Source organism: Azospirillum brasilense (assembly GCF_007827815.1).
In the GTDB taxonomy this organism is placed as follows: Bacteria; Pseudomonadota; Alphaproteobacteria; order Azospirillales; family Azospirillaceae; genus Azospirillum; species Azospirillum brasilense_C.
In genome coordinates this window covers 168242-390473 of the sequence record NZ_VITH01000005.1, presented here as the reverse complement: position 1 = coordinate 390473, position 222232 = coordinate 168242, and the positions used below count along the sequence as shown (strand labels likewise).

212 protein-coding genes and 1 pseudogene (2 of these 213 cut by a window edge) are annotated in these 222232 nt (G+C 69.6%); 95 read left to right on the top strand and 118 right to left on the bottom strand.

Annotated features, from left to right (window positions below):
* The 5 genes from FBZ83_RS13020 to FBZ83_RS13000 all read right to left on the bottom strand — a co-directional run.
* A protein-coding gene (locus FBZ83_RS13020; RefSeq protein ID WP_014238702.1) for an argininosuccinate synthase crosses the window boundary here: on the bottom strand, window positions 1–455 show its 5' end (the start). Its footprint begins 781 nt before the window's first position; 455 of the gene's 1236 nt are visible here — the first part of the coding sequence; the start codon lies at window positions 453–455; its stop codon lies beyond the left edge, outside the window.
* A gap of 278 nt (window positions 456–733) precedes the next feature.
* Window positions 734–1045 carry a hypothetical protein gene (locus tag FBZ83_RS13015; RefSeq protein ID WP_145683349.1) on the bottom strand — a complete coding sequence of 104 codons (312 nt, stop codon included), beginning with the start codon at window positions 1043–1045 and terminating at the stop codon, window positions 734–736.
* Complete coding sequence (locus tag FBZ83_RS13010) at window positions 1045–1281, bottom strand: hypothetical protein (protein ID WP_035669769.1); 237 nt, start codon at window positions 1279–1281, stop codon at window positions 1045–1047. Before FBZ83_RS13010 ends, FBZ83_RS13015 begins: the two co-directional genes overlap by 1 nt.
* A 27-nt stretch (window positions 1282–1308) precedes the next feature.
* Entirely contained in the window at window positions 1309–2478 is a 1170-nt protein-coding gene (gene rlmN, locus FBZ83_RS13005) for a 23S rRNA (adenine(2503)-C(2))-methyltransferase RlmN (RefSeq protein ID WP_145683340.1), read from the bottom strand.
* 78 nt (window positions 2479–2556) lie between these two features.
* Complete coding sequence (locus FBZ83_RS13000; protein ID WP_145683333.1) at window positions 2557–3105, bottom strand: invasion associated locus B family protein; 549 nt, start codon at window positions 3103–3105, stop codon at window positions 2557–2559.
* 416 nt (window positions 3106–3521) lie between these two features.
* Between FBZ83_RS13000 and FBZ83_RS12995 the strand changes: the two genes are divergently transcribed.
* Complete coding sequence (locus FBZ83_RS12995) at window positions 3522–4097, top strand: sigma-70 family RNA polymerase sigma factor (RefSeq protein ID WP_145675768.1); 576 nt, start codon at window positions 3522–3524, stop codon at window positions 4095–4097.
* Complete coding sequence (locus FBZ83_RS12990) at window positions 4094–4780, top strand: ChrR family anti-sigma-E factor (RefSeq protein WP_145683326.1); 687 nt, start codon at window positions 4094–4096, stop codon at window positions 4778–4780. Before FBZ83_RS12995 ends, FBZ83_RS12990 begins: the two co-directional genes overlap by 4 nt.
* 57 nt (window positions 4781–4837) lie before the next feature.
* On the opposite strand, the gene FBZ83_RS12985 is transcribed toward FBZ83_RS12990, so the two are convergent.
* Together FBZ83_RS12985 and FBZ83_RS12980 are read right to left on the bottom strand one after the other, a co-directional pair.
* The gene (locus FBZ83_RS12985; RefSeq protein ID WP_145683319.1) at window positions 4838–5623 is read right to left on the bottom strand and encodes a class I SAM-dependent methyltransferase; all 786 of its coding nucleotides are present in this window, start codon (window positions 5621–5623) and stop codon (window positions 4838–4840) included.
* A gap of 52 nt (window positions 5624–5675) precedes the next feature.
* Window positions 5676–6260, bottom strand: a complete 585-nt coding sequence (locus FBZ83_RS12980; RefSeq protein ID WP_145683311.1) for an RNA methyltransferase — start codon at window positions 6258–6260, stop codon at window positions 5676–5678.
* A 128-nt stretch (window positions 6261–6388) separates the two neighbouring features.
* Between FBZ83_RS12980 and FBZ83_RS12975 the strand changes: the two genes are divergently transcribed.
* From FBZ83_RS12975 to FBZ83_RS12965, 3 genes are all read left to right on the top strand, one after another.
* Complete coding sequence (locus FBZ83_RS12975) at window positions 6389–7489, top strand: asparaginase (RefSeq protein WP_145683303.1); 1101 nt, start codon at window positions 6389–6391, stop codon at window positions 7487–7489.
* Between the two features lie 56 nt (window positions 7490–7545).
* Window positions 7546–8397: an AraC family transcriptional regulator gene (locus tag FBZ83_RS12970; protein ID WP_145683296.1), complete on the top strand. Its 852-nt coding sequence runs from the start codon at window positions 7546–7548 to the stop codon at window positions 8395–8397.
* 100 nt (window positions 8398–8497) lie between these two features.
* On the top strand, window positions 8498–9736 hold the full coding sequence (locus FBZ83_RS12965; RefSeq protein ID WP_145683289.1) for a class I SAM-dependent methyltransferase: 1239 nt from the start codon (window positions 8498–8500) through the stop codon (window positions 9734–9736).
* A 105-nt stretch (window positions 9737–9841) separates the two neighbouring features.
* Here FBZ83_RS12965 and FBZ83_RS12960 read toward each other — a convergent pair whose 3' ends face one another.
* Window positions 9842–11158: an ammonium transporter gene (locus FBZ83_RS12960; RefSeq protein ID WP_145683282.1), complete on the bottom strand. Its 1317-nt coding sequence runs from the start codon at window positions 11156–11158 to the stop codon at window positions 9842–9844.
* A 547-nt stretch (window positions 11159–11705) separates the two neighbouring features.
* Between FBZ83_RS12960 and glgC the strand changes: the two genes are divergently transcribed.
* The 4 genes from glgC to FBZ83_RS12945 all read left to right on the top strand — a co-directional run bounded on the left by glgC (window position 11706) and on the right by FBZ83_RS12945 (window position 16892).
* Window positions 11706–12977, top strand: a complete 1272-nt coding sequence (gene glgC, locus FBZ83_RS12955; protein WP_145675784.1) for a glucose-1-phosphate adenylyltransferase — start codon at window positions 11706–11708, stop codon at window positions 12975–12977.
* An 80-nt stretch (window positions 12978–13057) separates the two neighbouring features.
* Window positions 13058–14551 (top strand): glycogen synthase GlgA, encoded by a 1494-nt coding sequence (glgA, locus tag FBZ83_RS12950; RefSeq protein ID WP_145683275.1) that lies wholly within the window; start codon window positions 13058–13060, stop codon window positions 14549–14551.
* A gap of 329 nt (window positions 14552–14880) precedes the next feature.
* Window positions 14881–15645 (top strand): glycosyltransferase family 2 protein, encoded by a 765-nt coding sequence (locus FBZ83_RS31425; protein WP_186466057.1) that lies wholly within the window; start codon window positions 14881–14883, stop codon window positions 15643–15645.
* The gene (locus FBZ83_RS12945; RefSeq protein ID WP_186466056.1) at window positions 15642–16892 is read left to right on the top strand and encodes a nucleotide sugar dehydrogenase; all 1251 of its coding nucleotides are present in this window, start codon (window positions 15642–15644) and stop codon (window positions 16890–16892) included. The genes FBZ83_RS31425 and FBZ83_RS12945 overlap by 4 nt, the downstream gene beginning before the upstream one ends.
* 15 nt (window positions 16893–16907) lie before the next feature.
* Here the strand turns inward: FBZ83_RS12945 and FBZ83_RS12940 are convergent, their stop codons facing one another.
* The gene (locus tag FBZ83_RS12940; RefSeq protein ID WP_145683259.1) at window positions 16908–18224 is read right to left on the bottom strand and encodes an FkbM family methyltransferase; all 1317 of its coding nucleotides are present in this window, start codon (window positions 18222–18224) and stop codon (window positions 16908–16910) included.
* A 277-nt stretch (window positions 18225–18501) separates the two neighbouring features.
* Here FBZ83_RS12940 and lepA point away from each other — a divergent pair, with 277 nt between their 5' ends.
* Window positions 18502–20304 (top strand): translation elongation factor 4, encoded by a 1803-nt coding sequence (lepA, locus tag FBZ83_RS12935; RefSeq protein WP_145683251.1) that lies wholly within the window; start codon window positions 18502–18504, stop codon window positions 20302–20304.
* 149 nt (window positions 20305–20453) lie between these two features.
* Entirely contained in the window at window positions 20454–21218 is a 765-nt protein-coding gene (locus FBZ83_RS12930) for a hypothetical protein (protein WP_247888281.1), read from the top strand.
* Between the two features lie 8 nt (window positions 21219–21226).
* On the opposite strand, the gene FBZ83_RS31420 is transcribed toward FBZ83_RS12930, so the two are convergent.
* Window positions 21227–21385, bottom strand: coding sequence for a hypothetical protein (locus FBZ83_RS31420; RefSeq protein ID WP_186466055.1), 159 nt, complete (start codon window positions 21383–21385; stop codon window positions 21227–21229).
* Window positions 21386–21530: 145 nt separating this feature from the next.
* Between FBZ83_RS31420 and FBZ83_RS12925 the strand changes: the two genes are divergently transcribed.
* The 3 genes from FBZ83_RS12925 to FBZ83_RS12915 all read left to right on the top strand — a co-directional run bounded on the left by FBZ83_RS12925 (window position 21531) and on the right by FBZ83_RS12915 (window position 25248).
* On the top strand, window positions 21531–22439 hold the full coding sequence (locus FBZ83_RS12925) for a LysR substrate-binding domain-containing protein (RefSeq protein WP_145683243.1): 909 nt from the start codon (window positions 21531–21533) through the stop codon (window positions 22437–22439).
* A 105-nt stretch (window positions 22440–22544) separates the two neighbouring features.
* Window positions 22545–23504, top strand: a complete 960-nt coding sequence (locus FBZ83_RS12920; RefSeq protein WP_145683235.1) for an SH3 domain-containing protein — start codon at window positions 22545–22547, stop codon at window positions 23502–23504.
* A gap of 157 nt (window positions 23505–23661) precedes the next feature.
* Entirely contained in the window at window positions 23662–25248 is a 1587-nt protein-coding gene (locus tag FBZ83_RS12915; RefSeq protein ID WP_145683226.1) for a DUF3369 domain-containing protein, read from the top strand.
* 39 nt (window positions 25249–25287) lie between these two features.
* Here the strand turns inward: FBZ83_RS12915 and FBZ83_RS12910 are convergent, their stop codons facing one another.
* The 7 genes from FBZ83_RS12910 to FBZ83_RS12880 form a co-directional block, all read right to left on the bottom strand.
* Complete coding sequence (locus FBZ83_RS12910) at window positions 25288–25797, bottom strand: response regulator (protein ID WP_247888280.1); 510 nt, start codon at window positions 25795–25797, stop codon at window positions 25288–25290.
* Between the two features lie 511 nt (window positions 25798–26308).
* Window positions 26309–28705, bottom strand: coding sequence for a phenylalanine--tRNA ligase subunit beta (gene pheT / locus FBZ83_RS12905; protein ID WP_145683213.1), 2397 nt, complete (start codon window positions 28703–28705; stop codon window positions 26309–26311).
* 13 nt (window positions 28706–28718) lie between these two features.
* On the bottom strand, window positions 28719–29786 hold the full coding sequence (pheS, locus tag FBZ83_RS12900; protein WP_014238728.1) for a phenylalanine--tRNA ligase subunit alpha: 1068 nt from the start codon (window positions 29784–29786) through the stop codon (window positions 28719–28721).
* Window positions 29787–29908: 122 nt separating this feature from the next.
* The gene (gene rplT / locus FBZ83_RS12895; RefSeq protein WP_014238729.1) at window positions 29909–30280 is read right to left on the bottom strand and encodes a 50S ribosomal protein L20; all 372 of its coding nucleotides are present in this window, start codon (window positions 30278–30280) and stop codon (window positions 29909–29911) included.
* A gap of 21 nt (window positions 30281–30301) precedes the next feature.
* Window positions 30302–30502, bottom strand: coding sequence for a 50S ribosomal protein L35 (gene rpmI / locus FBZ83_RS12890; protein WP_014238730.1), 201 nt, complete (start codon window positions 30500–30502; stop codon window positions 30302–30304).
* A gap of 178 nt (window positions 30503–30680) precedes the next feature.
* Window positions 30681–31631: a prolyl aminopeptidase gene (gene pip / locus FBZ83_RS12885; RefSeq protein ID WP_145683206.1), complete on the bottom strand. Its 951-nt coding sequence runs from the start codon at window positions 31629–31631 to the stop codon at window positions 30681–30683.
* A gap of 69 nt (window positions 31632–31700) precedes the next feature.
* Window positions 31701–32558, bottom strand: a complete 858-nt coding sequence (locus FBZ83_RS12880; RefSeq protein WP_247888279.1) for a thermonuclease family protein — start codon at window positions 32556–32558, stop codon at window positions 31701–31703.
* A gap of 198 nt (window positions 32559–32756) precedes the next feature.
* Between FBZ83_RS12880 and FBZ83_RS12875 the strand changes: the two genes are divergently transcribed.
* Together FBZ83_RS12875 and FBZ83_RS12870 are read left to right on the top strand one after the other, a co-directional pair.
* Window positions 32757–34271, top strand: a complete 1515-nt coding sequence (locus FBZ83_RS12875; RefSeq protein WP_145683199.1) for a M48 family metalloprotease — start codon at window positions 32757–32759, stop codon at window positions 34269–34271.
* A 173-nt stretch (window positions 34272–34444) separates the two neighbouring features.
* On the top strand, window positions 34445–36358 hold the full coding sequence (locus tag FBZ83_RS12870) for an adenylate/guanylate cyclase domain-containing protein (protein ID WP_247888278.1): 1914 nt from the start codon (window positions 34445–34447) through the stop codon (window positions 36356–36358).
* Between the two features lie 121 nt (window positions 36359–36479).
* Here the strand turns inward: FBZ83_RS12870 and FBZ83_RS12865 are convergent, their stop codons facing one another.
* The 5 genes from FBZ83_RS12865 to FBZ83_RS12845 all read right to left on the bottom strand — a co-directional run bounded on the left by FBZ83_RS12865 (window position 36480) and on the right by FBZ83_RS12845 (window position 40891).
* A complete protein-coding gene (locus tag FBZ83_RS12865; protein WP_145683183.1) occupies window positions 36480–37382 on the bottom strand; it encodes an RNA polymerase factor sigma-32 in 903 nt (300 codons plus the stop codon).
* 273 nt (window positions 37383–37655) lie between these two features.
* Window positions 37656–38471: a hypothetical protein gene (locus FBZ83_RS12860; protein WP_145683176.1), complete on the bottom strand. Its 816-nt coding sequence runs from the start codon at window positions 38469–38471 to the stop codon at window positions 37656–37658.
* Between the two features lie 199 nt (window positions 38472–38670).
* On the bottom strand, window positions 38671–39171 hold the full coding sequence (locus FBZ83_RS12855) for a CarD family transcriptional regulator (RefSeq protein ID WP_014238739.1): 501 nt from the start codon (window positions 39169–39171) through the stop codon (window positions 38671–38673).
* A 319-nt stretch (window positions 39172–39490) separates the two neighbouring features.
* Complete coding sequence (fdxA, locus tag FBZ83_RS12850) at window positions 39491–39823, bottom strand: ferredoxin FdxA (RefSeq protein WP_014238741.1); 333 nt, start codon at window positions 39821–39823, stop codon at window positions 39491–39493.
* A gap of 144 nt (window positions 39824–39967) precedes the next feature.
* The gene (locus tag FBZ83_RS12845) at window positions 39968–40891 is read right to left on the bottom strand and encodes a LysR family transcriptional regulator (protein WP_145683168.1); all 924 of its coding nucleotides are present in this window, start codon (window positions 40889–40891) and stop codon (window positions 39968–39970) included.
* Window positions 40892–41019: 128 nt separating this feature from the next.
* Here FBZ83_RS12845 and FBZ83_RS12840 point away from each other — a divergent pair, with 128 nt between their 5' ends.
* From FBZ83_RS12840 to FBZ83_RS12830, 3 genes are all read left to right on the top strand, one after another.
* A complete protein-coding gene (locus tag FBZ83_RS12840; RefSeq protein WP_145683162.1) occupies window positions 41020–42207 on the top strand; it encodes a YbfB/YjiJ family MFS transporter in 1188 nt (395 codons plus the stop codon).
* Between the two features lie 9 nt (window positions 42208–42216).
* Window positions 42217–42831 carry a DUF938 domain-containing protein gene (locus tag FBZ83_RS12835; protein WP_145683151.1) on the top strand — a complete coding sequence of 205 codons (615 nt, stop codon included), beginning with the start codon at window positions 42217–42219 and terminating at the stop codon, window positions 42829–42831.
* Window positions 42832–42965: 134 nt separating this feature from the next.
* A complete protein-coding gene (locus FBZ83_RS12830; protein WP_145683141.1) occupies window positions 42966–43394 on the top strand; it encodes a CBS domain-containing protein in 429 nt (142 codons plus the stop codon).
* A gap of 72 nt (window positions 43395–43466) precedes the next feature.
* Here the strand turns inward: FBZ83_RS12830 and FBZ83_RS12825 are convergent, their stop codons facing one another.
* The 3 genes from FBZ83_RS12825 to FBZ83_RS12815 all read right to left on the bottom strand — a co-directional run bounded on the left by FBZ83_RS12825 (window position 43467) and on the right by FBZ83_RS12815 (window position 47405).
* The gene (locus FBZ83_RS12825; RefSeq protein ID WP_145683128.1) at window positions 43467–44198 is read right to left on the bottom strand and encodes a TerC family protein; all 732 of its coding nucleotides are present in this window, start codon (window positions 44196–44198) and stop codon (window positions 43467–43469) included.
* Between the two features lie 122 nt (window positions 44199–44320).
* Window positions 44321–44758, bottom strand: a complete 438-nt coding sequence (locus FBZ83_RS12820; RefSeq protein WP_145683116.1) for an RNA-binding S4 domain-containing protein — start codon at window positions 44756–44758, stop codon at window positions 44321–44323.
* 133 nt (window positions 44759–44891) lie between these two features.
* A complete protein-coding gene (locus FBZ83_RS12815; protein WP_186466054.1) occupies window positions 44892–47405 on the bottom strand; it encodes a helicase-related protein in 2514 nt (837 codons plus the stop codon).
* 172 nt (window positions 47406–47577) lie between these two features.
* Here FBZ83_RS12815 and FBZ83_RS12810 point away from each other — a divergent pair, with 172 nt between their 5' ends.
* A complete protein-coding gene (locus tag FBZ83_RS12810; RefSeq protein WP_145683109.1) occupies window positions 47578–49224 on the top strand; it encodes a DUF945 domain-containing protein in 1647 nt (548 codons plus the stop codon).
* A gap of 292 nt (window positions 49225–49516) precedes the next feature.
* A complete protein-coding gene (gene htpG, locus FBZ83_RS12805) occupies window positions 49517–51406 on the top strand; it encodes a molecular chaperone HtpG (RefSeq protein ID WP_145683106.1) in 1890 nt (629 codons plus the stop codon).
* A gap of 102 nt (window positions 51407–51508) precedes the next feature.
* On the opposite strand, the gene FBZ83_RS12800 is transcribed toward htpG, so the two are convergent.
* Both FBZ83_RS12800 and FBZ83_RS12795 read right to left on the bottom strand, forming a co-directional pair.
* Window positions 51509–52702 (bottom strand): sensor histidine kinase, encoded by a 1194-nt coding sequence (locus FBZ83_RS12800; RefSeq protein WP_145683104.1) that lies wholly within the window; start codon window positions 52700–52702, stop codon window positions 51509–51511.
* A gap of 103 nt (window positions 52703–52805) precedes the next feature.
* Window positions 52806–53747 (bottom strand): transglutaminase family protein, encoded by a 942-nt coding sequence (locus FBZ83_RS12795; protein WP_145683101.1) that lies wholly within the window; start codon window positions 53745–53747, stop codon window positions 52806–52808.
* 177 nt (window positions 53748–53924) lie between these two features.
* Here FBZ83_RS12795 and FBZ83_RS12790 point away from each other — a divergent pair, with 177 nt between their 5' ends.
* The 4 genes from FBZ83_RS12790 to FBZ83_RS12775 all read left to right on the top strand — a co-directional run bounded on the left by FBZ83_RS12790 (window position 53925) and on the right by FBZ83_RS12775 (window position 56053).
* Window positions 53925–54359, top strand: coding sequence for a Fur family transcriptional regulator (locus tag FBZ83_RS12790; RefSeq protein ID WP_038525613.1), 435 nt, complete (start codon window positions 53925–53927; stop codon window positions 54357–54359).
* A 162-nt stretch (window positions 54360–54521) separates the two neighbouring features.
* Window positions 54522–54764 carry a hypothetical protein gene (locus FBZ83_RS12785; protein ID WP_145675830.1) on the top strand — a complete coding sequence of 81 codons (243 nt, stop codon included), beginning with the start codon at window positions 54522–54524 and terminating at the stop codon, window positions 54762–54764.
* Window positions 54765–54844: 80 nt separating this feature from the next.
* On the top strand, window positions 54845–55543 hold the full coding sequence (locus FBZ83_RS12780) for an HAD family hydrolase (RefSeq protein ID WP_145683096.1): 699 nt from the start codon (window positions 54845–54847) through the stop codon (window positions 55541–55543).
* Between the two features lie 111 nt (window positions 55544–55654).
* A complete protein-coding gene (locus tag FBZ83_RS12775; RefSeq protein WP_145683092.1) occupies window positions 55655–56053 on the top strand; it encodes a response regulator in 399 nt (132 codons plus the stop codon).
* Here the strand turns inward: FBZ83_RS12775 and FBZ83_RS12770 are convergent.
* Window positions 56048–56776: an SAM hydrolase/SAM-dependent halogenase family protein gene (locus FBZ83_RS12770; protein ID WP_145683090.1), complete on the bottom strand. Its 729-nt coding sequence runs from the start codon at window positions 56774–56776 to the stop codon at window positions 56048–56050. The two genes, FBZ83_RS12775 and FBZ83_RS12770, sit on opposite strands and share 6 nt — an antisense overlap.
* 243 nt (window positions 56777–57019) lie before the next feature.
* On the opposite strand from FBZ83_RS12770, the gene FBZ83_RS12765 reads away from it, so the two are divergent.
* The 5 genes from FBZ83_RS12765 to FBZ83_RS12745 are packed head-to-tail and all read left to right on the top strand — an operon-like array spanning window position 57020 to window position 64411.
* Window positions 57020–57970 carry a metal ABC transporter solute-binding protein, Zn/Mn family gene (locus tag FBZ83_RS12765; RefSeq protein WP_247888277.1) on the top strand — a complete coding sequence of 317 codons (951 nt, stop codon included), beginning with the start codon at window positions 57020–57022 and terminating at the stop codon, window positions 57968–57970.
* A 22-nt stretch (window positions 57971–57992) separates the two neighbouring features.
* Window positions 57993–58811 carry a metal ABC transporter ATP-binding protein gene (locus tag FBZ83_RS12760; RefSeq protein WP_145683087.1) on the top strand — a complete coding sequence of 273 codons (819 nt, stop codon included), beginning with the start codon at window positions 57993–57995 and terminating at the stop codon, window positions 58809–58811.
* The gene (locus FBZ83_RS12755) at window positions 58808–60028 is read left to right on the top strand and encodes a metal ABC transporter permease (RefSeq protein ID WP_145683084.1); all 1221 of its coding nucleotides are present in this window, start codon (window positions 58808–58810) and stop codon (window positions 60026–60028) included. Before FBZ83_RS12760 ends, FBZ83_RS12755 begins: the two co-directional genes overlap by 4 nt.
* Entirely contained in the window at window positions 60025–61011 is a 987-nt protein-coding gene (locus FBZ83_RS12750; RefSeq protein ID WP_145683080.1) for a metal ABC transporter permease, read from the top strand. The genes FBZ83_RS12755 and FBZ83_RS12750 overlap by 4 nt, the downstream gene beginning before the upstream one ends.
* Window positions 61012–61042: 31 nt before the next feature.
* Window positions 61043–64411, top strand: coding sequence for a PAS-domain containing protein (locus FBZ83_RS12745; RefSeq protein WP_145683077.1), 3369 nt, complete (start codon window positions 61043–61045; stop codon window positions 64409–64411).
* A gap of 7 nt (window positions 64412–64418) precedes the next feature.
* On the opposite strand, the gene FBZ83_RS12740 is transcribed toward FBZ83_RS12745, so the two are convergent.
* Together FBZ83_RS12740 and FBZ83_RS12735 are read right to left on the bottom strand one after the other, a co-directional pair.
* Entirely contained in the window at window positions 64419–64628 is a 210-nt protein-coding gene (locus FBZ83_RS12740) for a cold-shock protein (protein WP_014238764.1), read from the bottom strand.
* A 384-nt stretch (window positions 64629–65012) separates the two neighbouring features.
* Window positions 65013–66440, bottom strand: a complete 1428-nt coding sequence (locus tag FBZ83_RS12735; protein WP_145683075.1) for a sigma-54-dependent transcriptional regulator — start codon at window positions 66438–66440, stop codon at window positions 65013–65015.
* 281 nt (window positions 66441–66721) lie between these two features.
* On the opposite strand from FBZ83_RS12735, the gene coaBC reads away from it, so the two are divergent.
* The 8 genes from coaBC to FBZ83_RS12695 all read left to right on the top strand — a co-directional run bounded on the left by coaBC (window position 66722) and on the right by FBZ83_RS12695 (window position 72685).
* Window positions 66722–67984, top strand: a complete 1263-nt coding sequence (gene coaBC / locus FBZ83_RS12730) for a bifunctional phosphopantothenoylcysteine decarboxylase/phosphopantothenate--cysteine ligase CoaBC (protein WP_145683072.1) — start codon at window positions 66722–66724, stop codon at window positions 67982–67984.
* The gene (gene dut, locus FBZ83_RS12725) at window positions 67981–68475 is read left to right on the top strand and encodes a dUTP diphosphatase (RefSeq protein WP_145683069.1); all 495 of its coding nucleotides are present in this window, start codon (window positions 67981–67983) and stop codon (window positions 68473–68475) included. The genes coaBC and dut overlap by 4 nt, the downstream gene beginning before the upstream one ends.
* The gene (locus FBZ83_RS12720; RefSeq protein WP_014238770.1) at window positions 68475–68930 is read left to right on the top strand and encodes an RrF2 family transcriptional regulator; all 456 of its coding nucleotides are present in this window, start codon (window positions 68475–68477) and stop codon (window positions 68928–68930) included. The genes dut and FBZ83_RS12720 overlap by 1 nt, the downstream gene beginning before the upstream one ends.
* Before the next feature lie 75 nt (window positions 68931–69005).
* Window positions 69006–69965 carry a cysteine synthase A gene (cysK, locus tag FBZ83_RS12715; protein ID WP_145683066.1) on the top strand — a complete coding sequence of 320 codons (960 nt, stop codon included), beginning with the start codon at window positions 69006–69008 and terminating at the stop codon, window positions 69963–69965.
* A gap of 308 nt (window positions 69966–70273) precedes the next feature.
* Window positions 70274–71083 (top strand): hypothetical protein, encoded by an 810-nt coding sequence (locus FBZ83_RS12710; protein ID WP_145683064.1) that lies wholly within the window; start codon window positions 70274–70276, stop codon window positions 71081–71083.
* 74 nt (window positions 71084–71157) lie between these two features.
* A complete protein-coding gene (locus FBZ83_RS12705) occupies window positions 71158–71946 on the top strand; it encodes a HesA/MoeB/ThiF family protein (RefSeq protein ID WP_145683061.1) in 789 nt (262 codons plus the stop codon).
* Window positions 71947–71969: 23 nt separating this feature from the next.
* Window positions 71970–72407, top strand: a complete 438-nt coding sequence (locus FBZ83_RS12700; RefSeq protein ID WP_145683058.1) for a DsrE family protein — start codon at window positions 71970–71972, stop codon at window positions 72405–72407.
* 5 nt (window positions 72408–72412) lie between these two features.
* Window positions 72413–72685 (top strand): hypothetical protein, encoded by a 273-nt coding sequence (locus tag FBZ83_RS12695; RefSeq protein WP_145683055.1) that lies wholly within the window; start codon window positions 72413–72415, stop codon window positions 72683–72685.
* Window positions 72686–72813: 128 nt separating this feature from the next.
* On the opposite strand, the gene phoB is transcribed toward FBZ83_RS12695, so the two are convergent.
* The 17 genes from phoB to ccoN all read right to left on the bottom strand — a co-directional run bounded on the left by phoB (window position 72814) and on the right by ccoN (window position 92613).
* Window positions 72814–73518, bottom strand: coding sequence for a phosphate regulon transcriptional regulator PhoB (phoB, locus tag FBZ83_RS12690; RefSeq protein ID WP_014238776.1), 705 nt, complete (start codon window positions 73516–73518; stop codon window positions 72814–72816).
* A gap of 31 nt (window positions 73519–73549) precedes the next feature.
* On the bottom strand, window positions 73550–74338 hold the full coding sequence (phoU, locus tag FBZ83_RS12685; protein ID WP_145683052.1) for a phosphate signaling complex protein PhoU: 789 nt from the start codon (window positions 74336–74338) through the stop codon (window positions 73550–73552).
* Between the two features lie 72 nt (window positions 74339–74410).
* Window positions 74411–75196 carry a phosphate ABC transporter ATP-binding protein PstB gene (gene pstB / locus FBZ83_RS12680; RefSeq protein ID WP_186466067.1) on the bottom strand — a complete coding sequence of 262 codons (786 nt, stop codon included), beginning with the start codon at window positions 75194–75196 and terminating at the stop codon, window positions 74411–74413.
* A 37-nt stretch (window positions 75197–75233) separates the two neighbouring features.
* Window positions 75234–76532, bottom strand: a complete 1299-nt coding sequence (gene pstA, locus FBZ83_RS12675) for a phosphate ABC transporter permease PstA (protein ID WP_211101651.1) — start codon at window positions 76530–76532, stop codon at window positions 75234–75236.
* Complete coding sequence (pstC, locus tag FBZ83_RS12670; protein ID WP_114861507.1) at window positions 76525–77907, bottom strand: phosphate ABC transporter permease subunit PstC; 1383 nt, start codon at window positions 77905–77907, stop codon at window positions 76525–76527. Before pstC ends, pstA begins: the two co-directional genes overlap by 8 nt.
* A gap of 92 nt (window positions 77908–77999) precedes the next feature.
* The gene (locus FBZ83_RS12665; RefSeq protein ID WP_114861506.1) at window positions 78000–79043 is read right to left on the bottom strand and encodes a PstS family phosphate ABC transporter substrate-binding protein; all 1044 of its coding nucleotides are present in this window, start codon (window positions 79041–79043) and stop codon (window positions 78000–78002) included.
* 191 nt (window positions 79044–79234) lie between these two features.
* Entirely contained in the window at window positions 79235–80740 is a 1506-nt protein-coding gene (locus FBZ83_RS12660; protein WP_145683046.1) for an ATP-binding protein, read from the bottom strand.
* A 153-nt stretch (window positions 80741–80893) separates the two neighbouring features.
* On the bottom strand, window positions 80894–83164 hold the full coding sequence (locus FBZ83_RS12655; protein WP_145683043.1) for an NADP-dependent malic enzyme: 2271 nt from the start codon (window positions 83162–83164) through the stop codon (window positions 80894–80896).
* Between the two features lie 219 nt (window positions 83165–83383).
* On the bottom strand, window positions 83384–84046 hold the full coding sequence (locus FBZ83_RS12650; RefSeq protein ID WP_247873943.1) for a Crp/Fnr family transcriptional regulator: 663 nt from the start codon (window positions 84044–84046) through the stop codon (window positions 83384–83386).
* Between the two features lie 195 nt (window positions 84047–84241).
* A complete protein-coding gene (gene ccoS, locus FBZ83_RS31930; RefSeq protein ID WP_247873944.1) occupies window positions 84242–84379 on the bottom strand; it encodes a cbb3-type cytochrome oxidase assembly protein CcoS in 138 nt (45 codons plus the stop codon).
* Entirely contained in the window at window positions 84333–86801 is a 2469-nt protein-coding gene (locus FBZ83_RS12640) for a heavy metal translocating P-type ATPase (RefSeq protein ID WP_145683041.1), read from the bottom strand. The genes ccoS and FBZ83_RS12640 overlap by 47 nt, the downstream gene beginning before the upstream one ends.
* A gap of 78 nt (window positions 86802–86879) precedes the next feature.
* A complete protein-coding gene (locus FBZ83_RS12635) occupies window positions 86880–87404 on the bottom strand; it encodes a FixH family protein (protein ID WP_145683038.1) in 525 nt (174 codons plus the stop codon).
* 46 nt (window positions 87405–87450) lie between these two features.
* Window positions 87451–88986 carry a cytochrome c oxidase accessory protein CcoG gene (gene ccoG / locus FBZ83_RS12630; protein WP_145683035.1) on the bottom strand — a complete coding sequence of 512 codons (1536 nt, stop codon included), beginning with the start codon at window positions 88984–88986 and terminating at the stop codon, window positions 87451–87453.
* 304 nt (window positions 88987–89290) lie between these two features.
* Window positions 89291–90178, bottom strand: a complete 888-nt coding sequence (ccoP, locus tag FBZ83_RS12625; RefSeq protein ID WP_035672924.1) for a cytochrome-c oxidase, cbb3-type subunit III — start codon at window positions 90176–90178, stop codon at window positions 89291–89293.
* 3 nt (window positions 90179–90181) lie between these two features.
* A complete protein-coding gene (locus FBZ83_RS12620; RefSeq protein WP_014238792.1) occupies window positions 90182–90343 on the bottom strand; it encodes a cbb3-type cytochrome c oxidase subunit 3 in 162 nt (53 codons plus the stop codon).
* Window positions 90344–90356: 13 nt separating this feature from the next.
* Window positions 90357–91097: a cytochrome-c oxidase, cbb3-type subunit II gene (gene ccoO / locus FBZ83_RS12615; protein WP_145675884.1), complete on the bottom strand. Its 741-nt coding sequence runs from the start codon at window positions 91095–91097 to the stop codon at window positions 90357–90359.
* 19 nt (window positions 91098–91116) lie between these two features.
* On the bottom strand, window positions 91117–92613 hold the full coding sequence (ccoN, locus tag FBZ83_RS12610) for a cytochrome-c oxidase, cbb3-type subunit I (protein WP_014238794.1): 1497 nt from the start codon (window positions 92611–92613) through the stop codon (window positions 91117–91119).
* A gap of 246 nt (window positions 92614–92859) precedes the next feature.
* On the opposite strand from ccoN, the gene FBZ83_RS12605 reads away from it, so the two are divergent.
* Window positions 92860–93390, top strand: coding sequence for a hypothetical protein (locus FBZ83_RS12605; protein WP_145683032.1), 531 nt, complete (start codon window positions 92860–92862; stop codon window positions 93388–93390).
* A 132-nt stretch (window positions 93391–93522) separates the two neighbouring features.
* Window positions 93523–94731, top strand: a complete 1209-nt coding sequence (locus FBZ83_RS12600; protein WP_145683029.1) for a class I SAM-dependent rRNA methyltransferase — start codon at window positions 93523–93525, stop codon at window positions 94729–94731.
* A 75-nt stretch (window positions 94732–94806) separates the two neighbouring features.
* Here the strand turns inward: FBZ83_RS12600 and FBZ83_RS12595 are convergent, their stop codons facing one another.
* The 3 genes and pseudogenes from FBZ83_RS12595 to FBZ83_RS12585 form a co-directional block, all read right to left on the bottom strand.
* Window positions 94807–96132: a class I SAM-dependent RNA methyltransferase gene (locus FBZ83_RS12595; RefSeq protein ID WP_145683026.1), complete on the bottom strand. Its 1326-nt coding sequence runs from the start codon at window positions 96130–96132 to the stop codon at window positions 94807–94809.
* Window positions 96129–97459, bottom strand: a pseudogene (locus FBZ83_RS31925) (multicopper oxidase family protein). The gene FBZ83_RS12595 and the pseudogene FBZ83_RS31925 overlap by 4 nt, the downstream one beginning before the upstream one ends.
* A gap of 100 nt (window positions 97460–97559) precedes the next feature.
* Window positions 97560–97976, bottom strand: coding sequence for an acyl-CoA thioesterase (locus FBZ83_RS12585; RefSeq protein ID WP_145683023.1), 417 nt, complete (start codon window positions 97974–97976; stop codon window positions 97560–97562).
* Window positions 97977–98139: 163 nt separating this feature from the next.
* Between FBZ83_RS12585 and FBZ83_RS12580 the strand changes: the two genes are divergently transcribed.
* A complete protein-coding gene (locus tag FBZ83_RS12580) occupies window positions 98140–98382 on the top strand; it encodes a hypothetical protein (protein ID WP_035670021.1) in 243 nt (80 codons plus the stop codon).
* A 12-nt stretch (window positions 98383–98394) separates the two neighbouring features.
* On the opposite strand, the gene FBZ83_RS12575 is transcribed toward FBZ83_RS12580, so the two are convergent.
* Window positions 98395–99204: an ABC transporter permease gene (locus tag FBZ83_RS12575; protein ID WP_145683017.1), complete on the bottom strand. Its 810-nt coding sequence runs from the start codon at window positions 99202–99204 to the stop codon at window positions 98395–98397.
* 13 nt (window positions 99205–99217) lie between these two features.
* Complete coding sequence (locus FBZ83_RS12570; RefSeq protein WP_145683014.1) at window positions 99218–100102, bottom strand: ABC transporter permease; 885 nt, start codon at window positions 100100–100102, stop codon at window positions 99218–99220.
* A 170-nt stretch (window positions 100103–100272) separates the two neighbouring features.
* Here FBZ83_RS12570 and FBZ83_RS12565 point away from each other — a divergent pair, with 170 nt between their 5' ends.
* The 3 genes from FBZ83_RS12565 to FBZ83_RS12555 all read left to right on the top strand — a co-directional run bounded on the left by FBZ83_RS12565 (window position 100273) and on the right by FBZ83_RS12555 (window position 103139).
* The gene (locus tag FBZ83_RS12565) at window positions 100273–100671 is read left to right on the top strand and encodes a DUF2946 family protein (protein ID WP_186466053.1); all 399 of its coding nucleotides are present in this window, start codon (window positions 100273–100275) and stop codon (window positions 100669–100671) included.
* Window positions 100672–100967: 296 nt separating this feature from the next.
* Window positions 100968–101507 (top strand): YcnI family copper-binding membrane protein, encoded by a 540-nt coding sequence (locus FBZ83_RS12560; RefSeq protein ID WP_145683008.1) that lies wholly within the window; start codon window positions 100968–100970, stop codon window positions 101505–101507.
* A gap of 15 nt (window positions 101508–101522) precedes the next feature.
* Complete coding sequence (locus FBZ83_RS12555) at window positions 101523–103139, top strand: FixH family protein (protein ID WP_145683006.1); 1617 nt, start codon at window positions 101523–101525, stop codon at window positions 103137–103139.
* Window positions 103140–103145: 6 nt separating this feature from the next.
* Here FBZ83_RS12555 and FBZ83_RS12550 read toward each other — a convergent pair whose 3' ends face one another.
* From FBZ83_RS12550 to FBZ83_RS12510, 9 genes are all read right to left on the bottom strand, one after another.
* On the bottom strand, window positions 103146–104207 hold the full coding sequence (locus FBZ83_RS12550) for an ABC transporter ATP-binding protein (RefSeq protein ID WP_145683005.1): 1062 nt from the start codon (window positions 104205–104207) through the stop codon (window positions 103146–103148).
* A 196-nt stretch (window positions 104208–104403) separates the two neighbouring features.
* Window positions 104404–105588 carry an extracellular solute-binding protein gene (locus FBZ83_RS12545; RefSeq protein WP_186466052.1) on the bottom strand — a complete coding sequence of 395 codons (1185 nt, stop codon included), beginning with the start codon at window positions 105586–105588 and terminating at the stop codon, window positions 104404–104406.
* Window positions 105589–105769: 181 nt separating this feature from the next.
* Window positions 105770–107311, bottom strand: coding sequence for a chromosomal replication initiator protein DnaA (dnaA, locus tag FBZ83_RS12540; RefSeq protein WP_145683003.1), 1542 nt, complete (start codon window positions 107309–107311; stop codon window positions 105770–105772).
* A 633-nt stretch (window positions 107312–107944) separates the two neighbouring features.
* Window positions 107945–108205 (bottom strand): 30S ribosomal protein S20, encoded by a 261-nt coding sequence (rpsT, locus tag FBZ83_RS12535; protein ID WP_014238814.1) that lies wholly within the window; start codon window positions 108203–108205, stop codon window positions 107945–107947.
* A 173-nt stretch (window positions 108206–108378) separates the two neighbouring features.
* Window positions 108379–109155, bottom strand: coding sequence for an enoyl-CoA hydratase (locus tag FBZ83_RS12530; protein ID WP_014238815.1), 777 nt, complete (start codon window positions 109153–109155; stop codon window positions 108379–108381).
* Window positions 109156–109235: 80 nt separating this feature from the next.
* A complete protein-coding gene (locus FBZ83_RS12525; protein WP_145683001.1) occupies window positions 109236–109718 on the bottom strand; it encodes a hypothetical protein in 483 nt (160 codons plus the stop codon).
* A gap of 14 nt (window positions 109719–109732) precedes the next feature.
* Window positions 109733–110575, bottom strand: a complete 843-nt coding sequence (gene mutM / locus FBZ83_RS12520) for a bifunctional DNA-formamidopyrimidine glycosylase/DNA-(apurinic or apyrimidinic site) lyase (protein WP_145683535.1) — start codon at window positions 110573–110575, stop codon at window positions 109733–109735.
* Between the two features lie 48 nt (window positions 110576–110623).
* The gene (locus tag FBZ83_RS12515) at window positions 110624–112684 is read right to left on the bottom strand and encodes a tetratricopeptide repeat protein (protein ID WP_145682999.1); all 2061 of its coding nucleotides are present in this window, start codon (window positions 112682–112684) and stop codon (window positions 110624–110626) included.
* A 51-nt stretch (window positions 112685–112735) separates the two neighbouring features.
* Window positions 112736–114628, bottom strand: a complete 1893-nt coding sequence (locus FBZ83_RS12510) for a tetratricopeptide repeat protein (protein WP_145682997.1) — start codon at window positions 114626–114628, stop codon at window positions 112736–112738.
* Between the two features lie 161 nt (window positions 114629–114789).
* Here FBZ83_RS12510 and FBZ83_RS12505 point away from each other — a divergent pair, with 161 nt between their 5' ends.
* From FBZ83_RS12505 to FBZ83_RS12495, 3 genes are all read left to right on the top strand, one after another.
* A complete protein-coding gene (locus FBZ83_RS12505; RefSeq protein ID WP_247883174.1) occupies window positions 114790–115599 on the top strand; it encodes a class I SAM-dependent methyltransferase in 810 nt (269 codons plus the stop codon).
* A 4-nt stretch (window positions 115600–115603) separates the two neighbouring features.
* Window positions 115604–117145 carry a 2-polyprenylphenol 6-hydroxylase gene (ubiB, locus tag FBZ83_RS12500; protein WP_247888276.1) on the top strand — a complete coding sequence of 514 codons (1542 nt, stop codon included), beginning with the start codon at window positions 115604–115606 and terminating at the stop codon, window positions 117143–117145.
* Window positions 117146–117265: 120 nt separating this feature from the next.
* Window positions 117266–117997: an AAA family ATPase gene (locus tag FBZ83_RS12495; protein WP_145682995.1), complete on the top strand. Its 732-nt coding sequence runs from the start codon at window positions 117266–117268 to the stop codon at window positions 117995–117997.
* On the opposite strand, the gene FBZ83_RS12490 is transcribed toward FBZ83_RS12495, so the two are convergent.
* Window positions 117952–119775, bottom strand: coding sequence for an extracellular solute-binding protein (locus tag FBZ83_RS12490; protein WP_145682992.1), 1824 nt, complete (start codon window positions 119773–119775; stop codon window positions 117952–117954). The two genes, FBZ83_RS12495 and FBZ83_RS12490, sit on opposite strands and share 46 nt — an antisense overlap.
* Window positions 119776–119923: 148 nt before the next feature.
* On the opposite strand from FBZ83_RS12490, the gene ppa reads away from it, so the two are divergent.
* A complete protein-coding gene (ppa, locus tag FBZ83_RS12485) occupies window positions 119924–120481 on the top strand; it encodes an inorganic diphosphatase (RefSeq protein WP_035670072.1) in 558 nt (185 codons plus the stop codon).
* 91 nt (window positions 120482–120572) lie between these two features.
* On the opposite strand, the gene FBZ83_RS12480 is transcribed toward ppa, so the two are convergent.
* Complete coding sequence (locus FBZ83_RS12480; RefSeq protein WP_145682990.1) at window positions 120573–121514, bottom strand: L-lactate dehydrogenase; 942 nt, start codon at window positions 121512–121514, stop codon at window positions 120573–120575.
* Window positions 121515–121813: 299 nt separating this feature from the next.
* Between FBZ83_RS12480 and FBZ83_RS12475 the strand changes: the two genes are divergently transcribed.
* Together FBZ83_RS12475 and FBZ83_RS12470 are read left to right on the top strand one after the other, a co-directional pair.
* On the top strand, window positions 121814–124498 hold the full coding sequence (locus FBZ83_RS12475) for a bifunctional acetate--CoA ligase family protein/GNAT family N-acetyltransferase (protein ID WP_145682989.1): 2685 nt from the start codon (window positions 121814–121816) through the stop codon (window positions 124496–124498).
* Between the two features lie 58 nt (window positions 124499–124556).
* The gene (locus tag FBZ83_RS12470) at window positions 124557–125111 is read left to right on the top strand and encodes a Uma2 family endonuclease (RefSeq protein ID WP_145682987.1); all 555 of its coding nucleotides are present in this window, start codon (window positions 124557–124559) and stop codon (window positions 125109–125111) included.
* A gap of 22 nt (window positions 125112–125133) precedes the next feature.
* On the opposite strand, the gene FBZ83_RS12465 is transcribed toward FBZ83_RS12470, so the two are convergent.
* The gene (locus FBZ83_RS12465; protein ID WP_145682982.1) at window positions 125134–126123 is read right to left on the bottom strand and encodes a 2-hydroxyacid dehydrogenase; all 990 of its coding nucleotides are present in this window, start codon (window positions 126121–126123) and stop codon (window positions 125134–125136) included.
* Between the two features lie 230 nt (window positions 126124–126353).
* Here FBZ83_RS12465 and FBZ83_RS12460 point away from each other — a divergent pair, with 230 nt between their 5' ends.
* On the top strand, window positions 126354–126908 hold the full coding sequence (locus FBZ83_RS12460) for an SH3 domain-containing protein (RefSeq protein ID WP_137103725.1): 555 nt from the start codon (window positions 126354–126356) through the stop codon (window positions 126906–126908).
* A 132-nt stretch (window positions 126909–127040) separates the two neighbouring features.
* Here the strand turns inward: FBZ83_RS12460 and FBZ83_RS12455 are convergent, their stop codons facing one another.
* The 5 genes from FBZ83_RS12455 to FBZ83_RS12435 all read right to left on the bottom strand — a co-directional run bounded on the left by FBZ83_RS12455 (window position 127041) and on the right by FBZ83_RS12435 (window position 131177).
* Window positions 127041–127634 (bottom strand): DUF3501 family protein, encoded by a 594-nt coding sequence (locus tag FBZ83_RS12455; RefSeq protein ID WP_145682975.1) that lies wholly within the window; start codon window positions 127632–127634, stop codon window positions 127041–127043.
* Entirely contained in the window at window positions 127631–128050 is a 420-nt protein-coding gene (locus tag FBZ83_RS12450) for a rubrerythrin family protein (protein ID WP_145682973.1), read from the bottom strand. The genes FBZ83_RS12455 and FBZ83_RS12450 overlap by 4 nt, the downstream gene beginning before the upstream one ends.
* Window positions 128051–128233: 183 nt before the next feature.
* A complete protein-coding gene (irrA, locus tag FBZ83_RS12445) occupies window positions 128234–128665 on the bottom strand; it encodes an iron response transcriptional regulator IrrA (RefSeq protein ID WP_014238832.1) in 432 nt (143 codons plus the stop codon).
* A gap of 136 nt (window positions 128666–128801) precedes the next feature.
* A complete protein-coding gene (locus FBZ83_RS12440) occupies window positions 128802–130199 on the bottom strand; it encodes an NAD(P)H-dependent flavin oxidoreductase (RefSeq protein ID WP_247888275.1) in 1398 nt (465 codons plus the stop codon).
* A gap of 228 nt (window positions 130200–130427) precedes the next feature.
* Complete coding sequence (locus tag FBZ83_RS12435) at window positions 130428–131177, bottom strand: glycerophosphoryl diester phosphodiesterase (RefSeq protein WP_145682968.1); 750 nt, start codon at window positions 131175–131177, stop codon at window positions 130428–130430.
* Window positions 131178–131242: 65 nt separating this feature from the next.
* On the opposite strand from FBZ83_RS12435, the gene FBZ83_RS12430 reads away from it, so the two are divergent.
* Complete coding sequence (locus FBZ83_RS12430) at window positions 131243–132277, top strand: lysine-2,3-aminomutase-like protein (protein ID WP_145682966.1); 1035 nt, start codon at window positions 131243–131245, stop codon at window positions 132275–132277.
* Here FBZ83_RS12430 and FBZ83_RS12425 read toward each other — a convergent pair whose 3' ends face one another.
* Complete coding sequence (locus FBZ83_RS12425) at window positions 132278–132832, bottom strand: TspO/MBR family protein (RefSeq protein WP_145682964.1); 555 nt, start codon at window positions 132830–132832, stop codon at window positions 132278–132280.
* A gap of 125 nt (window positions 132833–132957) precedes the next feature.
* On the opposite strand from FBZ83_RS12425, the gene ypfJ reads away from it, so the two are divergent.
* Entirely contained in the window at window positions 132958–133851 is an 894-nt protein-coding gene (gene ypfJ / locus FBZ83_RS12420) for a KPN_02809 family neutral zinc metallopeptidase (protein ID WP_145682963.1), read from the top strand.
* 14 nt (window positions 133852–133865) lie between these two features.
* Here ypfJ and FBZ83_RS12415 read toward each other — a convergent pair whose 3' ends face one another.
* The 9 genes from FBZ83_RS12415 to rimP all read right to left on the bottom strand — a co-directional run bounded on the left by FBZ83_RS12415 (window position 133866) and on the right by rimP (window position 144488).
* Window positions 133866–134375 (bottom strand): hypothetical protein, encoded by a 510-nt coding sequence (locus FBZ83_RS12415; RefSeq protein WP_145682961.1) that lies wholly within the window; start codon window positions 134373–134375, stop codon window positions 133866–133868.
* A 197-nt stretch (window positions 134376–134572) separates the two neighbouring features.
* Window positions 134573–136693 (bottom strand): polyribonucleotide nucleotidyltransferase, encoded by a 2121-nt coding sequence (pnp, locus tag FBZ83_RS12410; RefSeq protein ID WP_145682959.1) that lies wholly within the window; start codon window positions 136691–136693, stop codon window positions 134573–134575.
* A gap of 295 nt (window positions 136694–136988) precedes the next feature.
* Window positions 136989–137258, bottom strand: a complete 270-nt coding sequence (gene rpsO, locus FBZ83_RS12405) for a 30S ribosomal protein S15 (protein WP_035670129.1) — start codon at window positions 137256–137258, stop codon at window positions 136989–136991.
* Between the two features lie 15 nt (window positions 137259–137273).
* The gene (truB, locus tag FBZ83_RS12400) at window positions 137274–138212 is read right to left on the bottom strand and encodes a tRNA pseudouridine(55) synthase TruB (RefSeq protein ID WP_145682957.1); all 939 of its coding nucleotides are present in this window, start codon (window positions 138210–138212) and stop codon (window positions 137274–137276) included.
* On the bottom strand, window positions 138202–138786 hold the full coding sequence (gene rbfA / locus FBZ83_RS12395; protein ID WP_145682954.1) for a 30S ribosome-binding factor RbfA: 585 nt from the start codon (window positions 138784–138786) through the stop codon (window positions 138202–138204). The genes truB and rbfA overlap by 11 nt, the downstream gene beginning before the upstream one ends.
* Window positions 138787–138915: 129 nt before the next feature.
* Window positions 138916–141648: a translation initiation factor IF-2 gene (infB, locus tag FBZ83_RS12390; protein ID WP_145682952.1), complete on the bottom strand. Its 2733-nt coding sequence runs from the start codon at window positions 141646–141648 to the stop codon at window positions 138916–138918.
* Between the two features lie 14 nt (window positions 141649–141662).
* Complete coding sequence (locus FBZ83_RS12385; protein WP_145682950.1) at window positions 141663–142382, bottom strand: RNA-binding protein; 720 nt, start codon at window positions 142380–142382, stop codon at window positions 141663–141665.
* A 30-nt stretch (window positions 142383–142412) separates the two neighbouring features.
* Complete coding sequence (gene nusA / locus FBZ83_RS12380; RefSeq protein ID WP_145682948.1) at window positions 142413–143948, bottom strand: transcription termination factor NusA; 1536 nt, start codon at window positions 143946–143948, stop codon at window positions 142413–142415.
* A gap of 54 nt (window positions 143949–144002) precedes the next feature.
* The gene (gene rimP / locus FBZ83_RS12375) at window positions 144003–144488 is read right to left on the bottom strand and encodes a ribosome maturation factor RimP (protein WP_014238849.1); all 486 of its coding nucleotides are present in this window, start codon (window positions 144486–144488) and stop codon (window positions 144003–144005) included.
* 305 nt (window positions 144489–144793) lie between these two features.
* On the opposite strand from rimP, the gene FBZ83_RS12370 reads away from it, so the two are divergent.
* Window positions 144794–145108, top strand: coding sequence for an antibiotic biosynthesis monooxygenase family protein (locus FBZ83_RS12370; protein ID WP_145682946.1), 315 nt, complete (start codon window positions 144794–144796; stop codon window positions 145106–145108).
* Here the strand turns inward: FBZ83_RS12370 and trmB are convergent.
* The 11 genes from trmB to FBZ83_RS12315 form a co-directional block, all read right to left on the bottom strand.
* Window positions 145086–145796, bottom strand: a complete 711-nt coding sequence (gene trmB, locus FBZ83_RS12365) for a tRNA (guanine(46)-N(7))-methyltransferase TrmB (RefSeq protein WP_145682944.1) — start codon at window positions 145794–145796, stop codon at window positions 145086–145088. The genes FBZ83_RS12370 and trmB overlap by 23 nt on opposite strands.
* Before the next feature lie 87 nt (window positions 145797–145883).
* The gene (gene metK / locus FBZ83_RS12360) at window positions 145884–147053 is read right to left on the bottom strand and encodes a methionine adenosyltransferase (RefSeq protein ID WP_145682942.1); all 1170 of its coding nucleotides are present in this window, start codon (window positions 147051–147053) and stop codon (window positions 145884–145886) included.
* 255 nt (window positions 147054–147308) lie between these two features.
* Window positions 147309–147797, bottom strand: a complete 489-nt coding sequence (locus tag FBZ83_RS12355) for a helix-turn-helix domain-containing protein (protein ID WP_145682940.1) — start codon at window positions 147795–147797, stop codon at window positions 147309–147311.
* Window positions 147798–147910: 113 nt separating this feature from the next.
* A complete protein-coding gene (gene lnt / locus FBZ83_RS12350) occupies window positions 147911–149527 on the bottom strand; it encodes an apolipoprotein N-acyltransferase (protein WP_145682938.1) in 1617 nt (538 codons plus the stop codon).
* A gap of 189 nt (window positions 149528–149716) precedes the next feature.
* On the bottom strand, window positions 149717–150634 hold the full coding sequence (locus FBZ83_RS12345; protein WP_186466051.1) for a hemolysin family protein: 918 nt from the start codon (window positions 150632–150634) through the stop codon (window positions 149717–149719).
* Window positions 150631–151161 carry an rRNA maturation RNase YbeY gene (gene ybeY / locus FBZ83_RS12340; RefSeq protein ID WP_145676368.1) on the bottom strand — a complete coding sequence of 177 codons (531 nt, stop codon included), beginning with the start codon at window positions 151159–151161 and terminating at the stop codon, window positions 150631–150633. Before ybeY ends, FBZ83_RS12345 begins: the two co-directional genes overlap by 4 nt.
* The gene (locus FBZ83_RS12335; RefSeq protein ID WP_247888286.1) at window positions 151161–152177 is read right to left on the bottom strand and encodes a PhoH family protein; all 1017 of its coding nucleotides are present in this window, start codon (window positions 152175–152177) and stop codon (window positions 151161–151163) included. The genes ybeY and FBZ83_RS12335 overlap by 1 nt, the downstream gene beginning before the upstream one ends.
* A 92-nt stretch (window positions 152178–152269) precedes the next feature.
* Entirely contained in the window at window positions 152270–153619 is a 1350-nt protein-coding gene (miaB, locus tag FBZ83_RS12330) for a tRNA (N6-isopentenyl adenosine(37)-C2)-methylthiotransferase MiaB (protein ID WP_247888285.1), read from the bottom strand.
* Window positions 153620–153873: 254 nt separating this feature from the next.
* Window positions 153874–154707 (bottom strand): lysophospholipid acyltransferase family protein, encoded by an 834-nt coding sequence (locus FBZ83_RS12325; protein WP_145682931.1) that lies wholly within the window; start codon window positions 154705–154707, stop codon window positions 153874–153876.
* Window positions 154708–154751: 44 nt separating this feature from the next.
* Window positions 154752–155576 (bottom strand): GNAT family N-acetyltransferase, encoded by an 825-nt coding sequence (locus FBZ83_RS12320; protein ID WP_145682927.1) that lies wholly within the window; start codon window positions 155574–155576, stop codon window positions 154752–154754.
* A 321-nt stretch (window positions 155577–155897) separates the two neighbouring features.
* Window positions 155898–156314 (bottom strand): MucR family transcriptional regulator, encoded by a 417-nt coding sequence (locus FBZ83_RS12315; protein WP_014238866.1) that lies wholly within the window; start codon window positions 156312–156314, stop codon window positions 155898–155900.
* A 55-nt stretch (window positions 156315–156369) separates the two neighbouring features.
* Between FBZ83_RS12315 and FBZ83_RS12310 the strand changes: the two genes are divergently transcribed.
* Complete coding sequence (locus FBZ83_RS12310; RefSeq protein WP_014238868.1) at window positions 156370–156660, top strand: sulfurtransferase TusA family protein; 291 nt, start codon at window positions 156370–156372, stop codon at window positions 156658–156660.
* 3 nt (window positions 156661–156663) lie between these two features.
* On the opposite strand, the gene FBZ83_RS12305 is transcribed toward FBZ83_RS12310, so the two are convergent.
* Window positions 156664–157176: a GNAT family N-acetyltransferase gene (locus tag FBZ83_RS12305; protein WP_145682925.1), complete on the bottom strand. Its 513-nt coding sequence runs from the start codon at window positions 157174–157176 to the stop codon at window positions 156664–156666.
* Complete coding sequence (tsaB, locus tag FBZ83_RS12300; protein WP_145682923.1) at window positions 157173–157859, bottom strand: tRNA (adenosine(37)-N6)-threonylcarbamoyltransferase complex dimerization subunit type 1 TsaB; 687 nt, start codon at window positions 157857–157859, stop codon at window positions 157173–157175. Before tsaB ends, FBZ83_RS12305 begins: the two co-directional genes overlap by 4 nt.
* 101 nt (window positions 157860–157960) lie before the next feature.
* On the opposite strand from tsaB, the gene ddpX reads away from it, so the two are divergent.
* Window positions 157961–158512 (top strand): D-alanyl-D-alanine dipeptidase, encoded by a 552-nt coding sequence (gene ddpX / locus FBZ83_RS12295; RefSeq protein WP_145682921.1) that lies wholly within the window; start codon window positions 157961–157963, stop codon window positions 158510–158512.
* A 217-nt stretch (window positions 158513–158729) separates the two neighbouring features.
* Window positions 158730–159785, top strand: a complete 1056-nt coding sequence (locus tag FBZ83_RS12290; RefSeq protein WP_145682919.1) for a polysaccharide deacetylase family protein — start codon at window positions 158730–158732, stop codon at window positions 159783–159785.
* 62 nt (window positions 159786–159847) lie between these two features.
* Here FBZ83_RS12290 and FBZ83_RS12285 read toward each other — a convergent pair whose 3' ends face one another.
* Window positions 159848–160402 (bottom strand): NifU family protein, encoded by a 555-nt coding sequence (locus FBZ83_RS12285; protein WP_114859380.1) that lies wholly within the window; start codon window positions 160400–160402, stop codon window positions 159848–159850.
* Window positions 160403–160510: 108 nt separating this feature from the next.
* Between FBZ83_RS12285 and FBZ83_RS12280 the strand changes: the two genes are divergently transcribed.
* Both FBZ83_RS12280 and FBZ83_RS12275 read left to right on the top strand, forming a co-directional pair.
* Window positions 160511–161779 carry an adenylate/guanylate cyclase domain-containing protein gene (locus tag FBZ83_RS12280; RefSeq protein WP_145682917.1) on the top strand — a complete coding sequence of 423 codons (1269 nt, stop codon included), beginning with the start codon at window positions 160511–160513 and terminating at the stop codon, window positions 161777–161779.
* 30 nt (window positions 161780–161809) lie between these two features.
* Window positions 161810–163276: a fused MFS/spermidine synthase gene (locus FBZ83_RS12275; RefSeq protein ID WP_145682914.1), complete on the top strand. Its 1467-nt coding sequence runs from the start codon at window positions 161810–161812 to the stop codon at window positions 163274–163276.
* Window positions 163277–163280: 4 nt separating this feature from the next.
* Here the strand turns inward: FBZ83_RS12275 and FBZ83_RS12270 are convergent, their stop codons facing one another.
* The 4 genes from FBZ83_RS12270 to FBZ83_RS12255 all read right to left on the bottom strand — a co-directional run bounded on the left by FBZ83_RS12270 (window position 163281) and on the right by FBZ83_RS12255 (window position 166570).
* The gene (locus FBZ83_RS12270; protein ID WP_145682911.1) at window positions 163281–163811 is read right to left on the bottom strand and encodes a universal stress protein; all 531 of its coding nucleotides are present in this window, start codon (window positions 163809–163811) and stop codon (window positions 163281–163283) included.
* A gap of 3 nt (window positions 163812–163814) precedes the next feature.
* Window positions 163815–164594, bottom strand: coding sequence for a TIGR02186 family protein (locus tag FBZ83_RS12265; RefSeq protein WP_145682909.1), 780 nt, complete (start codon window positions 164592–164594; stop codon window positions 163815–163817).
* The gene (locus FBZ83_RS12260) at window positions 164591–165508 is read right to left on the bottom strand and encodes a sulfite exporter TauE/SafE family protein (RefSeq protein ID WP_145675987.1); all 918 of its coding nucleotides are present in this window, start codon (window positions 165506–165508) and stop codon (window positions 164591–164593) included. The genes FBZ83_RS12265 and FBZ83_RS12260 overlap by 4 nt, the downstream gene beginning before the upstream one ends.
* A gap of 63 nt (window positions 165509–165571) precedes the next feature.
* The gene (locus FBZ83_RS12255) at window positions 165572–166570 is read right to left on the bottom strand and encodes an adenosine kinase (RefSeq protein ID WP_119510636.1); all 999 of its coding nucleotides are present in this window, start codon (window positions 166568–166570) and stop codon (window positions 165572–165574) included.
* Between the two features lie 187 nt (window positions 166571–166757).
* Between FBZ83_RS12255 and FBZ83_RS12250 the strand changes: the two genes are divergently transcribed.
* Both FBZ83_RS12250 and FBZ83_RS12245 read left to right on the top strand, forming a co-directional pair.
* Window positions 166758–167450: an EI24 domain-containing protein gene (locus FBZ83_RS12250; protein ID WP_145682906.1), complete on the top strand. Its 693-nt coding sequence runs from the start codon at window positions 166758–166760 to the stop codon at window positions 167448–167450.
* A 193-nt stretch (window positions 167451–167643) separates the two neighbouring features.
* Entirely contained in the window at window positions 167644–168468 is an 825-nt protein-coding gene (locus FBZ83_RS12245) for a bactofilin family protein (protein WP_145682903.1), read from the top strand.
* Window positions 168469–168579: 111 nt separating this feature from the next.
* On the opposite strand, the gene nth is transcribed toward FBZ83_RS12245, so the two are convergent.
* Complete coding sequence (nth, locus tag FBZ83_RS12240; protein WP_200479181.1) at window positions 168580–169239, bottom strand: endonuclease III; 660 nt, start codon at window positions 169237–169239, stop codon at window positions 168580–168582.
* Window positions 169240–169315: 76 nt separating this feature from the next.
* On the opposite strand from nth, the gene FBZ83_RS12235 reads away from it, so the two are divergent.
* Window positions 169316–169828, top strand: a complete 513-nt coding sequence (locus tag FBZ83_RS12235; protein WP_247888274.1) for a DUF2244 domain-containing protein — start codon at window positions 169316–169318, stop codon at window positions 169826–169828.
* Between the two features lie 88 nt (window positions 169829–169916).
* The gene (locus FBZ83_RS12230) at window positions 169917–170804 is read left to right on the top strand and encodes a methylated-DNA--[protein]-cysteine S-methyltransferase (RefSeq protein ID WP_145682898.1); all 888 of its coding nucleotides are present in this window, start codon (window positions 169917–169919) and stop codon (window positions 170802–170804) included.
* A 16-nt stretch (window positions 170805–170820) separates the two neighbouring features.
* On the opposite strand, the gene dapB is transcribed toward FBZ83_RS12230, so the two are convergent.
* Window positions 170821–171618 carry a 4-hydroxy-tetrahydrodipicolinate reductase gene (gene dapB / locus FBZ83_RS12225; RefSeq protein WP_114859369.1) on the bottom strand — a complete coding sequence of 266 codons (798 nt, stop codon included), beginning with the start codon at window positions 171616–171618 and terminating at the stop codon, window positions 170821–170823.
* A gap of 71 nt (window positions 171619–171689) precedes the next feature.
* Window positions 171690–172667 (bottom strand): zinc ABC transporter substrate-binding protein ZnuA, encoded by a 978-nt coding sequence (gene znuA / locus FBZ83_RS12220; protein WP_145682895.1) that lies wholly within the window; start codon window positions 172665–172667, stop codon window positions 171690–171692.
* Between the two features lie 89 nt (window positions 172668–172756).
* Between znuA and znuC the strand changes: the two genes are divergently transcribed.
* On the top strand, window positions 172757–173587 hold the full coding sequence (gene znuC, locus FBZ83_RS12215; protein ID WP_198824881.1) for a zinc ABC transporter ATP-binding protein ZnuC: 831 nt from the start codon (window positions 172757–172759) through the stop codon (window positions 173585–173587).
* Window positions 173580–174368, top strand: coding sequence for a zinc ABC transporter permease subunit ZnuB (znuB, locus tag FBZ83_RS12210; RefSeq protein WP_114859367.1), 789 nt, complete (start codon window positions 173580–173582; stop codon window positions 174366–174368). The genes znuC and znuB overlap by 8 nt, the downstream gene beginning before the upstream one ends.
* A gap of 3 nt (window positions 174369–174371) precedes the next feature.
* Here znuB and FBZ83_RS12205 read toward each other — a convergent pair whose 3' ends face one another.
* Entirely contained in the window at window positions 174372–175256 is an 885-nt protein-coding gene (locus FBZ83_RS12205) for a LysR family transcriptional regulator ArgP (RefSeq protein ID WP_145682893.1), read from the bottom strand.
* 97 nt (window positions 175257–175353) lie between these two features.
* On the opposite strand from FBZ83_RS12205, the gene FBZ83_RS12200 reads away from it, so the two are divergent.
* Window positions 175354–175953 carry a LysE/ArgO family amino acid transporter gene (locus FBZ83_RS12200; RefSeq protein WP_145682891.1) on the top strand — a complete coding sequence of 200 codons (600 nt, stop codon included), beginning with the start codon at window positions 175354–175356 and terminating at the stop codon, window positions 175951–175953.
* A 50-nt stretch (window positions 175954–176003) separates the two neighbouring features.
* On the opposite strand, the gene FBZ83_RS32325 is transcribed toward FBZ83_RS12200, so the two are convergent.
* Window positions 176004–177317 carry a methyl-accepting chemotaxis protein gene (locus tag FBZ83_RS32325; protein ID WP_145682889.1) on the bottom strand — a complete coding sequence of 438 codons (1314 nt, stop codon included), beginning with the start codon at window positions 177315–177317 and terminating at the stop codon, window positions 176004–176006.
* Window positions 177318–177658: 341 nt separating this feature from the next.
* Between FBZ83_RS32325 and FBZ83_RS12190 the strand changes: the two genes are divergently transcribed.
* The 6 genes from FBZ83_RS12190 to FBZ83_RS12165 all read left to right on the top strand — a co-directional run bounded on the left by FBZ83_RS12190 (window position 177659) and on the right by FBZ83_RS12165 (window position 183407).
* On the top strand, window positions 177659–178444 hold the full coding sequence (locus tag FBZ83_RS12190; protein WP_145682887.1) for a (Fe-S)-binding protein: 786 nt from the start codon (window positions 177659–177661) through the stop codon (window positions 178442–178444).
* Between the two features lie 4 nt (window positions 178445–178448).
* Window positions 178449–179885, top strand: coding sequence for a LutB/LldF family L-lactate oxidation iron-sulfur protein (locus tag FBZ83_RS12185; protein ID WP_145682885.1), 1437 nt, complete (start codon window positions 178449–178451; stop codon window positions 179883–179885).
* Window positions 179886–179887: 2 nt separating this feature from the next.
* Window positions 179888–180574 carry a LutC/YkgG family protein gene (locus tag FBZ83_RS12180; RefSeq protein WP_145682883.1) on the top strand — a complete coding sequence of 229 codons (687 nt, stop codon included), beginning with the start codon at window positions 179888–179890 and terminating at the stop codon, window positions 180572–180574.
* Between the two features lie 122 nt (window positions 180575–180696).
* Window positions 180697–181269 (top strand): Smr/MutS family protein, encoded by a 573-nt coding sequence (locus FBZ83_RS12175; protein ID WP_145682881.1) that lies wholly within the window; start codon window positions 180697–180699, stop codon window positions 181267–181269.
* Between the two features lie 12 nt (window positions 181270–181281).
* Window positions 181282–181686, top strand: a complete 405-nt coding sequence (locus FBZ83_RS12170) for a helix-turn-helix domain-containing protein (protein WP_145682879.1) — start codon at window positions 181282–181284, stop codon at window positions 181684–181686.
* A gap of 179 nt (window positions 181687–181865) precedes the next feature.
* Window positions 181866–183407: a PAS domain S-box protein gene (locus FBZ83_RS12165; RefSeq protein ID WP_145682877.1), complete on the top strand. Its 1542-nt coding sequence runs from the start codon at window positions 181866–181868 to the stop codon at window positions 183405–183407.
* On the opposite strand, the gene FBZ83_RS12160 is transcribed toward FBZ83_RS12165, so the two are convergent.
* The 4 genes from FBZ83_RS12160 to FBZ83_RS12145 form a co-directional block, all read right to left on the bottom strand.
* The gene (locus FBZ83_RS12160; protein WP_145682874.1) at window positions 183367–184995 is read right to left on the bottom strand and encodes an ABC-F family ATP-binding cassette domain-containing protein; all 1629 of its coding nucleotides are present in this window, start codon (window positions 184993–184995) and stop codon (window positions 183367–183369) included. The genes FBZ83_RS12165 and FBZ83_RS12160 overlap by 41 nt on opposite strands.
* Window positions 184996–185297: 302 nt before the next feature.
* On the bottom strand, window positions 185298–186635 hold the full coding sequence (gene hslU, locus FBZ83_RS12155) for an ATP-dependent protease ATPase subunit HslU (protein WP_145682872.1): 1338 nt from the start codon (window positions 186633–186635) through the stop codon (window positions 185298–185300).
* 22 nt (window positions 186636–186657) lie between these two features.
* Window positions 186658–187206 (bottom strand): ATP-dependent protease subunit HslV, encoded by a 549-nt coding sequence (gene hslV / locus FBZ83_RS12150; protein ID WP_014238902.1) that lies wholly within the window; start codon window positions 187204–187206, stop codon window positions 186658–186660.
* 84 nt (window positions 187207–187290) lie between these two features.
* Window positions 187291–188847 carry a serine protease gene (locus FBZ83_RS12145; RefSeq protein ID WP_145682870.1) on the bottom strand — a complete coding sequence of 519 codons (1557 nt, stop codon included), beginning with the start codon at window positions 188845–188847 and terminating at the stop codon, window positions 187291–187293.
* A 148-nt stretch (window positions 188848–188995) separates the two neighbouring features.
* Here FBZ83_RS12145 and hisB point away from each other — a divergent pair, with 148 nt between their 5' ends.
* From hisB to FBZ83_RS12110, 7 genes are read left to right on the top strand one after another with little or no spacing between them, the layout of a single operon-like run.
* On the top strand, window positions 188996–189619 hold the full coding sequence (gene hisB / locus FBZ83_RS12140; protein WP_145682868.1) for an imidazoleglycerol-phosphate dehydratase HisB: 624 nt from the start codon (window positions 188996–188998) through the stop codon (window positions 189617–189619).
* A 53-nt stretch (window positions 189620–189672) separates the two neighbouring features.
* Window positions 189673–190317: an imidazole glycerol phosphate synthase subunit HisH gene (hisH, locus tag FBZ83_RS12135; protein WP_145682866.1), complete on the top strand. Its 645-nt coding sequence runs from the start codon at window positions 189673–189675 to the stop codon at window positions 190315–190317.
* Window positions 190318–190319: 2 nt separating this feature from the next.
* Complete coding sequence (locus FBZ83_RS12130) at window positions 190320–190862, top strand: GNAT family N-acetyltransferase (protein ID WP_145682864.1); 543 nt, start codon at window positions 190320–190322, stop codon at window positions 190860–190862.
* Window positions 190863–190876: 14 nt separating this feature from the next.
* A complete protein-coding gene (hisA, locus tag FBZ83_RS12125; RefSeq protein ID WP_145682862.1) occupies window positions 190877–191626 on the top strand; it encodes a 1-(5-phosphoribosyl)-5-[(5-phosphoribosylamino)methylideneamino]imidazole-4-carboxamide isomerase in 750 nt (249 codons plus the stop codon).
* Window positions 191626–192411 carry an imidazole glycerol phosphate synthase subunit HisF gene (hisF, locus tag FBZ83_RS12120; protein WP_145682860.1) on the top strand — a complete coding sequence of 262 codons (786 nt, stop codon included), beginning with the start codon at window positions 191626–191628 and terminating at the stop codon, window positions 192409–192411. Before hisA ends, hisF begins: the two co-directional genes overlap by 1 nt.
* A complete protein-coding gene (locus FBZ83_RS12115; protein WP_145682858.1) occupies window positions 192404–192739 on the top strand; it encodes a phosphoribosyl-ATP diphosphatase in 336 nt (111 codons plus the stop codon). The genes hisF and FBZ83_RS12115 overlap by 8 nt, the downstream gene beginning before the upstream one ends.
* 44 nt (window positions 192740–192783) lie before the next feature.
* Complete coding sequence (locus tag FBZ83_RS12110; protein WP_109069963.1) at window positions 192784–193152, top strand: histidine triad nucleotide-binding protein; 369 nt, start codon at window positions 192784–192786, stop codon at window positions 193150–193152.
* 101 nt (window positions 193153–193253) lie between these two features.
* Here the strand turns inward: FBZ83_RS12110 and FBZ83_RS12105 are convergent, their stop codons facing one another.
* The 3 genes from FBZ83_RS12105 to FBZ83_RS12095 all read right to left on the bottom strand — a co-directional run bounded on the left by FBZ83_RS12105 (window position 193254) and on the right by FBZ83_RS12095 (window position 196110).
* Window positions 193254–194096: a DUF1206 domain-containing protein gene (locus FBZ83_RS12105; protein ID WP_145682856.1), complete on the bottom strand. Its 843-nt coding sequence runs from the start codon at window positions 194094–194096 to the stop codon at window positions 193254–193256.
* A 120-nt stretch (window positions 194097–194216) separates the two neighbouring features.
* Window positions 194217–195422 carry a murein transglycosylase A gene (gene mltA, locus FBZ83_RS12100; RefSeq protein ID WP_145682854.1) on the bottom strand — a complete coding sequence of 402 codons (1206 nt, stop codon included), beginning with the start codon at window positions 195420–195422 and terminating at the stop codon, window positions 194217–194219.
* A 13-nt stretch (window positions 195423–195435) separates the two neighbouring features.
* Window positions 195436–196110, bottom strand: coding sequence for a Tim44/TimA family putative adaptor protein (locus FBZ83_RS12095; RefSeq protein WP_038531572.1), 675 nt, complete (start codon window positions 196108–196110; stop codon window positions 195436–195438).
* 243 nt (window positions 196111–196353) lie between these two features.
* On the opposite strand from FBZ83_RS12095, the gene FBZ83_RS12090 reads away from it, so the two are divergent.
* Both FBZ83_RS12090 and secB read left to right on the top strand, forming a co-directional pair.
* Window positions 196354–196962: an FxsA family protein gene (locus FBZ83_RS12090; RefSeq protein WP_145682852.1), complete on the top strand. Its 609-nt coding sequence runs from the start codon at window positions 196354–196356 to the stop codon at window positions 196960–196962.
* A 100-nt stretch (window positions 196963–197062) separates the two neighbouring features.
* Window positions 197063–197560: a protein-export chaperone SecB gene (gene secB, locus FBZ83_RS12085; protein WP_145676057.1), complete on the top strand. Its 498-nt coding sequence runs from the start codon at window positions 197063–197065 to the stop codon at window positions 197558–197560.
* A gap of 137 nt (window positions 197561–197697) precedes the next feature.
* Here secB and rho read toward each other — a convergent pair whose 3' ends face one another.
* The gene (rho, locus tag FBZ83_RS12080) at window positions 197698–198954 is read right to left on the bottom strand and encodes a transcription termination factor Rho (protein WP_014238917.1); all 1257 of its coding nucleotides are present in this window, start codon (window positions 198952–198954) and stop codon (window positions 197698–197700) included.
* A 374-nt stretch (window positions 198955–199328) separates the two neighbouring features.
* Between rho and FBZ83_RS12075 the strand changes: the two genes are divergently transcribed.
* Entirely contained in the window at window positions 199329–202064 is a 2736-nt protein-coding gene (locus FBZ83_RS12075; RefSeq protein WP_145682849.1) for a cation-transporting P-type ATPase, read from the top strand.
* Between the two features lie 16 nt (window positions 202065–202080).
* Here the strand turns inward: FBZ83_RS12075 and hemJ are convergent, their stop codons facing one another.
* Together hemJ and hemE are read right to left on the bottom strand one after the other, a co-directional pair.
* Window positions 202081–202509 (bottom strand): protoporphyrinogen oxidase HemJ, encoded by a 429-nt coding sequence (gene hemJ / locus FBZ83_RS12070; protein WP_038530217.1) that lies wholly within the window; start codon window positions 202507–202509, stop codon window positions 202081–202083.
* Window positions 202510–202558: 49 nt separating this feature from the next.
* Window positions 202559–203584: a uroporphyrinogen decarboxylase gene (hemE, locus tag FBZ83_RS12065; RefSeq protein ID WP_145683529.1), complete on the bottom strand. Its 1026-nt coding sequence runs from the start codon at window positions 203582–203584 to the stop codon at window positions 202559–202561.
* 448 nt (window positions 203585–204032) lie between these two features.
* Here hemE and FBZ83_RS12060 point away from each other — a divergent pair, with 448 nt between their 5' ends.
* From FBZ83_RS12060 to dnaQ, 5 genes are read left to right on the top strand one after another with little or no spacing between them, the layout of a single operon-like run.
* Entirely contained in the window at window positions 204033–204881 is an 849-nt protein-coding gene (locus FBZ83_RS12060) for a pyruvate, water dikinase regulatory protein (protein WP_035670316.1), read from the top strand.
* Entirely contained in the window at window positions 204878–205486 is a 609-nt protein-coding gene (locus FBZ83_RS12055) for a Maf family protein (protein ID WP_145682847.1), read from the top strand. The genes FBZ83_RS12060 and FBZ83_RS12055 overlap by 4 nt, the downstream gene beginning before the upstream one ends.
* Window positions 205486–206322, top strand: a complete 837-nt coding sequence (locus FBZ83_RS12050; RefSeq protein ID WP_186466066.1) for a shikimate dehydrogenase — start codon at window positions 205486–205488, stop codon at window positions 206320–206322. Before FBZ83_RS12055 ends, FBZ83_RS12050 begins: the two co-directional genes overlap by 1 nt.
* 9 nt (window positions 206323–206331) lie before the next feature.
* Window positions 206332–206976, top strand: coding sequence for a dephospho-CoA kinase (coaE, locus tag FBZ83_RS12045; protein WP_145682843.1), 645 nt, complete (start codon window positions 206332–206334; stop codon window positions 206974–206976).
* On the top strand, window positions 206969–207646 hold the full coding sequence (dnaQ, locus tag FBZ83_RS12040) for a DNA polymerase III subunit epsilon (RefSeq protein ID WP_145682841.1): 678 nt from the start codon (window positions 206969–206971) through the stop codon (window positions 207644–207646). Before coaE ends, dnaQ begins: the two co-directional genes overlap by 8 nt.
* A gap of 152 nt (window positions 207647–207798) precedes the next feature.
* Here the strand turns inward: dnaQ and FBZ83_RS12035 are convergent, their stop codons facing one another.
* The 3 genes from FBZ83_RS12035 to FBZ83_RS12025 are packed head-to-tail and all read right to left on the bottom strand — an operon-like array spanning window position 207799 to window position 211339.
* Entirely contained in the window at window positions 207799–208773 is a 975-nt protein-coding gene (locus tag FBZ83_RS12035) for a quinone oxidoreductase family protein (RefSeq protein WP_145682839.1), read from the bottom strand.
* Between the two features lie 21 nt (window positions 208774–208794).
* The gene (locus FBZ83_RS12030; protein WP_145682838.1) at window positions 208795–209316 is read right to left on the bottom strand and encodes a methylated-DNA--[protein]-cysteine S-methyltransferase; all 522 of its coding nucleotides are present in this window, start codon (window positions 209314–209316) and stop codon (window positions 208795–208797) included.
* 4 nt (window positions 209317–209320) lie between these two features.
* On the bottom strand, window positions 209321–211339 hold the full coding sequence (locus tag FBZ83_RS12025) for a thioredoxin domain-containing protein (protein WP_145682835.1): 2019 nt from the start codon (window positions 211337–211339) through the stop codon (window positions 209321–209323).
* Between the two features lie 154 nt (window positions 211340–211493).
* On the opposite strand from FBZ83_RS12025, the gene FBZ83_RS12020 reads away from it, so the two are divergent.
* The 8 genes from FBZ83_RS12020 (at window position 211494) to FBZ83_RS11985 (ending at window position 219311) form a co-directional block, all read left to right on the top strand.
* A complete protein-coding gene (locus FBZ83_RS12020) occupies window positions 211494–211745 on the top strand; it encodes a DUF6489 family protein (protein ID WP_014238933.1) in 252 nt (83 codons plus the stop codon).
* Complete coding sequence (locus FBZ83_RS12015) at window positions 211742–212101, top strand: (2Fe-2S) ferredoxin domain-containing protein (protein ID WP_038530197.1); 360 nt, start codon at window positions 211742–211744, stop codon at window positions 212099–212101. Before FBZ83_RS12020 ends, FBZ83_RS12015 begins: the two co-directional genes overlap by 4 nt.
* Before the next feature lie 34 nt (window positions 212102–212135).
* Entirely contained in the window at window positions 212136–213467 is a 1332-nt protein-coding gene (gene mnmE / locus FBZ83_RS12010; protein ID WP_145683527.1) for a tRNA uridine-5-carboxymethylaminomethyl(34) synthesis GTPase MnmE, read from the top strand.
* Window positions 213468–213576: 109 nt separating this feature from the next.
* Window positions 213577–215445 (top strand): tRNA uridine-5-carboxymethylaminomethyl(34) synthesis enzyme MnmG, encoded by a 1869-nt coding sequence (gene mnmG / locus FBZ83_RS12005; RefSeq protein WP_145682833.1) that lies wholly within the window; start codon window positions 213577–213579, stop codon window positions 215443–215445.
* Window positions 215445–216059: a 16S rRNA (guanine(527)-N(7))-methyltransferase RsmG gene (gene rsmG, locus FBZ83_RS12000; protein ID WP_145682831.1), complete on the top strand. Its 615-nt coding sequence runs from the start codon at window positions 215445–215447 to the stop codon at window positions 216057–216059. Before mnmG ends, rsmG begins: the two co-directional genes overlap by 1 nt.
* Before the next feature lie 49 nt (window positions 216060–216108).
* Complete coding sequence (locus tag FBZ83_RS11995; RefSeq protein ID WP_014238938.1) at window positions 216109–216903, top strand: ParA family protein; 795 nt, start codon at window positions 216109–216111, stop codon at window positions 216901–216903.
* The gene (locus tag FBZ83_RS11990; protein WP_186466050.1) at window positions 216903–217817 is read left to right on the top strand and encodes a ParB/RepB/Spo0J family partition protein; all 915 of its coding nucleotides are present in this window, start codon (window positions 216903–216905) and stop codon (window positions 217815–217817) included. The genes FBZ83_RS11995 and FBZ83_RS11990 overlap by 1 nt, the downstream gene beginning before the upstream one ends.
* A 114-nt stretch (window positions 217818–217931) precedes the next feature.
* Window positions 217932–219311 carry an esterase-like activity of phytase family protein gene (locus FBZ83_RS11985; RefSeq protein ID WP_145682824.1) on the top strand — a complete coding sequence of 460 codons (1380 nt, stop codon included), beginning with the start codon at window positions 217932–217934 and terminating at the stop codon, window positions 219309–219311.
* A 24-nt stretch (window positions 219312–219335) separates the two neighbouring features.
* Here the strand turns inward: FBZ83_RS11985 and holA are convergent, their stop codons facing one another.
* The 3 genes in view from holA to leuS are tightly spaced (at most 48 nt apart) and all read right to left on the bottom strand, a layout consistent with a single transcriptional unit that may run on beyond the window.
* Window positions 219336–220358 (bottom strand): DNA polymerase III subunit delta, encoded by a 1023-nt coding sequence (gene holA / locus FBZ83_RS11980; RefSeq protein WP_145682821.1) that lies wholly within the window; start codon window positions 220356–220358, stop codon window positions 219336–219338.
* Between the two features lie 48 nt (window positions 220359–220406).
* Window positions 220407–220970 (bottom strand): LPS assembly lipoprotein LptE, encoded by a 564-nt coding sequence (lptE, locus tag FBZ83_RS11975; RefSeq protein ID WP_145682818.1) that lies wholly within the window; start codon window positions 220968–220970, stop codon window positions 220407–220409.
* Window positions 220957–222232, bottom strand: partial view of a leucine--tRNA ligase gene (gene leuS / locus FBZ83_RS11970; RefSeq protein ID WP_145682816.1) — the final stretch only. 1295 nt of this gene lie beyond the right edge of the window; the window shows 1276 of its 2571 coding nt (coding positions 1296–2571); its start codon lies beyond the right edge, outside the window; its stop codon occupies window positions 220957–220959. The genes lptE and leuS overlap by 14 nt, the downstream gene beginning before the upstream one ends.

Genomic DNA, 222232 nt, shown 5'->3' with positions numbered 1-222232 from the left:
GGGGCGATGATCTTGATGTCCGGGCGGAGCGCGTAATAGCCCAGCTCGAAGCGGACCTGGTCGTTGCCCTTGCCGGTGGCGCCGTGGGCCACGGCGTCGGCGCCGACCTGGTTGGCGATCTCGATCTGGCGCTTGGCGATCAGCGGCCGGGCGATCGAGGTGCCGAGCAGGTAGGTGCCCTCATAGAGGGTATTGGCGCGGAACATCGGGAACACGAAGTCCCGCACGAACTCTTCGCGCAGGTCGTCGATGAAGATGTTTTCCGGCTTGATGCCCAGAAGCTCGGCCTTCTTGCGTGCCGGCTCCAGCTCCTCGCCCTGGCCGAGGTCGGCGGTGAAGGTCACCACCTCGCATTGATAGGTTTCCTGAAGCCATTTCAGGATCACCGAGGTGTCGAGGCCGCCCGAATAGGCGAGCACCACTTTCTTGATCTGTTTGCCGGACGCACCGCTCATGGGACTACTCACGCGGGTGGGGAAAAATATCGGTGCCGGACAGTAGCCCTACGACCGATGCGAATCAATCGGTCCCGCTCATAAGTCCCCTCTCCCCTCTGGGAAAGGGTTAGGGTGAGGGGGTTGCGCTTCTGCCGAACGTACCGAAACGCACATCCCCCTCACCGGCTCTCGGCGGATGCCAGAGGCATCCGCCTGCCGCCGTCAGCGCTGGCTTTCAGCCAGCGCGAGAGGCCCTTCGGGCCACCCTCTCCCCAGAGGGGAGAGGGCTGGGGCACTCAATCCGTCCCGGCGTCGGCCGCAACGGTGCTCTCCGCGGCGGGGCGGGCGGGCGCCCGGTCCACGAAGGGCCAGCGGATGTAGGCGTAGAGCCACATCGCCAGAATGTCCGCCCCGTTGATCAGCAGGACCAGCGCCCACAGCGGGCTGCGCCCGCCCTTGGCCAGCACCCAGCCGCCGAAGATCAGCTTCAGCATCAGCAGGATCGCCATGACGAGGTTCGCCGTCCACGGGTCGGTGGACATGATGGCCGCCCAGGGCTGCCAGTAGACGGCGTTGAGCAGGGCGACGAGGGAATCGAGCATCTCCATCACGCGGCCCTCCGCGCCTTGCGCGTCCGCGCCGGCCCGTCGACCAGGACCCGCGCCGGCCAGCGCCGCACCGTCAGCAGCCCCAGCACGCCGACCAGCCCGATCACCGGCACGAAGATCACCAGCGCCCACCAGGGCGAGAAGCCCGCCCGGCGGAAGATGCGCATCAGCGGCCAGACCGCCGCGGCGTTGAACAGGAACAGGATCAGGCCGGGATCGACGGCGAACTCAGGCACGGAGCACTCCCAGGGATGGTTCCGGCCTTATCCGGCCAGCGCCGCGTCCTTCTCGGCCAGCACCTTCTCGATGGCGGCGCGGTCGGCGGCGGACAGGCGGACGGACGCGCTCTTCAACTGGCCGCAGGCGGCCATGATGTCCTCGCCGCGGGTGGTGCGGACGGGGCTGGCGTAGCCGGCGTTGTTGACGATGTCGCCGAAGACCTGGATCGCCCGGTCGGTCGAACGCTCGTAGGGGGCGCCCGGCCAGGGGTTGAAGGGGATCAGGTTGATCTTCGACGGGATGCCCTCCAGCAACTTGACCAGGGCGCGGGCGTCCGCCGGGCTGTCGTTGACGCCCTTCAGCATCACGTATTCGAAGGTGATGCGCCGCGCGTTGTTCAGGCCAGGGTAATTGCGGCAGGCGTCCATCAGCTCCTTCAACGGGTATTTCCGGTTGATGGGCATGATGATGTCGCGCAGCTCGTCCGTCACGGCGTGCAGGCTGACGGCGAGGTTGACGTTCAGCTCCTCGCCGCAGCGCTTCATGGCCGGGACGACGCCGGAGGTGGAGAGCGTGATGCGGCGCTTCGAGATCGAGATCCCGTCGCCGTCCATGACGATCTTCAGCGCCTTGGCGACGTTCTCGTAGTTAAAGAGCGGTTCCCCCATCCCCATCATGACGATGTTGGAGATCATCCGCCCGTCCGGCGGCGCCGGCCATTCGCCGAGCGCGTCGCGGGCCAGCATGACCTGCGCCACGATCTCCGAGGCGTCGAGGTTGCGCACCAGACGCTGCGTGCCGGTGTGGCAGAAGCGGCAGGTCAGCGTGCAGCCGACCTGCGAGGAGACGCAGAGCGTGCCGCGGTCCTCCTCGGGGATGTGGACGCTTTCCACCTCCTGCCCGTCGGGCATGCGCAGCAGCCACTTGCGCGTGCCGTCCACCGACTTCAGGTCGCGCACGACCGTCGGGCGGGCCACGGCGTAGCTCTCCGCCAGCTTCTCGCGCACCGGCTTGGCGAGCGTGGTCATCACCGCGAAGTCGGTCGCTCCGCGGTGGTAGATCCAGTGCCAGAGCTGGCGGGCCCGGAATTTCTCCAGGCCGACGGACAGCATTTCGGCTTCCAGCTCGTCGCGGGACAGGCCGACAAGGTTCTTGCGCCCGTCAGCGTCGGTCGCCGGCAGGGCAAAGGCAGCAGCATGGTTGGAGGCGCTCATGGCCCCCTAAATAGGGCCACGAGCGTCCGGAGTCAAAAGACGAAACGAGGAGCGACCAAGTGAAAAGAGCAGCGCTGCTCAGCGCTTCACGCCGCAGGCCTGGTTGATCGCGTCGTAAGCCTGGGCGAAGCCGTCGGTGCCGTAGGTGTCGGTGGTCTTCGTGCCGCGGGCCGAAACCCCCTTCACCACCATGGACTTGCCCTTGGCGTCGCGCATCGCGGCGGTGACGGCCTTGTCGGTGTCGGCGTCGCGCGCCCAGGCGGTCTCCCCGTCGGTGAACAGCTTGAAGGACTTGCCGCCCACGTCCACCGTGGACTCGCTGTCCTTCTTCAGGGGATAGCCGACGACGACGCTGACGACGTCCAGCGCCTTCTCCGCCGGGCGGTGGGTCACCAGCACGTAGATGTCCCCGCGCTTGGCCGCGGCGGGTTCCTTCTTCTTGGGCTGGCTGGACATGTAGCAGACCTTGTGCCCGCCTTCGTCGAAGGCGAAGGCGTTCCAGTCCTTGAAGGACCCCAGCAGGCGCGGATCGGCGGCGCTGGCCGTGGCAACGGTTGCGGCGAGGATCGGACCGGCCAGAAGCAGAGCGGCGCCGGCGGTGCGACGGATGGTGCGAATGGGCAACATCGGTTGGCGAAGGCTCGAATGGTTTCGCGGACGGGTTCGGGAGTGGGGCGGACCCTACCCCAATTCGGTGAGGCTTTCCAGGGCCGCCACCCCCTCCCGGCGGCGAAGTCACGGGTTGTCCCAAAGCCCGGTCCTGCAATCGATCGCTCGATTTCGTATCGAAAGCCGGTGATCCGATGGCCGGCGGGGTGCGTAGAAGGCCCATCGAACGCCCGACGGAACGCCGCAGCCCACCCATGACTCCCTTGGCCGCCCGACCACACGACGGTGCACAGAACGCGGAGGAGCGCCAAACACGCTTTGCAGCGGGGCGCCCCGCGCACCATGTGTTGCGGGGCCTGCCTTCGTGCGCACAGCCCCTGAGCGCACAGACGGCGTGCCCGACGACGTGCCAGAAGACGTGCCCGAAGACGTGGATGCAGGATCTCGGTTCCCCAGCCGCCGGCGCCGACCGGACGTTCGAAGAGCTGCTGACCGCGGTCGGGCGGGACCGCGACCGCACGGCCTTCGCGGCCCTGTTCGGCCATTTTGCCCCGCGGCTGAAGGCCTATCTGCGCCGCCAGGGCTGTGACGCGGGTGGTGCGGAGGAGTTGGTGCAGGACGTGATGCTGTTGGTGTGGCGCCGCGCGGAGACCTACGACCCGAGCCAGGCGTCCGCCGCCACCTGGATGTTCACCATCGCCCGCAACCGGCGGATCGACGCGCTGCGGCGGGAGCAGCGGCCCGAGATCGACCCCGCCGACCCCACCCTGGTGCCCGACCCGGTGGAAAGCGCCGACGACGGGGTGGCGGCGCGCGAGACCGCCGGACGCCTGCGGGCCGCGCTGAGGACCCTGCCGCCGGAACAGGCCGACCTGCTGCGTCTGGCCTATTTCGAGGACAAGCCGCACAGCCTGATCTCCGCCGAACAGGGCATACCGCTGGGCACCGTCAAGTCGCGCCTGCGGCTGGCCATGGAACGGCTGCGCAAGGCCATGAGGGACTCCCAATGACCGTGCCCACCCACCATCCCGGCGACACCCTGCTGATCGACTACGCCGGCGGCGCTCTGGGCGAGGCGGCGTCGCTGATCGTGGCGACCCATCTGGCGTTGTGCCCCTGCTGCCGCCTGAACGTCGCCGAGATGGAGGCGGTCGGCGGCGCCCTGCTGGAGAGCATCGAGCCGGAGGAGGTCGATCCCGCCTGCCTGGAAACGGTGCTGGCCCGGCTGGACGACCTGCCGCCCCTGCCCCGCGTGCCCCGCCCGAAGCTGGTCTGCCAGCCGGCCGAGGTGCCGCTGCTGCCCGAACCGCTGCGCCGCTACATCGGCGGCGACCTGTCGCGCCTGCCCTGGAAGCGGCTGATGCGCGGCATGGACTGCTACGACATCCCGCTGGGCTCCGGCTCCGGCTACGACTCCGAACGCCGCGGCAAGGCCCGGTTGATGCGGCTGGCCAGCGGCGTCGGGCCGCCCCACCACACCCACCGCGGGATCGAGCTGACGCTGGTGCTGGACGGCGGCTTCACCGACGATCTCGGCCAGTTCGCCCGCGGCGACCTGTCCGTCGCCGACGACTCCGTGCGCCACCGCCCGGTGGCCGACGAGGAGGGCTGCCTGTGCTTGGCGGTGACCGACGCGCCGCTTCGTTTCACCGGCGCGCTGGGGCTGATCCTCAACCCCTTCGTGACGTTCTGAGGCTCGGGGCAGGGCTCGCGGCTGAAGGGCGACGGGAGCGACCATCGTCCAACCGCGTCACTCGATGCGCACGATGTTGACCGACCCGTCCACTCCCTTGTCGAAGCGGTAGCTGCCGCCCTGCGCGGCCATCTGGTTGAAGACGTCCACCACCCGCCGCGACCGGGCCGCCTGATGGGCGTGGAGGGCCAGCAGTTCCGGATGGACCAGCCCCATGCAGGACAGCGGCAGCCCTTTCCCCCGCATGGCGGCCAGAGCCGGGTTGGCGGCGATGCCGTCCGGACTGGCGAAGATCACCGTGTTCTGGCGGTACCAGAACTCGACGGACGGATCGGCCCACAGGATTGGCCGCAGGATGTCGAAGGCCTCGTAGCCGCGCGACAGGAACTTTCCAGCCCAATGGCTCTGCCACTGCTCGTTGATGTGGCCCTTGCCCCCCTGGCCGGGGATGGCGGCCCCGAACAGCACGACATCGCCATGGCGGCAAAGATCGTCGACGAAGCCTTCCGCCCGCTCTTCCGGCAGATGCTCGGCCACCTCCAGCGACAGGACGAGGCCGAACCGCCGCCCCAGCTCGAAGTGCTGCGACAGGTCCTGGGCGCGGAAGCGGGACGGATCGATGCGCAGACGGTCGCGGCGCACATAGTCCCCGTCCACCCCCTGGATGTCCGCGATCCCCGCCTCCGCGAAGGCCCGCAGGAAGGTGCCGACCCCGCACCCGACGTCGAGGACCGAGTCCGCCCCCACCCAGCCCAGCACCAGCGGCGCGATGACCCGCGCGGAGCGGAGCGACCCCTCCTCCTGGATGTCGTAGAAGCGGTCGTCGTAGAGCGGGTCGGACATCGAACGTCTCCTTCGCGGCGTGGCGGTTCCTGGACCGTGGAGGCTTTCCGGATCACTCGTCGTCGCGGACGACCACCGGCTTCTGGATGCCGCGCATGCGGCGGCGGCGCTCCGGGTTGCGCATGATCTGGCGACCGTGCTGATGATCGCGCAGCGGCTCCGTCGGGCCGCCGACGCGCACCGGCCGTTCGGCGAAGCGGCCCAGGCTGATCATCCGGTCGTACATCACCAGCGCGCCGGCCACCCCGACGTTGATGCAGAACTTCATGGGGATCTTCACCGTGAAGTCGCAGCGCTCCAGCAGCGGTTCGGACAGGCTGCCGCGCTCCGGCCCCAGCACATAGGCGGCGCGCGTCGGGTGGCGGAAGCTGGGCAGCTCCACCGCGTCCTCGGTCAGTTCCACGCCCACGAGCTGGCAGTCCTTGGGCAAGGCCAGATCGGCCACCCGGTCGTAGACGTAGAGCGGCAGATGCTCCGCGGCGCCCGAGGTGTCGACGATGTGCGCCTCGTGCAGGTCGGGTTCCGGGTCGATGGCGAAGAAGAAGGAGGCGCCGAAGGCGTGGGCGGAGCGCATCAGGTTGCCGACATTGCCCGGCTTGCTGATCCGCTCCACCCCGATGGCGAAATATCCACGCATGGCTTGCACAATCACTCGTAGTTTCGGCCCGCGCATGGCGCGGATCGGCGGCGAATCAGCCATGATCCGGCGGGTCCGATGGTGCGACACCTTGCCTCGCGACCCGGAGAGAGGCAAGCTCTCCACCCATGAGCCACGACCATTCCTCCTGCTGCGGCGGCCACGGTGACCACCACGGCCACGCCGACCATCACCACCCCGCCGAGGGGCACGCCGACCTGTCCGGACCGCCGGAGGCGCCGATCCTCGTCGAGGTGACGCGCGGCGGCATGGTGGAATCCGTCCATCGCGGGCGCGCCTGCATCGTCGATTCCGACGGGCGCGTGCTGGCCCAGTGGGGCGACATCCAGGCGCCGGTCTACCCGCGCTCCGCCATCAAGTCGATCCAGGCGATCCCGCTGGTCGAGACCGGCGCGCTGGACGCCTACGAGCTGGGCGACCAGGAGCTCGCTCTGGCCTGCTCCTCCCACCATGGCGAGATCCGCCACACCCGCATCGCCGAGGCCTGGATCAAGCGCATCGGCCTGACCGTGGACGACTACGAGTGCGGGGCGCATCTGCCGACCGACACCGACACCGCCCACGAGATGATCCGCAACGGCGAGACGCCGACCGCCTTCCACAACAACTGTTCCGGCAAGCACGCCGGCTTCCTGACCACCGCCCTGCACAAGGGCGAGCCGACCAAGGGCTATGTCCGCTTCGACCACCCGGTGCAGCAGCGCATCCTGGGCGTGATGGAGCAGATGACCGGCCAGGACCTGTCGCAGGCCCCCTGGGGCGTCGACGGCTGCGCCATCCCGACCATCGGCATCCCGCTGGGCGCCATCGCCTACGCCATGGCCCGCATCGGCGACCCCAAGGACCTGCCCGATTCCCGCGCCGAGGCGGTGGCCCGCATCCGCCGCGCCTGGCGCTCGCACCCGCACCTGATCGCCGGCAAGGACAGCTTCGACACCGGCATGATGCAGGCGGCGGGCGGTCTGGTGCTGGTCAAGGGCGGGGCCGAGGGCGTGGGCTGCGCCGTTCTGCCCAAGCAGGGGCTGGGCATCGCCCTGAAGATCGACGACGGCACCCCGCGCGCCCGCGAGGTCGCCCTGGCCGCCCTGATCCGCGCCACCAAGGTGCTGTCGGACGAACAGTGGGCGCGGGCCGACCAGCTCATCCACCAGCCGGTGACCAACCGCAACGGCCTGGAGGTCGGCGTGGTCCGCCCGGCGGAAGGCTGAAGGTCCGCAAGCGCGATCAAGCGGCCCTCGGCTAGGGTGCCGGGCATGGAGGACCCATGACCAAGCCCGACACCCTGCTGGACTACGGCCGCCGCATCGCGCGTGTCATCGACCACATCGCCGCCCATCTGGACGAGACTCTGGAGTTGGAACGGCTGGCCGCCGTCGCCTGCTTCTCGCCCTATCATTTCCACCGCATCTACCGCGCCATGACGGGGGAGACGGTGGCGGACACGCTGCGGCGGCTGCGCCTGCACCGGGCCGCAGGCGACCTCGTGAAGGGCGGAGACGGCATGGCGCAGGTCGCACGGCGCGCCGGCTACGGCAGCGTGGAGGCGTTCACCCGCGCCTTCGGGCAGGTCTACGGCCTGAGCCCCGGCGCCTACCGGCGGCAAGGCCGCCTGGTTCCTCCATCCGACCAACCACCGGACGAGGAGCGAAGCATGCACGACGTCATCATCCGCGACCTGCCGCCGCTGCGCCTTGCAGCCATGGCCCACAGCGGCCCCTACATGGACATCGGCACGGCCTTTGAACGGCTCTACGCCTGGGCCGCCGCCCGCGGGCTGATGGGACCGCGGGTGCGCGCCTTTGCGGTCTATTACGACGACCCGGAATCCGTCCCCGCCGACCAGCTCCGCTCCGAAGCGGCCTTGCTGCTCGACGGGCCGATCCCCGAGGACGGCGCCGTCCATCCCCTGGAGGTCGCCGGAGGCCGCCACGCGGTGCTGGTTCACAAGGGGCCCTATGCGGAGCTGGAGCGCCCTTACCGCTGGCTCTACCGCGACTGGCTGCCATCGAGCGGCCACGCGCCGGCCGACCGCCCCTGCGTCGAGGAATATCTGAACAATCCCCGCACTCTTCCCCCCGAGGAGTGGCTGACGGAGATCCGGTTGCCCTTGGCGTGAGAGGAGGCGGAGGGGAGGCGTTCCTCTCCTCCCCATCCCCCAAGCCCGTTCCATTGATGCTATGGTCCGGCACCCGTCCACCTGACCGGTTGCCCGATCCATGAGCATCGACACCCTGCGCGCCCAGTACGAAGCCTTCCCCTATCCCGCGCGCAACCCTGCCGACGAGAAAAAGCGCCTGATCACCGGATCGCCCAGCCATCTGGACGAGGTGAACCACAACGTCTTCGGCGGGCGCCTCGACCACGCCGTGCCCCTCCGGGTTCTGGTGGCCGGCGGCGGGACCGGCGACGGGACGATCATGATCGCCCAGCAACTGGCCGACGCCGGCAATCCGGGCCGCGTCACCTATCTCGACCTCTCCGACGCCGCGCGGGACATCGCCGAGGCGCGGGCCACGGCGCGCGGGCTGACCAACATCGACTTCCGCCGCGGCTCGCTGCTCGACCTCGGCGGGCTGTTGGAGGAGGGGGGGCCGTTCGACTACATCGACTGCTGCGGCGTTCTGCACCATCTGGACGAGCCGGCGGCGGGCGTCCGCTCGCTGGCCGGGGCGCTGAAGCCGGGCGGCGGGATCGGGCTGATGGTCTACGCGCCGTACGGGCGCACCGGCGTCTATCCCATGCAGGCGGCGCTGCGCACCATCGCGGCGGACCTGCCGCCGAAGGAACAGGTGGCGCTGGCCCGCCGGCTGATCGAACGCCTGCCGACGTCCAACTGGCTGCTGCGCAACCCCTTCATCAACGACCACAAACAGGCCGACGCCGACCTTTACGACCTGCTGCTGCACTCCTGCGACCGGCCCTTCACCGTGCCGGAGCTGGCCGAGCTGGCCGCGGCGGGCGGTCTCGCCATCGCCGCCCTGGTGGACCCGTACCGCTACGACCCCGCCGTCTGGGTGAAGGACCCCCGCCTGCTGAAGCGGCTCGACGGGCTGTCCCGGCTGGAGCGCGCCGCCTGGGCCGAGCAGGTCACCGGCAGCATGACCAAGCACATCGCCTATCTCGTCCGTCCCGAGGACGCCGAGGGTGCGGTCGCCCGCCCGGACGGGCCGGAGGTGGTGCCGGTGCTGCGCGACCTCGACGGTACCGCGGTGGCCAAGGGCCTGCCTCCCGGCGGCGTGCTGGAGGCGGAGCTGATGGGCGCCGTCGTCCCCCTGCCCCTGCCCCGTCTGGCCGGGCCGATCCTGGCGCGGGTGGACGGGCGGACCAGCCTGGGCGCCATGCACCAAGCGGTGGCGGAGAGGGCCGGGCCGCTGGCCTGGGACGCCTTCCTGGCGCAGTTCATTCAGCTTTTCACGGCGCTGAACGGCGTCGGCAAGATGTATCTGCGCCGCTGAGCGCGTCACGGCCCCTGACGTCGGGGCCCCGACATGAAAAATCCGCCGCCGGGAGGCCCCGGCGGCGGAAGTTCATGGAGGAAACAACCAGGCTGCAAAGAGTGCTTAGTGGATGGTCTCGCCGTGCAGGGCGAGGTCCAGGCCGTCGCGCTCGACGTCCTCGTCGACGCGCAGGCCCATCACCACGTCGATGACCTTCAGGATGATGAAAGAGCCGACCGCCGAGTAGGCGACGGTGGCGAGGATGCCGTAGACCTGCGTCCAGATCTGGCCGACGTTGCCTTCCAGGGCGCCGGCGGTGCCGCCGATGGCTTCCTGGGCGAAGACGCCGGTCAGGATGGCGCCGACGATGCCGCCCACGCCGTGCACGCCGAAGGCGTCCAGCGAGTCGTCATAGCCGAGGGCGCGCTTGAGGCCGGTGGCGCCCCAGTAGCAGACCACGCCGGCGACCAGACCGATGACCAGGGCGCCGGTCGGACCGACGAAGCCCGAGGCCGGGGTGATGGCGACCAGACCGGCGACGGCGCCGGAGATGATGCCGAGGACCGAGGGCTTGCCCTTGGTGGCCCACTCGACCAGCAGCCAGGACATGGCGGCGGTGGCGGCGGCGATCTGCGTGACCAGCATGGCCATGCCCGCACGGCCGTCGGCGGCCACGGCGGAGCCCGCGTTGAAGCCGAACCAGCCGACCCACAGCATCGAGGCGCCGATCAGGCTGAGCACGAGGTTGTGCGGGGCGAAGTTCTCGTTCGGGTAGCCCTTGCGCTTGCCCAGCACGATGGCGGCGACGAGACCGGCCACGCCCGCGTTGATGTGCACTACGGTGCCGCCGGCGTAGTCGAGCACGCCGTCACCCGCCAGATAGCCGCCCGGACCCCAGACCCAGTGGGTGATCGGCGCGTAGACGATCAGCGACCACAGGCCCGTGAAGACCAGCATGGAGGAGAACTTCATGCGGTCGGCGAAGGCGCCGGTGATCAGGGCCGGGGTGATGATGGCGAAGGTCATCTGGAAGACGATGAAGACCGTCTCCGGAATGACGCCCGACAGGCCGTCCTTGGTGATGCCGGCCAGCATGAACTTCGACAGGCCGCCGAAATAGGGGGTGCCTTCGGTGAAGGCGATGCTGTAACCGGCGAAGAACCACAGGATGCTGACCAGGCAGCAGATCGCGAAGCTCTGCATCACGATGGCCAGCACGTTCATCTTGCGGACCATGCCGCCGTAGAACAGCGCCAGACCCGGGATGGTCATGAACAGGACCAGCGCCGTGGCGACCAGCATCCAAGCCGTGTCGCCGCTGCTCAGGGTGGGCTCGGCCGCGGCGGCGGCCGCTTCCTGGGCGAGGGCGGCGGCAGGCAGACCGGCCAAGCCCAGAATCGCCGCCATCGTCGGCGCGGCGAGGGTGAAGAGACGGCTCATCGAGGCTCCTCTTTATTCGAATGCTTCTGGCCCGTTTCGCCCCGTCCCCGGTACAGACGGGGCGGCGGGAGGGGGCCGTGTACGCCGATTTGTCTTCAAGAAGCGTGCCAACCCAAAAGGGCTAGGAATCGCGGGGGTTGCGGCCTTTCGGATGACCGCAAAGCAGCATAGGACCCGAGTCGCGCGCCTGCGCTGCCCAGAAATTGGGCAGAAAATCGAACCACCCAAAGCCTTGCGTTGCCGGGTGATTCGCCCGTGGATTGTGGGCCGGTTGCTTCCCATCAAGGCGCCGCACGCCCGTTTCACGCGCGCTTGCCTGTTTATTGTGCACAACACTGCGCCTCAATTCCGCACAACCGTTGGGCAACCCCTTCTATTTCCGGCCTGTTCCCCTCGGCCTATTGGCCCGCCCCCGGGAAATGTGGCACGGTCAGCTCTTGACCGGCGGAGCCGGACGGGACCGGGGACAAGCGGTCCCCGCCCACACGGGTCTGCCGGACGCTTCCGGATGGCCGACAGCAAAAAAGAGAACCGAAAGGGGAGACACATGCTCGACAAACGGGATCTGCGGCTGGCGCCGCGCCGCGCCGTGGCCCTCGTCCTGGCCGGTGGCCGGGGCAGCCGGCTGAAGCAGCTGACCGACCGTCGCGCCAAGCCGGCCACCTATTTCGGCGGCAAGTTCCGGATCATCGACTTCGCGCTGTCGAACTGCATCAATTCGGGCTTCCGCCGCATCGGCGTGCTGACGCAGTACAAGTCGCACAGCCTGCTGCGCCATCTGCAGCGCGGCTGGAACTTCTTCCGCGGCGAGATGAACGAGTTCTGCGACCTGCTGCCCGCGCAGCAACGCATCAGCGAGACCGCCTGGTACCAGGGCACCGCCGACGCGGTGTACCAGAACCTGGACATCCTGCGCGACCATGAGCCGGAATACATCCTGATCCTGGCCGGCGACCACATCTACAAGATGGATTACGGCGCGCTGCTGCTCGACCACATCGCTAAGAAGGCCGATGTGACGATCCCCTGCATCCAGGTGCCGCGCGCCCAGGCGACCGGCTTCGGCGTGATGCATGTGGACGAGACCCAGCGCGTCATCGACTTCGTCGAGAAGCCCGCCGACCCGCCGCCGATGCCGGGCAATCCGGACAAGTCGCTGGCCAGCATGGGCATCTACGTCTTCAACGCGCAGTTCCTCTATGACCAGTTGGAGCGCGACTTCAACGACCCCGCCTCGTCCCGCGACTTCGGCAAGGACATCATCCCGCATCTGGTGACCAGCGGGGCGCGGGTGATGGCCCACGACTTCGCCGATTCCGCCATCCTGAACGGCCACGAGTCCGAACCCTACTGGCGCGACGTCGGCACCATCGACGCCTATTGGGAGGCCAACCTCGACCTCTGCCACGTCACGCCGCAGCTCAACATGTACGACCGCGAGTGGCCGATCTTCACCTACCAGGAGCAGCTTCCCCCGGCGAAGTTCGTCTTCGACGACGAGAACCGGCGCGGCATGGCGGTGGACAGCCTGGTGTCGGGCGGCTGCATCATCTCCGGTTCGCTGGTGAAGAACTCGCTGCTGTTCAGCGAGGTGCGCGTCAACTCCTTCAGCGAGCTGCACCAGGCGGTGGTCTTGCCGGACGTCGACATCGGCCGTCACTGCCGCCTGACCAAGGTGGTGATCGACCGCGGCGTGGTGATCCCCGAGGGGCTGGTCGTCGGCGAGGACCCGGAGCTGGACGCCAAGCGCTTCCACCGCAGCGAGGGCGGCGTCTGCCTGATCACCCAGGACATGATCGACCGCCTGCCCAAGGACTGACCCCTCCCATCCCCCTTCGCCCCCCTGGGGGCGAGGGGGCGGTGAGCAAGACCAAGAAGAAACCGAAAGACCCCGCCTCCATGCGCGTCCTGTACATAACGCCGGAATGCTACCCCCTGGTGAAGACCGGCGGGCTGGCCGATGTCTCCGCCGCCCTGCCCCCCGCCCTGAACCGCGCCGGAGCCGAGGTCCGCCTGCTGCTGCCCGGCTATCCGGCGGTGCTGAACGGGCTGACCGACCTGCAGCCGGTCGGCAAGCCCCTGACCGATCTGCCCGGCACCGACCGGCCCGGGGGCGCCCCGGCGACCTTGCGGATCGGACGGACGCCGGCCGGGGTTCTGGCCTACGCGCTGGACGCGCCGGCGCTCTACGACCGGCCCGGCAACCCCTATCTGGGGCCGGACGGCAAGGACTGGCCCGACAACGCCGAACGCTTCGCCGCCCTGTCCTGGTGCGCGGCGGGCTTCGCGGCGGAGGACGGCCTCGACCCCTGGTGGCGTCCCGACGTGCTGCACGGGCACGACTGGCAGACCGGCCTGATCCCGGCCTATCTGGAACTGCGCCCCGACCGCTTCGCCGGGCCGTTCCGGCCGGGCACGGTGACGACGATCCACAACATCGCCTACCAGGGCCTGTTCGGCGCCTGGATGATGAGCGACCTCGGCCTGCCGTCGGCCGCCTTCCGGATCGACGGGGTGGAGTATTACGGCGGCGTCGGCTTCCTCAAGGCCGGCTGCTTCTATTCCGACCGCCTGACCACGGTCAGCCCGACCTACGCCCACGAGATCCAGACGGCCGAGCACGGCTCCGGCCTGGAGGGGCTGCTCGCCACGCGGGCCGAGGCGCTGACGGGCATCCTCAACGGCGTGGACTACGCGATCTGGGACCCGGCCGCCGACCCGCACATCGCCGCCCGCTACGGCGCCGCCGACCTCGGCGGCAAGGACCTGTGCAAGGCCGACCTCCAGGCGACCTTCGGGCTGGACCGCCGACCCGACGCCCCGCTGGCCGCGGTGGTCAGCCGCCTGACCGGCCACAAGGGGCTGGATCTGGTGCTGGAGGCGGCGTCGCAATGGATCGCCTGGGGCGGCCAGCTCGCCGTTCTCGGCAACGGCGAACCGGCGCTGGAGGCCGGCTTCCGCCATCTCGCCACTTGGTACCCGAAGTCGGTCGGCGTGCGCATCGGCTATGACGAGGCGCTGTCCCACCGCATCCAGGCCGGCGCCGACCTGTTCCTGGTGCCCTCGCGGTCGGAGCCCTGCGGCCTGACCCAGATGTACGCTTTGAAGTACGGCACCCTGCCGCTGGTCCGCCGCACCGGCGGCCTCGCCGACACCATCGTGGACGCCAACCCGGCGGCGGTGAACGACGGCAGCGCGACGGGCTTCCAGTTCGTCAACGCCAACGTCCAGGAGCTGACCTGGGCGCTGCGCCGCGCCGCCACCCTCTACCGCAAGCCCGAGCGCTGGCACGTCCTGCAGCAGCACGCGATGACCCGCGACTTCGGCTGGCACGGTCCGGCGGAGGAGTACATGGAGCTGTACCGCGCGGTGGCGCCGGTTCTGGTGGGGTGACGGAGGGGGCGAGGCAGGGGACAGCGCAGCGGCGAGCTGTCCCGGACGATTGCGGATCGGTACCGACGAAGCGGCGGAGCGCGTGACATCGCGAGAATGGCATGACGCCCGCCACGCTTTCCCTTCCCGGTTGGGACATCCCTGGTCTATTGTGCGCCCGATGGAATTTGCGTTGGATCGCACCCTAAGGTCGTCGGGCCACTCGCACCCTTGTTCAATCTTCGGGCGAGCACTCCCTTCCCTCCAAACGTCGGTCCTTGCGTGAAACCGTAGAACGTCGCCGGAAACCACACCATGACCCCGGTGACAGCGACATCTGGGACGGCCCTATGCGGACTCTGAATTATTCCCTCCTTTGTCCCACCCGCGGGCGGCCGGATGGGCTGCAGCGGCTGATCGAAAGCGTCGCCGCTACCGCGGGGGCGGTGGAACGGGTCGAAGTCCTGGCCTATGTCGACTCCGACGACCCCGCTTTGCCCGACTACAAACGGATGTTCGAGGCGTTGGCCGAGGTCGGGGTCCAGTTGCGCCGCTTCACGGCGCTGGTCGGCCCCCCGAAAAGCGTCTCCCTCTCCTGGAACGACCTCGCCGCCTCCTGCACCGGCGATGTCCTGATGATGGCCAACGACGACCAGGTCTATGTCCAGTCGGGATGGGACCATCGCCTGGACCAGGAAATCGCCAAGTTCCCCGACGACGTTTACTGCATGTGGTTCGAAGACGGCATCAATGGCGAGAAGCATTGTGCCTTTCCGGTCGTCAGCCGCCGCTGGTACGAGACACTGGGCTACTTCACCCCCGGCGTCTTCGAGTTCATCGCCAACGACACCTGGATCATGGACGTGGCCAAGCGGGTCGAGCGACTGCATTTCATCGGCGATGTGACGGTGGAGCACCGCCACTTCTCGGTCGGCAAATCGGAACTCGACGAAACCTACCTGCGCCATCGGTCGGGGGAAAACCGCGAGAGGATCGCCCGCGACATGCTGATACTGGATCGCACGTGGCCGGTGCGGCAGCGCGACGCCGACCGGCTCGCGGCCATCATCCGTTCCAGCGGCGACCGTCCGGTCGAAACGGGAGACGCCCAATGAGGATCGGCGTGATCGGCCTGGGCAAGCTGGGCCTGCCCTGCGCGGTGGCGATGGCGCTGAAGGGCCATGACGTGATGGGCTTCGACGTCCGCCCCGATGTGATGAACAAGGGGCGGCGCTCCTACACCGAAACCGGTCCGGACGGCTGCGAACCGTTCGATCCCTATCTGGAAGCGAGCAGCCTGCGGTTCGGAACGCTGGAGGAGGTCGTCGACCACGCCGACCTTCTTTTCATCGCGGTCCAGACCCCCCACGACCCCCTGTACGAGGGGATCACGCGCCTTCCCGACAGCCGGACCGATTTCCATTACGAGCATCTGGTGGCCGCCTGCCGCGACGTGGCGCGTGTGGCGTCGCGCGACACGGTGGTCGTCATCATCTCCACCGTCCTGCCGGGGACCATCCGCCGCCACGTCCTGCCCGTCCTGACGCCCCGCATCAAGCTCTGCTACAACCCGTTCTTCATCGCCATGGGCACGACCATGCGCGACTTCCTCCAACCGGAGTTCGTTCTCTTCGGCCGACACGATCGGGAAGCCGCCGCGCTCGCCGAAGCGTTCTACCGCACCATCACGGACGCTCCGTTCTACGCCACCGCCCTCGAGAACGCCGAACTGATCAAGGTGGCCTACAACACCTTCATCGGCATGAAGATCGCCTTCGCCAACACGATGATGGAGGTGTGCCACAAGCTGCCGGGAACCGACGTGGACGCGGTGACGGACTGTCTGGCGCTGGCGTCCCGGCGGCTGATCAGCCCAAGCTACATGAAGGGCGGCATGGGCGACGGCGGCGGCTGCCACCCCCGCGACAACATCGCCATGTCCTGGCTGGCGCGCGAACTGGATCTCAGCTTCGACACCTTCGACGCCGTCATGAGGTCGCGCGAGAAGCAGACCGAATGGCTTGCCGACCTGATGTGCGCCCACGAGCCGCCCAAGGTGATCCTGGGCTGGGCGTTCAAGGCCGATTGCGACATGGCCACGGGCAGCCCGGCCCTGCTGTTGCGCGCGATCCTGGAGGAGCGGGGCGTCCCGGTCACCCTGATCGACCCCCACATGGACTCCACCCCTCTCGTTGAGGGCGAGCTGCCCGTCGCCACCTACCTGATCGGGGCGAAGCACAGCGTCTTTGCCGGTCTGCGCTTTCCGGCGGGCTCGGTTGTCCTCGACCCCTGGCGCTACATTCCGACCGATCAGGACGGCGTCCGCGTCATTCCGGTGGGGGTCGGGCCGGGCATCCCGTAACCCCGTCCGGCAGCCTCACACCGGCACGGCCACGCAGTTCGAGGCGTCGGCGCACGGGAATTCCTTGGCGATTCGGTAACCGTTCCGTCCGGCCCAGTCGAAGAAGGCGTCCCTGTTGGCGCTCCCGACCTCGATGAACAGGATGGGCCTGTGGAGGGCGATCGTGTTCCGGGCGCCGGACAGCGCGTCCATCTCCATGCCCGCGACGTCGATCTTGATGAAGTCGACGCGCTCCCGGACGAGATCGTCGATGGGGTGGACGGCGACGCGCCCGCCCTCCGCCGGGACGAGGCGCGCCGCCCCCAGGTCGGCCTCGTCGGCGACGCACAGGTCGAAGGAACCGGCACGGTCCCCGACGCCGCACTCCAGGACGGTGACCGTCGCCGGGTCGAGCCGGTTGATCTCCACGTTCTTCTTCAGGAAGTGCAGGGCCGCCGGGTTGGGCTCGACCGCGATGATGCGGCGCGGCGCCATGAACAGGCCGTAGTAGACGACGTGGTTCCCGACGTTGGCGCCGATCTCCAGGATCGACGACCCGGCGGGAACGAGACCCCGCAGACAGTCCAGCTCCTCCTGTTCGAAGAAGACGCGGCGCAGGTAATGGCGGTGGATCCTGTCGAACGGGTTGGCGATGGCGAAGCCGACCTTCACGCCGGACACCACGAAGTTGATCACGATGGGGTGGGTGCGGAAGAAGTCGCCGAACACCCGCGTCACGGCCTGGCGCCACCCGCCGCCGTCGGCCGAGCGCGGGCCGGTGGAGTGGGCGCCGCGCCGGTTGATGAAGAGCGGCTGCCCGATCTTGCAGCATCGGTGCGTCCGCCAGAGCTCCAGGTAGTATTTGAAGTCCTCGCCGGTATCCATGGCCTCGTCGAACGGGATGGATCGCGCGACGCGCGCGCGGACGAAATGCCCCATTTGCAGCGTCAGATACGGGTCGTTCAGGAGGATGTCGCTCAGAAGCGTGGTCGCCCCCACCTGCTTGTCCCGCAGACTCACCGCGTCCGACCCGACCCACTGCTCGGCAATCATCCCGAAGACGGCGTCGACGTCCGCCACATGGGTGCGGACCGCCGCGAAGCCGTTTGGATCCATCAGGTCGTCTGCGTCCAGGAAGAAGACCCATTCCGCACCGTGTTGGATGGCGTGTTCGACGCCGAAGTTCCGGCACCGCGAGCGGCCGATCGCGCCGTCCGGGTCGGGAATGCGCAGGATCATCACGTCCGAAAAGGGTCCCTGGCCAGTGCGGAACGCCGCCTCGACGGAGGCGGCCGCCTCTTCGGACAAGCCATCGTGCCCCGGCCCGACCGGGATGATCACCGCGCATTTCATGAATGATCCCCCAAGGGCACGCTTCGCGCCGCCATAGTCCATGGCTGGCGCGGGACGGTAAAGGGAAAAGGCCGGACGCCGCACCGTGCCATGGGCGGCCCCGCCCCTGGCCGGCGCGCGGCATGGTTGTCGCGCGGCGGACCATGGGAGAGGGTGTTGGGGAAGCCGCCCCGTGCACCGCGGCCGACGCCGGTCGAAGCCGGGCCGTCACCCTTCTCCATTGCGCGCATCGTCCGTCCGCCCTATGTTCCGGCCCAAACCAGGGCTCCGGGCACCGATGACTGACCTTTCGCACATCCGCAATTTCTCGATCATCGCGCACATCGACCACGGCAAGTCGACCCTTGCCGACCGGCTGATCCAGCAGTGCGGCGGCCTCGATTCGCGCGAGATGCGCGAACAGGTGCTCGACAGCATGGACATCGAGCGCGAGCGCGGCATCACCATCAAAGCGCAGACCGTCCGCCTGCTCTACAAGGCCAAGGACGGGCAGCAGTACACGCTGAACCTGATGGACACGCCGGGCCACGTCGACTTCGCCTACGAGGTCAGCCGCAGCCTCGCCGCCTGCGAGGGCTCGATCCTGGTGGTGGACGCGAGCCAAGGTGTGGAGGCGCAGACGCTCGCCAACGTCTATCAGGCGATCGACAACAACCACGAGATCATCCCGGTCCTCAACAAGATCGACCTGCCGGCGGCGGAGCCCGACCGCGTCAAGCAGCAGATCGAGGACGTGATCGGCCTGGACGCCACCGACGCCGTGGAGATCTCGGCCAAGACCGGCCTGAACATCGACGCCGTGCTGGAAGCCGTGGTGCAGCGCCTGCCCGCGCCCAAGGGCAACGCCGACGGCGAGCTGAAGGCCCTGCTGGTCGATTCCTGGTACGACCCGTATCTCGGCGTGGTCATCCTGGTGCGCGTGGTGGATGGGCGGCTGAAGGTGAACCAGAAGGTCCGCTTCATGTCCACCGGCAGCGCGCACGAGGTGGACCGCGTCGGCGTCTTCACCCCGAAGGCCCTGCTGACCGGCGAGCTGGGGCCGGGCGAGATGGGCTTCATCACCGCCGCCATCAAGGACATCACGCTGACCAAGGTCGGCGACACCATCACCGAGGACCGCCGCCCGGCGGCCGAGCCGCTGGCCGGCTTCAAGCCGTCCATCCCCGTGGTGTGGTGCGGCCTGTTCCCGGTCGACGCCGCCGACTTCGAGCGGCTGCGCGATTCCTTGGGCAAGCTGAAGCTGAACGATGCCAGCTTCCATTACGAGGCCGAGACGTCGGCGGCGCTGGGCTTCGGCTTCCGCTGCGGCTTCCTCGGCCTGCTGCATCTGGAGATCATCCAGGAGCGGCTGGAGCGCGAGTTCAACCTGGACCTGATCACCACGGCGCCGTCGGTGGTCTACAAGCTCCACATGACCGACGGCACGGTGATGGATTTGCACAACCCGGCCGACATGCCGGACGTGATGAAGATCGACCGCATCGACGAGCCGTGGATCAAGGCCACCATCATGCTCCCCGATGAGTATCTGGGCGGCATCCTCCAGCTCTGCACCGAGCGGCGCGGCCAGCAGATCGAGCTGACCTACGCCGGCGCCCGCGCCATGCTGGTCTACCGCCTGCCGCTGAACGAGGTGGTCTTCGACTTCTACGACCGCCTGAAGTCGATCAGCCGCGGCTACGCCAGCTTCGACTACCAGATGGACAGCTACGAGGAAGGCGACCTCGTGAAGATGTCGATCCTGGTGAACGCCGAGCCGGTGGACGCCCTGTCGATGATCGTCCACCGCTCCCAGTCGGAGCGCCGCGGCCGCCAGCTCTGCGAGCGGCTGAAGGAGCTGATCCCGCGCCAGCTCTTCAAGATCGCCGTCCAGGCGGCCATCGGCGGCAAGATCATCGCCCGCGAGAGCATCGGCGCGCTGCGCAAGGACGTGACGGCCAAGTGCTACGGCGGCGACATCAGCCGCAAGCGCAAGCTGCTGGACAAGCAGAAGGAAGGCAAGAAGCGCATGCGGCAGTTCGGCCAGGTCGAAATCCCGCAGAGCGCCTTCATCGCCGCCCTCAAGATGGGCGACGAGTGAACGCCGGCTTCGCGGTGATGTGACGGAAAGCGGGTCCGGCAAGGCCCGCTTTCTTTTTGTCCACGCATCCCGGAGCCCACAAAAAGTCGAATGACTCGCCGCGCGGAATCGCCTATCACCCGGTCAGGCTTCCAAACGGATGATGTCCCGTGACGCGCACTGTCATGTTTGGCCTGCCCGCCGCGGCCCTGGTCGCCGGCATTCTCGCAGGCTGCACCCCGAACTACTCCCCGAACACCTACGCCGCCACCGCGACCCAGCAGGCGAACAAGGTGGAGCGGGCGGTCGTCATCGGGTTCCGTCAGGTCAAGATCAGCACCAGCGGCACCGTCGGCGCGGTCACCGGCGGGGCCGCCGGCGGCGTGCTCGGCTCGCAGTCCGGCACCTTCGGCATCAATTCGGCGCTGGGCGCGGTCGGCGGCACGGCCATCGGCGGGCTGCTCGGCACCTCGATCGAGCATGTGACCGGCGACACTACGGGCTGGGAATACATCGTCCGCAAGCCGGACGGCGAACTGCTGTCGGTCACGCAGCGGGAAGAGAAGCCGATCGAGATCGGACAGAAGGTTCTGGTCATCGCCGGCAGCCAGGCCCGCATCGTCGCCGACTATTCGACCGACCCGACTCCGGCCCCCGAGATCAAAGACGCTGCCAAGGACGCGGCGAAGGACACCCCGAAGGACACGCTTAAGGAAGCGGCCAAGGACGAGGCCAAGCCCGCCGCGGCGATCGAGGCGGAGGAGCTTCCCGCCCCAGCCCCGGCGGAAACTCCTGCGGAAGCCCCGGCTTCGGCCGCCTCGCCTCCGGACAGCGCCCCCTTGCGCATCACTCCGCCCGCAGCCCCCGTGGTGGCGCCCGCCCCCGAGCCGGCACCCGCCGCCGCGATGCCCGCCGACGGCACGCCCACCCTCTGACCCCGCACTCACACCACCAGGATCGCCAGCAGCAGCACCGGCAAGGCCGGCATCCGCGGCAGACGCAAGCGCCGCGGCGGCGGCACCCTGCCGATCCGGCGCTCCTCCCGGCGGTCCAGCCGTCCGGCCTCCAGCACCACCGTCGTCATCGCCTCGAACACGCCCATCGCTCAGCCCTCCCAAAGATCGGAGGGCACCCTGCGCCCGCGCGAAAAATCTTGGAAACGAATAGGCTTTATGAGGATCATCACAGATCGTGATGGTCCTTTCGCGCGTTGAACCCGCGCGCCCCCTCTGCTTGAATGCGTGACCATGCCGGCCAACCTCGACACCGACCTTCTGCGCGCCTTCGTCGCCGTCGCCGACGCGCGCAGCTTCACCCGTGCCGGCGACACGCTGGGCCGCACCCAGGCCGCCGTCAGCCAGCAGGTCCGCCGGCTGGAGGAGGTGGTGGGCACCCGCGTCTTCCAACGCGACACCAAGAGCGTCCACCTGACCCAGGAGGGTGAGCTTCTGCTGACCTACGCCCGGCGGATGCTCACCCTGAACGACGAGGTTCTGACGCTGATGCGCCGGCCCGCCACGGTGGCCAGCGTGCGCATCGGCACGCCGGACGATTACGCCACCATGCTGCTGCCCGGCGTGCTGGCCCGCTTCGCCGCCGCCTACCCCGACGTGCCGGTGGAGGTGATCTGCGACAACAGCCCCGATCTGGTGGCGGAGATCGACAAGGGCCGCTACGACCTCGCGCTCGTCACCCGCCACCCCGACAGCCGCAGCGGCGAACTGGTGAGGCGGGAGCCGGTGGCCTGGGTCGCCCCGCCACGCTCCACCGTCGTCGATTCCACCCCGATCGAGCGCGAGGACCCGCTGCCGCTGGCCCTGTTCCCCAAGGGCTGCGTGGTGCGCGACCTCGCCGTCGCGGCGCTGGAGGGGATCGGGCGCGGCTGGCGCGTCGCTTTCATCAGCAAGAGCGTGGTGGCGGTCCATGGCGCCGTGCTGGGCGGGCTCGGCGTCACCGCCATGGAGGAGTGCACCATCCCGCCCAGCCTGCGCCGGCTGACCGTGGCGGACGGCTTTCCCGACCTGCCGGACATCGACATCGCGCTGCACCGCGCCCCCGGCATGGCCGCCAAGCCGGTCCGCCTGCTGGCCGAAGCCATCCACGATCTGGTGGGCGGGAGCCAGGGAGGAAGCCATGGCGGGGATCGCGCCGCCTGAGCGACCGTGCCGTTCCGTGACATCCGCCCCGGGGCGCACGCGCCGGGTTGCCCCGGCGGGCCGGACCGAGGCAAAATGGCCCCTCCTCCATGGGGGTCCACCGCCGTGCGCACGCGTTCCACCACCGCCCTCCGCGTTCTGGCGCTGCGGCTGATCCTGGCCGCGGCGACGATGTGGTTCGCCCCGGACGGCGCTCTGGCGCAGAGCCCCGTCGCCATCGGCGCGCCGCTGACCGGCGAGGTTGTCCTCAACCGCGACATCGAGGTGCGCATCGGCCCCAACGCCGACGCCCGGATCATCCAGACCCTGCCGCGCGGCAAGGCGCTGAACGCTCTGGGCACGCCCCGCGGAACCAGCTGGACCGAGGTCGCCATCGGCGGCCAGCCGATCGGCTACGTGCCCTCCGACTCGCTCGACCCGGCGCTGATGGTGTCGCGCTCGATCACCGCCGCCATGGGGGCCACCGCCGCCGGGGCCAACGCCGGCGGATCGCCTCCCTCAACCGGCAAGCCGCCGGTCATCCACCGCGGCGCCGCCGTGGTGCCGCGCAGCGCCTGGGAGATCGCCGCCCAGGTGCCGGCCCAGGGTTACGTCGTCGCGGCGGACGCCATCAAGGCGACGGAGATCCTCGACAACAAGAAGCGGCGCGGCTTCACCCTGCGCAAGGGCGACGTGGTCAGCCTGATCGATTCCGCGAACGGGCGGGTGACGCTGGGCATGCCCGGCCGGACGCGGGCGGTCGCCACGGCGGAGGGGCTGATCGGGGTGGTCGCCCCCTACCCGCTGCCCGGCATGCCGCCGATCGAGCCGGGGCCGCTGTTCGCCGCGCGGCTTGGCGAGTATGTCAGCCACGCCGAGGGGCTGCGGGCGTGGCAGGAATTCACCTATGGCCCGGGAACGGCCTACCGCGACCTGCCGCCGATGGTCTGGCCGGTCTTCCGCGGCGCCCGCACCACCTACCAGATGGGCGTCGGCCCCTTCACCCGGACGCAGGTGGACAATGTCTGCGGCGCGCTGGCCCAGCGCTCCATGGACTGCTGGGTGATCGAGTTGGACACCTTCTGATCCCAGCGCCGTTCTCCGCCATGCGGCCGCAACGCACCGCCTCCGTTAAATTACTGAGCTTTTTCGCCGAAAATGCATCGATCGTGGCGGTAGGCGGGCGCAGCCGCGCCGTGTTAATCTTTTGCGCTTCCCGCCCGCTCCGTCCCAGGCCCTGCCAATGACCGACTCCGACGACGAGTTCCTCTTTCTGGACGACCAGGACGGCGACGGCAACGGCGAAACCGGGTCGCCGGCCACCGGCAACCGGTGGAAGATGATGATCGTGGACGACGAGCCGGAGGTGCACTCCATCACCAAGCTCGTCCTGGCCGACTTCGCCTACAAGGGACGCCCTGCCGAGTTCATCTCCGCCTATTCCGCGGCGGAGGCGCGGGCGATCCTGGAACGCGAGGACGACATCGCCATCATCCTGCTGGACGTGGTGATGGAGACCGACGACGCCGGGCTGCAGCTCGTCCACCACATCCGCGAGGAGCTGAAGAACCGCCACGTCCGCATCATCCTGCGCACCGGCCAGCCCGGTCAGGCGCCGGAGCGCGCGGTGATCCTCGACTACGACATCAACGACTACAAGGCCAAGACGCAGCTCACCGCCCAGCAGCTGTTCACCACCACGGTCGCCGCCCTGCGCTCCTACGAGGACATCATGGCGATCGAGAAGAACCGGCGCGGGCTGGAGAAGATCATCGAGGCGTCGTCGTCGCTGTTCCAGGCGCGCTCGATGAAGCTGTTCGCCGCCGGGGTGCTGACCCAGCTCTCCGGCATCCTCGGCGTCGGGCCGGACGCCATCCTGTGCGTGCAGCGCGGCCCGGTCATCAGCGGCGCGGCGGACGGGCTGTATGTGCTGGCCGGCTCCGGCCGCTTCGAGACGCTGATCGACGAGCCGGCGGCCAACCATGTCGAGCCCGCCGTCCTGGCGGAGGTCAAGCGCTGCCTGGAGTCGCGCAGCAATCGCTACGCCGCCGACCATTGCACGCTCTACATCCGCACGCCGAACGACCGCGAGAATGTGGTCTATCTGAGTTCCGACCGGCCGCTGTCGGACCTCGACCGCAACCTGATCGAGGTGTTCTGCCGCAAGATCTCCGTCGGCTTCGACAATCTGCATCTCTACGAGCAGCTGCGGCGCAGCCAGGAGCACACGGTCATCGCCATGGCCGATCTGGCGGAGCGCGCCGGCCACCCCGGCGCGGAGGCCGAGACCGGCCCGCGCATCGCGCTGGTGACCGACCGCATCGCCCGCCGGCTGGCCGAGGAGGGGCGCTACCCCGCCGTCCTCGACACGGTGTTCCTGGAGTCGGTCGGCCTGGCGGCCATCCTCCACGACGTCGGCAACGCCACGCTGGATCCCGTTATTCTCGGCAAGACCGGGCCGCTGACCCCGGAAGAGCGGGCCGTCATGCAGGCCCACACCACCACGGGCTGGGACCTGCTGGACCGCGCCAGCCGGCGGTCCGAAGGGCGGACGCATCTGCATCTGGGGGCGGAGATCGCCCGCTCGCATCACGAGAACTGGGACGGCACCGGCTATCCCGACCGCCTGCAGGGCGACGCCATCCCGCTGAGCGCCCGCATCGTCGCAGTGGCCGACAGCTTCGACGCCATGACCCGCGACCGTCCCTACCGCAAGGCGCTGGACCATGACGTGGCGGTGGCCGAGATCCGCCGCCTGTCCGGCAGCCGGTTCGATCCGCTGGTGGTCGACGCCTTCCTGGCGGTGTCCGGCAGCCTGCGCCGGGAGTGAGGCGGACGCCCCACCCCCGCGCCACCCCCTTGGCCGGGGTCAGCCGGCGCTGTTCATCAGCGTGTCGACCATATCCTTGAGCGGACCGATCTGCACCGGCTTGTGCAGCAGCCGGCAGCCCATGGCGGCGGCTTCGACCTGACGTTCCGGCATGGTGTCGCCGGTCAGGATCAGGGCGGGCACCGTGGCGCCGACATGGGCGCGCACCATCTCCACCGCCTGGGCGCCCGTGCCCCCCGCCGGCAGGAAGTGATCGGCCAGGACCAGCCCCGGACGGCCGGGCGCCTGCGGCAGCCGCTGCGCCAACTCGTTGAGCGACAGGGCGGTCAGCACGTCGTACCCCCAGGCCTCCAGAAGCAGCGCCAGCCCTTCCACGATCGACCGGTCGTCGTCCACCACGATGACCAGCCGGCTGGCTTCGGCCGGCGCGTTGCCATCGCCGTCCTCGCGGCGCAACGCGCCGTCACCGCCCGCCGGACCGCCACCGGCATCCCCGGTCATGGCGAGGACTGGCGCGGTTCTGGCATCGTCGTTCGTAAAGCTCACCATCGGATTCTTCACCAGGTCTGAGGGCGGCGGGGCCACAACACCCCGCGCCGTTATCAACATGACCACCTCAAAAAAGAATGAAAACTATTAAAAAAATCGAAATATCAGTGACGCTAATTTTTTGGAATGCCCGCCATGTATCGTGGAAAGAAAACATTCCATTTCTGAAATTTATAGGCAGTGACGCGCAGCATCGCGACAATACGGACGCATGTTTTGAAAACTTATGTTCATTCGCTTTATCTGATGGATCAACTCTCTTCAACTCTGAAAAAGCGCATATGCGGCACGCGCCAACGCCGCACCGACGCGCGCCGCAAACAACGGAACGCAGCGTGCACGGCGAATCCAGACGTGTCGAGTCCGAAACAATCCTTTGAACTGTCCAAACCAGGACCCGTTCCATTCGGACACCAAAAAACAACGGGCCCCCGCCTTGCGGCGGAGGCCCGAACTTTGTCTTATGAAATTGAACCTTTTTCCAGATCCGCAGCCTTTGGGTGCGCAAGGATCAGCTGCGCAAGCTGCCCCCGGTGGCCTTGGCGACCGCGGCGACGATCTTCTGGCCGATGGCCTCGATCTCCGGCTCGGTCAAGGTCCGCTCGGTCGGCTGGAGCGTGACGGAGAGCGCGACGGACTTCTTGCCCTCCTCGACGTTCGTGCCCTGGTAGACGTCGAAGACGGTCACGTCCCTGACCAGCGCCTTGTCGGCGCCCTTGGCGGCGCGGATCAGCTTGTCGGCCTCGACGTCCTTGCCGACGACGAAGGCGAAGTCGCGCTCCAGCGGCTGGAAGGGCGAGAGCTGGACCAGCGGACGCGCCGTGCCGACCTTCTTCTTGGGCAGCGGGATGGCGTCGAGGAACACCTCGAAGCCGACCACCGGCCCCTTGACGCCCAGCGTGCCGAGCACGGTCGGGTGGATCTCGCCGAAGCGGGCCATCACCGTCGGGCCGAGGCGCAGCATGCCGGAGCGGCCGGGGTGGTACCAGCCCGGCGCGTCGGTGGTGACCTGCAGGTTGGTCACCGGCGCGCCGGCGGCCTCCAGCACGGCCATCGCGTCGGCCTTGGCATCAAAGGCATCGACACCGCGAGCCTTCTCCGCCCAGTGGCGCGGCACCGCGTTGCCGGCGCGGATGCCGGCGGCCACGATGTCCTGCCCGTCCGGCGACGGCTTGCGGAAAGCCGGGCCGACCTCGAACAGGCCGACGTCGGCGTAGCCGCGGTCGGCGTTGCGCCCGGCGGCCTGGATCAGGTTGCCGAGAATGGACGGGCGCATCACGTCGAGGTCGGCGCTGATCGGGTTGACCAGCGTCAGCCCCTCGCCAACGCCACCGAACAGCTCGGCCACCGGACCGGCCATGAAGGACCAAGTGACGGCTTCCGAGAGGCCGCGGACGGCCAGCGTGCGCTTGGTCAGCCCGACGCGGCGCTGTTTGGTGGTCAGGGCCGGACGGGTCAGCACGCTCTCGCGCGGCAGCGGGGTCGCCGGGATGGCGTCGAAGCCGTGGATGCGCAGCACCTCCTCCACCAGATCGGCCTCGCCGTGGATGTCGGCGCGCCAGGAGGGGGGGACGACGCGCAGGGTGCCGTCCACATCCTCGCCGACGATCTCGCAGCCGAGATCGATCAGGATGCGGGTCTGCTCGTCGCGCGGCACCTCGACGCCGCCCAGGGCGGCGACCCGGCCCGGACGCAGCGTCAGAGTGCGGCGCCACTGCGGCTCCTCGCCGGCGATCACGAGGTCGGAGGCCTCGCCGCCGCAGATCTCCAGGATCAGGCGGGTGGCGCGCTCCATCCCCGACACCACCGCCGCCGGATCGACGCCGCGCTCCAGCCGGTAGCGGGCGTCCGACTCGATGCCCAGCTTGCGGCCGGTCTGCGCCGTGCGCACGGTGTCGAAGATCGCCGCCTCCAGGAAGACGTTGACCGTCGCCTCGGTGCAGCCCGACGCCTCGCCGCCGATGATGCCGCCCAGCGCCTCGGCCCGCTCATGATCGGCGATGACCGTCATGCTCGGGTCGAGCGGGTATTCCTTGCCGTTCAGCGCCGCCAGCGTCTCGCCCTCGCGGGCCAGACGCACGACGATGCCGCCCTTCACCTTGTCGGCGTCGAAGGCGTGCAGCGGGCGCGACAGGTCGAAGGTGATGAAGTTGGTGATGTCGACCAGCGCCGAGATCGGGCGCTGGCCGATGGCGACCAGCTTGTCGTGCAGCCACTTCGGCGACGGGCCGTTCTTCACGCCGCGGAAATAGCGGCCGACATACATCGGGCAGGCGTCCGGCGCCTCGATGGTCACGCCGAACGGGCTGGCGAAGGCGCCCTTGACCGGCTCGGCGGCCAGCGGCTTCAGCCGGCCCAGACCGGCGGCGGCGAGGTCGCGGGCGATGCCGCGCACCCCGGCGCAGTCGGCGCGGTCGGGCGTCAGGCTGATGTCGATGACCGGGTCGCCGAGGCCGGCGTAATCGGCGTAGGCCACGCCGACCGGCGCGTCGTCCGGCAGCTCGATGATGCCGTTGTGCTCCTCCGACAGCTTCAGCTCGCGCTCGGAGCACATCATGCCGTTCGACTCGACGCCGCGGATGACGCCCTTCTTCAGCGTGATGTCGGAGCCGGGGATATAGGCCCCCTCCGGCGCGAAGACGCCCTTCAGTCCGGCGCGCGCGTTGGGGGCGCCGCAGACGACCTGGAGCTTTTCGGTGCCGGTGTCGACGACCAGGACGCGCAGCTTGTCGGCGTCCGGGTGCTTCTCGGCGGAGACGACGTGGGCGACGCGGAAGGGCTTCAGCTCCTTCGAACGGTCCTCCACCCCTTCGACCTCCAGGCCGAGGGCGGTCAGCTTCTCCACGATCTGGTCGAGCGTGGCGTCGGTCTCCAGATGGTCCTTCAGCCAGGACAGCGTGAACTTCATGGGTCCGGCTCCTTTAGCGCGTCAGGCCCTGGGCCATGCTGGGAACGTCGAGCGGCACGAAGCCGTAATGCTTCAGCCAGCGGAGGTCGGCTTCGAAGAAGGTGCGCAGGTCGGGGATGCCGTATTTCAGCATCGCCACGCGCTCGATCCCCATGCCGAAGGCGAAGCCCTGGTACTTCGTGCTGTCGATGCCGCAGGCTTCCAGCACGTTGGGGTGCACCATGCCGCAGCCCAGGATCTCCAGCCAGTCGCCGTAGTTGCCGAGCTTCAGCTCGCCGCCCTTGCGCGAGCAGCCGATGTCCACCTCCGCCGACGGTTCGGTGAAGGGGAAGAAGCTGGGGCGGAAGCGCAGCGGCAGGTCGTCCACGTCGAAGAAGGCGCGGCAGAACTCGATCAGGCAGCCCTTGAGGTGGCCCATGTGGGTCGCCTCGTCGATGACCAGCCCCTCGATCTGGTGGAACATCGGGGTGTGGGTCATGTCGTAGTCGGACCGGTAGGTGCGGCCCGGCGCGATGATGCGGATCGGCGGCTTCTTGTTCAGCATGGTGCGGACCTGCACCGGGCTGGTGTGGGTGCGCAGCAGCATCTTCTTGTCGCCCGCATCGGGCAGATAGAAGGTGTCGTGCATGTCGCGGGCGGGGTGGCCCGGCGGGAAGTTCAGGGCGGTGAAGTTGTGGAAGTCGTCCTCGACGTCCGGCCCCTCGGCGACGCTGAAGCCCATCTCCGCGAAGATCGCCACCATCTCGTCGATGGTCTGGCTGATCGGGTGGATGCGCCCCTCGGTCTCCGGACGGACCGGCAGGGTCACATCGATGCGCTCGGCCTGAAGGCGGGCCTCCAGATGGGCGCGGGCGAGGTCGGCCTTGCGGCCGTCGATGGCCGCGGCGATCTCGTCCTTCAGCGCGTTGAGCTGCTGGCCGCGCTCGCGCCGTTCGTCGGGCGACAGCCCGCCCAGCTCCTTCATGAAGCCGGTGATGCGCCCCTTCTTGCCGAGCGCGGTGACCCGCACCTCTTCGAGGGCCGCGAGGTCGCCAGCGGCGTTGACCTGCGACAGGAGTTCGTCTTTCAGCGCATCGAGCATGTCATTTCCCGCGAGCCATAAGGAAGTGCGAGCGTAAAGAAAAAGGGAGCCGGCCCAGAGGCACGGCTCCCTTCTTTCGTGTCCGGCGCCGGACCGGGGTTTCCGCTTGCGCGGCGAACCCTTTAGGCGGCGGCCTTGGAGGCGAGAGCGGCCTGGGCCTGATCGACGATGGCCTTGAAGGCCTCCGGCTCACGGGCGGCCAGATCCGACAGGACCTTGCGGTCGATCTCGATGCCGGCCAGCTTGATGCCGTTGATGAAGCGCGAGTAGGTCAGGCCGTACTGGCGGACACCGGCGTTGATGCGCTGGATCCACAGGCCGCGGAAATCGCGCTTCTTGTTGCGGCGGTCGCGATACGCGTATTGAAGGGCCTTTTCGACCTTCTCAATCGCGATGCGGAAGTTCTTGGAGTTGCGACCCCGGTAGCCCTTGGCGAGCTTCAGGATCTTGCGGTGACGGGCGTGCGTGGTGACGCCGCGCTTAACACGAGCCATGGTTCAGATTCCCTTACGATATCAAGCGTTGCGCAGCCAGTTCTTCAGCACGATCTTCTGGTCCGGCTCGGCCAGGGTCATCATGCCGCGCGCGTTGCGCTTCATATTCGGGCTCTTCTGCTCCAGGCAGTGGCGCTTGAAGGCCGCCTGGGCGCGCACCTTACCGGACGCGGTCACCTTGAAGCGCTTCTTGGCGCCGCTCTTCGTCTTCAGCTTGGGCATTTTCAATCCTTGCGTTGGATGTTCCCGACTGACGGTTGGGCATGCCCTGGGTCTCGGACCCGGCCTCGCCGCCCGTTGGAGCGCAGGGTTATACGCGCGGCCACGCCGCAACGCAAGGGGGAGCGAATGCGGGAGAGGTATGAGAGAGGCCGGCGCGCCCCTCCCCTGCCGGTCCTTCCTACCGATACTCCTTGAAGCGCTCCGTCGCCTGGACCAGCGCGGCGCGGATGCCCGGCTCCATGGCGGAATGGCCGGCGTCGGGCACCACGCGGTAGTCGGCCTCCGGCCAGGCGCGACGCAGTTCGTCGGCGCTGGTGATCGGGCAGACGATGTCGTAGCGGCCCTGGACGATCGCCCCCGGCAGATGCCGGATGCGGTGGACGTCGCGCAGCAGCTTGTCTTCCGGGGTGAAGCGGTTGGAGCGGAAGTAGTGCGCCTCGATGCGGGCGAGGCCCAGCGCGTGGGTGTCCTCCGCGCTCGTCGCGATCAGCTCCGGCGAGGGCAGCAGCGAGGAGCAGGACCCCTCGTACAGGCTCCACACCCGCGCCGCCGCCATGCGGGTCGCGGCGTCGGGCGAATTGAGCCGCCGCCAGTAGGACTCCAGCAGGTCGCCGCGCTCCTCCGGCGGGATGTGGCCGGCGAAGGCGGCCCAGGCCTCCGGGAAGATCGTGCGCATGGAGTAGAGGAACCAGTCGATCTCCGCCTTCCGCATCAGGAAGATGCCGCGCAGGATCAGCCCCAGGCAGCGTTCCGGATGGGTCTGCCCGTAGGCCAGCGCCAAGGTCGATCCCCAGCTTCCGCCGAACAGCAGCCAGCGCTCGATCCCCAGATGGCGGCGCAGCCGTTCGGCGTCCTCCACCAGCAGCTCGGTCGTGTTGCGCCGGACCTCGCCCAGCGGGGTGGAGCGGCCCGCCCCGCGCTGGTCCATCACGACGATGCGGTAATGGCCGGGATCGAAGAAGCGCCGGTGCGTCGGCGAGGCGCCCGCCCCCGGCCCCCCGTGCAGGAACAGCACCGGCACGCCGCGCGGGTTGCCCGACTGCTCCCAGTAGAGCGTGTGGATCTCGTCCACGGGCAGGAAGCCGGTCTGGTAGGGGTCGATGGGCGGGAAAAGCTCGCTGCGGGGCATGAAGAGGTCCTGTCAGTCCGGGCCGAATGGGAGCAAGTGTAGGACGCCCGTCCGCCGTCCGCCACAGGCTCACTCCTCCTCGTCGTCGGAAACGTCCGGCGGAGGAGCGGACGGGTGGGGCGTCGCCCGGAGGGGCGATGCCGCCCCATCCAGCCGCTCGATCTGCTCGGGATGGGTCGCCTCGATCAGAGGACCGGCGCGCAGGCCCACCCAGCCGCGCACCCGGACGGTCCGCCCCTCGTAGGACAGCGGGTCGATGCCGGCGGTTACGAATTCGCGCAGCGCGGCCCGCCCGATGTGCACCGTGACGTCGGTCCGCCAATCCTCGCCGAAATCCAGATAGGCGTCGCCGCCGGCCTTGCTCACCCGCAGCACCCGCCCCTCGACGATCTGGAAGCTGTCGCGGTCCCGGCGCAGCGCGTCGGGGTCGGCGGGCCGCACCGCGTAGGCGCGGGTCCGCCAGATGCCGCGCCCGGCGTCCCGCGCGGCGGCCTCCGCCGCCAGCATCTCCCGGGCCAGCGCGCGGGCGTCGGGCCGGGTGTGCACACGGGCGAGGCCGCGCGCCAGCAACTCGCCCTGGAGCCACAGCCCGTCGCCGCGCATCACCTGCGCCAGCACGCGCCCGTGCCGGTCGGTCCGCGCCTCTCCGCGCACCGTCAGGCTTTGCCCGACGGCCAGCTCCGCCAGCGCCAGCCGCGCCGCCTCGGCCAGCGGCCAGCCCCGGCCCGGCTCCGCCCCCGTGGGCGGTGGGGCGGGTGGTGCGGCGGGCTCGATGCCGGCCAGACGCAGGCTGCGCCCGTCCTCCAGCAGCAGCGTGGCGCCGTCGGTCACCGCGGCGACGCGCAGCTCCGTCGACCCGGCGGTGGTCGCCATCAGCAGCAGGGCGGACAGCGTCAGCGAGAGAATGCGGCGCGGCATGGTGAGCATGGGGATGGAGCCGTGGAACAGGCGGAGCGGACGGGGAGTTTGATCTCTGCGAGCCCCCTTCCGATATGACGATTCATGACGACCGAACCGACGACCGAACGCAAGCCGTCTTCCCTGTTTTCGCCAAGGCAATCGGCCGATCCAGCCCTCTCCCCTCTGGGGAGAGGGTGGCCCGGACGGCCGGTGAGGGGGTTGCGCGTGGCGCAATGTCCGGCACAAGCGCAACCCCCTCACCCCACCCCTCTCCCCAGAGGGGAGAGGGGACGTCAGAAGCAATCACCCTCCCCGTCCCCGCTGCGCCGGATCGTCGCCGCGGGGCTGGCCGTTCTGCTGCTCACCTCGGCCTGTGCCCCGGCCAGCGCCCAGTTCCTCGGCGGCAGCGAGGAGTCGATCGGCGCGCAGGAGCATCCCAAGATCCTCGCACAGTATGGCGGGGCCTACCCCGACCAGCGGCTGCAGGCCTACATCATCGGCCTCGGCGACCGGCTGGCCGCCCAGACCGACCGCTCCGGCCCCTGGACCTTCACCGTGCTGGACAGCGACGTGGTCAACGCCTTCGCCCTGCCCGGCGGCTACGTCTACATCACCCGCGGCCTGCTGGCGCTCGCCAAGGACGAGGCGGAGGTGGCGAGCGTGCTGGGGCACGAGATCGGCCATGTCATCGCCCACCATGGCCAGGAACGGCAGACCAACCAGACCATCGCCGGGCTGCTCGCCGCCGGCATCGGCCTCGTGCTGGGCAGCCCGGAGCTGGCGCAGATCGCCAACATCGGCGGCACCGCCCTGCTCGCCCGCTACTCGCGCGGCCAGGAGACGGAGGCCGACCGGCTGGGCATCGAGTATCTCCACCGCGCCGGCTACGACCCCTTCGCCATGGCGACCTTCCTGGAAACCATGCGCCGCGACACCCAGTATTCCGGCCTGCGCGCCGGCAAGGGGGCGGCGGAGGGCGGCTTCGACTTCTTCGCCACCCACCCGCAGACCGCGGCGCGCGTCGACGAGGCGGCGGCCATCGCCCGCGAGCTGCCCCGCGGGGCGCGGCCCGTCGATCCCTACATGACGGCGATGGACGGGGTGATCTACGGCGACAGCCCGGAGAACGGCTTCGTCCGCGGCCGCAGCTTCGCCCACCCGCAGCTGGGCATCGCCTTCGATGTGCCGCAGGGCTACAGCCTGCTCAACGGGGCGCAGCAGGTGATCGCCAAGGGTCCCAACGGCGGCGCCATCGTCTTCGACGGCGGCAAGGCGCCGGGCGCGCGTGACCCCGCCGCCTATCTGACCGGCACCTGGGCGCAGGGGGCGCCGTTGCGCGACCTGCAATCCTTCACCGTCAACGGCATGCCGGCGGCGACCGCGCTGACGCAGGGCAAGACCGACGCCGGGGCGGTGGACGTGCGGCTGGTTGCCATACGCGCCGACTCCGGCACCCTCTACCGCTTCACCTTCCTGGCCCCCGGCGGCGGGCTGTCCCGCTTCGACGGCGATTTCCGCGAGACCGCCAACAGCTTCCGCCGGCTGACCCAACAGGAGGCGGCGTCCTACCAGCCCCGGCGCATCCGCGTGCTGACCGCCCGCCCCGGCGACAGCGTCGAGAGCTTCGTCCGCCAGATGCCGCGCGAGCCCTACGCGGAGGAGTTGTTCCGGATCATCAACGACCTACCGCCGGGCACGCCGATCCAGCCCGGACGTCCGGTGAAGATCATCACCGGCTGATGGCGCCCGGTTGACGGCGCCCAGTTGACGGTGGAGTGACCGTTGCAGGACGCGGCGCGATGGCCGATTGCCGATGGCCGCGTGCGTCCTGTAGGCTCCGCGCCATGGCTGACCACCCCACCAAACGGCGTTTTCTGCGAACCGGAGCCCGGATTTCCGCGTTGAAGGAGGCTGTGCGCAAAAAGGGTGGTCCGCGCCGGACGCGCCCGCCCGCGCTGGGCCGCCCGCGCCTGCGCCTGCCCATCGCGGCGGTGCTGGTGGCGGGCTTCGGCTCGCTGATGCTGCTGGCGGTGGCGAGCGTGCTGGTGCTCGGCCTCGTCAGCGCCAGCCGCAACACCTTCGCCCTGCTGAACGACCGCGCCGACCTCGCCTTGTCGGGGGTGGAGGTGCGCATCCGCAACCAGCTCAACCCCGCGCGGGACATGGCCCGTTTCGTGGCCGGACTGATGGAGCGGGGGGAGCTGGACCCCGCCGATTCCCGCTCGCTCCAGGACACGCTGCGCGGCGCGCTGGCCGGGGCGCCGGACGTCACCGGCATCGCCTTCTTCCATCCCGACCGCACCGGCCTGCGCGCCGACCGGCTGGGCAACCAGCTCCACATCGGGCGGGAGGATCTGCGCCACGAGCCGGAGCTGGCGCCGGAGCTGCGCAACGGCGCCGACCGCACCACCGCCGTCTGGGCCGACCCGCTGTGGTCGAAGGAGGCGGGGACCAGCTTCGTCACCCTGTTCCAGCCGGTGCGGCGCAACGGTGTCTATCTTGGGCAGGTGGTCGTCGGCGTGTCGCTGGGCGACCTGTCGCGCTTCCTGTCCACGCTCTATGTGGAACAGGGGCTGAACGCCTTCGTCCTGTTCGACCGGCAGCATGTGCTGGCCCACCCGTCGCTGGCCGGCATGAAGTTCGACTTCTCCGGCAAGACCGACGGCCCGCCCCTGCCACGCATCGATCAGGTGGCCGACCCGGCGCTGGCGGCCCTGTGGCAGACCGGCCAGCCGGTGGACGCGCTGAAGAAGCGGGTGGAAGGCCGGATCGTCAACGTGCTGGACGAGGACTACCTGTTCCTGATGCGCAGCATGGCCGGCTACGGCCAGCAGGACTGGACCATCGGCATCAGTTTCCGCGCGAACGAGGCCAGCGCCGAGGTCCGCCGCCTCTACACCACCGGCCTCGCCGGGCTGGGCATCCTGCTGATCTCGGTGGCGGTGGCGCTGATCGTCGGGCGGCGCATCAGCACCCAGGTGGCCCATCTGGCCGAGGCCGCCGACCATGTCCGGACCTTCGACTTCCGCGCGATCGACGAGCTTCCCGATTCGCGACTGCGCGAGCTGGCCCGCGCCAACAGCGCCTTCAACGCCATGGTCGCCGGGCTGCGCTGGTTCGAGACCTATGTGCCCAAGGCCCTGGTGCTGCGGCTGATGCACCGCCGCGGCGGCCTGACCAGCTTCCAGTCGGAGGAGCGGGAGGTGACGGTGATGTTCACCGACATCCGCGGCTTCTCGCGCATGGCGGAGCATATGGGCGCCGCCGACACCGCCGCCCTGCTGAACGAGCATTTCACCCTGCTCGCCAACTGCATCGAGGCGGAGGGTGGCACGGTGGACAAGTTCATCGGCGACGCCATCATGGCCTTCTGGGGCGCGCCGGAGGAGCAGCCGGACCACGCCGCCCGCGCGCTGCGCGCCGCCCACGCCATCACCCGCGCCGTGCGCGAAGGCAACCGCCGCCGCGCGGCGGAGGGGTTGCCGGCGATCCGCGTGCGCATCGGCCTGCATTCCGGGCCGGTGGTGGTCGGCAACATCGGGTCGGCAAGCCGGATCAACTACACGATCGTCGGCGACACCGTGAACGTCGCCGCCCGCATCGAGGAGCTGGCCTCCGCCCTGCAGGGGGACGAGGAGGTCATCGTCCTGTCGAGCGCTGCCACCGCCTTCCAGGGTGACGGCGCGGCCCCGCTGGACTGCGTCGGCGACCGGACGCTCCGCGGCCGCAACGGCACGACCGAGGTGTGGCGGGTCGCCCTGGATGGCGAAGGGAACAACGGTGGCGGGGATGGCGCCGGTGCGGTGCGGGAGGAAGAGAAGGCGTAAGCGGGCTTTGCCCCCACCCCGGCCCTTCCCCGCTTCGCAGGGGAGGGAGATGATCACGAAGCGGCGTCCGTCCCCTCCCCTGCGAAAGCGGGGGAGGGTTAGGGAGGGGGCAAGCGGTCTGCTAGGCGTCCGCCAGCAGATCCCCGAACCCTTCCACCCGCTTCAGCATCGACTGGCGCAGCTTCAGCAGGGCGCGGTGTTCGAGTTGGCGCACCCGCTCCTTGCTCACCCCCAGTTCACGGCCCAGCTGCTCCAGGGTGGCGCCCTCCTCGCGCAGGCGGCGCTCCTGAATGATCGTGCGTTCGCGCGGGCTGAGTTCGCCCAGCGCCTCGGCCAGCCATTGCGAGCGGGTGCGGCTGTCGCGCATGCCGATCACCACCTCCTCCGGCGAAGGGCGCTGGTCGGCCAGGAAGTCCTGCCAGTCCTCGTCGGAGCCGTCGGCCACCGGCGAGTTCAGCGACTGGTCGGAGGCGGAGAGCCGCATCTCCATCGCCTCGACCTCGGTCACGTCGACCTGGAGTTCGCCGGCGATCCACTCCCGCCCTTCCTTGGTCAGGCCGTTGCCGGAGCCCGTGCCGCCCTGGCTGAGGCTCTCGATGCGGGCGCGCAGGCGGCGCAGGTTGAAGAACAGCGACTTCTGGGCGGCGGTGGTGCCGGTGCGGACGATGGACCAGTTGCGCAGGATGTAGTCCTGCATGGCCGAGCGGATCCACCAGGCCGCGTAGGTCGAGAAACGCACCTCGCGGTCCGGCTCGAAGCGGCTGGCCGCCTGCATCAGCCCGACATTGCCCTCCTGCACGAGGTCGCCCATGGGCAGGCCGTAGTTGCGGAAGCGCGCGGCGGTCGCCACCACCAGACGGGTGTAGGCGCGCACCAGTTCGTGGAGGGCCCGCTCGTCGCCGCCCTCGCGCCATTTGCGGGCCAGATCGAATTCATGGTCGCGCGTCAGCAAAGGCTCACGCATGGAGGCCTTGATGAAACTCAGATTCGCGCGCTGAGTCTCGGGATCGTCGATGTAAGCCATACGTCCCTTCCTTCCCGTCTGGGCGGCCGCGTTTCAGGCTGCTCGTGCCCTGTGCTGCGGAGTCCGAAGGGACAGGCCCCCTCAGGTCCAAAGATCCGTCGGTTCGTCGTGGCCGCTTCGCCACGGAGTGCCGACGGTTGGGACAACAGCCGTTCCCCTCGCCCTGTTGCACGTCATACGCAGCACAAGACGTTTCGGATCATCCGCACCGGAAGGGATTCGGTGGCGGAGGCCGAGGGGACGGATAAGACGGATAGGAAAAAGGGAGATGGGTCAGACCTGGAACAGGTCCAGGATCTCACCCGAAGGCGACAGGCATCCACAAACGAGATGCCCACCCAACCCGCAATTGCCGTCCAGGGTCGCCACGCGGTCGGTCACCGCGACGCCCTTGCGAGCCGGGTCGTAGCCCCGCACGACGCGGGCGAAACCACCGTAAGGCTCTGACATCTGGGCAAAACCGGGCGCCCCCCACCAGAAGGCGTCGCCTTGATGGTTCAGCGGGCGGCGGATGTCCACCCCGGCGCTGACCAGCAGCACGCCGCCCTGCCCCTGTTCCGGCCCGGTGCAGTAGGCGGCACGGCGCAGGGTGTTGAACACATTTTCGTGACCGGGCTGCGCGTGCATCGCCTGACGCAGCCCCTGGGTCCAGCGGCCGAGCGTCATGGTGCCGCCGCGGGCCGCCGCCATGCCCTGCTCCACCGTGCCGCCATAAGCGGCCAGCGTGGCCCCCGCGCCATGGCGGGTCATCCAGTCGAGAACCTGCTGCGGGTCGGGCGCGAACTGGAGCTGGAGCAGCTTGTGCCACATCTCCTCCTGCGCGCCGCGCAGATAGACGATGTCGCCGGCCTCCATGCCCCGCCAGCTCAGCAGCCAGGTGCGGAAGGCCAGCAGCGCGTCCACCGTCTCCAGCACCCGCTCGCCCCAGCCGACCATGTTGCCGAGATAGACGAGCCGGTCGCCGGGCAGGAAGCGCGCCGCGATCACCTCGTGCACGGCGTGGAGATGGTCCGTCTGCGCGTGGATCGAGCCGACGGCCCAGATGCGCCGCGGGTTTCGGAGATCGATGAATTTCTGCGCTTCAGACATGCCGGAGACGCTCACCCCATCCAGCGGTCACGGACCGGCCCAGAACAGGCCGGGGGCGGGAGTGTAGGCGCCGCACAGGCCCGGCGAAAGACGAAAACTTAAGACAAAGGCGCGGCCAAAGCGCCGCGCCTTCATCGTCAACATCACATTTTCGAACCGGTTCCCGCCTCCTGAAGCCGGGAAGCGGGTCAGCACCGGATCAGGCGGCCTTCTTGAGGACCAGCTCCAGCCGCTCGGTGGCCTTGGTCTCGTCGATCTTCTCGACGGCGGCCAGCTCGCGGGCCAGACGCTCCAGGGCGGCCTGATAGATCTGGCGCTCGCTGTAGGACTGGTCGGACTGGTCGGCGCCGCGGTACAGGTCGCGCACGACTTCCGCGATGGCCACCGGGTCGCCCGAGTTGATCTTGGCCTCATACTCCTGGGCGCGGCGGCTCCACATCGTGCGGCGGACGCGCGAACGGCCCTGCAGCGTCTCCAGGGCGACCTTGATGCGGTCCTTCGTGCTGAGGCGGCGCAGGCCGGCGGCCTTGGCCTTGCCGACCGGAACCTTGAGCGTCATGCGCTCTTTTTCGAACGTGATCGCGTAGAGCTGAACATCCATGCCAGCGATGCTGTGGGTCTCGATTCCCTCGACCCGACCGACGCCATGGGCCGGGTAGACGACGAAGTCACCGGCCTCGAAGTCAAGCTTGTTCGACATTTGGGTTGGCTCTCACTTCTCGCGATCGCGCCATTTTGCCGCCCCGGTGGAGGGGGCGAAAAAGGCCCGGTGACAACGACACACCGTGGGGATGGGGTCCTCCACGCCGCGCACTGTTGCACTGAGCCCTTGGTCGATGGGAATTCCGGCAATGACGCTGAGGCCGGCTCCGGGCGCGTATTATAGCGATGTTACGGCCGGGTTACAAAGGCTACGCGCGGGCAGCCGTCCGGATTCTGACGTTGCCCGCCGATGGCCGACCTGTCGTTTTTGCATGGCGGCAAAAGAATGCCATGCGCCGCAATAGTCCCGACTCCGCTTAGCCGCCGGCCTTCGGGGAGAAGAACTTGTCGAACTTGCCGTCCACGCCCTTCATGGCGTCGGCGTCAGGCAGCGCGTCCTTCTTGCGGGTCAGGTTGGGCCACTGCGCCGCGTAGTCGCGGTTCAGCTCCATCCACTTCTCCGCACGGCCGTCGGTGTCCGGCACGATGGCCTCGGCCGGGCATTCCGGCTCGCACACGCCGCAGTCGATGCACTCATCCGGGTGGATGACCAGCATGTTCTCGCCCTCGTAGAAGCAGTCCACGGGGCAGACCTCGACGCAATCGGTGTACTTGCACTTGATGCAGTCTTCCGTCACGACGTAGGGCATGATTCGTTCTCCGCTGTTCTCGCCAGTTCCGGCGGTGTTCACGCGCCGGGGTTCGAGTCGCTTCGATGGACGCTTCGACTGACGTGCTCGCGCGTGGGCGCGGCCGGGGGCATGAATGGACCATGGCCCGACCGCGGCGCTTGCCTAGCACGCCGCCCGAGACGGGATCAACCCCGCCGGTTGTGTGGGCGCAAGCGACGCAGCCCCACCCTCCATATTCCCCTCCGCGACCGCCTCCAGGAAGGTGCGCAGCGCCACCGTCTCCATGGAATCCACCCGCCGGACGAAACGGGTGGGCATGCGGGCCAGTTCCGGCGGCAACGCGCGGGCGGTGAACAGGCCGCGCCAGGGCTCCCGCTCCACCACGACGCGGGGCAGGACGGTGACGCCCATGCCGGCGCCGACGCAGCCCAGGATGGCCTCCAGCGCCCCAAACTCCATGACGCGGTAGGGAACCCGCCCGGCCTCGCGCATCGCCGTCTCGGCCCGCGCGCGGTAGGCGCAGCCGCGCCGGAAGGCCAGAAGGGTGTTCCGCCCGGACTCGCTGGTGATGCCGCTGGCCGGTTCGACAAGCACCAGCTCCTCCTCGAAAACGGGCTGGCTGACCAGTTCGGGATGCTCCACCGCCCCGGAGACGAAGGCGCCGTCGATGCGCCCGGCCAGCACCTCCCCCAGCATGGTTTCGGTGGGGCCGGGGACGATGGTCAGCTCGACGTCTGGATTCTCCACGTGGAAGCGGGCGAGGATCGGCGGCAGCCGGACGGCGGCGGTGGTCTCCATGGTGCCGATGGACAGCCGCCCGCCCCGCCCCGCGGCGTCGGCCACCGCGTCGCGCGCCTGGGCGACGAGGCGCAGCACGCGGTCGGCGTAGTCGGCCAGCACCCGCCCGGCCGGCGTCGGGGCCATGCCGCGGCTGAGCCGGAGGAACAGCGGCACGCCGAGATCCTCCTCCAGCCGCTTCAGCCGCGCCGTCACGTTGGACTGGACGCAGTTCAGCGTCTCCGCCGCCCGGCTGACGCTGCCGGTGTCCGCCACCGCCTTCACCACCCGCAGGCCCGCGAGGTCCATCGCCATCCTCCCCGATCCAGTGCCATCACTTACAGTGAAGCATAGCATCGGAACAAATCATTGGAAATGAAGGTTCCGACGCGCGAGGATGGGCGCACACGAAAAAAACGAGCCGGTGGGAGGAGTGCATGGTCAGGACGCTGATTGGCGGCGTGCTGGTGCTGGTCGTCTCCATGGGGGTGGGGCGCTTCGCCTTCACGCCGATCCTGCCGGCGATGCAGGCGGCGACCGGGCTGGGCACCGACGCCGCGGGGCTGCTCGCCTCACTGAACTATCTCGGCTACTTCCTGGGGGCGCTGGGCGTCGGGCTGGTGCCGCAGGGCGCGGCGCGCACCGCCGTCTTCCGCACCGCGCTGATCGCCAGCGTCACCTCCACCGCCGGCATGGGATTCACCGACGACCTGACGGCCTGGGCCGTGCTGCGCTTCGTCTCCGGGCTGGCCAGCGCCGGCCTGTTCATCCTGGGCATCGCCATGACGCTGGACGCGCTGGCCCGCGCCGGGCGCGAGTCCTGGACCGGCTGGCTCTACACCGGCGTCGGCCTCGGCATCGCGTCGAGCGGCCTGTTCGTCGCCGTGATGGGCGACCGGCTGGGCTGGCGCGGCGACTGGCTGTGGCTGGGGCTGGCCTGCCTGGGCTTCGGCACCCTGTCCTGGCTGTGGGTGAGCGACCCGCCGCGCGAGTCCCGGCACGCCGCCGCCCGGTCGATGCCGGCGCCCACCCTTCGTCCCTCCGCCCCGATGATCCTGCTGACGCTGGCCTATTTCCTGGAGGGGGCCGGCTACATCGTCACCGGCACCTTCCTGGTCGCCATCCTGAAGACCATGCCGGAGACGGCGCCGCTCGGCGCCGCGGCCTGGATGGTCACCGGTCTGGCGGCCATGCCGTCGGGCATCGTCTGGGCGGCGGCCGGGCGGCGGCTCGGCCTCTGGCGGGCGCTGATCCTCGCCCATGTCGTGCAGACGGTGGGCATCCTGCTGCCGATCACCGGGTCCCCCGCGGCGGCCCTGCTGTCGGCGGTGCTGTTCGGCGGGACCTTCGTCGGCATCGTCACCCTGTCCTTCACGCTGGGGCGCCACCTGTCGGGCGGAGCGTCGGCCCGCGTCATCGGGGCGCTGACCGCCGTCTACGGGCTGGGGCAGATCATCGGGCCGGTGCCGGCCGGGCTGGTGGTGGCGCGCACCGGCAACTTCGATTCCGCCCTGCTTGGCGCCGCCGCGGCGGTGCTGGCCGGTGCGCTCCTCCTCGCCGCCGGGGCCTGGATGGCCGGGCGCCGCGACCCCGCCGCGGTTGCCCTGGGCGCCGGGCGCGGGTAGCCTGTCGCCATGTTCGATCCGCTGCACCCCGAGGACTCCCGCCGCCACGCTCCCGCGACGGAGCGCAACCGAGCCCCCATTCTGGAGGTGCTGCGCCGCGTCCTGCCGCCGCAAGGGCTGGTGCTGGAGGTGGCGAGCGGCACCGGCCAGCACGCCGTGGCCTTCGCCGAGGCGCTGCCCGGCGTGACGTGGCAGCCGAGCGACCCCGACCCGGGCTTGCGTGACAGCGTCCGTTCGTGGGCCGCCGCCGCGGCGCTGCCCAACCTGCGCGACCCGCTGGACCTCGACGCCGCCGCGCCCGATTGGCCGGTCGAGGCGGCCGACGCGGTGGTCTGCATCAACATGATCCACATCGCCCCGTGGGAGGCGGCGCTCGGCCTGTTCGCCGGGGCGGGGCGACTGTTGCCCGCCGGCGCGCCGCTGCTGCTCTACGGCCCCTTCACACGCGGCGGGCGGCACAGCGCGCCGAGCAACGCCGCCTTCGACGCCGACCTGAAGGCCCGCAACCCCGCCTGGGGCGTGCGCGACCTCGACGCGGTGGAGCGCGCCGCCGCCGGCTTCACCCTCGCCGAGCTGGTGGAGATGCCGGCCAACAACCTGACCGTCGTCCTCCGGCGCGTCTGACACTCCGCCCGATCCCCAATCCGGACCACCCCATCCGAGGTGCGGTCTTCTGCCGCAGTTTCGCACCCGCGAGATTTGCTATTGTTTCCCTGCAGCGCTTGAGTTTGTAAACAAATTACAAATTGGGGGAAATGATGAAGCGGAAGCTGGTTCCGGACGTGGTGAAGTCGCAGGAACTCATCCTGGTGACGGAGGACACCTCCGTCCTGACCGTGTCGAAGCTGATGGCGGAAAAGAACATCGGCGCCGTCCTGGTGGTGAACCACGGCGACCTCGTCGGCATCGTCACCGAGCGCGACCTGAACAACAAGGTGCTCTCCACCCGGATCGACGCCTTCGAGACCGAGGTGTCGACGATCATGACCCGCAACCCGGACACCCTGCCGCCGGACGCGGACGCCATCGACGCGCTGACCCTGATGCAGTCGAAGCATTACCGCCACCTGCCGATCACCCAGGGCAAGCGCGCGGTCGGCATCGTCTCGATCCGCGACCTGTTCAAGCTCGCCTACGAGCATCTGGTCGAGGAGGTGGAGTTCCGCGACGGTCTGATGCGGACCTGACCCGGAAAGGCGAACGGGCCGCCCCCGCGAAGGGACGGCCCGTCGGAGGACCCGTTCAGGAGGGCCGGAGCGTCAGTGCGCTTCGGCCTTCTTCCGTTTGCGGCGGGCGGCGGCCATCAGGTTCAGCGCCTCGACCAGCGTCGAGAAGGCGATGGCGAAGTACAGGTAGCCCTTCGGGATGTGGAAGCCGAAGCCGTCGGCGATCAGCGCCACGCCGACCAGCAGCAGGAAGGACAGGGCCAGCATCTTCACGGTGACGTGGCGGTTCACGAAGTCGCCCACCGGGCGGGCGGCGAACAGCATCACCGCCATGGCGATGACGACGGCGGTGATCATCACCGGCAGGTCGTTGGACATGCCGACCGCGGTGATCACGCTGTCCAGCGAGAACACGATGTCGAGCACGATGATCTGCCCGACCACCGCGCCGAAGCTGGCGAGCTTGGGGGCGGCGCTGTCCTCCTCGTGGCCTTCCACGGTGTTGTGGATCTCGATGGTGCCCTTGGCCAGCAGGAACAGGCCGCCGCCGAGCAGGATCAGGTCGCGGCCCGAGAAGCCCATGCCGAGCACGGTGATCAGCGGCTCCGTCAGCGTCGCCACCCAGGAGATGGAGGCGAGCAGCGCGAGCCGCATGATCAGCGCCAGCGCCAGACCGAGCTGCCGGGCCTTCTGCTGCTGGTGGACCGGCAGCTTGGCCGCCATGATCGAAATGAAGATGATGTTGTCGATGCCGAGCACGATCTCCAACGCGGTGAGCGTCAGGAGGCTGGCCCAGACCTGCGGGTCGGAGAACAGTTCGAGCATGGGGGCGGCGGGCTCCGAAAAAGTCGGCCGTTGCGGGATTATTTTGCGCAGATGAGGTTGCGGCGCCCGAATGGCAATGGCCCCGCCCGCGCTTCACCGCCGCTTTTCCCGGCTGTTCCGGCTTACTCCTCTCCGTGCAGCTGGTCGAGCGCCCGGCGGTCGCGCTTGGTCGGGCGGCCGGCGCCGGGCTCCCGCGGGGCCGGCGGCGCGCGGTAGGGGTCCTGGATCGCCTCCTCGCGCACCGGCGGGGCGAGGTCCTCGTAGAGGGCCTGGGCCTCCGGCGCCGGGCCGCGCCGGCTGCCCAGAGCAACCACCTTGATGACGCGGATGTGCCGCCCCTGGGCGAAGGTCAGCACGTCGCCGGGCTTCACCGCGTAATGCGCCTTGCCGACCACCGTGCCGGACACCCGCACGCCGCCGCCGTTGCACAGCTTCGCCGCGAGGCTGCGCGTCTTGAAGAAACGCGCGAACCACAGCCACTTGTCGATCCGCAGCCGGCCCGCCGGGGTGGGGTCGGAGCCGGAGTCGGGGAGATCGTCATCGTCGCCGAGGTCGGTCATGCGGGGCCCCCACTCTCCCGCGCTGCCGCGCGGGTCCCTCCCTCCCCCGCTGCGCGGGAGAGGGAAAATTTGCGAAGTCCCCTCCCTCGCCGAAGGCGGGGGAGGGTCAGGGAGGGGGCAAAAGCAAATCTCTTCATCCAATTCCCGAAAGCTGGCGCAGCTTGGCGAAGGGGTGGTCGGTGTTGACGGGGGCCTCGCGGCGGGGCTTGTGGCGCGGGTTGCGGCGGCGGCGCCAGGAGACCGCCCCATCCTCCGCCACCGAGCGGGTGTAGCCAAGCCCCTTCATCACCGCCCCCAGCTCGTCCGGCCTGGCGCCGATCATCTGGGCCAGCGCCGGCTCGGCCACCGTCCGGCCTTCCTTGGCGGCGGTCAGCAGCTCGGTCTCCAGCCGGTCGAGCATGTCCACGCGCAGCGCGCGCGGCCCGGCCGCCGGGTAGCCGATGGCGTCCCAGAAGGCGGGCGGCGCGCCGGTCGCCTCCACCGAGACGCGGCCCGGCGGCGGGATCGGCACCGGCAGGGGCAGGCGGTGCTTCACCGCCCACAGCAGCCCGCGCAGCTCCACCGCCCCCGGCTTGGCGAGCGCCGTCAGGTAGAGGTGGGACACGCCGAGCCGCACCCCATGGCGGGACAGCGCCTTGCGGTCGGCCTTCTCCAGCCCTTCCACCATCGGGGCGACCGGCGCGCGGGGCAGCGCCCCCATGTTCTCGACGAGCTGGAAAGCCAGCCCGCGCGCGGCGCCCGTCAAATCGTCCGCATCGCGCAGCGCCAGCAGGGGGCGCAGCCGGGCGGCCACGCGGTCCTTCAGCCAGCGTTCCAGCCGGACGCGCACGCGGTCGAGCTGCCCCTGGTCGAGCAGCCCCTCGTCGAAGGGCAGGACCGCCGGGGTCAGCACCGACGGGCCGGGGCCGAGCCGGGCCACCGGCAGCCCGTCCGCCGTCAGCACTCCGTCCGGCCCGAGCGCGAACACATCGTCCGGCTCCTGCTCGAAGGCGCGCAGGCGGGACGCCACCTCCTCGCGCAGCGCGCGGCGGGCGGCGGTCAGCAGGGACTTGGCCTCCTCCGAGCGCTCCGGGGCGTCGGGGACGAAGCGGAAGCCCTCCAGCCGGCCGACCGGGTGGCCTTCCACCACCACCTCGCCGTCGGCGCGCACGCCGCCGATCAGCTCCCGCCCGTCCTTCAGCGTGCGCGCCAGCGTGGCCGAGCGGCGGTCGATGAAGCGCTGCGTCAGCCGCTCGTGCAGGGCGTCGGACAGCTTGTCCTCGATGGCGCGGGTGCGCGCCTGCCAGTGCACCGGGTCGGTCAGCCAGGACGGCCGGTTGGAGATGTAGGTCCAGGTGCGGATGTGGGCGATGCGGGCGACCAGCGCGTCGATGTCGCCCTCGGTGCGGTCGAGCCGGGCGATCTGCTTGGCCGCCCAATCCTCGTCCAGCCGCCCGATGCCGGTGCGCAGCTGCCGGAAGATCTGCCCGAGCAACCGGGTGTGGGCGTCCGACAGCACCTTGCGGAAGTCGGGAACCTGACAGACCTCCCAGAGCAGGCGCACGTTGTCGCGGCCCTTGGCGAGGTCCATCACCTCATGGTCGCGGACCAGCGCCTGCAGCGCCAGATGGTCGTCGGCGTCGCGGGCGCGCAGCAGTTCGGGGATCGGCGGGCGCTCCTCCAGCGACTTCAGCAGGAAGCCCGGCGTGTCAAAGCGCAGCTTGCTGTTGCGCCACATCAGCGTCTTGATCGTCTCGAACTGGTGGTTCTCGACGCGGTCGACCACGTCGGCCTCCAGCTCCCCCACCTCGTCGGTGGTGCCGAAGGTGCCGTCGCGCATGTGCCGTCCGGCGCGCCCGGCGATCTGCGCCACCTCCGGCGCGCGCAGGCGGCGCGGGGCGAAGCCGTCGAACTTCACGATGCGGGCGAAGGCAACATGGTCGACGTCCATGTTCAGCCCCATGCCGATGGCGTCGGTCGCCACCAGATAGTCGACTTCCCCCGCCTGATAGAGCCCGACCTGGGCGTTGCGGGTGCGCGGGGACAGCGCCCCCAGCACCACCGCGGTGCCGCCGCGCTGGCGCCGGATCATCTCGGCCAGCGCGTAGACGTCGGTCGCCGAGAAGGCGACGACGCAGGAGCGCGGCGGCAGGCGCGTCAGCTTGCGGTAGCCGGCGTAGGTGAGCTGCGAGAAGCGCGGCCGGCTGATGAACTCGGCCCGCGGCACCAGCCGGCGGATCAGCGGCTGCACCGTGTCGGAGCCGAGGAACATCGTCTCCACCAGCCCGCGCGCGTTGAGCAGCCGGTCGGTGAAGATGTGCCCGCGCTCCGGATCGGCGCAGAGCTGCACCTCGTCCACCGCCAGGAAGTCCACCGCCCGGTCGAGCGGCATGGATTCCACCGTGCACACCCAGTAGGACGGGCTGGGCGGCAGGATCTTCTCCTCCCCCGTCACCAGGGCCACGGCGTTCTTGCCCTTGATCGACACGATGCGGTCGTAGTTCTCGCGGGCCAGCAGGCGCAGCGGAAAGCCGATCATCCCCGTCCGGTGGCCGAGCATGCGCTCGATGGCGAGATGGGTTTTCCCGGTGTTGGTCGGCCCCAGCACGGCGACCACCCGGCCACCCGCACCCAGACCGCCCCCGGACGAAGAAAGGACAGAGGTCATAAGCGTAAGTTTTGGGCCTGGGGACCGGCAATGCAAGCGTCAGGGCGGCCGTGCCATGCTGCAACGCCCATCCGGGGCCGAACTCTTTCGGAAACGGTATAAAACCTCGGGCCGATGGACGGGCGCCGGTTATCCCGTCTACCCTGGCGCGCTCCACCCTAAGGGATTCCTCATGCGCCGTCTTCCCGCCCGTCCGCTCGCCGCCGCGCTGATGCTCGCAACCCTGGCGCTGCCGCCCGCCGCCGCCCGCGCCGAGGCCCCCCCGGTGACCGAGGACGGGGCCAGGGCGCTCGCCGCCGCGCTGAAGGACGGGCTGGCCCGCTGGTTCCCCAAGAGCGAAGGCGACGAAACCGAGCTGCGCTGGACCGGCGAGCCGGTGGCGACCCCGGCCGGCGACCATTACGAGGTGGCGCTGCCCGCCCTGACCGCGGTGTCGGACGATGGCACCACCGCCGACATCGGCACCATCCGTCTGACGGTGAAGCCGCAGGACGGCAACACCCACGCCGTCACCGCCACCCTGCCCGACCGCGTCGCCATCCTGGACAACGGCAAGCCGTCGGCCACCGTCAAGCTGGGCCGCCAGCGCATCAGCGCCCTGTGGTCCGGCGCCTACGAGACGGCGCTGTCCATGGACGCGGAGCTTGGCGACCTGTCGGTCACCAGCGACCGTAAGGACAAGAAGGGCAAGAAGGACGAGAGCGCCCTGACCGTCGGCGCCATCACCGTCGCCGGGGAGCTGAAGCCGGACGGCACCGCCGCCGCCGGCACCCCGCTGTGGAGCGGTCCCGGCGCGCTGTCCGTCAGCAACCTGCGCTTCCTCGACGAGACGAAGAAGGAGGTGCTGAACCTCGGCGGCCTGACGATGGAGGGCACCTACACCCGCGTCGACCTCGCCCGCGCCGACGCCATGCAGCGGCTGACCCAGACCCACGCCCTGGCCGGCACCCAGCCCCCGGCGGCGGAGCTGATCCCGCTGATGCAGAATCTGATGGGCGGGGCCAGCGGGCGCGTCCGCTTGTCCGGCCTGACGGCCCTGAACCCGGAGGACGGCACCCGCCTCGCCCTTGGCCAGCTCGTCCTGCGCGGCAGCGCCGAGGACCTGGACAAGCCGATGGCCTCGACCACCTTCGGGATCGAGTCCAGCGGCCTGACGCTGGAGCCGGAGGTGGCGCCGAAGGCCTTCATGCCGGACAAGCTGGACATTCAGCTCAGCACCGCGAAGCTGCCGACCGCCTCGCTGTGGCGGGCCTTCGCCGACCTTGCCGCGCTCGCCGAGGCCCAGGCCGCCGCGGGCGAGGAGAATGAGGAAGACGGCGAGGGCGAGGAGGAAGCCGCCCTGCCGGACGATGGCGCCGATGTTGGGACCGACGAGGCGGCGATGACCGCCATCGGCAACCGGCTGATGGGCGCCATGGCCGAGGTCGGGACGGAGCTGCGCATCGACCGCTTCGTCGTCAACACCCCGGCGGCCTCCGGCACCATGACCGGCGCCCTGCGCATGGCCGCCAACTCCGCCTTCGGCGCGGTGGGCAGCAGCACCGTGCTGCTGCGCGGCCTGGACGCCGCCACCAAGGCGATGCAGCCCAAGCCGGGCAAGAAGGCCGACGAGAGCACCCAGAACGCGCTGGGCGTGATCGCCATGCTCCAGGCCTTCGGGCAGGCGTCCAAGGACGACGCCGGCAACGACGTGCGCAGCTACAAGATCGACGTGACCGAGGCCGGCCAGTTCCTGCTGAACGGGGCCGACATGAGCGCGCTGATGGGCATGGGCCAGCCGGCGCCGGAGCTGGAGCCGACCCAGGGCAAGAAGCGCTGAGGCTGGGGGCGGCTTTTGCCCCCACCCTTCCCATGCTGCGCATGGGCCCCTTCCCTCCCCGCTTCGCAGGAGAGGGAGTTCATTCCCTCCCCTGCGATAGCGGGGGAGGGTCAGGGAGGGGGCAATACGTCCCCCACCCCACCCACTCCGGTTGCGAAACTCCAGCGCAACGCCAGCCGATCGCTCTTGCATGGGGCGGCGCGCTCACACATATCTGCGCCGTCCTCCGGACCCACCGGCAAGCCCATTACAAACAAGCCCACCACCAACAAGAACGATCAAGGATGACACCATGACCGAGGAACGGCTCAGCTTCCAGGCCGAGGTCAGCCGCCTGCTCGACATCGTCGCGCACTCGCTCTACAGCGAGAAGGAAGTCTTCCTGCGCGAGCTGGTCTCCAACGCCTCCGACGCCTGCGACCGGCTGCGCTACGCCGCGCTGACGCAGCCCGAACTGTCCGCCGACGACCCGAACCTGAAGGTCCGGCTGGTCGTGGACAAGGAGGCGCGGACCCTCACCGTGGCCGACAACGGCATCGGCATGAACCGCGAGGATCTGGTCGAGAACCTCGGCACCATCGCGCGCTCCGGCACCGCCGCCTTCATGCGCAACCTGAAGGACAGCGCCAAAGAGGGCGAGGCCAAGAAGGACGTCAACCTGATCGGCCAGTTCGGCGTCGGGTTCTACTCCGCCTTCATGGTCGCCGACCGGGTGGAGGTGCTGACCCGCAAGGCCGGAGAGACGCAGGGCTGGCGCTGGCTGTCGGACGGCAAGGGCGAGTTCACCATCTCCGACGTCGCCGACCTGCCGCGCGGCACGCAGATCAAGCTGCACCTGCGCGAAGGCGACGACGAGTATCTGGAGGAGCACCGCCTCTCCGCCATCGTCCGCAAATACTCCGACCACATCGCCATCCCGATCCTCTTCGGCGAGGGTGAGGACGCCAAGTCGCTGAACAGCGCGTCGGCCCTGTGGATGCGCTCCAAGAACGAGATCACGGCGGAGCAGTACACGGAGTTCTACCACCATGTCGGGCACGCCTTCGACGATCCGTGGCTGACCCTGCACTGGAGGGCGGAAGGCGCCATCGAATACACGAACCTGCTGTTCGTGCCGTCCTCCAAGCCGTTCGACCTGTTCGACCCCAAGCGCGCCCACCGGGTGAAGCTGTACGTCAAGCGCGTCTTCATCACCGATTCGGCGGAAGGCCTGCTGCCGCCCTACCTGCGCTTCCTGCGCGGCGTGGTGGACAGCGAGGATCTGCCGCTGAACATCAGCCGCGAGATGCTCCAGCACAACCCGATGCTGGCGAAGATCCGCGCCGGCATCACCCGCCGCGTCCTGTCGGAGCTGGGCAAGAAGGCCCGCGACACCGAGAAGGCGGAGGAATACGCGGCCTTCTGGGAGAATTTTGGCGCCGTCCTCAAGGAAGGCCTCTACGACGACTACGAACACCGGGACGATCTGCTGAAGCTGATGCGCTTCCGCAGCACCGCCGGTGACGGTCTGGTCTCGCTGGAGGAGTATCTGGCCCGCATGAAGGAAGGCCAGGAGGCCATCTTCACCATCAGCGGCGACGACATCGAGACGCTGAAGCGCAGCCCGCAGCTCGAAGGCTTCAAGGCCAAGGGCGTCGAGGTGCTGTTGCTGACCGACCCTGTGGACGAGTTCTGGGTGCCGTCGGTCGGCAGCTTCCAGGACAAGCCCTTCAAGTCGGTGACCCGCGGCGGCGCCGATCTCGGCAAGATCCAGGGCGGCGAGGAGAAGCCCGCTGAGGAGAAGGCGTCCGAAGGCGAGCTGACCGATCTGCTGGTCCTGCTGAAGCTGACGCTTCAGGACGTGGTGAAGGACGTCCGCCCGTCGGAGCGCCTGACCGACAGCGCCGTCTGCCTCGTCGCCGACGAGAACGACATGGACATGCATCTGGAGCGCCTGCTGAAGCAGCACAAGCAGCTCGGCATGGACGCCCCGGCGGCCAAGCGCATCCTGGAGGTCAACCCCGCCCACCCGCTGATCAAGCGCCTCGCCGAGCGCGCCAAGGCGAGCGGTGCGGCGACCTCGCTGGACGACGCGGCGTGGCTGCTGCTCGACCAGGCGCGCATCGTGGAAGGCGAGGCCCTGCCCGACCCCGCCGCCTTCGCCCGCCGTCTGGCCAGCGCGATGGAGAAGGGGCTGGCGTAACCCGCTCCCGTTGCCCCCTCCCTAACCCTCCCCCGCTTCGCAGGGGAGGGGACCCAATCTCCCTCTCCCGCGCAGCGGGGGAGGGCCGGGGTGGGGGCAACGCTACCCCCCCACCCGCTCCACCGGGAAGACCAGCGTCATGGTGGTGCCGCGGTCGGGGGCCGTGTCGATGTCCAGCCTCCCGCCGTGAAGCTCCACCAGCCGCTTGGTCAGAGGCAGGCCGAGGCCGGTGCCGATGTGGTTGCGGCCCAGCGCGCTGTCGATCTGGCCCCAGGGCTCCAGCGCCTTCTCCAGCTCGTCGGCGGTCATGCCGATGCCGGTGTCGTGCACCGACAGGCACAGCGTCCCGTCCGCCGCCACGCGGCCGTTCAGGGTGACCACCCCGCCGGGAGGCGTGAACTTCACCGCGTTGGACAACAGGTTCAGCAGCATCTGCCGCAGCTTGCGCTCATCGGCGCGCAGCGGCGGCAGGTCGGGCGGCAGGTCCGTGTCGATGCCGACCCCGGCCCGGCCGGCGCGGTCGGACAGCAGCCGGGCGCTGCCCACGGCGACGCGCGGCACGTCCACCAGGGATTCGGCCAGCTCCAGCCGCCCGGCCTCGGCCTTCGACAGGTCGAGCAGGTCGTTGATCAGGTCCATCAAATACCGCCCGCTTTCCGCGATGTCGCGGGCGTAGTCGCGGTAGAGCGGGTTGGCGATCGGCCCCAGGACCTCCTGCTCCAGCAGCTCCGCGAAGCCCATCATGGCGTTCAGCGGGGTGCGGATCTCGTGGCTCATGCAGGCGAAGAAGGCGGTCTTGGCGCGGTTGGCGCGCTCGGCGGCGCGGCGGGCCTCGTCGAGCTGGCGGGTGCGCTGGATGATCTGCTCGTCGGTCCGCGCCAGCAGGGCCACCCCCGTCCCGATGCCGAGATACCGCCCATCCTCCAGCACGACGAATCCCGAAGCCAGCGCCCCGGGATTGTCCTGAATGATCCGCCGCGCAACCTCGCAGAGCGGAAGGTCCGCCTCGACCAGCAGCGGCACCGGGTCCATCGCCGTCCGCGCCAGGGCCTCCGGATCGGCCACCCCCGCCAGCGCCACGCGGTCCACCAACCCGAGAACGCGCCCGTCCTCCGCCGTCACGGCGAGCGCCGGCAGGCCGGGTTGGGCGGCCAGCCGGTCCCGCAGGGTGCGGCAGGGCGTGTCCGGCCCGACGGACGGCTCACGGACGGCCAGCAGGGCCGCGACCAGGACGGGGGCGGCCTCCGTTTCCGGCGTGCCGCTGGGGGCGGGACTGGTCGGATCGGGATCGAGCACGGGGTGACGCAGCCTCGTCTGTCGGATGGGACGGTCGGTCCGGCACCGAAACGGCCCCGGACCCTCCATTCTGGCAGACGTTCGTTTGCAATTGGTTGCCGTGTCAGGCGGCTCCGGCCGCCGGCACCGGGTTTTGCAGAGCGTTGCCGGCACCCGTCCCGCCGGTCGCCGTGACCTGCACATCCACCGTCATGCCGAGGAAGTCCGCCGGCGCCCCGGTCCAGGAACCGCCGAGCGGCACCGCCTGCGAGGGGTCGCGGGCAACGGCGACGCGGATCAGGTTCTTGCCGCCGATGATGCCGTTGGTCGGGTCGAACTCCACCCAGCCGCAGCCCGGCAGATAGATCTCCACCCAGGCGTGGGTCGCCCCGCCGCCGGTCATCGCACCCTCCTGCCCGTCCCGCGCGGGATCGTAGAGGTAACCGGACACGAAGCGCGCCGCGAAGCCCAGCGAGCGCACCGCTTCCATCATCAGAAGCGCGAAATCGCGGCAGGAGCCGCTCTTCCACGTCAGGGTGTCCACCGGGCTTTGGGTGCCCTCCAGGTCGCGCGCCTGATAGGTGAAGGTCTCCTTGATGGCCCGGGTCATCGACACCAGCATGTCCTGCGTGTCGGGCGGCCCGCCCTCGCCCAGCGTCACGAACTGCCGGGCCCATTCGTCCACCAGATGCTCGGGGTCCGGATAATGCCGCTGGGTGGTCAGCGCCAGATCCGGCACCTCCTCCGCGGAATAGCTGAAGGGATAGGAACGCGCGTAGTCCTCGATCGGGAATTCCAGCTCGCCCATCGGGTAGTGATCGACCCGGATGTGGCTTTCGAAGCGCAGCTCCGTCGCCGGCTGGTCGAAGCTCGCCACCGCGATGGAGTTGCCGAAGACGTCGTGGAGCCAGCGGACGGAGGCCGGGGGAGGGCTGATCACCAGCCCCGTCTCGATCAACCGCAGATCGTGGCTGTCGCGGGGCCGGAACATCAGGCGATGGTCGCCGAAGGTCACCGGGTTGGCGTAGCGGTATGTGGTGGTGTGGTGGATGTCCAGGGTCATCATGGCGCGCGCCCTTTCCGTAAGCCGACACCAAACGTCGGCGTTTGTGAATGGTTCCGAATCACAGTATGGTGCTCGGGCATTCGGGGGCCGTACCGGGGAGGGACGGCGACCAGCGCAAGGACCGGGCCACATCGGCCGGAATATGCGCGCCCATGAGACGACAACAAGGGGACTTCCATGCCTTCGCGCCTCGAACAGCTCTGCATCGAGAAAGGGCTGAAGATGACCGACCAGCGCCGCGTGATCTCGCGCGTGCTGTCGGAGGCCGCCGACCACCCCGATGTGGAAGAGGTTCACCGCCGGGCGTCCACCATCGACCCGCGCATCTCCATCGCCACCGTCTACCGCACGATGCGCCTGTTCGAGGATGCGAACGTCATCGATCGGCTGGACTTCGGCGACGGCCGCGCCCGCTACGAGGAAGCCGGGTCGGAGCACCATCACCACCTGATCGATCTCGAATCCGGAAAGGTGGTGGAGTTCCAAAATGAAGATCTCGAACGGCTGAAGGAAGTCATAGCCCGCGAATTGGGCTATGAACTGCTCGGCCATAGGCTTGAACTGTATGGTGTTCCGCTGAGCCGCCGCACCACCACATCGGAGGGGGAGTAACGACCGGGCGTGCCCGTTGCTGAGTCCTTTGGGACTCGCCGGGCACCATCCGGACGATAATCCCATCAATTGCGGGTTGCGCCGGGCGCGGGTCTGTCCAGAGGCGATGCGTGGTCCTAGCTTCAGGAACGCACACGAATCATCGACGGACCAACCGCCGCCATGGACGACACGAACAACGACCCGGTTCTCGCCCGCCTCGACCGGCTGACCGACAGCGTCACCCGCCGTCTGGACAAGCTGGAGGAGCGCCTGCGCATCCTGGAGCAGGACAACGGCGAGATCATCAACCTCCTGATCGCCGTCAAGGCCGGGCTGGAGGAATGCGCCGGAGAAATCGCCATGGGCGAGATGCTCATCGACACGGACGACGCGGACGATTCCCCCAGCCCGTCGCTGCACTAAGTTGCCCCGGAAGTTGCCCCGAACGGCCCCGTTCAACGCATTTGGCTTGTGACGCGGCGCGTTCCGCCGGATAAGGGCGCATGCAGACCAGCGCCACTCCCGTTTTCGACGCCATCGCCTCCGGTCCCTCCACCGGAAGCCCCACCACACATGGCGCCGGCCCCCTGGCCTCCATCGCGCCGGGGGTGGCCTTCTTCGACTTCGACGGGACGCTGATCCACGGCGACAGCCTGCTGATGTTCATCGGCGAGGTCATCGGGCGCAATCGCGCCCGGCTGGCCTTCCTGGACGCCCTGCGCTCCGGCCTGCACCGCCACGCGCGCGGGCGCGGGCCGGGGGTGGATTTTCCGGGATCGGTCAAGACCATCCTGCTCCGCCGGACGCTGCGCGGCGTTCCGCTGGCCGACGCGCTGGCCGCCGCGGAACGGCTGGTCCACCGCATCCGCTGGCACGCCCCGCTGGTCGAGACCCTGAAGATGCACCGGCGCGAGGGGCGCCGGGTGGTTGTGGCCACCGGGGCGCTCGACGTCTACATGCCGGCCCTGCTGCGCGAACTGGAGGTCGATGATCTGCTCGCCACCGGGATGGAGGTGGAGGACGGCGCCCTGACCGGACGGCTGTGCACCGGCAACTGCGTGCGGCTCGACAAGCTGGAGCGGGTGCGCGGCTGGATCGCCGCCAACGGCCCGTTCGGCGAGACCTGGGGCTACGGCAACCGGCCCAGCGACCTGCCCATGCTGTCCATCGTCGACCGCCCCACCGTCGTCAAGATCCGCTGACGTCGGTATCCGCTGATCGGGCGGCGCGTGCCGCCCATGGGGATTTGCAACCGGCTTCCGCGTGGCGTAGAAAGCCGGTCAGATTCCAGGAAAGCCCGTGGTGGGACCCGCATGACGACCGGCTTTTCCATCGACGCCGACATCCGCCCGCCCGGCCAGGGAGGCCGCCGCGCCGTCATCGCCGACGACGATCCCGGCCAGCGGGACGCGCTGGCGCGCCATCTGGCCGAACGCGGCTTCGCCGTGTCCACGGTGTCCGGCGGCTTCGAGGCGCTGGGCCTGATCGGAGCGGAGGGGCCGGCCGTCGCCCTGCTGCGCCGCCGCCGGCCGGAGGACGAGGGTGACCGGGCCGCGGCGTTGGCCTGCATGCTCTACCCGCACACCCGGATCATCCTGACCGCCGGCGCGCCGGACACCCAGTTGGACGCTGAGCCGGGCAACAGCCCGGTCACCGTGCTGGCCCGCCCCGTGGACCTGGCCCTGCTCGACCGCTGCCTGGACGGGCTATAGGACGACCTCCACCGGCATTCCCACCGCAAGCCCCCCATCACGGTCGGCGCGGCCCCGGTTGACGGCGATCTCCGCCAGACCGCTGGAGTTCGCGTACCACAGCGCCTCCCCCACCGGGACGTCGGCGAAGGTCCGGCCCCGGCGCACCGTGCGCCCGCCGGCCCGCAGCACCGCGTCCTCCGGCAGCCGGTCGGCGCGCAGGCCGGTCATGGCGTTGCCGTAGACGTCCACATAGACGATCCGCGCCAGATCGTCCGGCCAGTCGGCGCGCGAGAGGCCGGCCAAATCAACGGGCTCCAGCGCGACCGGGTTTCCCATGGCGAGGCTGGCCGCCACCGGGGCGAACAGGTCCCGCCCGTGGAAGCTGGCCGACAGCCGCTCCGGCCGCCAACCGATGCTCCAGGCGCGCACCGACTCGGCCCGCCGCCGCACCAGTTCGAACAGGCCGTTGTCCGGCCCGACGAAGCGGCGCCCGTCGGCCTCCACCACCAGCGGGCGGCGGTCGGTCCCGACGCCGGGGTCCACCACGCAGAGGAAGACGCTGTCCGCCGGGAATTCCGGAGCGTAGGCGGCCAGCAGATAGGCCGAGAGCTGCGGGTCGAAGGCGGGGGCGTCGGCGAACAGGTCGATGACCGGCAGGCCCGGCGCCATCCGCGCCAGCACCGCCTTCATCTGCCCGGTGTAGGGTCCGGACAGCCCGAAATCCGTAAAGAGCACGATCATCCCGCCACTGTAGCGCACTCCACCCCGTTCGGTAAGACACGGATCGTCACGATCCGCCTTGCAAGGCCGGAGAGGCGGTTCATATATTCGTGGAACGCAAATGCACTCCAACCCGTTTACTTGGACCCTCCACCCTAACCTTGCCGATCTTTGTCGGGACCAATGAATATGAACATATGTTCAAAAACCTTCGCGACAAAGAGCCTGACGAAGTTTATCGCGACCGCTGTCTTGGCGATTGGCTTGGCCGCTGCCCTGCTGCTGCCGGGAGCGGCGCGGGCCGAGGGTGAACGGCCCCAAGGCGAGCGCCCGAAGATTGTCGCCACCACCGGCATGGTCGCCGACCTCGTGCGGGCGGTGGCCGGCGACCGGGCGGCGGTGGAGGCGCTGATGGGCGAAGGCGTCGATCCGCACCTGTTCAAGCCCACCCGCTCCGACACGGTGAAGCTGCTGCGGGCTGACGCGGTGTTCATCAGCGGCCTGCATCTGGAAGGCAAGATGACCGCCGCCTTCGACCGGCTGCGCGAGTCCGGCAAGCCGGTGGTGGCGCTGGGCGACGCGGTGCCCAAGGAGCGGCTGCTCAGCCCGCCCGAGTTCGAGGGCGCCCACGACCCGCACATCTGGATGGATGTGGGGATCTGGGCCAGCACCCTGCCGTCCATCCGCGACGGGCTGACCCGGCTCGACCCCGCGGGCGCCGAGGCGTACGCCCGCAACGCCGACGCGTACGGGGCGGAGCTGGCGCGGCTCGACGCGTACGCCCGGCGCATCCTCTCCTCCATCCCCGGCAAGGCCCGCGTGCTGGTCACCGCCCACGACGCCTTCAACTATCTGGGCCGCGCCTACGGGATCGAGGTGCGCGGCATCCAGGGGATCAGCACGGAATCCGAAGCTGGCCTGCGGATCATCGAGGAACTGGCCGCTTTGCTGGCGGACCGCGGCGTGCCGGCGGTCTTCCCGGAGACCAGCGTGTCCGACCGCAACGTCCGCGCCTTGGTCGAAGGGGCGGGCGCGCGCGGCCACCGGGTGACGCTGGGCGGTGCCCTGTTCTCCGACGCCATGGGCGCGCCGGGCAGCTATGAAGGCACCTACATCGGCATGATCGACCACAATGTGACGACCATCGCCCGCGCGCTGGGCGGCGAAGCACCGGCCGGCGGCTTCCAGGGCAAGCTCGCCCTGGCGCAGCGCTGACGCGGCGGAGGAGGAACGGACCATGCAGTATCTCTGGCGCACCCCCGGCAGCCGCACCGCCCCCGAGGAGGCCTCGCCCATCGGGACGCCTCCTCTGGAGATCCGCGGCCTGACCGTCGCCTACCACCGCCGGCCGGTGCTGTGGAACGTCGACTACGCCGCCCCGTCGGGCGGGCTGATCGCCGTCGTCGGGCCGAACGGGGCTGGCAAGTCGACCCTCATCAAGGCGTGCCTCGGGCTGGTTCCGAGCGTGTCGGGAACGGTCGAGGTGTTCGGCCGGCCGATCGCCAAGCAGCGCCGCCTGATCGGCTATGTGCCGCAGCGCGAAAGCGTGGACTGGGACTTCCCCGTCTCGGCGCTCGACGTGGTGGCGATGGGCCGCTACGGGAAGATCGGCTGGTTCCGCCCGGTCACCCGCGCCCACAAGGAGGCGGCGCTGCACGCGCTGGAACGGGTGGGCATGGCCGACTTCGCCAGGCGCCAGATCGGCCAGCTGTCCGGTGGGCAGCAGCAGCGCGTCTTCCTGGCCCGCGCGCTGGCCCAGGAGGCGCAGCTCTACTTCATGGACGAGCCCTTCGCCGGGGTGGACGCGGCGACGGAGCGCGCGGTGCTCCAGGTGCTGCGCGACCTCGACGCCGCCGGGCGGACGGTGATCTGCGTCCATCACGACCTGCAGACGGTCAGCGACTATTTCGACCACGCGCTGCTGCTCAACACACGGGTGGTCGCCCAGGGGCCGGTCGCGCGGGTGATGACGCCGGACCTGCTGTCCCGCACCTACGGCGGGCGGCCGATGCCGGCCCCGGCGGCATTGGGGGCATTGGGGGCGGAGGCGTCATGATCGATCCCCTGTTCGAGGAGGCCCTGCGCATCCTGACCTTCCAGTCCGGCTTCAACAGCGCCGTGGTGGTCGCCGGGACCGCCGCGCTGGGGCTGGCCGGCGGGACGGTCGGCACCTTCCTGCTGCTGCGCCGCCGCGCCCTGGTCAGCGACGCGCTGAGCCACGCCACCCTGCCCGGCATCGCCGTCGCCTTCCTGGTCGGGGCGGCGCTCGGCCTGCCGGAGCGGTCGCTGCCGCTGCTGCTGGCCGGGGCTGTGGCCAGCGGGGTGGTCGGGCTGCTGACCGTGCAGGCGCTGTCCCGCTTCACCCGGCTGACCGAGGATTCGGCGATCGGCGCGGTGCTGTCGGTCTTCTTCGGGCTGGGTGTCGTGCTGCTCAGCGTCATCCAGAATTTGGAGCTGGGCGGGCAGGCCGGGCTGAAGACCTTCATCCTGGGCCAGACCGCCGCCATGGCGCAGGGCGAGGCCATCGCCATCGGCCTGCTGGCTGCCGGGGCGGCGCTGGCCGTCGCCCTGCTGTTCAAGGAGTTGCGGGTCCTGGCCTTCGATCCCGGCTTCGCCGCCGTGCAGGGCTGGCCGGTGGGGGCGCTCGACCTCGTGCTGATGGGGCTGGCGACGCTGGTGACGGTGATCGGGCTCCAGACGGTGGGGCTGATCCTGGTGGTGGCGCTCCTCATCATCCCGCCCGCCGCGGCGCGCTTCTGGACCGACCGCCTGCCCGCCCTGACGTTGATCGCGGCGGTGATCGGCGCGCTGTCCGGCTGGCTCGGCGCCACCCTGTCGGCCCTGCTGCCCAAGCTGCCGGCCGGTGCGGTGATCGTCCTGGTCGCCGGGGGCTTCTTCCTGCTCAGCTTCCTGTTCGCCCCGGCGCGCGGGCTGGTTGCCGCCGCGCTGCGCCAGGGGCGGCTGCGCCTGACCTTCGCGGAACGGCGCGCCCTGACTGACCTTCTGGACGGCCGGCCGGTGCAGGGTGCCGCGGCGCTCTGGCTGCGCCTGCGCGGCTATGTCCGGGACGATGTTCGCAAGGGGGGCGCCCTGACCCCCGCCGGACAGGCCGCCGCCCGCGCGGCGGCGCGCGACCGCCGGCTGTGGGAGCGTTTCCTGGCCGACTACCCGGCCCTGCTGCCCGCCCACGCCAATTGGGGCGTCGACCCCATCGACTCGGTGCTGCCCGGCGACATGGTCCGGCTGCTGGAGGAGCGGAGCGCCCCGTCATGATGCCCGACGTCCAGGAATTCCTTCAGATTGACGCCCCCGCCCTGCTCGCCGCGGTGCTGGCCTGCGCCGCCTGCGCGCTGGTCGGCAACTTCCTGGTGCTGCGGCGCCAGGGCATGATGGGCGACGCGGTCAGCCACGCCATCCTGCCCGGCATCGTCGGCGGCTTCCTGGTCGCCGGCACGCGGGAGACGCTGCCGATGATGCTCGGCGCGCTGGCTGCCGCGGCGCTGGCCGGCCTGCTGATCGAGGTGGTGCGGCGGCTGGGCCGGCTGGAGTCCGGCGCCGCCATGGGCGTCGTCTTCACCGTGATGTTCGCCGCCGGCGTGGTGATGATCGAGCAGGCGTCGGCCGCCGGCGTCGACCTCGACGCCGACTGCGTGCTCTACGGCCAATTGGAGACCATCCTGTGGTTGGCCCCCAAGGGCTGGGCGTCGCTGGCCAACCCGGCGGTGTGGGCCGCCCTGCCGCGGGAGGTGCTGACGCTGGCCGCGGTCTTCGCCCTCTGCGTCGCCCTGGTCGGGCTGTTCTACAAGGAGCTGAAGATCACCACCTTCGACCCGGCGCTGGCCTCGACGCTGGGCATCCCGGCCGGGCTGTTCCATTACGGGGTGGTGCTTCTGGTCGCCGCCACGGCCATCGCCGCCTTCGAGGCGGTGGGCTCCATCCTGGTCATCGCCATGCTGATCGCCCCGCCCGCCGCCGCCCGCCTGCTGACCGACCGGCTGGCCGCGCAGATCCTGCTCAGCGTCGCGCTGGGGGTGCTGGCGGCGCTGGTGGGCTACGGCGCCGCGGCCTTCGGGCCGATGCTGCTCGGGGTCTCCCACTCGCTGAACGCGGCGGGGATGATCGCGGTGGCGTCCGGCCTGATCCTGGCGCTGGCCGTCCTGTTCGGGCCGCGCCACGGCCTGCTGGGCCGGCGCCGCGCCGTCGGCCGGCTGCGCGCCGCCCCCGGATTCGTTGCTCCGGAGGCGCAAAAGCCGTAACGTTTTCGCCTCGTCCCATGCGGAGCGCCGAATGCCGTTCCCCCACCGCCGGCCGCGCCGCTGGAGCTGGCTCACCCTGGTCGCGTTCCTCCTTCTGATGGCGAGCGCGCTGCACACGCTGCAGCATCTTCTGGAACATGGGACCGACGAGCTGATTTGGCCCTTTTTCGGAATCGGGCTGGCCGGCGCGGTGATGGCCCTGGCGGTGCTGCGCGAGCGGGAGGCCACCCGGCGCGCCGAGGCGGAGGCCCGCGCCGCCGACGGCCGGGCGGCCGACGCCCACCGCCGCCTGTCCGAAGCCATCGAGGTCGTCAACGAGGGCTTCGCCCTGTTCGACGCCGACGACCGGCTGGTCCAGTGCAACGCCCGTTTCCGCGAAATCTACGCCCTGCTGGGGCCTCTGGAGCCCGGCATTCCCTTCGAATCGCTGATCCGCCGCGCCGCCGCCGCCGGCCATTACCCCGACTGCGCCCCCGGCGACATCGACCGCTGGGTCGGGCGGGAGATGGAGCGGCACCGCAACCCGCAGGGGCCGCAAGTGTTGCGGATCGGTGACGGGCGCTGGTTCAAGATCGAGGAGCGGCGGACCAGCGACGGCGGCTATGTCGGGCTGCGCACCGACATCAGCGAGCTGAAGCGGCGCGAGCAGGAGCTGGCCCACAAGTCCGACCTGCTGGAGGCCACCTTCAGCGCCATGTCGCAGGGCCTCGTGGTGTGGAGCGCGGACTATCATTTCCTGACCTGCAACCGGCGCCTGCGCGAGATGCTCGACCTGCCGGGCGACGCGCTCCATCCCGGCCTCAGCATGGCCGGCTTCCTGCGCTTCATGGCCGAACGCGGCGAGTTCGGCCCCGGCGACACGGCGGACATCGTCGCCCGCCACCTGACCAACCTGCGCCCCGAGGGCGTCAGCCGCATCGAGCGCACCCGCCCCGACGGCCGGGTGCTGGAGATCACCGCCGGCTTCCTGCCCGACCGCTCGGTCCTGATGACCTACACCGACATCACCGACCACCGCCGGGTGGAGCGGGCGCTGCGCGAGAGCGAGGACCGCTTCCGCAAGCTGTCGGACGCCGCCATGGACGGCATCCTGGTGCACGAGCAGGGGGTGATCGCCGACGCCAACCGGGCCGCCGCCGCCATCCTGGGCTACGCGCCGGACGAGCTGACCGGGCAGTCGATCACCGCGCTGATGGCGCCGGAGGACCGCGACCTCACCTGGCAGCGCATCCGCGCCCGCGACGAGGCTCCCTTCGAGACCGTCTGCCTGCGCCGCAACGGCGAGCGCCTGACGGTGCAGGGCGAGACCCGCTACGTTCCCTACCGCGGGCGGACCATGGCGATGGTGTCCTTCCGCGACATCACCGCCCACCGCCGCACCGAGGCGCAGCTCCGCCTCGCCAAGGAGCAGGCCGAGCTGGCGAGCCGCGCCAAGTCGGAGTTCCTGCGCACCATCAGCCACGAGATCCGCACCCCGATGAACGGCGTCCTGGGCATGCTCGGCCTGCTGCTGGACGGCCCGCTGGGGGAGGAGCAGCGCGCCTACGCCCACACCGCCCGCGAGTCGGCGGAGGCGCTGCTGTCCATGCTGAACGACATCCTGGACATCTCCAAGATGGAGGCCGGGAAGCTGACCCTGGAGTCGGGGCGCTTCTCCCCCGCCGAAACGGTGGAGAGCGTGGCCGAGCTGCAGGCCGCCCGCGCCTTCGCCAAGGGGATCGAGCTGGCGGTCTGCATCCCCGGCGGCCTGCCGGCGACGCTGCGCGGCGACTCGGGGCGGGTGCGGCAGGTCCTGCTGAACCTCGTCGGCAACGCGGTGAAGTTCACCGACCAGGGCGGCGTCGCCGTCACCCTGTCGGAGTTGGACGGCGACGGCCAGGCGCCGCCGCGCCTGCGCTTCGAGGTGGCCGACACCGGCATCGGCATTCCGCAGGACGCCCAGGCCGAGCTGTTCACGGAGTTCTCCCAGGTCCATCCCCGCCTGTCGCGCCGCCACGACGGCGCCGGTCTGGGGCTGGCCATCTCCAAGCGGCTGGTCGAGATGATGGGGGGAAGCATCGGCTTCGACAGCGCCGCCGGCCAGGGCAGCCGCTTCTGGTTCACCCTGCCGCTGGAGCCGGGGACGGCGCGCGCCGACGGGGAGCCGCCGTTGGCCGGGCAGACCGTCCTGCTTCTGGAATCCAATCCCGTCGCCCGGCGGGCGCTGGCTGAACAGATCCGCTCCTGGGGGGCGACGGTGAGCGCGCCGGACGTCATGGCGATGGTGGCCGGGCTGGACGCCGGCACCCTGCCCGCCGCCGGCATCGCGGTGATCGGCAGCGTGGAAACCCCGGTCGCCGGCTCGCTGACCGACCGGCTGCGCGCGCGGGGCGTGGGGCGGATCGTCCGGCTCGCCCTGCCGCACCGCAACCTGGGCGGCGACGGCAACGGCGCCGACGCCACAGTGACGAAGCCAGCCCGCCCATCCCGCCTGCTCGCCGCCGTCACCGGGCGGAGCGTGGCCGAGCCGCCGCCCGCCGCGGAGCCGCGCCCGCAGGGTCCGGCCGCCCCACCTTCCGCCGGCACGGGCCGACGGATTCTCTTGGTGGAGGACAGCCCGACCAACCAGATGGTCGCCGCCCTGCTGCTGCGCGGCGCCGGCCATCGGGTCGACATCGTCAGCAACGGGCGGGAGGCGCTGGAGGCGGTGCAGGCCGCGGCGTCCGGCCCGTCGCCCTACGGGCTGGTGCTGATGGACCTCGCCATGCCCGAGATGGACGGGCTGACCGCCACACGCCGTCTGCGCGGCCTGCCGCCGCCGGCCGGCAGCGTCCCCATCATCGCCATGACCGCCGACGCCATGGACAGCGACCGCGACCGCTGTCTGGCCGCCGGGATGAACGGGCATGTGGCCAAGCCCATCGACCGCCCGCATCTGCTGGAGACGGTGGCCCGCTGGCTGGACGCCGCCCCGCCGGACCCCGTTGCGCCCCCCGCGCCCGAGGAGGGCGCGGTCCCGGCGGTGGAAGGGGCGCCCGACAGAGGCGTCCCGGGCCGAGGCGTCCTGGACATGGAGGTGCTGCAGCAGCTCGCCCAGGATCTCGACGCGGAGCTTCTGGCCGACGTCATCCGGCAGTTCGTGGAGGAGACGCTGGAGCGGGCCGAACGCATCGCCCGCGGCGGTGCCGCGGCGGCGGACGGGAACCCGGCCGATCTCGCCGGGCTGGCGAAAGAGGCCCACACGCTGAAGAGCACCGCGGGGACCTTCGGCGCCCGCGACCTGTCGGCGGCCGCCCGGGCGCTGGAGCTGGCCTGCCGGAGCAACGCGGTGGGTGAGGTGAGGTCGCTGTGCCGCGACATCCCCCGCCTCACCCGGGAAGCCGTGGAGGCCTACCGGCTCCGCGGCTACGTCACGTCATGACGCCGCTTCACTCCATGACGCTGATGTTGACCGCGGCGTCCTTGCCGTTGTTGCCGCGCGCGACCTCGAACTCGACGCGCTGGCCCTCGGACAGGGCGTGAAGGCCCGACTTCTGCACGGCCGTGATGTGCACGAACACGTCCTTGGCGCCAGCCTCCGGCGCGATGAAGCCATATCCCTTGGTGGTGTTGAACCATTTGACGGTGCCGGTGGTCATAAGGCGAACTCCTGCTCCTCGGTCGGGACCCGCCGCCGGTCCGCGCCGCAGGGCGCAAGGGGCCGGCGAAGGACGATGGGCTGTGCGCGGCGGACATGCGTGGCGATCCGGTGAAGCGGTCCGGTGTGGCGCCGGGCGGAAGCGCAAGCAAAGCAACGCGAGGGGAGGCTAGCCGGATGGCACCGGAACCGGCAAGGCGGCTTCACGGCATATGCCCAATGTGGCCAGTTTGGTCATTTGGAAATAAGCCGATGGCGGCAGGTCCCGGCACGGCAAGACTTTCGATGGTCTTGCGTGAATTGAACGCACACGAAGCCTATGCTTCGTCTGGACCATCGGCGCGGAAACGAAACAGGGGTGCGGCGGTCCCGGAACGGCCGGGGGTCAGAGTTTCCCCTCGGCCTGCCAGGCAAGGCGCTTGCGGTAGATCGTCGAGGCGCTGATCTCCAGCAGGGCCGCGGCGCGCGGGATGTTGCCGTCGCAGGCGGCGATGGCCTCCTCGATGGCGTCGCGCTCCACCTCCCACAGCGGCTTCACCGTCTTGGGCGACGGCGCCTGGGCCGCGGAAGGGTGGGCATGGCCGCCGCCATGACCGTTTCCGCCGTTGCCGGGGACCGGCGCGGCGGTCCCCGCCGGGGTGCCGAGCGGGGCCGGCAGCATGGCCGGCGTCACCGTGTCGCCGTCGTGCAGCACCACGATGTTGCGCACCACGTTCTGCACCTGCCGGACGTTGCCCGGCCAGTGGTAGGTGCGCAGCGCCTGCTCCGCCGCCGGGGAGAAGCGGACGAAGCCCTTGCCCTCCTCCCGCGTATAATCGGCCAGGAACTGGCGGCAGATCTCCAGCACGTCGTCCTCGCGCTCGCGCAGCGGCGGCAGGTGGATGGGGATGACGTGCAGCCGGTAGTAGAGGTCCTCGCGGAAGCGCCCCTCCTCGACCTCGCGCAGGGGGTCGCGGTTGGTCGCGCAGATGATGCGCAGATCGACCTTCTCCAACCGGCTGCCGCCGACCGGCGTGAAGGTGCCGGTCTGGATGAAGCGCAGCAGCTTGGTCTGCAGGTCGGGCGCCAGCTCGCAGATCTCGTCGAGGAACAGGGTGCCGCCGTTGGCCCGCGCCGCCGCCCCCTCGCGGTCGGCCACCGCCCCGGTGAAGGAGCCCTTCATGTGGCCGAAGATCTCGCTCTCCATCAGGTCCTTGGGGATGGCCCCGCAGTTGATGGCGATGAAGGGACGGTCGGCCCGCGGGCTCTGCCGGTGGATGGCCTCGGCGCAGACCTCCTTGCCGGTGCCCGACTCGCCAGTGATGAAGACCGTCGCGCGGGAGGAGGCGGCGCTGTCGATGATCCGGTAGACCGCCTGCATCGCCAGCGAGGAGCCGAGGAAGCCGTGGTAGCGGGTGCGCCCCAGGTCCTTCTCGAAGCTGTCGACGAGTTGGGCGAGGCGCAGCCGCTCCATGGCGTTGCGCACGGTGACGGTCAGCCGCTCCGCCGAGAAGGGCTTCACCAGGAAATCATAGGCGCCGTAGCGCATCGCCTCCACCGCCACCCCGACCGAGCCGTGGGCGGTGATGATGATGACCGCGCAAGGCAGCGCCTGGGCGCTGATCCGCTTCAGCACGTCCATCCCGTGCATGTCGGGAAGCTGGAGGTCCAGCAGCACGATCCGCGGCGCGCCGTCGGCCAGCTGCTCCAGCGCCGCCGCCCCCGTCTCCACCGTGGTGACGGAGGTGCAGTCCTTCTTCAGGAACTCCGCATAGACGCGGGCCAGTGACGGCGTGTCTTCGACGAGAAGGATCGGCGTTGAGCGGGCGGGCATGGACCGTTTGAATTCAAATGGAAAATGCGGAAAAAGACAGTCGGATTGCACTGGTTATCAGCAAATCCTTAAAAATGCACTCTACGCGATGACGGGCCGCGGGCGAAAGACCCGGAATGCGGTCGCGCAACGAAATATCCCATCCATGGTTTCACATTCCGGTCATGGATGTGCATTTCACACCGGATTCGCTGTGAGGATCAGCGAAGGACGCTTGTACCGGGCGTCGTGATGGAATATCTGAATTCTACAAAATCCATAGCAAGGAGCGGCGGACCCCCGTGGCCGAAACATCCGTGCTGTCCGGCAAGCGCATCCTGCTCGTCATCGCGGGCGGCATCGCGGCCTACAAGAGCCTGGAGCTGATCCGCCGCCTGAAGGAGCGGGGCGTGCGCGTGCGCGCGGTCCTGACCCGGGCCGGGGCGCAGTTCGTCACGCCACTGTCCGTGCAGGCGCTGACCGAGGATACCGTCTACCAGGACCTGTGGTCCCTGACCGACGAATCGGAGATGGGGCACATCCAGCTGTCGCGCGACGCCGACCTGCTGGTCGTCGCCCCGGCCACCGCCAACCTGCTGGCCCGCATGGCCGCCGGCATGGCCGACGATCTGGCCGCCACCGTGCTGCTGGCCACCGACAAGCCGGTGCTCGTCGCCCCGGCGATGAACGTCCGCATGTGGGAGCATCCGGCGACCCGCGACAACCTCGCGCTTCTGGAAAAGCGCGGCGTGCGCCGGGTCGGCCCGAACAAGGGCGAGATGGCCTGCGGCGAGTACGGATTCGGGCGCATGGCCGAGCCGATGGAGATCGTCCAGGCCATCGCCACCCATTTCGAGGAGCTGGACGCGCCCAAGCCGCTGGCCGGCAAGCGCGCGCTGGTCACCAGCGGTCCGACCGTCGAACCCATCGACCCGGTGCGCTACATCGCCAACCGCTCCTCCGGCAAGCAGGGCCACGCCATCGCCGAGGCGCTGCGCCGGCTGGGGGCGGAGGTGACGCTGGTCACCGGCCCGACCCGCCTGCCCGACCCGCCCGGCTGCACCGTGCGCCCCATCGAGACGGCGCGGGAGATGCTGGCGGCCTGCGAGTCGGCCCTGCCCGCGGACATCGCGGTCTGCGCCGCCGCCGTTGCCGACTGGCGCGTGGCCGGCGAGTCGGACCGCAAGCTGAAGAAGGACGGCGGCGGCCCGCCGAGCCTGACCCTGACCGAGAACCCCGACATCCTGGCGACCCTGTCCCAGGCCGGACCGCGCCGCCCGGCGCTGGTCGTCGGCTTCGCCGCGGAGACCGGCAACGTGGTGGACTACGCGACCGCCAAGCGCGCCCGCAAGGGCTGCGACTGGATCGTCGCCAACGACGTGTCGCCGGGCACCACCACCTTCGGCGGGGCCGACAACACCGTCCACCTGATCCGCGCCGACGGCGCCGAGGACTGGCCCACCATGGGCAAGGACGCCGTGGCCGCCCGCCTGGCCGAGGCCATCGCCCGGCATTTCAACCCGCCCCCCACCCCCGACACCACCCCCCAGGAGACCATTCCGTGAGCGCAACGGCATCCGCCATTCCCGTTCCCATCGTCCGGCTCGCCCACGCCGCGGGGCTGGACCTGCCGGCCTACGCGACGGAACACGCGGCGGGCATGGACCTGCTGGCCGCGCTGGCGGAGCCGGTCGTCCTGGAGCCGGGCCGCCGCGCGCTGATTCCCACGGGCGTCGCCTTCGCCCTGCCCGACGGCTACGAGGCGCAGGTGCGGCCGCGCTCCGGCCTGGCGCTGAAGCATGGGGTCACGGTGCTGAACAGCCCGGGCACCATCGACGCCGATTACCGCGGCGAGGTCGGGGTGATCCTGATCAACCACGGCGACCAGCCCTTCACAGTGGAACGCGGGCAGCGCATCGCCCAGCTGGTGATCGCCCGCTACGAGCGCGCCGCCTGGGCCGAGTCGGCGGCGTTGCCCGACAGCGCCCGCGGCACCGGGGGCTTCGGCTCCACCGGCCAGTTCACCCCGCCCGCCCCCGCGCAGGAGAAGCACTGATGCTCCGCATCTCCAAGAAGCTGATGTTCGCGATCGAGGCGGTTCTGGACATCGCCTACAACGCCGGCACCGAACCCGTGCAGTCCGGCGAGATCACCCGCCGGCAGGGCATTCCCAAGCGCTATCTGGAGCAGGTGCTCCAGCAGCTTGTCCGTGACGGCGTCCTGGCCGGCGTGCGCGGGCCGCGCGGCGGCTACCGGCTGGCCCGCGAGCGCCGGCGGATCACGCTGGGCGAGATCGTGAAGGTGGTCCGCTCCATGGAGACCGCGACCGACCCCATCGAGGAGCCGGCGGGCTCCATCCTGGGGCACAAGGTGGTGCGTCCGCTGTGGAACGAGCTTCAGGAGGAATGCATGAAGAAGCTCGACGACATCACCATCGAGGATCTCTGCCTGCGCGCCCGCACCGCCGGCGTCGAGAGCGAGACCGAAGACCGCATCGATTTTACGATTTGATCCCACCCGGAAAACGGTTAAATTCTACGCATGATGTAGAAAGTGGGAAAATACCACACACCGGAGGAGTGAAAAATGCCGGGTTCCGAGTTTCGCGGTAAGATCTACGACAGCATTCTCGACACCGTCGGCGCCACGCCGCTGGTGCGCGTCAACCGGCTGGCCGAGGACGCCGGGGCCAAGGCCCAGATCGTCGGCAAGCTGGAGTTCTTCAACCCGCTGGCCAGCGTGAAGGACCGCATCGGCTTCGCCATGATCGACGCCGCGGAGCGCGCCGGCACCATCGAGCCGGGCCGCACCACCCTGGTCGAGCCGACGTCCGGCAACACCGGCATCGCGCTGGCCTTCGTCGCCGCCGCCAAGGGCTACCGGCTGATCCTGACCATGCCGGAAAGCATGTCGGTCGAGCGCCGCAAGATGCTGAAGCTGCTGGGCGCCGAGCTGGTGCTGACGCCGGCGGCGGAGGGCATGAAGGGCGCCATCCGCCGGGCCGACGAGATCGTCGCCACCGATCCGAACGCCTACATGCTCCAGCAGTTCAAGAACGGCGCCAACCCGGAGATCCACCGCAACACCACGGCGGAGGAGATCTGGAAGGACACCGACGGCAAGGCCGACTTCCTGATTTCCGGCGTCGGCACCGGCGGCACGCTGACCGGCGTGTCGGAGGTCCTGAAGGCCCGCAAGCCGGGCTTCCGCACCATCGCGGTGGAGCCGGAGGACAGCCCCGTCCTGTCCGGCGGCATGCCCGGCCCGCACAAGATCCAGGGCATCGGCGCCGGTTTCGTGCCGGACGTCCTGAAGAAGGACCTGATCGACGAGGTCGTGCGCATCTCCAACCAGCGCGCCTTCGAGACGGCCCGCAAGGTGGCGAAGCTGGAAGGCATCCCGGTCGGCATCTCCTCGGGCGCGGCGCTGGCCGCGGCGCTGGAGATCGGCTCCCGTCCGGAGAACGAGGGCAAGCTGATCGTCGTGATCCTGCCGTCCTTCGCCGAGCGCTACCTCTCCACCGCCCTGTTCGAAGGGCTGGAGTAAACCGTTGCCCCCTGCCGCGCCCGCCCATGGGCGTGGCAGGGGACTTTCGGCCGGCCGCCCCGCGCAACCGGGCGGCGAATATTGCATCGTCGCGCATCCTGCTGTAGAGTGGGATGCGTCCGGTCTTTGTGCCCGCCCCTGGAATCGGGCGGCGGTTTGACAGAAAGATTGGATTTTAGTAATCTAGCCTGTCGGTGCCGGGTGTTTCAGCCGGCGCGGCTCCGCCGTTCCGGGCGGCGGTCCGGCTTGCGGCACGACCGCCCGACGAAGCGGAGCTGACGGCACAGGACCAGCGGGGGGAGGCCACCATGGGCGTCGCGATTCCGAATGCCTCGACGATGAACTGGTTCCAGTTCCGCGGCATCACCAACGAATTGGACTCCAACCTCGCATCCACCGACTACCGCCAGTTCACGGTGTCGAAGACCGGCGAATTCAATTTCAAGATCGCCGACATCAACACCAACATCAAGATCGTCGACCAGAACAACAAGGTCGTCGCCGAGGCGAAGGCGAAGAACGAGGCGGCGGAAACCAGCGCCAAGCTCGGCCCCGGCACCTACACCGCGGTGATCTCCCAGGCCGTCCGCGGGGTGAACGAGCGCGAATACACGCTCGACATCACCGAGCGCCAGAACATCATGATGGTGGCGACCGGCGCCCAGATGAAGGGCATCGCCCGCGCCGTCGTCGGCAACGACAGCGGCGTCCAGAAGCACACGCTGACCGTCGCCCAGGGCGGCGAGTTCGTCGGCAACATGTCCCTGCCCTACACGCGCTGGGCCCTCATGAGCAAGGAGGGCAAGGTCGTGGCCTCCGGCGACACGATGGACCCGACGAAATCGGGCGAGGACATGCTGAAGAAGCCCAGCTTCAAGATCGACCCCGGCCAGTACGAGCTGGTGATCGTCCCGCCGAAGAACGTGATCGGCGAAATCCCCTATCAGCTGAACTTCATCCAGAAGGTCGCCAAAACGCCCGAGTCGACCGAGGAACGCCCGTTCGACAAGATCATGCGGGAGCGCGAGGCGCGGCTGAAGCAGTGGGCGGCGGAGGACGCGAGCAAGTCGTCCAGCACGTCGAAGACCACTCCCTACAAGATGAGCCTGCTCGCCTGACGCCGCCGCCCGCGGCAAGGCCCTGAGCAAGGGGACTTGCGCGGCACGGGGCGTTCCGCGCTATTCTGCGGATCATGGATTTCACCGACACCCAGCTTCACCGTTATTCCCGCCACATCATCCTGCCGGAGGTCGGCGGCGTCGGGCAGGAGGCGCTGCTGCGCGCCCGCGTCCTGGTCGTCGGGGCCGGCGGGCTGGGCGCGCCGCTGCTGCTCTACCTCGCCGCGGCGGGGGTCGGCACCATCGGCGTCATCGACGACGACACGGTGGACCTGTCCAACCTGCAACGGCAGGTCATCCACGACGAATCGTCGCTCGGCGTTCCAAAGGTGGAGAGCGCCGCCGCCCGCATCCGCGCGCTGAACCCCGACGTGGCGGTGGAGGTGCACAAGACGCGCCTGACGAAGGACAACGCGCTGGACCTGATCGGGCGCTACGACATCGTGGCCGACGGCTCGGACAATTTCGCCACGCGCTTCCTGCTCAACGACGCCTGCTACTTCGCGGGCAGGACGCTGGTGTCGGCGGCGATCCTGCGCTTCGACGGGCAGGTCTCCACCTTCAAGGCGCATCTCGGCGACCCGCACCCCTGCTACCGCTGCCTGTTCCCGGAACCGCCGCCGCGCGGTCTGGTGCCGTCCTGCTCCGAGGGCGGCGTGCTGGGGGCGCTGGCCGGCTTCGTCGGTTCGCTCCAGACGACCGAGGTGCTGAAGGAGATCATGGGCATCGGCGAGGGCCTGTCGGGCAGCCTGATGATGCTGGACACGCTGCACGCCTCGTTCCAGCGCATCACCGTGCGCCGCGACCCGGACTGCCCCCTGTGCGGCGCCCACCCGACCATCCACGACCTGTCCGCCCACTGAGCGGCGGCTGAGAGGCTCCCCCCATGGAAGGTCCTGAAAACCTGTCCATCGTCCTGTTCGCGGGCGGCTTCGACCGGGTGCACTACGCCCTGGTGATGGCCAGCGCGGCGGCGGCGACCAACCGCAAGGTCACGCTGTTCTTCACCGGCCGCGCCCTGAACACGCTGCTGGCCGGGGACGCCGACGGCGCGCCGGGCTGGCACCGGCTGGACCCCGCCGACGACGGCAGCCGCCCGGCGGAGCGCGACGCCGCCTTCACCGCCAACGGGCTGGCCGGCTTCGAGGAGTTGCTGGAGGCCTGCGTGATGCTCAAGGTCACGGTCATGGCCTGCGAGATGGGGTTGCGCGCGCTCGGCCTGCCTGTTGGCGCGCCGCTGCGCCCCGACGTGCCGGTGACGACCGGCGGCGTCGTCACCTTCCTGAACGACGCGCCGAAGACCGGCGCGATCCTCTTCGTGTGAGCGCAATGACCGACGACCACAGCCCGGTGGATAATGGTTTGGTGATCGAGCACGCGAACCGCTTCGAGGCGATCGCCGCGGAGGGGTTCGAGGGCCACCCCTACCGGGACGCGCTGGCCCATCAGGCGCAGCATGTGACGGCGCACCCCGACCTCGCCCCGCGGGTGGCGCATGCCCTGCGCATGATGATCGGCTTCATCGAGGACAGCGACCCGGCGAAGCGCTTCGGCCCGAAGGTGGCGATCCTGCGCGAGGCTGTGGAGCTGTTGGAGGGGTAGCTTTCGCAACGCACACTTGGCCCCCACCCTTCCCTCCCCCGCTTCGCAGGAGAGGGAAAATCAGTCCCCTCCCCTGCGAAGCGGGAGAGGGTTAGGGAGGGGGCAAGGTCAGCGCTTGGGCATTTCGCTCAGATGGACTTGCTGTCCAGCGCGTAGCCGGCCGAGCGGACGGTGCGGATCAGGTCCATCTCCGTCTCCTCGTTCATCGCCTTGCGCAGGCGGCGGATGTGCACGTCCACGGTGCGCGGCTCGACATAGACGTCGTGGCCCCACACCACGTCGAGAAGCTGCTCGCGCGAGAAGACGCGGCCGGGGTGCTGCATGAAATGGCGCAGCAGGCGGAACTCGGTCGGCCCCAGATGCACGTCGCGCCCGTTCCGGCGCACCCGGTGGGCGGCCAGATCCATGGTCACGTCGGCGAACTGCAGCGTCTCGTCGGTCATGCCGGGGGCCGAGCGGCGCAGCACGGCGCGCATGCGGGCGACCAGCTCGGTCGGGGAGAAGGGCTTGGTGATGTAGTCGTCGGCGCCGGAGTTCAGGCCGCGCACGCGGTCCGCCTCCTCGCCGCGGGCGGTCAGCATGATGATCGGGATGTCGCGCATCTTGCTGTTGCGGCGCATCTGGCGGCAGACCTCCAGCCCCGACATCAGCGGCAGCATCCAGTCGAGCAGGACGATGTTCGGCGTCTGCTCGCCGGCCAGCAGAAGGGCTTCCTCGCCGTCGGTGGCGGCGTTCACGCGGAAGCCTTCCTTCTCCAGATTGTACTTCAGCAGCGTCACGATGTCGGCTTCGTCCTCGACGATGAGAACGAGCGGCTTCAGCGCCGAATTCATGCTTGTCCCGCTCCCACTGCGCGTCTCGCCGTCACGCGGCATGTCCCGCTCCATCGTTATCCGGGCCGCCGTCCCGCGGCAATCCCCGTTCCGCCGACTCAGTGGAGAGCCCCTCCGGCTCGACCACGGCGAAGCTGCTGCCGTCGCTCTTCGGGCGCGCAGCGCGCAGCGGCGTGCCGACCACCAGGTAATGGATGGTCTCGGCGATGTTGGTGGCGTGGTCGCCGATCCGCTCCAGGTTCTTCGCCATGAAGAGCAGATGCGTGCAGGGCGTGATGTTGCGCGGGTCCTCCATCATGTAGGTCAGGACCTCGCGGAACAGGCTGGTGTAGAGGTCGTCCAGCTCCTCGTCGCGTTCCCAGGCGGCGATGGCGCGCTGAACGTCGCGCTCGATGTAGGCGTCCAGCACGTCCTTCATGATCGACTCGACCAGCCGCCCCATGCGCGGGATGGCCACCGCCGGGCGCACCACCGGCACCTGGGCCAGCGCCAGCGAGCGCTTGGCGATGTTGGAGGCGTAGTCGCCGATCCGCTCCAGGTCCGACGCGATCTTCAGCGCCGACACGATCTCGCGCAGATCCTGGGCCAGCGGCTGGCGCAGGGCGAGCAGGCGCACGGCCTCGGCGTCGATGTCGCGCTCGTAGGCGTCGATGCGCTGGTCGGCCTGCATGACCTGGGCGGCCAGCGCGACGTCGCGGCGGGCCACTGCCTTCACGGCGGCGTCCACCTGCGCTTCGGCGACGCCGCCCATCTGGGTGATCAGGTTGGACAGGCGCTCAAGTTCGTGCGCGAAGGAACGCACGATGTGTTCGTTGCTCATGCTTCACGTCCTTCGCTGAGGAGGAGTCGCGGCGGTGCCCGGAATCAGAGGCCGGGAATCAGAGGCCGGGGATCAGCCGTAGCGGCCGGTGATGTAGCCCTGGGTGCGCTCGTCCCGCGGGTTGGTGAAGATTTCCTCGGTGTCGTCGCACTCCACCATGTCGCCCAGATGGAAGAAGGCGGTCTTCTGGGAGACGCGGGCCGCCTGCTGCATGTTGTGGGTGACGATGACGATCGTGTAGTTCTCGCGCAGTTCGTCGATCAGCTCCTCGATGTGGGCGGTCGCGATGGGGTCGAGCGCCGAGCAGGGCTCGTCCATCAGGATCACCTCGGGGCTGACGGCGATGGCGCGGGCGATGCACAGGCGCTGCTGCTGGCCGCCGGACAGGCCGGTGCCCGGCTCGCGCAGGCGATCCTTCACCTCGTTCCACAAGCCGGCGCGCTTCAGCGAGGTCTGGACGATCTCGTCCATCTCGTCGCGGTGGCTGGCGATGCCGTGGATGCGCGGGCCGTAGGCGATGTTGTCGTAGATCGACTTCGGGAAGGGGTTCGGCTTCTGGAAGACCATGCCGACGCGGGCGCGGAGCTGCACGGCGTCGATGTTCTTGCCGTAGACGTCCTCGCCGTCGAGCGCGATCAGCCCCTCGACGCGGCAGTTCTCAATGGTGTCGTTCATGCGGTTCAGGCAGCGCAGGAACGTCGACTTGCCGCAACCGGACGGACCGATCAGGGCCATCACGCGGTTTTCCTGGATCTCCAGGTTGATGCCCTTGAGCGCCTGTTTGGCCCCGTAGAACACCTTGACGTCGCGGGCGACCATCTTGGTGCCGTGGATGCCGGCGGCGGGACGCGAAGGCATGGCCGTGGCCGGGATGTGGGTCTGGACGCTCATGGGGTTACCAACGCCTCTCGAATTTCTTGCGCAGGAAGACGGCCAGGCCGTTCATCAGGATGAGGAAGGCGAGCAGGATCATGATCGCCGCGGAGGTGCGCTCCGTGAAGGCCCGCTCGGGGCTGTCCGCCCACATGTAGATCTGCACCGGGATGGCCGTGGCGCTGTCGGTCAGGCCGCCCGGGATGTCCACGATGAAGGCCACCATGCCGATCATCAGCAGCGGCGCCGTCTCGCCCAGCGCGCGGGCCATGCCGATGATGGTGCCGGTCAGGATGCCCGGCAGGGCCAGCGGCAGGACATGGTGCGTCACCGTCTGCAGCGGCGAGGCGCCGACGCCCAGCGCCGCTTCGCGGATCGACGGCGGCACCGCCTTCAGGGCGACGCGCGAGGCGATGATGATGACCGGCAGGGTCATCAGCGCCATCACCAAGCCGCCGACCAGAGGGGCGGAGCGCGGCAGACCGAAGAAGCCGAGGAACACCGCCAGACCCAGCAGGCCGAAGATGATCGACGGCACCGCGGCGAGGTTGTTGATGTTCACCTCGATCAGGTCGGTCCAGCGGTTCTTCGGCGCAAACTCCTCGAGGTAGACCGCGGCGGCGATGCCGATCGGCACCGACAGCAGCATGGTCACCACCAGCGTCAGGGCGGAGCCGACGACGGCCCCCAGGATGCCCGCCTGTTCCGGCTCGCGGCTGTCGCCGGCGGTGAACAGGGTGGTGTTGAAGGTGCTGCGGATGGAGCCGTTGGCGACCAGCGCGTCGATGGCGGCGATCTTGACGTCGTTCAGCCGGCGCTCGCTCTCCGGCACGTCGCGCCGGATGAAGCCCTTCATGAACTGGTCGATCTCGTCGTCGGCGCGGACCCAGACCGTCTGCGTGGTGCCGACGAGGGACGGGTTGGCGTTGACCTTCGCCTCCAGCTCGTACGGCGCGCCGGAGGACAGCAGGTCGTTCAGCGAGCGGCGGGTGGCGCGGTCAGTGGCGGTTGGGACCTGGGCGTAGAGCGCCTGCCGGAGAAGGGCGGTGTAGTTCCGCTCCTCCACCTGCTGCTTGTCCAGCGTCACCTCCAGCCGGATCTGCGCCTGCCAGAAGGCGGTGTAGCCCTTGCTGATGATCGAGCCGAGCAGAACCACCAGCATCAGCGAGGCGATCCCGACGGCGACCATCCCGGCGATCCGGAACCGGCGCTCCGCGGCGTAGCGGCGGCGCAGCCGGGCGGAGAACTCCTCGCTCTGGTAGCGCGACTTGGTGACGGCGACCGACATGGCCCGCGTATCCTGTTCCACGAGGTCAGTCATATTTCTCTCGATACTTCTGGACCACCCGGAGGGCGACCATGTTGAGGGTCAGGGTGACGACGAACAGGACGAGGCCGAGCCCAAAGGCCGACAGCGTCTTGGGACTGTCAAACTCCTGGTCGCCGACCAGCAGCGTGGCGATCTGCGTCGTCACCGTGGTCACCGCGTCCAGCGGGTTGGCGGTCAGGTTGGCGGTGAGGCCGGCGGCCATGGTGACGATCATCGTCTCGCCGATGGCGCGGCTGACCGCCAGCATGATGGCGGCGACGATGCCCGGCAGGGCGGCGGGCAGCACGACCAGCCGGATCGTCTCCGACTTGGTGGCGCCCAGCCCGTAGGAACCGTCGCGCAAGCTCTGCGGCACCGCGTTGATGACGTCGTCCGACAGCGAGCTGACGAAGGGGATAATCATCACGCCCATCACGAAGCCGGCGGCCAGCGCCGATTCCGAGCTGACGCTCAGCCCCAGGCTGTTGCCCACGTCGCGGACGAAGGGCGCCATGGTCAGGGCGGCGAAGAAGCCGTAGACCACGGTCGGGATGCCGGCCAGCACCTCCAGGATCGGCTTCAGCCAGGTGCGCAGGCCCGGGCTGGCGTATTCCGACATGAAGATGGCCGCCATCAGCCCGACCGGAACCGCCACCGCCATGGCGATGCCGGTGATCAGCAGCGTGCCGGCGAACAGCGGGATCGCGCCGAAGGAGCCGCTGGAGCCCACCTGGTCGGCGCGCATGGCCATCTGCGGGCTCCAATGCGTGCCGAACAGGAAGTCCAGCGGGTTGACCACCGCGAAGAAGCGGATCGCCTCGAACAGAAGCGACAGCACGATGCCGATGGTGGTCAGGATGGCGACCAGCGAGCAGATGACCAGCGCGATGTTGACCGTGCGCTCCACCCGGTTGCGGGCGCGCAGGTCGGGGTCGATGCGGCGGCGGGCGTAGAGCAGGCCGCCGATGGCGACGCAGCAGCCGATGACCAGCAGGCTCCAGTCGCCGAGCGCGTGCAGCCGCACGTAGCGTTCCGCCGCGGCAACCACCTCCGGATCGGGCTCGCGGCCGGTGGTGACGCCGTGGGCGAGGTTCAGGATGTCGGCGCGCAGCAGGCCGAGCGACTGGGCGTCGCCGTTGACCAGCCGGTCCGGCAGGCCGGACAGGACCATCTGCATGACCAGCCAGCCTTCCGACGCCCCCCAGAAGGCGAAGAGCAGCAGGGCCGGAAGCCCCGCCCAGAGGGCGACGTAGAAGCCGTGGTAGGACGGCACCGAATGAAGCTCGACGATGCGGCCGCCGACGGAGGCGACGGCACGCGACCGGCCCATCTGGTAACCGATCACTGTGAGCAGGGCCAGAATGATGAGCAGTACCGTGAGCTGCATGCGAAACCGCCGGAAATGGGCTGAAAACGGGCTCCTGGCACAAACGGGAAACCGGCGGCCCTCCGAGGAGAGCCGCCGGTTCCGTCAGCCGGTCAGAGCTGGAGCGGGGTCAGGTTGGTCGCCGAGGTGCGCGCGGCGTCGCGCTCTGCCTTCGGCATGGAGATCAGGCCCTTGTCGCCCAGATAGCCGTCCTCGCCCATCGCGCGCTCCGAGGTGTACTCGGCGATGAACTCGCGGATGCCCGGGATGACGCCGGCGTGGGCGTTCTTGATGTAGATGAACAGCGGGCGCGACAGCTCGTACTTGCCGGCCTGGACCGCTTCCGGCGACAGCTCGACGCCGTCCATCTTGGCGGTCTGCAGCTTGTCGCGGTTCTGGTCGTAGAAGCTGTAGCCGAACACGCCGAAGGCGTCCGGGTTGGCGGTCAGCTTCTGGACGATCAGGTTGTCGTTCTCGCCGGCCTCGACGTAGCCGCCGTCCTCGCGGATGGTCATGCAGGCCTTCTCGCGGGCCTTCTCGTCGGCGACCGCGGCCTTCACCTCGGCGACCTTCTTGCAGCCTTCGAGCATCACCAGCTCGTTGAAGGTGTCACGGGTGCCGGACGTCGGGGGCGGGCCGAGGACCTCGATCTCCTTGTTCGGGAGCTTCGGGTCGATGTCCGACCACTTCTTGTAGGGGTTGGCGACCATCTTGCCGTCGACCGGCACGTCCTTGGCCAGCGCCTTCCACAGGATCTGGGTGGTCAGGTCGGTGTGCGGGGCCTGCTTGGAGTAGGCGAGCGCGATGCCGTCGAAGCCGACCTTCAGCTCGGTGATCTGGGCGACGCCGTTGGCGGCGCACTGCTCGACCTCGGACTTCTTGATGCGGCGCGAGGCGTTCGCCACGTCCGGGTGCTGCGGGCCGACGCCCGCGCAGAACAGCTTCAGGCCGCCGCCGGTGCCCGTCGACTCGACGACCGGGGTCTTGAACTTGCCGCCCTTGCCGAAGGCCTCGGCAACCGCCGTGGTGAACGGGAACACGGTCGAGGAGCCGACGGCGCGGATCTGGTCGCGCGACTGAGCGTTCGCAGCACCCGCGAAGGCGGCGGTCATGGCGACGACCGCGGCGGCGGTGACGGCGAGCTTCTTGGAATTCACGGTATCCCTCCGATGGTCCGGTTGCCCCTTTTCCGGGGAACGCGATGGTCCAACCCCGTGCCGCTTCCCCCAGGGGCGGGCGGCTTGCGGGGCGGACACTAGTCGGGGTCCGCGACGCGCTGATTACGGTTTTATGACAGTTTCATGACGACGCCCACTTTCGGTCACGCCGGACGGGGTAGACGCAACCTTCAGGCTTGGCGCCGCGCGGGCTCCGCGGCGCGGCCCTCTCCCGACTCCTCAGACGCGGCGGGGAGATAGACCGTGAAGGTGCTGCCCACCCCGACCGCGCTTTCGATGGTCAGGCGGCCGCGGTGGCGGTTCACGATGTGCTTGACGATGGCCAGCCCCAGCCCGGTGCCGCCCATCGCCCGCGAGCGCGCGGCGTCGACGCGGTAGAAGCGTTCGGTCAGCCGCGGCAGATGGGTGCGGGCGATGCCCTCCCCCTGATCGCGCACGGCGACGGCGACCATTTGCATCCCTCGCCCGCCGCGTCCCGCCGGGCCGGACACCCCGACCGCCACGCCGTCGGCGAGCGACACGGCGACGGTCACGTCGGTGTTCTCGCGCGTGTATTTGATCGCGTTGCTGACGAGGTTCTGGAAGACCTGGGTGAGTTGGTCCTCGTCGCCGACCACCGCGGGCAGGTTCTCCGGCGCCTCCAGCGTCAGGCGGATGCGCCGGCTGGCCGCCTTCAGCTCCAGCGCCGCCATCACCCCGTCCAGCCGGTCCAGCACGTCGACCGTGCCGGCGGGCGGCATGTGCTCGTCCAGCTCGATCCGCGACAGCGACAGCAGGTCGTTGACGAGGCGGGCCATGCGGCTGGCCTGGTCCTGCATGATCGACAGGAAACGCTCGTGCGCCTCCAGATCCTCGCGGGCGGGGCCGCGCAGCGTCTCGATGAAGCCGAGCAGCGAGGACAGCGGGGTGCGCAGCTCGTGGCTGGCGTTGGCGATGAAGTCGGCGCGCATCTGCTCCGACCGGCGCAGCGCGGTGATGTCGTGCAGCGTCAGGATGACCATCCGCCCCGGCCCGGTCCCGGCGGGCGCCCCGTCCTCGCCGGGGACCGGGCGGGGGACGCGCCGCTGGAAGGGCTTGACCCGCACCTCGAACATGCGCTCCACCGGCACCGGCAGACTGAATTCCAGGATGCGCGAGGCGCCGCCCTTCAGCACGGCGTCCACCGCCTCCAGAACCGCCGGGTTGCGCAGCGAGGCGGCGAGGTCGCGGTCGAGGATGCGGTCGCCGAACAGGGCGCGCGCCGCCTGGTTGGCCCGGGCCACCTGCCGCTCCGCCCCGACCAGGACCAGCGGGTCGTGCAGCGCCTCGATGATGGATTCGTTGGCTTCGAGCTGGGCCAGCGCCAGTTCGGTGCGGGCGTTCATCACCCGGTGCAGCCGCACCGCCGCCGCCGCCGCCGCGCGCACCGGGCGGGAGGCGGTGACGGGCAGGGAGGGCGCCGGCTCCGTCGGGCCGGCGGCGAGCCGGGCCGCGTGGGCGGCCACCGTCCGCAGGTCGCGGAAATACAGCTGGATCATCAGCGCCACCCCGCCGATCCCGGCCAGCCCGCCCAGCATCGCCACCAGTGGCCCGATCGTCCCCTGCCGCCACAGCCCCCACAGGGCCGGCAGCAGCGGCGCCAGCACCAGCGCGGCGGCGAAGATCAACCGGAGGGGCGGCATCGGCTTGGGAGTCATGGACGGCGCTTTCCGTGCGTCATGCGGACGGTCTTGGAGACGGAACTCCGCTTTTACACCATCCCGCAAGCCGGCGAGCGGGCGTCACAAAAGATTAACGCGCGGACCGGGGAAAATGCCCGACCCGCGCGTCGTTCGAAGAGCCCCCTTCGCTCACCAGGGCAGCGAGTCGTGGGCCGCCAGCGCCGCCGCGGTGACCAGATCGCTGACCGAGGCGCCCATGGTGACGATCTGCGCCGGCTTGTCCAAGCCGATCAGCAGCGGGCCGATCATCTGCCCGCCGGCCATCTTCTGGAGCATCTTGGCCGTGATGTTGGCCGAATGCAGGCCGGGCATGATCAGCACGTTGGCCGGACCGGACAGGCGGCAGAAGGGGTAGACCCGCTTCATCAGCTGATGGTCCAGCGCGACGTCCGCCGACATCTCCCCGTCATACTCGAAGTCGACGCGGCGGCTGTCGAGGATGGCGATGGCCTCGCGCAGCGGGTCGGCGTGGGGGTGCGGGTGCTGGCCGAAGTTGGAGAAGGACAGCAGCGCCACCCGCGGCTCGTGCCCCATCTGGCGCGCCTTGGCCGCGGCGCCGACGGCGATGTCAGCCAGCGTCCGGCCGTCGGGGCGGACATGCACCGTGGTGTCGGCGATGAAGACCGTGCGGTTGCGGGTCAGGAAGACGTGCAGGCCGAAGACCGGCTCGTTCGCCTTGGCATCGATGACTCGGCGGACCTCCTCGAAGGCGACGCCGAAGCTGCGGGTCAGGCCGGTGACCATGGCGTGGGCGTCGCCCTGCGCCACCATCAGCGCGGCGAAGACGTTGCGGTCCTGGTTGACCATGCGCTGGCAGTCGCGCAGCAGGGCCCCCCGGCGCTGCATCCGGCGGTACAGATAGTCGCTGTAGCGGCGGTTGGCGTCGGAGATGCGGGCGTTGTGGATCTCCAGCGAGACGGCCGACTGGCCCATCGCCGCCAGCTGCTCCTTGATGACCGCCTCGCGCCCGATCAGCACCGGCGTGCCGAAACCGGCGGCGCGGTAGGCGAGCGCGGCGCGGATCGTCCGCTCCTCCTCGCCCTCGGCGAAGACGACACGGCGCGGGTTGGCCCGCAGCTTCTCCAGGATGAGCTGGAGGCTGTCCGCCGTCGGGTCGAGCCGGGTGCGCAGCGCGTTCCGGTAGCCCGCCAGATCGACGATGGGCTTGCGCGCCACGCCGGTCTCCATGGCGGCCTGGGCCACCGCGGCGGGGACCGTCACGATCAGCCGCGGGTCGAAGGGCACCGGGATGATGTATTCCGGCCCGTAGCGCAGGCGGCGCCCGGCGTAGGCGGCGTCCACCTCGTCCGGCACGTCCTCGCGGGCCAGGGCGGCCAGCGCCTTGGCGGCGGCGACCTTCATCGCCTCGTTGATGGTGGTCGCCCGCACGTCGAGCGCGCCGCGGAACAGGTAAGGGAAGCCCAGGACGTTGTTGACCTGGTTCGGGTAGTCGGAGCGGCCCGTCGCCACGATGGCGTCGGAGCGGACGGCCTTCACCTCCTCCGGGGTGATTTCCGGGTCGGGGTTGGCCAGCGCGAAGATGATCGGCTTCGCCGCCATCGACTTGACCATCTCCGGCGTCATGGCGCCCTTGGCCGACAGGCCGACGAAGACGTCGGAGCCGGCGACCGCCTCCTGGAGCGTGCGCTTGTCGGTCTCCACCGCGAAGGACGACTTCCACTGGTTCATGCCGTCGGTGCGGCCGCGGTAGACCACGCCCTTGGTGTCGCACAGGATGATGTTCTCGCGCGGCACGCCCATGGTCGTGAACAGCTCGGCGCAGGCGATGCCCGCCGCGCCGGCGCCGTTGACCACCATCGTCACGTCCTTGAGGGCCCGCCCGGTGATGTCGCAGGCGTTGATCAGGCCGGCGGCGGCGATGATGGCGGTGCCGTGCTGGTCGTCGTGGAAGACGGGGATGTCCAGCAGTTCGCGCAGGCGCTCCTCGATGATGAAGCAGTCCGGCGCCTTGATGTCCTCCAGGTTGATGCCGCCGAAGCTCGGCCCGAGGAAGCGGACGCAGTTGACGAACTCGTCGACGTTCTTGGTGTCGACTTCCAGGTCGATGCCGTCCACGTCGGCGAAGCGCTTGAAGAGGACCGCCTTGCCCTCCATCACCGGCTTGGAGGCGAGCGCGCCGAGGTCGCCCAGGCCCAGCACCGCCGTGCCGTTGGAGATAACGGCGACGATGTTGCCCTTGGCCGTGTAGTCGTAGGCCGTGCTGGGGTCCTCGGCGATGCGCAGGCAGGGAACGGCCACGCCCGGCGAATAGGCCAGCGACAGGTCGCGCTGGGTCGTCAGCGGCTTGGTGGGCGCGATCTCCAGCTTGCCCGGACGCCCGGAGGAGTGCAGCAGAAGGGCTTCTTCGTCGGTGACGCGCTTTGTATCGGGTTCGGTCATCGGGGTTCGGTTCCTGAGCGTGGGCTGTTGCAGCCGTTCTTCTTTGGGCCGGCCGTCGTTGTTTGTTCTCGGTTCCGGCCGGTCGGGCGGCGGATGTTAGCCCGCGCGGGCGCGTCCCGCCAGAGCGGGATCGCACGAAAGATGCGAATTTTTCCTGGAATACGACATATCAGATCACGAACGATGATCGAAGCGATCATTCCGTGCCCGAAAGGAAGCTCAGCAGCCCTCAGCCATGTCGTAGATGGCGTCCATGTCGCTGATCAGAACCTTGTTGCCTTCCTGCAGCGAGATCACGCCGGCGGTCTTCAGCTGGGTGAAGGTGCGGCTGACCGTCTCGGTGGTCAGGCCCAGGTAATCGGCGATGTCGGCCCGGCTCATCGGCACGTAGACAGGGTTTTCCTTGTGACCGCGCCGGGCGGCGCGCTGGGACAGCATCAGCAGGAAGGAGCAGATCTTCTCCTTCGCCGTCTTGCGGCCGAGCAGGAGCATCTGGTCCTGCGCCGCCGCCAGCTCGTTCGAGGCCATGGAGAAGAGACGGCGCTGCATCTTCGGGAACTCGTCCATCAGCGCGTCGATCTTCTTGCGCGGGAAGCGGCAGAGCGTCGCCGCCGTGACCGTTTCCGCGGTGTAGGCGTAGCTGTCGTTGACGGCCAGCCCCAGGAAGTCGCCGGTGACGAGGAAGCCGGTGATCTGGCGGCGCCCGTCCGGCAGCAGCTTGTAGAGCTTCACGGTGCCGGCGGTGACGTTGTAGAGCGCGTCGGCCGCGTCGCCTTCGCTGAACAGGGTCTGTCCGGCTTCGACGCGGGAGGTCTGGAGGATGTCGGCGAGACGGCGCAGTTCCTCGGGATCCAGAGCGGCGCAGACGGTCAGACTGCGCACGGGACAGGCCCCACAGGGATTCATCTCACTCGCCGCGCCCTTTTCGCGGGCGCGTCCCATGTCAAAGGGTGGCATGGCATGACCCAACCCTTAGCCGTACAACGCTCCCATAATCGTCATATTCGGTCTGTTTCGCAACGGTGCTCGCAGGGACCGTGGCCGAATTGCCATAGCCACGCCTTAAGAGCGGCCTCCTCACCGCCCCTTCGGCGGGCTCGACGGCTCGGCGTTCGGGCGTGGCGGCTCGTCGTCGAACAGGATGCGGTGGGCCGCCCCGTCGAGATCGTCAAACTGCCCGGACTTGAGAGCCCACAGGAACGCCCCCAGGCCCATCAGCCCCAGGCTCAGCGCGATCGCGATCAGATAGAGAAGCTCGGTCATCGGTCAGGTCCTTGGTCACCGCGCCGCGGCTGAGCCGCAGGGCGTTGGCGATAACGATCAGGGAGGAGGAGGACATGGCCAGCGCCGCCAGCAGCGGCGTCAGCATGCCCGCCATGGCGATGGGCACCGCGAACAGGTTGTAGACCAGCGCGATGCCGAAATTCTGGCGCACCAGCCGCCCGGAACGACGGGACACCTCGAGCGCCTCCAGGATGGGGCGCAGGCGGCGGCCCTGGAACACCACGTCGGCGGCGGTCTGGCTGACGTCCACCGCGGTGGACGGCGACATCGACACGCTGGCCGCGGCCAGCGCCGGGGCATCGTTCAGCCCGTCGCCGACCATCAGCACCTTGCGGCCCTCGGCGGCGAGGGCGTCGAGGACGGCGGTCTTGTCGGCGGGCGTCTGACCGGCCCGCCAGTCCTCGATGCCCAGCTGCGCGGCCACCGCGGCCACGGCACCACGGCGGTCACCGGACAGCAGCCGGACGTCGAGGCCTCGCGCCTTCAGCCCGCGCACCACCGCCGCGGCGTCGGCGCGCGGCGCGTCGAGGAAGGTGATGCGCACCGGGGCGGCGCCGGGGCGGGCCAGCCACAGCTCCGGCCCGGCGGCGTCCTCCGCCGTGTCCGGCGCGCCGGTGAAGGCGCGGCTGCCCAGCCGGATCTCCCCACCAGAGTCATCCAAGGCAAGGCCGGCGCCGGGAACCTCGCGCACGCCGGCGGCGACGGGGACGTTGGGCAGCGCACGTGTCAGGGCGCGGGCCAGCGGGTGGCGGCTGGCCCCGGCGAGCGCGGCGGCGAGGCGCAGGTCGTCCTCGGCCACGCCGTCGAGCTGCGGGACGGGGCGCCCCTCGGTCAGCGTGCCGGTCTTGTCGAAGACCACCGTGTCGATGACGGCCAGCCGCTCCAGCGCCGTGGCGGTCTTCAGCAGGATGCCCTGCCGCATCAGCCGCCCGCTGGCGATCACCTGCACCACCGGAACGGCGAGCGCCAGCGCGCAGGGGCAGGTGATGATCAGCACAGCGACGGCGTTCATCAGCGAATCCTGCCAGGGCAGCCCGCCGAGCAGCAGCCAGCCGAGGAAGGTGCCCAGCGCCGCCACATGGACGACCGGGGCGTAATGGCGCGACACCCGGTCGGCGATGGCGACGTATTTGGCGCGGCCCTGCTCCGCCACCTCCATCAGCCGGACGATCTCGGCCAGCAGCGTGCCCTCGCCCACCGCCGTGACGGTCACGCGCAGCGGGGCGGTAAGGTTGAGCATGCCGGCGAACACGCGGTCGCCGGGGCGCACGCTGCCCGGCACCGTCTCGCCGGTGATCAGGGCGGTGTCGAGGTCGGACACGCCGTCGGCCACCGTGCCGTCCACCGCGACCCGCTCGCCCACCGCCACCAGGATGGTGGAGCCGGGGCTGACCTGATCCGGCGGGACGATGGCGCTGCGCCCGTCCTCGTTCAGCACGGTCACCGAGGTGGCGTGCAGGCCGAGAAGCTGCTCCGCCGCCGAGCGCGCCCGGCCGCGCGCCCGCTGGTCGAGGTAGCGGCCGATCAGCAGGAAGAACAGCAGCATCATCGCGCCGTCGAAATAGGCGTGCTGGCCGCTGTTGATGGTCTCGAACAGGCTCATGCTGGTGGCGAGCAGGACGCCGATGGTGATCGGCACGTCCATGTTCGTCCGCCCGCGGCGCAGCGCCTGGAAGGCGGAGCGCGCGAAGGGCCGCAGGGCGTAGGCGATGGCCGGCATGCAGACCAGCGCCGACAGCCAGTGCATCAGGTCGCGGGTGGCGGAGCCCATGCCCGTCGCATGGCCGGCCCAGACCGACACCGACAGCAGCATGACGTTGCTGGCGCCGAAGCCGGCGACGGCCAGCGAACGCAGAAGCTCCTTCTCCGTCTTCGCCTGAGCGTCGCCCAGCCGCTCCGGGTCGAAGGGCACCGCGCGGTAGCCGATGCGGGCGACGGTGTCGACGACCGTGTTGGCGTCGGTCTCGGCCGCGCGCCACGTCACCGAGAGGCGGCGCGTCGTCATGTTCAGCCGCGCGTGCGTCACCCCCGGCTGGCGGGCCAGCGCCGTCTCGATCAGCCAGACGCAGGCCGCGCATTGCAGCCCGTCGATCATCAGGTGCAACGAGGCGGTGCCGTCGGTTCCCGGTTTGGCGTGCGGGGCGTAGTCGAGCGGCGGCGCCTCGCCGTCGGGGCGCAGGGGCCGGGCAGCGGGATCGACGCAGCGCCGCTCGTAGTAGCGTTCCAGCCCGAGCCCGCGGACGAGGTCGTAGGCCGCCGCGCAGCCGGTGCAGCAGAAGGGGCCGGCGCCGTCGGAGGCGGTGGTGCCGGTGCCCTCGGGATGCTCCTGCCCGCAGTGGAGGCAGACGGTCATGTCACGAAACCCGTGTGCTGGTGTGCCGTGCGCCCGTTCGATGGACGCTTACTTGGGGGACGCGTACTTGGGGGACACTTACTTGACGAAGAGGCGCTGTTCGTCCTGGTAGTCGCCCGTGGAATGGTGGATCTCCACCCGCAGGTCCCACTGGCCGGGCAGCGGCAGCGACACCGGGGCGGCGAAGCGGCCCTCGCCCAGATAAGGCAGGTCGAGGCGCACGTCGTGGCCCTCGCTGGTCGGGCGGATGAAGGCGACCTTCACCTCGGCGTCCTTCAGCAGGTTGCCGTATTTGTCGTGCAGCGTCAGCGCCAGGATGCCCTTCTGCGCCTCAGTGCTGGTGAAGTCGGTGGAGACCTTCCAGCCGCGCTCGGCCTGGGCGCGGGCGCCGGCCAGATCGTCGTTGTACTTCAGGCCCTTCATGAAATGCTGCTCGGTCTGGACGCCGGTCCAGCTCGACAGGGCGAAGTGCAGCATCACGCCGTTGACCGCGATCACGACGGCGAATCCGGCCACGAAGATCCAGGGGATGTACCAGCCGGGCTGGCGGCCGGTCCGGCGGGGCGGGGTGCGGCGGGTTCCGGCGTCGGTGGACAGCGTCATCGTCGTCTTGACCTTTGGTGAATGCAGCGCGAAGAGCCGGTCGGGATCAGTTGGCCGGCCCCATGAAGACGGAGTCATAGGTCGCCACCTCACCATCGGCCGAGGTAAGCCTGAAGGTAAGGGGCTGGGAGGTGCCTTGCAAACCGGTGCGCGGCGCGGTCACGAAAATTCTGTAGGTCGCCACCATGTCCGCCCCGGCGGTCAGGCGCTGGGTGCCGGCCTGCTCGTCCTGGCCGTCGCCGGCCACCGACAGGCTGGCCCCCGCCACCCCGGACACCGCCAGCGTGTAGGCGCGCGGGTCGCGGGTCATGTTGGAGATCTTGAAGGTGTAGGCGTTGCGCACCGACCCGTCAGACAGCGCCACGAACAGCGGAGCGCGGTCGCGCAGGACGCTGATGTCCAGCCCCGGCTTCAGCAGCAGCCCGACCCCGATGCCGCCGGCGATGACCAGCATCATCAGCGTGTAGAGGATCGTGCGCGGGCGCAGCAGGCGGTAGGGCACCGGCTGCCCGCCGGTGGCGACGGCCACCTGATTGGTCTGGGTGTCGAACGTGATGAGGCCGGTGGGGCGCCCGACCTTGGTCATGATCTCGTCGCAGGCGTCGATGCACAGGCCGCAGCCGATGCACTGCATCTGCAGCCCGTCGCGGATGTCGATGCCGGCGGGGCAGACCTGGACGCAGTTGAAGCAGTCGATGCAGTCGCCCAACCCCTCGGCCTTGCGCTCCTCCCAGCTCTGCGACTTGCGCAGCAGGCTGCGGCCTTCGCCGCGCCAGTCCTGGTAGGTGACGATCAGGCTGTCCTCGTCGATCATCGCCGACTGGAAGCGCGGCCACGGGCACATGTAGGTGCAAACCTGCTCCCGCGCGAAACCGGCCAGCAGATAGGTGGTGGCGGTGAACAGGCCGATGAAGCCGAGCGCGGTCGAGGACACCTCGAAGCGCAGCATCTCGCCGAGCAGGGTCGGGGCGTCGGTGAAGTAGAAGATCCAGGCGCCGCCGGTCGCCAGCGCGATCAGCAGCCAGATCAGGTTCTTCATCACCTTGCGCCCGGCCTTCCGGGCGGTCCAGGGGCCCTGGTCGAGGCGGATGCGCTCGCCGCGGTCGCCCTCGACCAGCCGTTCAACCCAGACATAGAGGTCGGTCCACACCGTCTGCGGGCAGGCGTAGCCGCACCAGACGCGGCCGGCCAGCGAGGTCGCCAGGAACAGGCCCAGCGCCGCCAGGATCAGCGCGCCGGTCAGGTAATAGATCTGCTGCGGCCACAGCTCGACGAAGAACAGGTAGAAGCGGCGGTTGGCGAGGTCGAGCAGCACCGCCTGGTCGGGGGCGTTCGGCCCGCGGTCCCAGCGGACCCAGGGCAGCACGTAGTAGATGGCCAGCAGAACCGCCAGCGCCGCCCACTTGAGGCTGCGGAAGGGGCCGTGCACCGCCTTGGGATAGACCTTGGCGTGCTTCTGGTACATGGAGCGCGACGCGCGGCGCGGCGCCTTCGGCGGGGCAGCGGGTGCATTCCCGGCAGACGGGACCGGGCCTTCCAAGACATCGCTTCGCGGTGGCGGCTGTTCGGTGGTCGCGCTCATGACCTCGCCTTCTTCGTCTGGCGTCCGCCCTTGGGGCGGCTTGGCCAAGCCGACATGGTTCGGCCGTGGCGAAGGGACTATGGCGGCACAACGTCACAGGGGCATTGCGCTGGATCAAAGGATTCGGGGGCGGAATCGGGGTGCTTGCGCCCTCCCCCGCGCCCGTGTCGCGGGCCGGAGCAAAGATGCCCAGACAAAGAACCAGACAAAGAAAATGCCGGGGAGTCGCCTCCCCGGCACCGAAGTCCGGCGGACCCGCCGGGGGGGCGTCCCCCACCCCGGCGGGTCCTCCTGTCTGGACGGCTTACTTGCCGCCGCCCAGGTTGTGCACGTAGACGGCCAGCGACTTGATCGTCGCGTCGTCCAGACGCTTCGACCAGGCGGGCATCACGCCGGCGCGGCCGTTCGTGATGGTCTGGACCAGCGTGGCCTTGTCGCCGCCATACAGCCAGTTGGCCGTGACGAGCGGCGGAGCGCCGACCTCCATGCCGACCGCGAGCGAGCCCTGCGCGTTCTCGCCGTGGCAGGCGGCGCAGTTCTCGTCGTAGACGGTCTTGCCCTTCTCCGCGGCGGCGGCGTCGGTCGACCGCTTGTTCAGCGACAGGATGTACTCGGCGACCTGACCGATCTGGTCACGGTTCAGGATGCCGTCCCGGCCGAAGGCGGTCATGCCGATGCCGACGGTGCCGCGGGTGTCGCCGTCATCCGCACGGATGCCGTGCTGGATGGTCTTGTAGATGTCGGCGGTGGTGCCGCCCCACAGCCACACGTCGTCGGCGAGCGTCGGGAAGCCCTTGGCGCCCTGGCCACCGGCGCCGTGGCAGGCCGCGCAGTTCTCGTTGAAGTACGACCGGCCGCCGGCCATCGCGAAGGCAAGGAGGTCCTTGTTCTTCTGGATGTCCTCGACGGAGGTCGCCGCGATGGCCGTCAGGTACTTTTCCTGGGCCTTCTTGCCGTCGGCGACCTTCTGCACCAACTCCTCGCGCTGCGAGTAGCCGAGCAGGCCCTTCGTGTAGCTCTTGCCCAGCGGCCAGGCCGGGTAGAGCACGTAGTAGACGAGGGACCACGCGATGCAGACGTAGAAGATGTACAGCCACCACTTGGGCAGGGGGTTGTTCAGCTCCCGCAGGCCGTCCCACTCGTGGCCGGTGGTCTCGACGCCGGACAGGGCGTCCTTTTCTTTCTGTGCCATGGCCTAAAACTCCTGACCATCTTCCTTGAGCGGGATCCGGGAGGCGTCTTCGAACTTGCCCCGGTTGCCTGGCCACATGGCGTAGACCACGATGCCGGTGAAGAGCAGGGCCAGCCAGACGGTCCAGAAGGACCGCAGGGCGACAGTGATCGAATCCAAGTCCATGGATCCCTCCCGGTTACTGCTGGAGCTGCTTGGGCGACTGGTACTTGGTGAAGTCCACCATGGTGCCCAGGACCTGCAGGTAGGCCACCAGCGCGTCCATTTCGGTGACGCCCTTGTTGCCCGTGAAGTTGGCCACGACGGCCTTCGGGTAGCGCTTCATCAGACCGGCCGTGTCGGCGTCCGGGTTCTTCTGCGCTTCGAGGTCGGCCTTGGCGCTGGCGATCTGCTCGTCCGTGTAGGGGACGCCGACGATGCGCAGGGTCTTCATGTGATCCTGGATGTCGGTGTACTTCAGCGGACGGTCCTTCATCCAGGCGTAGCCCGGCATGATCGACTCCGGCACCACGGCGCGCGGATCGACCAGATGGGCCACCTGCCAGTCGTGGGAGTACTTGCCGCCCACGCGGGCCAGGTCCGGACCGGTGCGCTTGGAGCCCCACTGGAAGGGATGGTCGTACATGCTTTCCGCAGCCAGCGAGTAGTGACCGTAACGCTCCACCTCATCGCGGAACGGACGGATCTGCTGGCTGTGGCAGTTGTAGCAGCCTTCGCGGAAGTAGATGTTCTGGCCAGCCAGTTCGAGCGGCGAATAGGGACGGACCCCATCCACCTTCTCGATCGTCGACTCGATCGTGAACAGCGGGACGATCTGGACGAGGCCGCCGATCGACACGGTGATCAGGATCAGGACGATGAGCAGAAGCGTGTTCCGCTCGATCGTGTCGTGACTAAAGCCCTTTTTTTGCTCAGCCATTTTCTCAGTTCCTCCGGCGTCAGGCCGCACCGACCGCCGCCTTGTGCGGGGCGGAGGCATAGGGCTTCTCGATGCGGACGTCACCCTTGGCCGTGCGCCACAGGTTGTAGACCATGATCAGGGCACCAGCCAGGAACAGGACGCCGCCCAGAGCACGGATCACGTAGAAGGGATGCATGGCCGCGACCGTCTCGACGAACGAGTACTGGAGGAAGCCGAGGTTGTCGTAGGCGCGCCACATCAGGCCCTGCATGATGCCCGACACCCACATGGCGGTGATGTAGAGCACGATGCCGATGGTGGCGGTCCAGAAGTGGTAGCTGACCAGACGCAGGCTGTAGAGCTGCGAGCGCTTCCACAGGACCGGGACCAGATAGTAGATCGCGCCGAAGGAGATGAAGGCCACCCAGCCGAGCGCACCGGAGTGCACGTGGCCGATCGTCCAGTCGGTGTAGTGCGACAGGGCGTTGACCGGCTTCACCGACATCAGGGGGCCCTCGAAGGTCGACATGCCGTAGAAGGCCACCGACGTCACGAGGAAGCGCAGGACCGGGTCGGTGCGCAGCTTGTCCCAGGCACCCGACAGGGTCATGATGCCGTTGATCATGCCACCCCAGGACGGCATCCACAGCATGACCGAGAAGGTCATGCCCAGCGTCTGCGCCCAGTCCGGCAGGGCCGTGTAGTGCAGGTGGTGCGGGCCGGCCCAGATGTAGAGGAAGATCAGCGTCCAGAAGTGCACGATCGACAGGCGGTACGAATAGACCGGCCGCTCCGCGCGCTTCGGAACGAAGTAGTACATGATGCCGAGGAAGCCGGCGGTCAGGAAGAAGCCGACCGCGTTGTGGCCGTACCACCACTGCACCATGGCGCTCTGCACGCCCGAGACGAACGGGTAGGACTTCATCCCGGTCAGCGACACCGGGACGTTGACGTTGTTGCCGATGTGGAGGATCGCGACGGTCAGGATGAACGCCATGAAGAACCAGTTGGCGACGTAGATGTGCGACTCCTTGCGGGTCATCACCGTGCCGACGAACTGGATGGCGTAGAGGACCCAGATGACCGTCAGGTAGAGGTCGAGGATCCACTCCGGCTCCGCATACTCCTTGCCCTGGGTGTAGCCGAGCACGTAGCTCAGCGCCGCCAGGACGATGAAGATGTTGTAGTTCCAGAAGACGAACTTCGTGAGGCCTTCACCGCCGAACAGGAACTGGCGGCTGGTGCGCTGCACGGAGTAGAGCGAGGTGGCGAACAGGACGTTGCCGCCGAACGCGAAGATCACGGCCGACGTGTGGACCGGCCGCAGGCGCCCGAAGCTCGTCCACTCAAGGCCGAGATTCAGCGCCGGAAAAGCGAGCTGCAGCGCGATGAAGACGCCGGCGAGGAAGCCGACGACGCCCCAGAACACTGCAGCGATGACGAAGAGTCGGACGGCGTCTTCGTAGTAACGCACATTTTCCGACACCCGCTGGCTGCCCAGGGCGGCCCCTGGCGTCAGAGTCGCTGATGTCATTCAATCTCTCCCGTTTGCCCCGGGCGGCTCGGGCCGCTCCCTCTGAGGTTGCACCACCGCTGGGTACGTACTGTTAAGGAGGGGGGCAGGTTCACATACGATGCACTTCTTATGCGGACGCCGGTTGCGCCTGCCTCCAATAATCCCAATATGTGTAGGGGTGGACCTTGCAACATTGATCTACGTCAACGACCGGTCTTACCGGTGCCTGCCATCGTTCACCGTCCTTCACGCGGTCGGACGGGCATGGACGAAAGCTTCATCGCGAAACCTCTCGGTCAGCGTCAGATCGACCAGGCCTATCCGCTGGTGCGGGCCATCTTCCCGGACTTGCCGGTGGAGCAATGGCGCGCATTTGCCGCAGCACTTATCGGGCCGGTTGATACCCCCGCGACGCCGTCGGGCATCATGACCGTGCAGAACGCACGGGGGTACCTCCATGGACTTTTCTCATACGCTATTGCGGAGCATCTTCGCCACGGCCGAATTCTGGCGGTGGAGAATTTCGTCGTGCTCGATCTGTTCGACATGAGCGGCCCCGCGGAGACTTTGCTGCGCTCGATGGACCGGCTGGCGCGCGGCCACAGATGCACGGCGATCCACACCTCCCTGCCGGAATTGCTGGCCGGGGAGACCGGGTCGCGCGGGTCGCTGCTGACCTGCTTTCACCAGGACGGGCACCGCACGGAAACCTTGCGGCTGTGCAAGGCGATGGACGGCGCCAACGACAACCGCGCGCATCGGTCGCAGGCGGAAAGCCCGCACGGCATCCCGTAAGTCCCACCGGAACGGGCAGGCGCCCCGCCCTATCCCGCGAATCCCGGCCCCGTTTCCCACGACTCCGTTTCCCACGACTCCGGCGACGTGACCGTTTGCTCGGCGGGCGCGAGCGGCTAGGATGCGGCCATCATGACCGACACCCCCACCACCCCCGTCAAATACCGGGCGATCCATCTGCAGGCCGGCCGCCAGCGGCGCGTCCTGCACGGCCACCCCTGGGTCTATTCCAACGAAGTCCAGATGGACACGGCGGCCAAGGCCATCCCGGCGGGCAGCCCGGTGCGCCTGCTGGACCCCGGCGGAAAACCGCTGGGCATCGCCACCTTCAACCCGCACACGCTGATCGCCGCGCGGATGCTCTCCGGCGACCCGGCGACGGTGGTCGACCACGCCTTCCTCGCCGGGCGGCTGCGGAGCGCGGTCGCGATGCGCGAGGCGCTGTTCGACCGGCCCTACTACCGCGTCGTGCACGCGGAGGCCGACGGGCTGCCGGGGCTGATCGTGGACCGCTATGGCGACGTGGTGACGGTGCAGGCCAACAGCGTCTTCATGGACCAGCGCATCGACGCCATCCTGGCCGCCATCGACGAGGTGCTGGCCCCGCGCGCGGTCATCCTGCGCAACGACAGCACCCAGCGCGCGCTGGAGGGTCTGCCCGAGGAAAGCCGGCTGGTGAAGGGCGAGATCGACGGCCCGATCCGACTGGAGGAGAATGGCGCCACCTTCTTCGCCGACCCGCTGGGCGGTCAGAAGACCGGCTGGTTCTACGACCAGCGCGACAACCGCGCCTTCATCGCCAAGCTGGCGAAGGGCAAGCGGGCCATCGATTTCTTCAGCTACAACGGCGGCTTCGGCGTGCTCTGCGCCGTCGAGGGCGCGTCGTCGGTGGTGTCGGTCGACCGCTCGCAGGGGGCGCTGGACAACGCCACCCGCGCCGCCGAGGCCAACGGTGTGGCCGACCGCTTCGAGGCGCGCCGCGCCGACGCCTTCAACGAGCTGGAACGGCTGAACGCCGAGGGCGAGACGTTCGAGGTCGTCATCGCCGACCCGCCGGCCTTCGTGAAGTCCAAGAAGGACCTCGCCGTCGGCTGCCGCGCCTACCGCAAGATGACCCGTCTGGCCGCGAAGATCACCGCGCCGGGCGGCTTCCTGCTCTGCGCGTCGTGCAGCCACAACGTCGACCCACCGACCTTCGCCGAGCAGGTCGCCCGCGGCCTGCACGACGCCGGGCGGACCGGGCGCATCCTGCGCAGCGCCGGGGCCGGGCCGGACCATCCGGTGCACCCGCATCTGCCCGAGTCGGCCTATCTCAAGGCCATCGTGATGCAGCTGGACTGAGGGCGACTCGCCACGAGGGCGCGACGATGGCGATGGTCGTCGTGCCTTCGTGGTGCCCCGTTCCCCTCGCGGCCGCTACGGGCGGCTGAACACCCCGACGACCTCGACGTGGGCCGACCACAGAAACTGGTCCACGGGGTAAACGCGGCTCAACGCGTACCCGCCGTCCACCAGCGTCCGGGCGTCGCGGGTGAAGGTCGCGGGGTTGCAGGACACCGCCACCACGCGGGGCACCTTCGAGCCGGCCAAGGCCTGCGCCTGGGCGGCGGCACCGGCGCGCGGCGGGTCGAAGACCACCGCGTCGAACCGTGCCAGTTCCTTCGCCGTCAGCGGACTCTCGAACAGGTCGCGCCGCTCCGTGGTCAGGCGCAGCGACCCGGCCGCCTTGTTCAGCGCGGCCAGCGCCGGGGCGTCCCCCTCCACCGCATGGACCGCCGCCCGCTGGGCCAGCGGGACCGCAAAGGTGCCCAGCCCGGCGAACAGGTCGGCGACCCGCTTCGGCTCCCCGATGGTGGCGAGGACGGCGGCGACCAGGGCGGCCTCCCCCTCGGCGCTCGCCTGGAGGAAGGCGCCGGGCGGCGGGGTAACCGGCAGGCCGGCGAAGGACACCGCCAGCGGACGGCGGTGGGCGATGGGTTCCGATGTGCCACGCTCATCGGCCTGCCAGGAGATGCGCGCCACCCGCTCCGCCTCGCCGAAGGCCACCAGCCGTTCCCGCGCCGCACGGTCCAGGCTGCGCGGGCCGACCAGCACGAGGTCGATCCCGCCCTCCAGCTCGGTGGCGATCACGTCGCAGCCGCCGCCGTCCGGCAGAACCGACAGCAGCAGCCCGCGCAACGGCTCCACGAGCGCGAACAGGCCGGGCCGCAGCACCGGACACTCCGCCAGATCGGTCAGCCGGTGGCTCATCCGCTCGTTGAAGCCGAGCCAGACGCGGCGCCCCCGCTTCAGCGCGGCGAAACGGGCGCGGCGGCGCGCGGCCGGCGGCGTCCGCGACAGCGGCTCCAGGGGCGTGTCGCCCAGCCCGACGCGGGCCAGCGCGCCCTGCACCAGCCCGACCTTCCAGGCGGCGTAGGCGGCGTCCTCCATATGCTGGAGCGTGCAGCCGCCGCAGGTTCCGAAATGGGAACAGGGCGGCGCCGCGCGTCCGGGGCCGGGCTCCAGGATCTCCAGCAGGTCGGCGCGCAGACCGTCTCCCTTGGCGTTGGCGGCCTCCTTCACGGCCACCCGCACGCGGTCGCCGGGGACGGTCAGCGGCACGAAGAGCTTGGCATCGTCGAAGCTGGCGATGCCGTCGCCACGGGCGCCGACCTCTGTGACGGTCACCTCGGCGGTGCGGGTAGCGGTGCGCGGTTCGCCGCTGCGGGGGGACGGGCGGTGTTTGGGGGCGGGTCGTTTCACGCGGTCACTCTCAGGACGGCCATCATGCCGGTCTCCTGATGCTCCAGAACATGGCAGTGGAGCATCCAGTCGCCGGCCTCTTCGGCCACGAAGGCGATCTCGGCCGTCTCACGGGGGCCGAGCAGGACGGTGTCGCGCCACTCGCGGTGTTCGGCCGGCCGTTGCGCGAGAGGACGCGGAAGGGAAAGCCGTGCAGGTGCATGGGGTGCCACCAGCCGGTCTCGTTGACAAAGGCCGTCACCTGCGTTTGACCGCGTTTGACGGTGATGAGCGGCTCCAGATGATGATGCTCCATGGATGAATGGCCTGGGGCGGCCACGCCGTTCAGCGCCCAGAAGGGGCCGCGCGGCCCGGCGTTCTTCGGCATGGCGCCGTGCATCCCGCCGTCCAGCACCACGTCCTGGCGGACGGCGCCGGCAAGGTCGGGCTCCGGCAGCGGGTTGGCGGCCAGCGCGATCGGGGCGTCCAGCGGCGAGTCGCGCAAGGGGGCCGCGCCGCTGTAGGTCAGCCGGGTCAGCCGGTAGGCCATGCGCGGGTAGAAGCCGTCGACCACGTCGAAGCCCTCGCCCGGCCTGCCGGCCATGTCGATCACGAGGTCGGCGCGCTGGCCGGGCGCCAGCACCACCCTGCCGTCCGGCGGGGCGTGCGGCGTCACCGGCTGGCCGTCGAGCGCGATCACCCGCGGCGCGTGCCCCTGGAAGTCGAGCGCGAAGACGCGGGCGTTCGCCGCGTTGATCAGGCGCAGGCGGACGCGCTCCCCGGCGCGGACCGGCACGCTGTCCCGCACCGCACCGTTGATGGTGACGGTGTTGCCGATGCGCCCGGCGTGGGTGGCGTCCATGGGATGGCCGAAACCGCCGGCCAGTTCCGCCTCATTCGTCAGGCGCCAGTCGCCGAGCAGCCAGAGCAGGTCGCGGTCAACGCGGATCGGCTCCCGTTCCTCCACGATGAAGGCGCCGGTCAGGCCGTGGGCCACCTGCACCCCGCTGTTGACGTGCGGGTGGTACCAGAAGGTGCCGGCATCCTTCAGCGGGAACTCGTAGTCGAACCGCCCGCCCGCCGGCACCGGCGGTTGCGACAGGCCGGGCACCCCGTCCATGGCGTTGGGGACGCGCAGGCCGTGCCAGTGGATGGTCGTCGGCTCCGGCAGGCCGTTGGCGAAGGCGATGCGCGCCGTGTCGCCCTGCCGGAAGCGCAACTCCGGCCCCGGAATCCGCCCGTCATAGGCCCAGACCGCCGTGTCGGGAAAGCCCGCCCCCGCCAGATTGGCACGGGCCGGACCGGCCGACAGGCTGACCACCCTCCCCTCCCCCACCGCCGCCCCCATCGCCGCCCAGGCCGCGTGCGGCAGCAGGCCGGCCCCGGCCAGCAGGGCGGAACCGGTCAGCAGGGTGCGGCGGTCGAGGGACAGGGGCGGCACGGCGTCCTCACGCGTAGCGGGACAGGGCGTCGCGCAGGTCGGCCGGCACCGGGGTCGGGCGGTGGCTGTCCTTGTCGACGATGACGCAAACGGCCTCCTGCACAGCGATGCAGCGGTCGCCGTCGAAGATCGCGGCCCCCAACACCACGGAGGTGTTGCCGACCTTCGCCACCCGCGCGCCGACGCGGATGTCCGCCGGGAACAGCAGCTCCGCCTTGTAGTCGATGACGCTGCGCGCCAGCACCACAGTCCAGGGGGACTCGGCGCGGAAACCGCCGCAATCATGGACCAGCGACACGCGCAGCTGCTCGAAATACACGCCGATGGCGTTGTTGTTGACGTGGCCGAGCGCGTCGAGGTCGGCGAAGCGCACATGCTCCGCGATCCAGAAACGGTAGAGGTCGGGGCGGGTCGGATCGGTCATGGTCGCCTGTCGGATGATGGTTCGGGCCGAATGTGGCCGGTGGCGCGGGCCGGGGCAAGCCCGGGCATGACGGTCATTCCCCGCACCGTCCCGATTTGCCGCGCCAACCCGGGCGGGGCGGTGTTATAGGAGTCGCACCATAACACCCGCAACGGACCGCAAGATGAGCAAGGACAGCACCAACCAGACGGCCGAGGCCCTCTTCGAAAAGGCCCTGTCGGTCGCCGAGAAGCATCTCGAGGCGGCGATCAAGGAAGGCGGGGTTCTCGGCCCCTACATCGCCGTCGCGATGATCGAGGCCGCCGTGAACACCGCCGTGGACGAGACCAGCCACGAGGACGTCATCGACATGCTGCGCGATCTGGCCGCCCAGATCGAGGCGGACGCGGACGAGAGCGAAGAATAAGGCCTGCCGCCGTCACGCGGGGTCCGGCTGCCGGCGCGCTTCGCGCCGGCGCAGGATTTCGTAGACGACGGCGCCCAGGATGGTCAGCGCGATCAGGATCAGCGACAGCGCGTTGACCGCGGGCGTCAGGCCCGTGCGCACCTTCGAGGCGATGTAGACCGTCAGCGTGGTGTCCAGCCCACGGACGAACAGCGTCGTGTTGTAGTTCTCGAAGCTCTGCAGGAAGGCCAGGAAGGACGCCGACAGTATGGCCGGCGTCAGATAGGGCAGTGTGATCCGCCGGAACACCTGCCCGTGGGTGGCGCCCAGATCCAGCGCCGCCTCCTCCAGCGTCTGATCGAACCGTTGCAGCCGCGCCAGGAACAGCAGCATCGCGTAGGCCGCGATGAAGCTGGACTGCGCCAGGATGGTCAGGAACAGGCCGCCGGTCACCCCGAACCACTCCCGCCAGAAGACCAGCGTGGAGATGCCGACGATCACCCCCGGCGTCAGCAGCGGCGACACCATCACGGCGTAGAGGAAGGTCCGCGCCCGGCTGTGCAGCCGGTCGAGCAGCAGCGCCGCCGCCAAGCCCAGCGGCACCGCCACCGTGATCACCCCCGCCCCGACCAGCAGGCTGGTCCCCAGCGCCTGCCACATGCGCTGGTCGGCCCACAGGGCGCCGAACCATTGCAGCGTGAAGCCCATCCAGGGGGTGACGGTCGGGAAGCGGCTGCTGTTGAAGGTCGCCGCCGCCATGATCCCCAGCGGCAGGAACAGATAGCCGAAGAACAGGACCAGATAAGCCCCGGTGACCCAGCGGCGGAAGGTGGCGGCGGTCATGTCGCGATACCCGTCACTTGGCGATGTCGGTGAGGCCGACGCGGAACAGCCGCATCATCAGCAGGATGAAGGCGACGCACAGGATCAGCAGGATGAAGGCGTAGGCCGCCCCCTGGTTCCAGTTCCCGCCCTCGAAGAACCAGTTGTAGATGACCTCGGTGAACCAGCGGCTCTGCGGTCCGCCGAGCAGGGCCGGCACGGCGTAGCTGCCCGCCGCCAGCATGAAGGTCATGATGCAGCCGACCGCGATGCCCGGCTTGGCGTGGGGGATGACGATGCGGCGGTGGATGCGCAGCCATCCCGCCCCCAGGTCGCGCGCCGCCTCGATCTGGTTGCGGTCCAGCGACTCCATGGCGTTCATGATCGGGAACACCATGAAGAGGATGTAGACGTAGACCATCCCGATGATCACCCCAGTATCGCCGCCGAGCAGCCGCTGCGGCTCCGAGAAAAGGCCGAGCCCGACCAGGAGCGCGTTCAGCGGCCCGTTGAAGGCCAGGATGATGTACCAGGCGAAGGTGCGCAGCAGCTCGTTGATCCAGAAGGGCACGACGAGCATCAACACGAGCAGCGGCAGGCGCCGCCGCGGCGCCACCTGCGCCATGTAGAAGGCGACGGGGTAACAGACGGCCAGCGTCACCGCGGTGACGAGGCTGCTCGCCCAGATCGTCTTGAGGAAGATCGCCAGATGGATCTGGTTGGTCCACAGCGTCGCGTAGTTGCGCAGCGTGTAGACGTCCTCCGGCCCGCCGGCCTTGCTGGGCGGCAGCGACGGGCGGAAGGAAAAGTCCACCATCAGCAATTGCGGCAGCACGACCAGCAGCAGCAGCCACACGGCCACCGCCAGCAGGATCGCCGCGGTCAACACCGGACCGTACCGGCGCAGCACGCCGCCCATGACCACTCCCTCAACCCGCCGATATACTAGGATCGAAAGCCTCTCATGACCGCGGGCCGGAGCGCAAGCGAGGCCATGTCCCGTCCAATAACCACAACTTTATTGCCTTTTTTCGAGGCTTGGACTGTGCCCATAGTGGGGACATGCGTGCATGGCGGACATCCGGGGTGATGAGGGAAGCCACAGCGTGGGTCGCCGCGCTGGTGCTGGTCTTCCACGCCCTGGTCATGGCCACCCACGTCCCGGCGCCGCTGGCCAAGGTCCTGGCGGAGTCAGTGCCGTTCGCCATGGCCGGCTCGATCTGCCATTCTGGCGCCGCCCCCGACGTCTCCGCCACACAGCACTCCGACCATGGCCCGGTTCCGGACGGCACGCCGGGCCACGTCACCTATTGCCCGATCTGCCTGTCGCTGGGCGGCGGGTCCCTGCTGGGTCCGGCCGTGGCGCCGGCCCCGCTGCCGCCGGCCGGGATCGTGCTGGCCGCCGTTCCGCGGCCCGCGGACGACGAGGCCGGGGCCGGCCGCGCCCCGCGCGCCTTCTCCGCCCGGGCGCCTCCGGTGGGTGTCTGACCGAGTTCCCTCGCAGACACGCACGCATCCACAGGCGCGGACCTGCGGCTGAACGGCCTTTTCCGACACGCGACCGCTTTCTCCTTCCGTCTCCCCGTCGTCGCTGACGGTTGCCCCCACCCTGACCCTCCCCCGCTTCGCAGGGGAGGGGACTACCACTGCTTCGCGCAAGGCACCCTCTCCCGCGGAGCGGGGGAGGGCCGGGGTGGGGGCCGCTGCGGAAACGGAAACGCCGTCGGTCGGAACCAAGGCCTTGCGGCCCCATCCGGCGCCTGTGCACACACCGGAGAGTTCCCATGATCCGCAACACCCACGGCGCCCTGCTGGCCGCCGCCGTCCTCGCCTGCCTGCCCGGTCTTCTTCCCGGTTCCGCCGCCCTCGCCCACACCACGCTGGAGACCAAGCAGGCCCCGGCCGCCAGCACCTACAAGGGCGTGCTGCGCGTCGGCCATGGCTGCGGCGCCTCCCCCACCGTCGCCCTGCGCGTGCAGATCCCGGAGGGCGTCATCGCGGTGAAGCCGATGCCCAAGCCCGGCTGGACCCTGACGACGAAGGAGGGCCAATACGCCAAGGCCTATGATTACTACGGCGAGTCGCTGAGCAAGGGCGTCACCGAGATCGCCTGGACCGGCGGCTCGCTGCCCGACGCCCATTACGACGAGTTCGTCTTCCGCGCCCGCCTGCCGGACGCCGCGCCCGGCACCGTGGTCTATTTTCCCGTGGTGCAGGAATGCGAGACGGGCGTGCACCGCTGGATCGAGATCCCGGAACCGGGCAAGACCGACCACGATTACAAGGAGCCGGCCCCCGGCGTCACCCTGACCGCCAAGCCGTAAGAAAAGGAAAAACGCATGCGCCGGCTGGTCGTGGGGTGGATCGCCGCCCTGATGCTGCTGTCCCTGTCCGCGCCGGCCCTGGCGCATGCCGTGCTGGTCGAGAGCGCCCCGGAGGACGGGGCGCGTCTCGACAGCCCGCCCGCCGAGGCCGCGCTGCGCTTCAACGAGCCGGTGCGGCTGGTGTCGGTGACGCTGATCGGTCCCGGCGGGGTGGCCCTTCCCCTGCCCGCCCCGGCCGCCGGGGACGGGGCGCTGCGCGTCCCGCTGCCCGGCGGGCTGGCGGTGGGGACCCACATCCTCAGCTACCGCGTCAGCTCGGCGGACGGTCACCCGGTCGCCGGATCGCTCCTGTTCGGGATCGGTGCGGAACCGGAACGACCGGCGGAGCTGGGTGGCGCGACGCCGCCGGCCACGCTGCTGGCCGCCGCCGCGGTCCGGGCGCTCCATTACGGAAGCCTGCTCGTCGCGGTGGGTGGCGGGCTGTTCCTGGTGCTGGTGGCGGGGCGGTGGAGTCCGCTGAACCGCCGCCTGCGCCCCGGCCTGTGCCTGGGTGTCGGCGTCGCCGCCCTGGTGGCGCTGCTGAACGCCGGGCTGGCCGGCGCGGTTCTGGAAGGGGCGCCGCTGTCCGCCCTGGCCAGCGCCTCGCCCTGGACCGCCGGCCTGACCAGCACGGCGGGGCCGAGCGCCCTTCTCGCCCTGCTCAGCCTGATCGCCGCCGCCCTGGGGCTGGCGCTGGAAGACCGCGGGACGGCGGGTCGCGTGCTGCTGGTCATTGGGGCGGTCGGGGCGGCGCTGGCATTGGCCGCCACCGGCCACGCCGCGACCGCGGAGCCACGCTGGCTCAGCGTGCCGCTGGTCGCCTTGCACGGTCTGGCGGTGGCTTTCTGGATCGGCGGCTTCTGGCCGCTGGCCGTGCTGCTGCGGACGGAGCCGCCGGCCGAGTCGCTGCGGCTGGTCCGGCGCTTCTCCGCCATCGCGGTTCCGGCGGTGGCGGTGCTTCTGCTCGCCGGGGCGGGGCTGAGCGTCCTGCAGATCGCCGACCCGCGCACCATCCTGACCACCGCCTATGGGCAGATCTGGACCGGCAAGATCGTCGGCGCGCTGGCCCTGCTGGCCCTGGCCGCCGTCAACCGCTGGCGGCTGACCCCACGGCTGGAGACCATGGGCGCCGAGGGGGCGGTCCGGCTGCGCGCCAGCGTCCACACCGAGATGGTGGTGGCGGGGCTGGTCATCCTGTTCACCGCCGGGCTGGGCACCACCCCGCCGCCGCGCACCCAGGCCCCGCCGGTCTTCGCCGAGAAGCCGGCGGGCTTCAGCACCGCGGTCGTGGCGCGCGGGCGCACCGCCATCGTGACGGTGACCCCGGCGACGCCGGGAGCGAACCGCGTCGAGATGCGCCTGACGGGACCCGACGGCGCGCCGCTCGACGCGCTGGAGGTGTCGGCGGAGCTGGCCCTGCCCGCCGCCGGGATCGAGGGCATCACCCGCCCCCTGTCCAAGCTGGCGCCCGGCGTCTACGCGGCGGACGGGGTGGCCCTGCCGGTGGCCGGGTCCTGGTCGGTGCGGCTCGATGCTCTGGTCAGCGACTTCGAAAAGGTGCCCTTCCGCGCAACCGTGCCAATCGGGCGCTGAACCCGGTCAAACCGGCGCGTCCGGCAGCACCACGGCGTCCTCCGCCCGGAAGGCGAGGCGGGCGGGCTCGCCGGGGGTCAGCGGCGGCTCGTCGCCGAGATGCGGGACCTGGACGGTGAGGCCGCCCTCCAGGAAGGCGTTGATGAAGGCGCCCTCGAAATCCCGGTGGGTGACCCGCGCCTCCAGCGCGTTCTCCGCCCCCACCCCCGCCGCCATGCGCTCCGGCCGGACGAACAGGGTGGCGCGGTCGCCGGGCGACAGGCGGCGCGGGTTGCGTCCGATCAGACGGCCGCGGGGCGTGTCCAGAGCGGCCAAGCCCCCCGCCGACTCGGCGACGGTGCCGGGAAAGCGGTTGTTCTCCCCCACGAAGGACGCGACGAAGGCGGTTTCCGGGTGGTCGTAGATGGCCCGGCCGTCGCCCACCTGCTCCAGAACGCCCTTGGACATCACGCCGATCCGGTCGGACATGGTCAGCGCCTCGCCCTGGTCGTGGGTGATGTAGATGAAGGTCACGCCGGTCCGCTTCTGCAGGTCGCGCAGCTCGGCGCGCATGTGCTGGCGCAGCTTCAGGTCCAGCGCCGACAACGGCTCGTCCAGCAGCAGGACGGCGGGCTCCACGGCCAGCGCGCGGGCGATGGCGATGCGCTGGCGCTGGCCGCCCGACAGCTCCGTCACCTTCTTCTCCGCAGCGTCCGGCAGGGCCACGAGGTCGAGCAGCTTGCGCACCCGCCCCTGCCGCTCCGCCGAGGGCACGCCGCGCACCTCCAGCCCGAAGCCGATGTTCTCCGCCACCGTCATCAGCGGAAAGAGGGCGAGGTTCTGGAAGATCAGCGCGGTCGGTCGCTTGTTCGGGCCGATGCCGCGCATGTCGCGGCCGCCGATGCGGATGGTGCCCTCCGTCGGCTCCATGAAGCCGGAGACCATGCGCAGGATGGTGGTCTTCCCGCAGCCCGACGGGCCGAGGAAGCTGAAGAATTCCCCCGCCCCGACCGTCAGCGACACGTCGCGGACGGCGGCGACGGAACCGAACCGCATGGTGACGGACTCGAGCTGAACGTCCTGACTCATAGGCACCTGATTATGGAATGCTGGAAATCCCCGGTTGGGACGCCGCCCTTAACCCTCTCCCCTCCGGGGAGAGGGTGGCCCGGAGGGCCGGTGAGGGGGTTGCGCTCGTGCCGGACGTGGCGCCATGCACAACCCCCTCACCCTAACCCTCTCCCCAGGGGGGAGAGGGGACAATCGGGACGGGAGAGGGTCGCACTCACGCGGCCAGGAAGCGGTCCTGGTACTCGTTGCGGATGGAGACGTACCAGGCTTCCTGGATCGGCCACCACCACAGCTTCTGCAGCGCGTCGCCCGGATAGGCGTCGGCGAAGAACTGCTTGTTCAGGTCGGACAGATGCGCCTCCGCTCCGACCGCCGTGCTGGAGATGCCGGAGTGGTTGGTGTAGAGGGCGCCCGCCTGCGGCGTGTAGAACCAGTTGATCCAGGCGTAGGCCTGCTCCAGGTTCGCCGCCTTGGCCGGGATCGCGAAACCCTCCATCCAGGCCAGCGCGCCTTCCTTCGGCGCCAGGAAGCGGATCGGCAGCCCCTCCTTGCGCAGGGCGACCGCGGACGAATCCCAGGTCTGGCCGATGACGCAACCGTTGGTGCGGAAGGCGCCCTGGGCCTCGTTCTCGTTCGACCAGAACTGGCCGATGGCCTTCTTGTTGGCGGCGGCGACCTGAAGGATCGCGTCGAAATTGGCGCGCGCCTTCGCCTCGTCCTTGAACTGCTCGCGGATCGGGTGGGGCAGCTTGCCCTGGCCTTCCAGCCACAGGCCGATGCCGATCAGGCCGGAATGGCCGCGCACCGTCACCTTGCCGGCGTGCTCGGGCTTCCACAGGTCGCCGTAGCTGGCGGTGCCGTAGGTCAGCGGCGCCTTGGCCTGATCGTAGGCGATGGCCTCGGTCCCCCAGTCGGCGGGGGCGAAGAAGCGCTTGCCGCCGACCACGCCGCCCATGGCGGCGGAACCCTCGACCGCCGACTTCAGGCAGCCGTCCCACTTGACCTTCGACTCGTCCAGCGGCTGGACCAGCTCGAACTCCACGTAGTTCGGCACGCGGTCCACCGTCGGGTGGATGATGTCGAAGCCGGCGCCGCCGGTGGCCTTGAGCTGGTTCAGCAGCTCGTCGTTGGTGCCGTATTCGGTCAGGGTGGCCTTGATGCCGGTCTTCTTCTCGAAGTCGGCCAGCATGTCCGGGCTGATGTAGCCGGCCCAGGAGAAGATCTTGACGCTGCCCGACGCGGCACGGCCCTCGCGCAGGATGAAGGGGCCGACCGCGGCGACGCCCGCGGCGGCGGCGGTCCCCTGGAGCAGCAGGCGGCGGGTAAAGCCCTTGGCGGCGCGCTGCGTCTCGGCGCTGGAGCGCTGTTCCAGGCTGGTGGTTTCCGGAACCTTGGTCATGGCACCTGCTCTCCCCTTTTCTTATTGGCCCGAATTCATGCTGGCTGTGCCCATCGCGGGGCCGGCCGCGGAACCGGTCCTGCCGGACTCCGCCGCAGCGGCAACTGTGCCGCGATATCCGGGCGCCGTCCATGGCTCAAGCGGGAGTGGGCGCAAACTTCATCGACCTGTAACGGCCCGCTCAGCTCTCCAGCATGCGGCGGAGAAGCTCGACGTCCTCGGCGAAGGCGGGGTCGGTGGTGCGCAGCTCCTCCACCTTCTTCACCGCGTGCATCACGGTGGTGTGGTCGCGCCCGCCGAACTTGCGCCCGATCTCCGGCAGGGAGCGGGCGGTGAGCTGCTTGGCGAGGTACATGGCGACCTGCCGCGGGCGGGCCACGGCGCGGGCGCGGCGGGCCGAATGCATGTCGGCGACGCGGATGTTGAAATGCTCCGCCACCCGCTTCTGGATCTCGTCGATGGTGACGCGGCGGTCGTTGGCGCGCAGCAGGTCGTGCAGCACCTCCTGCGTCGATTCCAGCGAGATGGCCCGGCCGACCAGCTCGGCGTGGGCGACGATGCGGTTCAACGCCCCTTCCAGCTCGCGCACGTTGGACGTGATCTTGTGGGCGAGGAACTCCAGCACTTTCAGCGGGATGGCCGCGTTCAACGCGTCCGCCTTGGCTTGCAGGATGCCCAGCCGCAGCTCGTAGGTGGTCGGGTGGATGTCGGCGACGAGGCCCCAGCCGAGGCGGGAGCGCAGCCGCTCCTCCATGCCTTCCAGGTCGGACGGGCTCTTGTCGGCGGAGATGATGACCTGACGGTTCTGGTCCACCAGCGCGTTGAAGGTGTGGAAGAACTCTTCCTGGGTGCTGTCCTTGCCGCTGATGAACTGCACGTCGTCGATCATCAGCACGTCCACCGAGCGGAACTGCTGCTTGAAGGCCATGGTGTCCTTGAAGCGCAACGCACGGATGAACTGGTACATGAACTTTTCCGCCGACAGGTAGATCACCTTGCGGTTCGGATCGTTCCGCCGGATCTGCCAGGCGATGGCGTGCATCAGGTGCGTCTTGCCGAGCCCGACCCCGCCGTAGAGGAACAGCGGGTTGAAGGTGACCGAGGTGGCGTCGGCGACGCGCCGGGCGGCGGCGTGGGCCAGCTCGTTCGGCTTGCCCACCACGAAATTCTCGAAGGTGAAGCGCGGGTCCAGCGGCGCGGAGATGTCGGTCCGGTCCTCCAGCACCGAGGCGACCGCCGTGGGCGATTCGTCCGACGCGAAGGAGGGCGGCCCCGCCGAATAGGACGAGCCGATGTAGGAATTGGCACCATAGGAGGCGGCACCATAGGACGCGGACTGGTTAAGCGCCGCGGCCCGCGGGGCGGGCGGCGGGAGAACCGGGCCGCCGCCGGCACCGTCGGCCGGAGCGGGATCGCGCGACGGCTCGCCCGCGTCCTCCTCCGGCATCAGCATGGATGGGGCGTTGGCCGAGGCGACCACGACGTCGATGGACAGGACGTCCGGGTTCTCGCCGGCCCACAGGTTGCGGATGCGGTCGGCGTAGTGGGTCAGCACCCAGTCGCGCATGAAGCGGGTGGGCACGACGATGCGCACCTCCCCGCCGCGGATTCCGGCGAAGGAAAGCGGCTGCAGCCAGCTGCGGTAGGCGATCTCGCCCACCTCGTCCTTGAGGCGGCCCCGGATGCGGGCCCACTGCTGATCCAACGACGCGCCGACCGACATGCTTCCCCTACCCCGCTCCTTTCCCCCCGGACGGCCCCGCGCCGCAGGGGGCACCATCCCGCCCGACCGAACCCGGACCGCTTAACGCAAGTCCTTTAACTTAGGCGTCCTGCCTTCAAAACGTTCCTCTCCTGAAGACTCCAACGGTGGATGCCTCCCAACTGGACGGCAATACTATCCCTTCGGCGAAGTTGGACTCCGCCTTTGCCACGTCGAGTTTTAAGAAAAGCATCGCTCCAGGAGCAACGGGTCGAGTCGAGCTTCTTGAGCGTCCCGCAACCTTGCCCGCGGCTTTGAACGTCTCCGTCCCTCAGCGAACGGCGCGTGACGTCAAAGACGACATCGGTGCGTCATTCCCAACGGAAGGAAAGTCTAATCAGCCGCCCTCGCCGTGGCAATAGGACAGAAAGCGAACGGTCCGGACTGCGGCAAAAATCACGCAGCGATTCCGAAACCCGCCCCTGTCTTCACCAAAGACCAGGACCACTGGAGGCGACTCGCCATCCAACAGCCGCGATCCCCTGCCCCACCGGAGTTCTGCCGGAGGACTCGGAAAGAACGGAGACTGTACTTATCAAAAACGCAAAAAGCCGCGCCCAGACCTGGTGCGCGGCTTTATAACGCCGAGTAAACTCAGAGAGCCTTGATGCGGGCCGACAGGCGCGACAGCTTGCGCGACACGGTGTTCTTGTGCAGAACGCCCTTGGAGGCTCCACGCATCATTTCCGGCTGCGCGGCCTTGAAAGCCTCAGCGGCTTCAGCCTTGTTGCCGGACGAGATCGCCGTCTCGACCTTCTTCACGAAGGTGCGGATACGGCTGACGCGGTTACGGTTGATCTCCGTACGACGCGCGGTTTGACGAATGCGCTTTTCAGCAGACTTATGATTGGCCATGAAAACCCTACTCCGGACGACACGCCTGTCCCAGTGCGAGGGGGCCTTATACGCTCCAGCCGAATGAGAGTCAAGGCACCGTCCAACACTGTTTTTCGGCAAAGGAAAGATTACGAGATCTTGACGGATTTCTGGTCCTCCCCCGCTAGATACGGGGGAGGAGTCGGGGGATGTCAGCGATGCTTCCAATCCGGCTGACGCTTCTCGGCGAAGGCGGCCATGCCTTCCTTCTGGTCTTCGACGGCGAACGTGGCGTGGAAGATTCGGCGCTCGACCCGGATGCCCTCGGACATGGTGGTCTCGTAGGCGGCGTTGACGGCGTCCTTGGCCATCATGACGACCGGGCGCGAGAGCTTGGCGATCTTCTCGGCGACCCGCACCGCCTCGTCCACCAGATCCACCGCGGGCACGACGCGGCTGACGAGGCCGGCGCGCTCGGCCTCGGCGGCGTCCATCAGGCGGCCGGTCAGGCACATCTCCATGGCCTTGGACTTGCCGACGAAGCGGGTCAGGCGCTGCGTGCCGCCGGCGCCGGGGATGGTGCCGATGGTGATCTCCGGCTGGCCGAACTTGGCGGTGTCGGCGGCCAGGATGAAGTCGGCCATCATCGCCAGCTCGCAGCCGCCGCCCAGCGCGTAGCCGGCGACCGCGGCGATGGTCGGCTTGCGGCACTTGGCCAGCCGCTCCCACTTGGCGGTGATGAAGTTGGCCTTGTAGACGTCCATGTAGGAGAAGTTCTGCATCTCCTTGATGTCGGCGCCGGCGGCGAAGGCCTTCTCCGAACCCGTGACCACGATGGCGCCGACGGAGTCGTCGGCCTCCAGCGCGTCCAGCGCCTGGCCCAGCTCGGTCACCAGCAGGTCGGACAGCGCGTTCAGCGCCTTGGGCCGGTTCAGCGTGACGAGCCCGACCGGTCCGCGGGTTTCGACGAGAATGGTTTCGTACGGCATGATGCAGCAGGCTCCCGTGGTTTGCCCCCTCGCTCCGGGCGGGGGTGCTTCTGGTTTGCTCTTGGTCTCTTTTTGGAGGGTCAGCGCGGAATCAGCGAGAAGCGGACCACCGTGGCCGCCGCCTTCGCGGCGGAGACGGCGGCGCGGGCCGGCTCGACGAATTCCAGGCGCAGCTCCTCGCCCTCCCGCAGGAAGCTGGCGCTGCCGCCCGCCCGTTGCGGGGCGCGGCTCCAGCCGAGCTGCGGCATGGTCTGGTTGTAGAAGGACAGGACCGCGTTGCGGTCCATGGCGCCCGCCATGACGGACTGCGCGATGCGTCCGGCGGGCTTGTCGAAGACCAGCGGCGCCTCCTCGGCGGGGGCGAGGCCCGGCATGACCGGCACGTCTCCCATGCCTTCGACGTAACGGGCAGAATCGGCACGGGCGGAGTCGGCACGGGCGGGGTCTGCCGCCCAGGCCGACGAGGTTGCGGGCAAAGGAACCCCGGCCAGACCCGCAAGGGCGGGGCCGGCGAGGAGGAGGGCGGCGAGCGTCGCCCTCGCGGTGGCCGATGGAGCCGTCATACCTTCCACCTATATCAACGCTGGCGTTGCGGACAATAGAAAGTCGAACGGCCCGCCTGGACGATCCGGCGGACGCCCCCGGTCTTCGCCACGTCGCAGCTGCAGCCCGGGCAGGGCGCGCCCTCGCGGTCGTAGACCGAGAACTGGTGCTGGAAATAGCCGAGTTCCCCCGACGCCTGCCGGTAGTCGCGCAAGGACGATCCCCCCGCGGCGATGGCCCGCTCCAGCACCGCGCGGATCGCCGTGGCCAGCCGCTCCGCCTTGGCGCCGGTCACCGTGGCGGCGATGCGCGTGGGGCTGAGGCGGGCGAGGAACAGCGCCTCCGACACGTAGATGTTGCCGAGCCCGGCGACCACGCTCTGGTCCAGCAGGGCGGCCTTGATGCTGGTCATCCGCCCGACCAGCCGCGTGGCCAGCACCGGTCCGGAGAATTCGTTGCCCAGCGGCTCCGGCCCGAGGCCGCGCAGCAGCCGGTGCTCGGCGAGGGTCTCCGCCATGGCGAGGTCCATCAGGCCGAAGCGGCGGGCGTCGTTGAAGGTCACCACCGTCCCGGCGTCGGTCTCCAGCACGACATGGTCGTGGGCGCCCCAGGCGTCGGGACGCTCCGGCGTGATGATCATGCGGCCCGACATGCCGAGATGGGCGATCAGCACCGTCCCGTCGTCGAGATGGACCAGGATGTACTTGGCGCGGCGGCGCACCGACTCGACGCGGCGGCCGGTCAGCCGCTCGCAGAAGCCGTCCGGAAAGGGAACGCGCAGGTTGGCGCGGCGCTGGAGCACCTGGACCAGGGTCCGCCCCTCCAGATGGGGGGCGAGGCCGCGGCAGACGGTTTCGACTTCGGGAAGTTCGGGCATGATGGCAAGGAGGATGGTGGGAAGCGCCGGTTGACGCAAGGGGCGCCTTCAGCCCCCCAAACCGTCCACCAGCTTCCGCAAGGCCCGCGCCACCGCCTCCGCCGGGCCGGACCAGTCGCCGCTCCGGGTCTGGCGGAACAGGCGGGCAGTCGGGTACCAGGGGCTGTCGTCCCGTTCCATCAGCCAGCGCCAGTCCGGCGGGTGCGGGAGCACGACCCACACCGGCACCCCCAGCGCCCCGGCCAGATGGGCCGGACCGGTGCAGGAGGAGATGACGAGGTCGAGGTTGGCCATGATCGCCGCGGTGTCGGCGACGTCGGCGATGTCCGGCCCCAGGTCGGTGAAGGAGGACGGCAGGTCCATCCCCTCCAGATCCTCCCGCCCCGGCCCCTTCTGCAGCGCGAAGAAACGCACGCCCGCCACTTCCAGCACCGGCCGCAGCCCGGCCAGCCGGGGCGAGCGCTGGGCGTCGCCGTGGAAGGACGGGTTGCCCGCCCAGACCAGCCCGACCCGCAGCCCCGGTTCACCCGTCGGTTGCCCGTCCGCCAGCCGTTCGCCCGCCAGCCGCTCAGACCAGGCGGCGGCGCGTTGCGGATCGGGGTGCAGATAGGGCACGCGGGCGGGAATCGACTCCAGGCTCGGGCAGAACAGGCGGGCCAAGCTCATCAGCGGGATCTGGACGTCGGTGCCGGGCAGGCCGCCCACCCCCGGAAAGTCGGGCGCCCGCGGGATCACCGTCACCCGCCCCGGGTCGGTGTTGCGCTCCAGCAGGGACAGCAGCGGGCCGTGCGCCTCCAGATAGACGTGCGCCGGTCCGGCCCGCAGAACCGCGTCGAGGAAGCGGACGAACTGGATGGTGTCGCCCAGCCCCTGTTCGGCGTGGATCAGGATGGTCCGCCCCGTCAGGTCCGCCCCGTCCCACAGCGGCTGGCGGAAGGGCCGGCGCTGCCCGGCCAGGGCCTCGCTCCGCCAGCGCCACTCGTATTCGGCCCAGCCGGCGGCGTAATCGCCCAGCCGCAGCAGCAGATGCGCCAGATTCCAATGGGCGACGACCAGGTGCGGCGCCGCGCGGAGCGCGCCGCGGAAGGCCGCCTCCGCGTCCCGCGGGCGGTCGAGATGCACCAGGGCGTCGCCGCGGACGACCCAGGCCTCGCCCAGATCGGGGGCCAGCCGCAGCGCCCGGTCGGCCAGCCGCAGGGCCTGCCCGCAATCCTTCTGGACAATCAGCGCGCCAAGGTTGGACAGGGACGGCGCGTGCGCCGGATCGCAGGCCAGCGCCGCGCGCGCGGCCAACGCCGCCTCCGCCCGCCGGCCCTGGGCGGCCAGCGCCAGCCCCAGCTTGGCGTGGGCCTCCGCCTCCTGCGGGGCCAGGGCGCGGGCGCGGCGGGCCAGCCGCTCCGCCGCCGCCGCGTCGCCGCCTTCGACGCCGCCGTCGAGCCGGCCCAGCGACAGGTTCCACAGCGCCAGGGCCTCCGCCGGCAGGACGGCGAGAATCCCGCGCAGCAGCCGGGCGGCCTCCACCGCCCGCCCGTCGCGGTAGAGGGCGGCGGCGTGGGCGGAGAGGAGCGGCACGCCCACCGCCTCCGCCACCGGGCGGGTGAGCCGCGCCACCGCCCGCCCGATCTCCCCCCGCTCCAGAAGCGCCCGGCCCTCCCGCGCCACCGCCCGGTCGGCGAGGTAGCGCGCCTCCAGGCTGTCGGGCTGGAGCGTCAGGAGCCGTTCCAGCGCCAGCAGCGACTCGTCGTGCCGCCCGACGCCGCGGCAGGCCAGGGCGAGCTGGAACAGCGCCGCCGCGTGGTCGGGCTGGAGCGCCAACGTCCGCCGCAGGGCGGCCACCGCACCCTCCCCATCCTCCAGAATCAGCCGGACGCGGGCGAGGTCGTAGCGCAGGCCCGGGTTGTCGGGGACCAGACCGATCGCCCCGACGAACAGCGCCGCCGCCAGTTTCGGCCGGTCCGTCTGGCCGTAGAGCACGCCCAGCAGATGCAGCGCGGTCGCCTGATGGGGATCGGCGTCGAGGATGCGGCCATAGAGGATCTCGGCCTCGGCCAGACGGCCGGACTCGTGATGGTCGAAGGCGATGGCCAGGGCTTCCGCGATTGTCGCCATGTGTCCGCGTGTGTCCGCGCTGGATGGTAGAGGGTGCGAAGGGTAGCAGACCTACGGGAAAAGGGCGCGCAGCCGGTCGGCCACCGCCTCCAGCGGCGCCCGCCAGTCCCCCGCCGCCGTCTGCCGGAACAGGCGGGCCGAGGGGTACCAGGGCGAGTCGTCCCGGCCGACCAGCCAGCGCCAGTCCGCCGCGTGGGCGAGCAGCACCCAGACCGGATGGCCCAGCGCGCCGGCGAGGTGGGCGGTGGCGTTGTCGATGGTGACGACGAGGTCGGTGGCGGTGATCTGCGCGGCCAGCCCCTCCAGGTCGTCCTTGCGGTCCAGCCCGGACGGCAGCGCGACGGCGACGCCGTCGGCCGCCAGCGCGGCCACCTCATCCGACCAGTCGCCGTATTGCAGGACGACCATGTCGGCGCCCGCCGCGTCCAGCCGGCGGGCCAGTTCGGCCAGCGGCACGTTGCGCAGGCGTCCCCATTTCGGGTTGGTGGTGTGCCACGCGATGCCGACCAGGGGACGCCGGCCGGTCCGCCGAAGCGCCGGTGCCCGCGCCGGATCGGGCGCCAGGATCGGACGGAGCCGGCGGAAATCCTCCTCGGCGCGCAGCAGCAGGCGCGGCAGGCTGCCCGACGGGATCTGCGCGGCGATGTCCGGGGCCGACAGGCGCGGGTCCGGCTGCGGACCGCGCGGCACCACCTCCACCCCCGGCAGCGCGCGGGCGAACAGCGGTGCCAGCCGGGCGTCGCACTCCAGCAGGCAACCCGCCAAAGCCCCTGTTGATGATTGCATCTCATCTGTTGACGATTGCGTCAAAAAAGGGAGCAGCGTGGCGAACATCAGCTCGTCGCCCACCCCCTGCTCCCCCCAGACGAGCAGCCGTCCGCCGCCCAACGGCTGCCCGCTCCACAGCGGCTGCGGGAAGCGCCCGACGGTGCGGCACCAGGGCTCGGCGGTCCAGCGGTCCTCCCAGGCGTCCCAGCCCTCGGCGAAACGCCCGAGCGCCAGCAGCGCCGCGGCCCGCACCAGCCGCGCGTCGGCCAGGGCGGGATCGCGGGCGAGCGCCGCCTCCGCCTCGGCCAGCGCCGCCGCCGGGTCGCCGCAGAGCGCGTGGGCGTCGGCAAGGTTGTTGCGGATGGCCGCCGAGTCCGGCTGGAGCGCCGCCGCCCGCCGCAGGATGCCCCGCGCGCCCTCCGCATCGCCCTGCCCCTTGAGCACGTTGGCCCGGTTGTTCCACAGGGCACCGTCGGCGGGGTCCAGCGCCAGACCGCGCTCATAAGCGTTGCGGGCGGCGGGCAGCGCGCCACGGTCCTTCCACCGCGCGCCCAGCCGGTTCCACAGCACCGCCCGTTCCGGGTCGAGCCGCAGGGCGCGGCGCAGGTCGGCCTCCGCGGTGTCGGGCCGCAGGGCCAGCGCCCCCAGCAGAGCGGCGTCGTCCGGCACCAGCAGCGCGGCGATCCGCCGCTGGGCCAGCGCCTCCTCCACGCGGCCCAACGCATCCAGCGCCTCGGCGTGGTTGATGCGCGGATCGGCCAGCCCCGGCCGGAGGGCCACCGCCGCGCGCAGCGCCTGTTCCGCCGGGGCCGGATCACCGGCGGCCAGTCGGCGCAGCGCGAAATTGTTGAGAAGCGCCACCCGCTCCGGATCGAGGGCGGCGGCGCGGAACAGCGCCTCCGCCGCCGCGCCGAAGCGGCCCAGCGCTTCCAGCAGGCTGGCGTGGTTGGCGTGCAGGTCGGGCTGGGAGCCGTCGCTCGCGATGGCCTGCCCGACCAGCGCGCATCCCTCCTCCAGCCGCCCGCACTGGGCGAGGAGAAGGCCGCGCAGATGCAGGGCCGGCGGGTGGCCGGGAACGGCGTCGAGGATCTGCCCGTAGACCGAGTCGGCCTCGGCGAAGCGCCCCTCCCGCTGGAGGTCGAAGGCGATCAGCAGGGCTTCCTGCAGCGTGGCCATGGTCCCCCGTCCGTCCGCCGTCATCCACTGGCATCGTCCACCGGCCGGCACGGTGGCGAAGCCGGGGCGCGGGGTCAAGCCCGCAAAAACCGCGCGCCGGGGGTGCGTCACGGCAACGCCCCGGCTGGCGCAAGCCCAGGTCGCGCGCTATGTTGCGCGCCATGACCGATCCGCGCACCCCCTCCGCCCCGTCCCAGCCCGCAGCTCCGGCCCAGGCCACCGGCGTGTCCGCCGGGGCCGAAGGGAACTGGTTCGGCTACCGCCCCGTCGATCCCGACGCCAAGTCCGGCCTCGTCCGCGCCGTCTTCGACAGCGTGGCCGGGCGCTACGACCTGATGAACGACCTGATGTCGGGCGGCATCCACCGGCTGTGGAAGGACACGCTGATGGAGATGGTGGCGCCGCGCGCCGACATGACCCTGCTCGACGTGGCGGGCGGCACCGGCGACATCGCCTTCCGCTTCCTGGAGCGCGGCGGCGGGCGGGCCGTGGTCTGCGACATCACCGAGTCGATGGTCCGCGTCGGGCGCGACCGCTCCTACGACCGGAACCTGCTGACCGGCGTGGACTGGACCGTCGGCGACGCCGAAAGGCTGCCCATCGCCTCCCGTTCGGTGGACGCCTACACCATTGCGTTCGGCCTGCGCAACGTCACGCGCATCGACGCCGCGCTTTCCGAGGCGCGCCGCGTGTTGAAGCCCGGCGGAAAGTTCTTCTGCCTGGAGTTCAGCCACGTGGTCCTTCCGGTCCTGCGCGAGATCTACGACGTCTATTCCTTCCAGGTCCTGCCGCGGCTCGGCCGCGTGGTGGCCGGGGACGAGGACAGCTACCGCTATCTGGCGGAGAGCATCCGCCGCTTCCCCGAGCAGCAGGCGATGGTCAAGCGCATCGAGGCCGCGGGCTTCGGCGCGGTGCGCGTGCGCAACCTGACGGGCGGCATCGCCGCCATCCATTCCGGCTGGCGGATCTGACCGGATGCTGTTCCGGACCGCCCGAAACATCGGCCGCCTCTTCGTGATCGGCCGCACGCTGGCGCGTTACAACGCGCTGCCGGAAACGCTGCCGCAGACCGCCCCCGGCTTCGCCCTGTTCTGGCGCTGGGTCGGCAACGCCAAGGAGCCGGGCCGCGTCGGCCAGCGGCTGGCCCGCGCGCTGGCCGACCTGGGGCCGACCTACATCAAGCTGGGGCAGCTGCTGTCCACCCGCTCCGACCTCGTCGGCGAGCGGATGGCGCTGGATCTGGCCGAGCTTCAGGACAAGCTGCCGCCCTTCCCAGGATCGCAGGCCCGCACCATCGTCGAGGAGGAGCTGGGCGCCCCGATCAACAAGCTGTTCCGCAGCTTCGACGAGGTGCCGGTCGCCGCCGCCTCCATCGCGCAGGTGCATTTCGCGGTCACCGCCGACGGGCGGGAGGTCGCGGTGAAGGTGCTGCGGCCGGGCATCGAGAACGCCTTCGAGCGGGACATCGACCTGTTCTACTGGCTGGCCGAGCTGGCCGTCGCGGTCATGCCCAAGCTGAAGCGGTTGCGCCCGCGCGAGGTGGTGGACACCTTCGCCCGCACCTCCCGCCTGGAGATGGAGCTGCGGATGGAAGCCGCGGCGGCGTCGGAGCTGGGCGACAACTTCAAGGACGACCCCACCTTCAACGTCCCGACCATCGACTGGGACCGCACGGCGCGCCGCGTCCTGACGCTGGAGCGCATCCGCGGCTTCAAGGTGGACGAATCGGAAAGGCTCGACGCCGCCGGCTACGACCGCGACGAGATCCTGGCCAAGGCCTCGGCCAGCTTCTTCAACCAAGTGTTCCGCGACGGCTTCTTCCACGCCGACCTGCATCCGGGCAACCTGTTCGTCACCCAGGACGGCAACATCACCGCCGTCGATTTCGGCATCATGGGCCGGCTCGACCGGGCGACGCGGACCTACCTCGCCGACATGCTCATCGGCTTCCTGACCGGCGACTACCGCCGCGTCGCGGTGGTTCATTTCGAGGCGGGCTACGTCCCCCGCCACCAGTCGATCGAGGTCTTCACCCAGGCCTGCCGCGCCATCGGCGAGCCGTTGCAGAACAAGCCGCTGAGCGAGATTTCCGTCGGCCGGCTGCTCGCCCAGCTCTTCGCGGTGACCGAGCAGTTCGAGATGGAGACTCAGCCGCAGCTCCTCCTGCTCCAGAAGAGCATGCTGACGGCGGAGGGGGTGGGCCGCATCCTGAACCCCGACATCAACATGTGGGAACTGGCGCGCCCGCTGATCGAGGATTGGATGCGGGAGAACCGCGGGCCGGAAGCCCAGATCCTCGACGATCTGGAGGCCATGGTGTCGACGGTGCGCCGTCTGCCCCGGCTGGTGAACCAGGCCGAACGCGCCGCCGCCGAACTGGCCGACGGCGGTCTGCGCCTGCACCCCCACTCGATCAAGCACATGCTCGACCGCTGGGTGGAGCGCCGGATCAGCGAGCGCGTCGCCCTGTGGATCATCGTCGTCCTGCTGACGGTGATCGCGGTGAAGGTGCTGTAAGGTCTTTTCGGCGGCGCGCGGAAGGGGTGCGGCGACGTGCCCCTCCCCCTTGGGCGTCGTTGACCCCGCCGCCGCCCGGCCGGACACTGGAACCGTCGCAACCGTTCGCGGAGGGAAGCCATGGCCCGCGACGACTTCCAGGCGCTTCTGACCTACATCCGAACCGACCAGCTCCAGCCGCACCGGCCCCGCTTTGGCCCGCTGGAGTCCCCGCCCCCCGTCGTCACCATCGCCCGCGAGCATGGGGCCGGCGGCGAGGCGATCGCGGCGAAGCTCGCCGCGTCGCTGGGGGTTCCCTGCTTCGACAAGGAGATCCTCGACGCCGTGGTGGCGACGGCCACCTCTGACCCGACGCTGATGCGCCAGCTCGACGAGAAGCTGCCGGGACGGGCGGGGATGTTCCTCTACGCCAGCCTGATGGGGCTGCACGACCCGCTGACCGAGTACCAGCGGCTGCTGACCCGCGTCGTCAACGGCATCGCCTTCCGCGGCGGGGTGATCGTCGGGCGTGGGGCGCATTTGCTGCTGCGCGGGGCGCCGCGCTTCCGCGTCCGCATCGTCGGCTCGGACGAGGTCTGCGCCGCGCGGCTGGCCGGCGGCGATCCCGCCAAGGTCGCCGACGCGCTGCACGAGGTGCAGCGCGTCAACGCCGCCCGCGCCAAGTATTTCAAGGAGTTCTTCAAGGTTTCCAACGGCGATCCGCTGCAGTACGACCTGATCGTCAACACCGACCGTTTCACCGACCTGGACGCCGTCACGGACCTGATCCTGCACGCCCACCGGGTCCATGGCGGTCACGCGGAGGTTCAGCCGCCCTCTTCGATCCACCAGGATTCGACCAGCGGGCCGTAGAGGGGCGTCGCCTCCGGATGCTTCAGCCGCGACCAGCGGGCCATGCGGTCGGCCGGGCTGTGGAACAGCGGCACCATGTAATGGCCCCACAGCAGCACCCGGTCGAGCGCGCGGACGCGGGCCACGAGATCGGCGCGCGTCCGCGCCTCGGCGATGGAGGCGGCGATGGCGTCCACCACCGGGTCGCGGATTCCGGGGTAGTTGCGGCTGCCCGGCTGGTCCGCCGCCTCGGACCCGTAATAGTAAAGCTGCTCGTTGCCCGGCGAGAGGCTGGAAACCCACCAGCGCAGGGTCATGTCGAAGTCGAAATGATCGAGGCGTGCCTGATACTGCGCGTTGTCCACCGTGCGCACCGTGGCGGCGATGCCCAACCGCTCCAACGAGCGGGCGTATTCCAGCGCCACCCGCTCGTCCGCCGGGTTGCCCAGCAGGATTTCGAAGGCGAAGGGACGCCCCGCCCCGTCGGTCAGCCGCCCGCCGCTCACCCGCCAGCCGGCCTCGGCCAGCAGGCGCAGCGCCTCGCGCCGATTGTCCCGTGCCCCTGCCGGGCCGCTGCCGTCGCTGCGCGGCAGTGTGAAGGGGTCTGTGAACAGCGCCGGCGGCAGGCGGTCGCGGAAGGGCTCCAGCACCGCCACTTCCTCCGGCCCCGGCAGGCCCTCCGCCGCCAGTTCGGAATTCGGGTAGTAGCTCGCCGTGCGGACCAGCGCGCCGTGGAACAGCGTCTTGCCGATCCAGGCGAAGTCGGTGGCGAGGCCGAGCGCCCGCCGCACCCGGATGTCCTGGAACGGGGGACGCCGCGTGTTGAAGATCAGGCCACGGGCGAACTCCGGGCGGCGGTGCGGCAGGTCCTCCAGCACGATCCGCCCCGCGCGCAGCGCCGGGCCGTCGTAGCCGGTGGCCCATTTGGCGGGATCGGATTCGCGCCGCACGTCGCCCTGGCCGGCCAGGAACGCCTCCAGAGCCACCGAGTCGTCGCGGTAATAGGTGAAATCCAGCGTGTCGGCGTTGAACAGCCCGCGCCGCGACGGCAGATCCCGCCCCCAGTAGTCGGCCACCCGCTCGTAGACGATGCGCCGTCCGGCCTCCGCCTGTTTGACCCGGTAGGGGCCGCTGCCCAGCGGCGGGTCGAGCGTCGTGGCGGCGAAGTCCCGCCCCGCCCACCACGCCTTGGCGTGGATCGGCATCAGCCCCATCAGCAGCGGCATCTCGCGGTCGAAACGCCCGTCCGGGCCGGGGGCGAAGGCGAAGCGGACGGTGCGCGCGTCCGGCGCCTCGGCGCTCGCCACCTTGGCGTAATACTGGCGGCGGTTCGGCGTGCCATGGGCGCGCTGGACCTCCAGCGAGAACAGCACGTCGGCGGCGGTCACCGGGGTCCCGTCGTGCCAGCGCGCGGCGGGGTTCAAATGGAAGACGGCGGCGCTCCGGTCCTCCGGCACCTCCAGGCTCTCGGCCAGCAGACCGTAGAGCGAGAAGGGCTCGTCCCACGAGCGGGCCAGCATCGTTTCGAAGACGAAACTAAGCCCCAGCGCCGGCACCCCCTTGACCACATGGGGGTTCAGCGTGTCGAAGCCGCCGGTCACCGCCTGGCGCAGTGTGCCGCCCTTCGGCGCGTCGGGATTGACGTAGGCGAAATGCGCGAAGCCCGGCGGATAGGCGGGGTCGCCGTGCATGGCGATGGCGGGCATGGCGATGGCGTGGGAGGGCCCCGGCGAGGGGTCGGCCCGCGCCGCAAGGGGAAAAAAGGCGAGACAGAGCAGCGCAAAGAGGATGCAGGGCATGGCGAAGGCTCGTCCCTTTGCCGCACCTGCGCAAGTGGCTTTGACTTACGCCCGCATCTGCCTAAACTCCGCGCGCGCGGCGCCGGGAGCTTTGGCCCGCGTCCACAACCAAGCGCAACCCGCTTTTGCAGTCGAAGGATGGTTTTCCATGGATCTCAGCAAGGTTCCGGTCGGCAAGAACGCCCCGTGGGACGTGAACGTGGTCATCGAGATCCCGTTGCGCGGCGAGCCGGTGAAGTACGAGATCGACAAGGAGTCGGGCGCGATGTTCGTCGACCGCTTCCTGCACACCGCCATGTACTACCCCTGCAACTACGGCTTCATCCCGCACACCCTGTCGGGTGACGGCGACCCGGTGGACGTCTGCGTGGTCGGCCGCCATTCGGTCATCCCGGGCGCCGTCCTGCGCTCGCGCCCGATCGGCGTGCTGTTCATGGAGGACGAGGGCGGCGAGGACGAGAAGCTGCTGGCCGTTCCGGTCGACAAGCTGCACCCCTTCTACAGCAGCGTGAAGTCCTACAAGGACCTGCCGGAGATCACCACCGAGCAGATCGCCCACTTCTTCCAGCACTACAAGGATCTGGAAAAGGGCAAGTGGGTGAAGATCCTGCGCTGGGGCGACGAGCAGGAAGCCGCCAAGAAGATCCAGGAAGGCATGGAGCGCGCCGCCGCCGCCACCAAGGGCCAACTCGGCCCGGTGGTCTGACGCGCCTCTCGACTGGACGGGTTGCAAGGGCCGGCTCCGCAGCGCGGGGCCGGTCCTGCAACGCGGGCCGGCCCCACTCCTCTTTTCCCCGTCAGGGCAGCGACTTCTCCACCGAGGTCACCGCCTCCTTCAAGATCTCCGCGCTGCGCTTCAGCGCCGCCGCCTCCTCCTCCGACAGGTCGGGCATCACCGTCTCCAGGACGCCGCCGGCGCCGATCACCCGCGGCAGCGACAGCGCCACGTCCGGCACCCCCAGAACCTCGTCGTTGAGGATGGAGCAGGTCAGCACCGCCCGCTCGTCCCCGGCGATGGCCGCCACGATGCGCGACAGGCCGCCGGCGATGCCGAAGGCGGTGTGCCCCTTGCCGTCGATGATGCGGTAGGCGGCGCGGCGCACGCCCTCGTCGATGGCGGCGCGGTCCTCCGCGGTCAGGGGACGCTTCAGCCGCTCGGCGCCGCGGTCCACCGGCAGGCAGGCCACGGTGGCGCCGGACCACAGCAGGACTTCCGAATCGCCATGCTCGCCCACCACATGGGCGTGCACCGACTTCGGCGTCACCCCCAGCCGGTCGGCCAGAAGCGCGCGGAACCGCGCGGTGTCGAGGATCGTGCCGGAGCCGATCACCCGCGACGGCGGCAGGCCGGAGATGCGGGTGGCGATCTGCGTCATCACGTCCAGCGGGTTGGTCGCCACCAGCAGGATCGCGTCGGGCGCCGCCGTCAGCACCGCCGGGATGATGGCGCCGAAGACCGCCGCGTTGCGCTCCAGCAGTTGCAGGCGCGTCTCGCCGGGCCGCTGCGCCACGCCGGCGGCCAGCACGACCACCCCGGCCCCCGCCAGCGCCGCGTAGCCGCCCTGGCGCACCTGGGCGGCGCGGGCGAAGGGTACGGCGTGGGCGATGTCCTGCGCCTGGGCCGCGGCCAGCTTCTCGTTCATGTCGACCAGCACGACCTCGCTGGCCGCACCGCTCATCACCATGGCGAATCCCGCCGTGGCGCCCACCGCGCCGGCCCCGACGATCCCGACCTTCATGGCTCCCGCTCCCTGTTCTTTTCCGTTGAGGGTCAACAGGGTGGAGCATCACGCCCGCCCGCTCAAGCCCCGATGAGCGGCAGGGATATCCGCTCCGGACGGGGGCGCGACAAAGGGCGCCTGTACAAAGGTATGACCAATGTGTATGTTGCACCGCAACATGAGCGGCGATCGGTCGCGTTCCCGTCCTGCGATTGCCTCCTTACCGCTGATTGCAACTCGACGGCCCCGGTCCGATCTTTAGCGGAATGGCGGCTGTTCGAGCCTTGCTGTGTGAGACGAACTCCCGGAACCCGGCCATGACCGTTCGCAACCTCGACCGCCTGTTCAAGCCCGCCTCCATCGCCCTGATCGGGGCGACCCGAAAGCCGAACACCATCGGCGCCGTGGTGGCCCGCAACCTGTTCAACGCCGGGTTCGACGGCCCGATCATGCCGGTGACCGGCGAGCGCGCGGTCGAGGGGGTTCTGACCTACAAGTCGGTGGACGATCTGCCGGTCACGCCGGATCTTGCGGTGATCTGCACCCCCGCCGCCACGGTGCCCGCCACTGTCGAAGCTCTGGGCAATCGCGGAACCAAGGCGGCCATCGTCATCTCCAGCGGCTTCTCCAAGGAGCAGATCCAGACCCTGCGCGAGGCGGCAAAGCCCCACCTGATGCGCGTGCTGGGTCCCAACAGCCTGGGCATCATGGTGCCGGGCCGCGGGGTCAACGCCAGCTTCGGCCACGTCACGCCGAAGAAGGGCGACGTGGCCCTGGTGGCGCAGTCCTCCATGGTGGTGACCTCGATCGCCGACTGGGCGACGGCGCGGGGGATCGGCTTCTCGCACCTGATTTCGATGGGCGACAAGGCGGACGTCGATTTCGGCGACCTGCTCGACTATCTGGCCGGCGACGCCACCGTGCGGGCCATCCTGCTCTACATCGAGAGCATCAGCGACGCCCGGAAGTTCATGTCGGCGGCGCGCTCCGCCGCCCGCCAGAAGCCGGTGATCGTCATCAAGTCCGGCCGCACCGACGAGGCGCTGGAGGCCTCGACCTCCCACACCGGAGCGCTGGCGGTGTCCGACGCGGTCTACGACGCCGCCTTCCGCCGCGCCGGCATCCTGCGCGTCACCGGGCTGGACGAGCTGTTCGACGCGGTGGGCACGCTGGGCACCGGGTCGCCGATCACCGGCGACCGGCTGGCCATCCTGACCAACGGCGGCGGCATGGGGGTGATGGCGACCGACAGCCTGATCCTGTCCGGCGGCCGGCTGGCCCAGTTCGCGCCGGAGACGATGGACGCGCTGGAGAAGGCGCTGGGCGCCGGCAGCGCCCGCAACCCGCTGCGCATCGGCGGCGACGCTCCGCCCAAGCGCTACGCCGACGCGCTGAACGCGCTGATGGGCGATCCCAACAACGATGCCGTGCTGGTGCTGAACTGCCCGACCGCGGTGACCGACGGGCGGGCCGCCGCGCAAGCCGTGGTCGACACCATGATCGCCAACAAGACGCGCAAGCACCCGGTGCTGACGAGTTGGCTGGGCGACAACACGGCGGCGGAGGCGCGCAAGCTGTTCGCCGCCAACCGCGTCCCGACCTACGACACGCCCAGCCACGCGGTGCGCGCCTTCCTGCATCTGGTGGAATACCGCCGGAACCAGGAGCTGCTGATGGAGACGCCGCCATCGGTGCCGGAGGATTTCCAGCCCGACGGCATCACGGTGCGCAAGATCATCTCCCGCGCCATCGCCGAAAAGCGCGATTGGCTGAGCGAGTACGAGGCCAAACGCGTGCTCGCCGCCTACGGCGTCCCGGTGGTGGACACCCGCCGCGCCGACACGCCGGAGGAGGCCGCCCACTGTGCCGAGATGATCGGCGGGCCGCTGGCGCTGAAGATCCTGTCGCCGGACATCACCCACAAGTCGGACGTCGGCGGCGTCGCCCTGCACCTGACCGAGCCGGCGGAGGTCAAGGCCGAGGCCGAGGCCATGCTGGCCCGCGTGCGCGAGGCGGTGCCCGACGCCCGCATCGAGGGCTTCACCGTCCAGGAGATGGCGGTGCGCGCCGACGCCTACGAGCTGATCGTCGGCATGACCGAGAACGAGCTGTTCGGCCCCGTCCTGCTGTTCGGCGAGGGCGGCATCGGGGTGGAGGTGGTGGAGGATTACGCGCTGGCATTGCCGCCGCTGAACATGAAGCTGGCGACCGAGCTGATGGGCCGCACCCGCATCTGGCGCCAGTTGCAGGGCTACCGCTCGCGCGCCGCGGTCGATCTGGAGGCGGTGGCGCTGACGCTGAACAAGATCTCCCAGCTCATCGTCGATTTCCCGGAGGTCGCCGAGCTGGACATCAACCCGCTGCTCGCCGACGCGGAAGGCGTGCTGGCGCTCGACGCCCGCATCAAGGTCGGCGTGCCGGCCCTGCCCGGCGCCAAGCGTCTGGCCATCCGCCCCTACCCCAAGGGGCTGGAGGATCGGATCACCATCAAGGACGGCCGCCAGTTCCTCGTCCGGCCCATCCTGCCGGAGGACGAGCCGCTGGTGCACCACATGGTGGCCAACCAGACGCAGGAGGACTTGCGCCTGCGCTTCTTCGCGCCGCTGAAGCGGTTGTCGCACCAGGCCGCCGCCCGCCTGACCCAGATGGACTACGACCGCGAGATGGGTCTGGTCGCCGTCGGGCCGGACCCGGAGACCGGCGACACCATCATGTACGGCGTGGTGCGCATCACCGCCGACCCCGACAACCTGCGCGCCGAATACGCCGTGATGGTGCGGTCGGACATGAAGGGCCAGGGGCTGGGCTACCAGCTGATGAACAAGATTTTGGACTACGCCCGCTCCCGCGGGATCAGGGAGGTCTACGGCGAGGTCCTGCGCGAGAACACCAGCATGCTCGGCATGTGCCGCGCGCTCGGCTTCATCCGCAAAGAGAACCTGGACGAGCCCGGCGTGGTCGAGGTGCGGATCGAGCTGGGCGGCGGGCTGGCCGCGAAATAGCCGCGGCGGCCTCCTGGACGGCGCCCCCTTGGAAGCGGCGAGGGAGAGGGCCATACTCATGGGCATGAGCGATCCGGCACCCCGCCCGATGACCGTGGAGGAATTCCTCGTCTGGAACGACGGAACGGACACCCGCTATGAGCTGGACGGCGGTCAACCCGTCGCCATGGCGCCGCCGTCCGACGCGCACGCTCTTCTCGCGGCCAACATCGTCGTCGAGTTCGGGAAACGTCTCCGCCCGCCCTGCCGGGCGCGGGTCGAAGCCGGCATCCGCCTGCCCGATCGTGACGATGCCTGGTTCCAGGCCGATGTCGCCATTGCGTGTGGACCGACGTCGAGCAAGCCGGGGACAGTGGACCCGACGATCATCGTCGAGATCCTGTCGCCCTCCACCGCCCAGTTCGACCGTGGCCGGAAGCTGGCGATCTACCGGGAAATCCCGTCGGTGCAGGAAATCCTGCTGCTCGACTCGACGAAGCGCTGCGCCGAGCTGTGGCACCGCGAGGATGAACAAAGCTGGGTGGTCCGCGACGTCATCGGGGGCGGGACGCTGCGCTTCCCCTCGGGCGGGATCGAGATCCCCATGGCCGCCCTGTATGAGGGCGTCCTCTAGACGCCCTCTCCAGCACTCAGCCTTACAGCAGCGTTTCCAGGACGCGGTCGGGCGGAGCGTGGCCGTCCGCGAAGGTCTTGATGTTGATGATGACCTTCTCGCCCATGTCGATGCGGCCCTCGATGGTGGCGGAGCCCATGTGCGGCAGCAGGACCACGTTGTCGAGCCGCAACAGCTTCGGGTTCACCGCCGGCTCATGCTCGAACACGTCCAGGCCGGCGCCGGCGATCTCGCCCTTCGACAGCATGCGGGTCAGCGCCGTCTCGTCGATGACCTCGCCGCGCGAGGTGTTGACGATGAAGCAGTGCGGGCGCAGCAGCTTCAGCCGGCGCTCCGACAGCAGGTGGTAGGTGGCCGGGGTGTGCGGGCAGTTGATGGACACCACGTCCATGCGCGCCAGCATCTGGTCCAGGCTCTCCCAATAGGTCGCCTCAAGCTCCTGCTCGACGTCCGGATAGACGCGGCGGCGGTTGTGGTAGTGGATCGACATGCCGAAGGCGCGCGCCCGCCGCGCCAGCGCCTGCCCGATGCGGCCCATGCCGAGGATGCCCAGCCGCTTGCCCTGGATGCGGTGGCCGAGCATCGTCGTCGGCCCCCAGCCCTTCCACTGGCCGGAGCGCACCAGCCGCTCGCCTTCCGCCACCCGGCGGCCGACCGCCAGCAGCAGGGCCATGGTCATGTCCGCCGTGTCTTCGGTCAGGACGCCCGGCGTGTTGGTGACGCTGATGCCGCGCTCCCGCGCCGCCTTCAGGTCGATGTGGTCGACGCCCGTCCCGAAGGAGGCGATGAGGCGGAGCTGCGGCCCGGCCTTCTCGATCACCTCGCGGTCGATGCGGTCGGTGACGGTGGGAACCAGCACGTCGGCCGCCTGCGCCACTTCGATGAGCTGCGCGTGGGTCAGGGGTTCGTCGTCGGAGTTCAGCCGTGCGTCGAACAGCTCCATCATCCGCGTCTCGATGACGTCGGGCAGTTTCCGCGTGACGACGACGAGCGGCTTCTTCTTTTCGGTCATAGACGGTGCCTCCCCCATTCCGGGCCGACGCTTGTCCTATCAAGCGGTTGGGAAGCTGTCCAGATGGCAGTGACGATTCGGCGCGGTGGCCGGCCTGATGAGCCGCCCCGCCATGTGACAAGAACCGATGCCGTGCGCCCGCCCGCGCCTTGCGCTTGCCCCCGGCGGCTACCCCTAATTATAGTGCGTCCGACTCAAATCCTTCCGATCTCCACAGCACGGGGCTGCCGGTGTTGCCGTTGCCGACGACGTCTGCCATCCGCCGCGCTCTCGCCGTTCTGGCGCTGGCCATCGCAGCCTTGGCGCCGGTCACGCCGTCCACAGCCGACGCGTCCGACGGCGCGCGGCGCGAGAAGGACCCGACCCACGCCTCGGGCCTGCCGATCCCCCGTTTCGTGTCGCTGCGCTCGGGCGAGGTGAACGCGCGCACCGGCCCCAACGTGCGCTACCCCATCGAATGGGTGTTCACCCGCAAGGAAATGCCGGTCGAGATCACCCAGGAGTTCGACACCTGGCGGCGCATCCGCGACTGGGAGGGCAGCGAGGGCTGGGTCCACCAGAGCATGCTGTCGGGCAAGCGCAGCATCGTCATCACCGGCGACATCCGCACCGTCCGCAAAGAGCCGCGCGGCGATGCCGCCGTCGTGGCCCGCGCCCAGCCGGGGGTGATCGGCTGGCTGCGCAAGTGCAAGGGCGAGTGGTGCGAGGTGGACCTGAAGGGCTATCGCGGCTGGATGAGCCGCGGTGAGTTCTGGGGCGCCTACAAGGACGAGACGTTCGAGTAACCGGCAAGCGTTGCCCCCACCCTTCCCACGGCTGGCGCCGCGGGCCCCTCCCCTCCCCCGCTTCGCAGGAGAGGGAGACAGTTCCCTCCCCTGCGAAGCGGGGGAGGGCTAGGGAGGGGGCAAGGGTCCCCTCTACCCGAAGTCCCCCGCAAGCTCCGCCCGCACCGCCTCCGGCACCACCGCCATGTGGCCGTAGCGGGAATGGCCGATGCCGAGGATCACTTCCGTCCCGGGGGTGCGGAAGGCGGCGATCTGCTCCGGCGTGAAGTCGAAATGCAGGAAATGGACGGCGGACGCCTTGCCGGCCTCGTTCGTGCGCTCCACGTCCTCCTCCGGCCGGCCGGGCACCGTGTGGCCGGCGAAGCGCAGAGTCACCGTGCGCTCCACACCGCCCAACCCGCCGAGCTCGGCGGCGCGGCGCGCCGGGTCGGCGATCTCGAACATCAGCGTGGCGACCAGTTCCGTCCCTTGCGGGATCAGGCCGTTGTAGGCGCGAAGCTCGCCGTCGATCTGCGCCTCGCCGCCCCGCTCGATGAACAGCATCTCGTGGACCTGCTGCCACATCGTCTCGTAATTCTCGAAATGGACGACGGCGCAGGGGCCGACCGCGACGCGGCGCCTCTTCTTCACGGCGACCAGGGCGCTGCGGCGGGCCGCGCGTTCGCGGGCGTAGCGGTCCAGGGGAAGGATGTCGGCGCGGGTGATTTCGGTCCGGCGCGCCGTCATGACGACAGCTGGTCCAGCATCCTCTGGAAGCGTCCGGCGTGGCTCCGCTCGGCCTTGGCCAGCGTCTCGAACCAGTCCGCGACCTCCTCGAAGCCTTCCTCGCGGGCGGTGCGGGCCATGCCCGGATACATGTCGGTGTATTCGTGGGTCTCGCCGGCGATGGCGGCCCTGAGGTTGCTCACCGTGTCGCCGATGGGCAGGCCGGTGATCGGGTCGCCGGCCTCCTCCAGGAATTCCAGATGGCCGTGGGCGTGGCCGGTTTCGCCTTCCGCCGTGGAGCGGAAGACGGCGGCGACCTCGTTGTGGCCTTCCACGTCGGCCTTCTGGGCGAAATAGAGATAGCGGCGGTTGGCCTGGCTCTCCCCCGCGAAGGCCGCCTTGAGGTTCTGCTCGGTCTTCGTGCCCTTCAGCGACATGGCGGCGTTCTCCAGACGGGGTTCTGTCCGGCCCGGCCGCGCGCGGGCGTGGGGCCTCCGGCGGCCGAGCCTCGGCTACGGCTTATGCCATTGCTCCCAAAACGCGTCAATGTTCCGGAAATTCCCCAGGGACCCGGTTGGACGACCGTTTTTTCCGTGACGCGGCCAGCGGCCGGCCGTCCCTCAGCGGTCCTCGCCCTGCTCCGCGCTCAGCCGGACGATCACGTCCACCCGCGCGATGCGCGTGCCCGGCGGGGCCGGCGGCAGATGCTGCACCACCACGTCGTCGCCGGGGATGTCCTCCAGCCGGCCCGTCCCTTCCAGGAAGAAATGGTGATGGTCGCTGGTGTTGGTGTCGAAGTAGGACTTGCCAGCCTCCACCACCACCTCGCGCAGCAGGCCGGCGGCGGTGAACTGGTTCAGCGTGTTGTAGACCGTGGCCAGCGACACCCGCAGGTCCGCCCCCATCGCCTCGGTGTGGAGTTGCTCGGCGGTGACGTGGCGGTGCTCCCCTTCGAACAGCAGGCGGGCCAGCCCCAGACGCTGGCGCGTCGGGCGGAAGCCGGCCGTCTGCAGGCGGTCGAGGGCGCGCTTGAAGGGTCGGGTGCCGGTCATCGTCGTCTGTTCGCCCAGGTTCAGGTCACAAAGTCAGAACGCGAAACGGACCGCGGCGATCCGCCGCAGCCCGCTCACTTTAGAACGATTTCAGGTCGGGGAGCAAGAGCCCCCGCAAAACCGCGGGCCGCCGGCGTCAGTAGCCGGTGGCGATCCGCTCGACCAGCTGCTTCACGGTCGGGATGAAGCCGTCCTTGTAGTACGGGTCCGACGCGAAGCGGAAGGCGTTGTGACCGGCGAACATGAGCTGGTTTTCGCAGTCGTCGGTGTGGCTGACCGCCTGCAGGGTCTTCTGGATGCAGTAGGAGCGCGGATCGGCGCGCTTGCCGTTCGTGCCTTCCTCGTTCTGCGCCCAGTTGGAGAAGTTGCAGGCCGACAGGCAGCCCATGCAGTCCACCTGGTCGCGGTGGATGCGCTCCGCCTGCTCCGGCGTGACGAAGATGACCGTGCTGTCCGGCGTCTTCAGGCCGCTGGTGAAGCCCTGGGACAGCCAGCCCTCGGCGCGGGCCTTGTCCGTCTCGGTCACATAGACCGGGCGGCCGCGCGGGCCCAGCGGCAGCTCGGCGGAATGCTCGCCCACCGGCTTGGGCAGATAGGCCACCTGACGCTCGGAGCGGGCCATCAGGTCCATCAGGAACGGGTTCTTGACGGCGGAGGAGTAGAACCCCGTCGGCGAGAAGCGGTTCAGGAAGACGTCGCCTTCCTTCAGCGTCAGCAGGCGCTGCTTCCAGGCGTTGGAGATCGGGCTCTCCTGCGTCAGCAGCGGGCGCGTGCCGAACTGGAAGGCCACCGGGCCGAGGTCGGGGTTGTCGATCCAGTCTTCCCAGTCCGACAGCCACCAGACGCCGCCCGCCATGACGATGGGGGTGTCGTTCAGGCCGAAGCTGTTCAGCATCTGGCGCAGCGCCAGGACGCGGGGGAACGGATCCTCCGGCTTCAGCGGGTCCTCGGAGTTGGACAGGCCGTTGTGGCCACCGGCCAGCCACGGGTCCTCGTAGACCACGCCGCCCAGATTCTCGCGGAACTTGTGATAGGCGCGCAGCCACAGGGCGCGGAAGGCGCGGGCCGAGGAGACGATGGGGTAGTAGTGCACGCCGTAGCGCACGGCGATCTCCGCCACGCGGTAGGGCATGCCGGCGCCGCAGGTGACGCCGTGGATCATGCCCTGCGAGCCTTCCAGCACGCCGTGCAGGATGTGCTCGGCGCCGCCCATCTCCCACAGGACGTTCATGTGGATGCGGCCCTGGCCGTTCGACGTCTCGTGCGCGATGCGGGCCTGCGCGATGCCGCCCTCGATGCCGAACTTGATCAGCTCGTCATGACGCTCGCGGCGGGTTTTGCCGTGATAGACCTGCGGCAGGAGATTCCCGTTCTCGTCGTAGCTGTCGGCGTTCACGCCCGAGAATGTGCCGATACCCCCGGCCGCCGACCAGGCGCCCGAGCTTTCCCCGTTGGAGACGGCAATTCCCTTGCCACCCTCGACGAGCGGCAGAACCTCCCGGCCAGACATCAGCAACGGCTTAAGCGCCTTCAACGAAACCTCCAAGACCATGAGAGCGCCCGCGCACGGGCGCCCGGACAGCGCGACCCGAAAGACGACGAAAAACGCCGCCGGGAGTCGTGCCCCCGACGGCCTGGCCGCCATGAGCGATCTATATATGAGGAAATTTCCGTGCGGACGAGCGGATTCGCGGTGTTAGAAAAAAATCTGTCACCGCGACAGTTCCCCAAACGTCAACCGGCGGTCCCAACGGCAACCGCTTCACAGCGGTGTCGGTTCGGCCAGTTCTACGGCGAGCCGGCCCGGCGCGTCGGTGAAGAGTCCGGTCACACCCCAGCCGAACAGCGTCCGCGCCCGCGCCGCGTCGTTGACCGTGTAGGCCAGCACCGGGCGCCCGGTGGCGCGGTAGGCAGCGACGCTCTCCGCCGTCTGACGATCCTGATGGACGTTCAGCGTGGCCGCGCCGATGCGGTCGGCGATGGCCGCCCAGTCGGCGGGCGGGTCCCACAGCAGGTAGCCGCGCGGAATCTCCGGCGCCCGGTCGCGCGCCACCTCCAGACAGGGCACCTCGAAACTGGACACCAGCAGGGGCAGGCCGGCGGGCCACAGCCGCGTCAGCAACTCCAGCGCAACGTCCGCCGTCGGCACCTCCTGGCCGGGATAGGGTTTGATCTCCAGATTCAGGCCCAGGCCCAACTTGCGGATCACGCCCAGCGCCTCCTCCAGGGTCGGCACCGTTTCGCTGGCGAAACGGGTGTCGAACCAGGAACCGGCGTCCAGCGCCTTCAGCTCCGCCAGGGTCAGGTCCGGCACCGGCCCGGCGCCGTTGGTGGTGCGCTCCAGCGTGTCGTCGTGGATCAGCACCGGCACACGGTCGCGGGTGAGCATCACGTCGACCTCGACCCAGGCGGCGCCCTGGCGGGCGGCCTCGCGCAGGCTGGCGAGGGTGTTTTCCGGCGCGCTTTCCTTGGCGCCGCGGTGGCCGATCAGGCGGGGAAGAGTCGACAGCATGGGTCCTGCGGGAGTAAGAGCGGGCCTCTCATACTAGGCGCAAAGCGGCGGATCGGGAACGAGCGATGAAGGCAGCCCACAGCGTGACCGATCTGGTGGCCGCCGGGCTGATGACGCCCGCGGCGGGCGAGGCCGTGGCCACCGTGGCCGACCGCTACGCCATCGCCCTGACCCCGTACCTGCTGGAAACGCTGGCGAACGCCGCGCCCGGCGATCCCCTGTACGCGCAGTACGTCCCCACTCCGGAAGAGGCGTACACCGCCCCGGAGGAGCGCGAGGACCCCATCGGCGACGTGGTGCGCAGCCCGGTCAAGGGCATCGTCCACCGCTACCCCGACCGGGTCCTGCTGAAGCCGCTGCACGCCTGCGCGGTCTATTGCCGTTTCTGCTTCCGCCGGGAAATGGTCGGTCCGGGCGGCGAGGCCCTGTCGCCCGAGGAGCTGGACGCCGCCCTGGCGTACGTGCGTACGCACCCGGAGGTGTGGGAGGTGGTGGTGACCGGCGGCGATCCCCTTCTGCTGTCGCCGCGGCGCCTCTCCCACATCGTCCGCAGCCTGTCGGACATCCCGCATGTCGGGGTGGTCCGGCTGCACACCCGCATCCCCGTCGCCGACCCGGCGCGCGTCACCGCGGAGTTGGTCGAGGCGCTGAAGGCGCCGGAGCTGGCGACCTGGATGGCCATCCACGTCAACCACGCCGACGAATTGACGGAGCCGGCGCGCGGCGCCATCGCCCGTCTGGCCGACGCCGGCATTCCCCTGCTGGGCCAGACGGTGCTGCTGAAGGGCATCAACGACGACGCGACGGCTCTGGAGGCGCTGTTCCGGGGCTTGGTGCGCAACCGGATCAAACCCTATTACCTGCACCATCCCGACCTCGCCGCCGGCACCAGCCATTTCCGCCCGACCCTGGCCGAGGGGCAGGCGCTGGTGAAGGGATTGCGCGGGCGCGTCTCCGGCCTCTGCCAGCCGACCTATGTGCTGGACATCCCCGGCGGGCACGGCAAGGCTCCCGCCGCACCGGGCTGGGTGCGGCCCGATGGCGAGGGCGGCTATCTCGCGGAGGACTTCACCGGGGCAACGCACCGCTACCGCGGCTGATCAGCGCGTCCCCAGCCCCGGCCCCAACCCGAACAGCGGGTCCGGGTTGAGAACCACGCCATGGACGGCGACGATGGAGGCGAAGCCGGTCCACAGCACCAGCGGCAGCCAGCTCGCCGCGATGGCGCGGTCGTCCGGCCAGACCAGCAGCACGCAGGTCGAGGCGATGATGAAGTAGGCGATGGTCCAGGCCGCCGCCAGGATCGGGCTGCCCATCGTGAAATAGGCGAATCCGAAGCTGGCGTAGAGCAGCCACAGCGCTCCCTGCATCCCGATCAACGCCGGGCGCCAGCGGATCGGCCAGGGCGCGTTCAGCATCCGCACGCAACCCCAGAGCTGGATCAGGCTGATGCTGAACCAGACGACGGGAAAGGCCCAGCCCGGCGGCTGCAGCGGCGAGGGCTGGTAGCCGGGAAACGGCTCCCCGCCCCGCTCGAACACGCCATAGGTGTTGGTGAGCAGCCAGAAGACCAGAGCCTGCCACCAATACACCCGGAAGGGCAGCGGGCCGGTGTCGGTTGCGGGTTCCGTCGGGACGAAGGAGCGGTGGTTCATGCCTTAGGAAATGGCACGGCTCCGCTTGCGGTCAAGCGCATGGATGACGCATCCGGCGGAGCGCCGGAACAGCCGAGCCTCCTCGCTGGTTTTCCTCTCGCAATGCGTCGGGGGAGGATCGGGCGATGCGGTGGCAGGACGGTCGCGAGAGCGAGAATGTCGAGGACCGGCGCGGCGCGCCCGGAAGCGGCGGGTTCCGCACGGGCGGAATCGGCATCCCCATCGGGCGCGGCGGCATCGGGATCGGCGGGCTGGCGGTGATCGTGGTGGTCTCGCTCCTGCTCGGCATCAACCCGCTGGACCTGCTGCAGGGCACCGTCCCGCAGGAGCAAGCCCGCAACGAGCAAACCGACGCCCCGCGCGGCGGTGGGGATGACGAGTTGAAGCGCTTCGTCTCCGTCGTCCTCGCCGACACCGAGGACACTTGGACCGCCCAGTTCCAGCAGATGGGCCGGACCTACCAGGACCCGGCGCTGGTGCTGTTCTCCGGCACGGTGGATTCCGGCTGTGGCTTCGCCCAGGCGGCCATGGGGCCCTTCTACTGCCCGCAAGACCGCAAGGTGTACATCGACCTCAGCTTCTACCGCGATCTGCGCGACCGCTTCCGCGCGCCGGGCGACTTCGCCCAGGCCTATGTGATCGCCCATGAGGTCGGCCACCATGTGCAGAACCTGCTGGGCATCTCCGACCGGGTGCAGCAGGCCCAGCGGCAGGCCGGCTCCCAGGCCGACGCCAACGGGCTGTCGGTGCGGCTGGAACTTCAGGCCGACTGCTTCGCCGGGCTGTGGGCCAACCACGCCAACCGCGAGCGCCAGATCATCGAGCCCGGCGACGTCGAGGAGGCTCTGACGGCGGCGAGCGCCATCGGCGACGATCGTCTGCAGCGCCAGTCGCGCGGCACCGTGGCCCCCGACAGCTTCACCCACGGCAGCTCGGCCCAGCGGGTGCGCTGGTTCCGCACCGGTCTGGAGAGCGGTCAGATGAAGGCCTGCGACACCTTCGGGACGGAGCGGCTGTAGGCGTTCGCCACCAGTCACCCGACGTCGGACAGCGACGCGGGCAGGCGTGAGCGCACCGGCTGGCGCCGGTCGATCACCTCGGTGACGGCTCCCGTCGAGTCACGCCTGATTTCGGCCAGAAGCACGCCGTTTTCCGGTGCGGCGTCCTCGCCGATCCGCAGGGAGGCCGCCAGATCCATCGTGGTTCCATCCCGGCTGACCGACGGCGCGTCAGGCCAGAACAGGTGAACGTAGCAGGAGGCGGATGAGCCGCCGGGTACGGTCAGGATTGCGCCGTCGCCGGGCAACACCATAAAGCGGCCGGCGGCGTCGAAGCCCGCACCGCATCCCACCGTCAGGCGATCGCCGCCGGTGTGAACGACCGCCAGCCCTTCCAGCACGCCGGGCGTGTAGAGCATGCGGTTCTGCAAGGCGTTCCAATTCAGGAAGAACCGCTGTTCGAGCGTCATCAGGTCGCTCGTCAGGAACATGCCATTGCCGTAGTGCAGACAGCGGGTGGCGTCGGCGGGAATGGAAACGGGCATCGCGGTTCACCGGGGCCGTGGGACAGGGTGCGTTGATCGTAGGACAACGCAAGCCCGGAACGAAGAACAACGGCAGCGGGTGAACGCGTCCCCCTGGTCGCGTGAAAGACAGCGGCGAGGAGGGTTGGAGGGAGGCTGTCGCCCCCTCCCCGACCCTCCCCCGCTCGCGCGGGAGAGGGAGAAAAGGACCCCGCTTATCAGGCGGCGGGGCCGTCCTTCTTGGTCAGGTCTTCGCCGGTGGCCTGGTCGACCTGCTTCATCGACAGCTTGACCTTGCCGCGGTCGTCGAAGCCGATGACCTTCACCTTCACCGAGTCACCCTGCGACACCACGTCCGACACCTTGCCGACGCGCTGCTGCGCCAGCTCGGAGATGTGGACGAGGCCGTCGCGCGAGCCCAGGAAGTTCACGAAGGCGCCGAAATCGACGACCTTCACGACCTTGCCGGTGTAGACCACGTTCATTTCCGGCTCGGCGACGATGCCCTTGATCCAGTCGATGGCGGCCTGGGCGGCCTTGGTGTCCACCGCGGCGACCTTCACCGTGCCGTCGTCCTCGATGTCGATCTTGGCGCCGGTCTGCTCCACGATCTCGCGGATCACCTTGCCGCCGGAGCCGATCACGTCGCGGATCTTCTCCTTCGGGATGTTGATCACGGTGATGCGCGGGGCGTTCTCGTTCACCGCCTCGCGGGCGCCGGTCAGGGCCTTGGACATCTCGCCCAGGATGTGCAGGCGGCCGTCCTTGGCCTGGCCCAGGGCGATCTTCATGATCTCCTCGGTGATCGAGGTGATCTTGATGTCCATCTGGAGCGCGGTGATGCCCGCGTCGGTGCCGGCCACCTTGAAGTCCATGTCGCCCAGGTGATCCTCGTCACCCAGGATGTCCGACAGGACCGCGAAGCCGTCGTCTTCCTTGATCAGGCCCATGGCGATGCCGGCCACCGGGCGCGCCAGCGGAGCGCCGGCGTCCATCAGCGACAGCGAGGTGCCGCACACCGTCGCCATCGACGAGGAGCCGTTGGACTCGGTCACTTCCGACACCACGCGGAGCGTGTAGGGGAAGTCTTCCTTCTTCGGCAGCAGCGGGTGGATGGCGCGCCACGCCAGCTTGCCGTGGCCGATCTCGCGGCGGCCCGGCGAGCCCATGCGGCCGGCCTCGCCCACCGAGTACGGAGGGAAGTTGTAGTGGAGCATGAAATGCTCGCGGTACTCGCCCTGCAGCGCGTCGATGATCTGCTCGTCCTGGCTGGTGCCCAGCGTGGTGACGACCAGCGCCTGCGTCTCGCCGCGGGTGAACAGCGCCGAACCGTGGGCGCGCGGCAGCACGCCGACCTCCGACACGATCGGGCGGACCGTCTTGGTGTCGCGGCCGTCGATGCGGCGGCCGGTCTTCAGGACGGCGCCGCGCAGGATGTCGGCCTCCAGCTCCTTGAACTCGGTCACGATGGCCTGGGTCTCATGGGCCTCGGCCAGAGCCTCCAGCGCCTTCGCCTTGGCGGCGCCGATCTTCTCGTAGCGGACCTGCTTCACCGTCTCGGTGTAGGCGGCCTCGACGTCGGCGCCGACGGTCGCGCGCAGCTTCGCCTTCAGGGCGGCGCGGTCGTAGGCCGGCTCCGGCAGGTCCCACGGCTCCTTGGCGCACTCTTCGGCGAGATCGATGATGGCGTCGATGACCGGCTGGAAACCGCTGTGGCCGAACATCACGGCGCCCAGCATGACCTCCTCGGACAGCTCCTTGGCTTCCGATTCGACCATCAGCACGCCGTCCTGGGTGCCGGCGACCACGAGGTCGAGCGCGGAACCGTCAACGGAGTCCATGGTCGGGTTCAGCACATACTGGCCGTCGACGTAGCCGACGCGGGCGGCGCCGATCGGACCGAGGAACGGGATGCCGGAGATCGTCAGTGCGGCCGAGGTGCCGACCATCGCGACGATGTCCGGATCGTTCTCCAGATCGTGGCTCAGCACGGTGCAGATGACCTGCGTCTCGTTGCGGAAGCCATCGGCGAACAGCGGACGGATGGGGCGGTCGATCAGGCGGCTGACCAGCGTCTCCTTCTCCGTCGGGCGGCCTTCACGCTTGAAGAAGCCGCCGGGAATCTTGCCGGCTGCGAAGGACTTTTCCTGGTAATTGACCGTCAGCGGAAAGAAATCGACGCCCGGCTTCGGCGACTTGGCGCCGACGACCGTGCAGAGGACCGTGGTCTCACCATAGGTGACCAGCACCGCGCCGTCGGCCTGACGAGCGATCTTGCCCGTCTCGAACGTCAGCTTGCGTCCACCCCATTCGATTTCTTTGCGGAAAACTTTGAACATGGATTCTTCCTTCCATCCGACACCTAGGCCCGCCGGATTGCTGGCCTAAGCCGGGGTCATCGGTCGTCGGACCCCGCATGTGAAAACCCAACAAAGGGCAAAACCCGAAAAGGGCTAAAAAAACAAACGGCCGGTCCCGGAAGGTCCGGGCCGGCCGTCTGACTAGAACATACCTTCGCGAACAACCAAACGCCCCGACCGGCGCGACACTTCCCGGTGCACCGAAGGACGGTGCGGCGGATCGAGCGCGGATCGGGACGGATGTTCGGTCACCAGGACGGACGCCTTTTGAAAATCAGCGACGCAGGCCCAGACGCTCGATGAGCGTGGCGTAGCGGCTGTTGTCCTTCTTCTTGAGATAATCGAGAAGACGGCGGCGCTGGCCGACCATCACCAGCAGACCACGGCGGGAGTGGAAGTCCTTCTTGTGGCCCTGCAGGTGCTCGGTCAGGTTCCGGATGCGCTCGGACAGGATCGCGACCTGGACCTCGGGCGAACCGGTGTCGTTGGTGCCGCGCGAATAGTCCTTAATGAGTTCCTGCTTGCGATCGGGCGTGATCGACATCGGGGTCTCCATCGTTCATAGGTTGAGAACGCGCACCGGACGGACCTCCGCCCCCTCCACGCGCGCCAGCGCCACCGGCTTGCCGCCGAAAAGCGCAATGACGGTGCCATCCCCACCAACATCGCCGCGCAGCGCCGTGAGGCGTTCGCGGTCCTGCCGGGTGAGGAGTGCCACCGTCTGGCCGTGCTTCAGTCGGTGCGCTTCCACATCCGTCAGGGCCAGCGCCGGGATGTCGTCCAGCGCGGTCTCGATCGGAAGCAGAAGTCTTTCGACCGCGGCACCTTGCTCCATCGCGGTCAGATCGTCCAGGGAAATCGCCCCGTCCAGCGTGAAGGACCCCACGCGCAGGCGTCGCAAATCGCGGATGTGCCCCACCGTCCCCAACCGTTCGGCGAGGTCACGGGCGATGGAGCGGACGTAGGTGCCCTTGCCGCAATCGACCTCCAGCACCGCGTGGTCGGCGTCCGGAACCTCGATCAGCTCCAGCCGGTCGATGCGCACGGTGCGCGGGGCGATGTCCACCACCTCGCCCTCGCGCGCCATGTCGTAGGCGCGCTCGCCGTTGATCTTCAGCGCGCAGTATTGTGGCGGGATCTGCTCGACGAAACCCAGAAAGCCGGGCAGAGCGGCGCGGATCGCCTCGGCGTCGGGACGCACCGCGGAGGTCTCCACCGCCGTTCCCTCACGGTCGTCGGTCGTGGTGCGGGCGCCCCAGGCCACCGTGAAGCGATAGGTCTTCTCGCCGTCCATGGCGTAGGAGACGGTCTTGGTCGCCTCGCCCAGCGCGATCGGCAGAATGCCGGTGGCGATGGGGTCCAGCGTGCCGCCGTGTCCGGCCTTCTCCGCGTTGAGATGGCGGCGCACCTTGGACAGCGCCTGGGTCGAGGTCATCCCCGCCGGCTTGTCCAGCACGATCCAGCCGTGGATCGGCTCGCCCTTGCGCTTACGAGCCACGGCGCCCCTCGTCCCCGCCGCCGTTGCCCTCATCCTCGTCGTCGTCCTTGTCGTCGTCGTCCTCGTCGTCGATGTCCTCATCGTCGTCGAGATCGTCCGTCTCGGTCTCGTCCTCCTCGTCCCAGCCGTCGTCCTCGTCGTCATGGTCGTCGTCGCCGTTCACACGGTCGGCGAGCGAGCGGTAGCCGACGTCGCGGGCGACCGCCGGGCTGTGCAGGATGTCGTCGATGCGACCGGCGTAGTCGAAGGAGGTGTCGGCCTCGAAACTCAGCGTCGGGGCGTGGCGCAGGTTGATGGCCCGGGCGACCTGGCCGCGCAGGAAGGGGGCGGCACGCCGCAGGGCCGACAGCGTCTCGTCCATCGGGCCGCCGCCCAGCGGCGTGACGAAGGCGGTGGCGTTGCGCAGGTCCGGGCTGATCCGCACCTCGGTCACCGTGACGTTCAGTTCCGCCAGTTCGGGGTCGTGGAAGTCGCCGCGCCGGAACAAGTCCGCCAGAGCATGGCGGATTTCCTCGCCGATACGGAGCTGGCGCTGGGACGGCGGCTTTCCGGCCAGGTCGTGTTTCTTTCTCATGCTGTCGATCCCGAATGCGGTGCGGGAGGGATCGCTCCCTCCGCGAAAACGCGACAAGGGCGCACGGGCGCCCTTGTCATCTGCAACGTCGTCTGTGACCGGTCCGTGAGCCGGGGTGCGGCGGCGGGCTTACAGCTCGCGCGCCACCTCCTCGATCTCAAAGGCCTCGATGATGTCGCCGGCCAGGATGTTGTCGTAGTTCTCGAAGGCCATGCCGCACTCGTAACCCTCGCGCACTTCCTTGACCTCGTCCTTGAAGCGCTTGAGCGTCTTGAGCGTGCCCTCGTGGATGACGACGTTGTCGCGCAGCAGGCGGCAACCGGCGCCGCGCTTGACGGTGCCCTGCGTGACCATACAACCGGCGACCTTGCCGACCTTGGTGATGTTGAACACCTCGCGGATCTCGGCGTAGCCGATGAAACGCTCGCGCAGGGTCGGCGACAGCATGCCGGTCAGCGCCGCCTTCACGTCATCGATCACGTTGTAGATGATCGAGTAGTAGCGGATCTCGACGCTGTCGCGCTTGGCCATGTCGCGGGCCTGCGGGTTGGCGCGGACGTTGAAGCCGATGACCATCGCGTTGGAGGCGTTCGCCAGCGTGATGTCGGACTCGTTGATCGCACCCACCGACGCGTGCAGCACGCGGACCTTGACCTCGGTGTTCTCCGCCGTGAGCTTCTCCAGGGCGTTGGAGATCGCTTCGATGGAGCCCTGCACGTCGCCCTTGATGACGACCGGCAGTTCCTTGGCCTCGCCGGCCTGGATGCGGCTGAACATGTCCTGCAGCGAGCCGCGGGCCGACGCCGCGTTGGCGGCTTCGCGCTTCTTGCGCTGGCGGAACTCGGCGATCTCACGGGCGCGGGCTTCCGACTCGACGACGGTGAAGTCGTCGCCGGCGAGCGGCGTGCCGTTGAGACCGAGCACCTCGACCGGGCTGGCCGGGGCGGCCTGCTCGACGCTCTGGCCGCGGTCGTTGACCAGGGCGCGGACGCGGCCCCATTCCGACCCGGTGACGAAGACGTCGCCGACCTTCAGCGTGCCGCGCTGGACCAGCACGGTGGCGACCGAACCGCGGCCGCGCTCCAGCTTGGCCTCGACCACGACGCCCTCGGCGGTGCGGCCCGGGTTGGCCTTCAGCTCCAGGATTTCCGCCTGCAGGAGGATGGCCTCCTCCAGCTTGTCCAGGTTGTGCTTGGCCTTGGCCGACACTTCCACGGTCTGGATGTCGCCGCCCAGCTCTTCCACGACCAGCTCGTGCTGGAGCAGTTCCTGGCGGACACGGTCCGGCTTGGCGTCGGGCAGGTCGATCTTGTTGATGGCGACGATGATCGGAACCTTCGCGGCCTTGGCGTGATGGATCGCCTCGATCGTCTGCGGCATGACGCCGTCGTTCGCCGCCACGACCAGCACCACCACGTCCGTGACGTTGGCGCCGCGGGCGCGCATCTCGGTGAAGGCGGCGTGGCCCGGCGTGTCGATGAAGGTGATCTTCGCACCCGACTCCAGCTGCACCTGATAGGCGCCGATGTGCTGGGTGATGCCGCCGGCCTCGCGGCTGACCACGTCGGTCTGGCGCAGGGCGTCGAGCAGCGAGGTCTTGCCGTGGTCGACGTGGCCCATGATCGTGACGACCGGGGGACGCGGCACCAGGGCCGTTTCCGCATCGTCGTTGAGGCGCAGGCCGACCTCGACGTCCGCCTCCGACACGCGGCGCACGCGGTGGCCGAACTCGGCGATGATCAGTTCCGCCGTGTCGGCGTCGATCGTCTGGTTGATGGTGGCCATCACGCCCATGCGCATGAGCTGCTTGATCACGTCGGCGCCGCGTTCCGCCATGCGGTTCGCCAGCTCCTGGACGGTGATGACCTCGGGCAGCACGACGTCGCGGGTCACTTTCTGCGTCTCCTGACGGCTCATCTGACGGAGCCGCTCGCGCTCACGGGCACGGCGGACGGCGGCCAGCGAGCGCGTGCGCTCACCACCCTCGTCGCTCAGCGCCTGCGAGACGGTCATCTTGGAGCCCTTGCGGCGGTCGGCGCCCGGAGCGGCCTTGCGGACCGGAGCCGGAGCCGGAGCCTTCTTGTTCCCGGGCTTGCCGCGGCGGTCGTCCTCTTCCTCGCCGAAGCGGGGAGCGGCCGGAGCGCCCGGACCACGGGCGGCCGGAGCCTCCGTGGTGGCCGCGGTGCGCGCACCGGCGCCACCGGCGGCCGGACGGGCGCCGGCGCCCTGCGGACGGGCCGGTTCGCTGTCCTTGCGCTTGGCCTCGTCGGCCTCCTTGCGCTTGGCTTCCTCTTCCTGGCGGCGACGCTCGGCCTCCTGGGCCTTAGCGCGCTCCGCCTCCTCGATGCCGCGCAGCTCGGCCAGCTCGCGCTGGCGCAGAGTCTCGGCGTCGAGAATCTCCGGCTCCGCCTCGACCACCGGGGCCGGCTGGGAGGCCGCCTCCTCGGCGGCGCGGGCGGCAGCCTCGGCGGCCAGGACGGCGGCCTCGGCCTCCTCCTCGGCGCGGCGGCGGTTGTCTTCAGCCGCCCCCTGCAGGGCGCGGATGCGCGCCTCGCGTTCCTGGTTGGTCAGTTGACGGACGGCGCCGCCGCCACCGCCACGCTGGCGCTGGCCCGGCCCACCCCGGACGGGGATGCCCTGGGCGGCCTGACGCGCGGCGGCGCCGCCGTCGGCCACGCCCGGCAGGGCGCCCTTCTCCACGGCCCGCTTACGCTTGACCTCCACGGTCACGGGCTTCGACCGGCCATGGGAGAAGCTCTGCCGGACCTGGGTCTCGACCGGCTTCTTCAGCTCCAGCTTCCCTTTGCCGGAGCCGGAGAGGTGCAAGACTTTCTTTTGGTCCTGGTCGTTGCTGTCGGTCATCGGTTCCCGAATGGTCAGACGTTGCTTACGTGGCCGGCCGGCGCGGAGCCGGCGACAAAGCCTTTGATACCCTTGAGACGCGCGGAGTCGCGTGCCAATCCCTTGGCCAGCTTCCCGCGCGCCACCACCGCGTGCACGGCGTTTTCCCGTCCCAAGGCCGCGGCCATCGCCGCGGCGTCGAACAGGTCCACGACCGGCATATCCGGCGCCAGCGCTGTGATCTTGCCCCGCTGGTCGGGCGAACCGTCGCTGGCCTCGACCAGCAGATAGGGCGGTCCGGCGCGTCCGACCTGATTGGTCTTCAGCGCCTCGCGCACCTTTTCGTATCCGGCCAGAGCCTGCCCGGCCCGGCGTGCCAGCCCGAAGGCATCCAGGCACCGCCGTTCCAGCAGCTTCTCCAACCGTTCCACCAGATCGGGCGGGACGCGCACCGCGCGCCGCGCCGCCTTGGCGAACATGTTCTTGGCAATGGCCTTCGTGAAGGCCGCCTTGTCCCCCGACAGCCAGAGGCCGCGGCCCGGAAGCCGTTCCTCCAGATCGGGCACGATCTCGCCGTCGGGTGATACCACGAAACGGATCATGCCGTCTTTCGGTTGCACGGTTCCGGTGGCGATGCAGCGGCGCAGCGGGCCTTTTTCCAGGTCCGCCGGCAGCAGCGCCTCCCCTTCGGCCGCGAGGCCGTCCGGTTCACCGTCCGCCGGAGTCTGTTCGTTCCTGTCGCTCAGCCCAACCATCCGTACCGTTTGTGCGTCCTAAGTCCCGGCTCAGCTCTGCGCCGCCTGGTCGTCCGCCGAGGGTTGCGCCGGGGTGGGCGCGCCTTCCTCGCCGTCGAACCAGTGGGCACGGGCGGCCATGATGATCTCGTTGGCCTCGTCTTCCGTCGGGGCCTCCTTGCCGAGAATGTCGCGCAGCTCGTCCGCGGCGAGATCGGCGAGGTCGTCCATCGTCTTCACGCCGTTCTCACCCAGCTTGACCAGCAGGGTGGGGCTGAAGCCGGTGACTTCCGCCACCGCGTCCTCGACGCCGAGCGCTTGGCGCTTCTCGGTCATGCGGACGTCCTGCTCGTCGAGGAAGTTCAGGGCGCGCTGCTTCAGCTCTTCCGCCACGTCCTCGTCGAAGCCCTCGATCTCGGCCAGCTCCTCGGTCTCGACGTAGGCGATCTCCTCCACCGTGGTGAAGCCTTCGGCGACCAGGAGATGGGCGATCACGTCGTCCACGTCCAGCGCTTCCATGAAGAGCTGCGAGCGGGTGCGGAATTCGTCCGAGCGGCGCTCCGACTCCTCCTGCTCGGTCAGGATGTCGATGTCCCAGCCGGTGAGCTGGGTGGCAAGCCGCACGTTCTGGCCGCGGCGGCCGATGGCCAGCGACAGCTGGTCGTCGGGCACCACCACCTCGATGCGGCTGTTGTCCTCGTCCATCACGACCTTGGCGACCTCGGCCGGGGCCAGGGCGTTGACGATGAAGGTCGCCGGCTCCTGGTTCCACTGGATGATGTCGATCTTCTCGCCCTGCAGCTCGCCGACGACCGCCTGGACGCGGCTGCCGCGCATGCCGACGCAGGCGCCGACCGGGTCGATGGAGCTGTCGTTGCTGATCACCGCGATCTTGGCGCGGGAGCCCGGGTCGCGGGCGACCGCCTTGATCTCGATGATGCCGTCGTAGATCTCCGGCACTTCCTGGGCGAACAGCTTCGCCATGAACATCGGATGGGTGCGCGACAGGAAGATCTGCGGGCCGCGCGCTTCCTCGCGCACGTCGAAGATGTAGGCGCGCACGCGGTCGCCGTTCTTGAAGTGCTCGCGCGGCAGCAGCTCGTCGCGGCGCAGGATCGCTTCGGCGCGGCCCAGATCGACGGTGACGTTGCCGTACTCGACGCGCTTGACCAGACCGTTGACGATCTCGCCGGTGCGGTCCTTGTATTCGTTGAACTGGCGCTTGCGCTCCGCGTCGCGGACCTTCTGGACAATGACCTGCTTGGCCGTCTGGGCGGCGATGCGGCCGAAGTCGATGGGCGGCAGCGGATCGACCAGGAAGTCGCCGAGCTGGGCGCCGGGCTTGCGGCGCTGGGCGTAGGCGAGGGTCACCTGGGTCGCCTCGTTCTCCACCGCCTCGACCACCTCAAGGTGGCGGGTCAGGTGGATGTCGCCCGTCTTGCGGTCGATGCGGGCGCGGATGTCGTGCTCGTGGCCGTACTTGGAGCGCCCGGCCTTCTGAATCGCCTGCTCCATCGCCTCCAGGACCTCGTCCCGGTCGATGTTCTTTTCGCGGGCAACCGCGTCAGCGACTTGCAGCAGTTCCATCCGTCACACTTCCTGGACTGGCGTTTGTTCTTCGAGTGAAGCCCGGAGCGGCCGTCAACCCTGGCCCTGGCTGGCGCGGATCAGTTCATCCGTCAAAACCAGCTTGGCGCGCAGGATGTTGTCGAACTCCAGCCGGGCGGCTCCCTGTTCCGATTCGATGCACACGAGGCCGTCGTCGACGCCCTTCAGCATGCCCTTGAAGCGCTTGCGGCCATCGACGGCGAGCCGGGTCTCCAGCTTGGCCTCGAAACCGGCGAAACGCTCGAAATCCTTCAGACGGGTCAGCGGCCGGTCGATGCCGGGCGAGCTGACCTCCAGCGTGTAGGCGCTCTTGATCGGATCTTCAACGTCGAGCACCGCGGAGATCGCGCGGCTGATGTCGGCGCAGTCTTCGACCGTCATGGGCGCGCCGTCGGCGCGTTCCGCCATGACCTGCAGAACCATGCGCTGCCCACCGGTCAACTGCACACGCACGAGTTCGTAGCCCATGGCCTCGACCGACGGCGTGATGATCTGCTCGATACGACCGGTTGCTTCCATTCCACCTGACCCGCCCCCGCGGTCTCCCCTGGCACAGCGCCCTGGGACCAACACGGGGATTCCATACGCTGATAAAAAAATAAGTGGGCCAAGGCCCACCCGCAAAGCGTCCCGCCGGCCCGGTTTCCCGAGCCGCCGATCCGTATGGGTTCATGCGGTGAATATAGACATTCCGGAGCAGGCCGCAAGCGCTTTTCCGCAAGGTCCTATGCCCGGGGCTTGGTGAGCGGCTTCGGCCGGGGTAGCGTCACGCCCTCGGCGGCCGCCACACCGCCCGGAAAACACTCTCGAAAACGGAGTCCGCCATGATCCTTGAAACCGCCCTCCTGACCGTCAGGCCCGGCCAGGGCGCGGCCTTCGAACGGGCGATGGCCGAGGCTCAGCCCTTGATCGCCGCGACTCCGGGTTTCCTCGGGCTGGAGCTGCGCCCCTGCCTGGAGGCGCCGGACCGCTATCTTCTGCTCGTTCGCTGGGAGCGGCTGGAGGACCACACCGAAGGTTTCCGGGGATCCGACCGCTACGCCCGATGGAAGGCCCTGCTCCACCACTTCTATGACCCGTTCCCGGTGGTGGAGCATTACGGCGCGCCGCTGGTGTCTACCCCCGCGCCTTCCGTATGAAGCGCATGAAGACCGGCTTGCGCCCGGCCTCGATGGCCTTCTCCTCATAGCGGGTGGCCGGCCAGTCCGCAATGCGGTGGCGCCAGTCGGACGGGCCGCGGGCGGTCCATTCGAAATCGGGGTGGCGAACCGTGTGCTCCAGCATCCAGCGCACCAGCCCCATGTCGTCGCTGGCCAGACGCAGCTCCGCCCCGTCCTTCAGCACGCGCGCGAGGCGCGGCAGGTTGTCCGGGCCGATGAAGCGGCGCTCCCAGTGGCGCTTCTTCGGCCAGGGATCGGCGAACAGCACGAAGGCGCGCCCGATGGAGGCGTCCGGCAGGGCGTCGAGCAGCGGACGGGCGTCGTCCGGCAGGATGCGGACGTTGTCCTGAACCTTCTCGTCGTCGACCAGCTTGAGCAGGCCGGCCACGCCGTTGATGAAGGGTTCGGCGCCGATCACGCCCACGTCGCGGTTGTTCGCCGCCTGCCACGCCATGTGGTGGCCGCTGCCGAAGCCCACCTCCAGCCAGATGTCGCGCATCGGGGCGGCGAACAGGGCGTGGGGATCGATGCGGTCGCCCGGCTGCGGCACCGGGATTTCCAGTGACGGCAGGAGCCCGTCGAGCAGCTCGGTCTTGCGCTTGCGGAGCGGGCGCCCCTTGCGCCGCCCGTAGAGCCTCTTGGACGAGTCCAGGAAGGAGTCGGTCATCGTGACAACAGGGTCCCAAAACAAGTGCAGGGGCCGCATGGCCCCTGCATCCCGGACGGACGGGTCCGGTCTTGGAAGAAGCCGCTCTTAGAAGAAAGCGGCGCGCAGGTCGTTGACGAGGTCGGTCTTCTCCCAGGAGAAGCCGCCGTCGGCCTCGGCATCGCGGCCGAAATGGCCGTAGGCGGCGGTGCGCGCGTAGACCGGACGGTTCAGGCCCAGATGCGTGCGGATGCCGCGCGGGGAGAGGTCCACCAGCTTCTGCAGGACCTCCGACAGCCGGTCCTCGTCCACCGTGCCGGTGCCGTGGGTGTCGACATAGACCGACAGCGGCTTCGACACGCCGATGGCGTAGGAGAGCTGGATCGTGCAGCGCTCGGCCAGGCCGGCGGCGACCACGTTCTTGGCGAGGTAGCGCGCGGCGTAGGCGGCCGAGCGGTCGACCTTGGTCGGGTCCTTGCCGGAGAAGGCACCGCCGCCGTGCGGGGCGGCACCGCCGTAGGTGTCCACGATGATCTTGCGGCCGGTCAGGCCGGCGTCGCCGTCCGGACCGCCGATGACGAAGCGGCCGGTCGGGTTGACGTAGAAGTTCGCCTCGTCGCACATCCAGCCCGCCGGCAGGCAGTTGAGGACGTGCGGACGGACGATCTCGCGCACCTCCTCCTGGGTCAGGCCGTCGGCGTGCTGGGTGGAGACCACCACCGCGGTGGCGCGCACCGGCTTGCCGTTCTCGTACTGCAGCGTCACCTGGCTCTTGGCGTCGGGACCGAGCTGCGGGGCGGCGCCGGAGTGGCGCGCCTCGGCCAGCGACTTCAGAATGGCGTGGCTGTAGTAGATCGGCGCCGGCATCAGGGCCGGGGTCTCGTTGCAGGCGTAGCCGAACATGATGCCCTGGTCGCCGGCGCCCTCGTCCTTCTCACCGGCGGCGTCGACGCCGACCGCGATGTCGGCGGACTGGGAGTGGACGAAGCACTTGACGTCCATCTTCTCCCAATGGAAGCCGTCCTGCTCGTAACCGATGTCCTTCACCGCGGCGCGGGCGACCTGGACCAGCATGTCGGGGGTGATGCTCTCGGGCCCACGCACCTCACCGGCCAGAACGATCTGGTTGGTGGTCGCCAGCGTCTCCACCGCCACGCGGGCGTAGGGGTCGTGCGACAGGTACAGATCGACGATCGCATCGGAGATGCGGTCGCACACCTTGTCCGGATGGCCTTCGGACACGGACTCGCTGGTGAACACGTAGTTGAGCTTGGCCACGACGAACCTCGGCAATGGGCGGGGGCTATTCAACAAAAGTTTTTTGGGAGACCGGCGCAGCACCCACGGAAAGCCAGTCGTTTGCCGTATGTGGCAAGGTTTGCGTTTCAGGTCAAGCGATCTCCCCGCGGTTGGAGGAGTCGGGGGGAAATTCCCCTTAGAAACGACATCGGGGAACGGGCCGGTTGGCCGCGTTCCCCAATCATCCTGCCGTCCGGATTGCTTCCGGTTGTTCGGCTCGCGTCTCTGAAGCGTTTATTCGGCCGCTTCGACCATGCCGGAATTGGCAACGGCCTTGGTCAGCTCGAACAGGCGCTTGCGCACCGACGGGTCGTTGATGCGGTAGTAGGCGCGCACCAGTTCCAGCGTCTCGCGCTTGGCCATCGGATCCGGCTCGTAGCCGCCCGAACGCTCCTCGAAACCGGCGGCGCCGCCCTCCTCGTCATCGACCGGAGCCGCGGCGGCTTCCGCCGGCATGTCGTCGAAGAAGAAGGAGACCGGCACGTCCAGGACGCGGCTGAGGTCGAACAGGCGCGACGCGCCGATGCGGTTGGCGCCGCGTTCGTACTTCTGCACCTGCTGGAAGGTCAGGCCGATGGCCTCGCCCAGCTTCTCCTGGCTCATTCCGAGAAGGGTCCGGCGCAACCGGACGCGGGAGCCGACGTGAACGTCGATCGGGTTCGGCTTGCCCGTCTTGGGGCGGCCGGCAGTGGCCCGGCGGCCCCGCGTTTCTGTTGCTGGCATTGCTCTAATTCCCTGAAACAGTTGTGCAACCTTGATACGACATATCCATGTATGCAGTCAAGCGCGCCCGAGCGCTCCCGATGCGCGTGATTGAAAAAAGAGTCTCGGTTGCGCTAACCGCGATGTCGTGCGCGCAGGCCCACCGCGAAACAGGTCAAAAGAAGCAACCCAAACGCGCCATCGCCCACACGTCCGTAGAGAGTGGGGGTGGGCAACGCCTCCGGCAAGGCCGCATCGACCACACCCCTGTAACCAAGCGGGAGCATGGCTGTGATGCGGCCGTGGGAGTCCACGACGCCGGAGATGCCGGTGTTGGCGACGCGCACCAGCGGCATCCCCTCCTCGACCGCGCGGGTCCGGGCGATGGCGAAATGCTGGTAGGGGCCGGCGGTGTTGCCGTACCAGGCGTCGTTGGTCAGGTTCAGCATCCAGCGCGGCCGGGTGGCGCCGTCCTGCGACGCCGGCAGCACGGCGCCGGGAAAGATCACCTCGTAGCAGATCAGCGGGCTGACCGGCGGCAGGCCCTTGAGGTCCAGCGACACCGGCCCCGGCCCGGCGGAGAACTCCGCCCCGTTGCCGGCGATCGCCCCGACCGGCAGCCAGCGGCGCAGCGGCATGTACTCGCCGAACGGCACAAGGTGGAACTTGTCGAAGCGCCCGGTCACCGCCCCGCTGCCGTCCACCGCCGCCAAGCTGTTGTAATAGAGCGGCTCGCCCTCCGGCCCGGCCTCCATCCGCGGCACCCCGGTGATGAGCAGCCCGCCGGGCGGGGTGATCGAGCCCAGCGCCTGGCGCAGGCGGGCGTCCTGGTCGAGGAACAGGGGCACCGCGGTCTCCGCCCAGATCACATGGGTGACCGGCGCGGCGGTTGTGGAATCCGCGGCGGCAGCGACGGAGAGTTCCATTTGCTGCTGGACGTTGCGCACCCGCTCGCCCGCCGCCCATTTCAACCGCTGGTCGATGGCCGGTTGGACGAGCCGCAGCCGCACGTCCGGAACCGTCGCGTCCGACGCCCCGGCCAGCCGCAGCCCGCCCCAGGCACCCAGCGCCGCGAACAGCGCCAGCCCGGCGGCCAGCGCCCCCCAGGCGCGGCGGCGCGGCACCGCCGGATCGGCCAGCGCCACCGGCAGCGCCGCCACCAGCACGGTCAGCAGGCTGAGGCCGTAGACGCCGATCAGCGAGACGCCCTGCAGAACCGGCAGGACGCCCGTCCAGCCATAACCGATCAGGTTCCACGGGAAGCCGGTAAAGACATGGCCGCGCAGCCATTCGAACAGCGCCCAGGAGGCGGCGAACAGGACCGCCTTCCCCAGCCCCTGCCCCATTCCTCGGCCCCGCAGCGTCCAGACCAGCAGCGTGGCGAAGCCGGTGAACATCGCCAGCAGGATCGGCAGGCCAGCCGCCGACAGCGGCAGAGCCCACCAGAAACGCTCGATGTCGGTGAACAGAGCCGCGCTGATCCAGTAGAGGCCGAGCAGGTGATGGCCAAAGCCGAAGAACCAGCCGACCGCGAAAGCCTGCCGCCTGGTCCGCGCGCCGTCGAGCAGCCAGAGCAGCCCCGGAAAGGCGATCAGCAGCAGCGGCACCGCATCGGCCGGCGGCAGCGCCAGCGTCGCCAGCCCGCCGAACCCCGCCGCCGCCAGCAGCCGGCGCCAGCCGGTCAGACCGGCCAGACCCGCGGACAGGCGGCCCAGCCGGGCCGGGGTGGTCGTCATGTCGGTGGCGGTCAAGGGGTGGCACTCCGGATGCGGATGGGCTGGAGAGGCGATTGTGCCGGGCTGGAAACGGCCTCACCACGAAGACACGAAGAGACGCACAAAGAGGCGCCCGCTTCACCGGTCGGTCCGGGGATGCGGTGGAGCCTCTTTGCGCCGTCTTTGTGTCCTTCGTGCCCTCGTGGTGAAAATACCCGCGGGGTCTTATCCGACCTCGGCCAGGGCGGAATTCTCGGCGGGAGCGGTGCGGACGCGCAGCCGCTTGATGCGGCGGGGGTCGGCCTCGACGATCTCGAATTCCAGCCCGGAGGGGTGGATCAGCGTCTCGCCCTTGCCCGGCACCCGCCCGGCCATCGACACGACGAGACCGCCGAGCGTGTCGATGTCCTCGCGCTCCTCCTCGGTGAGGAAGGCGCCGACGCGATCCTCGAAATCCTCGATGGAGACGCGGGCGTCGGCGATGATCGAGCCGTCGGGACGTTCCACGAAATGGGGAGTCGCCTCCTCGTCGTGCTCGTCCTCAATCTCGCCGACGATCTCCTCGACCAGATCCTCGATGGTGACGAGGCCGTCGATGCCGCCGAACTCGTCGACCACCAGCGCCATGTGCTGGCGCTTCTGGCGCATCTGCACCAGCAGGTCCACCACCGGCATGCTGGGCGCGACGATGCTGAGATCGCGCACGATGTCCTTGAGTTCGACCGGCGTCCGGCTGGCCATCGCCACGATCACGTCCTTGATGTGGACCATGCCGACGACGTCGTCGAGCGTTTCACGGAACACCGGCAGGCGGGAATGGGCGTCCTCCGCCATGCGCTGGACGAGGGCGGGGAACGGGGTGTCCACCTCCACCGCCACGATGTCCGCGCGGGGCACCATCACGTCGTCGACGGTGCGGTCGCGCAGTTTCAGGATGTTGGCGAGCAGGGCACGCTCGGCCGCCCCCAGCGATCCCTCGCCGCTGTCCTGATCCTCGATCAGGTCTTCGATCGTGGCGCGCAGGGTGGCGTCGTCGCGCCCCCCCAAAACGGTCCTCATCCACCCGCGAAACAGGTGGCCCAAGGATTGCTGATCTTCGGCCCCGTCTTCACGGGGCGTTCGACTGTCGGAAATCTCGCTCATCGGTCCGGTGGTTGTTCGTCCAGGTTCGGCTCTCCGGGCGGAGAGCGCGTGGCGGCGTACGGATCGGCGATTCCGAGGGTGGCGAGCACGTCGGTTTCGAGCTGCTCCATCTCCTCGGCCTCGTCATCCGTCTCGTGATCATACCCGAGCAAATGAAGAACGCCATGCACCACAAGGTGGGTCATATGGTCCGAAGGTGTTTTACCCTGCTCGGCGGCTTCACGGGCGACGGTCTCCCAGGCCAGGATCACGTCGCCCAGCATGACCGGCGCGTCCTCGCCCAGTTCGGGCTCCTCCGCCTCGGTCAGGGCGAAGGACAGCACGTTGGTCGGCTTGTCCTTGCCGCGGTATTCGCGGTTCAGGCGGTGCACCAGCGCGTCGTCGGCCAGCACGACGGACAGCTCCGCCGGCCCCTCATCCTCGTCGTAGGTGACGGAGAGCGCAGCCAGCGCCGCCTGTTCGCACAGCCATTCGGCGTTGTCCGCCCACTCGCCCGCTTCACGTGAAACGACGACGTCGACGGCCATCACGGTGTTCCCTCCCCGTCCGGGGCCGGCCGGCGCCGGCCGTCGGCGCGGGTGCCCCGGGCACGGTCCTCCGCGGCCCGGTCGTTCTCGGCGCGGGCGCCCTCAGCACGGTCATAGGCGCGGATGATGCGGGCGACCAGCGGGTGGCGCACCACGTCGGCGGCGGTGAATTGGACGAAACGGATGCCCTCCACCCCTTCCAGGATGTCCAGCGCCTCGCGCAGGCCGGACTTGGCGCCGGCCGGCAGGTCGGTCTGGGAGATGTCGCCGGTGACCGCCATGCGGCCCCCCTCGCCCAGGCGGGTGAGGAACATCTTCATCTGCATCGGCGTGGTGTTCTGCGCCTCGTCCAGGATGACGAAGGCGTTGGCGAGCGTGCGGCCGCGCATGAAGGCGAGCGGCGCGATCTCGATCTCGCCGGACTCCAGCCGCTTCTTCACCTGCTCCGCCGGCAGCATGTCGTGCAGCGCGTCGTAGAGCGGGCGCAGATAAGGATCCACCTTCTCCTTGAGGTCGCCGGGCAGGAAGCCCAGCCGCTCCCCCGCCTCGACGGCGGGGCGCGACAGGATGATGCGGTCCACCTGGCCGGTGGTCAGCAGCGCCACCGCCTGGGCCACGGCGAGGTAGGTCTTGCCGGTGCCGGCGGGGCCGAGGCCGAAGACCATCTCGCTTTCCGCCAGCGCCTGCAGATAGGCCGCCTGCATGGGGGAGCGCGGGGTGATGGCGCCCTTGCGGCGGGTGCGCACCGCAACCTCGCCCCGGCTGAGCGTCGCCAGATTCTGGTCGCGCACCGCGCCGCCGACGCCGGTCGCCATGCGGACGGCGGCGTCCACCTCGCCGGTGCCGACGGTCATGCCGCGCTTCAGGCGCTCGTAGAGAGCGTCGATGGCCGAACGGGCGGCTTCCGACGATTCCGCCGGGCCGGCGATGGTCAGCGTGTTGCCGCGGGAGATCAGGGAAACGCCCAGCTGGTTCTCGATGCGGGCGAGGTGGCGGTCATGCTCCCCGTACAGCATCGGCAACAGCCGGTTGTCGTCGAAGTTCAGATCAATCCGTTGATCTGGGCGTTGATCGGAGCGCTGGTCAGGGCGCTGATCGGGCAAGCCGTTCAAACGGTCGCCTCCACGGGTTGCGTGCCGGTGGCGGAGCTGCGGTATTCACCGGTCGCCACGCTGCCGGCAAGGCTGTTCGGATGGGCCGCATCGATGCGCACCGCGACGATGCGGCCGAGCAGCCGCTCGTTGGCCTCGGCGTGCACCGACTGCAGAAAGGGGCTCTTGCCCAGGAGCTGGCCGGTGCGCTTGCCGACGCGGTCGAACAGGACCGGCACGGTGCGCCCGACAAAGCTCTCGTTGAAGGCCTGCTGCTGCGCGTTCAGCAACTGCTGGAGCGCGGCCAGACGGGCCTCCTTGATATCCTCGGGCACCTGGGCGTGCTCCAGCGCCGCCGGGGTGCCGGGGCGCGGGCTGTACTTGAAGGAATAGGCCTGGGCGTAGCCGACGTCGGTGACGAGGCGCAGCGTCGCCGCGAAATCGGCGTCGCTCTCGCCGGGGAAGCCGACGATGAAGTCGCCCGACAACGCCAGATCCGGCTTGGCGGCGCGCAGCCGGTCGACGATGCGGCGGTAGTCGTCCGACGTGTGCTTGCGGTTCATCGCCGCCAGCACGCGGTCCGACCCGGCCTGCACCGGAAGATGCAGGTAGGGCATGAGCTGCGGCACCTCGGCATGGGCGCGGATGAGGTCGTCTTCCATGTCGCGCGGGTGCGAGGTGGTGTAGCGGATGCGCTCCAGACCGTCGATCTCGGCCAATTCGCGGACCAGCCGCCCGAGGCCCCAGGTGGTGCCGTCCGGCCCCTCCCCGTGCCAGGCGTTGACGTTCTGGCCGAGCAGGTTGATCTCGCGCGTGCCGCCGGCGACGAGGCGCCGGGCCTCCGCCACGATCTGGGCGCCGGGCCGCGAGAACTCGGCGCCGCGGGTGTAGGGCACCACGCAGAAGGTGCAGAACTTGTCGCAACCCTCCTGCACCGCCAGGAAGGCGGAGACGCCCTGGCTGGCGCTCTCGTCCGGCAGGAAGTCGAACTTGGACTCCACGGGGAAGTCGGTGTTCAGCACGCTGCCCGCCTTGCGGCTGGCCTTGGCGACCATCTCCGGCAGGGTGTGGTAGGTCTGCGGCCCGAAGACCATGTCCACGAAGGGGGCGCGGGCGACGATCTCCTCGCCCTCGGCCTGGGCGACGCAGCCGGCCACCGCGACGATCATCCGGCCGTCGCCGGCCTCGGCCTTGACGTCCTTGAGCTGGCGCAGGCGGCCCAGCTCCGAGAACACCTTCTCGGAGGCCTTTTCCCGGATGTGGCAGGTGTTGAGGATCACCATGTCGGCGCCGTCCGGCTCGTCCACCGGCCGGTAGCCCAGGGGTGCCAGGACATCCGCCATGCGGGCGGAGTCGTAGACGTTCATCTGGCAGCCCCAGGTCTTGATGAAGAGCTTCTTACCCAACGATCCCTTCCACAGCGCTGAACGATCCGACCAACCGCGATCGCGACCAATGCAAAAACGCGCGCCAGGACGGCGCCGCATCGATCGGCGCTATCCGGCGCGCGACCCGCCGCGTCGCGGCGTCGCACCCTGCCGATATGGTAGCACGAGTGCGGGAAAACGAGTCAATCGTGCCCGCGCGGCGTCTTTCCATTTTGCGGTGTGGAAAGTTCCCGTCACGGCGTCGCGGCGGGCAGCGGCTTCCCGGACACCGCGCGCTCCACGCCCCGCGCGACGGCGCGCTGGCAATGGTCGGCCAGGGCCTTGCGGCTGGAGAAGCCCTCGATGGTCACCGGGGGATGGAACTCCACCTCCACCGTCATGCGGCCAAGCGTGAAGACGGTCCACAGATGGGGGGCGAGATCCATGTCGCCGTACCACGCGTAGCAAGGACGGAAGGCGATCCCCATCGGGATTCCGTCCAGCCGGGTCGGCGCGATGCTGACCGGCTGAACGGTCAGCGGCCGGTCCCCGATGCGGCGGGCGGCCACCGCGAACAGCGCCGTCTTGAAGGGGAGCGTGTGGTTGCCGTCGCTGGAGGTGCCCTCGGGGAACAGGATCAGGCTGTCGCCGGCGTCCAGCCGGGCGCCCAGCTCGTCGCGCTGCTTCTCCACCCCGGAGCGGGCCTTGCGCTCCACGAAGACGGTCTGCTGGAGCTTCGCCAGCGCCCCGAAGAAGGGCCAGCCGGCGACCTCGCTCTTCGCCACGAAGGAGCCCGGGATGACCGACCCCAGCACCGTGATGTCGAGGTAGGAGGAGTGGTTGGAGACGAACAGCACCGGCCCGTCCGTGGCGCGCTCGCCGCGCACCACGACGCCGATGCCCAGGATGGCGGCGCAGACCCGGTGGTAGAACCGCGGTATCCGGAAGCGCAGCGGCGAGCGCACAGCGACGGCCAGCGCCTGCACCGGGACCAGCAGGAGCGTCCACAGCAGATAGACCGCAAGGCGCAGGCCGCCGCGCACCGGCGATCCCAGGGCGCGCGCACCGGTTGCATCCACCGCCGTCATGCCACCCGCCTCCTGATGCGCCCGCTTCCCGATGCGATTGTGGATCACGCGATCTGGGCGTCGCGGCTGCGCCGCTCGTAATGCTTGGAATACTTGTTGGTGATCAGGTCGGTCTTCACCACGATCGACACGTCGGTGGTGTTGAACTGGTGATCGATCACCGCGCCAGCGCCGATGAAGCCTCCCAGCCGCAGATAGCCCTTGATCAGCGGCGGCAAAACGGACAGCGCGCGCTTCGGGTCGATCTGGTCGCGGGGCATCAGGTCCATGCCGACACAGCGTTCCGGCAGGGCCACCGGGCGCAGCTCCTCCGGGGCCAGATGGAAGTGATGCAGGTAGGCGAGCGGCTCGGCCATCGCCACCGGGTCGGTGCCCGGCAGGCTGGCGCAGCCGAACATCACCGCGATGTCGTGGTGGAAGACATAGGCGGCGATGCCGCGCCACAGCAGCTGCATGCTGCTGCCGCGCGTGCGGTAGGCCGCGTCGACGCAGGACCGCCCCAGCTCCAGGATCTCCCCCGGATAGCTGAGCAGCCGCCCGATGTCGTACTCGTCGCTGGAATAGAAGCGGCCGGCCTTGGCCGCCGCCGGGCGGCGGATCAGCCGGTAGGTGCCGACCACGGAGTCCGGGCCGTCGCCGCGGGCGTGGTCGATGACCAGAAGATGATCGCAGAGGGTGTCGAAATCGTCGAAGTCGCGATGGCGCGCGGCCATGTCCGGCGACGGCACCGCCGACATCTCCTCGTAGAAGACGCGGTAGCGCAACGCCTGCGCCCAATCGATCTCGGCGGCGCTTTCGGCCAGCCGCACTTCGAGGGAGCCCATGCGCAGATCCGAAGAGCTGCCCTGGTCCGTGCCTGTATCAGCCATACTCGACGCTTCGCTGGCGTTGTTCGGGTCGCGGCAACCGCCGGTTCTCCATCCGGAGCCCGGTCGGGCACGGAACAGGGATAACACGAATGGCCGGTTGCCGGTCAACCGCGACGTGACGATCCCGCCCCCGGCATGCCCGGACTCCGGGCAAGCCACAAGGTCCGGCCCCGGAGAACGGGGACGGCGGCAAGACGGGACGGCAACGATCACGCGGGAAGGAAAAAGCGGTCACATCCGGCCGAAGGGGTTCCGGGGCGGACCGGACCGAACAGCGGCGGTCCGCCGGACACCAACGCACAAGCTTGATGGACCTGGACCTCAGGCCGCGCCGCGGCGGGCGCGGGTGCCGAGACCGATCTGCTTGGCCAGCGAGCTGCGCTGGCGGGCGTAGTTCGGGGCGACCATCGGATAGTCGGCCGGCAGGCCCCAGCGGTCGCGGTATTCCTCCGGCGACATGTCGTAGGCCGTCTTCAGATGGCGCTTCAGCATCTTCAGCTTCTTGCCATCCTCCAGGCATACAATGTAGTCGGGAGTGACGGACTTCTTGATGGGCACCGCGGGCTGCGGACGCTCCTCAGTCGCAACCGGCTCGGTCCCGACATTCGCGAGTGACTTGTACACCTGCTCAATCAGCGTCGGAAGATCGCCGAGAGCGACTGTATTGTTCGAGACATGCGCCGCCACGATCTCCGTGGTCAGAGACAACAGCGCGTTGGAAGGGTTACCATTGCTCATGTAAGCTTGCTCCGCAGCTTGGCATTCCTCTCCATATAAAGAGGTTTGTGGCCGCGTGCAATATCCATCCTTTGCTCTTAAAGAGGAAGCAGTGTACGAAAAAAAATCTCCGGATTTGTTTTTGGACATCACCAGCGAGGTGTGCCCGTTAACCTTCGTCAAGACCAAGTTGTCGGTGGAGCGCATGGCGGCCGGGCAGACGCTTGAAGTCCGGCTGAACGCTGGCGAACCCTTGGAGAATGTACCCCGATCCTTAGCCGAACTGGGTCACTCCATTCTCGCCGTGACGCCCGAAAATCCGGATGAGCCGGACGGGGTGCACCGCCTGTGGATTCAGAAAGGTTAAGATTTATTCGTCGGTGTACGAATACCGCAACACCAGGGCGGCAACCCTTCCGTCCACCCTGCGGTAATAGCCGGGACGACGGCCCACGGCAAAGAAGCCACAAGATTTATACAGGGATTGCGCCATACCATTGTCTTCGGCGACTTCAAGGAACAGCGCCGTGGCGCCCAGCGCCCGCGCGCCGTCCAAAGCCGCCACCACCAGCCGCCGCCCGGTCCCCTGCCCCCGCGCGTCGTCCCGGACGCCGACGGCGATGATCTCGCCATCGTCGGCGGCAACCCGCGCGAGCAGGAAGCCGACCGGATCGTCGCCCTCCACGCCCTCCCGCAAGGCCAGAGCGGCGAAGAAGCCGGGCTGGCCGATCAGGCTGGCGACCGCCTCGCTGCCCCAGGGATCGTCGGGAAAGCACCCCTGTTGCAGGGCCGCGATCACCGCGGCGTCGGCAAGGCCGGCGGTCTGAAGCCGCACCGGATGAGACGCCGGGGAACGGGACGTCTCGGGCGGGGCCGCCGTCATGCCGTCTTCCGCGGCAGGGAGACGTCGGGCGGACGCAGATAGAAGGGCTGGGCCGGCAGTCCAACCTCGCGCCGGGCGCCCAGCGCGGCGACCACGGCGGCGTCGGGTGTGCCCGGCCCGGCGGCGAAGGCGGTGTCGGCACGCCCCTCCAGAAGCGGGCGCAGCGCCGCCGCCCCGTCCCCGGCGACCAGCAGGGGCATGGCACCGGCTTCACCGGCGAGCAGCCCGTCGAGCCAACCCGGCACCGCGGCGGGCTCCAGCATCGCCGGCTCGCCGAACGGCGTCAGGTCCGGGTGGAACAGCTGCAGGAACGGCTCGCTGCGTCGGGAGTCCACGGCGACCAGGACGGTCCGGCCGTCCCGCTCCGCCTCCGGCAGGCCGTGGGCGATCGCGTCGAAGCTGGTGACCCCGACCACCGGCAGCCCGGCGGCAACCGCGAAGCCGCGCGCTGCGGCCAGCGCGATGCGCAGGCCGGTGAAGGCGCCGGGCCCGACGGTCACGGCGATGCGGTCGAGCGCGTCGAAGGCGCAGCCGGCTTCCGCCAGCGCGGCCTGCGCCAACGGCACCAGCGCCTCCGCCTGCCCGCGGGCCATCGGCTCGCGCCGTTGCACCGTGACGGCGCCATCGTCCCACAGCGCGGCCGAACAGCCGGAGGTCGCCGTGTCCAGTCCCAGAACTCTCATCGCCTCACACGCGTCGTCAGGTCCGCCATCTTCAAAGCCCCACTTCAAGCCTGGGTCAAGAGCGTGATAGACAGCCCCGACCTTCCCTGACGGCATGGATCATGCTCACACCCATCGCACCACCGGACTTCGACGTCGACATCGACCTGCTATACGCCACGCCGGACAACCTGACCGGGGCGCCGATCTACCGGCACCCGCATTGCCTGCTGCACCCCGACGCGGCGGCGGCGCTGCGCGCGGCGATCCGGCTGGCGCGCGGCATCGGCTGCCGGTTGCGGCTGTACGATGCCTTCCGCCCGGTCGAGGCGCAATGGGCCTTGTGGCGGGCGCTGCCCGATCCCTCCTACATCGCCGACCCGTCGGGCGGCTCCACCCATTCGCGCGGCGTCGCGGTGGACCTGACGCTGGCCGACGGCTCTGGGCGCCCGCTGGACATGGGCACCGGCTTCGACGACATGACCGAACAGTCCCACCATGGCCGCACCGACCTGACCACCGAGCAGCAGCGCAACCGCGCCGCCCTTCTCGGCGTCATGACGGCGGCGGGCTGGCGGCATTACAGCTTCGAGTGGTGGCACTACCAGCTGCCGGACGAGCAGCGCTACCCCCTGCTGACCGACGCCGCGCTCGGCGGCGTGATGATGGGGTGATGGCCCACGACCCCGGTCGCGGGCGCCATCCCCGCGGCCGGGCGCCATAAGGCCCAATGTCACAGGGGTTGTTGCAAGGCTGCATCACGAAGGCGCTCGAAGCGCATCGTGCGTGTTGCGGACTTGTTCCCGGCGCCATCCCTGTGCCACACCAGCCTTGGCGCAGCCTGGGCTCCGGTCCGGCCGCGCGACCGTTCCGGACCCACGACAGGCCGCCATGCCGTTCCGCCGCGCCGCCACCCTCTTCGCCGTGGCCGCCGCCTGGGCCTTCCAGGCCCTGGCGGGAAGTCCCGGCGTTGCGGCGCCCGCCGTTGCTGGAGACGGAACCACGAACACCGCCGTCGTCTTCGCCTACGACCGCTTCGGCGAGGACCAGACTCCGTCCATCAGCATCCGTATCGACCAGTTCGAAGCCCATCTGGACGAGCTTCAGGACGGCGACTACCAGGTCCTGCCCCTGCCCCGCATCCTGGAGGCGCTGCGCAGCGGCGCGCCGCTGCCCGACCGGACGGTGGCGATCACCATCGACGAGGCCAGCCGTTCCGCCTTCCGCGAGGCATGGCCCCGGCTGAAGGCGGCGGGTCTTCCCTTCACCCTGTTCGTGGCGACCGACGCCGTCGACCGCGGGTCGCCCGCCCACATGACCTGGGCGGAGGTGCGGCAGCTCGCCGCCGCCGGGGTCACGCTCGGCGGGCTCGGCGCCTCCACCCAGTCGCTGGTGTCCCGCCCCGCCGAGGAGGTGAAGGCGGAGCTGCGCCGCATGGCCGACCGGCTGCAGGCGGAGACCGGCCAGCGCCCCACCCTGTTCGCCTACCCGCAGGGCGAGGTGTCGTCGGCGCTGCGGACCATCGTGACGGAGCAGGGCTTCGCCGCCGCCTTCGGCCAGCAGTCCGGCGTCCTGCACCCGCAGGCCGACCGGGCGACCCTGCCGCGTTTCGTGATGAACGAAAGTTTCGGCAGCGTGGACCGCTTCCGGCTGGCCGCCAACGCGCTGCCGCTGCCGGTGACCGACCTGACGCCCGACGACCCGCTGCTGACCGTCAACCCGCCGTCGATCGGCTTCACCGTGTCGGACGAGATCGGCGACATCGCGCGGCTGGCCTGCTTCGCCGCCGGCCAGGGCCGGACGGCGCTGGAGCGCGTGACGGAGGACCGGGTGGAGGTGCGCATCCGCGACCCCTTCCCGCCGGGCCGCACGCGCGTCAACTGCACCCTGCCCGGCCCCGATGGGCGCTGGCGCTGGCTCGGCATGCAGTTCGTGGTTCCGGAATAGGCGCTGGAACAAGCCGGCGGGCGCGGTCCGCCTGTTCGGACCGCGCCCGCCGGCGGTTGCCGTCAGCGGACGGCGCGGACCTCGACCACCTCGGGGATGTAGTGGCGCAGCATGTTCTCGATGCCGGCCTTCAGCGTGGCGGTGGAGCTGGGGCAGCCGGAGCAGGCCCCCTTCATCTCCAGATACACCACACCCTCCTCGAAGCCGTAGAAGGTGATGTCGCCGCCGTCCTGGGCCACCGCGGGACGCACGCGGGTGTCCAGCAGCTCCTTGATCTGGGTGACGATCTCGTCGTCGTCCGCGCTGGCGGCGTGGCCGTCGCCGGCCGTTTCCTCCAGAAGCACAGGGCGGTTGGCGGTGAAATGCTCCATGATGACGCCGAGAATCGACGGCTTCAGCAGGAACCACTCCTTGTCGCCGGCCTTGGTGATGGTCACGAAGTCGGCGCCCAGGAACACGCCCTGGACCCCGTCGATCTCGAACAGCCGCTGGGCCAGCGGCGAAGCGGCGGCGCCGTCGCGGGACGGGAAGTCCGCGGTGCCGCGTCCGAGCACGTCACGCCCCGGCAGGAACTTGAGAGTCGCCGGGTTGGGCGTCTGCTCGGTCTGAATGAACATGGTGATATCCTCCATCGGCGCCGAACAACACTGGCGGCGTAGGCGAAACTTGGGCAGAATCCGCCGACAGATCAAGCATCGCATCTTTATGGTTATCGATCCGTGAGCATGGCACCGCCCGCGGCCACCGCACCGGCCGTTCCCGCGGCCATCCCTGGGGGCCCCTCCATCGACGACGCCGCGCGGGAGGTCGTCGAATGGCTGCTGCTGGAAGGCCGGCACGCGCCCGGCTTCGAGCCGATGATGGACCGCTTCTGCCGGCGCCTGATGGCCTCCGGCGTGCCGCTGCTGCGCGCCGTCTGCGCCCTGCCCCTGCTGCACCCGCAGATCCGCACCATCGCCTTTTTCTGGCGCCGCAACGCCGAACAGGTGGAGACCACCACCCGCGCCCACGGCACCGAGACCAGCACCGAATACCTGACCAGCCCCTTCGCCACCCTGATCGAGGACGGCGCCGACGGCCTGCGCTACCGGTTGGAGCAGATGGAGCCGCCCTACCCGTACCCGGTCTTCGCCGAGCTGAAAGCGCAGGGGGCGACCGACTACGTCGCCATGGCCGTGCTGTTCGCCGGGGGGCGGCGCAACGTGCTAAGCTTCACCACCGACCGGCCCGGCGGCTTCTCCACCGCCGATCTGGCGCTGGTCGACGCGGTGCTGCCGGCGCTGGGCGCGGTGCTGGAGACGCTGGCGCTGCGGCGGCTGGCGACGACCGTGCTGGACACCTATGTCGGCCACCGCACCGGCGCGCGCATCCTGTCGGGCGACATCCGCCGCGGCACCGGCGCCAACGTCCGCGCCGTGCTGTGGTACTGCGACCTGCGCGGCTTCACCTCGCTGGCCGACCGGCTGCCGCGCGAGGAGCTGATCGCCCTGCTGAACGGCTATTTCGAGATCATGGGCGGCGCCGTGGAAAGCCGCGGCGGCGAGATCATGAAGTTCATCGGTGACGCCATGCTGGCCATCTTCCCGCTGGAGGAGAGCGACCCGACCGGCGCCGCCGCCTGCACCAAGGCGTTGGACGCCGCGGAGGAGGCGCTGACCGACATGGCCGCCCGCAACGCCGAACGCTCCGCCTGGGGCCAACCCACCCTGCGCTGCGGCATCGCGCTCCACATGGGCGAGGTCATGTACGGCAACATCGGCTCCGCCAACCGGCTGGACTTCACCGTCATCGGCCCGGCGGTCAATCTGGTCAGCCGGATCGAGGGGCTGTGCAGCCGGCTGGAGCGCAACGTCCTGACCTCCGCCGAGGTGGCCGAGGCCTGCGCCAGCCGCCTCGTCTCGGTCGGCTGGCATCCGGTGAAGGGGCTGAACGACCCGATCGAGGTCTATGGGCTGAAGGAGAAGACAGGGACCAATGACGGGACCGATGAATAGGGCGCTGCCACGAACCCGCGGTCGCCGGCCTTGAGCGGTCGCGACCCCTCCCCTGCCCGCCCGTCCCTCCGTCCCGTCGCGCTGGCCGCCGCCGCGTTTTCGGCGGGCTGGTCGCTGATGATGATGGAGATCCTCGGCGGACGGCTGATGGCGCCGCATTTCGGCTATTCGGTCTATCAGTGGGGCGCCGTCATCGGCGTGGTGATGACCTTCATGGCCGCCGGCTACTGGACCGGCGGGCAGCTCGGCGACGGGCCGAAGGCGGTGCCGGCCTTGCGCGCCGCCCTGCTGGCCGGGGTCGCCGCGGCGGCGCTGACTCCGTGGCTGGGCAAGCCGATGCTGGCCGACGCCGCGGGCCGCTTCAACGCGGTGGAGGGGTCGGTCGTCGGGGCGGCGCTGATCCTCGGCCTGCCGTCCTTCGCGCTGGCCATGGTGTCGCCGCTCTGCGCGGGCCTGAGCAGCCTGACCGGTGCGGCGGCGGCGGGACGGATCTACGCGGTCGGCACGCTGGGCAGCATCGGCGGCACCTTCTTCGCCTCCTTCTACGCGATCCCGCAGGTCGGGGTGTCGGCGGGCTACGCCCTGGCGGCGGTCCTGCCGGCGCTCGCCTGCCTGTTCGTTCCGGGTGGGAAACGGGTGGCCGCCGCCGCGGCCCTGGCGGTTCCCCTGGCCTGGGCCGCCGGCCATGGCGAGGGGCAGGGCTTCGCCCTCTACCGCGAGACGCCGCACAACACGATCATGGTGCAGGAGGACGCCGAGCAGATCCGCCTGCACCTGAACGTGGCCTGGGCCACCCAGTCGCGGCTGCGCAAGGACGGCGGGCCGACCGGTCTGTATTACGACCTGTTCGCCGCCGTTCCGGCCTTGGGCAACGGCACGCGCGTCCTGGTGCTGGGGCTGGCCGGTGGAGCCGCCGCCAAGGAGATCCTCGACAGCTGGCCCGGCGCCGACATCCTGGGGGTGGAGCTGGACCCCGCGGTGGTCGAGGTGGCGCGCGAGAGGTTCGGCCTGCGGCCCGAGGTGCGCGTCGCTGTGGAGGACGCCCGCCGCCATGTCGAGCGGTCGCCGGAGCAGCACGACGTGGTGATCGTCGACCTCTACTCGACCGCGCTGATCCCCTTCTTCACGGCGACGCGGGAGTTCTTCGCGGCGGTGGAGCGGCGGGTGGCGCCGGGCGGCGTGCTGGTCATGAACGTCGCCTCCCCCATGGACCGCGACGCCCTGGTCGGGCCGCTGGCGGCGACGCAGGGCGCGGTCTTTCCGTCGGTGTACGTCGCCGACGCCGGGCGCGGGAACTACCTGCTGATCGCCACGAAGGAGGCGCGTACGCTGGAGGATCTGAGCGTACGCCTGCGCGCCGCTCCGCCCGGTGCGACGTATGCGGCCTCGCGCATCCTGGAAACGCTGGCCCCCGCCACGCTGGAGGGCCATCCCGTGCTGACCGATGATCGGTCCGACATCGACCAGCGCAGCCTCACCGCGCTTTACGGGCGTTGACGCTTTACGTAATGGCGTCCAGCGCGTCGATGCCGATGCCGCCCGGCACGATGGTCAGCGGAATGCGCATCTTGGCGAGGCCGCGGTTGGTGAAGTAGGAGATCAGCGGTCCCGGCCCTTCCGGATCGACGCCGGCGGCCAGCACGAGGATGGAGATGCTCGGCTCCTCGTCGATCAGGGCCAGCACCTCGTCACGGCGGTTGCCCTCGCGCACGTACAGGGCCGGCAGGGTGCCGGTCAGCCGGTTCACGTCGCGGGCCAGCTTCTGCAGCTTCTGCTCCGCCTCCGCGCGCTGCTCCTCGCGCATCAGGTTTTCCAGGGCCAGCCACTGCTGCACCTCGCCCGGCTCGATGACGTAAAGCAGCGCCACCTTGCCCCCCGACTTGCGGGCGCGCAGGCAGGCGTAGCGCAGGGCGAGCTGAAGCTCCGGGCTCTCGTCCACCACGACCAGGAAGATGCGGACCGGCGGTTTGGCCGTGGCGTCCGGGGTGACGTCCGCCCCGGCGTTCGGATCGGTCGCAATCGGATCGGACATGCGTCACACCCTCCGGAAGATGGCGCCGGCCAACCAGCCGGCGGCGATGGCGCCAATCACCGCGGCAACACCGTAAATCATCGGCTGGTTGCGCGCAAAGTCGTAGATTTCCGCGCTGAAGCCGACCTTGGACACCACCAGCGGCGTGGTCTGGGCGCTGACCACCTCGCCGTCGCGGATCAGCAGCGCCTCCACATTGTACAGCCCCGTCGGCACGTTGGCCGGGAAATAGATGTTGGTCCGGAACAGCCGCTCGCCGAGGAAGGCCACCTGCCCCAGCGTGATGCCGTAGAGCCCGGCCCGCTGCTTGTTGCGGATCAGGGCGGAGCGGAACAGGGCGAGCTGGTCCGGGGCCAGTTGCTCGCGCGGGCCGAGCTGGAGGTTCGGCAGGCCGATCTGGTGGCGCTCCAGCACCGGGCGGCCGACGAACTGGTCCAGCGGGCGGTTCGTCGCGACCATGTAATAGCCGGGCACCTGCTCGAACCGCACGCTGCGCGCGTTGATCCAGATCCCGGCGATGCGCTCTTTGCGGCGCACGGTGACCGGGGTGCGCGGGCCGGTCACCACGATGGCGACGTCGCCCGCCCCGTCGGTGGTGCCGAACAGCACGACCTCCGTCCCGGTGAAGCCGGTGGTGATGGCGATCAGGTGGCTCGACAGGTCGGCGACGAGCTGCTGCGCCCACACCATGGAGGCCAGGAACACCCCCGCCAGAAGCCCCGCCAGCCCGCCGACGACCCGGACGGACCACAGCCGCCCGGCGCCCTTGCCGACAGCGCTCACGACATCCTCGTCGAGATGGTGAAGACGTCGTTGGGTTCGACCACCAGATCGAAGGCGAGCTTCAGCGCCACCGCGACGACCAGCGAGGCCAGCAGAAGGCGCGCCTGCTCGCCGCGCAGCCGGCCGCCGGCCTTGGTGCCGAACTGCGCGCCGATCACCCCGCCGATCAGCAGCAGAAGCGCCAGCATCACGTCCACCGTCTGGTTGGTCGCCGCCTGGAGCAGCGTCGCCATGGCCGTGGTGAAGATGATCTGGAACAGCGAGGTGCCGGCCACCAGCCCGGTCGGCATGTTCAGCAGATAGATCATCGCCGGCACCAGCATGAAGCCGCCGCCGATGCCCATGATCGCCACCAGCATCCCGCCGATCGCCCCGATCCCGGCCGGCAGCAGGGCGGAGATGTAGAGCTTGGAGCGCTGGAAGCGCATCTTCAGCGGCAGGCCATGCAGCCACATGTGGCGGTGCAGCTTGCCCCGCTTGGCGGTGGGGGCGCGGCGGCGGATCAGCGCGCGGCTGGCCTCCACCATCATCATGGTGCCGATGGTGCCGAGGAAGAAGACGTAGGACAGCGTGATTGCCGCGTCGATCTGGCCGATCCGCTGCAACAGGGAGAAGATCCAGACGCCGACCACCGTGCCGACCATGCCGCCCAGCAGCATGACGACGCCCAGCTTGACGTCCACGTTGCCGCGGCGCCAGTGGGCGAGCACGCCCGACACGCTGGCGGCGACGAGCTGGTTGGCCTGGGTGCCCACCGCGATGGCGGGCGGAACGCCGATGAAGATCAGCAGCGGCGTCATCAGGAAGCCGCCGCCCACCCCGAACATGCCGGACAGGAAGCCGACGAGCCCCCCCATGCCGAGCACGAGCAGGGCGTTGACCGACATCTCGGCGATCGGCAGATACACTTGCATGGGGGCAAAGCCGGCGGACGGGAAGGTCCGCCAGCTTATACCGTACAGGCGCTGTTACGGCAATTAGGCCGGAACGCCCGCGTCCTTCAGCAGATCGGCCAGCACGACCTCCGGACGGGGGCCGACGTGGCTGATGATCTCCGCGGCGGCAAGCGCGCCGATGCGGCCGCACACCGCCGGGGCCATGCCGCGGGTGAAGCCGTAGAGGAAGCCGGCGGCGTAGAGGTCGCCGGCCCCCGTGGTGTCGACCACGCGGGCGACCGGGGACGCGGGAACCTCGACCACCTCCCCGCCGGAGACGATGACGGCCCCCTTCTCGCTGCGCGTCAGGGCGGCGGTCTTGCCGAGGCGCTTCACCGCCTCCAGCGCGTCCTCGAAGCGATCGGTCTTGTAGAGGGCGGTGATCTCATGCTCGTTGGCGAACAGGATGTCGACATGGCCCTCGACGAGGTCCAGGAATTCCGCGTGGTGGCGGTGGACGCAGAAGCTGTCGGACAGCGAGAGCGACACCTTGCGCCCAGCGCCGTGGGCGGTCGCGGCGGCCTTGCGGAAGGCCTCCTTGGCGCGGGGCGGGTCCCACAGATAGCCTTCCAGGTAGGTGACCTGCGAGTTGGCGATCAGCGCCTCGTCGATGTCCTCCGGCCCCAGCTCCACGCAGGCGCCGAGGAAGGTGTTCATGGAGCGCTGGGCGTCCGGCGTCACCAGGATCAGGCAGCGCGCCGTCGGGGCGCCGCCATGGCCGGCCGCCGTCTCGAAATGCACGCCGGCGGCGCGGATGTCGTGGCGGAAGACCTGGCCGAGCTGGTCGCCGTGGACCTTGCCGATGTAGGCGCCTTTGCCGCCCAGCGAGGCGATGCCGGCCATGGTGTTGCCGGCGGAGCCGCCCGACACCTCGATGCCCGGGCCCATGCGGCCGTACAGCTCCTCGGCGCGGGCGGCGTCGATCAGCGTCATCGCGCCCTTCTCGATGCCGTTGGCCGTGAGAAAGGCGTCGTCGGCATGGGCAATCACGTCGACGATGGCGTTGCCGACGCCGGTGACGTCGAATTCGGCCGTGGCCATGGGCGCTCCTTGGAAACTTTGGGAAAAGGCGGGGAAAGACGGTGTCGGAACCGTGGAGGAAAACCGGGCGCGAGTATAGCCGCCCGCCTCCACATCTCAAGCGCGGCGCAAGGCCCCCTGGAATGGAACGGCCCGCCGTCGTAGATAAGCGTCGCCCGACCGCAACGGCCCCATCGAGAGAGTCCGTATGATCCGCGCCCTGCTTCTCGCCATTGGACAGCTTTCTGACCCGGCGTCCCGCCGCGTCGTGTGGATCGGCGTGCTGTCCGCCATCCTGGCCTTCGCCCTGCTGGCCGGGGCGGTGTGGTGGGCGCTGTTCCACACGGCGCTGACCGGCTACGCCTGGGTCGACGGGGTGCTGGACGTGCTGGGCGGGCTGGCGGTCCTGCTGCTGGCCTGGGTGCTGTTTCCCGCCACGGTCGGCATGGTGTCCAGCTTCTTCCTCGACGAGGTGGTGCAGGCGGTGGAGCGGCGCCATTATCCCCAGTTGCCGCCGCCCCGCCAGACCGGCCTTGGCGAAGAACTGCTGACCGCGCTGCGCTTTTTCGCCATCGTCCTGCTGGTCAATCTGTTCGCCCTGCCCCTGTATCTGATGGTGCCGGGGTTGAACCTGCTGATCTTCTACACCGCCAACGGCTATCTTCTCGGCCGCGAATATTTCGAGATGGTGGCGATCCGGCGGATGGGACGGAAGGAGGCGGGGTTTCTGCGGCGTTCCAGCCCGTTGAAACCATTTTTGGCTGGCGCCGTAATTGCCTTTCTTTCGACAATTCCTTTCGTCAACCTGCTGGTGCCGGTGATCGCGAGCGCCTTCATGGTCCACATCTACCACTCCATGACGGGGTCCATGACGGGCCTTCCCCGCCGGGAAGGGCCGTGACGGACCGTCCTGCGGCGCGGCCCCGACCGTGCACCAAAGCCCACTTGCGGCCGGCCGGATGACCGTGTTACCCCGGCGGGGTGGTCTTTTGGCTGCCGTCGATCGGGCCCGGTTCATGCGAAACCGCCTCCGATGACCCGACCTCGACGACCTGCCAACCTTCACGACCTGACTGACCTGGGGATCAACGTTCATGCTGTTCGGACGAAAGAATCCGCCCGTCGGTGCGCCGAAGACCCAAAGCGCCGACCCGGCCACCCTGGCCGCACCGCAGGCGGGCGCCGCCGAACCCGCGGCGGCGGTGTCGCCGCTCGCCTCCCTGAGCAACCCGTCCGCGGCTAATCCGCCGGCCGGCCCCGCCCCGGCCGGCCGCACGCCGCAACCCGAGCCGTTTTCCTCCAAGGGACCCGAGATGAACACGAGCACCCCGAAGCCGCCGGCCGGCGCCCCGATCCCCGGTTCGAGCTACAAGCCGACGGACATTCCGCGCCGCACCGTCGACCTGCCGGGTGCCGCGCCGCGCCGTCCCGAGGGGTATGGTGCCCCGGCCGCCGCGGCCCCCGCCCCGGTCGCTCCGGTGCCGGCAGCCCCGCTGGCCGCCCCGCTGGCCAGCGACCAGCGCCGCCTGATCGTCGGCCGCGACATCTCCCTGAACGGTGAGATCGGGTCCTGCGACGTGCTGGTGGTGGAAGGCACGGTGGAGGCCAAGCTGCGCGACGGCCGGTCCATCGAGATCGCCGAGACCGGCCTGTTCAAGGGTGCCGTGGAGATCGACGAGGCCGACATCGGTGGCCGCTTCGAGGGCGACATCATCGTGCGCGGCCGCCTGACCGTGCGCTCCACCGGCAAGATCAACGGCTCGATCAAGTACGGCGAGCTGGCGGTCGAGGCCGGCGCCCTGCTGAACGGCGAGATCGGCAAATACACCCCTGCGGCCAAGCCGGCCACGGCCCCCGCCGCCCCGGCGGAAGCGGCCCCGGCCCCGGCCGCACTCGACCCCATCGTGGTGGACGGCTAAACGCCGTTAAACGCGGTTTCACGAGCAAGCCCGGCGGGGATCACCCCTCGCCGGGCTTTTTCTTTTTCCAGTTATCGCCGCCGTTTCACGGGAAACATCACAGCTTGCCGCTCACACCACGGCGGCCGGCAGCACCTTGTCCTTGAAGCCGCACAGGTCGCTGACCGGGCAGACGAGGCAGTCGGGTTTGCGGGCCTTGCAGACGTAGCGGCCGTGCAGGATCAGCCAGTGGTGGGCGTGCCGGCGGTAGGCCTTGGGGACCACCTTCAGCAGCTTCGCCTCCACCGCGTCGGGCGTCTTGCCGGGGGCAAGGCCGGTTCGGTTGCCGACACGGAAGATGTGGGTGTCCACCGCGATGGTCTCCTCGCCGAAGGCGACGTTCAGCACCACGTTGGCGGTCTTGCGCCCGACGCCGGGCAGGGTTTCCAGCGCCTCGCGGTCGCGGGGGACCTCGCCGCCATACTGGGCGACCAGAATTTCCGACAGCCGGATGACGTTCTTGGCCTTGGTGTTGAACAGGCCGATGGTCTTGATGTAGCCGCGCAGCCGCTCCTCCCCCAGATCCACCATCTGCTGCGGCGTGGTCACGATTTGGAACAGCGGGCCGGTGGCCTTGTTGACGCCGACATCGGTGGCCTGCGCCGACAGGACGACGGCGACCAGCAGGGTGTAGGGATTGATGTATTCCAGCTCGCTCTTCGGCTCCGGGTTGGCGGCGCTGAGGCGGCGGAAGAATTCCTGGACGGCGGCGGGCTTCATGGCGCGCAGCATAGCGGGACCCCGGCCGTCCATGCAAACAGGACGGCTGGAACCCGCGCCCAAACCACACCAGTTTGTGTGCATGACCATGGCCCGTCATGATCTGCCTCCGGCTCCCCGCGTCTTCTTCGACGCGATCCTGCACCCGCACCGCAGCCTGGGGCGGCACGGGTTCCGCGTTCTGATGGGGGTGGTGATCCTCGTCAATCTGCTGATTGCCGGGATTTTCGCCGCCAACGGGGCGTGGCCGGTGGTTCCCTTCTGCGGGCTGGACGTGGTGATCCTCTGGCTGGCCTTCCGCGTCAACAACCGGGCCGCCCAACTGTACGAGCGGGTGCGCCTGACCGACACCGATCTGACCGTCCAGCGCGTCGCCCGGAACAAGCCGGAGCGGCGCTGGAGCCTTCAGCCCAACTGGCTGCGCGTCACCCTGGACGGCCCGCCCCGGCATGGCGGTCGGGTGACCCTCACCTCGCATGGGCAGTCGGTGGCCGTCGGCGCCTTCCTGACACCGGACGAGCGGGCGGACTTCGCCCAGGCGCTGCGCGGCGCGCTGGCCCTGTGGCGCCGTGCCCCCTGCCATCCCGAACCGGTGCCCTGACCACCGAAGGAATGCGCAAGAAACGGGTTGGTCGGCCCGCTCCGGCGGCGCATCCTGCGCCGGACATGGAGCCTGGGAGAGAACCGCCATGCCCTGCCTGAATCCTGCTGAAGACCCCGTTGACGCGCGGCGCCACCGCGCCATCGCCGCCGCCATCCGCCATCTCGTGGACCATTGGCAGGACCAGCCGGGGCTGGACGAGCTGGCCACGGTCGCCGGCATGAGCCCCTTCCATTTCCAGCGGCTGTTCACCCAATGGGCAGGGATCAGCCCGAAGCGCTTCCTGCAGTTCCTGACGCTGGACAACGCCAAGCGGCTGCTCGCCGCGAACCAGAGCGTCCTGGACGTGGCGCTGGACGTCGGCCTGTCCGGCCCGTCACGGCTGCACGACCTGTTCGTCGCCTGCGAGGCGATGACGCCGGGCGAGTACAAGGCGCTGGGCGGCGGGCTGACCATCCGCTGGGGCCTGCACCCCACCCCCTTCGGCCCGTCGCTGGTCGCCGCCACCGAGCGCGGCGTCTGTTGGCTGAGCTTCGCCGAGGAGGAGGACGGGCGCGACGCGCTGGCCGAGATGGCCGCCGCCTGGCCCGCCGCCCGCCTGGTGGAGGACGCCGACGCCACCCGCCCGGTCGCCGCCCGCGCCTTCCGCTGGGACGGTTCCGCCGGACGCGAGCCTCTGCGCCTGCTGATGAAGGGCACCAATTTCCAGATCAAGGTGTGGGAGGCGCTGCTGCGCATCCCTTCCGGCGCCGTCGTGTCCTACGAGGACGTGGCCCGCGCCATCGGCCAGCCGACCGCCATGCGGGCGGTGGGGGCGGCGGTGGGGCGCAACCCGGTCTGCGTTCTGATCCCCTGCCACCGGGTGATCCAGAAGTCGGGGATCATCCACAACTACCGCTATGGCATCCCCCGCAAGCGCGCCCTGCTCGCCTGGGAGCAGGGGCACGCGATGCCGGAGGACGAGGCAGCCGCTTGAAGAGCCGCCTGACCGGTCAGAGACCCAGCACGTCCTTCATGCTGTAGAGGCCCGGCTGCTTGTCGTTGGCCCACAGCGCGGCGCGGACCGCGCCCTTGGCGTAGACCTGGCGGCCCGACGCCTTGTGGGTCAGTTCGATCCGCTCGCCCTCGGCGGCGAAGACCACCGTGTGGTCGCCGATGACGTCACCGCCGCGCAGCGTGGCGAAGCCGATTTCGCCGCGCGGGCGGACGCCGGTGTGGCCGTCGCGGACCTTCTGCCAGACATCCTCCAGCGCCACCCCGCGCCCCGCCGCCGCCGCCCGGCCGAGGCCGAGCGCGGTGCCCGAGGGCGCGTCCACCTTGTTGCGGTGGTGCATCTCCAAGATGTCGATGTCGTAGTCGTCGCCCAGCGCCCGGCCGACCTGCTCGACCAGCGCCAGCAGCAGGTTGACGCCCAGCGACATGTTCGGCGACTGGACGATCGGGGTGTGGGTCGCCGCCTGGGCGATGGGCTCCTGCTGGGCCGGGCCGATGCCGGTCGTGCCGATGACCAGCACCGTCTGAGACTGGGCGGCCAGCGCGGCGTGGCGGACGCTGGCCTCGGGGCTGGTGAAGTCGATCACCGCGTCGGCCTCGGCGAACAGCGCCGCCGCATCGTCGATGGCGACGACGCCCAGCGGTTCAAGGCCGGCGAGGACGCCGATGTCCTTGCCGAGCGCCGGGCCGCCCACCCGCTCCGTGCCGCCGGCCAGCGTGCAGCCCGGCGTGGCGGCGATCTCGCGCACCAGCATCTGCCCCATGCGCCCCGCGCACCCGACGACCCCGATCTTCATGCCTGCCTCCCTGGGAGAATTCCGACACGGGTCTAGCACAGCCGGGGGCAAGGCTTAAGCGCCGAGACGCCTCAGGACCCCAGGCAATCCTTCAGCGAGGCGGCGATGTTGCGCATCAGCGCGGGGTAGAGGCCGGGGCCGTCCTTCAGGTCCGCCCCTTCGGGGTCGAGCACGCCCTTCTTCGCCGGGGTGCCCTCGACGATGGTGTTGACCAGGGCCGGTTCGAACTGCGGTTCGGCGAAGACGCAGGCGGCGCCGAGGCCGCCGATCTTGGCGCGGATCTCCGACAGCCGCTTGGCCGAGGGGCGGCGTTCCGGGTTGACGGTGATCGCGCCGACGCCGTTCAGGCCGTACTGCGCCTCGAAATACTGATAGGCGTCGTGGAAGACGACGAAGGGCTTGCCGGCCACCGGGGCCAGCGCCGCCTTCAGCTCCGCGTCGAGCGCGTCGATGGAGCGGGCGGTGCGCTCGGCGTTGGCGGTGTAGGCGGCGGCGTTGGCCGGGTCCTTGGCCGCCAGAGCCTCGGCGATCGCCGCGACCATGGCGCGGGCGTTGGCGGGGGAGAGCCAGATGTGGGTGTTCACCTCGTCATGGTCGTGCTCGTCCTCATGGGCGTGCTTGTCGTCGTGCTTATGGTCGTGCCCGTGATCGTGCTTGTGCCCATGGTCGTGGGCCTCCCAGGCGCCGCCTTCGCGGGCGTCGAGCAGGGTGACGCCCGGCGCCTCCAGAAGCGTGACGGAGGTGGCCTTCTTCGCGTTCGCCGTCACCGGCTTGTCGAGGAAGCCCTCCAGCTCCGGCCCGATCCAGAAGACGAGGTCGGCGGCGGCCAGCGCCTTCGCGTCCGACGGCTTCATGGCGTAGGTGTGGGGGGACGCGGCACCACGCACGATCAGCGCCGGCTCCGCCACACCCTCCATCACCGCGGCGACCAGGGAATGGACCGGCTTGATCGAGGCGACGACCTTCGGCGCTTCGGCCAGCGCCGGGCCGGCAGCGGCGAGGGTTGCAGCGAGGGCAAGGAGCGGCAGGGGGCGCATCGCGGCACGCATGGGTGGGTTCCTCATCGTCTGACTGGACAGCCGGGTCTTTCCGGCGCATAGCTGTCTTCGTTTCCAGCAATGTCACGTTATAACATAACATGTCAATCCATCACGGGGCCCATCACGCGGCCCCCCACGCGGCGCGTTCGTCAGTCTCGTCCCCGGCCCTGGCCCCTCCCCTTGTCGACACCAAGGGCCTGACGGTGCGGCTGGGTGGGCGGACGATCCTCGACCGCGTGGACCTGGAGGTGCGGCCCGGCGAGATCGTCACGCTGATCGGTCCCAACGGTGCCGGCAAGACGACGCTGGTGCGCGCCGTGCTGGGCCTCGTCCGCGCCTCCTCCGGGGTGGTGGAGCGCCGCCGGGGCCTGCGCATCGGCTACATGCCGCAGCGCCTGACCGTCGACGCGACCCTGCCGCTGACCGTCCGCCGCTTCCTGGCGCTGTGGCGCCCGGTGACCGAGGCCCGCATCACCGCGGCACTGGAGGAAGCCGGCGTCTCCCACCTCGCCGCCAGCCCGGTCCAGACCGTCTCCGGCGGCGAGATGCAGCGGGTGCTGCTGGCCCGCGCTCTGCTCGGCGATCCAGAGCTTCTCGTGCTCGACGAGCCCGACCAGGCGGTGGACGTCCATGGGCAGGCGGAGCTGTTCGGGCGCATCGAGACGCTGCGCCGCACCCGCGGCTGCGGCGTGCTGCTGGTCAGCCACGACCTGCACACGGTGATGGCCCGCACCGACCGCGTGCTCTGCCTGAACGGCCATGTCTGCTGCCAAGGCGCGCCGGAGGACGTGCGGCGCCACCCGGAATACCGCGCCCTGTTCGGCGGCCACGCCGACGCGCTGGCCGTCTATGTCCATCACCACGACCACGCGCACGCCAGCGACGGCGCCGTGGTGCCCGGCCATGACGGGGACTGCTGCCATGGATGATTTCGTTCTGCGTGCCTTGGCCGCCGGCTGCGGCATCGCGCTGGTCGCCGGCCCGCTGGGGTCCTTCGTGGTGTGGCGGCGCATGGCCTATTTCGGCGACACGCTGGCCCATTCCGCCCTGCTGGGGGTGGCGCTGGGCTTCCTGCTGGGCGTCAACCCGCTGATCGGGGTGGTCGGGGTGTGCGTCGCGCTGGCGCTGGCGCTGGTCGGGCTGCAGCGGCGCCGCGCGCTGGCCACGGACACCGTGCTGGGCATCCTGTCGCATTCGTCGCTGTCGCTGGGCCTCGTCGCCATCGCCTTCCTGGAGACGCTGCGCGTCGATCTGGTCGCCTATCTGTTCGGCGACATCCTGAGCGTCACCACCGCCGATCTGGCCTGGATCTACACCGGCGGAGCGGCGGCGCTGGGCGGGCTGCTGCTGCTGTGGCGGCGGCTGCTGGCGGTGACGGTGGACGAGGATCTGGCGCGGGTCGAGGGCATGCCGGTGGAGGCGCTGCGGCTGGCCTTCATGCTGCTGATCGCGCTGGTCATCGCGGCGGCGATGAAGATCGTCGGCATCCTGCTGATCACCTCGCTCCTCATCATCCCGGCGGCGGCGGCCCGCCGCTTCTCCCGCACGCCGGAGGCGATGGCCGCCCTGGCCTCGGTCTTCGGGATCGCCGCGGTGCTGGGCGGCCTGCTCTCCTCGCTGAACTGGGACCTGCCGGGCGGGCCGAGCATCGTGGTCGCCGCCGCCGCCCTCTTCCTGGCGAGCATGATGGTGCCGGCGGCAAACCGGTAAGCGTCACGCTTGCGTCAATTGGGCGCGCGCCGTCGTCAACACCGAGCGCGTGATGTCGGCCAGGGTGCGGCTGGCGATGCGGCTGCGCTGCCAGAACAACGGCACGTCCAGCGGCTGGTCCGGCACCAGCGCCACCAGCCGCCTGTCGCGCAAGGCGGCGGCGACCAGCGGCTCCGGATTCATGCCCCAGCCGAGCCCGGCCAGCGCCGCGTCCACGAAGGCGTGGGTGGAGGGCATCCAGTGGGTCGGCGAGGTGATCTCTACCCCAAAGGCCTGCCGGGTCCACTGCGTCTGCAGCCGGTCCTTGCTGTTGTAGGTCAGGCGCGGCGCGCGGGCCAGCGCCGCCTCCCCCACCCCATCGGGGAAATGGCGGCGCAGGAAGGCCGGGCTGGCCGTCGCCACGTAGCGCAAGGCACCCAGCGGGGTGCTGTCGCAGCCCTGCACCGGCTGGGCGCTCGCCGTCACCGCCGCCAGCACCTCGCCCCGGCGCAGCCAGTCGGCGCTGTGCTCCTGGTCGTCGAGGACGAGGTCGAACAGCACGTCCGGCGTCCCAGCCATCGCGGCGACGAACCATGTGGCGAGGCTGTCGGCGTTGACCGCCATGCGCACGGTCACCGCCGGCCCGTCCTGCGGCAGGCCGGGGAGCCCGTCGCGCAGCTCGCTTTCCAGCAGAGCCACCCGCTCCGCGTGCTGGCCCAGCCGCAGGCCGGCGGGGGTGCCGGTGCAGGGCGACCCGCGCACCACCAGGATCGTCCCCATCCGCTCCTCCAGCAGCTTCACCCGCTGCGACACGGCGGAGGGGGTGACATGGAGCTGCGCCGCCGCCCGCTCGAAACTGCCGGTGCGGACGACCGCGGCCAACGCGGCGAGCAGGGCGTAATCCAGCATGGGATTAGCGTTCCTTAATCGGGATAAGGGACTTTAGTTATTCTAATCCGGACGGCGATGGTAGGGGAACGGCCTCGTTCCACCTCGTGAGGCTGCCATGCTCTCCGCCTTCCTTCCCGGCCTTCTGCTGGGTCTCAGCCTGATCGTCGCCATCGGCGCGCAGAACGCCTTCGTGCTGCGCCAGGGCCTGCGCGGGGAGCATGTGCTGGCCGTCTGTGCCACCTGCGCGGTGTCCGACGCCCTGCTGATCCTGGCCGGGGTCGGCGGCTTCGCCCAGGCCGCCCAATGGCTGCCCTGGCTGGAGACGGCGACCCGCTACGCCGGAGCGGCCTTCCTGCTGGTCTACGGGCTGCGCAGCTTCCGCTCGGCCTTCCGGGCGGGCGGCGCGCTGGACCCGGCCTCGGCGGTTCCGGCGGGGCTTGGCGCAACGCTGGCGACCTGCCTGGCGCTGACCTGGCTGAATCCGCACGTCTATCTGGACACGGTGGTGCTGGTCGGGTCGGTGTCGACCCAGTTCGCCGAGGGCAAACACGCCTTCGCGCTGGGGGCGATGACCGCCTCCCTCCTGTTCTTCTTCGCGCTGGGCTACGGCGCCCGCCTGCTGCGGCCCGTCTTCGCCCGGCCCGGCGCGTGGCGGGCGCTCGACACCAGCATCGGCGTCGTCATGTGCGCGATCGCGGCGAGTCTGGTGGCCTGAGCAATGGAGGACCGGCGCGGAGATCCCCCTTCCCCGCGCCGGTCCGGTCGTCAGGACGCCTTCAGCGCCTGCAGGAAGGTCTCGACCTGATGCTTCAGGCTGTCGGACTGGCCCGAGAGGTCGGAGGAGGAGCGGATGACGAGGGTGGAGGCCTGCGCCGTCTCGTTCGCCGCCACGCTGACCGCCTCGATGCTGCGGGCGATCTCGTCGGTGCCGCGAGCGGCCTGGGCGACGTTGTTGGAGATCTCCTGCGTCGCCGCCGCCTGCTCCTGCACGGCCGAGGCGATGGTGGTGGAGATCTCGTTGATTGACCGGATCGTCTCGCCGATGCCCTGGATGGCGCCGATCGTCTGGTTGGTCGCCGCCTGGATGCCGGCGATCTGGGCGGAGATGTCCTCGGTCGCCTTGGCCGTCTGGTTGGCGAGGCTCTTCACCTCGCTCGCCACCACGGCGAAGCCCTTGCCCGCCTCGCCGGCCCGCGCCGCCTCGATGGTCGCGTTGAGCGCCAGCAGGTTGGTCTGGCCGGCGATGCCCTGGATCAGCTTGACCACGTCGCCGATGAGCTGCGCCGACTGGGCGAGGCTGTCGGCGGTGCCGCCGATCTGCTCGGTGCGCGACACCGCCTCGCGGGCGATGGCGACCGACCGCTCGACCTGCTGGCCGATTTCCCCGATGGAGGCGGAGAGCTGCTCGGCAGCCGCCGCCACCGCCTGGACGTTGGACGCCGCCTGGGCGGTGGCGGCAGCGGCCTCCGCGCTCTGGCGGGTCGACCGTTCCGACAGGGCGCCGAGCTGGCGCGACACGCCCTGCATGTCGGTCGAGCTGCCGGACACCGCCTGCACCACGCTCCTGACCTTCACGTCGAAGTCGGCGGCGAGGGAGCCGGCGCGCTGGCGCATCTCCTCCTCCTCCTGGACGTCGATCAGCGAGCCGCAAGCGCGCAGCGCCACGCCGGCCGCGTTGCGCCGGCAGCCGCCGATGGCGCGGAACCAGCGGTAGGAACCATCGCGCATCTTGACGCGGTAGCGCACGTTGAAGGGCGTGCGGCCGCTGGCGTCGGCCAGGAAGGCGCCGAAGGCGGCGAAGGTCGGGGCGCTGTCGTCCGGGTGGAGACGGTCCGACCAGGAGGTCATCAGGTTCGGGAAATCCTGCTCGCCCTCGAAGCCGAGCAGGCGGCGGAACTGCCCGGACCAGGTCCAGCGGCTCTGCGGGTGCGCCGGGTCGCCGTTGTGGAACACCGCGTCCCACAGTCCCACGCCGGCGTGGTTGCCGTAGAGGTCGAGCGCTTCGGTCAGCTCGGCCAGTTCAGCGCCGCGCCCGTTGCCGCCCTTGGACCCACCCCGGAAAAATCCCATCAGACTCATGGACTTGCCCCTCCCCCTCACACAACGTTCTCTACAACTTCCAGACGATTCCCATGACCGAACTGATTGGTCGGCCTGATTTCGTATACGGACGATATGTGAATTTAGATTTCATTTTGGTAAAAACGTTTTCCATCTTTTTGAAACAGAAAGCGCGTCTGCCCCATTGTTTGTTTCGCTTTCTGTATGTTTGACCTTTCTTACTTTTGGTTGTGCAGAGACCCTTCGACCAGCGGCACACCGCGACCGGACGCCGCCGGCCCGGCCCGTTGCCATCCCCGGCGGGAGGACCTACAGTCGCCACCGTCAGGGGATCAGCACCAGGAAGACGCAAGGACATCATGGCCGACACGCGCCCCGCCCCCCGAGTGGGGCTGTTCGTCACCTGCCTCGTCGATGTCTACCGCCCGACGGTCGGCTTCGCCGCGGTGAAGCTGCTGGAGGACGCCGGCTGCACGGTCGAAGTGCCCGCGTCCCAGACCTGCTGCGGCCAGCCCGCCTTCAACGCCGGCGACCGCGCCACCGCGCGGGACCTCGCCCGCAGCACCATCGCCGCCTTCGAGGGGTTCGATCACGTGGTCGTCCCCTCCGGCTCCTGCGCCGGGCAGATCCGCAAGCATTACCCCGAGCTTCTGGCCGACGATCCGGCCTGGGCGGCGCGGGCGCAGCACCTGTCGGCGCGCACGCACGAGCTGGTGTCCTTCCTGACCGACGTGCTGGGGGTGACGGACACCGGCGCGCGCTACGACGGCACGATCACCTACCACGACAGCTGCTCCGGCCTGCGCGAGCTGGGCGTCAAGGAGCAGCCGCGCCGCCTGCTGGCCAAGGTCGAGGGGCTGACGCTGAACGAGCTTCCGGGGGCGGAGGTCTGCTGCGGCTTCGGCGGCACCTTCTGCGTCAAGTACCCGGACATCTCCAACCGCATGGTCGAGGCCAAGACCGCGGACATCGCGGGCACCAAGGCCGACACGCTGCTGGCCGGCGACATGGGCTGCCTGCTGAACATGGCGGGCAAGCTGAAGCGCGAGGGCTCCGCCGTCCGCGTCCGCCACGTCGCGGAGGTGCTGGCCGGCGTCACCGACACCCCACCGATTGGCGAGCCCATAAAAAGTGGGAGGGCGTGACCCCATGCAGCCGACCACCCACGCCTTTCCCGAGAACGCCCGCAAGGCGCTGAGCGACGAGCGGCTTCAGAAGGTCCTGGCCATCGCGCCGGCCGGCTTCGTCAACCGCCGCAAACAGGCCGCCGACCGCCTGCCGGAGTTCGAGGCGCTCCGCGACCAGGGCCGCGACCTGAAGAACCACGTCCTGGCCAACCTCGACACCTATCTGGAGGCCTTCGAGGGCAAGGTCACCGAGCAGGGCGGCCATGTCCACTGGTGCCGCACCGACCAGGAGGCGCGCGACGCCATCCTGGGCATCTGCCGCAAGGTCGGGGCGAAGACCGTCACCAAGGGCAAGTCGATGATCTCCGAGGAGATCGGGATCAACGACCATCTGGAAGCCAACGGGCTGACCCCCATCGAGACGGATCTCGGCGAATACATCATCCAGCTCCGCCGCGAACCGCCCAGCCACATCATCGCCCCGGCCTTCCACCTGTCCAAGGCGGACGTGGAGGGCACCTTCCGCCAAGCCCACACCGACCTGCCGGCGGACCGCGTCCTGGACGAGCCCAAGGTGCTGATCGCCGAAGCGCGGCAGGTGCTGCGCCGCAAGTTCCAGCAGGCCGACGTCGGCATCACGGGCGCCAACATCATGGTGGCGGAGACCGGCTCGACCGTCATCGTCACCAACGAGGGCAACGGCGACCTGACCCAGATCCTGCCGCGCGTCCATGTGGTGATCGCCACCATCGACAAGGTGGTGCCGACGTTGGAGGACGCGGCGCTGGTGCTGCGCCTGCTGGCGCGCTCCGCCACCGGCCAGGAGGCGTCGGCCTACACCACCTTCTCCACCGGGCCGCGCCGTCCCGGCGACCTCGACGGGCCGGAGGAGTTCCACGTCGTTCTGCTCGACAACGGGCGGTCGGCGCTGCTCGGCACCGAGTTCCAGGACGTGCTGCGCTGCATCCGCTGCGGCGCCTGCATGAACCATTGCCCGGTCTACGGCGCGGTCGGCGGGCACGCCTACGGCTGGGTCTATCCGGGGCCGATCGGGTCGGTGATGCAGCCGGCCCTGCTGGGGGTGAAGGAGGCCGGGCACCTGCCCAACGCCTCCACCTTCTGCGGGCGGTGCGAGGCGGTCTGCCCGATGCGCATCCCCCTGCCCAAGATGATGCGCCACTGGCGGGAGAAGGAGTTCGAGCAGAATCTCCAGCCCGCCGCCATGAGCCGGGGGCTGGCCCTGTGGGGCTGGTTCGCGCGGCGCCCGGCGCTGTACCACGCCGCTACCAAGATGGCGGCGCGGGCGCTCGGGATGCTGGGCCGCGGCAAGGGACGCTTCGCCCGCCTGCCGCTGGCCCAGGGCTGGACGCGGCACCGCGACATGCCGGCGCCGGAGGGCAGGACCTTTCAGCAGATGTGGGCCGAGAAGAAAGCGGCCGAAAAGAAGGGGACGCGCTGACCATGGCCGACACCGGCTCCGCCCGCGCCCAGATCCTGGGCGGCATCCGCAAGGCGCTGAATTCCGCCGAGGGGTCCGAGGAGGCACGCCAAAGGCTCGCCACCCACCCGCGCAACCTGATCCCGGCCCGCGCCCAGCGTCCCCATGACGAGCAGGTCGAGCTGTTCGCCGCCATGGCCACCGAGGTTTCGGCGACCGTGGAGTTGCTGGGCGGGATGGCCGAGGTGCCGGGGGCCGTGGCCGACTATCTGGCCGGGCTGAACCTGCCCGCCGAGGTCCGCGTCGCACCGGACGCCGCCCTGGACGCCATCCCCTGGGACCAGCGCCCGACCCTGACCGTGACCAAGGGGCGGGCCCGCGACAGCGACGGGGCGTCGCTGACCGGCGCCTTCGCCGGGGTGGCGGAAACCGGCACGCTGATGCTGCTGTCCGGGGCCGAGCGGCCGACCACGCTGAACTTCCTGCCCGACACCCACGTCGTCGTGCTGCGGCGCGGCCAGATCGTCGGCACCATGGAGGACGCCTGGGACCGGCTGCGCGCCGCCGGGGGCGAGGATGGCGCAAACGGCGCCCTGCCCCGCACCGTCAACTTCATCACCGGGCCGTCGCGGACCGGCGACATCGAGATGCGGATCGAGCTGGGCGCCCACGGGCCGCGGCGCCTTCACATTCTTCTGGTGGAGGATTGACACGGCTGAGTGTTCAAGGGTTTATCGGAGCGTTGTCCGTGCCGGAACCCGTGTTCACCCGTGTTTGACCCGCCCTGCCCTTCGACCCGCGCGCCCGGACGGGCCGCGCCGAGGTCCCTGTCGTGAGCCGCCGCCGCTCGGTCTCCACCGAGGAACGGCGGCTGTGGCGGATCGCCATGCGCGACGCGGAGCCGATGCCGGGCCGGACCATCGCGGACCCCGATCCTCCCGCCGCCCTCGCGGGCGAGCCGGAACCGGTCGCCACCACCGCCTCGCCGCCCCCCACCCTGCCGCCGCGCGGCGGCCTGCCGAAGGGTGGGCGTCCGTCGCAGCCGCCGCTGAAGGTCGGCAACCTCGACAACATCGACCGCCGCACCGCCGACCGCTTCTCGCGCGGCGAGATGGAGATCGACGGGCGGATCGACCTGCACGGGATGAGCCAGGACCAGGCCCACGGCGCCCTGTCCGGCTTCGTCCGCCGCGCCTGGCACGAGGGGCGGCGCTGCGTGCTGGTCATCACCGGCAAGGGCACCTACACCGGCGGGGTCGGCGTGCTGCGCCAGTCGGTGCCGCGCTGGCTGGCCGACGCCTCCTTGCGCCCGATGGTTCTGGCGGTGCGCCCGGCGCAGCCCCGGCACGGCGGAGACGGGGCGCTGTATGTCCTCGTCAAGCGGCGGCGCGACCATCACCGGTAGGATGGGGCCGCGATGACACCCTTCGGCGAACGGGTCCGCGCCCTGCGCGAGGGCAAGAGCGTGACGCTCAAGCAGATGGCGGCGGACCTGCACATCTCCTCGGCCTATCTGTCGGCGCTGGAGCATGGCAAGCGCGGCCAGCCCTCCGCCCAGCTCGTCCGGCAGATTTGCGCCTATTTCGGCATCATCTGGGACGAGGCGGAGGAACTGGAGCGGCTGGCCGCCCTGTCCCACCCCCGCGTGACGGTGGACACCGCCGGGCTCAACCCGAAGGCGACCGAGCTGGCGAACCGGCTGGCCGAGCGCATCCACGACCTCGACGACGGAACGCTGGATCGGCTTCTCCTTCTGTTGGACGAGGCGCCGGCCCGCGGCGGTGCGGCGGTGCGGCGGCGGACGGCTCCACGGCGGCGGTAGGGAGCACAACCCCGGAAAGAATCCCCCCTGCCGCAACATCCTGAATTGCCTTGTGGGTTAATCGGTCGCACCTTCGGCCTGGGCAACCGGACGTTTCGCGTTCGCTTTCACCGCGCCGAATCCCTTACCATCCAGCCTGGGTTGCCCCGAAGCCAGGCTTGACCAGACGGGATTATCGTATGACCGCCGAGGTCGGGTCCGTAATGCCGGGGGACGGCGTCACGGACGCCCTGTTCCGCTCCATCTTCGACAGCGCGTCGGTCGGCATGGTCGTGGCCGCGCCGGACGGCCGCATCCTGGCCGCCAACCCCGCCTTCGCCCGCAGCCTGGGATACAGCCCGCCGGACATGGCCGGACGGCATCTGGCCGACGTCACCCATCCGGAGGACTGGGCCTGGGAAAGCCTGCGCTTCGGCCGGATGGTGCGGGGCGAGACGGCGCCGGCCCCTTTCGAGAAGCGTTTCCTGCGCGCCGACGGCGGGGTGATGCGCGCCGCCATGCGCCCGTCCTGCCTGCACGGTCCCGACGGGCGTCTGCGGGCGCTGGCTGCGGTGATCGAGGATGTGACGACCGCCCGCGCCGCCGACGAGGAACTCCAGCGCAGCGAGGCGCGCAACCGCGCCATCGTGGAGCAGGCGGTCGAGACCATCCTGACCGTGGACGCCCGCGGCGTCATCCTGGCCGCCAACCAAGCGGCGGAGCTGCTTCTCGGCTACAGCCCGGACGAGCTGACCGGCCGGCACATCGCCGTGCTGATGCCGCCGGAGGAGGCCGCGCAGCACGGCGACCACATGCGCCGCTACCGGGAGACGGGGGTTCGGCAGGTCATCGGCGTCGGGCGGGAGGTGACCGTCCTGCGCCGGGACGGCACCGCCATGGTCGTCTGGCTGTCCCTGTCGGAGATCGACCTGCCGGGCTTCCACGTCTTCGTCGCGATGCTGCGCGACCTCAGCGCCTTCAAGGCCGCCGAGCAGGCGCTGATCGAGGCCAAGGAGGCGGCGGAACTGGCCAACCGCGCCAAGACCGCCTTCCTCGCCAACATGAGCCACGAGCTGCGCACGCCGCTGAACGGCATCCTGGGCTTCGCCGACGTGATCCACCAGCAGATGCTGGGGTCGCTGGAGAATCCCATGTACGTCAACTTCGCGGCGGAGATCAAACGCTCGGGCGAGCTGCTGCTGGCCAACATCAACGACCTGCTGGAGATGGCCACCATCGAGGCCGGTCAGGTCGATCTGGAGGAAGCGCTCTGCGACTTCCGCGACGTGGTGGTGTCCTGCGTCCGTCTTGTCGCCAAGCGGGCGGAGCGCGGCAAGCTCCAGGTCGAGGCCGACATCGCCAGCGAGTTGCCGCCCCTGCTGGCCGACCCGCGGGCGCTGAAGCAGGTTTTGCTCCATCTTCTGTCCAACGCCATCAAGTTCACCCCGGAAGGCGGGCGCGTCGGCGTGTCGGCCCGCGTGGATTCCGCGGGCGCCCTGGTCGCCGAGGTGTTCGACAGCGGCGTCGGCATCCCGGAGGACCGTCTGGAAACCGTCTTCCAGCCCTTCTTCCAGGGTGATTCCTCGCTGGCCCGCCGGTTCGAGGGAATCGGGCTGGGCCTGTCCATCGCCAAGTCGTTGGTGGAGCGCCACGGCGGCCGGCTGGAGATCCGCTCGCTGGAAGGCGCCGGCACGTCGGTGGTCATCCACCTGCCGAAGGAGCGCTTCCTGACGGACTGGTGAGGTCCAGCCGGCGCGTGAGCCCGATGGCGTCGAGGAAGGCCTCGTCGTGGCTGACCACCAGCAGCGCCCCGTCATAGGCGCGCAGCCCGGCTTCCACCGCTTCGATGGACTCGATGTCCAGGTGGTTGGTCGGCTCGTCCAGGATCAGCAGGGGCGGAGGAACGGCGCCGCCGAGGACGCAGGCGAGTCCGGCGCGCAGCGTCTGCCCGCCGCTGAGGGTCGACACGCGCTGCAACGCGGCGTCGGCGCGGAACATGAAGCGGGCCAGCGACGCCCGGCAGGCGTTCTCTCCTTCCCGCGGGTTGAGGCGCCGGAAGTTGTCCAGGATCGTTTCCGACGGGTCGAGCAGGCTCACCCGCTGGTCGAGCATCATCGCACCGGCAACGACGCGGACCGTCCCGGACCAGGGGGCGCAATGGCCGGCGACGAGCGCCAGCAGGGTCGTCTTGCCCGACCCGTTGGGGCCGGTGACGGCGACGCGCTCCGGCCCGGTGATGGTGAAGGACAGGTCGCGGACGACCGCCCTTCCCGCTTCGTAGCCGGCGGTGACGCCGTCGAGCGTCAGCACGGTCCGGCCGGGCGGAAGGCCGGTGGGCGGCAGCACGACCGACAACGGCTGAAGGACTTCGATGCGCGCGCGGGCGCCGGCCACGGCGTCGAGCGCGTCGGCCTTCTGCTGGGCGGCGCGGCGGGCGTTGTCGCCGCCGGTGGCCTCGCTGCGCTCCTTCCGGCCGCCGAGGAGGATGCGCGGCAGGTCGCCCTTCGCCGCCTTCCGCTGCCCCGCCCGGTCCTTGCGCGCCTTGCGTTCGGCGGTGGCCTGCGCCGTCCGGGCCGCCTCCGCCACACGTTTCTCGGCATCCGCCAGATCGTGGCGGGCGGCATCGAGGGCCAGCGCCCGGGCGGCGCGGTAATGGCTCCAGTTTCCGCCGTAGCGGGTGGCACAGAGGGTGGTCAGCTCGACGATGGCGTCCATGCGGTCGAGCAGGTCGCGGTCGTGGCTGACCACCACCGCCCCGGCCCGCCAGGAGGCCAGCAACCCGACGACCGCCTCCCGTCCCTCGCGGTCGAGATCGTTGGTCGGCTCGTCCAGCAGCAGGACATCGGGCTCCGGAAAGATCGCCGCGGCCAGGGCGGCGCGCGTGCGCTGCCCGCCGGACAGGCAGGTCAGCAGCGTCTCGGGCTCCGCCTCCAGCCCCACCCGGCCGAGCGCCGACCGGATGCGGCCTTCCAGCGTCCAATCCACCTCCGCCAGCGCGTCGGCGTCCGCGTCGCCCCGCTCGGCGCGGCGCAGCAGGTCCAGCATGGTGGTCGCGCCGAACAGGCCGGCCACCGTGTCGTCCGGTGTCACCGACAGGTTCTGATTCAGGATTCCCAGGCTGCCGCGGACGGACACCGTCCCGGATTGCGGACGCAGCGCGCCCGTCATCAGCTTGAGAAGGGTCGATTTCCCGGTGCCGTTGCGTCCGACGAGCCCGGTCCGTTCAAGGCCGAACCCGAGACTGATATCGGATAGGACGGAACGCCCGTCAGGCGTGGACCAGGACAGGTTCGCCAGGGTGATGGCGGGCGGTGTGATGGAAGCAGGCATGGACGCGGATTTCCCCGAAGACGAAACGAACGGACGTTGCGGTCGGGTTGAAATCCATCGGTCTGCGCATCCTGCCGTGGTGAGACGCCGGCCATCCTAAGGCCAGCCGGGCCGCCGATCAAGAAAGCCGATCAAGGCGGGTGGACTCCCATAACCCTCTGCCCTCTGGGGAGCGGGTGCCCGCGAAGCGGGCGGTGAGGGGGTTGCGCGTGGCGGTACGTCCGGCACAAGCGCAACCCCCTCACCCTAACCCTCTCCCCAGAGGGGAGAGGGGATCACAAATGCGATAGCCGTGAGCTGTTTTACAGAATGAACTTCGACAGGTCGGCGTTCTTGGCGAGGCCGCCGACCTGGGCGCGGACGGTCTCCGCGTCGATGGTGACGGTCTGGCCGGCCTTGTCGCTGGCGGTGAAGCTGATGTCCTCCAGCAGCCGTTCCAGGACGGTGTGCAGGCGCCGCGCCCCGATGTTCTCCACCGTCGCGTTGATCTCGGTGGCGAGGCGGGCCAGCTCGTCGATGGCGTCGTCGGTGAAGACGAGGTCGACCTCCTCGGTCTTCAGCAGCGCCTTGTACTGCTTGATCAGGCTGGCTTCCGGCTCGGTCAGGATGCGGCGGAAATCCTCCTGCTCCAGCGCCTTCAGCTCGACGCGGATCGGCAGGCGGCCCTGCAGCTCCGGCAGCAGGTCCGACGGCTTGGACAGGTGGAAGGCGCCGGACGCGATGAACAGGATGTGGTCGGTCTTCACCGCGCCATGCTTGGTGCTGACGGTCGTGCCCTCGATCAGCGGCAGCAGGTCGCGCTGCACGCCCTCGCGGCTGACGTCGGCGCCGCCCTTGTAGTCGGAACGGGCGGAGATCTTGTCGATCTCGTCGAGGAAGACGATGCCGTTCTGCTCCACCGCCTGGATCGCTTCCGAAACGACCTTTTCCTGGTCGAGCAGCTTGTCCGACTCTTCCGCCATCAGAACGGTGTAGCTCTCGGCGACGGACATGCGCCGGGACTTGGTGCGCCCGCCCAGCGCCTTGCCGAAGATGTCGTTCAGGTTGAGCATGCCCATCTGGGCGCCCGGCATGCCGGGGATGTCGAAGGTCGGCAGGCCGCCGGCGGTGTCGGCCACCTGAATCTCGATCTCGCGGTCGTTCAGCGTGCCCTCGCGCAGCATCTTGCGGAACTTCTGCCGCGTCTCCGGGCTGGCGTTCTCGCCACACAGCGCGTCGACCACGCGCTCCTCGGCGCGCAGCTCGGCCTTGGCGGCGACCTCCTTGCGCAGCCGCTCCTTGGTCAGGCCGATGGCGGCCTCCACCAGATCGCGGACGATCTGCTCGACGTCGCGGCCGACATAGCCGACCTCGGTGAACTTGGTCGCCTCGACCTTCAGGAAGGGCGCCTGGGCCAGCTTCGCCAGGCGGCGGGCGATCTCCGTCTTGCCGACGCCGGTCGGGCCGATCATCAGGATGTTCTTGGGCAGAACCTCCTCGCGCAGCCCCTCGGGGAGCTGCTGGCGGCGCCAGCGGTTGCGCAGCGCGATGGCGACCGCGCGCTTGGCCTCGTGCTGGCCGACGATGTAGCGGTCGAGCTCGGAGACGATCTCGCGCGGGCTGAAGGCGGCGGTGGCGGCGGCGATGCTGGGGGCGGACATGGCGTGGGACCCGGTCTGAGGGTTAGAGCTTTTCGAGCGTGACGTTCTCGTTGGTGTAGACGCAGATGCCGGCGGCGATCTTCATCGCCTTGCGGGCCACGGCCTCCGCGTCCAGACCATCGACGTCGACCAGCGCGCGCGCCGCCGACAGGGCATAGGCGCCGCCGGAGCCGATGCCGATGAGGCCGTCCTCCGGCTCCAGCACGTCGCCGTTGCCGGTCAGGATCAAGCTGACGTTGCGGTCGGCCACGGCCATCATGGCCTCCAGCCGGCGCAGGTAGCGGTCGGTGCGCCAGTCCTTGGCCATCTCGACGCAGGCGCGCAGCAGCTGGCCGGGGTGCTTCTCCAGCTTGGTCTCCAGCCGCTCGAACAGGGTCAGCGCGTCGGCGGTGGCGCCGGCGAAGCCGCCCATCACCGTGCCGCCGGCGAGCCAGCGCACCTTGCGGGCGTTCGATTTCATGACCGTCTGGCCGACGGACACCTGGCCGTCGCCGGCAATGACCACCTGCCCGTTCTTGCGGACCGAGAGGATGGTGGTGCCGTGCCACTGGATGGGATCGTGGGAAGTCATCGGGACCGTGTTCGAAGAAAGAAGCGCCCGTGCCCGAACGGCCCGGCGTGACGCCGGCCGATATAGGCACATCGGAACACGGGTCTATGTGGGGGGACGGCGGGTCCCGTCAAGTCTGCCGTCATGGACCGGTATCCCACGGGACGGAATTGGCCGGGCGGCGAACTGCGTCACCTCCACCCCCAGCCGGGCCAGCGCCTCCATCACCGGGACAAAGGCGGACAGGCCGTGCGCCCCACCGGGCAACGGACCCGGACGGGCCACGCCCAGCAAATTGCCCGCCTCGTCCACCAGCGGGTCGCCCGGCGCCGGGTCCGGCCCGCTCAGGTCGGCCTGCAGCAGCGTCGCCTCCACACCCGGCATCGCCTGCGGGTCGGCGCGCCGGGCCGCCAGGATGCCGGATGCCGTGTCGGCGCCCCGCTCCAGAACCGCCGTCACCGCTTCGCTGACCGCCGGGGTGTCCAGACGCAGCGGCGCCGCGCGCAGCCGGGCCGGGACGCGGACCAGGGCGATCCCGCCCGACCGGTCCCGCGCCATCACCATGCCGTCCAGCGACACCGCGCGGGACGGCGCGACGGTCACGGTCGCGTCCAGCCCGGCGTCGAACGTCAACACGAGCGACTGGCCGTCCAGTTCGCCCAGCACGATTCCCCGGCCCTTGCGCTCCTCCGGACCGACGCGCACGGCGGCGGCGGACACGCGGGCGGCGGGATCGTCGGCGTAGCCTTGGAGCGGGTCGGCGATGCGCAGAATCAGGGTCGGGTGACGGGTTTCCTCCAGGAAAGGTGCCGGTCCGGCGGAGGCACCGCCGGGATCGACCGTCATGGTTGACACCACGGCCAAGCCACTTGACGCATCCGGGGGCGCACTTGACGCTCCCGCCGCCCCACTTGACACTAGCGGAGCCGCACTTGACGCTCCCGGTGGGGCGGTTGACACTCCTCCCCGACCACTTGACACTATAGCCGGTCCACTTGACGCTAACGCCCCGCCCCGCGACACCGCAGCGCGGAAGCCGGGGTCGGCGCCCAGCGCCTCCACCGCCGTGGCGAAGGCCTCCTCGATCAGCAGGACGTCGCCCTGCGGCACGCCGCTGTCCTGGCGGGCCACGCCTGTGGTGGTGACGCGGTGGACGAGCCGCCCGGTCACGGCGTCGTAGACCGCCCAGTCGACCCGCAGGCTGCCGACCCCCGACACGCCCTCGCTGCGGCCGGTCAGCCAGCTCCGCCGACGGCACAGGTCGCTGTTCACCGCGCGCAGGTCGCCGCGCAGGATGTAGCGGGCGCGCTTGCGGTCGAACTCCGCCTCGTAATCGCTGCCCTGCACGCCCGCCACGTCGTAGCCGGCGTCGGCCAGAACCTCGGCGAAGCGTTCCTGGAAGGTGGAGTTCTCGTGCAGGCTGCGCCCGCTGGTCCAATAGACGTCGTCGTAGGGCGGCCAGCACTCCAGCGCCCAGACATAGCGTCCCGTCACCATGCCCCGCCGCATCGAGCCGAGCGACAGGCCGTCGAAGCGGACCGGCTCCGTCGAACCGCGGGCGACGGGCGGCGATTTGCGGATCTGCGGCAGCTCCCCGCCCATGCAGGCGGCCAGCGCCAGCAGGGCCGCGAGGGCCGGAAAAAGACGTCCGGGCGTCGGCATGTCCGGTGGCATATCCCATTATGCGCGTTCAACGTGCATTCATTCATGAACACACACGCATTATGCGGCATCGCGCCCGACGGTCATAGGCGTTTTCGGAGGCGGCACCTCTGGCGCGCCCGCGCGCTTCCTGATAAAACCCGGACTCATGGACCAGAGCCTTGCCAATGGCGTCCGCCGCGCCTCGATCGAGCGGAACACCACCGAAACCCGGATCCGGGTCGCCGTGAATCTGGACGGCACCGGCGTCTATGACGTGAAGACCGGCGTCGGCTTCCTCGACCACATGCTGGAGCAGCTGTCGCGCCACAGCCTGATGGACCTGACGGTGGCGGCGGAGGGTGACCTGCACATCGACGCCCACCACACGACCGAGGACAGCGGCATCGCCATCGGCATGGCGGTGGCGAAGGCGCTCGGCGACCGCAAGGGCATCCAGCGCTACGGCCACGCCTACATCCCGATGGACGAGACGCTGACCCGCGTCGCGCTGGACTTCTCCAACCGGCCTTACCTGATCTGGAAGGTGTCCTTCAGCCGCGACAAGATCGGCGACATGGACACCGAGCTGTTCCGCGAGTGGTTCCAGGCCTTCGCCATGGCCGCGGGCGTGACGCTGCACGTCGAATGCCTCTATGGCGAGAACAACCACCACATCGTGGAAAGCTGCTACAAGGCGCTTGCCCGCGCGCTGCGGGCCGGGATCGACATCGATCCACGCAAGCGCGACGCCGTGCCCTCCACCAAGGGGACGCTGGGCGGCTCCCTCTAAAAAAAACCGGCGGCTTCCATAAGGCCGGCTCTCTGTCACAAGGTCCTCGTTTCATGGAAACCGTTGCGCTGATCGATTACGGCTCCGGCAACCTGCGTTCCGCCGCCAAGGCTCTGGAGCGCGCGGCGGCGGAGTCCCATGCCTCCTTCCAGGTCCTGGTGACGTCCGACGCCGACGCGGTGCGCAAGGCCGACCGCGTCGTGCTGCCGGGCGTCGGCGCCTTCGCCGACTGCAAGCGCGGCCTGTCGGAGGTTCCCGGGATGCTCGACGCGCTGGAGGAGGTGGTGCACGGCAAGGGCCGCCCCTTCCTGGGCATCTGCGTCGGCATGCAGCTGATGGCGGAACGCGGGCGCGAATACGGCGTGACCGAGGGTCTGGGCTGGATCAAGGGCGAGGTGGCGAAGCTGGAGCCGACCGACCCGACGCTGAAGATCCCGCACATGGGCTGGAACGAGCTGGACGTGCGCCGGGAGCACCCGCTGCTGGCCGGCCTGCCGGAGCGGGCGCACGCCTACTTCGTCCACTCCTACCGTTTCGCGGTGGAGCGGCCGGAGGACGTGATCGCCAGCGCCGATTACGGCGGCCCCTTCGCGGCAGTGGTCGGGCGCGACAATCTGGTCGGCACCCAGTTCCATCCGGAAAAGAGCCAGGAGACCGGCCTCGCCCTGGTCGCCAACTTCCTGACCTGGCGGGTCTGACGATGACCGACGTCACGGTCGAACGCATCGACACGCTGAAGACCGGCGATCTGCACGACCTGTGCGACGCCGCCGACGACGCCGTCAAGGCCGGCGGCGGTTTCGGCTGGGTGGCGCCGCCACCCCGCGAGATCATGGAGCGCTACTGGAAGGGCGTTCTGGTGGTGCCGGAGCGCATCCTGTTCGTCGGCCGGCTGGACGGCGTCATCGCCGGCTCCGCCCAGCTCGTCAAGCCGGCCCGCAACAACGAGGCGCAGGCCCACGCCGCGACCCTGACCACCAGCTTCGTCGCCCCCTGGGCGCGCGGCCACGGCCTCGCCCGCCGCCTGACCGTGGCGGTCGAGGAGGAGGCGCGGGCGTCCGGCTTCCGCGTGCTGAACCTCGACGTGCGCGAGACGCAGACCGCGGCCATCGCGCTGTACGAGGACCTCGGCTTCAGACGCTGGGGCACGCATCCCTTCTATGCGCTGGTGGACGGCAAAAAGCTGGCCGGCCATTTTTATGTGAAAGACCTCACCCCCGACACGCTTCACGACACGCCATAGGACGAGACACCGCGATGATCATCTATCCCGCCATCGACCTCAAAGACGGTGCCTGCGTTCGGCTGCTGCGCGGCGAGATGAGCCAGGCGACCGTCTTCAACACCGAACCCGCCGACCAGGCCCGCCTGTTCGAAAGCCAGGGCTTCGAATGGCTGCATCTGGTCGATCTGAACGGCGCCTTCGAGGGCAAGCCGGTCAACGGCAAGGCGGTCGAGGACATCCTGGGCGCCGTGACCATCCCAGTGCAGCTGGGTGGCGGCATCCGCGACCTGAAGACCATAGCCCACTGGCTTGAGAAGGGCGTCAGCCGGGTCATCCTCGGCACCGTCGCCCTGCGCGAGCCGGAGCTGGTCCGCGAGGCCTGCCGCGAGTTCCCCGGCAAGGTGGCGGTGGGCATCGACGCACGGGAAGGCTATGTCGCCGTCGCCGGCTGGGCCGAGACCTCGACCATCAAGGCGCTGGATCTGGCGTTGAAGTTCGAGGACAGCGGCGTCGCCGCGATCATCTACACCGACATCAACCGCGACGGCGCCATGGGCGGCGTGAACGTCGAGGCGACCTCCGACCTCGCCTTCCACCTGACCACCCCGGTGATCGCGTCGGGCGGCGTCTCCTCCATCGACGACCTGATCGCGTTGAAGAAGGAGGAGGACACCGGCATCCAGGGCGTCATCTGCGGCCGCGCGCTCTACGACGGGCGCATCGATCCGAAGACGGCCTTGGACCTGCTCTCCCCCGCTCCCGTCACCGGAAAGGCCGGCTGATGCTCAAGATGCGCGTCATCCCCTGCCTGGACGTCAAGGACGGGCGGGTCGTCAAGGGGGTCAACTTCGTCGATCTGATCGACGCCGGCGACCCCGTGGAGCAGGCCCGCGTCTATGACCGGGAAGGGGCGGACGAGCTGACCTTCCTCGACATCACGGCCAGCCACGAGAACCGCGACACCATCTACGACGTGGTGCGCCGCACCGCCGAGCAGGTGTTCATGCCGCTGACCGTCGGCGGCGGCGTGCGCACGGTGGACGACATCCGCAAGCTGTTGCTGGCCGGCGCCGACAAGGTGTCGATCAACACCGCGGCCATCCACCGTCCGGAGTTCGTGCAGGAGGCGGCGGAGAAGTTCGGCGCCCAGTGCATCGTCGTCGCCATCGACGCCAAGCAGGTCGAGCCGGGCCGCTGGGAGATCTTCACCCACGGCGGGCGCAAGGCCACGGGCATCGACGCCATCGAGTGGGCCAAGCGCATGGAGGCCTACGGCGCCGGCGAGATCCTGCTGACCTCGATGGACCGCGACGGCACCAAGAGCGGCTTCGACCTCGCCCTGACCCGCAAGGTGGCCGACGGGCTGCGCATCCCGGTCATCGCCTCGGGCGGCGTCGGCACGCTGGACCATCTGGTGGAAGGCATCCGCGAGGGCCACGCCACGGCGGTGCTGGCGGCCTCCATCTTCCATTTCGGCACCTACACCATCGGGCAGGCCAAGGCGGCGCTCGCCGAGGCCGGCATCCCGGTGCGCCCGGCCCGCGTGAGGGAGGCCGCGCATGGCTGAGGACAAGATCTCCGCCGAGGTCCTGGACCGGCTCTACGCCACCGTCCAGGCGCGCAAGGGCGCCGATCCGGAGACCTCCTACACCGCCAAGCTGTTCCACCGCGGCACCGCCAAGATCGCCCAGAAGGTCGGCGAGGAAGCGGTGGAGACGGTCATCGAGGCGGTGCGCGGCGACACGGCGGCGATGGCCTCGGAATCGGCGGACCTGCTCTATCACCTGATGGTGCTGTGGGCCGACGCCGGGCTGGAACCCTCCGCAGTGTGGGAGAAGCTGGCCCAGCGCGAGGGCACCAGCGGCATCGCCGAAAAGAACGCGCGCAAGGCCTGACAATCACGGCTTGAATCGACAAAGGCGGAAGGGGAAACGACGCGATGGCCAAGACCTACGATCCGAACAACGTCTTCGCCCGCATCCTGCGCGGCGAAATCCCGTGCAAGAAGGTCCTGGAGACCGAGCACGCGCTGGCCTTCCACGACATCAACCCGCAGGCTCCGACGCACATCCTGGTGATCCCGAAGGGCGCCTACGTCGACATGGACGATTTCAGCGCCCGCGCGACGGAGGCGGAGATCGCCGGCCTGTTCCGCGCGGTCGGCGAGGTGGCGCGCGGCGCCGGCGCCGCCGAGCCCGGTTACCGCATCCTGTCCAACTGCGGCGAGGACGCGAACCAGGAGGTTCCGCACCTGCACATCCACGTCTTCGCCGGCCGCCGCCTGGGCCCGATGATCACTCAGGGGTGATCATCCGAGAGGCACGACGATCCACGTGAAACATCGGCCTGAGACGTAAGGGCGCCGGGGAAACCCTCGGCGCCCTTTTCTTTTGGTCCGGTTCTTTTCGCTTACACCATGGCGCGGATCTGCCGCTCCGCCGCTTCGCCGTCGATGCGGCAATAGACGGCCTGGACGACGCTGAAGGCGCCGAAGGCGAACAGCCCGGCGGCCACCACGCCGAGCAGCCAGGGGCCGTAAGGCTGCTGCTGGAGGAACTGCAGCGCCTTGAGCAGCCCGCCGGACTCCGACGAGTCCGACTGCCACGCCGCCACCAGAAAGAAGCTGCCGACCACCGCGAAGACCAGCCCCTTGGCGGCGAAGCCGAAGCGGCCGATCGGGCAGATCACCTTCATGGTGTCCGGGTCGGCGTCCAGCTCACGGCGGAAGCTGGCCTTGTAGGCCTTGATGGCGTGGGCCACGGCCGTGCCGATGATGGCGGCCCCCACCGCGGCGACCAGGACGCGGCCCATCGGCTGGGCGAGCAGCCACGCCGTCCAGTCATGGGCGGCCGCTTCGCCGTCGCCGCGCCCACCGCCCTGCCCGGCCAGCAGCTTGATGGCGAAGACCGCCAGACCGGCGTGGATCACCCCGGCGACGACGAAGCCGGCGCGCACCACCAGCCCCTTGGGCGAGGTCCCGACATGGTCTACGTCCAGCACCGCCTGCATGACCCGCCACAGCGCGTAGCCGGCCAGACCGAGCGCGGTCAGCGCGAGCAGGACCGAACCGAAGGGGTGCTGGAACAACTCGACCAGCGCGCCCTTGGTGTCGGTCGGACGGTTGCTGCCATAGGCCGCCGTGACGGCGAACCAGCCGACGATCAGATAGACGAGGCCGCGCGCGGCGTAGCCGAGCCGCGCCAGCCCTTCGATTTCGTTGAGCCTGTCGAGTTGCCGTTGCCGCGGGGTCATGGCCCCCTCCCCCCGTGTGTCAACCAGAGCCGCCGTTGGCCGGAACGACCAGGATCGGCGGTGGTTGACACAACCGAAGCCGCTGCGCTTCGGTTCCTTAGCGGGGGACAGAGGCGGCGGTCAGCTCGCCGGGGCGACGGTCTTCGGCAGCAGGACGTAATACTCCCCGGCGCTCTTCATCACGCCGGCCTTCTCCTCCGCCTCCGGACCGTGGCCCCAGAAGACGTCGCCGCGCACCGGGCCGCGGATGGCCCCGCCGGTGTCCTGAGCAATCAGCAGGCGGCGCAGCCGCGTTTGGGCGTCCAACGGGTCCTCGGCGTCCAGCCAGACCGGCACGCCGTAGGGCAGGAACTTGGAATCGACGGCGAGGCTCCGCCCCGGCGTCAGGGCGACGTTCTGGGCGCCGTTCGGCCCCTCCCCCTTCAGCTCCTGGAAGAAGACGTAGGAGGGGTTCTTGTTCATCAGCGCCGCGGCCTCGCCGGGGTTGGCCTGGAGCCAGGCGCGGATGGTCTGGAGCGACACCTCCTCGCGCTTCAGGGCGCCGCGGTCGATCAGCTCCCGCCCGATGGCGACGTATTTGTGGCCGTTCTGGGCGGCGTAGCCGACGCGCGTCTCCGTCCCGTCCGCGAAGCTGACCCGGCCCGACCCCTGGATGTGCAGGAAGAAGGTGGCGATGGGATCCTGCAGCCAGACCAGCTCCAGCCCCTTGCCGCTCAGCGCCCCGGCCTCGATGGCCGCGCGGTCCTCGAAGGGCTTCAGCCGGCCGGCCGTCACCCGCCCGGCGATGCGCTCACCCCTCCAGCGGTCGGCGAACTCGCCCAGATCGACCATCACCAGATCGGCGGGACGCTTATAGAGCGGCACCGGAAAGGCCGGGTCCGGCGTCCGGCTGCCCTTCAGCTCGACCTCGTAATAGCCGGTGAAGAGGCCGCGCCGCTCGGCGTTGTTGGCCGCGGCGTAGGGAGTGAACCACGCCTCGAAATAGGCCCGCGCCGCCGCGTCGTCGCCGGGCGGCAGCTTGGCCAGCTCAGCGCAAGGAGCCTGCCAGTCGGCCGCCTTGCCACCGACCCCGTCCGGGCCGATGGAGCGGTCGGCGGCCAGCGCCTTGACCTTCGCGCAGGAGCGCTGGAAGGCCGGCACGGCCTCCGCCACACGGTCGGCGCTCCAACCGGGCAGCGCCGTGAAGGCGACGGGGGTGAGGACCAGCTTTTCGGGCGGCGGGGGCGGCGGCGCCTTGGCCTCCTCCTCCTTCCGCTCGCAGCCAATGAGAAACGCCGCGGCAAGGACTGCCGCGGCGCTGAGACGAACAACCGGAAGAGACAGCATCAGAACCGATCGGTCATTGGGGGGTGCGGGTTTCGACGAGCGCCCAGTTCGGGTCGCCGGCGCGGGTGTTGCGGGCGAAGGTCCAGACGTCCACCGCCTCGACGACGCTGTTCGGATCGCCGTCCACCACGGCGCCGGCGCTGTTGCGCACGACGTTCATCTGCTCCGACACGAACTTCACGGTGACCAGGGCGGTGCGGCCGTCCATGCGGGCCTCCACCACGTCGGCGTCGGTGATCGTCTCGATGCGGGTCTCCAGCGTCTCGCCGGCCGCCTGGCGCTCGCGCACCGCACGGGCGAAGTTGTCGTAGACCTCGTCGGAGAGCAGCGGGCGCAGCGTGGCCGTGTCGCCCTTGGCGAAGGCTTCCACGATCATCTGGAAGGCGCCGCGGGCGCCCTGAAGGAAATACTTCTCGTCGAAGCTGGGGTCGGCGGCCTTGATCTGCTCCAGCGCGGTGGCCAGCGACACCGGCTCGTCGGGCGACGGCGCGGCGTTCGGCACGGGCCGCTCGCGGTTGGGCATCGCCACCACGTTGTCGGGCTGGTTGTTGGGGCGGGCCGTGAAGGGGTTCGGCCGCTGGCGTTCCTCACCGGTGCGGCGGCCGAGCACGCTGCGCAGCCGGTACACGAGAAACGCCGCGATCATCGCGAAGATCAGGATCTCGACGAACACAAACCCATCTCCCATCATCCATCCTTCCGGGTGACTGAAGGCCGGCCCCGAAATCACCGACCCCGCTTGATCCACTACTGGACCCTCCGGCGGGTGAGCATTAAGTGTACCGGAACGGTGCCGGGACCAGATCCCAGCTCGCTCTCTCCGCCGAGGATTCCACCCGATGACCCGTGCCGGAGCTGTTCGTCCAACCAAAGATCGGGTGACGTACCCTGGTGTAGATAGGCCCTCGGGGTTGAAAGAGCAAGGACGGCCATGAATCCACTGTTGCTGTTGTTCCTTCTGCTGCCGATCGCGGAAATCGCGACCTTCATCGAGGTCGGCGACTGGATTGGCGCCGGCCCGACGGTCGGGCTGGTCATCCTGTCCGCCATCCTCGGGTCCGTCCTGATCCGCTGGCAGGGCCTGTCCGTGCTGAAGCGCGCGCAGGCGTCGGCGGAGCGCGGCGAGAGCCCGGTCGGCGCCGTGTTCGAGGGCTTCTGCGTCGTCGTCGCCGGCCTGCTGCTGATCATCCCCGGCTTCCTGACGGACATCGTCGGACTCCTGCTGTTCGTGCGCCCGATCCGCAACGCCCTGGGCCGTTGGCTGTTCGACCGTATGAAGGGGGTCGCATCATTCAAGATGGGCGGCCAGATGGACGGCCGGGCGGGCGGCCGGACCTGGAGCAGCAGCGGCCCCCATGGCGGCCCCGGAAACCGCCCGCCACCGGGCGTGATCGACGTCGATTACCAGGAGGTGGACCCCGACGGCGGCCGCCCGGGAAGCGCCGGTCCGTCGGACCGCGACGGTCCGGACGACATGCCCAAGCTCGGTGACTCCCGCTGGGCGCCGCCCGGTTCGCCCAACCGCAACGACCGCGGGTGAAACGCGGCGGTTTCACTTTGTGGAGCCCTCGGTTCCGTGCTAGCCAGCGGGTCTTGAAGACCTTTCCATCGTGATGCCGCCCCGCGGCCAGGAGTTGTCCATGTCCGATCAGCAGATCAACGGTCAAGATCAGGAAGCCGCCTCGTCGCTGCCGATGCATGTGCTGGCGCAGTATGTGAAGGACCTGTCCTTCGAGAACCCGAACGCCCCGCAGAGCCTGCTGCCCGGCCAGCCGCAGCCGCAGGTCAACATCGGCGTGGACGTGCAGGTCCAGCCGATGGGCGAGGACGTCTACGAGGTCGTGCTGAAGCTGCATTGCGAGGCCAAGCAGGCCGAGGCGACCGCCTTCCTGGTCGAGGTCGCCTACGGCGGCCTGTTCCAGCTTCCGGGCCTGCCGCAGGAGCATCACCGTCCGGTGCTGCTGATCGAGGCGCCGCGGATGCTGTTCCCGTTCGCCCGCGCCATCGTGGCCGGCTGCACCCAGGACGGCGGCTTCCCGCCGCTGATGATCAACCCGATCGACTTCGTCGACCTGTACCGCCGCCAGACCGCTGGTCAGCAGGGTCAGGCCGAACAGGCGCCCCAATCGCCGTTCTGAGGCCGCCGTTCTGATGACGCGGTTCTGATCCGGGCCATTGGTTTCGGACAAACAAAAAGGCGGGAGGCTCCAAGGGGCCTCCCGCCTTTTTTGTGCCCTCCCCCGCCCTTCGACCGGGCGGGGGAGACGGCTGCGGACTACTGGTTCATGGACTCGAAGAATTCCGAGTTCGACTTGGTGTGCTTCAGCTTGTCGACCAGGAAGTCCACCGCGTCGGTCACGCCCATCGGCATCAGGATGCGGCGCAGGATCCACATCTTGGAGATGGTGCCCTTGTCGACCAGCAGCTCCTCCTTGCGGGTGCCCGACTTGGAGATGTCGATGGCCGGGAAGGTGCGCTTGTCGGAGAGCTTGCGGTCCAGCACGATCTCGGAGTTGCCGGTGCCCTTGAACTCTTCGAAGATCACCTCGTCCATGCGGCTGCCGGTGTCGATCAGCGCGGTCGCGATGATGGTCAGCGAGCCGCCCTCTTCGATGTTGCGGGCCGCACCGAAGAAGCGCTTCGGGCGCTGCAGCGCGTTGGCGTCCACGCCGCCGGTCAGCACCTTGCCCGAGGAGGGAACGACGGTGTTGTAGGCGCGGGCCAGACGGGTGATGGAATCCAGCAGGATGACCACGTCGCGCTTGTGCTCGACCAGCCGCTTGGCCTTCTCGATGACCATCTCGGCGACCTGGACGTGGCGCGTCGCCGGCTCATCGAAGGTGGAGCTGATGACCTCGCCCCGCACGGAGCGGGCCATGTCGGTCACCTCTTCCGGACGCTCGTCGATCAAGAGGACGATCAGATAGGCTTCCGGATGGTTGGTCGCGATGGAATGGGCGATGTTCTGCAGCATCACGGTCTTGCCCGTGCGCGGCGGGGCGACGATCAGCCCGCGCTGGCCCTTGCCCAGCGGCGCCACGAGGTCGATGATGCGGCCCGTGTAATTCTTCTTGGTCGGGTCGTCGACTTCCATGCGCAGCCGCTCTTCCGGATAGAGCGGGGTCAGGTTGTCGAAGTTGATGCGGTGGCGGACCTTGTCCGGCGCATCGAAGTTGATCGTGTTGACCTTGAGAAGGGCGAAGTAGCGCTCGCCGTCCTTGGGCGCGCGGATCTGCCCTTCGACCGTGTCGCCGGTGCGCAAGCTGAAGCGGCGCACCTGGCTGGGGCTGACGTAGATGTCGTCGGGGCCGGGAAGATAGTTGGCCTCCGGCGAACGCAGGAACCCGAAGCCGTCCTGAAGAACCTCGAGCACGCCGTCGCCGTAGATCGGAACATCGTTCTCCGCCAGCTGCTTGAGGATGGCGAACATCATGTCCTGCTTGCGCAGCGTGCTGGCGTTCTCGATCTGCAGTTCCTCGGCGAACGCCAGCAGTTCGGCGGGGCTCTTGCACTTCAGCTCTTGGAGATGCATGGGGGTGCCTTAAGGGAATCGGTCATGCGAGGGGGAGTGCCAGAGGTCCCGGGCCGGCGCAGGGTGCGTCGGTTGAGCGTCGAACGGCGCTGAAGGCTGGGAATGCCTGTCGGACGTCGCGCCCAGATCGTTGGGGAGGGACGGAACGGCGGATGTGGGATGGGTGCCCGCGAGGCTTGCCGCCCCGTGGTGGGAAAGATGGTTAGCGGAACGCCGTCTGCAAGTCAAATGAAAGCGAATTCTTGGAAACAGGGTGGATTCTTGCGCGTTCCCGTCCGGGACATGTCATCCGGGTCACGATGCCGCATCCCCTGTTAACCAAGCCACCAGTGTACGACCTGGACGTTCAGGATAGAAACGGTTTGGTTGAGATCATGAGCCCGCATGACCGTTCCGGACCCGGAACCATCGCTGCTCCCGAAGCCGCCCCCCTGCCCTGGCACGCCCAACCGCCGGCCCAGGCCTTGGCCGCGCTGGACAGCCCCGACGACGGGTTGACGCCCGACGAGGCGGCGGAGCGCCTGAACCGCTACGGCCCCAACCGGCTGACCCCGCCGCCCCGCCGGTCGGCGCTGATGCGCTTCCTGGCGCAGTTCGACAATTTGCTGATCTACGTGCTGATCGGCGCGGGAGTCGTCACGGTGCTGCTGGGCGAGTTCGTGGACGCCGCGGTGATCGCCGGCGTCGTGCTGATCAACGCCGCCATCGGCTATGTCCAGGAGGGCAAGGCGGAGCAGGCGCTGGACGCCATCCGCAGCATGCTGTCGCCGCAGGCGGTGGTGCTGCGCGGCGGCCATCAGGTCACCGTCCCGGCGGAGGAGCTGGTGCCCGGCGACCGCGTCCTTCTGGCCTCGGGCGACAAGGTGCCGGCGGACCTGCGGCTGGTCCGGGTCAAGGGCCTGCGTGTGCAGGAGGCGGCGCTGACGGGAGAATCCGTGCCGGTCGCCAAGAGCGCCGACGCGGTGGCGGCGGACGCTCCCCTGGCGGAGCGCGGCGGCATGGCCTATTCCGGCACGCTGGTGGCCCAGGGACAGGCCACCGGCGTCGTGGTGGCTACAGGAGACCGGACGGAACTGGGCCGCATCGGCACGCTCCTGGCGGGCGTGGAGGAGCTGACCACGCCGCTGCTCGCCCAGATGGCCGTCTTCGGACGCTGGCTGACCATCGGCATCCTGGCGCTGACCGCTCTGACCTTCCTCTACGGTTCGCTGGTCCAGGGGGAGCCGTGGCCGGAGATGGTCATGGCCGCGGTCGGTCTGGCGGTGGCGGCGATTCCGGAAGGGTTGCCGGCGGTGATGACGATCACGCTGGCCATCGGCGTCACCCGCATGGCCCGGCGCAACGCCATCATCCGCCGCCTGCCGGCGGTGGAGACGCTGGGCTCGGTCGGGATCATCTGCTCCGACAAGACGGGCACGCTGACCCGCAACGAGCTGGTCGTGCAGACCGTGGTCACCGCTGCGGGCGACTGCGCGGTGACCGGCACCGGCTACCGCCCCGAGGGCGAGTTCCGCCGCGACGGCAAGGCCCTGGACCCCGGCGCCGATCCCGTGCTGAGCGAACTGGCCCGCGCCGCCCTGCTGTGCAACGACGCGGAGCTTCAGCGGGGCGAGGAGGGCTGGACGGTGGCCGGCGACCCGACCGACGGCGCCCTGCTGGCGCTCGGCATCAAGGCCGGGCTGGACGCGCGGGAGGAGGCCGCCCGTCGCCCGCGTACGGACGTCATCCCCTTCGAATCCGAACACAAGTACATGGCCACCCTGCACCACGACCATGAGGGGCACGGGCTGCTGTACGTCAAGGGCGCGCCGGAGCGCGTGCTGTCCATGTGCGCGCACGTACGGGCCGCGGACGGCGGCAGCGCGCCGCTCGACGCCGGCCACTGGCTGGCGCGGGTGGAGGAGCTGGCGGCGGGCGGCCAGCGCGTCCTGGCGCTCGCCGGGCGCCCCGCTTTGCCCAGCCAGACCGTGCTCGACAAGGACGACCTGCGCGAGGGGCTGACCCTGCTCGGCCTGTGCGGTTTCATCGACCCGGCGCGCGAGGAGGCTGTGGCGGCGGTGGCCGAGTGCCAGGCGGCGGGCATCCGCGTCAAGATGATCACCGGCGACCATGCCGGCACCGCCCAGGCCATCGGACGGCAGTTCAACCTGTCGGGCGACGCGGTGTCGGGGACCGAGCTGGACCGGCTGGACGACGCGGCGCTGGTCGCCGTGGCGCGCGACGCCGACGTCTTCGCCCGCACCACGCCGGAGCACAAGCTGCGCCTCGTCCGCGCGCTCCAGACGGCGGGCCACACAGTCGCGATGACCGGTGACGGGGTGAACGACGCCCCCGCCTTGAAGCGCGCCGACGTCGGCGTCGCCATGGGCTGCAAGGGGACGGAGGCCGCGAAAGAGGCCGCCAGCATGGTGCTGGCCGACGACAACTTCGCCTCCATCGCCCACGCCGTGGAGGAAGGGCGGACCGTCTACGACAATCTGCGCAAGACGATCCTGTTCATGCTGCCGACCAACGGCGCCCAGGCGCTGGTGATCCTGGTCGCCGTGCTGGCCGGCCACACGCTGCCGATCACGCCCGTCCAGATTCTCTGGGTCAACATGGTGACCGCGGTGACGCTGGGCCTCGCGCTGGCCTTCGAGCCGCCGGAGGCCGCGGTGATGAAGCGCCCGCCCCGCCCCAAGGACGAGCCGATCCTGCCCGGCTTCCTGATCGGGCGGATGGTGCTGGTGATGGCGCTCCTGGTCGCCACCAGCTTCGGATTCTTCCTGCTGCACGAGGGCCACGGCGACCCGACGCCGGTCGCCCGCACGATGGCCGTCAACGCGCTGGTGATGGGGGAGATCTTCTTCCTGCTGAACGCGAGGGCGGTCACCGCCTCGGTGATGAACCGGCGGGGGCTGTTCGGCAGCCGCCCGGTGTGGATCTCCATCGGGCTGATGCTGGTCTTCCAGCTTGCCTTCACCTACGCCCCGCCCCTGCAGAGCCTGTTCGGCACGGCGGCGGTGGGTTGGAGCCAGTGGGTGGCCATGACGGCGGCCGGTCTGGCGATCTTCCTGGCGGTGGAGGCGGAGAAGGCGGTCACCCGTCGGGTGAAGGGACGGCGGGGCTGACCGCCGCCCCGTCCCGTCAGAACGGCTTCACGATCACGAAGATGACGATGCCGATCATCAGCAGGGTCGGCGCCTCGTTCCACATGCGGAAGAAGCGCTGCGGGCGGGTGTTGCGGTCCGCCTCGAAGTCCTTGCGCCAGCGTGCCATCATCATGTGCGTGCCGGTGAGCGCCAGGACGAACAGCAGCTTGGCGTGAAGCCATCCCTGCTTCATCCAGGCCGGCTCCATCACGATCATCGCGATTCCGAACAGGTAGGCCGCGCCCATCGCCGGATTCATGATGGCGCGCAGCAGGCGGCGCTCCATCACCTTGAACCGCTCCGAGGATTCGGAGCCCGGCGCCGTCTCGCAATGATAGACGAACAGCCGCGGCAGATAGAGAAGCCCGGCCATCCAGGCGATGATGCTGATGACGTGCAGAGCCTTGACCCAGAGATAAAGCACTGGAATCCCCTTCCCTTCCCGTTGCGCGTTTCTTGGAACCTGCCGGGGCTTAGCCGCGGTTCGGCCAGTCCTTGATCAAACGGGCCAGCTCGGCGACATGGTCCGGCGGCGTGGTCTGGATCACGCCATGGCCCAGGTTGAAGACGAAGGGCTTGCCGGCAAGCGTCTCCAGAATCTCCGACGCGGCGGTGCGCAGGGCCTCGCCACCGGCGGCGAGCATGATCGGGTCGAGGTTGCCCTGCACCGGCAATCTGGATTGCAGATTCCCGGCCGCCCAAGCCACCGGGACGGTGGTGTCGAGCCCGACCGCATCCACACCACTGCCCGTGACGTAAGCCTCATAGGAGAGGCCCGCACCGCGCGGGAAACCGATGACCGGAATCGCGGGGTGACGCGCCTTGATGAGATCCACGATCCGCCGCGTCGGCTCGATCACCCAGCGGCGGAACTCGCCGGCCGGAAGAACACCCGCCCAGCTGTCGAAGAGCTGGACCACCTCGGCCCCGGCCTCGATCTGGGTGCACAGGTAATCGGCGGTCACCTCGACCAGCAGATCCATCAGCGCGCCGAACCCGGCCGGATCGCCGTAGGCCCAGCGCTTGACGTGCGCGTACTCCTTGGACCCCGCCCCCTCGACCATGTAGCAGGCGATCGTCCAGGGCGCTCCGGCAAAGCCGATCAGCGTGGTGTGCGCCGGAATCGCGCTGGAGAGGCGGCGGACGGTCTCGTAGACCGGCTCCAGCCGCTCGTGGAAGCGGTCGCGCGACAGGCGCTTGAGGTCTTCCACGCTTCTCACAGGGTCGAGCTTCGGCCCCTCGCCCTCCAGGAAGGCCAGCGGCTGGCCCAGGGCGTGCGGCACCACCAGGATGTCGGAGAACAGAATCGCCGCGTCCATGTCGTAGCGGCGCAGCGGCTGCAGGGTCACCTCCACCGCGTGATCCGGGTTGTAGCACATGTCCAGGAAGCTGCCGGCCTTGGCGCGCAATTCCCGATATTCCGGCAGGTAACGGCCGGCCTGGCGCATCAGCCAGAAGGGCGGGCGCGGACGCACCTCGCCGGCGAGGGCGGCGAGCATCGGCTTGGCAATCTTGGACACGGCCTCGGACACGGCGGATCGTTCCCCTATGAGTGAATCGGGTCTGCGGGTTGTCTCCCCTCTACTCAGTATTCTTTTTAAAGAGAGAAAGGAAGAAGGGGTGGTGGGTGCCTGTGGAAAACGGGAATCCCCGCTTTGCGCCGAATCGTCCACAGGCTGGACGGCGCGCTGTGGACGAAAATCGGATTCTGTGGACGACTCCGGACGCTTTCGCCGGAAACGGCGGAAATGCTATACCGGGAAGCCTGGGAATCCCGTGGATAACATGGTCCGCGGGAGTCATTGTACCCATGTTCCGGAGAGGGCGCGCGGATTGTCCCGAAGGGGGCGCCAGCGGGGGCGACGAGTCCCGCCCCGAGGGACAGAATCCAGGAGATCCCCGTTGTCCACAGATTCGGACGGGTTCTCCACAACACGTTGGGGACGGATGAGACAGTTCCACCTGCATCTTGTGTCGGACGCGACCGGCGAGACGATCAACAGCGTCGCCCGCGCCTGCGTCATCCAGTTCGACGATGTTCGCCCGGTCGAGCATTTCTGGAATCTCGTGCGGACTGAGCGTCAGCTCGACATGGTTCTGGAGGGCGTCCAGGAGAATCGCGGCCTCGTCATGTTCACGCTGGTGGACGAGAAGCTGCGCCGCCGTCTCCAGGACTTCTGCCGCGAGGTGCAGGTCCCCTGCATCCCGGTGCTCGACCCGCTGATCAACGCGCTGGCCGCCTTCCTCGGCGTGGAATCGCAGCGCCAGCCCGGCCGCCAGCACGCCTTGGACGCCGAGTATTTCGGGCGCATGGACGCGATGGACTTCGCGCTGGCCCACGACGACGGCCAGTCGAGCTGGGACCTGCACGAGGCCGACGTGATCCTGATGGGCGTGTCGCGCACGTCGAAGACGCCGACCTGCATTTATCTGGCGAACCGCGGCATCAAGGCGGCGAACATTCCGATCGTCCCCGGTTGCCCGATGCCGCCGGAGATCGAGAAGCTGACCCGGCCGCTGGTCGTCGGCCTGACCAAGGACCCGGACCGTCTGGTGCAGATCCGCCGCAACCGGTTGAAGCTGCTGAACCAGAACGAGTCCTCGACCTACGTCGATCCGGAGGTGGTGCGCGCCGAGGTCACCGACGCCCGGCGCATGTTCACCCGCCGCGGCTGGCCGGTGATCGACGTGTCGCGCCGCTCCATCGAGGAGACGGCGGCGGAGATCATGATGCTGCTCGCCCGCCGTCAGACCGGCGGCCTGCCCGGCGTCGTTCCAGAGGGGCCGCTGACGTGAGCGCAGCGGTTCCCACCGTCGTCCTCGCCTCGGGCTCCCGCACGCGGGCGGAGATGCTGGAGCGCGCCGGGGTGCGCGTCACGCTCGCCCCCGCCGCGGTGGACGAGGAGGAGATCAAGCTGGCAGCCCGCGCCGAAGGCGCCCCGGTCGAGGATGTGGCCGAGGCGCTGGCCGAGTTGAAGGCGCAGCGGGTCACCCGCAAGCACCCCGGCGCCCTGGTGATTGGCGCCGACCAGATGCTGGAGTGCGAGGGCCGCTGGTTCGACAAGCCGGCCGACCGCGACGCCGCTCGGGCCCAGCTGCAGGACCTGCGCGGCAAGACGCACCGGCTGGTGAGCTGCGCCGTGGTGCTCCGCGACGGCGAGCGGCTGTGGCACCATGTCGACCGCGCCCGCCTGACCATGCGCCCGTTCAGCGACGCCTTCCTGGAGTCCTACCTGAACGCGGCTGGCGACGACGTGCTGGGGTCGGTCGGTGCCTATCACCTCGAAGGGCTGGGCGCGCAGCTCTTCCACCGGGTGGACGGCGACTTCTTCACGATCCTCGGGCTGCCGCTGCTGCCGCTGCTCGGGTTCCTGCGGGTGCATGGGGTGATTGCGGAATGATGATCAGCGGCAAGGCGAAGCTGGCCGGTGTGATGGGCTGGCCGATCGGCCATTCGCGCTCGCCCCGGCTGCACGGCTATTGGCTGGAGCAGTACGGCATCGACGGCGCCTATGTGCCGCTGGCCGTTCCGCCCGACCGCATCGAGCAGGCCATCCGCGCCCTGCCCGCGCTCGGCTTCCGTGGCTGCAACGTCACGGTGCCGCACAAGGAAGCCGCTTACCGCACGGTCGATCGGCTGGACGCCACCGCCAAGCGGATGGGCGCCGTCAACACCATCGTGGTCGGCGAGGACGGGTCGCTGGAGGGTCGCAACACCGATGGCTTCGGTTTCATCGAGAATTTGAGGAGCGGCGCACCGGGCTGGAAGGCTGCGGACGGTCCGGCGCTGGTCATCGGGGCCGGTGGCGCGGCGCGGGCCGTCGTCGCCTCGCTCCTCGACGAAGGGGCGCCGCGGGTCTGGCTGGTCAACCGCACGCGGACGCGGGCCGACGAGCTGGCCACCGATATCGGCGGCGCCATTGAGACCGCCGATTGGGTTTCACGTGAAACGCTCCTCGAAGGGGCGGCGTTGGTGGTGAACACGACGACCCAGGGCATGGCGGGCCAGCCGCCTCTGGAGCTGGACCTGCGCGCCCTGCCCGGTTCGGCCGTGGTCACCGACATCGTCTACACGCCCCTGATGACCCCGCTTTTGACCGCGGCGCAGGCCCGCGGCAACCGCGTGGTGGACGGCGTCGGCATGCTGCTCCATCAGGCCCGCCCCGGCTTCGCCGCCTGGTTCGGCCGCGAACCGGAGGTGACCGAGGGGCTGAAGGCCGCCGTTCTCCAGGGCTGAGGTCGCGCGATGATCGTCTTGGGACTGACCGGCTCCATCGGCATGGGCAAGAGCACGGCGGCGCGTATGCTGAAGCGCATGGGCGCGCCGGTCTGCGACAGCGACGCCGTGGTGCATGGGCTGCTGGGGCGCCACGGAGCGGCGGTGCCGGCCATCGCGGCGGCCTTCCCCGGTGTCGTGATGGATGATGCGGTGGACCGGCGGGCGCTGGGCGCCGCGGTGTTCGGCAACCCGACGGCGCTGAAGCGGCTGGAGGCGATCCTCCATCCGGCGGTGCAGGCGGCGCAGCGGCGCTTCCTGAAGCAGGCGGCGCGCCGCCGCGTCCGCGTGGCGGTGCTGGACATCCCCCTGCTGTTCGAGACCGGCGGGGAGGCCAAGGTGGACCGCAGCGTGGTGGTCACCGCCCCCTTCCTGGTGCAGAAGTCACGGGTGCTGGCGCGGCCGGGCATGACGCCGGACAAGTTCGCCGCTATTCTGGCCCGGCAGATGCCCGACGCGGAGAAGCGCCGGCGCGCCGACCACGTCGTCAACACCGGCGACGGGCGGCGGGCCACCCGGCGGGCGCTGCGCAACATCCTCGCCGACGTGAAGCGGCGCCGCGGACGGCAATGGCCGCCGCGGGGATACCAGCCCGGACAGGTGGTTCATGCGTGAGATCGTCCTCGATACGGAAACGACCGGCTTCAAGCCCGAGGAAGGGCACCGGCTGATCGAAATCGGCTGCGTCGAGCTGCACAACCACGTCGCCACCGGCAAGACCTTCCACTGCTACGTCAACCCGGAGCGCGACGTGCCGCCGGACGCTGTGGCGGTGCACGGGCTGACGACGGAGTTCCTGTCGGACAAGCCGCTGTTCAACGACGTGGTGGCGGAGTTCGTGGCCTTCATCGGCGACGCGCCGCTGGTGATCCACAACGCGGCCTTCGACATGCACTTCCTGAACTGGGAGATGCGGATCGCCGGCTATCCGGTCATGCCGAAGGACCGGGCCATCGACACGCTGCTGATGGCGCGGCAGAAGTTCCCCGGCGCGCCGGCCACCCTGGACGCGCTCTGCAAGCGCTTCGGCGTCGACAATTCCAGCCGCACCTACCACGGCGCGCTCCTCGACGCCCAGCTTCTGGCCGAAGTGTATCTGGAGCTGCGCGGCGGCCGTCAGGCCGGTCTGGCGCTGGCCTCCGGCCCGGCAACGGGCGGCCCAGCGGCGATCCGCATCGACCGCCCCTACCGCGCCCCGCGCGCCCACGCGCCGAGCGAGGAGGAGCTGGCGGCCCATGCCGAGCTTCTCAAGAAGCTGAAGAATCCGCTCTGGGCCGCCGAGTGACCTGTTCCCTCTCCTGTCCCGGGAGAGGGTGGCCCGAAGGGCCGGGTGAGGGTCGCACGAGGATCAAGGCACTGATCCTTGCCAATACCCTCACCCTCCCACGCTCGCGCGTGGGTCCCTCCCTCTCCCGGGGCGGGAGAGGGCTTTGAACCTTACGGCAGCAGCACCGTGGACCCGGTCGTGGCACGGGACTCCAGGGCCCGGTGGGCCTCCGCCGCGTCGCGCAGCGCGAAGGTCTGGCCGACGTTGATGGTCACTCCGCCGGTATGCACCACCTCAAACAGGTCGGCGGCGCTGGCCATCAGGTCGTCGCGCTTGGAAACATAGCTGAACAGGGTCGGGCGCGTGACGTAGAGCGAGCCCTTGGCCGCCAGCACCTGAAGGTCCAGCGGCGGGACCGGCCCGGACGCCGCGCCGAACAGCACCATGAAGCCACGGGGACGCAGGCAGTCCAGGCTGTCCATGAAGGTCGTCTTGCCGACACCGTCATAGACCACCGGCACGCCCTGCCCGTCCGTCAGGTCCTTCACGCGGTTCACGAAATTCTCGCGCGTGTAGACGATGGGATGGTCGCAGCCGGCGGCGCGGGCCAACTCCGCCTTCTCGTCGCTGCTGACCGTGCCGATCACGGTGGCGCCCAGATGCTTCGCCCACTGGCAGAGGATCTGACCGACGCCGCCCGCGGCGGCCTGGACCAGGATGGTGTCGCCCGGCTGCACCGCGTAGGTGGAGCGCAGGAGGAACTGCGCGGTCATGCCCTGGAGCAGCATGGCGGCGGCCTGCCGGTCCTCGATCCAGCTCGGCAGCGGGATCAGCCGGTCGGCCGGGGCGAGGCGGGATTCGGCGTAGGCGCCGATCAGCGGCGCGTAGCCGACCCGGTCGCCGGGCTTCAGCGTCGTCACGTCCGGCCCCACGGCCTCGACCACGCCGGCGCCCTCGGTCCCGATGATGGCGGGAAGCTGCGGCAGCTTGTAGGCGCCGGAGCGGTGATAGGTGTCGATGTAGTTCAGCCCGACGGCGGTCTGGCGCAGCCGCACCTGACCGGGGCCGGGGTCGCCCACCTCGATCTCGTCCCAGCGCAGTGCCTCAGGTCCGCCGTACTCGTGGATGCGGATCGCGTGAACCATGGTGGTCGGTCCCTTCCCTTTTTATAGAAGCTGAAGCTCCAGCGTATCGCCGGCTTGGTCCGCTGTCACCCGGTGCCGCCGCTCGTGGCGGAGCAGCCAGTCCTTGGTCCGCAGGCCGCCCAGGCCGGAATAGCCGCCGGGGGCCCCGCCGCCCCCGACGATGCGGTGGCAGGGGATGATCACCGGGATCGGGTTGGCCCCGCAGGCCCCGCCGACGGCCCGCGGCGCCGTGTCCAGCAGCCGCGCGACGTCGCCGTAGGTCAGGACGCCGCCGTAGGGAATGGCCTGCATCGCCGCCCAGACCTTCTGCCGGAAGGCCGTCCCGCGGGGGGACAGCGGCAGGTCGAAATCCAACCGCGTTCCGACGAAATAGTCGCGGAGCTGGCGCGCCGCCGCCTCCAGCACGGGGTCCGGCCGGTCATCGCCCAGCCTGCCCCAGTCGAGCGCCACGATGGCGCCGGCGGCGCTGGTCAGGGTCAGCAGGCCCAGCGGGCTGTCGACGGTCAGACTGCCGGCGGCCGGGTTATTGAGGGTCTGCGCCATGGGGTCATCTCCGGGTCAGGGCGGCGCCCAGCGCGTCGGGCGCGGTCACCGGGGGGGAGCAGGTCATGCCGGTGCAGACATAGGCGGTCGCCACCCCGCCCTGCATGCCCTTGCCATGCGCGGGGTGCCCGGCGGGCAGATCGGTCCCCGGCGGCAGGACGCTGAGGATGCGGTCGGGAAGCGGTCGGTCGAGCACCGCCCGGCGCAGCGCCGCGGTGTCCGATCCCTGCGGGTGGCCGACGATGACGATCTGCTGCGCCTTCTGGAGAAGCTCCGCCGCGTTCAGATAGGTCGGCAGCGGGAAGAAGTTGCGGCTCAGCTCACCGGAGAAGGCGGCGGCCAGGGCGTCCGCCCGTTCGCGGTAGGCGGCCTCGCCGGTGCGGTGGTGCAGGGTCGCCAGGACGGCCAGCATGGTGCCGTTGCCGCTGGGCGTCGCCGCGTCGCCGGCCGACTTGGTGCGGACGATCAGGTCGTCGGCGTCGTCCGCCGTGTAGAAGTAGCCGCCCGCCTGGGAGTCCCAGAAATGCGCGTCGAGCACCCGCACCCAGGCCCGCGCCTGCTCCAGCGGCTCCGCGTCGCCGGTCGCCTCGTGCAGGGCGAGCGCGGCGCGCGCCATGTGGGCGTAGTCGTCGAGCGTCGCCCGGTGCTTGAGCTGCCCGGCCCGCCAGCTGTGCAGCAGCCGCCCGTCCTCGGTCATGTGGTCGCGGACGAAGGCGTAGGCGTGCTGCGCGGCCGCGATCCACTCCGGCTCGTCGAAGACCATGCCGGCCTGGGCGAGGGCCGCAATCATCAGGCCGTTCCAGTCGGCCAGCACCTTGTCGTCCCAGCCCGGCTTGATCCGCTTTTCGCGCTCCCGCCAGAGGATCGCCCGCTGTTCCGCCAGCGTCGCCTCGGTCTCGGCGTCCAGCGCCTCGATGCGGTGCAGCCGGTTGAGGATGGTCGCCCCCTCCCAGTTGCCCTGCGGCGTGACGCCGTAGGCGCGCTTGAAGACCTCCGCGTTGGGGCCGAGGAGACGGTCGATCTCCTCCTCGTTCCAGATGTAGAAGAGGCCCTCCTCGCCCTCGCTGTCGGCGTCCTGGGTCGCCGCGAAGCCGCCGCCCTCGGCGATCATCTCGCGCAGAACCCAGCCCACCGTTTCCCGGATGCGCGTCTCGAACAGCGGCTCCCGCTCCGCCTGCCAGACCAGCGTCATCAGGTCGAGAAGCTGGGCGTTGTCGTAGAGCATCTTTTCGAAATGCGGCACCAACCACATCTCGTCCACCGAGTAGCGGGCGAAGCCGCCGCCCAGGTGATCATAGATTCCGCCTTGGCTCATGTAGGCCAGCGTGTTGGTGACCGCCTCGCGGTAGGGCTCCTTGCCGGTGCGCAGCCAGGCCCGCCACAGCAGCGTGAAGATCGGCACCTGCGGGAATTTCGGGGCGTGGCCGATGCCGCCGTGGAAGGGATCGACCTCGTGGACCAGCCGATCGGCGATCTGGTCGAGCATGGCGAGGTCGACCTCCCCCGCCGCCCGGTTCTCGGCCAGCTTGCCCAGCGCGTCCTTCAGCGCGGCGACGTTGCGGGTCACGTTCTCCGGCTTGTTGCGGTAGGTCTCCGCCACGCCGCGCAGCACGTCGGGGAAACCGGGCCGCCCGTAGCGCGAGGCCGGCGGGAAGTAGGTGCCGCCCCAGAAGGGCTCGGCGTCCGGCGTCAGGAACATGGTCAGCGGCCAGCCGCCCTGCTGCCCCAGCATCGCCAGGGCCGACTGGTAGATCTGATCGACGTCCGGCCGCTCCTCCCGGTCCACCTTGATGTTGACGAACAGCTCGTTCATCAGCCCGGCGATCTCCGGGCTTTCGAAGCTCTCGTGCGCCATCACGTGGCACCAGTGGCAGGCGGCGTAGCCGACCGACAGCAGCACGGGCTTGTTCTCGCGCTTGGCCCGTTCGAAGGCGTCGCGGCCCCAGGCCATCCAATGGACGGGGTTGTCCTTGTGCTGAAGCAGGTAGGGGCTGGTCTCCCGGCCAAGCAGGTTCGCGGGCATCGCAGGCGTTTCCGGTCTGTGGCGTGGTTGGGAATAAACTGGCGCGGCGGTGCCGTTGCGCCAGGGCTTCCTATCTGTATAGTGGGGCATGAGCCGAAGCGGCGCTCAACCCTTAATTTCCCGCGCACCGCGCGCCTTCCAAGGGAATGGGGCCATGAAGATCACCATCGACATCGACTGCACACCCGAGGAGGCGCGCCACTTCCTGGGCCTTCCCGACGTGAAGCCCATGCAGGACGCCATGATGCAGGAAATCCAGGACCGGATGCAGGCCTCCCTGCTCGCCATGGACCCCGAGACGATGATGAAGACGTGGCTGCCGGCGGGAATTCAGGGCATGGAGCAGCTTCAGAAAATGTTTTGGTCCCAGATGGCCGCCGCCATGGGACAGGATGGACGCAAGTGACCGATCCGAAGCCCTACTTCGAAGCCCATGTTTTCTCCTGCACCAACCGCCGCCCCGACGGCAACAAGCGCGGCTCCTGCGCCGCCCGGGGGTCCGAAAAGCTCCGCGACTACATGAAGGCGCGTGCCCGTGAGCTGGGTCTGGACGGCCGTGTGCGCATCAACGCCGCCGGCTGCCTGGACCGCTGCGAGCTGGGTCCGGTGCTGGTCGTCTATCCGGAGGGCGTCTGGTACACCTACCACTCCTTCGCCGACGTCGACGCGATCCTGGAAACGCATGTGATCGGTGGTGGCCGTGTGGAGCGGCTCATGCTGAAGCCGGAACAAAAAGAATTGCTGCCGGAACAGGTCGGCTGATCGTTCCGGAACCGGCATGATGACATCCGGCATGATGATCCCGACCATCTTCGCCCTCGCCACCGCCCCCGGCCGCGCCGGTGTGGCGGTGGTTCGCGTTTCGGGCCCGGCCTCCGGCGACGCGCTCGCCGCCCTGACCGGCAAGCCGCTTCCCACACCCCGCATGGCCACCCTGGTCCGGCTGCGCGATCCCCGGACCGGCGAGGCGCTGGACGACGCTCTGGTCTTGCGTTTCACCACCCCCCGCAGCTTCACCGGCGAGGATGTGGTGGAGCTGCATCTGCATGGCGGGCGCGCCGTGGTGGCCGGCGTGGTGGAGGCGCTGTCCGCCCTGCCCGGTCTGCGCGTCGCCGAGCCCGGCGAGTTCACCCGTCGCGCCTTCGAGAATGGCAAGCTCGACCTGACCGAGGCCGAGGCGGTTGCCGACCTCGTGGACGCCGAGACCTCCGCCCAGCGCCGTCAGGCCCTGCGCCAGATGGAGGGTGCGCTCGGCACACTGTACGACGGCTGGCGCGAGCGGCTGACCCGGTCGCTGGCCCACATCGAGGCCGACATCGACTTTCCCGACGAGGACCTGCCCTCCGGCGTGTCGGACGCCGCGCGCCCCGTGCTGGACGCTCTCGCCGCCGAGATCGACGTCCATCTCGACGACCGGGGCCGCGGGGAACGGTTGCGCGAGGGTCTGCACATCGCCATCGTCGGCGCCCCCAACGCCGGCAAGTCGAGCCTGCTGAACGCCCTCGCCCGCCGCGAGGCCGCCATCGTCTCGGCCCGCGCCGGCACCACGCGAGACGTGATCGAAGTCCATCTCGACCTTGGCGGCTACCCGGTGGTGCTGGCCGACACGGCGGGCCTGCGCGAGGCCGCCGCCGACGAGATCGAGGAGGAAGGCATCCGCCGCGCGCTCGACCGCGCCGCCCGCGCCGACGTGAAGGTCGCCGTGTTCGACGCCACCGCCCTGCCCGCGCTTGACCCGGCGACGGTTGCTCTGCTCGACAAGGACACGGTGGTGGTTCTGAACAAGACGGACGTCGCCGATGCAGCCGTGCCGACGGTCGGCGGGTGGGAGGCGACCACGGTCTCCGCCCGGACCGGTGCCGGCTTGCCGGAGCTGGAAACGCGTTTGACGGCGTTTACCGCCGACCGGCTGGCCGGCAGCGGTGCGCCAGCCCTGACCCGTGCGCGGCACCGCTCCGCCTTGGAGGAGTGCCGGGACGCCCTGCGCCGCGCCCTGACCGCCCCCCTGCCGGAGCTGATGGCCGAAGACGTGCGTCTGGCGAGCCGCGCTCTTGGCCGCATCACCGGACGGGTCGATGTGGAGGATTTGCTGGACGTGATCTTCCGGGATTTCTGCATCGGCAAGTGAGCCGGGGATGGCGTGACAAACGCGCCGGGTCCCCCTGTTTCACGTGAAACACGGGCGTTGCGGCGTCGCGGAGCTTGGCGTCCGGCGCTGACTCGGCTATGGTCCGGCCATGCGAACGTTCGACGTCATTGTTGTCGGCGGAGGCCACGCCGGTTGCGAGGCCGCCGCCGCCGCGGCGCGCATGGGTGCGCGCACCCTGCTGCTCACCCACAAGCTGGACACCATCGGTGAGATGTCCTGCAACCCGGCCATCGGCGGGTTGGCGAAAGGCCATCTGGTGCGCGAGATTGACGCCCTCGATGGCGTCATGGCCCGCGCCATCGACCGCGGCGGCATCCAATTCCGCATCCTCAACCGCAGCAAGGGACCGGCCGTCCGTGGCCCGCGCGCCCAAGCCGACCGCAAGCTCTACCGGCAGGCTGTGCAGGCGATCCTCGCGGAACAGGCGAACTTGTTCATCGAGGCCGGCGGCGCCGAGGACCTGACCATCGGCGACGACGGCCGGGTCACCGGCGTGGTGACCGGTTCCGGCGAGACCCTCGCGGCGGGAAGCGTGGTACTGACCACTGGCACCTTCCTGCGCGGCCTGATCCACATCGGCGAGGAAACCACCCCGGCGGGTCGCGTCGGCGAGGCGCCGTCCATCGGCCTGTCCGACACGTTGGCGCGTCTCGGCTTTCCGCTCGGCCGGCTGAAGACCGGCACCCCGCCGCGTCTCGACGGCAAGACCATCGATTGGGCCGCGCTGGAAAAGCAGCCGGGCGACACGCCGCCGCCGCCCTTCTCCTACCTGACCGACCGCATCGACACCCCGCAGATCGACTGCGCGATCACCTGGACGACGCCGGAGATGCACGCGCTGATCCGCGGCAACCTCCACCGCGCGCCGATGTACTCCGGCCAAATTCAGAGCACCGGCCCGCGCTATTGCCCGTCCATCGAGGACAAGGTGGTGCGCTTCGCGGACAAGGAGCGCCACCAGATCTTCCTGGAGCCGGAGGGGCTGGACGACGACACGGTCTACCCGAATGGCATCTCGACTTCCTTGCCCCGCGACGTCCAGCTTGGCTTCCTGAAGACCATGCCGGGCCTGGAGCGTGCGGTGATGATCCGTCCCGGCTACGCCATCGAGTATGACTTCGTGGACCCGCGGGAGCTGAAGCCGACGTTGGAGACCCGCCGGACCCCCGGCCTGTTCTTCGCCGGCCAGATCAACGGCACCACCGGCTACGAGGAAGCGGCGGCGCAAGGCCTGATGGCCGGCATCAACGCCGCCCTGCTGGCCGGCGGCTCGGCGGAGGGCTTCGTGCTCGACCGCGCCGACGCCTACATCGGGGTGCTGGTCGATGACCTGATCACCCGAGGCACCAACGAGCCGTACCGGATGTTCACCTCGCGCGCCGAGTATCGGCTGATCCTGCGCGCCGACAATGCCGACCAGCGGCTGACACCGAAGGGGCTGGCGATCGGCTGCGTCGGGTCGGCGCGGCGTGATGCTTTCACGGCAAAGGCTGAGGCGCTGTCCACCGGCCGCACTCTGGTGCGCGCCCTCCAGGCCACCCCGGCGGAGTTGCAGCGGCAGGGCATTGCTGTCAACCAGGACGGCGTGCGGCGGACCGCCGCCGATCTGCTGCGCTATCCGGACCTCGACCTTGCCACCCTCGCCCGACTGTGGCCGGAGCTGTCGGCAATACCTTCCGATGTTGTCGAGCAGCTGGAGATCGACGGGAAGTATGCCGGCTATCTCGACCGGCAAGAGGCCGACATCCGCGCCTTCCGCAAGGATGAGGCGCTGGAGCTTCCCGACGATCTCGATCCCGACAGCATCGGCAGCCTGTCGGCGGAGATCCGGCAGAAGCTGCGGCAGGCCCGTCCGACGACCTTGGGGGCGGCCGCACGCATTCCCGGCATGACCCCGGCGGCGCTGGTCGCCCTGCTCCGCCACGTGAAACGGCGCGACGTGAAGGTGGCCGTCTGATGAGCCTGTTCGATGCCGCGGCCTTCCAGGCGGCGACCGGTGTTTCACGTGAAACGCTGGACCGCCTGGCCGCTTACGAGGCGACGCTGCGCAAGTGGCAGCCGAAAATCAACCTCGTCGGCCCCTCCACCCTGCCCGACGCTTGGCGCCGGCACTTCCTCGACTCCGCCCAGCTTTACCCGCTGCTGCCCGACGGCGCTCGGGTGCTGGTCGATCTCGGCAGCGGGGCCGGCTTTCCCGGCTTGGTCCTCGCCATCATGGGCGTGCCGGAGGTGCATCTGGTGGAGAGCGACTCCCGCAAATGCGCCTTCCTGCGCGAGGCGGCCCGTGTGGCTGGAGCGTCGGTCACTGTACACAACAAGCGGATCGAGGCGGTGCCGCCGATCGCCGCCGACGTGGTGACCGCCCGCGCTCTGGCGCCGCTGAACGATCTGCTGAATTGGGCCCATCCCTTTGTCCAAGACCGGGGTGCGGCACTGTTTCCCAAGGGGCAAAATGTGGCGGACGAATTGACCGATACCACCAAATATTGGAAGATGCGGACCGAGCGCTTCGACAGCCGCACCGACCCCACCGGAACCATCCTGCGTGTGAGTGGTATCGCCCGTGTCTAAGACCGCGACCCTGATGCATTCCCGCTCCGACGCTTCCCGCGAGGCTGACATGCCCTCCGCCCTTCCTTCCGCGCGCGTCATATCGATTGCCAACCAGAAAGGCGGCGTGGGCAAGACCACGACCACCATCAACTTGGCAACCGCTCTGGCCGCGATCGGCAAGCGCGTCCTGGTGATTGATCTTGATCCCCAGGGCAACGCCTCGACCGGCCTCGGCATCCCGCGCGCCGAGCGTCGCGTCGGCATTTACGACGTGCTGTTCGACGGCATGCCGCTGGAGGACGCCGCGACGGTGTCGACGGTGCCAAACCTGTCGATCATCACCTCCTCCGTCGATCTGTCCGGCGCCGAGGTCGAGCTGGTCACCTCCGAGCGGCGGGAATTCCGGCTGCGCGAGGCGGTCGACAAGAGCGCGCTCGAGTACGATTACGTGCTGATCGACTGCCCACCGGCGCTCGGTCTGCTGACGCTGAACGCGCTGGTCGCCTCCCACGCCGTGATGGTGCCGCTGCAATGCGAGTTCTACGCGCTGGAGGGCCTCAGCCACCTCGTCCGCACCATCGAGCGGGTGAAGCGCGCCTTCAACCCGGAACTCGACATCCACGGCGTCGTGCTGACCATGTTCGACAAGCGCAACAACCTGTCCGACATGGTGGCCGCCGACGTCCGCGGCTTCTTCGGGGAGAAGGTCTACGACACCGTCATCCCGCGGAACGTGAAGGTCTCGGAGGCGCCGTCCCACGGCAAGCCGGTGCTGATCTACGACATGCGCTGCCCCGGGTCGCAGGCATACATCCATCTGGCCGGCGAGGTGCTGCGCCGTGAGAAGAGGCTGAGCGCGTGATGGAGGATACCAAACGTCCGGACGGCGGTGCCCGCCGCGCCAGCCTGGGCCGTGGCCTGTCCGCCCTGTTCGGCGAGGCGGCGGAGGATTACTCCGCGCTCGACAAGGTGCGCCAGTCCAAGCAGGTGCCCATCGAGTTCATCCACCCCGGCAAGTACCAGCCGCGCCGCACCTTCGACGACGAGGCGCTGCAGGGGCTGGTCGAGTCGATCCGCGACAAGGGCATTCTTCAGCCCCTGCTCGTCCGCCGGGACCCGGAAACGACCAACTCCTACGAATTGATCGCCGGCGAACGCCGCTGGCGCGCCGCCCAGATCGCCGGCCTGCATGAGGTGCCGGTCGTCATCCGCGAGCTGTCGGACCGTGAAGCGCTGGAAATCGCGCTGATCGAGAACATCCAGCGCCAGGACCTGACGCCGCTCGAAGAGGCCGAGGGCTACAAGCGTCTGATGGAGGAGTTCGAGCACACGCAGGAGGATCTGGCGCGCTCGGTCGGCAAGAGCCGCAGCCACGTCGCCAACATGATGCGCCTGCTCGCCCTGCCCGACCCGGTCAAGGGCATGGTGCAGGAGGGGGCGCTCAGCGCCGGTCACGCCCGCGCGCTGCTCACCTCCTCCGATCCGGTGTCGGTGGCGCGCGAGGTGGTCAAGCGCGGCCTGAATGTCCGCCAGACCGAGGACCTGATGCGCGGCAGCGCGCCGGTCAAAACCAAAAAGGCCGGTGGAGGGCGTGGCGGTGCCGCCACCGACCCGACGCTCAAGGACGTCGATCTGGTGAATCTCGAGGAGGAGATCTCCGCCCGCATCGGGCTGAAGGTCGCGATCACGCCCCAGGGCAAGGGCGGCTCCATCACCATTCATTACCAGACACTGGACCAGCTCGACGACGTGTTGCGGCGCCTTGGCGGCGAGTAGGGTCTCACGGAACCAAACTGTCACTTTGGTGAAACGGTACTAACATGAACTCCCCCTAAACAGGGTCGTCCGGCCGCAGCGACGCGGCCGGAGCCGACACAGAGGGGGAGATTCATGAAGCCCATCCACGGCCTGTGCCTTGCCGGCCTCACCGCGGCCCTGCTGGCCGGTCCGGCCTTCGCGGACCAAAAATTCCCGGCGGAACTGGCCGGCCACGGCGTTATCGACGCCGCCACCTTCATCGCCCCGCCCGCCGACGCGCCGGACCTGTTCCGCACCTCCGGCAAGTTCACCGCCGCCGACCGCAAGCGCGTGGACCAGCCCCGCAGCATCGACGGCACGTCCTTCCTGTCGGCGCCGGGCGCGCCGCGCGCCACCGGCATGGCGCTGCCTTTCGAAGGCCAGCCGGTCCAGGGCTTTTCCGGCATCAAGGCGGTGGGCGACGGCAGTTTCCTGGTGCTGACCGACAACGGCTTCGGCAGCAAGGGCAACTCCGCCGACGCGATGCTGACGGTGCACCGGCTGACCATCGATTGGAAGACCGGCAAGGCGGTGGTGGCCGAAACGCTGTTCCTGCGCGACCCCGACCGCAAGGTGCCCTTTCCCATCGTCACCGAGGCGACCGCGGAACGCTATCTGACCGGCGCCGACTTCGACGTCGAGAGCGTGCAGATCATCGGCGACCGCCTGTATTTCGGCGACGAGTTCGGCCCCTACATTCTGGAGACCGACCGCACCGGCACACTGCTGTCCCTGCGCGAGAGCACGGTGGACGGCAAGCCCGTGCGCTCCCCCGACCATTACGCAGTGTCCACCCCGGCGGTGCCCGGCGCCGTCGCCTTCGAGGTGCGCCGCTCGCGCGGTTTCGAGGGCATGGCGGCGTCGAAGGACGGGAAGTTCCTCTACCCGCTGTTCGAAGGCCCGCTGTTCAACGCCCAGCTTGGGACGGGTGGCGCGTGGGAGACCAAGGACGGGCGGGAGTATCTGCGCATCGCCGAATTCGACGTCGCCAAGGGCGACTTCACGGGCCGCAGCTTCAAGTACCTGCTGGAGGCCAACGGCAACAACATCGGCGACTTCAACATGATCGACGCCACCACCGGCCTGATCATCGAGCGTGACAACGGCGAGGGCGACCCGGCCCAGGGCTGCACCGGCCAGCCGACCCCGGATTGCTTCAACGTCCCGGCCCGGTTCAAGCGGGTCTACAAGATCGACTTCGCCCAGGCCGACGCCGAGGGCTTCGTGAAGAAGGTGGGCTATGTCGACCTGATGGACATCGACGATCCGAAGGGCGTCGCCCAGATCGGCGGCGCAAAGGGCAAGTTCACCTTCCCCTTCGTCACCATCGAGAACGTCGATGTGGTTGACGCGGAGCACATCGTCGTCGGCAACGACAACAACCTGCCCTACTCGTCCGGCCGCGCGCTGGGCAAGCAGGACCACAACGAACTGATCCTGCTGCGGGTGCCGCAGTTCCTGGCGGCGAAATAAGGGGCCGCGAAATAAGAAAGAGGGTCAGCGCCGCGCCAGCGAGGCGAGCTGGAAGAGAACGCGGGCGCAGAGCGTCTGGTCGGGCATGTTGGTGCGCTTGCAGTCCGCCTCGGCCTCGACCAGCCGCTCCAGCGCCTGCCGGACCAGCGGTAACGGCCAGCGGCGGGCCTGCCCGGTCAGCCGCGGCTTCATCTTGAAGAACACCGGCGGGCGCAGCGCTTCCACCGCGGCGTCCGCCGACTTGCCCGCCGCCACCTGCCCGGCGACCAGCTGCAGGCGCTGGAAATGGCGCTGGGCGGCGCGCAGGATCGGCACCGGGGACATGCCCTCGGCGAACAAACGGGCCAGCGAGCGGTCGAGCGTCGCGAAGTCGCCCTCCGCGGCCGCCCAGATCGGCTCGTCCAGCGACAGGGCGGCGCTGTCACCGACGCAGGCCTGGGCGTCCTCCAACCGGACGCGCGTCTCCGCCCCCATGTAGAGCGCCAGTTTCTCCATCTCGCCGCGCGCGACCATGCGGTCGCCGACGAGGTTGCCGGCGAGGAAGGTCAGCGCATCGGGATCGGCGGTCAGGCCGTGGCCATGCAGGATGTCGGCGATGACCCGGCCGAGCGCCGCCTCCTCCTCCACATAGCAGGGAATGGCGACGGCGCCGTCCGCTCCCTCGAACAGGGTGCGCAGCTTCGACCGGTTGCCGAGGTCGCCGGCCTCGACGACGACGAGGCTGTCGCCGGGTGTCCGGTCGGCCAGGAACGCGGTGAAGGCGGCGGCGGCGTTGTCCTCCGCCTCGCGCACGCGGATCAGGCGGCGCCCGCCGGTGAAGGACAGGGCGGCCGCCTCGTCGGCCAGGCGCGCCGGATCGTCGGCGACGGCGCGGCCCAGCATCTCCGTCACGCGGAAGGGATCGGACAGGTCAGGGACCACGGTGCGGCCCAGCCCCATGGCGCGGTCGCGCACCAGACCGGTGTCCGGACCGTAGAGCAGGACCGCGCGGATCTTGGGATCGGGGCTGCGCAGGAAGCCGTCGATTGCCCGGGCTTGCAGCTTCACGAAGTCACCGTCGGTGGCGGAGGACCAGCCCCCGTTGTCCAGGGCGGATCAGGACTTGCGGCCGAGTTCGGCGGCCACGCGGGTGGTGATCTCGTTGGAGATTTCCAGAAGAGCGCGGTCGTAGGCGTTCTCGACCGTGGCGAGGGCGCCGTACTGCTGCTCCAGCACGTTGTAGCTGATGTAGGAGCGCGCGTTGGACTGGAACAGGATCTTTCCCGTCGCCGCGTCGACAAGCAGGTAGGGGGCGTTCACGACGAGCTGGGCGCGGGTGGCGGTCGCGTCCTTCTGCAGGGACAGCTTCTGCTCCGACGCGGTCAGCGTCGTCTCCAGCCGATAGCGCGGGCTGGCCGGGCGGCCGTCGGCGTAGAAGCGGTCGATCAGGAGGTTGCGCAGCTTCTGGCCGTTCCGGTCCCGGATGACCCCGATGTCCACCTGTTGAAGCTCGGCGGTGCCGATGCTGTTCGTCCCCAGGGTTCCATACATCGGCTGGAAGCCGCAGGCCGCCGTGGCGAGCACCGCCGGCGCCAGCAGCGCGAGGGCGAGAAGCCCCCGCCGCCGGACGCCGGCCTTGCCGTTGCGGCGATGGCCGCTGTGGAGGTCAGACGACGACATTGATCACCCGGTTCGGGACGACGATGACCTTGCGCACCGGCTTGCCTTCCAGGGCGCGCTGAACGTTCGGATCGGCCAGGGCGGCCTGCTCCGCGGCGTCCTTCGCCATGTCGCGCGGCAGCTCCAGTGTGGCGCGCAGCTTGCCGTTGACCTGCACCGCCATGGTGACCGAGTCCTCGACCACCAGCGCGGCGTCAGCCTGCGGCCAGGGCTGGTTGACCAGCAGCGTGGCGTGACCGAGCTGCGCCCACAGCTCTTCGGCCAGGTGGGGCATCATCGGGGCGATCAGGCGCACGGTGGTCTCGAAGCCTTCGCGCAGCACCCAGGCCTCGCCCTCTCCCGTGCCGTCCAGCTCGGCGAGCGCGTTGGACAGCTCGCGCACGCGGGCCACCGCCTTGTTGAAGCGGAACTTCTCCAGGTCTTCCGAGATGCCGGCGATGGCCTTGTGGACCTGCCGGCGGGTGGCCTCGGCCTTGGCGCTGAAGGCGTCCGGCTTCGGCGCGTCGGCGGGCGGCAGAGCGACCGGCGACTCCGTTACCATGCGCCACAGGCGGTTGATGTAGCGCCAGGCGCCGTCGATGCCGGCTTCCGTCCATTCCAGGTCGCGTTCCGGCGGGCTGTCGGACAGCATGAACAGGCGGGCGGCGTCGGCGCCGTAGGTGCCGATGATGTGCGCCGGGTCCACCACGTTCTTCTTGGACTTCGACATCTTCTCGACGCGGCCGACCGTCACCGGGCCGTCGTTGTCGTTGCGGATGTAGTCGCCGAGATCGTTCCTGCGGATGTCGGTCGGGGCCAGCCAGGCGCCGGTGCCGGCGTCCTTGTAGGTCTCGTGGTTGACCATGCCCTGGGTGAAGAGGCCGGCGAAGGGCTCCTCCACGTTCAGGTAGCCGCACTGCTTCATCGCCCGCGTCCAGAAGCGGGAATAGAGCAGATGCAGCACGGCATGCTCGATGCCGCCGATGTACTGGTCCACGGCCAGCCAGTAGTCCACCGCCTCGCGCGTGAAGGCGACGTCTTCGGCCTTGGGCGAGCAGAAGCGGGCGAAATACCAGCTCGACTCGATGAAGGTGTCGAAGGTGTCGGTCTCACGCAGCGCCGGCTTGCCGCAGCTTGGGCAGCTGGTGTGCTTCCAGGTCGGGTGGTGGTCCAGCGGGTTGCCGGGCTTGTCGAAGGTCACATCCTCCGGCAGGACGACCGGCAGATCCTGCTGCGGGACCGGGACGATGCCGCAGCTCTCGCAGTGGATGACCGGGATCGGG

Excerpts from the sequence above, each read along its gene's own strand:
- FBZ83_RS13015 (WP_145683349.1), bottom strand. The coding sequence starts at position 1,045 with ATGGAGATGCTCGATTCCCTCGTCGCCCTGCTCAACGCCGTCTACTGG.
- rlmN (WP_145683340.1), bottom strand. The coding sequence starts at position 2,478 with ATGAGCGCCTCCAACCATGCTGCTGCCTTTGCCCTGCCGGCGACCGAC.
- FBZ83_RS13000 (WP_145683333.1), bottom strand. The coding sequence starts at position 3,105 with ATGTTGCCCATTCGCACCATCCGTCGCACCGCCGGCGCCGCTCTGCTT.
- FBZ83_RS12995 (WP_145675768.1), top strand. The coding sequence starts at position 3,522 with ATGCAGGATCTCGGTTCCCCAGCCGCCGGCGCCGACCGGACGTTCGAA.
- FBZ83_RS12990 (WP_145683326.1), top strand. The coding sequence starts at position 4,094 with ATGACCGTGCCCACCCACCATCCCGGCGACACCCTGCTGATCGACTAC.
- FBZ83_RS12985 (WP_145683319.1), bottom strand. The coding sequence starts at position 5,623 with ATGTCCGACCCGCTCTACGACGACCGCTTCTACGACATCCAGGAGGAG.
- FBZ83_RS12980 (WP_145683311.1), bottom strand. The coding sequence starts at position 6,260 with ATGCGTGGATATTTCGCCATCGGGGTGGAGCGGATCAGCAAGCCGGGC.
- FBZ83_RS12975 (WP_145683303.1), top strand. The coding sequence starts at position 6,389 with ATGAGCCACGACCATTCCTCCTGCTGCGGCGGCCACGGTGACCACCAC.
- FBZ83_RS12970 (WP_145683296.1), top strand. The coding sequence starts at position 7,546 with ATGACCAAGCCCGACACCCTGCTGGACTACGGCCGCCGCATCGCGCGT.
- FBZ83_RS12965 (WP_145683289.1), top strand. The coding sequence starts at position 8,498 with ATGAGCATCGACACCCTGCGCGCCCAGTACGAAGCCTTCCCCTATCCC.
- FBZ83_RS12960 (WP_145683282.1), bottom strand. The coding sequence starts at position 11,158 with ATGAGCCGTCTCTTCACCCTCGCCGCGCCGACGATGGCGGCGATTCTG.
- glgC (WP_145675784.1), top strand. The coding sequence starts at position 11,706 with ATGCTCGACAAACGGGATCTGCGGCTGGCGCCGCGCCGCGCCGTGGCC.
- glgA (WP_145683275.1), top strand. The coding sequence starts at position 13,058 with ATGCGCGTCCTGTACATAACGCCGGAATGCTACCCCCTGGTGAAGACC.
- FBZ83_RS31425 (WP_186466057.1), top strand. The coding sequence starts at position 14,881 with ATGCGGACTCTGAATTATTCCCTCCTTTGTCCCACCCGCGGGCGGCCG.
- FBZ83_RS12945 (WP_186466056.1), top strand. The coding sequence starts at position 15,642 with ATGAGGATCGGCGTGATCGGCCTGGGCAAGCTGGGCCTGCCCTGCGCG.
- FBZ83_RS12940 (WP_145683259.1), bottom strand. The coding sequence starts at position 18,224 with ATGAAATGCGCGGTGATCATCCCGGTCGGGCCGGGGCACGATGGCTTG.
- lepA (WP_145683251.1), top strand. The coding sequence starts at position 18,502 with ATGACTGACCTTTCGCACATCCGCAATTTCTCGATCATCGCGCACATC.
- FBZ83_RS31420 (WP_186466055.1), bottom strand. The coding sequence starts at position 21,385 with ATGGGCGTGTTCGAGGCGATGACGACGGTGGTGCTGGAGGCCGGACGG.
- FBZ83_RS12925 (WP_145683243.1), top strand. The coding sequence starts at position 21,531 with ATGCCGGCCAACCTCGACACCGACCTTCTGCGCGCCTTCGTCGCCGTC.
- FBZ83_RS12915 (WP_145683226.1), top strand. The coding sequence starts at position 23,662 with ATGACCGACTCCGACGACGAGTTCCTCTTTCTGGACGACCAGGACGGC.
- FBZ83_RS12910 (WP_247888280.1), bottom strand. The coding sequence starts at position 25,797 with ATGGTGAGCTTTACGAACGACGATGCCAGAACCGCGCCAGTCCTCGCC.
- pheT (WP_145683213.1), bottom strand. The coding sequence starts at position 28,705 with ATGAAGTTCACGCTGTCCTGGCTGAAGGACCATCTGGAGACCGACGCC.
- pheS (WP_014238728.1), bottom strand. The coding sequence starts at position 29,786 with ATGCTCGATGCGCTGAAAGACGAACTCCTGTCGCAGGTCAACGCCGCT.
- rplT (WP_014238729.1), bottom strand. The coding sequence starts at position 30,280 with ATGGCTCGTGTTAAGCGCGGCGTCACCACGCACGCCCGTCACCGCAAG.
- rpmI (WP_014238730.1), bottom strand. The coding sequence starts at position 30,502 with ATGCCCAAGCTGAAGACGAAGAGCGGCGCCAAGAAGCGCTTCAAGGTG.
- pip (WP_145683206.1), bottom strand. The coding sequence starts at position 31,631 with ATGCCCCGCAGCGAGCTTTTCCCGCCCATCGACCCCTACCAGACCGGC.
- FBZ83_RS12880 (WP_247888279.1), bottom strand. The coding sequence starts at position 32,558 with ATGCTCACCATGCCGCGCCGCATTCTCTCGCTGACGCTGTCCGCCCTG.
- FBZ83_RS12865 (WP_145683183.1), bottom strand. The coding sequence starts at position 37,382 with ATGGCTTACATCGACGATCCCGAGACTCAGCGCGCGAATCTGAGTTTC.
- FBZ83_RS12860 (WP_145683176.1), bottom strand. The coding sequence starts at position 38,471 with ATGTCTGAAGCGCAGAAATTCATCGATCTCCGAAACCCGCGGCGCATC.
- FBZ83_RS12855 (WP_014238739.1), bottom strand. The coding sequence starts at position 39,171 with ATGTCGAACAAGCTTGACTTCGAGGCCGGTGACTTCGTCGTCTACCCG.
- fdxA (WP_014238741.1), bottom strand. The coding sequence starts at position 39,823 with ATGCCCTACGTCGTGACGGAAGACTGCATCAAGTGCAAGTACACCGAT.
- FBZ83_RS12845 (WP_145683168.1), bottom strand. The coding sequence starts at position 40,891 with ATGGACCTCGCGGGCCTGCGGGTGGTGAAGGCGGTGGCGGACACCGGC.
- FBZ83_RS12840 (WP_145683162.1), top strand. The coding sequence starts at position 41,020 with ATGGTCAGGACGCTGATTGGCGGCGTGCTGGTGCTGGTCGTCTCCATG.
- FBZ83_RS12835 (WP_145683151.1), top strand. The coding sequence starts at position 42,217 with ATGTTCGATCCGCTGCACCCCGAGGACTCCCGCCGCCACGCTCCCGCG.
- FBZ83_RS12830 (WP_145683141.1), top strand. The coding sequence starts at position 42,966 with ATGAAGCGGAAGCTGGTTCCGGACGTGGTGAAGTCGCAGGAACTCATC.
- FBZ83_RS12825 (WP_145683128.1), bottom strand. The coding sequence starts at position 44,198 with ATGCTCGAACTGTTCTCCGACCCGCAGGTCTGGGCCAGCCTCCTGACG.
- FBZ83_RS12820 (WP_145683116.1), bottom strand. The coding sequence starts at position 44,758 with ATGACCGACCTCGGCGACGATGACGATCTCCCCGACTCCGGCTCCGAC.
- FBZ83_RS12815 (WP_186466054.1), bottom strand. The coding sequence starts at position 47,405 with ATGACCTCTGTCCTTTCTTCGTCCGGGGGCGGTCTGGGTGCGGGTGGC.
- FBZ83_RS12810 (WP_145683109.1), top strand. The coding sequence starts at position 47,578 with ATGCGCCGTCTTCCCGCCCGTCCGCTCGCCGCCGCGCTGATGCTCGCA.
- htpG (WP_145683106.1), top strand. The coding sequence starts at position 49,517 with ATGACCGAGGAACGGCTCAGCTTCCAGGCCGAGGTCAGCCGCCTGCTC.
- FBZ83_RS12795 (WP_145683101.1), bottom strand. The coding sequence starts at position 53,747 with ATGATGACCCTGGACATCCACCACACCACCACATACCGCTACGCCAAC.
- FBZ83_RS12790 (WP_038525613.1), top strand. The coding sequence starts at position 53,925 with ATGCCTTCGCGCCTCGAACAGCTCTGCATCGAGAAAGGGCTGAAGATG.
- FBZ83_RS12785 (WP_145675830.1), top strand. The coding sequence starts at position 54,522 with ATGGACGACACGAACAACGACCCGGTTCTCGCCCGCCTCGACCGGCTG.
- FBZ83_RS12780 (WP_145683096.1), top strand. The coding sequence starts at position 54,845 with ATGCAGACCAGCGCCACTCCCGTTTTCGACGCCATCGCCTCCGGTCCC.
- FBZ83_RS12775 (WP_145683092.1), top strand. The coding sequence starts at position 55,655 with ATGACGACCGGCTTTTCCATCGACGCCGACATCCGCCCGCCCGGCCAG.
- FBZ83_RS12770 (WP_145683090.1), bottom strand. The coding sequence starts at position 56,776 with ATGATCGTGCTCTTTACGGATTTCGGGCTGTCCGGACCCTACACCGGG.
- FBZ83_RS12760 (WP_145683087.1), top strand. The coding sequence starts at position 57,993 with ATGCAGTATCTCTGGCGCACCCCCGGCAGCCGCACCGCCCCCGAGGAG.
- FBZ83_RS12755 (WP_145683084.1), top strand. The coding sequence starts at position 58,808 with ATGATCGATCCCCTGTTCGAGGAGGCCCTGCGCATCCTGACCTTCCAG.
- FBZ83_RS12750 (WP_145683080.1), top strand. The coding sequence starts at position 60,025 with ATGATGCCCGACGTCCAGGAATTCCTTCAGATTGACGCCCCCGCCCTG.
- FBZ83_RS12745 (WP_145683077.1), top strand. The coding sequence starts at position 61,043 with ATGCCGTTCCCCCACCGCCGGCCGCGCCGCTGGAGCTGGCTCACCCTG.
- FBZ83_RS12740 (WP_014238764.1), bottom strand. The coding sequence starts at position 64,628 with ATGACCACCGGCACCGTCAAATGGTTCAACACCACCAAGGGATATGGC.
- FBZ83_RS12735 (WP_145683075.1), bottom strand. The coding sequence starts at position 66,440 with ATGCCCGCCCGCTCAACGCCGATCCTTCTCGTCGAAGACACGCCGTCA.
- FBZ83_RS12720 (WP_014238770.1), top strand. The coding sequence starts at position 68,475 with ATGCTCCGCATCTCCAAGAAGCTGATGTTCGCGATCGAGGCGGTTCTG.
- cysK (WP_145683066.1), top strand. The coding sequence starts at position 69,006 with ATGCCGGGTTCCGAGTTTCGCGGTAAGATCTACGACAGCATTCTCGAC.
- FBZ83_RS12710 (WP_145683064.1), top strand. The coding sequence starts at position 70,274 with ATGGGCGTCGCGATTCCGAATGCCTCGACGATGAACTGGTTCCAGTTC.
- FBZ83_RS12705 (WP_145683061.1), top strand. The coding sequence starts at position 71,158 with ATGGATTTCACCGACACCCAGCTTCACCGTTATTCCCGCCACATCATC.
- FBZ83_RS12700 (WP_145683058.1), top strand. The coding sequence starts at position 71,970 with ATGGAAGGTCCTGAAAACCTGTCCATCGTCCTGTTCGCGGGCGGCTTC.
- FBZ83_RS12695 (WP_145683055.1), top strand. The coding sequence starts at position 72,413 with ATGACCGACGACCACAGCCCGGTGGATAATGGTTTGGTGATCGAGCAC.
- phoB (WP_014238776.1), bottom strand. The coding sequence starts at position 73,518 with ATGAATTCGGCGCTGAAGCCGCTCGTTCTCATCGTCGAGGACGAAGCC.
- phoU (WP_145683052.1), bottom strand. The coding sequence starts at position 74,338 with ATGAGCAACGAACACATCGTGCGTTCCTTCGCGCACGAACTTGAGCGC.
- pstB (WP_186466067.1), bottom strand. The coding sequence starts at position 75,196 with ATGCCTTCGCGTCCCGCCGCCGGCATCCACGGCACCAAGATGGTCGCC.
- pstA (WP_211101651.1), bottom strand. The coding sequence starts at position 76,532 with ATGACTGACCTCGTGGAACAGGATACGCGGGCCATGTCGGTCGCCGTC.
- pstC (WP_114861507.1), bottom strand. The coding sequence starts at position 77,907 with ATGCAGCTCACGGTACTGCTCATCATTCTGGCCCTGCTCACAGTGATC.
- FBZ83_RS12660 (WP_145683046.1), bottom strand. The coding sequence starts at position 80,740 with ATGACTCCCAAGCCGATGCCGCCCCTCCGGTTGATCTTCGCCGCCGCG.
- FBZ83_RS12655 (WP_145683043.1), bottom strand. The coding sequence starts at position 83,164 with ATGACCGAACCCGATACAAAGCGCGTCACCGACGAAGAAGCCCTTCTG.
- ccoS (WP_247873944.1), bottom strand. The coding sequence starts at position 84,379 with ATGGGCCTGGGGGCGTTCCTGTGGGCTCTCAAGTCCGGGCAGTTTGAC.
- FBZ83_RS12640 (WP_145683041.1), bottom strand. The coding sequence starts at position 86,801 with ATGACCGTCTGCCTCCACTGCGGGCAGGAGCATCCCGAGGGCACCGGC.
- FBZ83_RS12635 (WP_145683038.1), bottom strand. The coding sequence starts at position 87,404 with ATGACGCTGTCCACCGACGCCGGAACCCGCCGCACCCCGCCCCGCCGG.
- ccoG (WP_145683035.1), bottom strand. The coding sequence starts at position 88,986 with ATGAGCGCGACCACCGAACAGCCGCCACCGCGAAGCGATGTCTTGGAA.
- ccoP (WP_035672924.1), bottom strand. The coding sequence starts at position 90,178 with ATGGCACAGAAAGAAAAGGACGCCCTGTCCGGCGTCGAGACCACCGGC.
- FBZ83_RS12620 (WP_014238792.1), bottom strand. The coding sequence starts at position 90,343 with ATGGACTTGGATTCGATCACTGTCGCCCTGCGGTCCTTCTGGACCGTC.
- ccoO (WP_145675884.1), bottom strand. The coding sequence starts at position 91,097 with ATGGCTGAGCAAAAAAAGGGCTTTAGTCACGACACGATCGAGCGGAAC.
- ccoN (WP_014238794.1), bottom strand. The coding sequence starts at position 92,613 with ATGACATCAGCGACTCTGACGCCAGGGGCCGCCCTGGGCAGCCAGCGG.
- FBZ83_RS12605 (WP_145683032.1), top strand. The coding sequence starts at position 92,860 with ATGGACGAAAGCTTCATCGCGAAACCTCTCGGTCAGCGTCAGATCGAC.
- FBZ83_RS12600 (WP_145683029.1), top strand. The coding sequence starts at position 93,523 with ATGACCGACACCCCCACCACCCCCGTCAAATACCGGGCGATCCATCTG.
- FBZ83_RS12585 (WP_145683023.1), bottom strand. The coding sequence starts at position 97,976 with ATGACCGATCCGACCCGCCCCGACCTCTACCGTTTCTGGATCGCGGAG.
- FBZ83_RS12580 (WP_035670021.1), top strand. The coding sequence starts at position 98,140 with ATGAGCAAGGACAGCACCAACCAGACGGCCGAGGCCCTCTTCGAAAAG.
- FBZ83_RS12575 (WP_145683017.1), bottom strand. The coding sequence starts at position 99,204 with ATGACCGCCGCCACCTTCCGCCGCTGGGTCACCGGGGCTTATCTGGTC.
- FBZ83_RS12570 (WP_145683014.1), bottom strand. The coding sequence starts at position 100,102 with ATGGGCGGCGTGCTGCGCCGGTACGGTCCGGTGTTGACCGCGGCGATC.
- FBZ83_RS12565 (WP_186466053.1), top strand. The coding sequence starts at position 100,273 with ATGAGGGAAGCCACAGCGTGGGTCGCCGCGCTGGTGCTGGTCTTCCAC.
- FBZ83_RS12560 (WP_145683008.1), top strand. The coding sequence starts at position 100,968 with ATGATCCGCAACACCCACGGCGCCCTGCTGGCCGCCGCCGTCCTCGCC.
- FBZ83_RS12555 (WP_145683006.1), top strand. The coding sequence starts at position 101,523 with ATGCGCCGGCTGGTCGTGGGGTGGATCGCCGCCCTGATGCTGCTGTCC.
- FBZ83_RS12550 (WP_145683005.1), bottom strand. The coding sequence starts at position 104,207 with ATGAGTCAGGACGTTCAGCTCGAGTCCGTCACCATGCGGTTCGGTTCC.
- FBZ83_RS12545 (WP_186466052.1), bottom strand. The coding sequence starts at position 105,588 with ATGACCAAGGTTCCGGAAACCACCAGCCTGGAACAGCGCTCCAGCGCC.
- dnaA (WP_145683003.1), bottom strand. The coding sequence starts at position 107,311 with ATGTCGGTCGGCGCGTCGTTGGATCAGCAGTGGGCCCGCATCCGGGGC.
- rpsT (WP_014238814.1), bottom strand. The coding sequence starts at position 108,205 with ATGGCCAATCATAAGTCTGCTGAAAAGCGCATTCGTCAAACCGCGCGT.
- FBZ83_RS12530 (WP_014238815.1), bottom strand. The coding sequence starts at position 109,155 with ATGCCGTACGAAACCATTCTCGTCGAAACCCGCGGACCGGTCGGGCTC.
- FBZ83_RS12525 (WP_145683001.1), bottom strand. The coding sequence starts at position 109,718 with ATGACGGCTCCATCGGCCACCGCGAGGGCGACGCTCGCCGCCCTCCTC.
- mutM (WP_145683535.1), bottom strand. The coding sequence starts at position 110,575 with ATGCCCGAACTTCCCGAAGTCGAAACCGTCTGCCGCGGCCTCGCCCCC.
- FBZ83_RS12515 (WP_145682999.1), bottom strand. The coding sequence starts at position 112,684 with ATGGCGACAATCGCGGAAGCCCTGGCCATCGCCTTCGACCATCACGAG.
- FBZ83_RS12510 (WP_145682997.1), bottom strand. The coding sequence starts at position 114,628 with ATGGCCACGCTGCAGGAAGCCCTGCTGATCGCCTTCGACCTCCAGCGG.
- FBZ83_RS12505 (WP_247883174.1), top strand. The coding sequence starts at position 114,790 with ATGACCGATCCGCGCACCCCCTCCGCCCCGTCCCAGCCCGCAGCTCCG.
- ubiB (WP_247888276.1), top strand. The coding sequence starts at position 115,604 with ATGCTGTTCCGGACCGCCCGAAACATCGGCCGCCTCTTCGTGATCGGC.
- FBZ83_RS12495 (WP_145682995.1), top strand. The coding sequence starts at position 117,266 with ATGGCCCGCGACGACTTCCAGGCGCTTCTGACCTACATCCGAACCGAC.
- FBZ83_RS12490 (WP_145682992.1), bottom strand. The coding sequence starts at position 119,775 with ATGCCCTGCATCCTCTTTGCGCTGCTCTGTCTCGCCTTTTTTCCCCTT.
- ppa (WP_035670072.1), top strand. The coding sequence starts at position 119,924 with ATGGATCTCAGCAAGGTTCCGGTCGGCAAGAACGCCCCGTGGGACGTG.
- FBZ83_RS12480 (WP_145682990.1), bottom strand. The coding sequence starts at position 121,514 with ATGAAGGTCGGGATCGTCGGGGCCGGCGCGGTGGGCGCCACGGCGGGA.
- FBZ83_RS12475 (WP_145682989.1), top strand. The coding sequence starts at position 121,814 with ATGACCGTTCGCAACCTCGACCGCCTGTTCAAGCCCGCCTCCATCGCC.
- FBZ83_RS12470 (WP_145682987.1), top strand. The coding sequence starts at position 124,557 with ATGGGCATGAGCGATCCGGCACCCCGCCCGATGACCGTGGAGGAATTC.
- FBZ83_RS12465 (WP_145682982.1), bottom strand. The coding sequence starts at position 126,123 with ATGACCGAAAAGAAGAAGCCGCTCGTCGTCGTCACGCGGAAACTGCCC.
- FBZ83_RS12455 (WP_145682975.1), bottom strand. The coding sequence starts at position 127,634 with ATGACGGCGCGCCGGACCGAAATCACCCGCGCCGACATCCTTCCCCTG.
- FBZ83_RS12450 (WP_145682973.1), bottom strand. The coding sequence starts at position 128,050 with ATGTCGCTGAAGGGCACGAAGACCGAGCAGAACCTCAAGGCGGCCTTC.
- irrA (WP_014238832.1), bottom strand. The coding sequence starts at position 128,665 with ATGACCGGCACCCGACCCTTCAAGCGCGCCCTCGACCGCCTGCAGACG.
- FBZ83_RS12435 (WP_145682968.1), bottom strand. The coding sequence starts at position 131,177 with ATGCTGTCGACTCTTCCCCGCCTGATCGGCCACCGCGGCGCCAAGGAA.
- FBZ83_RS12430 (WP_145682966.1), top strand. The coding sequence starts at position 131,243 with ATGAAGGCAGCCCACAGCGTGACCGATCTGGTGGCCGCCGGGCTGATG.
- FBZ83_RS12425 (WP_145682964.1), bottom strand. The coding sequence starts at position 132,832 with ATGAACCACCGCTCCTTCGTCCCGACGGAACCCGCAACCGACACCGGC.
- ypfJ (WP_145682963.1), top strand. The coding sequence starts at position 132,958 with ATGCGGTGGCAGGACGGTCGCGAGAGCGAGAATGTCGAGGACCGGCGC.
- FBZ83_RS12415 (WP_145682961.1), bottom strand. The coding sequence starts at position 134,375 with ATGCCCGTTTCCATTCCCGCCGACGCCACCCGCTGTCTGCACTACGGC.
- pnp (WP_145682959.1), bottom strand. The coding sequence starts at position 136,693 with ATGTTCAAAGTTTTCCGCAAAGAAATCGAATGGGGTGGACGCAAGCTG.
- rpsO (WP_035670129.1), bottom strand. The coding sequence starts at position 137,258 with ATGTCGATCACGCCCGATCGCAAGCAGGAACTCATTAAGGACTATTCG.
- rbfA (WP_145682954.1), bottom strand. The coding sequence starts at position 138,786 with ATGAGAAAGAAACACGACCTGGCCGGAAAGCCGCCGTCCCAGCGCCAG.
- infB (WP_145682952.1), bottom strand. The coding sequence starts at position 141,648 with ATGACCGACAGCAACGACCAGGACCAAAAGAAAGTCTTGCACCTCTCC.
- FBZ83_RS12385 (WP_145682950.1), bottom strand. The coding sequence starts at position 142,382 with ATGGTTGGGCTGAGCGACAGGAACGAACAGACTCCGGCGGACGGTGAA.
- nusA (WP_145682948.1), bottom strand. The coding sequence starts at position 143,948 with ATGGAACTGCTGCAAGTCGCTGACGCGGTTGCCCGCGAAAAGAACATC.
- rimP (WP_014238849.1), bottom strand. The coding sequence starts at position 144,488 with ATGGAAGCAACCGGTCGTATCGAGCAGATCATCACGCCGTCGGTCGAG.
- FBZ83_RS12370 (WP_145682946.1), top strand. The coding sequence starts at position 144,794 with ATGATCCTTGAAACCGCCCTCCTGACCGTCAGGCCCGGCCAGGGCGCG.
- trmB (WP_145682944.1), bottom strand. The coding sequence starts at position 145,796 with ATGACCGACTCCTTCCTGGACTCGTCCAAGAGGCTCTACGGGCGGCGC.
- FBZ83_RS12355 (WP_145682940.1), bottom strand. The coding sequence starts at position 147,797 with ATGCCAGCAACAGAAACGCGGGGCCGCCGGGCCACTGCCGGCCGCCCC.
- FBZ83_RS12345 (WP_186466051.1), bottom strand. The coding sequence starts at position 150,634 with ATGAGCGAGATTTCCGACAGTCGAACGCCCCGTGAAGACGGGGCCGAA.
- ybeY (WP_145676368.1), bottom strand. The coding sequence starts at position 151,161 with ATGGCCGTCGACGTCGTCGTTTCACGTGAAGCGGGCGAGTGGGCGGAC.
- FBZ83_RS12335 (WP_247888286.1), bottom strand. The coding sequence starts at position 152,177 with ATGCTGTACGGGGAGCATGACCGCCACCTCGCCCGCATCGAGAACCAG.
- miaB (WP_247888285.1), bottom strand. The coding sequence starts at position 153,619 with ATGAACGTCTACGACTCCGCCCGCATGGCGGATGTCCTGGCACCCCTG.
- FBZ83_RS12325 (WP_145682931.1), bottom strand. The coding sequence starts at position 154,707 with ATGACGGCGGTGGATGCAACCGGTGCGCGCGCCCTGGGATCGCCGGTG.
- FBZ83_RS12320 (WP_145682927.1), bottom strand. The coding sequence starts at position 155,576 with ATGGCTGATACAGGCACGGACCAGGGCAGCTCTTCGGATCTGCGCATG.
- FBZ83_RS12315 (WP_014238866.1), bottom strand. The coding sequence starts at position 156,314 with ATGAGCAATGGTAACCCTTCCAACGCGCTGTTGTCTCTGACCACGGAG.
- FBZ83_RS12305 (WP_145682925.1), bottom strand. The coding sequence starts at position 157,176 with ATGACGGCGGCCCCGCCCGAGACGTCCCGTTCCCCGGCGTCTCATCCG.
- tsaB (WP_145682923.1), bottom strand. The coding sequence starts at position 157,859 with ATGAGAGTTCTGGGACTGGACACGGCGACCTCCGGCTGTTCGGCCGCG.
- ddpX (WP_145682921.1), top strand. The coding sequence starts at position 157,961 with ATGCTCACACCCATCGCACCACCGGACTTCGACGTCGACATCGACCTG.
- FBZ83_RS12290 (WP_145682919.1), top strand. The coding sequence starts at position 158,730 with ATGCCGTTCCGCCGCGCCGCCACCCTCTTCGCCGTGGCCGCCGCCTGG.
- FBZ83_RS12285 (WP_114859380.1), bottom strand. The coding sequence starts at position 160,402 with ATGTTCATTCAGACCGAGCAGACGCCCAACCCGGCGACTCTCAAGTTC.
- FBZ83_RS12280 (WP_145682917.1), top strand. The coding sequence starts at position 160,511 with ATGGCACCGCCCGCGGCCACCGCACCGGCCGTTCCCGCGGCCATCCCT.
- FBZ83_RS12270 (WP_145682911.1), bottom strand. The coding sequence starts at position 163,811 with ATGTCCGATCCGATTGCGACCGATCCGAACGCCGGGGCGGACGTCACC.
- FBZ83_RS12260 (WP_145675987.1), bottom strand. The coding sequence starts at position 165,508 with ATGCAAGTGTATCTGCCGATCGCCGAGATGTCGGTCAACGCCCTGCTC.
- FBZ83_RS12255 (WP_119510636.1), bottom strand. The coding sequence starts at position 166,570 with ATGGCCACGGCCGAATTCGACGTCACCGGCGTCGGCAACGCCATCGTC.
- FBZ83_RS12250 (WP_145682906.1), top strand. The coding sequence starts at position 166,758 with ATGATCCGCGCCCTGCTTCTCGCCATTGGACAGCTTTCTGACCCGGCG.
- FBZ83_RS12245 (WP_145682903.1), top strand. The coding sequence starts at position 167,644 with ATGCTGTTCGGACGAAAGAATCCGCCCGTCGGTGCGCCGAAGACCCAA.
- nth (WP_200479181.1), bottom strand. The coding sequence starts at position 169,239 with ATGCTGCGCGCCATGAAGCCCGCCGCCGTCCAGGAATTCTTCCGCCGC.
- FBZ83_RS12235 (WP_247888274.1), top strand. The coding sequence starts at position 169,316 with ATGGCCCGTCATGATCTGCCTCCGGCTCCCCGCGTCTTCTTCGACGCG.
- FBZ83_RS12230 (WP_145682898.1), top strand. The coding sequence starts at position 169,917 with ATGCCCTGCCTGAATCCTGCTGAAGACCCCGTTGACGCGCGGCGCCAC.
- dapB (WP_114859369.1), bottom strand. The coding sequence starts at position 171,618 with ATGAAGATCGGGGTCGTCGGGTGCGCGGGGCGCATGGGGCAGATGCTG.
- znuA (WP_145682895.1), bottom strand. The coding sequence starts at position 172,667 with ATGCGTGCCGCGATGCGCCCCCTGCCGCTCCTTGCCCTCGCTGCAACC.
- znuC (WP_198824881.1), top strand. The coding sequence starts at position 172,757 with ATGTCAATCCATCACGGGGCCCATCACGCGGCCCCCCACGCGGCGCGT.
- znuB (WP_114859367.1), top strand. The coding sequence starts at position 173,580 with ATGGATGATTTCGTTCTGCGTGCCTTGGCCGCCGGCTGCGGCATCGCG.
- FBZ83_RS12205 (WP_145682893.1), bottom strand. The coding sequence starts at position 175,256 with ATGCTGGATTACGCCCTGCTCGCCGCGTTGGCCGCGGTCGTCCGCACC.
- FBZ83_RS12200 (WP_145682891.1), top strand. The coding sequence starts at position 175,354 with ATGCTCTCCGCCTTCCTTCCCGGCCTTCTGCTGGGTCTCAGCCTGATC.
- FBZ83_RS32325 (WP_145682889.1), bottom strand. The coding sequence starts at position 177,317 with ATGAGTCTGATGGGATTTTTCCGGGGTGGGTCCAAGGGCGGCAACGGG.
- FBZ83_RS12190 (WP_145682887.1), top strand. The coding sequence starts at position 177,659 with ATGGCCGACACGCGCCCCGCCCCCCGAGTGGGGCTGTTCGTCACCTGC.
- FBZ83_RS12185 (WP_145682885.1), top strand. The coding sequence starts at position 178,449 with ATGCAGCCGACCACCCACGCCTTTCCCGAGAACGCCCGCAAGGCGCTG.
- FBZ83_RS12180 (WP_145682883.1), top strand. The coding sequence starts at position 179,888 with ATGGCCGACACCGGCTCCGCCCGCGCCCAGATCCTGGGCGGCATCCGC.
- FBZ83_RS12170 (WP_145682879.1), top strand. The coding sequence starts at position 181,282 with ATGACACCCTTCGGCGAACGGGTCCGCGCCCTGCGCGAGGGCAAGAGC.
- FBZ83_RS12165 (WP_145682877.1), top strand. The coding sequence starts at position 181,866 with ATGACCGCCGAGGTCGGGTCCGTAATGCCGGGGGACGGCGTCACGGAC.
- FBZ83_RS12160 (WP_145682874.1), bottom strand. The coding sequence starts at position 184,995 with ATGCCTGCTTCCATCACACCGCCCGCCATCACCCTGGCGAACCTGTCC.
- hslU (WP_145682872.1), bottom strand. The coding sequence starts at position 186,635 with ATGTCCGCCCCCAGCATCGCCGCCGCCACCGCCGCCTTCAGCCCGCGC.
- hslV (WP_014238902.1), bottom strand. The coding sequence starts at position 187,206 with ATGACTTCCCACGATCCCATCCAGTGGCACGGCACCACCATCCTCTCG.
- FBZ83_RS12145 (WP_145682870.1), bottom strand. The coding sequence starts at position 188,847 with ATGCCGACGCCCGGACGTCTTTTTCCGGCCCTCGCGGCCCTGCTGGCG.
- hisB (WP_145682868.1), top strand. The coding sequence starts at position 188,996 with ATGGACCAGAGCCTTGCCAATGGCGTCCGCCGCGCCTCGATCGAGCGG.
- hisH (WP_145682866.1), top strand. The coding sequence starts at position 189,673 with ATGGAAACCGTTGCGCTGATCGATTACGGCTCCGGCAACCTGCGTTCC.
- FBZ83_RS12130 (WP_145682864.1), top strand. The coding sequence starts at position 190,320 with ATGACCGACGTCACGGTCGAACGCATCGACACGCTGAAGACCGGCGAT.
- hisA (WP_145682862.1), top strand. The coding sequence starts at position 190,877 with ATGATCATCTATCCCGCCATCGACCTCAAAGACGGTGCCTGCGTTCGG.
- hisF (WP_145682860.1), top strand. The coding sequence starts at position 191,626 with ATGCTCAAGATGCGCGTCATCCCCTGCCTGGACGTCAAGGACGGGCGG.
- FBZ83_RS12115 (WP_145682858.1), top strand. The coding sequence starts at position 192,404 with ATGGCTGAGGACAAGATCTCCGCCGAGGTCCTGGACCGGCTCTACGCC.
- FBZ83_RS12110 (WP_109069963.1), top strand. The coding sequence starts at position 192,784 with ATGGCCAAGACCTACGATCCGAACAACGTCTTCGCCCGCATCCTGCGC.
- FBZ83_RS12105 (WP_145682856.1), bottom strand. The coding sequence starts at position 194,096 with ATGACCCCGCGGCAACGGCAACTCGACAGGCTCAACGAAATCGAAGGG.
- mltA (WP_145682854.1), bottom strand. The coding sequence starts at position 195,422 with ATGCTGTCTCTTCCGGTTGTTCGTCTCAGCGCCGCGGCAGTCCTTGCC.
- FBZ83_RS12095 (WP_038531572.1), bottom strand. The coding sequence starts at position 196,110 with ATGGGAGATGGGTTTGTGTTCGTCGAGATCCTGATCTTCGCGATGATC.
- FBZ83_RS12090 (WP_145682852.1), top strand. The coding sequence starts at position 196,354 with ATGAATCCACTGTTGCTGTTGTTCCTTCTGCTGCCGATCGCGGAAATC.
- secB (WP_145676057.1), top strand. The coding sequence starts at position 197,063 with ATGTCCGATCAGCAGATCAACGGTCAAGATCAGGAAGCCGCCTCGTCG.
- rho (WP_014238917.1), bottom strand. The coding sequence starts at position 198,954 with ATGCATCTCCAAGAGCTGAAGTGCAAGAGCCCCGCCGAACTGCTGGCG.
- FBZ83_RS12075 (WP_145682849.1), top strand. The coding sequence starts at position 199,329 with ATGAGCCCGCATGACCGTTCCGGACCCGGAACCATCGCTGCTCCCGAA.
- hemE (WP_145683529.1), bottom strand. The coding sequence starts at position 203,584 with ATGCTCGCCGCCCTCGCCGGCGAGGTGCGTCCGCGCCCGCCCTTCTGG.
- FBZ83_RS12060 (WP_035670316.1), top strand. The coding sequence starts at position 204,033 with ATGAGACAGTTCCACCTGCATCTTGTGTCGGACGCGACCGGCGAGACG.
- FBZ83_RS12050 (WP_186466066.1), top strand. The coding sequence starts at position 205,486 with ATGATCAGCGGCAAGGCGAAGCTGGCCGGTGTGATGGGCTGGCCGATC.
- coaE (WP_145682843.1), top strand. The coding sequence starts at position 206,332 with ATGATCGTCTTGGGACTGACCGGCTCCATCGGCATGGGCAAGAGCACG.
- dnaQ (WP_145682841.1), top strand. The coding sequence starts at position 206,969 with ATGCGTGAGATCGTCCTCGATACGGAAACGACCGGCTTCAAGCCCGAG.
- FBZ83_RS12035 (WP_145682839.1), bottom strand. The coding sequence starts at position 208,773 with ATGGTTCACGCGATCCGCATCCACGAGTACGGCGGACCTGAGGCACTG.
- FBZ83_RS12030 (WP_145682838.1), bottom strand. The coding sequence starts at position 209,316 with ATGGCGCAGACCCTCAATAACCCGGCCGCCGGCAGTCTGACCGTCGAC.
- FBZ83_RS12025 (WP_145682835.1), bottom strand. The coding sequence starts at position 211,339 with ATGCCCGCGAACCTGCTTGGCCGGGAGACCAGCCCCTACCTGCTTCAG.
- FBZ83_RS12020 (WP_014238933.1), top strand. The coding sequence starts at position 211,494 with ATGAAGATCACCATCGACATCGACTGCACACCCGAGGAGGCGCGCCAC.
- mnmE (WP_145683527.1), top strand. The coding sequence starts at position 212,136 with ATGATCCCGACCATCTTCGCCCTCGCCACCGCCCCCGGCCGCGCCGGT.
- mnmG (WP_145682833.1), top strand. The coding sequence starts at position 213,577 with ATGCGAACGTTCGACGTCATTGTTGTCGGCGGAGGCCACGCCGGTTGC.
- rsmG (WP_145682831.1), top strand. The coding sequence starts at position 215,445 with ATGAGCCTGTTCGATGCCGCGGCCTTCCAGGCGGCGACCGGTGTTTCA.
- FBZ83_RS11995 (WP_014238938.1), top strand. The coding sequence starts at position 216,109 with ATGCCCTCCGCCCTTCCTTCCGCGCGCGTCATATCGATTGCCAACCAG.
- FBZ83_RS11990 (WP_186466050.1), top strand. The coding sequence starts at position 216,903 with ATGGAGGATACCAAACGTCCGGACGGCGGTGCCCGCCGCGCCAGCCTG.
- FBZ83_RS11985 (WP_145682824.1), top strand. The coding sequence starts at position 217,932 with ATGAAGCCCATCCACGGCCTGTGCCTTGCCGGCCTCACCGCGGCCCTG.
- lptE (WP_145682818.1), bottom strand. The coding sequence starts at position 220,970 with ATGTCGTCGTCTGACCTCCACAGCGGCCATCGCCGCAACGGCAAGGCC.